Origin of the sequence: Quyinboa ferrireducens (genome assembly GCF_042436675.1) — a bacterium.
Classification (GTDB): domain Bacteria; phylum Bacteroidota; class Bacteroidia; order Bacteroidales; family UBA5342; genus JBHJHP01.
In genome coordinates this window covers 57,672-288,357 of sequence record NZ_JBHMVA010000005.1, presented here as the reverse complement: position 1 = coordinate 288,357, position 230,686 = coordinate 57,672, and the positions used below count along the sequence as shown (strand labels likewise).

The window sequence follows — 230,686 nt, the reverse complement described above, 5'->3', positions numbered from 1 at the left end:
ATCAGGTTGTGATCCTGAACAAGATAGCCTTCCACATATAAATAATCATAATCTGAAAACCAGTCTTTATTCAGATCTTCCGGTTTCATCTCTATAGAAGCTCCCAGATAAGTGGCAAATGTTCGCTCTGAATCAGCCGTAACAAATGCGAATGCCCTGCCGGCAGGCGTATCTGATTTCAGGAGGTGACTTTTGACTTTATTGTTGATCAGATCGGATTCAAAAAAAGTACCTATTTCATCTTTGCCGACTTTCCCGATAAAACCGGTCTCAATGCCCAGTTTCGATAAACCGTTTATGGTATTGGCTGCCGAGCCTCCTGTTGCCCTGGTCTGGTATAATGAAGCGGTGAGACTATCAATTTTAATCAGTGTTTCATTATCAATTAGTGTCATGCTGCCTTTGCCCAAGCCGAGCTCATTCAATAACTTTTCTTCACTGTTCGGAAGCATGATATCCACCAGCGCATTCCCTAATCCAAGTACTTTTTTCATTGAAAATTATTTTTAAAAATATTTTTGCAAATATATTGCATAATTAAACAAATCCTTTTAGTTTTGCATCGCTTTTAAAGAAAAGCACAAGGTAATAAATAAATTCCTCAGTAGCTCAGTTGGTTAGAGCGGCGGACTGTTAATCCGTAGGTCGTAGGTTCAAGTCCTACCTGAGGAGCATAAAAATAGGATGTTCGAGAGAGCATCCTTTTTTGTTTTTTAAAACCTGAGGATATGTATTACCTATATATTTTATACTCTATATCAGCAGATAAGTATTATGTAGGTTCCACCGGTAATATTGAACAGCGACTATATCAACATAATAATTCGGCAGTAAATAAATTCACGAGTAAGTATCGCCCCTGGGAGCTTATGTCTTTCTTTGAAGTAGGAGATTCCAAAAGAGTTGCATTGCAAATCGAAAAGCATATTAAAAAGCAAAAAAGCCGCAAATATGTTGAAGATATTGTAACCCGGGGCAGTATTGATGCATTGATTAAGAAATTTACTGATTAATCCGTAGGTCGTATCCCGACGTCCGTCGGGATGAGGAGCAGCGAAAAGGATGTTCGAAAGGGCATCCTTTTTTGTTATAGCCCAAAATCTAAGAAAATGTATTACGTATATATTTTGTATTCCAAATCAGCAGATAAGTATTATGTAGGTTCCACCGGTAATATTGAACAGAGGCTATATCAACATAATAATTCGACTGCAAATAAATTCACGAGTAAGTATCGTCCCTGGGAGCTAATCTCTTTCTTTGAAGTAGGTGATTCCAGAAGAGTTGTATTGCAAATCGAGAATCATATTAAAAATCAAAAAAAACGCAAATATGTTGAAGATATTGTAACCCGGGGCAGTATTGATGCATTGATTAAGAAATTTACTGATTAATCCGTAGGTCGTATCCCGACGTCCGCAGGATGAGGAGCATAAAAAAAGGATGTTCGAAAAGTGATAACAGAATTATCTTTACTTACGGATTGTAAGTAGTTTTTACAAAATTACCCCTAAATCCCCTAAAGGGGACTTAAAGCCTTCCGTCAGCTGACGGAAAGGTTTGGAGGGGTAAAAGAAGGATTGCGTACAAATAATAAGTTCAAAATATTTTTATTTGTCTTTTGAACATCCTTTTTTATGCTTAAACCCTGAGAAAGAGTTCTTTCAATCGGTTCAATTACCCTATATTTGTATAAACTCTCCGACATGTTTTTGCGTTCAAGCCGACTGTTTGTTATAATACTATGGTTGTTCATCGCATCTATACTGAACAGCAGATATTCTTATGGTATTGAACCGGAAACCAGATTCATTTCTGATACATCCATCGTTATTTCATTATTTGAAAAAGGGAATCAATTCATTGACGGACCATCTGACTCATTGGTGCATTATTATTCAAAAGCACTGGATCTGATAAAAAGTAATCTGAAGGATTCGGATGAAATGAAACGAAGCGGGCCGGAATTGTTGTTGCGTTACAAACGGTTTGAGTTCAGGGCATTTATAGAATTGGGGATTGAATATTTCTACCGGAATAATTACGACAAGGCGCTTGTTAACTTTAATAAAGCCTTAAAGGTGGCTACAGCAATTAATGATGTAGATCTGCTTTCGGAATGTAACAGCGAGATTGGCATTGTGTATAAAAACCAGGGAGATTATGACAAGGCACTAACCTACTACGATCTTGCTTTGGATATGGCAAAACATACCTCAGACTCCTCATGGATAGTCAGTTGCCAGATCAATATGGCCAACGTTTACAAGGAGAAAGGATTTCTGACCATTGCACAAGGTTATTATTTTGAGGCCTTGTCAACCCTGGAGCGATTAAAGCACGATCGTCGGTTAGCTGCATGTTACCAGAATATAGGTGAAATTTACCAGAAACAACGGGATTATAAACCGGCTCTGGATTATTACAACAAATCCCTGGATCTGGGGAGATCCGCTAATGATATGATTCGTCAGATTGTGATTAATCTGAATATAGGCTACGTAAAAATAATGCAGAAAGACTATCCGGAAGCAAGGAAATATTTGTTCCAGGCACTGAAGTTGTATGAGGAAACCGGCTATCAGCATGAGATGGATGAATGTTATCTTTTATTAGGGGATACATACCTTCATGAAAATGACCTGGACGAGGCAAAACAATATTTTATCAAAGCCCTGGATATTGCAGAAAAGAAAAACGACAGGAAAAGCAAAGTGGAATCCAAACGCAGGCTTGGTAATGCAGCGTTACTTAGCGGGGACTTTAAAACAGCAGGAACGTATTTTCAAAAAGCTTATGAGGAAGCCAAACAACTAGGAGCGTTGGATCTGAGGATTGAAACCGGACATGCATTGTCGGCTTACCTTGATACGACCGGGAGATATAAAGATGCATTGTATTACACAAGGGAGGAAATGCAGTTAAAAGACAGTTTATTCAACAGCGAGAAATATAAGGCTATTAAAGAGTTGGAGATCCGGCATAATCTTGAAAAAAAGGATCAGCAACTCAGCCTTTTAACAGAGCAAACACAGGTGCAGGAATTGAAGCTGAGCCGAAGGAACAGAATGTTGTTTGCGCTCGGGGCAGTAATCATTCTGATTATTGTTATCAGCTACCTGTTGTACGTCCAGAATAAGCTGAAAGAGAAACATAAGGCTATGGAGCTGGAGCAACAACTGTTGCGATCCCAGATGAATCCACATTTTATTTTTAATTCTCTTATCGCCATTCAGAGTTATATTTATAAAAAGGAACCGGTGCTTGCAGGCGATTATCTGGCAAAATTTGCTGATCTTATAAGGTTAACACTGGAAAACTCCCGGCATGAGTTTGTGCCGTTATCCAAAGAGATTAAAACAATGCAAACCTACATTGACCTTCAGCTGCTCCGGTTTGATCATAAATTCAACTACACACTCAAGGTGGATGAATCGCTGAATGCAGATGCATATCTGATACCTCCTATGTTTGCACAGCCGTTTATTGAAAATGCCATTGAACACGGATTAAGACATTTAACCGAAAAAGGATTGATGGAGATTAGGTATATAAATTCAGGAAAGGAACGGATCAGAATTGAGGTTAAGGATAATGGAATTGGCAGGGATGCTTCGGAAAAACTTAAGCCGGGAGATAAGCATGCTTCACTGGCCATGCAGATTACAAGGGACCGTTTGATGGTGCTTTCAGGGAAACACAGGGAAAGGTTTGACTTCAGAATTGAAGATCTTACCAATAAATTTGGTCATGCAAAAGGCACGTTGGTGGAAATTACATTACCTCTGAAAGGTAATTAATCCGTAAATTTAAAACCGGTTAACCAATATGATGAGAATTGCAATTATAGATGATGAACCTAAAGCAAGAGAAACAATCCGGAATATTCTGGCATTGAGTACTGCGAATCTGATGGTTGTTGGCGAAGCCGGTGATGTAGAATCAGCATGGCAGCTCATAGAATCGAAAAAACCTGATCTTGTTTTGCTGGATATTAATTTGCCGGACGGCTCCGGTTTTGATATTCTGAAACATTTTGATGCCATTGATTTTAAAATTGTGTTTATAACTGCACATGAGGAATATGCCGTTAAGGCGTTTAAATACAGTGCGCTTGATTACATTCTTAAACCTGTTACTGCGTCAGATTTGCTCGATGCTGTAAAAAAAGCTGAGGACACCATTAATAAGGAAGACCATTCTCTGAAACTTAATGCCTTGCTGCATAACCTTGACAAACTGAAAAAAATTGTACTGAAAACGGCTGAAAGTATCCATATTGTTAACGTGCCTCAGATAATCCGGTGTGAGGCCGATGTAAACTATACCATATTTCACCTTAGCGACAGGCAGAAGCTCATCGTATCGAAGCCGCTAAAGGAATACGACGAGCTTTTAGGCTATGCCGGATTCTTCAGACCACACCAGTCACACCTGGTAAACATGGAACATATTCTTCGCTATGACAAAAACGATGGTGGTTACCTCGTGATGGACGATCATTCGGAAGTTCCGGTCGCCACACGTAAAAAGGATGATTTGTTCCGGCTGTTCGAAATGATGTAGAGCTCTTGTATTGCAAATAATAAATAACTCCCTGCAAATAATAATGTAAACCTGACCCGACACTGCGTTGGCCGTAATTTTATAATGCAAAATCACATCCAATGAAAATTGCAGCCAAAGATCATATTCATTTTTATAAAGCTGAGGATATCATCCGCTTTGAGTATGGTACTGAAGACGTTTCTGTTCATTTCAGAAATGGCAATACCGAACATATTGATGCTGAAATGGATCAACTCTCACGCGACCTGGAGGATCAGGGATTTATCCGGGTTCATTTCAAACATATCATTAATATTAATCATATCGCGCAGATTCCCGGTACAGAACCCGATACGGTAAAGCTCGAAAACGGGGATATCATCCCCTTATTACCCGATGCCAGGGACCAGCTACTTACGCTATTAAAAGATCATATATAACAGAAAAACCATAATGAAACCCACTAAAGAAGATATAAGAAAGGAACCGTTGATTTCAAAAATCAGGGACATTAAAGTCGCAGATTCATCCGCTTACCGTTCAGGAATATTTATTACAGGGGCTAATTCCTTTGTTGGAATTCATCTTGTGAAACTGCTCGGAGAAAAGTGGAATGGTCCTGTCCATCTGCTGGTCAGGGCAGAAGATAAAAATGCTGCAGTCCGGCGTATGCAGGATGCGTTTAATTTTGCCGAACTAGGGGAATTCAAGGATGCATTGTATGTTATACATACAGGCGATGTTTGTAAACCGCACATGGGATTGCAAAATGAGGCTTATAATGAGGTGCGAAAAACATGCGGATACGTGGTTCACCTGGCAATGAATCCCGTTTACCATTATCCATACAGACACTTCAGGGATATATGGCTTCCGGAGCTGGAGCACATGTTGTCTTTTTGCTGTGATCCGGAATATCCTAAGAGTTTGCATTATCCATCATCCTATAATGCCGGGTTTTTTACCGATGATGAAGATTTTGAAAACCTGAATGCTAATGCCTGGCAGTCTGGTTATGCCGGTTTTAAATGGGTGGCCAACCATATTATCAGCAATGCTTTCAGGCAGGGAATGAGCGGGTGTATTTATGATATCCCATTGGTTTTAGGCTCTGAAGAAAAGGGAATTTGTCCGGCCAATTATTCCATCTGGCATATCCTGGAGATTTTTCTTGTCAGCGGTACATATATAGATTTCACATTTAGGATCATACCTGTAGATAAACTCGCCGAAATTATACTTGACAATCTTTTAAAAGAAAAGTCAGGAGAAGAAGGCTCTCAGTTTATCAGGCCGGTACTTGAAGAGCCTGTAACTGAGGATTTATTTAAACATACGGCAGTTCGGTTACTGGGTTTGAGCCATACCACAAGGGAACAGTTACGGGATTCATGTATTCATAAACGAAAATTTGATTTTCTTATCCCCGGAAACTTTTACTATCTGCTTGATAAGGTCAATCAACTTAAAGCAGTTTGGCCGCCGGAATACAATAAAAGTCTTTTGCCCTCCACATATAATGTGTTTTACAGTAATCTTATGAAGGTCATTCAACGGCAAAAAATACCATCCCACTAAAAAATTGAAACATATGAAGCCTCTGATTTTACCCCTTGTGTTTTGTTTGTTCTCCGGTCTGATTACAGCTCAGAATGAACGTATATCTCTAATGAAACCAGTTCATAAATCGGTTAAAAGTTCAGGGATTGACCGTGTTGATCAGCGATCATTTTCGGATCAATATGCCAAACAAAACAGTTGGACAGACGCAAAAACGCATAAGCTTGATTCTGTTTATACCGAAACAATTTATGAAACGGATGATCCTATTTTTGAGACAACTACCGAACGTGAAATATACGAATATGACTCTTATGGTAATGTTTTGAAGGAAATGCATCATTTCTGGAATGGAGAAGAATGGAGGCCCCGGTTGGAATATATATTGACTTATAACAGTGCCGGATGGAACCTTTCGGAATTGATCCGTGACTGGGATGAAAATGAAGAGAAATGGGTTGAAACAGCAAAAACTGAACGTACGTATGATGGTGACAACCGGTTGATTTCAATTGTGGAATACGAGGAGGATGGCGATGTGCTGGAGCCCTATTGCAGGACAGAATATTTTTATGAAAACGAAAGCATTTATCCTGTATATGAGATTGATTATGATTGGAGCGGTAGTTGGGATGAAAATTCAAAAACAGAATCCACATGGGACGATAAAGGAAATTTGAAGGAAGAGGTCCGTTATGATTTTCAAAGAGATGAAAGGACATGGATTAAGGATGCAAAATGGGTTTATGAATATGACGATAGCGGTAACTGGATAAGGGAAACAGATTACGACTGGTACGATGAATGGATATTTAACTGGAAATGCGAGAACAGTTATGATTCAAATAATCAAAGGATTCAATACAACTCCTTTGGATGGAATGATGAAGACAGTATATGGTATAACAGTTATCAGTACCTGTATGCATTTAACGAAAACGGGAATATGACCTCAATGTTGAGTGCGCACTGGAGTGATGAATCGGAACAGTTTGTGCCTTATGATAAAAATGAATATGTGTATGACAGTAACTATAACATGTTGTCGCATAGCTATTCAGAATATGAAAAAAGCACAGGTATATGGTCGGTCCGGTTGAAATCGGAATATGAAAGTGCCGCAGGATTATCATTTTTGAACATTGCACTGCCTTTTGAAACCGAGTTTGAGTTTTCCGGTAAGTTTGAATCGGCGCCGCAAACAGAAACCAACTACATTGATGAGGAAGGTAATCTTGTGCCTTACACCAAATTAAACTACTATTATTCTGAGTTGGGAAGTACAGGTATACATTCTGTCAATGAGCCCGACGTTATAGTCTGTCCTAATCCGGCATCTGATATAATCCGGCTTATTTTGCCAGAGGATTTTCATGTGGTAGCTGTGAGAATTATGGACCTTCATGGGCAGTATGTGAAATCGCATAACCCTGAAATACTTAACCGGATAGACTTGTCCGATCTGGAGGCTGGTTACTACCTCATTGAGCTTATTACCAATGAAGCAAATTACTTCTGCAAATTTATTAAAGAATGAATAAACTTAATTGTATGTTATGAAACGTTTCCTGTCACTTATTATAAATGGTTTGTTGCTTTCTTCAACTATAAGCATACCTCAGAACCAGGTTGTGGAGGCGACAATTGGATTGCCGGATAACTTAAGCGGGATATTATCGCCAAACTGTATTGAATTCAGTTCGGAAAGTAATTGTTATTATGTTGGTGGTACAGAAGGCAATTATGTGGTTGTTATTGACGCATTAAGCAATGAGAAAACAGCCCGCATTGAGACTGGTTTTCCTGTCGGATTTATGGGGATTAATGACGTCGGGAATAAATTATATTGTGCAGAATGGGGTGGAAATCGGGTAGCTATTGTGGATTGTAATATGAATAATGTGCTGAATACCATTGAATTCACAGAAAAAAGTAATCAGTATACTTTTGCCTTTAACAGCACTGAAAATAAAATGTATATATCTAATTACAGGTATAATGGAAGGGTTCATGTGATTAGTGGCAGTGGCGATACACTGATTACTTCAATTATAGCCGGTGGTGATCCGAATTCCCTGGATTTCAATCCTTCTGCAAACAAGGTTTATTGTGGAATTCAAGACGATGATAATGTGATTGTGATTGATGGTAAAACAGATTCAGTAACAAACACTATTAAGCTTGACGGCAGAATTGATGATGTGAAGTATAATGCGCTTAATAATCTGTTGTATTGTGCTGTCAGAGCCGATAAAGTACAGGTTATTGATTGTGGATCAGAAACTGTAACTGCCAGTATCCCACTCGGAGGTGATGCAAAAATGTTAGCCCTTAATACCGTTAATAATAAAATTTACGCTATGGATGCTTCATCCAGAAGTGTTTCGATTATTGACTGTTCAGTGCATTCCGTTCTTTCCGTACTTTCTATGCCATCAATACCTACTGAACTGCTGTATAACAGCACTGAAAATAAGATTATCTGTGCGGCTGCCTACCTGGGGCAACTATTTATCCTTGACGGGGAAACAAATGTGTTTACAGATACCATTAAATCGGACGGGTTTCCGTGGAAATTATGTTATGCCGAACCGCTTAACAAAATAGTTACAGCAAATCAGTCTTCCAACCAAATGGGTATTTATAATGCAGAAACGAATCAGGTTGAGAAGCTAATTCAGGTTGGGATCAGACCGAAGGGATTAATATACGATGGTTTAAATCATCATATTTTAGTTATGGATTCTGAAACAAGGCTTACATCAGTTATAGATGCAAATACAAATGAGGTATTAACAACATTTCTGCCTGAAGAAAAAATTGGATTGTTACTGTATATAGAGGAATTGGATATTTTTTGTACAACTGTAAAGGGTTTGGATCAGACATGGATACTGGATGCAAAAACGTTTCAGATCATGCATAAAATTGATGTTGGAAGTGACCCTGTTTCATTGTGTTTTAATCCCACAATGAATAAGCTGTATTGCTCTAATGAAAGTAATTTTAGCATCAGTGTCATCAGTCTGGATACGTATGAGGTTACCGGTACTGTTTATACAGGCAAAAAATCATATGCTTCACATTACAATAGTCTCAACAATTACGTGTACTTTTTGAATGCATGGTCAAACGATCTAACCATTATTGATTGCAGTACAGATAAAATTGTTAAGCATCTTTCCACCGGAATAGATCCTGAATTATTACAGTATAATACCCTGAACAATTCTATTTATATTGGTAAGCCAATGGGTGATGATATTGTTGTTCTTAATTGTGAAACGAATCAGATGGTAAGTAGAATACAGCTTTCTGATGCGCCTAAGGATCTTGAATTTAATCCACTTGAAAACAAACTGTATTGTGCCCTTCAAGAGTCTGGTAAAGTTGTGATTATTAACTGCGCTACAAATTCAATAATTACGGAGTTAAAAGTTGGAACTTTCGCTTATAACCTGTGTTATCATCCTGCTGATAATAAAATCTTTTGTGCCAATTGGTATTCCTGTGATATCTCAGTAATTGACGGTGCTTCAGATGAGATCCTTCAGTCTTTTCCTGTAGGTAAAAATCCCTGCAATATGATGTATATTCCTGAACAGGAACGCATTTTTGTAGCATGTTTAAACGGTTCTGAAATTTCCGTATTAAGGGACAGTAGTCTGATTTATGGTACAGGAACACCTTTTGTGCAAAGCGATCAGAGTACTGTCTCCATCTATCCCAATCCGGCAAAAAATTATATTACGCTGATGTCAGCCTCCGATGTCGGATGTGTTCAGATATTTGATCTGAGAGGGATAAAGCTAATGGATCAAAAATGCGATACAGACTTTAATGAGTGGTTTGTGGATATATCAGCATTGGAACGTGGCATATACCTGTGCCATATTAAGATGGGTGATGTTTGGATCAGCAGAAAGCTTATTGTAAGGTAGGGTATTTTGTGCAGGGTATATTTTATAAATTCCCAAACAGGAACCTTGGATTTTTTAACCCTCAATACAACACATATGAAAGTCTTCGTTTTGACATTGTTAATTTGCATACTGGCAATTCTTCCTGCATCAGCTCAAAGCAATGGCCTTGGTTTAAGGGCAGGTCTTAGTTTTGATAATATTACGCTGGAAGGAAGCTTCCGGCATGCATTTGAAAAAAGTCAGCTTGAAGTTGATGCCGGATTGCTCGTATGTACGAGAGGCGCCGCAACTGATGTTTTTATTGCGTATCATTTTGTATTTCCGTTTAAGAATAAACCCGGATTATGTTGGTATGCCGGACCGGGAATAGGGTCGGGGCTCTATTTTAATTCGGCATATGCCAGACCATATGAATCATCGGAAAAGCACTATTTTAACGGTGGAGGCATTCAGGCTGGTATAAGCTATACTTTTGACTTTCCCGTTCAAATCTCTTTAGATACAAGAGATGCTTTGTATTTTGACAGTTATTATGATGTTGTTTTTCTGTCGAACTTTGCCCTTTCGGTGAGATACCTGTTCGGTAAATGATTCTGTGAGAAGTTGTTTGCCCGGATGTTCTGATCTGGCTCATCCGGACCGGGATATGTTAATATGCAAAAAAAGGATCCCCGAATTTCAGGGATCCTTTTTAGGGTCGTGTTTTTATTTATTGCTTATTTCTTCATTTTTGTGATGATATTCAGGGTATCCTGTGCGATCATCAGTTCTTCGTCGGTTGGAACAACCATCACTTTCACTTTAGATTCCGGCTTGCTGATCACCATTTCTTTACCACGCATGCCATCGTTTTTAGATTTATCAATGGTAAGACCAAGGTATTCCATGTCCTTCAGAATATCTTCACGATGCTGATCCGAGTTTTCACCGATGCCGCCCGTAAAGACAAGGATGTCAATTCCGCCCATGGCAGCAATGTAAGATCCGATGTATTTTTTTACCCTGTAGTTGAACATTTCAATGGCAAGCAGCGCACGTTTGTTGTTGTTTTTGTATGCCGCTTCTTCTATTTCACGTGAGTCGGATGATACACCTGAAATCCCCAGTAATCCACTGTGTTTGTTAAACAGCGTATTGGCTGAACGCGTTCCGATGTTTTCGCGATCCATAATATAATTTACTGCACCGATATCAAGATCGCCGGAGCGGGTTCCCATAATCAGACCTTCAAGCGGCGTAAATCCCATGGAGGTATCCATTGATTTTCCATCTTTTATGGCTGTAATAGATGCACCGTTGCCCATGTGACAAGTGATGATTTTCTGAGTTGTATAATCCACACCTAGTATGTCGCAGGCACGTTTTGATACATAGCGGTGACTGGTTCCGTGAAAGCCGTAACGTCTGATACCATATTTCTCATATAATGAATACGGTATGGCATACATGTACGAGTAGTCCGGCATGGTCTGATGAAAGGCCGTATCAAAAACACCCACCTGTGGGACATTGGGAAGGAGCTCCTGCATCGCATAAATACCTTTCAGGTTAGGTGGATTGTGTAAAGGAGCAAGGTCGATACACTCCTCCATTTTTGTGATTACCTCATCGGTAATAAATACACTTGAATTAAAGGCTTCACCACCATGAACCACCCTGTGTCCAACTGCATCAATTTCTTCCAGATCTTTTATAGAACCATATTTTTCACTCAGTAATACACCAAGAATGTACTCAATACCAACCTGATGCTCAAGAATTTCTCCTTCCAGCTGCGCTTTAGTGCCATCTGAACGTTTGTGCTTTAAAAACGATCCTTTCAGTCCGATTTTTTCAACCACACCGGTTGCCATGACCTCCTTATCGGTCATATTGATCAGTTTGTATTTTATGGATGAACTACCGCAGTTTAATACTAATATCTTCATTTTTGCTTACTTTTCAGGTTGTTATTCCGGAATGCGTTTACCGTTTTCATCATATTTAAAGAATCCATGGCCATCGATTACACCACCGTGTTTGGCTCTTACCAGACGCTTGATAAGAGGAGATGGTTTGTATTTGGTTTCACCAAATTCTTCGAAGAGGTTATTACCCCAGCGAACAATTTTTTCCAGCCCCATAATGTCGGCCAGATGAAAAATACCGTGACGGATTCCAAACCCCACGTTGGTGAGCTTGTTGATGTCTTCTTTCGAAGCTACACCTTCCATCAGTGTATCGCATGCTTCGTTCAGTAATGTGATAAACAAACGAATGCTTACCAAACCTACAGATTCCTGAACCGGAACAATACTTCTGTTAACCAGCTTCACAAAGTGGCTTACCTTGTTATAAACGGCCTCGGATGTATAAACACCTTTAACAACCTCTACAATTCGTGCTTCAGGAGATGATACCATGAAGTGAATACTCAGGCAGCGTTCCTTGTGCTCAAGCTCAGAAGCAAGTTCTGTAATAATAACAGTAGTTGCATTTGTAGCAATGATACAGTCGGGAGAAACGACCTTCTCAACCCGTTTAAAAATTTCTTTACGAACTTCGATTGACCGTTCCCCTGTTTTGTCATTGGCTCTTACTGCTTCTATCACGAAGTCACAACCAATAAGTTTGTCGTAGGTTACAGCGCCTGAAATACGTTGCAGGATAACTTTCTTTTCCGTAGGTGTTAAACCCCAGTTTTCAACCCTGCTGTCCAGTTCCTTACTGATATTGTCGATTGCCAGTTGTACTTTGGATTGGTTCACTTCAATAAAAATGACCTCCAGTCCGCTGATGGCAGCAATTCGTGCAATATTCTGCCCTTCCTGCCCGCAACCGATAATACCGATTTTAGAAAACAGTGTTTTCTTCGATGATTTTTTGCTTAACCCATATTTCTCGATGGGTTCAATGATTATATCTGACATATTTTAAATTATTTCTACCATATTCAGTATCACAGACATCATGTATCAAGTATCAGGATATAAGAAAAAGCTTCTTTGTGATACCTTTGTCTCGCTTGATTCCTGTGTCTTTTATCTTATGCCTTAAAACTATTTCATTCCCATGGCCTGGTTCGCTGTAATGGCTACCAGTTTAACAATATCATCCACCGAACAACCGCGTGAAAGGTCGTTGATCGGAGCTGCCATTCCCTGCAAAACCGGACCCACAGCCTCAGCATTTGCTAACCTCTGAACCAGTTTATATGCAATATTGCCTACGTTCAGCGAAGGGAAAATGAGCACGTTGGCTCTTCCTTCAATGGGTGATCCGGGAGCTTTGCTGTTGGCAATAGCCGGAATAATGGCAGCATCAGCCTGAAGTTCACCGTCAATCATCATGTCCGGTGCCATCTCTTTGGCCATAGCTGTTGCTTCTACCACTTTGGTTACCATATCGTGTTTGGCCGATCCTTTTGTTGAAAAGCTCAACATGGCAATCCTTGGTTCCAGTCCCACGATACTACGCATGGTTTTTCCGGTTGTAACAGCAATTTCGGCCAGTTCTTTCGCTGTAGGGTCAGGATGAACAGCGCCATCGGCAAAGACAAGCAGACCGTCGTCACCCCATTTTTTATCCGGTAGAAACATGAGGAATGCACCTGAAACCACACTTACACCCGGCATGGTTTTTACCAGCTGAAAGGCAGGACGAAGTACATCACCCGTTGCGTTCATGGCGCCGGCAACCTCACCGTCTGCGTCCCCGTTCTTAATCATTAAACAGGAAAGATATAGAGGATTTTTTGTGAGTTCAAGCGCTTGTTCCGGTGTAACACCTTTGTTTTTACGAATTTCGAACAGTAAATCTGCATATTCCTGCATTTTTTCATGGTTCTCCGGATCAACAATTGTAGCTTTGTCAATGTTGTTAAGGCTAAATTGTTTTGCCAGCGATTTAATCTCATCCGGGTTGCCGATGAGTATGATGTCAGCAATGGCATCACCAAGCAAAATGTCTGCTGCTTTTAACGTACGTTCTTCAGTCCCTTCGGGTAATACAATCCGTTGAGGATTGGCCTTTGCCTTGTCAACGATTTTTGATATAATGTCCATTTCAGAAAATGTTTGTGATAGAGAAGTTATTTTGACTGCAAAATTAGTATCAAAAAGGCTAATTTAAAAGTATTTTTGACATTTGGAATTATTAAAAATAATGAAATTGCAGTTTAAAACAAAATTTCTGTAATTGGTTGCAAATTAAAGCAGAAACATGAGTAAAAATACTGTTCTTGAACCAATAGAGCTTTTTTCTTTTTGTCCCAGGTGTGGATCGAAAGAGATAGAACCCCATGAAGAAAATACTGCCATAAAGTGCAAAAGTTGCGGGTTTATCTATTTCTTTAATGCTTCCGGATCGGTGATTGTTATTGTACAAAATGATAACGGTGAGTTGTTGGTCACTAAAAGGGCATATGAACCTTTCAAAGGTAAATTGGATTTGCCGGGTGGCTTTATTATGCCCGGAGAGCGTGCTGAAGATGCTCTGGTTCGTGAAGTTAAAGAAGAGTTGAATGTGGAGGCTTGCGATCCGGAATTCTGTTTTACACTTGCCAATAAATATCCGTATTCCGGTTTGTTTGTCCATACCATTGACCTTGTGTTTAAGGCTAAGGTCAGGGATTTGTCCGTGATTAAAGCAGCTGATGACGTGTCAGAATATGCATTTATTAAACCGGAGTTGCTAAAACCTGAAGATTTCGGTATGGATTCCGTGCGTAAAGCCGTTGTGGATCTTATACTGAATAAAAGCTAAGCATAAATCACGTTTACCTGTAAAATTCCCCCGTTTGCTGATTATTTAATGCTGGTTATAGAAATTTTATTTCTGTAGGTTCAGGATGTTATACCTTTGGTACAATACTAGATTAGAATAGTATTCTCATAAAACATTGAAACAAGAAAGCTTCTCCTGAACCCGGAAGCTTTCTTTCTTTTTATTCCGGTTCATCTGTAAACTGGTATCAATATCCTTAATCTTCGAACAGGAAGTCAGCCGCCAGTAATGCTATTTCGTTGGAAGATACCCTGGGAGGAAATACATTTCGAATTACCGTAATGGTGATTTCTTCCGAAGGAAATATCAGGTTGATGGCATTCATACCATCTCCCATACCGGGATGGTAATAAAATGTTCTGCCTTTGTAGGAGCTTACTCCCATTCCTAATCCATAGCCGGTAGATTCGCCGGAATTTAAGAGAACCGGCTTCCATATGTCGGTATAATTTGGAGGTAAGCTGCGTCCTGATACCAACGCCATATTCCATTGTGCCATATCGCGGACATTGGAGACCATGCCACCTCCTCCGATAAGGTTTGAAAAATGCATTATATTGGCATGGTGATATCCGGTTGAATCAAGGGAATACCGTTGTACTGCATTGGTGGCATCGTGGTTATAATCGCATGAGTAGGTATGGTTCATAGCCAGGGGGACAAAGATCTTCTCGTTCAGAAAGTCAGAAAAATTCATTCCGCTCTGCTGTTCAATTAAGGCAGTCATTATGGTATAACCGGTATTGCAATACATGTACTTTTCTCCCGGTTCACTTCTGTATTTACCCTTTAAGCCAATGTTTATTATTTCATTAACGGTGTGCTTCTCAGAGATCTTGCTCATGAATTCATCACTCTGAGTAAGCTCCGGTAAGCCGCTGGTGTGCGATAGCAACTGCTTGATCTTTATATGTCGGTTATCAAGGGGTAAATCCGGCAAATAGTCCTTAATTTCCCTGTCCAGATCAATTTTACCTTCATTTGCCAATATTAGGGTTGCCATTCCCAAAAATTGTTTCGACATGGAGGCTATACCCAGCACATGATCTGAATTAAGTTTTTCCTCTTTTTCAAAATTTGCATAGCCCAAATATTTCTCGAAAATGATTTGGGCTTTATGCGTTATAATGATGGATGCACCGGCATCACTTTCCCGGATCCTTTGGCATAATGCCGTATCAAGTTTTATCAATCGTTCCTGAAAATGGTTTTCGTCCTGAGCCTGAACAATTGTTGCCAGGATGAGGAATAGTACTGTTATAAATGGTTTTTTAGCTATCATCATCCGCTGAATTATACTATGATTTGAGTATCGCTTTAAGTATTCGGTGTGATTTTTCGTGTAATTTCCATCATATTCTGAGGCTTACTTAAGGATGTAAATCCGAATTGTTGATAAAGCCCGTGTGCATCATCTGTTCCAAGTCCCCAACGCTGAAGGTTTTGAAGTTTCTCATGCGTCATTATCGCATGCATCAGCATTTTCCCATATCCTCTTCCCTGGAAAGCTTTTAGGATAAATACATCCATTATCCACGCAAAAACGGCATAATCGGTTACCACTCTTGCAAATCCAATCTGTTGATCATCGGAATATAATCCAAAGCAAAGGGAATTTTCAACGGACCGTTTTACAATGTCTATATCCCTGTTCTTTGCCCAGTATGATTCTGTGGATAAATACTGATGTATCCTGTTAATATTCAGTCTTGCTTTGTCTGTTGATACCTGAATCATGTGTAATTATTTTTTTAATTTAAAACTAAGTATTCCAGATAGAAATATATTGTCGGCGCCATTTGTGCAATCAAAATTCATTAATTCATAGTGATTTTTGAAGTTCCGTTTATCTGCCTTAAAGTCGCTATCACACAGCTTTAATTGTACAAAATCATTAGCCGTATAATTTAATCCACTACCCGGGTCATGTATAATTAAAATATCGGAATTCACCTTGCCTTTTTCATCCTTTCCATATCCTACTAAAGACACCCAATGTCCCGCAATTATTTTCATTACATTAGGTTCAATTTCTTTGGTAATCCAAAGAAAAATCATTGTTTCATAACCATTTGAAATGCGATTTTTTAATAAGTCAATATCATTATTTGGATTTTTACCTATTTTTTTATATTCAATATTCTCAAAGTTATAGTCTGAATCTTTCACGTACCTTTTTAATCCTCGTATCATATAACCCTGTGGAGTAATTTTGTTGGTGATTGTCTTCATATACCTATCCTCGCCCAATTGACAGATCAAATCGGAATAAATTTTCATCGTATCACCCTGATAATCCGGCAATAACTTTTCAAAGCCATTGTTTTTCAGATATATTAAAGAATTAGCAACAGAAACCGGACCACAAAAATATCCGCCTCCATCAGGCAGTTCAAGTGTTTTGTCTGTCATTAATAAGTCAGGAACTAAATCTATTTTTTCGACAAAAAATTCTGGATATTCCATTTTATCCTGAGCTTGCAAGGAATTTAGATAAATCATTGTGAAAAGAATCAGTATAATGTTAATGAGTCTCATTTCTCGTCTTTTTTATGCCACATAACATGAAATTGTATGATTAGCAGCTGATTGCGGATGATTTCTTGTCAGGCAGGGATGAAGTAGATGCGGGTGATGAACCCTCAATTACCAGCAAAACCGGCAATGACATATTCCGATTGTTATGCCCTGGCATTTAATTCTTTATTTTTACAAATTCTCTAAAATTATCCCTGTCAATTACAAATCCATTTGCATTGTAAGCATCTAAGAATTTTTGAGGAAATTTTGTTTTTTTATCTTTCCATTTAAACTCAAATGCGGTGATTTCTCCGTCCTTTTCTTCAACAAAATCGATTTCCTGCTGTTGCTGCGTTCTCCAAAAATGGATTCTAGCAAATGTGTCTTTGTAGATATTTTGTTTTAGTCTTTCCGACACAAGAAAGTTTTCCCATAAAGCTCCTTTGTCAAGTCTTAGGTTTAACGATTTAAAGTCACCAATAATCATATTTCGAACGCCGTTATCGTAAAAGTAGATTTTGCGATTTTGCTTAATTTCATTTCTTAAGTTTCTGCTAAAGCTGTTGAGACGAAAAACGATGTAGCCTTTTTCTAAGATGTCAATGTAATTTTGCACTGTAATTTTGTTAACTCCAATGAGTTGAGATAATTCATTATAATTAACCTCACTTCCCATCTGTAAAGCTAAAGCTTGCAGTAGTTGGTCGAGAACTTCAGGTTTTCGGATATCTGAAAAAGCAAGAATATCTCTATATAAATAACTGGTAACGAGATTTTTTAGAGTTTCTCGTTCTTTACCTTGATTATTTATTACTTCCGGATAAAATCCATACAACAATCTGTTTTCGATTTGCTGCTCTGCTTTGATAAATCCAATTTTATCTTCGTATTCCTCCCACGAAACAGGAAATAATTCGTATTCCCATTTTCTGCCTGTTAACGGCTCATTTAGAGCATTCCCTAAATTAAAAGAAGAAGAACCACTGACAAATAGTTGAACATCCTTAAATTGGTCAGTAATTATTTTTAAAGTTAGCCCAATTCCCGGAATACGTTGAGCTTCGTCAAGGAACACATATTTGTAATTTCCTAGAAATGTCCTTATTTGTTCTGTCGTAGGATTTTGAAGCAGGCTTCTTGTTGATGGGTCATCTGCATCAAGAAACAAAAAATCTTTATCCGCCAGAATTTTTTTTAATAAAGTTGTTTTTCCAACTTGTCTTGCGCCAACTATGATTATAGCTTTACCACTTTTGAATTTTTCTTTTATGGTATTTTCTATTGTCCTTGTAAACATTTTTTATTTCAAAAGTAGGTTTTAGTATTATAATGACCAAATCTTATGGTTATTAGTCATTATAGTGTTTGAATTGCTGTTTTTTATATGCTTGCGCATAACGGTTGTATAAATCACATGTGTATTAATATTCCCTGTAAGTTATCTTTGTTAACTGGTCCAATTGTAGTGTTTTAATGGCTTTTGTAATTTATTTTTTACAAGACTCATCGGTTTCAATGATGGGTTTTAGTCAGAGCGTTTGCTTAGTGCAAAAGGGGCTTTTCAGTTACAGCATTAAAAATAATAAAAATCCGGAAGCTTTAAATACATGCGTTTATTTATTAAGTTGAATATGGTGGAGTGGAGTTAATTGTATGGAAGCAGACGAATATCTGAACCAGGGCGCTGCCTTATTTCAGTTTTTCATTGTGATTGTTTTTTCCATTTGATTATCCTGTGTGAATAAAGCTAAAGAATATAAAGAGTAATAATATCACTCCTAAAATCAATGCAATTCCAATTGTGGCTATACTTTTTATCCTGTTCGTTTTAAATTTTTTAATGCTTGCTTCACTAATTGTATTTTCTTCAATTTCAACCAGGCAACCTTCCAATTGCTTAATATTAAAATTGGTTTGTCGTATTTGTGCAAAAGCACTAATACCATAACTTAAAATGATTCCCATGGTTAAAACAATAAAATCGTCTATTTCAAAAGGTGGGATTTGGTTGTATTTGAAGAAGAGATAAAAAAGAGAGCCACTAAGAAAAAATAAAGTGCTTGATAAGGCATTCACAAATATGGATTTAATATAGTGCACATTGTAAAAGTCAATATAGGCTCTTAATAGATCTATTAGATGTTCTTTTGCAACACTTATTTTATCAACTTTTTTGTAAACTTTTGCCTGCCAGATTATTCCAAGGGTAGTTATGAAAATAAAAAATGAATTGGTAATAATGGCAATTGATTGATTTTTCAGAAGAAAAATTAGTGCAATAAATGAAATGAGTAAGGTGCTTTTTAATACTATATCAAAAATTAAAGACCTTTTGTACTGACCCACAATTTTTGAAGCTGATTTCATAAACGTGTGAATTTCAATAGCAGAAAGTTTTTCTACTTGAAATGATTTTTCATTTTTCCAGGCTAATTGATATTTACTTAAATCTAAATTTTGCATCAGCACAGCTTTTTAATGATTTTTGCAAGCTTTTTTTTGCTTCGTACTAATTTTACGCTTACGTTTTTTTCGGATATCCCAACGATTTCAGAAATCTCACTATATCCTTTTTCTTCAAGCCAAAGCAGAATAACAGCCTTTTCTATCTTGCTCAGTTTTGAAATGGCGATATAGAGAATTTTAATGTCTTCGGAATAGTCAATAGCATCTTCAATAGCCATATCATCACGCAATAGGGCTTTGGTATTTTCAAATAAGACAGCTTTTTTATTTAATGTGATTGCAGTATTTAGTGCAATCCGGTACATCCAGGTTGAAAATTTTGCTTCGTTTCGGAATGATGGGTATGACTTCCATAATTGCAAAACAATTTCCTGATATAAATCTTCTTTATCAGCATTGCAATTTGAATATACAAAACAAATCTTATGCAAAATCCCTTGATGCCTATGGATTTTTTCTACAAATTCATTTTCTATTTTTCTTTGATCCTGCACGCAGTTAAAACGAGTTATAAAAGTTGAAGAATAATATAAAGTGCAACGAAAATGATAAAACCAAGTAGTAATGAACCAATCATTATTCTAGTTTTCGCAGGGTTGATTGCCTCATTTTTTCTCTGTAATTTTTGCTCAATACTAATTCCTGCAAAAACGCCAATTGGTAAAGCTGCTGAAACAGCAGCAGCCAAACTTTTAGATAAGGTGAATACAACAAGTGCACTTACAATTGAGAGCACAATTCCTAATAACCAGCCTGCTCCCTTAAAAATTTTCCATTCATTGGTACTTAGATTTTCCATTTGAAATTCTCTTTTAAATTAACTGTTTAATCAGTTAGTATATTAAATTCCAAATTAACTACACTGTGAAGTATTTTTTCCAAAGTTGAACGCAACATTAGATTCCGGATTGTCGTAGCTTATTGCGCGTGATTGTCTGTTCGATTAGGACGAAAGACGATCAGGCGTGAATACGGGCTGCGCATACTACAGAAACACCAATGCAATTTACAAAGTTTTGTATACTGATGTTACTGTTCAATGTTAATCTATGGCAGGAATTTACACATTGGCTCTGGCTATTTGAAATAAATCAACATATCATCAGTCCATTTTTAGAATCCCTCTTAATTTAAGCCATTCTATGCAACGATCTGACCAATCCATTACTGTACTTGTTATCGCCTCTCCTTTATTTGTTTCTAAAGCAAAACCATGTCCACCATGTTCGTATATGTGCATCTCTGCCGGAACCTTATTTGCGAGTAGACCTAAATACAGTTGAACACATCCCTGCACTGGTGCTTTTAAATCATTTCCAGCATGAACCAGAAATGTTGGGGGGAAATTCTCATGACATTTAATTCCCTGATAGCTGCTATAGACACCTATCATAAAATCAGGCCTGGATGATACTGTATCAATCGGGTCATGGTATGCCCGGGTAAGGTAATTAGCGGAAAGATTACCTGCAAGATGAGCACCGGCAGAAAAACCAATAACACCGATCTTGTTTTTGTCAATATTATATTTTGAAGCATCTGATCGAATCAGACTTATCGCTCTTTGTGCATCCCTTAGGGCCGCATCACGATTTAATCGATATTTAAGAACGAAAGCTGTAATGCCGTGTTCGTTAAGCCATTCTGCAATTTTATAGCCTTCTTTTGCCATAACAACCTGATTGTAACCTCCTCCCGGGAATATGATTACTGCAGGTGTGAGCTCAGTTTGACCATTAGCCAAAAAAACAGTCAGATCTGGCTGATAAACATTTGTCACGGATCTTTTGTCTCTCCATTGTTCGCTGTTCTCCATACCCTCAGTGCCTGGTGCCAGCTTTGGCCATATTTTTATCACCTCATTTTGTGCCTTCAACGAAAACGATACGGTAAAAAATAAAATAATGTAACATAGCTGTTTGCTTCTCATAATGTATGCCTGTTTTAATGTGTTTTGGTTTTTATTATCTGATTAGTCTATTCCAATCTCTGTGTCTTTAATAGTTTCGTTGTGGCTGCTTCCCATATGATAATTTGTTATAGGCTGGCTTTTGTCATTTGTTTGTAAATCTCATATGTATTTTTATCTCATCAACATTTTTTGTAGAAGTCAACATTTCCAATAGTTTAAATGAAACTTCTAGTCCGGTTGCTGGTCCAGTCGACGTTATAATGTTTTTGTCAACAACAACATGCTTGTCTTGAACATTTACTCCAAAATCTGCAAGTTGTTTTCTTCTAAATCCGTTAGACAAATCATAAGTAGTTGCGTTTCTACCTTTCAAAACTCCTGATTTCCCAATTGGAATTGCTGCTACACAAACAGCTGCGATTATTTTTCCATCTTTATCGAAATCCCGTATCAAGTTTAAAAACCGTTCATCAAACGCATCTTCATAAAAACCAGCATCTTCAAATCCACCTGGTATTGCTAATGCGTCATAGTCATTGATGTTGATTTTGTCAAATTCAATTTCAGGACGAACATTAAAATTCCATTTGCATTTTATTTCAGGTCTAAGTCCAGTGGTAATCATGTCCACTGGCTCATTACCTAATATTCTACTCCAGCCAATTACGTCAGTGAATACCCCTGCCTCGTACTCTTCAAATCCTTGTGCAAGAAATAATAATACTTTTTTATTCATTTTTGGTTTTCTTGATTAATCCATTGATTTCTATATTCTTTTGTTTTCTTCAATCTTGCCACTTACGGTTGGTACAACTTGTAGTGGCGGATTTCGAAGAGGTTTTTAATATCTGTATTCATATTCACTGTTTTCAGTTAGGACCTTAATCGGATAATCATTTTGATTATATTCATAGGATGTCGTACTGGTTGAATATTTTTCAAACCCCGGAACTTCTTCATGTCTGATCAGATTTGTTTCAATTATATTATTTGAATTTGTGAAAAGTCCAGGACTGCCCAATTCATTGAGAATTTTGAAAGGATTCTTCTTATTATCAAACTTAAAGGATTTTTCACTTATCAATTTTGGCTGGGTGCTTTCAGTAGAAAGGTAACTGTAATATTTTTCGTTTTTTACGTTCCAGTTTTCGTCATATTCATAAACATTAAATTGTGTAATCTCTCCATTTTCATTGTGTATATTCCTTGTTACAATTTTCCCGTCAATAAATTCAAAACTCTGTTTTGACCGTAACTCAAATTTATCTTCTTCTGTTTTAAAATAATTCTCAATTTCCAATAATCTCCCATTTTCATCATATTTAAAAATTTGGCGACTCGATATGGAACTGTTTTCCCCGGTCATTAATTCTGTTTTTTCAGTTGGCAACGAAGAAGATAACACTGATGGGTCTATAGCGGTTTCACGGCTAGTTAGTTTGCCATCATTGTCGTACAGATATTTGTTGTAAAAATATATCCCCTCTGTTTCGGCAATTTTCCCAATAGCATTGTATTTATAATTGGAAATGATATTATCATTTGATACTTCTGATTTAATGAAATCGTTGTCATTAAAATCATTCACTTCAGGATCGTCTTTTTCGCAGGAAGACATAAGAAACAAAATCATACTCGCTAAGCAGAAATATTTGATTAACTGTTTCATAATTTGTAGGTTTTAAGATTTCGTTTTAATCAAGATGTCATATTCCTTTTCATGGTTGCATTTTCCCATCAATTGGGTTTTTAAAAATGGCCTGTAACGGTCACTTGTAATTGTCGTTGCGGATTTCGGAGCGCGTTCTTATCTCGCAGGACGGAACGAGGTTGCGGGAATCCGAGCTACACATACCACAGAAACTGCAATGCAATTTACAAAATGTTAGCGGCAGTGGTTATTTATTTTTAATCTCGAATTCTTGATTTCTTAACCAAGTCATAAGCATTATTAATCTCAGCTATTATTTTGGTCCTCTCATCTTTATTCTCAATGCTTTTATCTGGATGATATTTTAACTGTAGTTTTTTCCAAGCTTTTTTTATCTCCTCGTCAGTATTGTCAGGAGAAACGCCTAATATTTTATAGGCTCTATCCAATTCTTCATTGAATACGCTTTGTTGTCTTTGTTTGGACGAAGATTGCGCATCTCCTAGAGCCTCTTTAAAAAATTCGAATACTTTAAATGCTTGTGGTGCTTCAAGTGTATTTAAAAAAGCCTCTACTCCTTTTAAGAAATCTTTTTCAACTAGTCCAACTACAAGTCCAGCAATAACACTAAAAATTGCAGAGAGTCCGTGAACCTGTTGATTTATTTTGCTTAAATCAATAGTCCCAGGATGATATGCAATTAGCTTTCCATTTTTAAAAAGATAATATCCAGGCATAACCGATTCTGTTTTTTGTAGACCAATATCAGGAATCCACGATTTAACAAATTCGGTTATAATTTTCTCGTTATAATTTATCTCGGAAATATTTATCCATCCGAGTGAAATTCTGTCACTGTAGTGTTGCTCAAATTGGAGTTGTAAAATTTTATTAAAATCAAGCTCATTTCCGGTTTTAGCCCGAAGAACGAATAAATCTACAGAGGTTATAGAATCTAAAAAATTAGAACTAAATATTTCTTTTACGTTTTCCATTAAAATGTTTGATTGGGGTGAATTGCTACTAACGGTTGGCAGTATGAAATCGTTGTGGATTGCGGGCTAATGTCCTGTCCAGTTACACGAAAGTTGAAGCGGGCTACAACCCCTGAATTTACTGCCATTCCGGCTATTATTTTTATACATTGTTAGGTGCTGGGCTTTCATCCTTTATTGCATTAAAGAAATCAACAATTAATATTGAATACTCCTTTTTAATCAGAGTCTCAGTGATTTCTGTATTTTTTATGCTTCTATTCTCTAAAACATTCTCAACAATCTTATCAGTTATTAAACTATCAATATGTTTTTTATAAACATAATCAGATAACTTGTCTCCAGTTAAGTTTACTTTATTTAAATCCTCCAATATTTCATCAGCTTGTTTTTTGTTTTTAAATGGAGATAAAATTGAATGTGAGGATAAATAGGGAAAATGCTCAAAACCTCCTTTGTATGTGTTTTCAACAGCAAGAATATTACAATAAGGTTCTATGGCATAAATATTTTGTCTGTTTGCCGAAACATATCTTCTAACAACTAAGCCAGATAACATTTGTTTCTTAATGTTTTCATCAACCTCAACTGGCTTAAATTCTTTGGTGGTATTCTTTTCTAGAATAAAGACACTTCCGCTTTCATCTTTCTTAAATATTTTAATCACTTGATAATTCCATCTCAAATAGACATCAAAGTATTGATTTGCCCATATAATTGCCTCAACATTTTCTGCTTTACATTCCTCCTTAATAGAATTATATATTGCCTGTTTAATTTGAAATTTTTGTTTGTTGTTAACACCAAAAGTATTCCCAGAAACAACTAATAATTTTTTCAAATCAAAAAAATCAGTAGCTAAAATTTCCTTTCTTGTATTATTAATAGATTCAATCAGCAAAGATGGGATTTCTAATTTAGAGAGCATGTTCTTTTTTATTGAGATAGCAGGATTCTCATTTATTATACATGAAAGTAGAATGTGAAAATATATGCAAGATTTATTACTTTCAGGAATATTATAACTATTAAAATTATCTTCAAATAAAGATTTTATTGATGGCATTATTCTTGGGAAAACGTCATAGAGCAATTTCCCATTAAGAGCATTCTTTGTCTTTGATATTAATTTATTGCGTGATAAACTTAAAACCTTATCTGATTCAGGACTAAGAAGATTCCAAATTAGTCCAAAATAATGAGATTTGTAAAAACCAAAAGTATTGTCTTTGACAGGAATATCTCTAACAAAATATAAATACTTATAATGTGGTTGATGATATTCAAGGTCAATAGCATCAAATGAATTAATAAAATCCAGATATATTTCTGATCCTATAACATTTGATTCATATACAATAAAGGGGAGGGATTCCTTCTTTTCATATGAGATTAGTTTTTCCTGAAAATCGGTTGTTAATTTTGATGCAATGAGCTTAAGTTCGCTTGTTGTTGATTTTTGTTCAGCAGATTTAATGCTACCTTCATCTAATAAATTAATATTGAGATATTCAATATTCCCTAATTCATTTAATAAATAATCTTGCATCTTATACAAGTAAATACTGCCCTTTTTATCTGTGTAATAATCGTATGAATCAATAATATCAAAGGAAAAGGAGTTCTTGAATATCTTGGAAAATCTTTCCTTATGTATCTTTAAAATCAAGCGAGTTCCTCTTTTCAATTCAGGTTCATTATCTGTAATAGAGCAATAATTTTGCTTTTTAGCTGATCTAAATATAACTTCTTTTGGTTTTTCATTATCGGCTTTTGTTTGAATCACAAAACTGTCTGAAAGTATGAATAATGATTGTAATCCAATCCCAAAAGCGCCTGTAGGTCTAAGCCAAAAAGGAAGGCTGTTTTTAATATCTTGAAAAGATTTGTCATTTTTACGGCTTTCTCCTACTTTGCGAGTCATTCTAATTAAATTCTCTTCAGAAATACCTGTTCCATTGTCTATACATATTATATTTAGTTTATCATTATCATTTTCATCCCAATCAATTGAAAGAGTAATTGGATAATTCATATAAATATCATTCGGAATATCGTCAGGAAATTTAATATTTGAAATGATATCAAAAGTTGAATTAGCCTTTAAATGTGAGTATGTTGTTTGCAAATGAGGTCTTATAATAAAATCATAAATACCACTAGAAATATCTTTCCAAATTTGAATTTTTGTTGCATCGATTGAGTTTTGCACAATCTCCCTTATAAACACAAATTCTGCATCATCATACAATGCTGCCCCCTCAAAGATTTCAAATATCCTTTGATTTGAAATTGTAAATTTTAAATCTAAAAGTTCTTTTTTAGGCAATGCCCCTTTGTATAAAATTTGAATTTTCCCATTCAGTATTACAGGAGGTAATCCTCCTAATTTTGATGGAGCAATTAGTGCCCATTCTTTGCTTTGTTTTTCAACTTAATCTATTAGCCAATCAAACCATTGCCTTGCGGTCCTATAAACATTTTCATTATTACAATCAACTCTTGCCTCAATTGATTGAGGACTAATTAATAAATGTTTTATTGATGCATGTTTACCCTTGTGAATTATTGAAGTATTTGGAATTTTTGATAATTGATGTAAACTAAATTCGTCAAAACGGTTATCATCAACATCTAATAAATCACCTAATCTAATGAGGTATGCAATAAAACGGGGATGTATTTTGTCACTTTGAAATCCATCTGCTTGAAAATCTAGATTATCTAAAACTTGAAGAAAAGAAATTCCATGAGCATAAGCAATTTCTCCTAACAAATCAAGAAATCTGTTCGGTAACTGATCAGAGTAAAAGCCTTGTGCAATTCTTTTAAATTCATTATTGTCAACAGAAATGTAATCTTTGCTTCTTGAGTGATGAGTTCTTCTGAAAAAATCAGCGGTTAAAAGAATTACGGCATTTTTCACTTCTAAAGCCCAGCCTAAATTCTCGATTTCTCTTTCATTACTTTTTTGAGTGAAATCCAATATTAGCTTTGCAGCTTTTACTAAATCAACATCATTTGAATTTTCTTTTGTTGAAATCAAAAAATCTTCAAATTCAGTATTTTCCCATTCCTTTTGAATTATTGAATGAAGTAAAAGCATCCCTATATCATGTGTATATGCCGCCATGAGAATCAAGAAAGAATCCGAAGGACTTAGTTTTCTAATTCTTTCTTCACCAAGAAAAGATTCGATATTTCTTATAATTGTATTAGAATGTGACCTATCGTGTAGGCTATAATGTGGGAATGAAGAGGATACATTATTTAACCCAAATCCTATTTTTTTCTTATTGAGTTTCCATACTGCATTTAAAATCTCAAAATCAGTGTTTTGCAAACATAGTTCACTTAGGTGTTTCTCAATTGTGTATTCTATTTTGAGATCATTTTCCATAATAATTTTCTTTTAATTCAAATTTGCACTTGGCGAATTCTAGATTTTGCCTTGCCCACAGCGGAAAATTGTATGTTACGTAGGGGTTTTCGGAGAGCGTCACTGTCGACCGTTACGCCTTAATTGATAAAAGCTGCGATGCCAGAAAACCGCTAAAACCCCTATGGAATATACAAAATGTTGTGCTTTAGTACTTTATTCTTTAAGTTCAAAATTGTAAAAAATCTTTATTTTCTTTCTTAAAATCAAATATCTCAGTTGAATCTATTATGTAATTTTTTAACTGTTCTTGATCTGGTAAGTTATTAAGTGATAAATGAGAATCTTCACTAAAAGTACTTGATTCTATAATTGACTCAAGGCTTCTTATTCCAGATTTATAATTGAATAAAAGCAGTTTTATTAATAGTTCTTTGGATATCGTGCGTAGATGCGGTATATGCTGTTTAAGTAAATGTCTTATAAGTAATGATCTTTTTATTATTTTCGAATAGTTATTCATGTTATTACTATCCTCCTCTGAATAATTAATTCCTTCTACATCGTATGAAGCTTTTATCCTACTTATAAAATCTGGTACTTTCTGTTTCTTAAATTCATTATTTAGTGCAGTTTTCTCAAAATCACTAAATGTATATGTTGTACCTCCTGCGAATACAAAGATGGAGCGTTTAAAGAAGTAACTCTTTTCTTTTATTTTAATATATCCATCTTGCATTGGTGCAAGAAAATATTTCAGCCAACCCAAATTTTCTTTATTTGATGTGTCAAACTCATCCCAAAAAACGACAGGTAACTTATTGTCAAGAGAAGCATGCTGAATTTGATGAAATATTGTTGAAAGATCATCAATGGAATTAATTTGAGTTAGATTACATTCAATAAATTTGAATTCTATATCAAAGCTCTTTATGATTTCTTTTATAATAAAAGATTTTCCACTACCCGGTTGCCCAAAAACAGCTATAGAAAGAGGTCTGAAGACTTCATTTCTATAACTGTAATCTTGAATGAGTTTACTTAAATATGTCAGTTTTTCAACGTCTTTACGTCGAAATGAAACAAGCTTCCTGATTTTTAACATATATAGCCTAATAACTCTTCCTTCTATATTTATTCCTCTATCTAATACTGTTAGGCCTTTACTGATTATCTGAAAACATAATTCTATTATTTGATTATCATTAATACCTGATAAGCTGTTTTCAAAGAATTCTAATTGCTTATTGATTTTTGAATTATAGGTAAATCCTTTTCCTTCCTCCAAATTGTTATTATATGATAGATAAAGTGGACTAAATCCATTTATATACCAGTCACTATCCGATGTTTTTTTAATATAATTTAGAGTTTCAATTAGATTATATTCCGTATCTTTTGTTATTTGATTGAATCCATTAATAAATAAACTTCGCGATTGTTTCCAACATTCCCTTGTCAATTTGTCAATATCTATGTCTTTATTAGTCTGTGTACTTATGCTTGCAATCAATTTAGCAAAAAATACACCTTGGTATTCAGATACCCAACCAAAATTAGGGTTTGATAATTCACTGTATTTATAATTTGAATCTAGGTATGCAATAATTTTGAAATGTCCATCTTGGGGCTTTACTAACAGGCATCCTTCATTTCTACATAGAACGAATATCCAAAATTTAGTGGTATTTTCTATTTCAAAGTTGATGTTAGATATTTCGCTTATTATTTTTTCAATAAGTTGTTCCCATGAACGAAAAGTAATTCTAGAAGGCGTTGGATAAAATATATTGTCAGAATTACATGCCATGAAAACGTTTTTACAATATTTAAGTTTGTTGTCGGTTGTTGATGACAAAGCTTCTAGAAACTTTAGTGGCCTATTGGTTTTAATGAATAAATTTTCAATATTCTTATTCTTATTTAATTCAATAAGTAACTGATATGGATCACGTAAGTTATCTAGCCCAAATTCTGATATTACTAAGTTCGATTCATTTTTGTATATATCAGTTAATTGCTTTTCAATGTTTGGTACATCAACTATAACTTCATATGAAGTTATAAGGTTTTTAATTCTATAAACAACGCTTTCATTTGAAGGTAGTTTTAAATGTTCACTGATATTGAAAATTTGATGGTTGTATCTTTGACCTAAATATACACGCTCGGTCCTTTCAAGATATTTTTCTGTCTGTATTTTTACGTTTTCAAGTTTTATAGGTTGATGAATGTTATTTTTATCATCTGAATAAAATCTTATTAATTTCTCGAGTAGAAAAATTCCTCCAAACCTGCATATTATATTTGTTCTTGTCTTATTTGTTACATAACGTTCAAAGTGTCTCCCAACATTCTCAGACGTGTTATTTACGTTATATATATATTGGTCATAATTAAAGTCTCCACATAAAAATATATCACTATTGTTAGTTTGATTATTGTAAAAGAAATTATGATTGTGAGAATCTATAAATTGTATAATACTTTTTATTCCTAAATCTCTATTGAGAATCTTTGTTTTATCAGACAAACTTAATTCTGATAGGAATTTATTATTTTCAGTAAGTAATATATTGTCAAATTTATGTGATGAGTGGCCTTTGATGTAATGGGCTATTTTTACTGGAATTTTAGAATATTGGAAGAGATACATCTCTTTGGAACTGCCATTATCAAACTCATACCTCCAATAAAGCAGTTGCAATTGATCAATATGAGCATCTCTATTAGCTGCATCTTTCAATTTTAAAAGAAATTCTTCATCTACTACTGTTTCTTTAGAATTTACTGCAGGTTTACCATCTAAATAATCTATTGAAACACCCGAATCTTGAGTTAGCACAGGTATTTTATATTCATTGTAATAAACTCTAGCTTTAGCTAGTGCATTCTCTGCATATGAATTGAACGTTTCAATTTTATCACTATCTAAACTAATATTTTTAATTGATATATTTAGTTGATCCATGAATGGTTTCAATTCATTAGCCATCAACTTATTACTAGTGCCAAGATTGATTTCTTTAAAGTTGTAATTACTATAGTATAAATCAGTATATGTTGTAATATTATTGATTAATTGTTGATAATATATGTAATCTAGACTAACGAAATACGCTAGAATTTGACCTAGACCAACTTGTTTTAATATACCAACAGGTTTATTAATGTAGTTTAATAATGGAATAGAGTCATTCTGTGTGATTATTGGATATGCATATGAACATTGAGCCTCTTTATAAACTTCATTTAAAATTGTTGAATGATTTTTTGTAGGGGTAATGTTAATATTACAATCATTAAAAGCTTCAACGCTGATGTTAGTAATTTCTGCTATGTTTTTGGAAATTTTTCTTTGTTCAAAATGAAAATAAATGAAAATTGCCCCATCCTTTATTAATTCTTTTATTATTTCAATACTTGATGATTTGATTTTAGAACTAGAATCGCAAATAAAGACAGAATGAGAATTCCAAGCAGTTTCTTGATTTTCCTGAAAGTTAATCTCTCTTAAGTGGTTGTTTATTAGCGATTTACTGCTTATAAAAGAAAATAAATTTGAATTTTTCATAATATTTTGACTAAGAAAAATTAGAAGATTCTTTTAATATATTGGCAAGAGATTTATAATCTCTTTCAATTACTACTTTCTTTATATCAATCGAATTAAATCCGTTTGAGAAAGTTCTATGACATTTTTGAAGTTTAGTTCCATTAATATAAGAAGCATACGTACCTTGGCAATAGTCTCCACATTTCATTGATTTACAATTTTCTGTAGCCTTTTTGATTTGGCATGGTATTATTATTTGAAAACCATCTTTATCAACCATTCTTATTTGTCCGTCAACATTAATTTGATGCCATTGACAATCTGTCGTAAATGCCTTTGTTATTGGATTTACATCAGTGACTAATTTGTCAAATATATATGCATTATTATTAGTCTTATGAAGCTTAAAATAACCTAATGATTTTGCTCCATAGCTTTTTGTTAAGTTAATTAAATTTAGCAGCTCTTTGTAATTATCTAAACCACCTTTATATACCGGAACTGCTAATCTTACATCGATATTATGTTTGCTAGCTTCTGAAATCCCTTCTAAAACTTCATCAATTTTTATTTTACTTTTAGTATAAGTTTCATAACCTATATCTGAGTTGGCTGCAATTGATATATCAATATTTTGAAGGCCAGCCTCAGATAATAAAAGAGCTTTTTCTTTTAGCAATGTTCCGTTTGAACAAATCCAGAATGATTCTATTTCATTTTTCTTTTTAAATTTTGTAGCCGATTTAATAAATTCAAAAAGAAATTTATTATCAAGCATTAATGGTTCACCACCTGTAAGCATTACTCGTTTATAAGTTTTTGTTTCTATAGCTACTTTTAAAATGAAAAGATAATCTTTAATGCTAAAATGATGATTTAGATTCTCTTTTTGTGTTGATTTCCAACAACAAAACATACAATTCAAATTACATTCTTCCGAAACATTAATTCTAAGAAGTCTTGAAGGTGTTTCAGATATTGGTATTGTTTCCAACAGTGAATATTCATAAAAAGTTTCTATCATTATGTTTATAAGTTATTGAACAATTATAGCAGAGAGTCTTTTGCATGAAGCATAACGGTTGGTACATGTTGTCGTTGCGAATTTCGGAGCGCGTTCCTTTCCGCCAGTTGGCGGACGCAACTGCGAAACGAGAATCCAGCGAACAACACACCACGAACCCAGCAATACAATTTGTTATAAGCAGGTTTTTATTCATTTTAATATTTCAGAGTCTATAAAACTATTTATAATATATTTTGACGTTTCAATATCTTGAATTATTGGTATTCGATAAGAATTATCCTCTTTAATAACAAATCCACTCCAAGTGTCTAATATTTTATTCTTGTCAGGGAAAAAATTAATCAGAAATCCTCCCGCAATAAAAGAGAAAAAATACGAATTGAATTTATCAACTTCAATGGGATTCATCAAAATTTGATTGCTAATTCTATTGTTTAGAAAAAAGATTACAATTTCGAACTCGTCAATGAGATTCCGATTTCGCGACTCGATGATTTCTTTTATTGTTTTTTCTGTGTCATTTAGTTTAACAATTGAAAATTCAGGTCTATTTGAAATGCTTGCTCTCCAGAGGATGGAAGCGATAAATGTTTTAAATAAAAAATAGTCGTCAAGTTCAAATTCTATAAATTGTAATTTTTGTTCTATTGCATTTTCTAAAGTTTCTTTGTTTAATAAAACCGTGAAAATTTTCTTCCCATAATCGTCGTACTCCTTAATTGTCACGGAGTCACAATCCTTACAAAGAATTGTTGTGTCATATATTCCAGTTGGCAGTCCTTTTTTATTGAATTTTAAATTCCCGTTTGTATTTGTAAATCCATGAATTCTTCCTTGTCCTTTTTTGTCTGGGATATAAAGGTCAATGTCTCGATATAAAAACTCCGGTATTATATGAGCTTTTATCAATTTTTTATCCTTATTACAAAGTTTGCACGTCATTTTTTAACTTGCTTATAACGGACAAGTATATGCAAATGTGGGCGATTGCGGGCTTCAAACTTATCAAACCGTAAAAATTTAAAGCGGGCTACAACCCTTGGATTTACTACTATCTCGCCCATTTTGTATATACAGTGTTGCTAGTATGTGCTTTATTCATAGTATGCAAATAATCCTTCTTTGCTTTTTAAAATGCTTAAAATTTCCTCATCGCGATATGGATAGCCTTTTGAATAATCCTCCATTAAACTCATTCCAACTCTAATTCTGTTAATTTTATATTCTTCCTTTGTATCAGATGATGAAGATGGTTGTGGAATCGGTAACTTAAAGCAATTATTCTCCTTTAAAACAAAAGTATCTTCAAGCTCTATTGAATATTGAGCATTTTCATTAAGCATGTATTCTCCTGTTGGAGTTAAAATCGCAGGGTCTTCGCACTGATTTAAAATTTGTTGAAAATGTTTAACAACCGAGTAAATATTCATAATTATTATTTTTAATCAAATAGTAAATAAAATTTGTATCCGACATATTCTTTTTCTGTTGGCAATGTTATCCATTCAAGCATTCCATCAGCAGGAGGAGTAAATCCAATTCCTTTAAGAAACTTTATTTCTTTTTTCCCGAGACGTGCTTTTGAACCATCATGAGTTGTCCCGTCAATATTTATAGCATACAATTGATTGTTTCCTTGGAAAACATGGATATGGTCTTGTGTCTTGGTATTTGTATTCTCTGAATCAAATCTGTAGGTCAAATTTGTTTTAGGAATTTTTTTATATCGTTCCCATTCAAGAATTAATCCGTGTTCAGCAAATTCAGGAACGAATTTCTTTTCAAATACGATTGAGTCAATTTGATATTCTTCAATTTCCATATCAGCCAATTTATCAGTTATTTCGTTCAGTTTTTGTTCAAAAAGAAACTGTTTGAAGGTTAAAAATGTTTCGAGGCATTAATGTTTTCATACTGAATATTGAATTTCTCCATATATTCTAACAACTCTTTTATTGCATTTTCAATTTTATCACTTTACATATATCGTAGGTCTTTTTTAGCATTACTGCCAACCGTTGTATAAATCACATGTGTATTTATATCTCTTGTAAGTGATTTTTGTTAAGTGATTTTCTTATAGTACTTTAATGGTAATGTGTGATTGATTTGGTAATTTATTTTTTGCATGACTCATCGGTTTAATGATGGGTTTTAGTCAGAGCGTTTGCTTAATGCAAAAGGGGCTTTTCAGATTCAGCATTAAAAATAATAAAAATCCCGGAGCTTTAAATACATGCGGTTATTTATTTCATTGAATAAGATGGAGATGAGGTAATTGTATGGGTGTGGATTGATATCCACACCAACACCTGTTTTAAGTGCAGATGGATATCTGCACAACAACTTTGAATAAAGTAGCGGATCTTCAGGTGTCTTTTTCTTTGTTCTTATTTCTGCTCACCTGAATAGAAAGGCCAATACCTACAACTAGAATAATACCCAAAGCCAGATAGATGATCAATGAAAAAATACTGCCCATAGTTATTTATCATAAATTATACCGGCTAAGTTAGTAATTTGGATTGATAACGGGAAGCATAATGCTCTGTGTTTGATAACCGATTTTAAATCAATAATTTTCTTTCCTTTAAGATGCCATAAAATGCGTCTTTGTAACTGTCAGAAATCGGAATTAAATCGTTACCAATACGTATTCTGTTCCGCTCAATATGTTCAATTTTCGAAATTGAAACGATATAGGAATAATGAACTCTTTGGAAATCGGCATCCGGTAATATCTCCAGTAAATTACGGAATGTCTGCAAGGTCATTATTTTTTTATCAGTGGTATGAATCTGCAAATAATCTTTCATACCCCGGATATAGAGGATGTCTTTAATTTCAATTTTCTCGATCCGATATTCTGTTTTTACAAAAATGTATTCATTTGAATTTTTACCTGCTGCTTCACTTAACTGATGATAAACCTTATCCACTGACTTTAAAAAGCGCTCAAATGAGAATGGTTTTAAAAGATAGTCTGCCACGTCTAATTCATATCCTTTTAGGGCAAACTCATCATAGGCCGAAGTGATGATTACTTTGGGTTTGCTCTGGAGAGCTTCCAGAAATTGTATGCCGGAAAGCTTTTTCATCCTGATATCAAGGAAAATCAAATGGACATCATTTTGCTTCAGATATCCGATGGCATCAACGGCATTATCAAATCCTTCCAGTAAATTCAGATAGTCAACCTGCTCTATAAATTCCTTAATTTTCTTTAGAGCCAATGGTTCATCTTCTATAGCAATACAGTTAATTTTCATTGAGTTCTATTTCCAGCTTAACCTTAAAAACTGAATTGTCAGTATTGATTGTTAACTGATGTTTGGTTTTATAGATCAAATCTAAGCGTTTTTTTACGGTTTCTAAGCCTATCCCGTGAACTTTATCTTTGTCTGTGTCGGAATGGTCAAACCGGTTCTCACAAACAAAAATCAGCGTTTTGTTTTCCAGACTCATATCAATCGTTATCCCATTCTCAGTACCTGAATCAACGGAATGTTTAAAGGCGTTTTCAACAAACGGAATCAAAATCATGGGCGCTATTTTTAGTCCGTCAGCATTGATATTTATCCTGTAATTCAGAAACTTTTCCGTCTTAAGTCTTAATTGTTCCAAAGCCAGATAATTTTCTAAATGGTTCAATTCTTTCTGTAATTCAACAAAATCTGATTTGGCATCTTTTAGCATGTATCGCATAATGTCCGAAAGCTTCACCAACGATTTCGAAGCCTTGTCTTGATTGTCATATATTAAAGTGTCTATATTATGCAATGTATTGAACAAGAAATGAGGATTGATTTGAGAACGAAGTAAAGCGAAATTGCTCTCAAAATTTTTACGTTCAAGTTCTGTTTTTAATCTGTTTTTCTTGAACCAATCTGTGAAAAATTGAAATAAGCCACCCAAAAAACCAAATAACAGTATAACCACTAAAGTCATCAAGGCGTCCATATACTTATATGAATTATTTTCTCCCCAAATTACATGTCCAATGAAAAAAGGTGCGATTAACAAAAGTGGATAGATTAGGAATTTTACATTTTTTATGATCAGCTTAGTGTAAAAGAAAAAAATATAAAATGGAACCGAAAGTATTCCAACAGTAAGTGCAGCACTTGTATATGCCTCCCAGTTAGTGAGTGGGTTAAAATCTTCGGAAGGCAATAACATTGGAATCAAGTTCGTAATTGTAAAGATTAGAAACCAAATCATTAACCAAAATCCAATGTGCGATAAAATAATAACTGACTTTTTCATTTTTCTAAATTTAAGCAATACATGGGTTCAAAAGTCAGAAATTATAAATTGTTTTAAGAATACAATATATTCCTTCACGTATTTTATCGACACATTCAATTATTCAGTCTATGCTTTGGTTTGCAGTAATCCTCGCAGTAGTACACAAATCGCCGTATTGTTTTTATGATTAATCATTTAAGAAAGCATCGGTGTATCCGTTTATAAATGCAATATTCCCAACTTTGTAAATATTTTTTGTTGAGCCGTAAAAGTCTGTTTGTTTAACAGTTTTATGTGAAATGCTGTCCGATCTGAAATCTGTGAGTGTCTGTTTAAGCTCAATCAGTTTGTTATAGGTTACCTGAGGTTTTCCATGCGCACCATAAAGTTTAAAATTATCGTTGCTGTTTGACAGGATGAGATCAAGGCTACGTAGATAACTTTCCATGTCATCTATAAGAAGCAATCCGTTATAGATCAGATCACCGGCAAAGATATATTTGTTAGCTTTATCAATAACAGTTATTGAATTGGGTGAATGTCCCGGAGTGTGCAGGATTTGAATTTCGCGATTTCCCAAATTCAAATCCTTTTGTGTGTCAATAAGGGAAATTGTTTTTATCAAAACAGAATCCTGATATAATGTTTCCCGTTTTGTCAGGTATAAAGAAGTATCTGTAAGTTGATCCTTATTTGGGACTTGATCACTAAGGATTGCAATTCTGTCAAAGTCATTTCTACATCCGATATGATCAAAATGAAAATGTGATAAAATCAATGTAACCGGCTTGTTTGTCAGTTTTGAAACGGTTTTATATATCGATTCGTTTTTATTTTCTCCTGAACCGGCATCGATAAGAAATGCTTTGTTGTCGCCTGTAATTAAAAAGCAGGAATTTTTCTGAGAACTATTCGGCTCTGAAATTATGAAGGTATTCTTATCAATTTTTTCAATGGTATACCAGGTATTCGTATGATTTACACAGTTATTAAAAGAGATTATAATAACAGTGAATAATATGGTCTTCAATGCCTTCATTGTTTGTGAGTTAGGTGGACTGTTGCGGATTTTAAGCGGGTTGTGAACCTTAATTTTATACTTTACCTGCCATTACTTATACACGTGTTAGTGTCTGGCATTTTTTACAAATTTTATTGGATATTTCGTTTTAACCTGTCCTTTTATTATCCTTTTTAGTTTTGCGTTCATTAGCCTCTTTCTTAATGGTTTCAGATGGTCAATATACAAAATCCCTTCGGTATGGTCATATTCATGTTGGACTATTCTGGCAGTTGTTCCACTATATGTTCGTATTTGTTTTTCAAAATATGGATTATCATACTCTATCGTAATTGTCCAGGGCCTTTTTACCGGTTGGGATAAGTCCGGGATGCTTAAACAACCTTCTTCATCTTCCCAACAGTGACCGGAATGTTTAACTATTTTAGCATTAATAAATGTTTCTGTTATTCCCTTATCATCGTTCCTATAATATGCTTTCCTGTCGGATTCTTCAATATTGTCATAAGTCGATTTGCTATCTACTATAAAAAGCCTGATTGGTTGCCCGATTTGGGGTGCAGCAAGCCCACATCCGTTAGCTTTTTGCATTGTTTTCCACATATCACTAATTAGTTTGTTAAGATTTGGATAATCCGGATCAATATTTTCACATTTTTCTTTTAGTATTTTATGCCCTAGGGACAAAATTGGTAATCTCATGTTTTATAATTCTTTAGTTTATCCGGTAAAATTCTAAAGAACCTATCAAACATTCAATGAACCCATGTTAACTAATTTGCCTTCGAATCCGGCTCAGTCCTTGTGGTGTAATCCCAATGTACGAAGCGATGTATTTCATCGGTATAAATTTTAAGATATCTGGTCGTTCGCTAAACAATCGCAGGTATCTTTCTTTGGCATTATATTTTAGTAATGATAATTCACGCTTGCTTTTTTCTAAAAATAATCTTTCAGAGGCAAAACGTCCTAAATAATTTCCCGCTTTAGTTTGTGTATAGACTTTCTGTAAATCGGCGTAAGAAATCTGCCAGACGATTGTTTCAGTTAAGGCCTGCAATTCATATTCTGAAGGAGTCTGAGTCAGAAAGGAATCATAAGCACAAGTAAATTCTCTGTTAAAGCTGAAATTAAAAGTCAAATCAGTTTCATCATCCGGAATATAAAATCTCACAATGCCTGATTCGATGAAAGATAAAAATTTTTCTGTCTCACCTTGTTGGGTAATTATTTCGTTCTTATCAAAGACTTTTCTGCTAAAATGAGCAGCAATGAATTCCCATTCTGCTTCTTTAAGTTTTATAATTTTTTCGTAATATTCTCTTAAATATCCCATATGTAGTGTCGTTTTTTGCTTGTTGCTAGTGGATAAGTATATAAAATGTTTGGCATTTTAAGTGAGTTTCTGTCAAACTGCTACCCAGATTATCAATGTACCAGTCTCAAAGATAGGACTTTCCTTCCGGAATCTTTTATATACAATTTAGCTGCAATATTTCATTTCATGGTCTATGTTATAGTTCTATAGTTTGTTCTGCGTTTAATTGTTCCAGGAAGTATTCATCGTGTGAAATGACAATCAGGGTACCTCTGTATTCATTTATGGCTGTTGTCAGGATTTCAATGTTTTGAATATCCAGGTTATTGGTAGGCTCGTCCAATACCATAATGTCCGGAGATTGGTTTTTAATGTTTAAACAGCAAATCATTAAGCGCATTCTTTCTCCACCGCTTAACGCACTGCAAGGTTTATCCCAGTCATTTTGGGGAAACAAAAACCGGTTGAGCCTGATTTTAATCTCGTGTTCCTGCAAAGATGATAGGTTGAAACGTTGAGCCTGCGTGTAAACATTTAGTGTATTGTCGATCAATGAAAAGTCCTGGTCAATGTAAACCGATCTGGCACTTGCCCTGTAAATAGCTCCTGTTTGTGGTTCTAACTCACCTAAAATTAGTTTTATCAAAGTTGTTTTTCCCGAACCATTCAAGCCTTTCAATGCATAACGCTCTCCACTTCTGATTTGAAAGTTTAAATTTTCACTCCAGAGTGGTTCCGTGCTGTAACTGAAATTAATATTTGTGGCAGTAAACATTATTTTGCCCTGATGTAATGCTGAATTGTCAAAATCGAATTTCATTTTATCAATATCGGGTTGAGATGAACGCAGCACCTGCAATTCCCGTGAAATACCGCCAATTTTGTCAGCGTGTACACTTTTTATTTTTGAAGTGCTGTTTTCTGAATCGTTTTTCATCTTATTCATCATTACTTTGGGCGTTCCTGCTTTTGCATGTTTCTTTTTCCCCCGATTGTCCAGTTTTTGCTGCCGTTCCAACGTTTCCTGCTCTTTTTTCCGTGCTTTTCGCAAGGCTTTTTCTTTACTTTGAATATCCTGGGCTAATGCATTGTTTTCTATTTGTTTTTGAAGCGCATAAAATTCATAATTCCCGCCATAAACTGATATGCCATGTTTGCCCAATTCGCAAACTGTATTTAAAAGGTTCAACAATTTTCTGTCGTGGCTGACAATAACCAAAGAGCTCTTTGTAGATTCAATATAACGGTACAAAAGTGTCCTGCCCGAAATATCCAGATGATTACTGGGTTCGTCCAGTAGGACCAGTCCGGACTGGTGAATAAAAATTCCGGCAAGTAAAACTTTCATTTTTTGCCCGCCGCTTAGCGTCCCCATTTTTTGAGATAAATCCAAATTGCTGATTTGCCAATAGTCCATTGCCTCTTTGCACCGTTCCTCTATTGACCAGTCATCATTGAGGAGCGCATAATTTTTGTCTGATACTTTTCCTTCCAATATTTCTTTCAGGGCTTTGAGTTTGGCTTCAACCTGCAATGATTGTGCAACAGTCTGATCGTTGTACTGACCAAAAATCTGAGGAATATAGTAGGGCCTGGCATCAACTATTATTTGCCCTTCATGTGGTGATAGCTGATTTGCTATTAGTTTCAACAAAGTTGATTTCCCAATACCATTATTGCCAATCAGGGCTATTTTTTGGTGATCGCTTACGGTAAGATTTATAGTTTCAAACAGTAAGTCTTTATTCGGATGTTTATATGAAACGTTCTGTAGAGATAACATAATTTCTTTCGTTATATAAATGAAAATTTCACAGCAAAATAGCTTACTGTGCTTTTTATCTATTTTATGAAAGTGATTATATGCTCATCTCTGCTTACTATTTAATTTTTGATAGTGCAAATGTATAAAATTCCTTGTTTTTCTAATATAACATCTAAGGGTTACTTGTATGTGGACGGGCGGTCTTTTCAACAGTAATCCAGTCAGCCCGCTAAGCAGTTGATTAAATGCTATTCGGTTCAAATATAGCATAATCCGCGCAATGTTTTTTACCGCGTGTTAGTGGTTCGGTGTTTGTTGTTACATATATCTTTCTCATTTTAGTCGTGTTTTTAATTTCGGGTTCAGAACTTATTTTTCTTCATATCTTTTTTATAGTTCTTAATCACTTTCCCAAACGCTTTATCCTTTTTTCGTCTATCTTCAATTGTTGATTCAAAATGTGTTTTTTCCCGCCTCATTTTCAGATAGTTTTCATAAGATTTTTTGTCAATTTCTCCTTTTTCAACTGCTTCGATTACAGAACAACCGATTTCATCTGTATGTGTGCAATCTTTAAATTTGCAATTTAGCGAAAGACCGATAATTTTATCAAAAGTAGTTTCTAATCCGCCCGAAGTATCAGCAATTGCTACTTCTCTCATTCCCGGATTGTCAATAAGAATACCTCCGCTCTCAAGTATTATTAATTCCCTGTGGCTTGTTGTGTGTCTTCCTTTATTTGTACTTAAGCTAATAGAATCTGTTCTCATTAAAGTTTTCCCGGAAAGATTGTTCAATAAAGTTGACTTTCCTACTCCGGAAGAACCAAGCATACAATAGGTATTACCACTTTTAACAGTTCTTTTAAGTGCTTCGTATCCATATTGAGTTTCGTTACTAATTGCAAAAACTACACTATTTTTTATTCGTTGTTTAATACTGTCTGTAATTTCAGTAAGCTTTTGTTCATTTATTAAATCCGTTTTAGTCAATACAATAATTGGTTTTACATTAGACGAATAACAAATTGTCAAGTATCTTTCAAGTCTGTTGATATTAAAATCTCTGTCAACTGCCTGAATAATAAATGCGTAGTCAATATTTGTTGCAATAATTTGAATTTCTCCGAATTGTCCAACGGCTTGCCTTGTAATCATTGATAATCTCGGTAGTGTTTTATGAATTACCGAAAATGCACCATCATATGTTGTCAATGCAACCCAATCGCCAACAGCCGGAAAATCTAAACGGCTTTTTGCTGAAAACCTTAAATTTCCTGTTATTTCGGCTTCATATTCACCGCTTTCGGTTAGTACAATATATCTTTCCTTATGTTCTGCAATGACTCTTCCTATATCAAAGTTATCCAGTTTTTGTTCTTTCCTTAATTCTTCAAGTTTGTCATTATATCCTAAATCTTCTAATCTCATTTTAATTTCTATTTAGTAGAATGTTTTTGTCCTTAAAATGCTATATATAGTTTTGTCGGGTAGCATTTTTCAACTGTCATTTATTATAATATAGCGAATAAACCTTTCGTGTGTAAACTCACACACGAAAGGAATTTTAAGTAAATCAACCGTAATTTTACGGCTGGTTTCATCTTCGTTTAAATCTTTTTCCCAATATAAAACATATAACCGTAATATGCTTTGTATTTGTAATACAACTCTGCTTCGTATTGCTGAGAGGCTACAAATTCTTCTACGGTTTTGTTGCCGTTATATTTTTTTAGAAAAGATTCACGTCTCAATATTTGCGAAGAATAATAATCTGTCCAAATTTTCTCGGGCAGGATATAAGTGGCAACCGGAAGATAACCTGCTTTTTGCATTTGAGCAACTTTATTCGGGATGGTATCAATTTCAGGATAAATTTCCTGCCAAAAATTTTGAATTTCAGCAGGTCGTTCTTCAGTAAACCAGGTATTTTCTGTTACTGCGATATATCCGCCTTGTTTCAAAAATTTTCTCCATTCCTTTAATCCTTTTTCAAATCCCATATGATAAATTGCACCTTCTGACCAAATCAAATCAAATTCCTCTTCCTTAAATGGGAGGTTCTCCATATTCCCAACAATGCCTTTCACTTTATCCTGAAGATTTTTATTTTGGGCATTTTGGTTGAATTGATCAATAAAACCGTGCCAGGCATCAATACCAATAATTTCACACGGTGTGTGTGCTCCTAATACCATTGTTTGGCCACCTGTTCCACAACCAATATCAGCAATTTTGGACTTTTCGGTAAGACCGTCTATAAAACCTAATGCTTTAAGCGTTTCTTCGGGACTTCCAGGTCCTTGTCTTTCTGTTTTTGAAAAATATTCATAAATAATATTCAAGTCAAATTCGTGAATTGTCTTTTTTTCGTTATTCATTTTTTATACTTTGATGCATACACGTAAAGCATTACAATGCTTTCACAATTGTACACAGATTTAAAAATTAAATTATTACAATAGAAAAATGATCTCGAAAAGAATTATCCGAGAACAAACGAAGATACAATCTATACAAAAAGCACAGATTGTTTACAGAACAATATCCGAATTAAAAATAAACATCCAATTTTTTAAGATGGGTACAAATGTATAAAAAAAAGCAATATGGAAATAACCGTGTACAATTTCTCTCAAATCTATTCTTATTCAGTCATTGTGAAGTTCCTCGCTTTGCCTGCCGGGAATCTTCCTGATTGATTTTTCACAATGACCGCTAAAGGTGAGCATAAGAATAGTAGCTGACTGCGTTGCACTTTCCTGTCAAACCGAGATGAAATAGATGCGGGTGACAAACATACAATTATGCACAAAACCGGCTATGACATATTATTATTTTATAAATATTGATTCTATGTCATTTTTATTTTCGTTGTTCAAAATTCCGTCAATAAAATTGTACATCAAGTCAAGGTGCTTTACATACAGAGAAAGCCTGTTTTTGAGTATTTCTTTATCGGTTTGTTGAACTTCATTGCCTAAAAAATATCTCAAATAAAAAAATGACAAGTATGCATTATGCTCAAATTCAGTTTTTGTGCTAGCATATAAAATTTGTGGAGCTTTTACGTTTTCCAAAAAGTTAAAAGGCTTTTCTTTGCCCGTTGCTGCACAAAATAGAATTGGGAAAGGATAGCTCACTTTTTCAATAATAATTTTTTGATAGACCTCAGGCCACAGTTCCGGGCTGTTATGTCCAAGGCAGCCCTCTTTTTACTACACTTCGTAAGAAAGCGAAGCCTTTTGGATATTAAAATAATTGTTTGCAGTAAGCCTGTGTATAAGCTAAACAGAAGAATAGAGTTTTATAACACAATTACCTGTTAATAACAAATTTATATATTTTATATTCCCCAAATGAATCATGCAGTTCAATAAAATAAATACCGGGATTTAATTTCTCTAAGTTCAGAGTGGTCCACTTGCTATTAATGAATCCCGAGGTTTGAATTTTCCCATGTAAATTTAGGACTGCGTAACTATATGAGCCAAGTCTGGAAGTCTGTACTGTAATCTGATTAGAAGTAGGATTAGGATAAATTTCTATATAGTCATTAATCTCACAAACACTCATTTGAGTTTGAGTTGCAATAGCTTCAAAGCAACCGATATCCACCTGATTCATTCCGTCGTTGTCCCCATCAACTACTCGGTAATTGCCTGCTAAATCTGTTAAAATGGTGGTATAAGAACTATTGCCTGCATCAATACAAGGGCTGTTATATGATAAGTTAAAATTCAGATTTTCCATATCAGCAAAACCAGGCTCAACTTGCATATTTTGATAAGCATCAACTGAGTCTTTATTTTGATTTACGGTTACATTCCAGCCAATATATGGGTGGCAATTGCTGAAATTTCTGTTACTATTTCTATAAAAGATGCAATTAGAAATACTTGGATTACTTGGATATTCTACATCATTCATTATTCCATAATTGCCAGTGTTGTAGGCTACAATACTATTAGTTATCAAAGGGTCGGAATCAACAATTAAAAATATTCCACCTCCTTTAACGGAATGATTTTTTACTAGAGTCGAATTGTTAATTACCGGACTGGATTTGTAACTATATATTGCCCCACCACAACAACCAGCTGAGTTATTATATATTAAAAGGTTTTCAAGAATTGCATTTGAATTATACTGTAGGTTAAAAGCACCTCCTCCAGAAGAGGATGAGTTATCGTGAAATTCGGAATTATATACCTGTATCTGGCAATTGTTTTCACAAGCAATTGAACCACCCGATATAGCTGAGTTGTTGTAAAATAAAGAATTTTCAATAACCGGATTTGATTTTTCCAGTAGCCCAATCGCTCCACCACTTGATGCATAATTATTCCTAAATATACACATAAATATGTATGGACTTGCATTTTCACAGTAGATCCCTCCACCTTTCCTCTGAACAGAAGTATTATTCTCAATTATTAAATTCAGCAACGCAGGACTAGTCTGCAAGCAATATATTCCTCCTCCGCTACCCTTATCACCAAAAACATTCATATACCCATTCCGTATAGTTAGTCCATTCACAACACAATTTAAACCTTCCTGATTTTTAATTACTATTACTCTTCCAGAATTACTACCATCTATTATGGTTTGTGAAATGTAACTTGTATCATTAGTGTTAATAAATTTGGACCCTAGAGTGATATTTTTCCCATTCATGTTAATATTTTCCTTATAAACACCAGGCATGACAAGAACTGTATCTCCCTGATTAGATTGATTTATTGCTTCCTGAATTGTGTTAATTATTTCAGGAACAATAATACAAGATTGCCTAAGATATAATGTGTCATTTGGCAATACTATGTCTGAGTATATTGCTTGATTGTAATAACTTTTGCTGAAATAGCCATTGTTAGAATAAACGATTTTATAAATTCCGTTTTCAATTGATATTCTGAATTGTCCACTTTCATCTGTAGCGGTTTTATACTCCAGAAAAGAAGGGGCAACTCTGGTGAAGCTGATTTCTATGTTTTTATTATCAGATGTGTCTTGCAGTTTAATCAGCCCACTAACAGTAATGGCTTGGGCAAGGATTATGCAATTTGAGATGAATAAAACAAATATCGTGATTGTTGCTCTAAAAATATATGTTTTCATAGGTAATGCGTTTATGGTTTGTATTAATATTTCCCTCCAAATGGCAAATAATGTTGATCAATTATAACAAAGTCAGGTAGTTCAATTGATAAAAGTAGATAATTGAATCGACTTTTGCAAATTGTGAATTTGGAATGCAGGAGATCGGTTAAGTATGACGAGACGAATCGAGTATGATGTACTGGTAGGTTCGGATTTCAAGTTAATGAGAGGATCAATATTTTTTTTGAATCACCCCAGACCACAGTTCCGGGCTGTTATGTCCAGGACAGCCCTCTTTGTCAAAGTGTTCCACCTCGTGACAACGAGGGACCGTTTGGACCAGCAAAATTGATTCAATCGCGTCCCAACAAAAGCCACATGTCCGATCACCCTCCCTGGAACCGATTGAAAATCGGGATTAGGGAGGACCGCTAATACAAAACTTACAGGTTTGATTTATCCTGGGAGGGTCATGAAATACTAATTTCAACATTCTACAAAACGCCGACAAAAACGTTCTTCAATTTTTCAACTGTTGTGCGCGGCTTCGGATTTACATGACTTATACACCCATGGCTTCGCCATGGGCTGAATTGCGATTTGCCTTTCAGGCAAAATATTTCCTGCACTCTAATGAAAACCACATGTCCGATCACCCTCCCTGGGACCGATTGAAAATCGGGATTAGGGAGGGCAGTAAATACAAAACTTACAGGTTTGATTTATCCAGGGAGGGTCATGAAATATTAATTTCAACATCCTACCAAAAGCCGACAAAAACGTTCTTCAATTTTTCAACTGCTGTGCGCGGCTTCGGATTTACATGACTTATAAACCCATTGCTGCGCCATGGGCTGAATTGCGATTTGCCTTTCAGGCAAAATATTTTCTGCACTCCAATGAAAACCACATGTCAGATCACCTTCCCTGGTACTGATCGAAGCATCAGTATTAGGGAGGGCAGTAAATACAAAACTTACAGGTTTGAAAGATACCAGGGAGGGTCAGTAAAATATATTTGACTCACCCTGGTCCATAGTTCCGGGCTGTTATGTCCAGGACAGCCCTCTGCTTTGTAACAAGCGAGGACAAACAGGTACGGATGGATATCCGCACCTGTTAAGATTTTAGTATGTGTTTATAAGAAAGGCTTAATTTATCTTTACATCAATGGATTTCTTTTTACTCCAGTCAGAGTATACCATGCCGTTGTCGGTGGTCACACCAACCCGGAACACCCGTTTTTTAAATTTCATATCACCTTTCTGGCGGGTTACTGTTACGGTCATGGTTCCCGGTACTGTGGCGCTGGCTTCAAATACATCGCAGGCAAATTCCCCTTTCCGGTAACCGTATCCGTCACCGGCATCACTGTAAAGACGCCCGGTAGCCGTCATGTTATCATCAGGGCACACAAATAATGTAATAGAGTCGTTGGAAAAATAAGCTGTGGATTGCACCACCTGTCCCAGGGGCAGAATAGCGCCGCCGCGTAGTTTTAAATCGGGCTGATAACTGTCCGTTTCAGAATTTTCACCAACCAGCGAAATGGTTTTCCAGATGCCTCCTGGTAGTTTGGGATGATCAGCCCATTTAGGCACAATCAGCAGATCGGATCCCAGCATAAATGCCTGCTGTTCATTCCGGATGTTTTTATCAGTCGGATCAGCAAAAAACACAGGACGCATTACCGGCATGCCGTTTTCTGATGACTGGTGAAACAACGTGTATAAATAAGGCAACAAGCGGTATCGTCGTTCAATGGCTGTTCGTGCCACGTCTTCTATCTCTTTGCCAAATACCCAGGGCTCCTGGTTTTTACTGTCCTCTGTAGTATGTGCCCGTGAAAACGGATAAAAGGCACCAATAGCAATCCAGTGTCCCCACAGTTCAGGTGTGGCATTTCCGGCAAAACCACCTATGTCCGGCCCGTTAAATGGTTGTCCCGATAATCCGAGATTAATACTCATTGGAATTGACATTTTCAGGTGATCCCAGCGTGCAGCATTATCACCGGTCCAGGTGGCAGCATAGCGTTGGCCGCCTATAAAATTGGACCGGGTAAGTATAAATGGCCGCTTGTCAGGGTTGGCTGCTTCAATGCCTTCGCGTGATGCTTTTACCATCATCATGCCATATACGTTATGATAGCGCAGATGCACATCTTCGGGGAGTTTTTTACCACCTTTATGAATGTTATCCACCGGCATGGTCCAGTCGGGTCCGTCAAAAACAGCCGGTTCATTCATGTCGTTCCATACGCCATCAATCCCGTTTGCCATGTAGTCCTTGTACAGCGCCGACCACCAGGCTTGCGTCTTTTCCTGTGTAAAGTCGGGAAATACACACGGGCCCGGCCATACATTTCCCACATAATTTTTGTTGTCTTTCGTTTTGACCCAAACATCTTTCTCTGTACCGGAATCATATACACTGTAACCATCTTCTTTGGCTACTCCCGGATCGATCATCCAAACAGATTTATAGCCTTTATGATGCAGATATGCATTAGTCTCCTGCGGATTGGGAAACCGTTCCGGTGAAAAGGTGAATATTTTATAAGCTTCCATATAATGGATGTCCATCCAGATCACATCACACGGAATCTGTTTGAGCCGGAATGTATCAGCAATTTCCTTTACCCTGCTGTCAGGATAGTAGGACCAGCGGCACTGTTGATAGCCAAGGCTCCAGAGTGGAGGCATTTCAATGGTTCCGATCAGGCCTGCCAGTTTTTGCATCACGTCCTGTGGCGACTTGCCTTTTATCACAAACACCCTAAAGGCAGGGCCTGCAGAAGAAAACAGGATTTCCTTTCCCAGCGATAACTCCATCTGCCAGGTATTGTCAGCCAGAACACCAAATGCCGAACCATCTTCATTAACCCCAAGCACCCATGGATGTGACTGGTATAAGCGTACACCATTGTCGCGTTCATACATAAAGTTATCAGTATTCCACATGCGACGTGTGGTTCCGTTACGCACCAGGTTTCCGGTCTGCTCACCGGTAGCATACAGGTCGGTGTTTGGTGCAATCTTTATCATGGCCATCGATTTTCCGAACGCCTTACTGAAAGCCACATTCATATCCCAGTCAGTTGGTAGTTCTCCCTGCATTTCCGGTTCTTCCGTCAGTGCAAACGAAGGCAGGTTCTCTTCCGGATTGAAATTTTCAGGATAGAATACTGCAATATTTTCATCCACGAGTCCGGTTGTGAACTGAGCCGATACGGTTACCGGAATCAGGATCAATATAGATGCTAAAAGTTTTATGAATCTGCTGTTTTGCATGTGCATATGTTTAAGTTATCTGTTGCTGTATACCAGGTAATCCCATGGTTTAAGGTCGAGTTTCATACCTTCGGACAGTGAGAGACTGATGTTGTTAAAGATATCGGTATACGTTCCTTCAAAACCTTTACCCTGAAGTGTTCCCTTTTGAGGTTTCGATGACAGATTGATAATGACTACTACTTTATCACCGTTTTTCTCGCGGATGAAGGCATAGATGTTTTCATCGTTACCTGTTGGGATTTTTACCAGTTTACCGCCGTTTTTACCGTTCCATAAAGCCTGGTTGCGGTGTTTCAGATCGAACAGTTTTTTGTAAAATCCTGCATATTTATAATGATCCCATGGTACGGTGTCTTTGGAGAAAAAGGCCAGTCGCTTGTCCATGGCTGATTCCTGACCGGTATAAACCAGCGGCATTCCGTTGAAGGTTGCTGTCAGCACGGCGAATGCCAGATGGCCTTTGCCCATGCGTTCGAACTCTGTTCCGGCCCACGCATTTTCATCGTGGTTAGAGGTGAACTGCATGTGGTATCCTTTGTGATACAGACGTGCTTTTTTTGCCAGCAATGAATCAATATCTATGGCTGTTTTCTTATCAGCTTTCTGTGCTGATCCTTCCACCAGGTTCCCCTGTACAAGCCTGGCTGCGTCGCTGCGGTTGGCACCCTGGTATTTGGCAATGTCATTCAACAGGTGATGCATTTCCCATGCATAATCCATCATGAATGAACCGTCATTAAGTAATTCGGGATTTTCAGCTTCGGCCAGCATAAAGACCGGTTCAATGGCATATAACGAATCGGTACACTGCTCCCAGAAGTCCACCGGAACACCATGTGCCACATCTACCCTGAAGCCGTCAATGCCGATGTCGGTGATCCAGAATTTCATGGCATCGATCATGCCAATCCGCATATCCGGATTATCGTAATTCAGGTCGGCTACGTCGGTCCATCCCCAGGATTTTCCGGTGTTGTAGTCGATGGGATCAGTAATATTCCCTAACGAATCTTTGGTGTACCAGTCGGGATGTTCGGTAATCCAGGGGTTATCCCATCCGGTATGGTTCGGTACCCAGTCGATGATACAGTGCATGCCCAGCGCGTGAATGGAGTCGAGCATGGTTTTGAAATCGTTCATGGTGCCAAAACGCGGATTGACTTTGTAGTAATCGCCAACGGCATACGGACTGCCCAATTCGCCTTTCCGGTTCTTTTTGCTTACAGGATGGATCGGCATAAGCCAGAGGATGTCTACACCCATTTCTTTCAATCGTGGCAGGTGAGTTATGAAGGCATTAAATGTTCCTTCAGGCGTGTATTGCCTCGTATTGACCTCGTAAATGGTGGCGTTTTTATGCCATTCAGGAACGCGGGGTTTCTCCCATGAGCTTTGATCCTGACTTTGTTTGGCTCCGTTACAGGCTCCCGTCAACAGGATGATAAGCAGTAAGCCGAGGAGGTTAAACTGTTTTTTCATATAAAATAAAGTATTAAGTTGTAAGTATTAAGTAGTAAGTCATGTTTTGAGCGATTTAATCAGTCCTCTTATAATTTTGGATATTTCATCACCCTGAATAATTAATTTATCTTTTTCTTCTTCTGTGATGTAACGTAGTCTGTGAGAGAGGTAAAGCATTGATTTGACTTCACTGCATGAACCAATGGAAAAATGAAGAAAACGGATAAAATCAGTATTGGTTCTTCTTTCAAATCCTTCAGCGATATTATTGGAAACGGAAACAGCCGCTCTGCATATTTGGTCTTTAAAACCGTAATCCTTAAGTAAACCGAAAATCTGATAGATCACCACAGCATAATCCTGCGCTTTTTGCCATGCAATAATATCTTCAAATCGTGTTATTTTCATTTGCATTTTTTAAGTCTAACACTTTCTACTATCTACTTATTACTTACAACTATCCACTTATTACTTACCACTAACTACTTATTACTATTTATCTCTTCTCTCATCTTCAGAAATACCCCGTTTGTCCAGCCAAAGCCATCCTGGTTGTTGTATTCTCCACCACCTCCTGGACGATTGGGATGTACCACATCGTATTTTTCGGTCATTTTTCCGGTTTCAAAGTACACCTTCATATTCAGGTTGAGCCATCTTTCTGCGATTGCATTTGCCAGAGTGTTGAGACCATAATTTTTCATGGCCACGTAGCCAATCCATTGTAAGGGTGCCCAGCCGTTGGGGTAGTCCCATTGCTGTCCACGATGTTCAGTTAATGTAGTGACCAATCCACCGTTTTGCAGAAATTCATTCCGGATGTAGCCTGCAGCACCCTGTGCCTGTTCCGGTGTCGCAATATTAAAGAACAAAGGAAATAATCCAGCCAGGGTTTCCTGTTCTGACAGTTGTTTCTCCTTAAAGTTATAATCAAAAAAATAGGCTTTTTTCTTATTCCAGAATACCTTTTGAATTAATGCTTTCCGCTGTTCTGCCAATGCTGCATATGCTTCTGATTTCCCGTCAGCGTTTTTGAGCCTGTATGCCTTTGATAAGGTCATTTCCATGTGATAGATCAGGCAGTTAAGGTCTACCGGAAGGTATTGTGTGGTTATGATCTGTTCCAGATGTTCCCCGTCTCTGAACCAGCGTGTGGAGAAGTCCCATCCTGATTCTGCAGCAGAACGGATGTCTCTGAAGATGGATGAATCGCGGCCTGATGCTTCGAATGTTTTCACATCATGCAGATATGATTCCGGGCGTGGTGTGTTTAATTCGTCGTAATAGCGGTTAAGAATCTTGCCGCGCTTATATTTCACGATTTTATTGCCCGACATCCAGTACACATATTCTTTTTCTATCTCGGGCAGAAACCGGATTAGTATGGTTGAATCGTATTTGGTTTCAGCCAGCAGTTCCACCATCAATGAAAAAAACGGCGGCTGCGACCGGCTCAGGTAGTAGGTCCGGTTTCCGTTGGGAATATGTCCGTACGTATCAATGAGCCATGCAAAATCACTGACCATGTGTTCCATCAGATCGCTTCGCCCGCTGACCTGCAGGCCCAGCATGGTAAAATAGCTGTCCCAGTAATACATCTCAGTAAACCTGCCTCCGGGGACCACGTAGGGTTCCGGTAACGCAATGCGGGATGAATTGGGGTTTTGTGGCTCGGGCTGCCTTGTCAGCGTGTTCCACAACATGGTGATGTGCCGGATCATGGCTGCTGTATCGGCCTGAATGGTATCGAAATATGTGCCCACAAAATGCCTCAGATTGAATCCGGGTTGATCTTTTTGATTGTGGTAGAGGATCAGAATAGAATCAGGATCCGTTTTAGCGGGGCAATCGGCAAAGCGTTTCTGGTCGTGAAAAATCTGTTGGGTCTGAACCGCTTTAAACAGCTCACCATATTTTTGAACAGGATCAACCTGACTGCTTACCGGCCATGCAGTTAGCAAGGTCACAAAGATTATGAGTGTTATGGTTAATCCTTTGCCGTTCATAGATGTTTAACGGATGATATCTTTAGTTAAACTGTTGTTTTTTTGGGGTGTTCGTAAACTATCAAATTTATGAAATTATACCGAACATGAGGAACCCTGAATAAGACAAAACTATGGTTCTTTACGGGGAAATCACAGGAATAACGATGAAAATACGTCAAAAACCATTGGAATCGTTTCCGCAAACGTTTTCTGAAAATATACCAGGACTTTTGCCCCTACAGGGCAAAGAATCTTTAGACGCTTTAATAACGCAGGGATTCACCCTGAGTTAAAACATAATGTAAATCCTTTGCCCTGAAGGGGCAGTAGAACACCTGTCAAACAAAAAAAAGCCGGCATAAGCCGGCTTTATATTTTAGGATCATGGAGTTTTACCAGATTTTTGCCCGCATATCCAAAGGAATATACATGGAATCTGCCTCCTGAATATTAAATGCATTTACAAAAGCCTGAAGGTTTGGCAACGGACCGTTAACCCGGTGTTCACCAAGTGAGTGAACATCTGTTTTTACCCTTCTGAGTTTTTCAGCTTCCCTGATGTTTTGTGCCCATATTCTGGCATAGGAAAGGAAAAACCGTTGTTTGGCTGTGAAACCATCAATTTCTTCCGGTTCTGCTTTGCCTTTCAGTGTATTTTCAAAAGCCTGGAATGCAATATTCAAACCACCCAGGTCGGCAATGTTTTCACCCATGGTCAGCTCACCATTGGCATGAATGGTATCCTGAACAATAAATGAGTCGTAACGCTCTGCCAGAACTTTTGTCCGCTTAGCAAATTTTTCAGCATCGGCTGGCTGCCACCAGTCATTCAGGTTGCCTGCTTTGTCAAACTGACGTCCCTGATCATCGAAGCCGTGGGTCATTTCGTGCCCGATAACTACACCGATGGCTCCGTAATTTACGGCATCGTCGCCATTCAGATAGAAGAACGGTGGCTGCAGAATAGCTGCTGGAAACACAATCTCATTGGCCGATGGATTATAGTACGCATTCACTGTTTGCGGTGTCATGTGCCATTCGTCTTTGTCAACTGGCTTCCCAATTTTATCAGCCGTATATTTAAAATCCAGCTCATTGGAACGGATGGCATTCTCCACATAACTGTCTTTAGTGACCTTAAGGCCGGAGTAATCTCTCCATTTGTTGGGATAACCAATTTTTACGTGGATCGCAGCCAGTTTATCCTTTGCTGCAGCTTTTGTACTGTCACTCATCCAGTCCAGCTGATCGATACGTTCCCCAAAGGCTATGCGCAGGTTTTCAACCAGTTTTTCCATGCGTTTTTTGGCTTCCGGCGGGAAGTACTGTGCTACAAAAAGCTGACCGATAGCTTCACCCAGCGCGCCACTTGTGGCACCCGAAACACGTTTCCAGCGTGGTTCCTGTTCCGGCATACCAGACAATGTTTTACCGTAGAATTCGAAGCTGGCATCTACATAGGCTTTCGGCAGATACCTGGAAATGTTTCTGAGGAAATGAAATGTCAGATAGTCCTTCCAGGTGTTCAGGTGTTCAGCCCCCAGCATTTTACTCATCTCTGCCAGGTAGTGAGGCTGCGACACATTGATCTCTTTTGGTTCAGCCACACCCATTGCTGTGAAAAGATTATCCCATTCCATGGCGGGATATTCGGCTTTTAATCCGGCATAATCTACTTTGTTATAGGTTGCCTGCGGATCGCGGTTCTGCAGCCTGGTATTACTGATCTCTGCCAGTTTGTTTTCCAGTGCGAAAATCTCATCTGCCTTTTGTTCAGCTACCTTTTCGCTGCTGCCTTTCAGCATCCAGATTTCACGGATATAGTTTTTATATGCTGCCCGGATTTTATCAGCGTGTTCTCCTTTATCTGTATAATAGTCGCGATCCGGCATTCCCAGTCCGTGCTGACTTATTTCGGCGATCATCATGTCGCTGTTTTTAGAATCCGGACTGCCGTAAAAATAAAACAGCGGATAGATCTGAAGTTCCTGCAATTTTCCGATCGCATTGACCAGGTCATCTTTGCTGCTGATGTTCTGAATCATATCAAGGTAAGGCTGAACCGGTTTTAATCCTGCTGCTTCAATGGCTGCAGTATCCATACCCGATGCAAAAAAGTCGCCAATCTGTTGTGCGATGGTACCTTCTTTGGCCTGCTCTTTAGCAGCACCTTCAATAATGCCTTTAACCCGTTCCCTGTTTTCTTCGGCCAGCATGTCGAATGCACCGTAGCGGCTTTTGTCATCCGGTAAAGGATTGTTGGCCATCCAGCCGCCGTTGGCGTACATGTAAAAATTCTGACCCGGAGTGTAGGACAAATCCATATCCTCCGCCGTAAAATGTGGTTTTTCACCCATGTTTTTATCACCTCCGTTTTGGCATCCACCCAAAATGAGGGCTGTCAGGATGCCTGTCGTGAATAACTTATGTTTCATTATCTCTGTGTGTTTGGTTGTTTTTCAAAAAAGAAGGAACAAAAATAATACTTTTTGTTTGTGGAACTTTATCACAGAAGTTAAAAACAATAAACGGAAGGTTTATTAGGCTTTAGATCCGGATCATTTTAAGTTTTATTCTGGGAATTGCCCATTAGCTGTTTCATTTTTTGTACGTTAATGGCGGAAAGATCCACCATATTTGGTCGGTCTGAAAAACTTAGCAGCGTCAATAACTGTTGATTATCATTATTTCTTAGTGGATAACCACAATCTGTTTTGTTTCAATCACAGCATCATCAACACTTATCCTGCACAGGTAAGTACCGTTGGAGAACAAAGCTGTACTAAAGTCAAAGGTGTACTCTCCGGCGCTTACCGTTTTGTGGAGTGGCATAGATATCAACTGACCGAGTTGGTTAAATACCTCTATTTTAATAAGCTTTTTACTGTTTAAGTCAAATTTAAATACCACATTGTTGTCTGCAGGATTGGGATAGCTGCTAACCATTGCAGGCAGTGTAGGCGGTTTATTCTGTGTGCCGGTGTTATTGCCATAAATCAATATACCATCAGCCGGAAAAGAGTGGCCATGTGTTGTGGTGAAATCAATATTCCAAACGGATTGTTTCAGGGTATCCGTAGTGAAAAAGAGGGTGAAGGTAAGTTCATCACTCTCCTGACCCGGCTGCAAATCGCCTATATATACCGAATCGGATCCAAGTACGGTTAGTCCCGGTCCCGGAGAAAATCGTGCACTTACACCGGACGTTGCAGAGTCACCATAATTTTTAACTTTAAAAGAAACCACACTTTCTTCATCATCATTAACCGTAAATGCACTTTGTGATAAATTGTTAGCAGCAATACTGGCCTCCAGTTGAATATGATCTGATATTAAATTAAGTACATGGTTGGTCTGATCTGCTAATTTCTGTACGCCGCTCATACACGTATCGATGTATGCCAGCACTTTTTCTTTGGTGGCATCGCTGCTGTCCGCAGCCAGGGTAATGATGGTTAGATATGCATTCAGGCGGTTCATGGCAGAATTGGTATAGTTTGCCACCAGTGTATCGTATTCTGTTTCAAAACCTGGTATGGTTTGATGTGCCAGATGAGCTCCGGATAATACCGGATACATTGCATTTTTAAGTTCTTTTTCATAAGCCAGTTCGGCTTCTCTTAAATCAAACAGTGACTTGACAGCTTCCCACTCCTGGCTGTCCGTTATTTTTGTTCGTATCGTTTCAAGTTCAGTGTTAAAGCTGGTGGAACTTTCTTTCAGCCGCAGAGATAATGGATTCGTATACGTTTTCACTGATATTGATCTCTCAGCTGTCAGTAATGACGTGTTGTTTAAATTAATGCTCTTCGTCCCATACGGATAATATATTTTGTCGACAGCATCTCTCATTTCCAGCGGCATTAAAAAGTAGGTTACTGTAGAAATGGTAAGTGCAGTTCCTACCTCAACATACGCGCTTGCTTTAATGTAAAAAGCGGCCTGTTCCAGGTAGTTTCCTATTCCGGTGGGATCAAGGGTGCTTATCCAGTCCAGGATAGCTGCTGTTTGCATCATCAAGGCAGCGGCTGTTCGCAGACCGTCACTGTAAGTATGGACAGTTTCCGTTGCACTTTTTTCATCGCGTATGAATTCAATTTTCTTTATTATGGCATCTTCCAGCGTGCCGGTTTGATCCAGTTTAAGACTTAACTGTCCGGCTTTCTCAATACACATGCCGGTTTGAGCATTAATGTATGCCAGCTGTATAAATGGTTCTTCAAGATCTTCAAATACCATTCCTGCAATTTTATCCCATTTTACTTCCGAAAAACCATGAATGCCGAAACCGGCGTAGTTCTTCTTTAAAAGCTTCCATCCATTAAGAATTGGTTTAGCTGCAGGATATCCAACCTCGCCGGCAACAAATTTTACAGTCATATCTACATTATCAATTACTGCCAGTTTTATCAGTTCCCGCATCAGAATCTGAAGTAGCAGGTCGTAAAGTTCCTGTGCCCCTCCAGCCGGGAGTTTTGCAATAGCCTTCAGGAACTTTATGAGATCCATGCCCCAATCGTCGGAATAGTAGATGTATGCAATCAAATCTCCGAAGCAGTTCATCATGTCACTGCCTGTAATGGTTCCGTCTTTAAATAAATCGTATGTAAATTGTTCTACAAGAATAAGTCGTGCCAGACTCTGTGCTTTCTGGTCCGTCATGTACTGATTCCAGTTATCCATCATATCATAGATGCCGGCAAGGCTGTTTTTGTAGGTAAAGTCACCCACATAACTATAGTTGTTAAGATGTCCATATTTTTGCGGAGATATGTGTTTGAGGTCATGCATTAATTTGTATTTAAAAGTGAGTAGTGAATCAGGAAAAGACAAGCTTGCTGAATTAACCGCCGGACCAATTTCTATGTTTTGGTTCACTGTAACTTCATGGGCATTGCCATTGGGCTCAAAGATTTGTTTGGATGCCTTTATGATATAATGACCCTGTGCCAGATCCGGAAGTTGAGATAAACCGTTATGATCGGTTGTGACCGGACCTGCAACTTTAATGTTGTTCTGATACAAACTAACGGATACATCTTCGGCTGGCTGTGTATAGTTCAGAGCCAGATATTCTTCACTGAAATACACATCGTTAACCTTAAGTTTTAAGGTGCCCTGAGCATCATTATCCACCCCGGATCCTGTTACATTAACTGTATCGACAGGGTTATAGATATCATCTGAATAGATGAGTATAGCGTCGTTAAAATCTGAAATAAGGTCGGGATTGAACCGGAGTTGAAAGGTCGTCGATTGCCATGGCATTAATAGTTTTGGGAGTGAAGCACTAATACTGATGAAAACCGTTGTGTTTTCCGGTTGAATATTTTTTACGGTCAACGGAATATTACTTTTGTTGGCAATGGTAATGTATTCATCCGAATAACTGTTGACCCAGACATCTCCGAAACTGATGGATTCCGGTGTCGTTTCAATAACCGGCGAAGAAGAAAAATAGCGAAAGCACATTACATAGGACTGCTTGTTATGCGGCGCATTATCAGGGAGACCGAAAAATGCGATGTACGGGTTGTTATGACTGTCCATTTTAAGGGACGCATTTCCCTCAGGAGATACTTCATCTGTAATGGCAATTCTTTCCCATTGATCTGTTGTGTTTTTGTACAATACAAATTCTGTATCCACAGTAAACACGTAAATATCATCTTTGGGATCAACAAAAATTGATAATGGTGTTGCCAGACCGCTCATTCCGAGTTCATGAACGCTTAAATCCTGCCAGTTATAATAGTAGTAACTGGTATTACAAAACGTAATATAATCAGGATCAAGAACATTACAGGTGAAGTGTAAATTATCTTCAGAGTCAATGGCAACATCAAAAGTTCTGATGGGAGGTAAGACAGGTGCATGTGCTACATATAATTTCTTGACCTGCCATACTGAAGAATTGCGATGATAAACACTGACTGTGTCATCAGTAATGGAGCAAATAACTGGGGTGCCGTCTTTTTTAAAAAGGAGCCTTGACAGTAATCCTGAAAAATTTGCATCAACAGTTTCCTTATTCCATTCCGTTCCGCTTTTTTCCGCATATATCAGTTTATCCTGTGACGGATGGGCATATATCACTGCGACTTTTTCGTCTTTATACGTGTTTATGTCTGTTTGTATTAATGCAATATCGCGTGTTGTGTCTACTTCTTCAAAGGTCCATTGATTATTGGCATACTGTCCGTAAATAATGCTATTTACATTTAATACTCCGGGATCCCTATGGAAACAAATATGGAGCCTGTCATCCTGGTCTATTGCCATTGAAGATTCCGTTCCACTGATGCCAAACGTATCAAGGTTGGTAATCTTCCAGCTGCCATTTTTATTGGTGACATATTTAAGGTCCAGTAAATCCAGATCCTGATAAAGAATATGGGCGTTATCATTTTTATCAAGCGCAAAGGATATGTACGATCCTTTTGCAATTCCGGTACTATCAGCAATCTGGGTATTCCAGATCTGACCACTGACGTTTGAAACAAATCCAAACAGTAAAATTCCCAGGGATGGAAAACAAAGCAGAGACCTGCGCATGGTGAGTAAATTTGAGGTTATTTCTTTGAACTGAAAAGTATTGGGAGAGGACTATCTGCTAGTCAGGAACATCCATTATAAATTTACGTAAATTTGATTACTGTAACCAAAATTCCCGGTTACAATTAATTATAAACAGCCTGTCAATTTTCCTCTCTGTGCTTATAATGTACAGTTTCAGTGAAATTTGCAGAAACTACAATGAAAATAGATTCATGAATATTCAGGTTCCTTCCTTTACCAGATACTTTTCAGACGGATGGCTTCAAATTGCGTAACTTTTATATCTGAACCGGAGATTTTATACAGATCGTATGGTTGTGAAGGGAAAACAATTTCAGTCATCACAAGCTCTCCCCCGTTGATGAATACTTCGATGCTGGAGATATCGAGTAAAATATGCAGTTTTATTTCTGAATTGTTAATACTGAATGGTGCGATATGGTTGCCCGTAAATTCATTTGAAAAAGATACATCGCCTGATTTGTCCCGGTTGATATAGAACTGCTGTTGTTTTGCATTATAACCAAAAATCAGTTGTTGTTTAAAATCGTTGGATAAGGTCAATGCGAAATCACTAAGGTTTTCTGTTTTGCTTTTGACTGTAATTTTGAGTTCCTGTGGACTGGAACGAAAGGGCAGATAACCTGAATAATTGCCTTTTTTATTCGGTTTCAAATCTGATACAATTTCGAGTTTTTCCTGGATGTTTTTTATTTCCCTGACCGGATTGGACAGAATGCGGTAATTCCCGTTTTCTTTTTTCAGTGTCAGTGTTCTGGGGAAGGTCATGGCACTGCGCCATTTTTCAGTGGGAACAACCTGCCCGTATTGCCAGTTACTCATCCATCCCATAAATATTCGGCGGCCATCGGACCTAGGTATATCAGACCATGTCACTCCGGCATAATCGTCTTTCCCGTAATCAATCCAGAAAAGCTCTTTGTTCTCATTGGTAAATGTGTGCCCATCAAATTCCCCAACAAAATACTGTGTGCCTGAGCCACCATTGGGCGCACCCGGATTGATGTTGACAATCAGTACCCATTTCTCCTTGTTGTTGTCTGACTTTAATGGAAAGAGATCCGGACATTCCCATACACCGCCATAGGATGCTATATCAGAACGAAAATCACTTTCGTGCTGCCATGATTTCATGTCTTTTGAAGAATAAAGACTAATATGATCTTTTACGGCCAGGGCCATGATCCATTTGTTATCCGGCTCATACCAGATCACTTTTGGATCACGGAAATCGATAATTCCCGGATTTTTCAGGACCGGATTATGTGCATATTTTGTCCAGGTTCTGCCTTTGTCCAGACTGTAAGCTATACCCTGCGTCTGGAAGTTTTTTCTGCCTTTTTCGGCTCCAACCGGATCATGATACGTAAAGATGGCAACCATAGGGGGAATATTGTCCTTACCGAAGCCGGTGGTATTATTCCAGTCGATGACTGCACTTCCTGAAAAGATATCGCCCAGGCTGTCGGGATAAAGTGCAATGGGTAAATGTTGCCAGTGAACCAGGTCGGTGCTGACTGCATGTCCCCAGTGCATAGGTCCCCAAACGGTGCTGTCGGGGTAATACTGGTAAAACAAATGATATTCTCCGTCGTAGTATACCATGCCATTCGGATCGTTCATCCACATGGAATCGGGCGAGAAATGAAATTGTGGGCGGTATGGTTCCTGGTAATACAATTCCGAAGCCGCATCCATCATGTCCTGAGGGGTTTCTTTTTTCTTTGAGCCACAACCGGAAATTAAACCTGCAAGTAAAAATAAGTTGATCAGGATCGTGAATGCATGTTTCATTTGTCGTCAATTTTGTTTCGGGTCAGAAATTTAGCGAAAAATTGGCACAATGATGAAATCTGTTTCCATATGGTTTATTCTTCATCTAAACCTTTTGAAAAAAAGAGAGGCCACACAACGTGTGACCTCCCGACCTGATTGTTTGTGTGTTTCCTACTCTGCAAACCAGGGTTTGATATAGTTGTTGTTTACGACTATGGCGTTGCTGTTATAGTTACGTTCGCTGATACAGGTCGGGTATCGGAAAGGTATACCGTTCTGATTGGCGAGCGGATCGGGATTAGGTGTAAGAACCGGATAACCTGTTCTGCGCCAGTCTGTCCATACTTCCAGCTGTGTAAACATGGCATCATATTTATTAAGGATGATCGTCTCAAGATTGATGTCTGTAGCGGTCAGAGAAGCTATGGCAGTAACAAATTCTTCCGGGGCATCAGCTCCTGTAGCCCATAAAACAGATGCTTTTATTCCGTCGTTACAAGCCTGGGCTGCCAGGTCGTTACTTCCTTTTCTTAACTGAGCTTCGGCTTCCAGGAATTTGGCTTCAAAAGATGTGACCAAAGGAACCGGTTGGGCGGAAGCGTTAAACAGCGGACCAATTTCACTGGCATCGAGTACAGGTGTACGCGTGTCAATTCCCGAAGGGGTGTAATTCCCGTTGGCATCTTCAGCACAGTAAAATGGTAATCTAGGGTCGCTATTCGCTTTGAGCCGGTCTACCAGGTAGGCTCCCATGCCCATATAACCGGGACGTAACACATAAAAGGCATACCACTGGTTGGCATTGTTTGCCGTTTCACCAAAAACAGCCATGGCATTATCAGCTTCCTCTGTCATCCCAAACTGCAGACAATACAGCACACTGTCTGCACTGTAGGCGTAGTGTTTACTGACCCGGTTGAAGTAGCGTGCCTTAAGTGTCCATGCCAGTTTAATCCATTTCTCTGCATCTCCTTCAAAAATAAGGTCATCCGACCCGGGAAGAAGCAGGTTAGCACTTTCTGGTTTACTCAATTCTGTAATGGCCTGACTCAATAGGTTCTGGGCCTGTTGATAAACCATTTCCTGTGTATCGTATTCCGGATTCAGGTTTTCCAGTCCCTTAATGGCCTGAGAAAACGGAATATCTCCCCAAATGTCGCTGGTATAAGCACCGGCCCAGGCTTTCAGGATCAAACCTATTCCTTTGTAATACGGATTTATACCTTCTGCCTTGTCGATAAGGTCACAGGCCGGATCAAGCCAATCGGTATAGATGGATTCCCAGTCGTTCTGGTTATCACCTTCAAAGATCCGGTAGCGCGCATGTTCCTCCAGGGACTGGTCTTTTAAGCCAGCCTGGCTTTGCATGAAAACAGATGTTTCGCGGGCCATTTCACCGGTTACATTTCCGAATAGGGCAACCTCGGCAGCCGTTAGCAGGTTCGCCTCAGGTACCACAGACGGGTCATTGGGCGAAACATCGTATCCTTCGATGTAACTCTCTGTACATCCTGTAGTGAGTGCTAAAGCACAAACTATTCCTATTGTGAATTTTAAGATTTTCATATGTGCGGTTTTTTAAAAGTTTACTTTTACACTGAACAGATATGATTTGGTACCCGGCATATTAAAGTAATCGAAACCATTCAGATTCGATCCGGCACCGGTCAGGCTTGTTTCAGGGTCAACACCGGGATAATCCGTTTTTAACCATAAGTTACGGCCTGTAGCTGTGAGTGTGATGTCTTTAATGTAGTTTGAAACTTTACCTTTTGTACGGTATTTGTACGACAGGGAAAGGTCGCGCAACCGGATCCATGATCCGTCGTAACGTGCATTTTCACCGGGTCCCCAGTCTCCAAGTACATAGCGGTAATAATCCTCCTTGGTGATGGGAACATCGTTAGGAGTGCCATCTTCTTTCACACCTTCCACGATGATTGTTCCTTCGCGGTCGGCTGTTATAGCTGTACGTCCTATCTGGTTTAAACGGGCGATGGTACCACCCCACAGATCGCCACCCTGACGAATATCCAGCAGGAAGCTCAGACTCAGATTTTGATACTGAAACGTATTCCGTATATTGGCCATCCAGTCAGGAAACGGGTTGCCAACATATCCTCTGTTATCAGCAATAATAGGATACCCTTCAGCATCGCAGACCATCAGTCCGTTATCATCGCGCAACCACATATCGGAATACAAGGCACCGTAAGGTTTTCCTACTATTGCATATGAACCGAAACCTGTAAATGCTGATTCTATTTCAATTTCTTTGACTACTGGATTGCCTTCAGCATCAACGGCATCGTTCAGTTTAAGAACTTCATTTACATTTCGGCTGAAGTTGCCAATGATGTCCCAGCGAAACTGGGATGATTTAACCGGTGTTATACCAAGGGTTATCTCAACTCCTTTGTTTACCATTTCACCGGAGTTCTCCCATATGTACTGGTAACCTGAGGTTGAGGCAATCGGGCGCTGAACCAGAATATCTGTTGTGGTCTGATAGTAATACGTCAAATCGGTATAAATTCTGCCATTAAAGAACCGCAGGTCAAGACCACCTTCAATACCGGTAGTCAATTCCGGACGCAGTTCGTCGTTACCCATGGTTGCGGCTCTTGTAAATCCGTTCTGACCAAGGTAAGGCCAGCCCAGACCGTTTGTCATGCCAGCTGCCACAGAAGGCTGCGTATAATAGGTTTGAGTCCGGTACGCTTCGTATGTATACTTATACGCTTGTGGATTATTACCAGCTTTTGCCCATCCAAGTCTGGCTTTACCAAAACTGAGGATGTTATTTTCCGGTAATACTTCAGAGAATACAAATGAACCGGTAACAGACGGATAGAAGAAATCTTTTTTAGCACTACCCAGGGTTGAAGCCCATTCGTTTCGGCCGGTAACGTTCAGAAATAACATATCCTGCCATTCCAGATCAGCGACAAAAAACAGGGCTGCTGTCCGTACAGTATATTGTTCTTCGTAACTGTAAAGGTCGGAGCCATTACTCAGGTTGTAAAAGTCAGGTGCAGACAGATTCCTTGCTCTTCCGAAGAGGTTCTGGTAAAACTGTTCATTCAGGTTATGACCCAGACTTAAATTTCCCAGTAAGTTTTCCCCGAATTGGTGTTTTGCTGAGACGATAAAGTTGGAGTAGAACTCGCGGTTACGTTTCATGTTTTCCGTTACTTCACCTAAACCATCACCTGCATCTCCACCGTTTGAACCCAGTGCGATTATTCCCTTCCTGGAATCCGTATAAAAGTCAATTCCTACTTTATAATCCAGGGTAAGCCATTTGTAATTGTAGTTGAAACCGGTATTTCCCATAAACCTGTCCTGGCTGTTTTTGAACGTGTTGTTATAAGCTGACCAATACGGGTTGTCAAAGTAGTCGATGTACTTTCTTTGAACGCCTTCAGGCGTTTCATAACCGCCTTCTGCCGGATCATTCAGATTATAGCTCACCGGTGTTCTGAATAATGAAAGCATAAGACCGGCGAGGTTACTACCTTTTTGTGCTTTGTTTCCTCCGGATTTAATATATGCCGCAGTTCCGTTTATTTTTAAGCCGGGAGCCACATCGGCATCACCGGTTAAACGGGCAGAGGTACGGTCGTAATACGTATTGGGAATGATCCCTTCAAGGGTCGAATTGCCTATTGATAACCTTACAGAGCCTTTATCACCGCCTCCGGATACCGAAAAGTTATGAATATGTGAAACGCCCGTCCGAAAGAAATTGTCAACATTATCTGTGGGTTGAATGCCTAAATCAGAAAGTCTGGCCCCCCAGCTAACATACGTATCCATATTATATTCCCCGTTATCTCCCTGGGAATATACATTCTGAAATTCAGGAAGTTTGTTCACCTCAGATAATTCCAGGGAATAATCGTATGATGCCCTGATTTTACCTTTGGATCCGCGTTTGGTCGTGTAAACAATGGCGCCGTTTGCTGCCCTTACACCATAAAGCGCTGCTGCAGCCGGACCTTTAAGTATTGTTACACTTTCCACATCGGCCGGGTTAATGTCCAGCGCACCGTTTGACGGGTCTACACCTTCCAGATCCTTGTTGTACGGGTTATCTCCGGCAACAGTCTGAATAGTGGAATTGTCAATAGGAACACCATCTACAACTATCAACGGCTGGTTATTGCCGGTAAACGACGAACTTCCGCGGATGATGATCTTACTGGAAGCTCCAGGTACGCCGGCTGAACTTACCACCTGAACACCTGAAGCCTTGGCTGATAAGGCCTGAATGGCATTCTGTTCGCCTGATTTCATAATGTCATCCGATGAAACCTGGGAAGTGGCGTATCCCAATGCTTTGGCTTCACGCTTAATCCCCATGGCCGTAACTACAAGTTCCTCAATGTTAATGTTAGCTGGTTTCAGGGTCACGTTTAAAACGGTTTTACCGCTTACATCTACGTATTGTGTCTCCATTCCCACAAATGAAAACACCAGGACTTTTGCATTGGCAGGTACCTCAATGGAATATTTCCCATCAATATCAGTGATGGAGCCGGAAGAGGTGCCTTCCAAAACTACTGTTACACCTGGTATAGGTGAATTGTCTTCCGCAGAAGTAACAACACCTGTAACAGTCCTTACCTGTCCTTTAAATGTAAAGGACATCAGAATTCCTAATAGGAGTAAAAAGGTCTTTAGTCGCATGTCTCGTTTTTTTAAGTTAACTGTTAAAATTAGTTAACCTATTGATATTGCAGAGGTTATATCAGCGTTCGGTCTTTTTTGATACGTATACAGTTATTGTACCTTGATTATGGGCTTACCCTGATTGTGAATTGCTGTTTGTACTGCTAAACAGGTATTTGGTTGATTTGAGAACTGCGCGACAAGCGAGGGCTTCGTTTGTAACGAAACCATCGCTAAAAAATCATAACATCTTGGTATTTCCAACCGGAATACGCGCTCTATCTTTGTAGTGAAATCTTAAAGGATGAGAGTTAAAGCGTTACATAGAGCCATCTCCTGTTTTTTGCTTGCAGCATTTACCATGTATGTGGTAACCCAAACGGTATACCTGCATACACATAAGTTGCCTGACGGAACTGTAATCACACATGCTCATCCATACAATAAAACAACAGAACAAACACCGTTTAAAACACATCATCATACATCGGTAGATTTTATGATGCTGCATCACCTTCACCTTTTATTCTTTGTGCTTCTAAGTTTTGCATTTGCACAGATTGCGAAAACGCATCTGATTCGTTTAGCCGATCTGTTCAGAAATGTAATGACACCATTTTCTGCTTCCGTATTGGGCAGAGCTCCTCCAAGCTTTACCTGACATATTCTCTTTTCTCAGCATTTATGCTGATCCTAATTTATTACTAACGATTTAAATGTAATCATGAAACGTATTGTATTACTGGCTGTATTGTCAGTCGGATTAAATATGGCTATGGCTGAAAATACTAAAGCATCTGCCAGTATCGAAGGCCGGGTAACCTCAGGAGAAAACGAAATACCTTTTGCATCAGTGGCTGTGAAAGGGAGTACAGTTGGCACACTTACCGATGCAACCGGATTTTATGAACTGGAGGATTTGCCTGTTGGTGAATTGACCATAGTAACACGCATTGTGGGTTATAAGCCTCAGGAAAGAACGGTGATAACGAGGCCCAACGAAAAAATTGAGATCAGGTTTGATCTTGAAGAAGATGTTCTGGACTTACATGAACTGGTGGTATCGGCTGACCGCAGCGCGATGAAACGGACCGACGCACCGGTCATTGTAAATACCCTTTCGCCAAAACTATTCAATACCACGCAATCTGTTACGCTGAGCGAATCGCTTAATTTCTGTCCCGGATTGCGTCTGGAAAACAACTGTCAGAACTGTGGGTTTACACAGGTTCGCATGAATGGAATGGAAGGGCCATATTCCCAGATTCTTATTAACAGCCGTCCGATATTCAGCGGACTGGCCGGGGTTTATGGTCTGGAGCTGATTCCGTCGAACATGATCGAAAAAGTTGAGGTGGTGCGCGGAGGTGGTTCTGCATTGTTTGGCAGTAATGCTATTGCCGGAACCATAAACCTGATACTTAAAGATCCGGTTCGCAACTCATACGAAGTCGGTTCAAACTATACCATGACCGGAGTAGGGATAAAAGGATCCGGTGGCGCAGCACAGGAGTATTCGGTTAATTTTAATTCGTCCATCGTGTCAGAAGATCAGAAAACGGGACTGGCCATATACGGTTTTACCCGTGATAGGCAAATGTTTGATGCTAACGGGGATGGCTTTTCAGAGCTTGCTCCCATGAAAAATCTTACGTTGGGTGCACGTGTCTTCCAAAAGCTGGGATTCCGTAACAAAGTAGCCATCGATTTTTTTACCATCAATGAAAATCGCGAAGGTGGAAACAAACAGGATTATCCGCTGCATGAGCGTGATGTGGCCGAAGCCGTTTCACACGATTTGAAAACAGCAGCGATTACATACGAACAGTATTTCAGGCAATATGATATGTTATCTGTCTTTGCATCCGGACAGTTTCTGAACAGGGATTCTTATTACGGTGCGAACTATTCGTTAAGTGATTATGGTAAATCCAAAGACCGGACGTATAATATTGGTGCTCAGTATAAGGCCGTTTTCGATCATTCATCTTTGGTAACAGGCATTGAAAACACCGGTAGTTACCTGGTGGATCAGAAACTCGGGTATCCTGACTACGCCAGTGCCGTTATTTCGGGTGATTCAATCTTTAGTGTGCCTCATACAGAAAATACAACCGTTTCGGATCAGTCATCGGTTACAACAGGTGCTTTTGCACAGTACGAATTGAAGCTTAACAGGGCCACGGTGGCTGTTGGTGCCCGTTTCGACCATTACAGGATTCAGGATCATGCCAAGGCTGATTCTGAAGTAAAAAGCGGCAATGTCATCAGTCCGCGTCTGAGCCTGATGTATAAAATTGTAAATGATCTGCAGGCACGCATGAGCTATTCACAGGGCTATCGTGCGCCGCAAATATTCGATGAAGACCTGCATATTGAAACATCCGGTTCTCGTCAGGTCATTAATGTTAATGATCCGAACCTGAAGCAGGAAACAAGCCACAGTATAATGGCATCGTTCGATTATAACGGGATGGTCGGCAAGGTATTCACCGGATTGCTGCTTGAAGGATTTTATACCCGTTTGCAGGATCCGTTTGTGAATGAAATTGGAATTCCTGATGAAACAGGTCGTGTGGTATATACCCGTAAAAATGCAGAGGATGGCGCTGTTGTTGCGGGGTTTAATGTAGAGTTCAAGTTGAGACCGGCAGAAGATTTTTCACTGACATCCGGGTTTACAATTCAGAAAAGTGAATACGACGTACCACAGGAATTTAATGAAACACGCTTTTTCAGAACACCAAACCAGTACGGATTTTTTGCCCTGGACTGGGACTTTGCTAAGAATATTTGTTTGTCAGCCACAGGAAATTACACAGGGAAGATGTTGGTGCCATATTTCGGTCCGGATACTGATCCTGATCTTGGTGAATTAAGAATTTCCCCGACTTTTTTTGATTTTGGGGCGAAGATAAGCTATACGGTTCAGCTTAAAAATGCCCGGATGGAATGGCTGTGTGGGGTGAAGAATGTGTTCAACGCATACCAGTCTGATTTTGACAAGGGAAAAGACCGCGATCCGGCCTATATGTACGGACCCGTTACACCACGAACTGTTTATGTGGGCGTGAAATTCGGAAATGTGCTGTAGTTTATCCCGAGCTTTTGTCGAGGGATCTATGGGTTTTATTCCCTGCCCCTTAGGGCGATTAAACGAATAATTCCTTATTGATATCGCGTCTGTTGCGGCGGGGTTGTTCATTCAGGAAGTATCCTTTTTATCTGACTTTTGCATTTGAGGTCAACTTATTTGAGTTCAAAGCGTTTTAATAATTAATCTGATAATGTGTTGATATAATGAATTCGGTTTTACCTTTTACAGAACATACAAAGATGGCGGATGTGATCCACAGAGATTACCGCTTAATTCCCATTATTGGACGCTTTGGTATCGAATATGGATTTGGAAATAAAACGATATCTGAAGTCTGCAATGATAACGGGATCAATGCGCTGTTTTTTCTGGAGATCATCAACTCTTTTCATAACCATCAGTATTTCCCGCAGGAACAGCTGCAGAATTATCCGGCAAAGCTGATAATTAAATATTTGTCCAATACACACCGGTGGTATCTGAAAGATAAGATTCCTGAGATTCAGGGTTATATTGACAAAATGCAGGAAACAGTCAATGAGGAAAACCATAAAAACATTAAACTGTTAAATGATTTTTTCAGGGACTACAGGACAGAACTTGTCAAACACCTGGAAGAGGAGGATAAGAATATATTCCCCTATGTGCTGGAGCTGGAGGAGGCCGTGGAACATGCACAGATTCCGCCTCATCTGAAGAATGAACTGGATCATGAGCCCATCGAGGAATATGAGCGTAATCATGAAGATCTGGAGGTTAAGCTCAGTGATCTGAAGAATCTGATCATTAAGTATCTTCCGCCCTTGTTGTGTAAAGAGCTGTGTCAGAAACTGCTGACCGAACTCTTTCGACTGGAAGCGGATCTGGAAGACCATTCCCGTATTGAGGATAAAGTTCTGATACCGAAAGTTAAATTACTCGAAAAAATCGCTTTGGAGATCAATGGTTCACACTGACAAAAAAGACACGCTTATTATTGCTTCCGGACAGTTTATGTGCCGGTTTGGAATTAAAACCATGCTGAGCGTGCTCGGTAATGAACCGGATATTATTGAGATGAACGATTTTAAAAGTATCATTCAAAGTCTTTCCCATGAAAACCCGGTGAATTATCTCATCATGAGTGATGATATTTTACCGGAACCCAAAACTGAAAGCGTAAATAAGCTTCGTAAACTGGATTCTGAGGTTAAAATTATGGTGATTGGTGTAGACCTTAAAAAGGATAAGGCACTACCATATCAGGTGTTGAATGCAGATAATCAGAAAGAGGTTCTGGAGGAATTGCAGGACTTTTTTAATGCGTCTGAATCTGCTGCAGATTCTGAGATGCCCGATGTGTTAAGTGACCGCGAGGTTGATGTGCTGAGAGCTGTGGCTCAGGGCTATTCCAATAAAGAAATTGCAGAAAAGCTTTTTATAAGTGCCAATACCGTGATTACCCACCGAAAAAATATTACCGAAAAACTTGGCATCAAGACCATCGCCGGATTGACCGTATACGCCATCATGAAAAAAATTATTGAACCTGACGATGTGAGGATGTAAATTAATATTTTGTTTCTCGCAGATAATCGCAGAGTAAAGCGAAGAGCTTCGCAAAGTTTTAGTTAAAGATTGAAATAATTCTGGTATTCATATTTTAGTATAACTATGCAGTATTAGGTACAAAATGTTAATTTAGCTCATTTAGGAAGTCGTCATATTCAATCCCCATATTTAATAAGTTTGTTTTTATATGCAGTGGAGGTATTTCTTTTTCACAACCAATAATAGTTACTGGTCTTAAAAGTTGCTTGTCGTTTGGGAAATCCCATATTTCATGATCACCATTATCCCTAATGTGTTTTAAACCTCTTTTTTTAAGAAATTTCTTGAATTTTTTTGTGGGGATTGGTTTGTAAGTCATTTAGCATACAGGTATTGCAACATCCTCTGTAAATGATGTGCGCCTAATTTGTTTAGGTGCAGTAAACTTAGGAGGCGTATATTTAGGAACAGGTTTCTTCCTTAAAGTCCAACCCATTTTTAAAAGATATTTCTCCAGTGTTCCTTTTTGGGAAGCTTCAACAAAAAATATCTCAACTTCTTTCTCGAATCTTTTTTTAGCCGTAACTTCATCTGTACCATAAGAAGATAATTCGAGAGCAGGACAATAAGCTACAAAATATCCATCTTCTTCATGTATTTCTACATAAAGTTCAACAGTTAGAGTATTAGTGGTCTGTTTTATGATATTCTCTCTCTTTGGCATGGTCTACTATCTTTACTTTAAAACGTCTTTTTTTAAAAAAGTGTTCAATATATATACTCAAAACACCAATAATTGTTACAAAATTTGAGCCAACTTTTCACTAAAAAATAAAAATTTGCAAAGGTACGCTTTTAAATCATAAAAAGGTTAATATAGTAATTGTACTTTGTAAATATATGAAAATATTTTCATATAGATTTTCTTGCGTGATATATTTATTGATAAGTTCCCAAATTTTCGGGACAAACATAATCAAAAAAATCATTCAAATATTTGATATTTGCTATATAAAGTGATACTAATGGCGGATCAAGATCAGATATTGACATTGAAAGTAAGCAAGGAGTTTAATAAAAACTTCAGGAGATGTCTAAGAAAGATAGAAGAAATTTAAGTTCCTATATCAGGATGATTTTTGATAAGGTTATATCAGTAAGATAAAACCATAAATTTTTTGTAGATAAAATTAATACGTTGTAAGCCTAAATGCCCTTCCTTATTGTGGTCATGACAAAGTCACTATAGAGAACGTCAAAAGGTACAAATGTACTCACAAGGAATGCACAAGACGTTTTCTCTTACCGTTGGAACTATATTTGAAACATGATTTATATTAGTCCCAAGTGATATGTAATTACCGTTATTTTATGTCTTGTATCTGATTTTTCACTGATTTCAGTGACATATACTTTAATGGTTTTCAGTGATGTTTTTGTGGTTTCGTATTATTTTATTTGTAGGTGACAATTGAATAATACTGTTTGTATGAGAACCTCAAAAAAATTCCTGATCTTACTTATTTTTGTTTTATTCTGTTCAGCTAAAGGATATTCTCAGTTAAGCGTATCATATTACAACTCTTCTCTGTCAAAGGCAGGACTTGCATATAACTTTTCAGAGAGATTCTGGTCTGAACTCAGATTGTACAGTAATACCGGATTTGACGATATTACACCTGAACTGGTAATATGCTTTAATGTTGTTCATAAGGAGTTTCATAATGTATATGTAGGTTTTGGCGGAAACATGAATGTGTTAACAGGTGTAGTATTTCCTGTTGGCGTACAGTTCATTCCACTGGAAAAATACAAACGGATTTCAATGCATGTTGAACTTCAACCCACGTATGATGTGGATGCTGAATTTGGTTTGCTCCAGGGGGCCTGGGGAATTCGATACCGATTCGGGAACAAAGAATAACCGTCGATCTATACAACTTGCCTATATGTCATCATGAAAAGGATTATTGAACCTGACGATGTGAGGATGTAACGGATATTTTGTTTCTCGCAGATGATCGCAGAGTTTCGCAGAAGACTCTCTGCATATTGATGGTACTCTTGTGATTCTTATGTTCCCTAAAATTCGCAATTTTTAATTGCTTCAATTTTCGAGGATCCTCGTAAAATATCAAATCATAGATTTGTATTTTTAGGGACTTGATTCTTGTGTCTTTTAATTATTTTTGTTTTTTGCATGACCATGGCAGAGTTGCACGAAACAGATATAACCTATTTAAAAGGAGTTGGGCCAAAGCGGGCTATCATCCTGAAACAGGAAGCCGGAATCGGAACCATCGAAGACCTGCTGTATTATTTCCCCTATAAATATATTGACCGTTCCCGGTTTTTTAAGGTCCGGGAAATTACAGCCGGAATGCCTTATGTGCAGTTGATTGGCCGGATTAAAACAATGGATACAACCGGAAAAGGATACAAACAACGTTTAAATGCCATTTTTTCGGATGATACCGGATCCATAGAACTCGTCTGGTTCAAAGGGATAAAATATATCGCCAAATCATTGAAAGCGGATGTGGATTATATTCTGTTCGGGAAGCCTTCACTTTTTAACGGCAGGGTAAATGTCGTTCATCCTGAACTGGAAAAATACGACGAAGCAGAAAAGAAAGCTTATACATCAGGCTTGCAGGCAGCTTATCCCACCACGGAAAAAATGAAAAGCAGCTTCCTGAATTCCAAAGCCATGCTCGGATTGGTGACCAATGCATTTGAAACCATGAACAGCAGGTTGACGGAAACGTTACCGGCCTGGTTAATTCAAAAGCATCATTTCCCAACCTTAACCGAGGCACTGCGTGAGGTTCACTTTCCAACGGGTCATCAGAAGCTGGCGAAAGCAACTGAACGGTTAAAGTTTGAGGAGCTGTTCTATATTCAGTTGAATATTCTGCGCTTAAAAAACAGGCGTTCTGCGGGGATGAAAGGGCATGTTTTCAGCACGGTAGGTCATCTGCTGAATACCTTTTATAAAACCTGTCTTCCTTTTGAACTGACAGATGCCCAAAAACGTGTGATTCGTGAAATTCGGCAGGATGCAGGATCCGGAAAACAGATGAACCGTCTGTTGCAGGGTGATGTGGGGAGTGGTAAAACTCTGGTGGCTCTTATGGTGATGCTGATCGCACTGGATAACGGTTATCAGGCCACCATGATGGCACCGACCGAAATACTGGCAAATCAACACTATAATACACTGGTCGGAATGTTGGACGGTATGGAGGTTAAAGTCGGACTGCTGACCGGAAGTACTAAAAAATCAGAAAGGACAATACTGCATGAACAACTTCAGAACGGCGGGATGCAGATACTGGTTGGTACACATGCCCTGATAGAAGATACAGTGAAGTTTCATAATCTGGGCCTGGTAATTATTGATGAGCAGCACCGGTTTGGTGTGGCTCAGCGGGCACGCTTATGGAAAAAAAATACGGTTCCGCCACATGTGCTGGTGATGACAGCTACGCCAATTCCGCGGACGCTGGCTATGACTCTTTACGGCGATCTGGATGTGTCGGTGATTGATGAATTACCGCCCGGTCGCAAGCCCATAAAGACGGCTCATTTTTACGAAAAGAAACGCAAAGCCATTAATGAATTTATTGATAAGCAGGTGGCGTTGGGGCAGCAGGTTTACATGGTTTATCCATTGATCCAGGAGTCTGAAGCGCTCGATTACAAGAACCTGGAAGAAGGCTATGAATACATGAAAAAGCATTTTCCGCATTTAAAAATCAGCATGGTACACGGAAAGATGAAACCGTCGGAAAAAGATGCGGAAATGATGCGGTTTAAAAAGGGCGAAACACATATAATGGTGGCTACAACGGTGATTGAAGTCGGTGTGGACGTGCCGAATGCCACTGTGATGGTGATTGAAAGTGCAGAACGGTTTGGCCTCAGCCAGCTGCATCAGCTGCGTGGTCGAGTTGGTCGTGGGGGAGAGCAGTCCTATTGTATTCTGGTGTCATCGCCGAAACTTTCTGAAGATGGACGAAAGCGCCTGGAAACAATGGTGGCAACGACCGATGGTTTCGAAATTGCGGAGGCTGACCTGAAACTTCGCGGACCGGGTGATCTGGAAGGAACGCAGCAAAGCGGACTGCCATTCGATCTGAAAATTGCCAACCTTGCAAAGGATGGGCAGATTTTACAACTGGCCCGTGATGAAGCAGGAAAGGTGCTTGATGATGATCCTCTGCTTGAGAAGGAATCCAATACTACTTTCTCCAAACAGCTCACTAAACTTTCCTATAAACGCATTAACTGGGGCATGATTTCCTAGATGTTAACCTACCCTTTCTTGCTCTGCCATAGCTCCACGAAGTCGATGCAGCGCGGATGAAAATTTGGCTCACCTGATACCCAAAGCGCCACAGCGTTTTGCTTTGGGCTTAATGAAGCTGGGTCTTTAGCCCGGACTTATTATACTGAAATCCGCATTAATCCTTTTTTCCCTGATCCGGCTTGTGATGTTTGCCCTGGTGTTTTTTGTCACCATGATGGGCGTTAGGATGCGTTGGTTTATTATCCTTTTTATGAAAATGTTTCTTGCCTTTGTTACCTGGTTTGTTAAATTTCTTACGGTAGTTTCTGTTCCCGCCACCACTGCGTTTTCTGGGGTTATATTCCGGCGTATCTCCAAATTCAGGTGGGACCGGGGCTTTGTAAATTTCCCGTTCAATCAGTTGCTCAATCCGGGCAAATTTATCCTGGTCCTTTTCGGTGATAAATGTTATGGCCAAGCCTTCTTTTTCAGCCCTTGCTGTACGTCCAATACGGTGTACATAATCTTCCGGATCAGATGGGACATCGAAATTCATTACCAGATCGATATTTTCAATATCAATGCCCCGTGCCAGGATATCCGTGGCAACGAGAATTTGTACTTTACGGTTTCTGAATTCCCTGAGTATTGCTTCCCGTTCTTTTTGTTCAAGATCAGAATGGATGGCCTGAGCATTAAGCTTCTGACGTTTAAGATCCATTGCCATCTCTTTTACAGCTGACTTGGTAGATGAAAAAATCAGAACACTCGTCATTTCCTTATTGGTTAGCAAATGCCTGACTAACGGAATTTTTTGGTTCGGGTAAAGCATGTAGGCCACCTGCATGATCTTTTCAGCAGGTTTCGAAATCGCAATATTTATCTCATGCGGGTTATACAAAATTGTTTTGGCCAGATCACGGATCTTTTTAGGCATAGTTGCCGAAAACATGAGCGTTTGCTTTTTCTGTGGCATGTATTTGTGGATCTTTACGATATCGTCGTAAAATCCCATGTCGAGCATACGGTCGGCCTCATCAAGAATAAAGTGTTCCACACCTGTAAGGTCCACATATTTCAGGTTCAGGTGCTGTATTAAGCGGCCCGGCGTGGCCACAATAACATCCACACCCGAAGTAATGGCTTTACGCTGTACATCCCAGTTCATAGAGTCATTTCCACCATAAATGGCTAGGGCCGATACGTTCAGGAAATAGGCAAATCCCTGGATTTGCTGATCAATCTGTATGGCCAGCTCCCGCGTGGGGACCAGTACCAATGCCTTTACTTTAGTGTCGGAATGACTTTTATGCAGAGCATTCAGTACCGGCAACATAAATGCCGCCGTTTTACCGGTTCCTGTTTGTGCACAGGCAATCATATCGCGTCCATCCATAATAAAAGGCATGGCTTGTTCCTGAACAGGAGTCATGGTTTCGAAGCCCATGGCGTCGATGCCTTCAAGTACAGAATCGTCAAATTTCAGTTCGTCAAATCTCAAAATAATTTGTTTTTATTCCACATAAAGCACGAGACCTTTCAGGTACTCGCTTTCGGGATGGTAAATATTCACAGGGTGATCAGCAGGTTGTTCCAGTTGATGGAGAATGCGTACAAAGCGACCTGATTGAGCCGCAGCACTGAAAACCGTTTTGCGGAACATGTCGCGGGTTACAACCTGCGAACACGAAAAGGTAAAGATGATACCTCCTTTGCGGACCTGTTCAAATGCTTTGGCGTTCAGCTTTTTATAGCCCTGAAGCGCATTGTGTAATACATTTTTATGTTTGGCAAAGGCCGGAGGATCCAGAATAATCAGATCATATTTATCTTTTATATCTTCCAGATACTTAAAGGCGTCCACCGCAAAAGCATCATGTCTTTTGTCACCCGGGAAATTAAGTTCCACATTCTCCCTGGTCAGATCTATGGCACGTGCTGAACTGTCAACAGAATGCACCAGGTTGGCTCCACCACGCATGGCATAAAAAGAGAAGCCTCCGGTGTAACAAAACATATTCAGCACATCGCGGCCTTTAGAATATTTCTCCAGCAATTTCCGGTTTTCGCGCTGATCAACAAAAAAACCTGTTTTTTGCCCTTTTAACCAGTCAACCTTAAATTTCAGACCGTATTCCATGGCAATATCTTCGGTGCTGTCACCCAGCAGAAATGCGTTGTTCGGATCAGCACCCGCCATAAACGGGAGTGTGTTTTCCGATTTATCGTAAATGGCTTTCAGATTGTCGCCCATCAGTTCCTTAAGCATGGCAGCCAGTTTTTCACGGATCAACCACATGCCTAGAGAATGAGACTGCATAACCGCAATTCCGTTGTACATATCAATGATCAGACCTGATAGTCCATCGCCTTCAGCATGAACCAAACGGTACGTATTGTTGGTTTCGGAAATCAGACCGAGAGACTTGCGCAGTTCCCAGGCCTGTTGCAGTTTGTTGAACCAGAATTTATCATCCGGCTCTTTTTCAGTGAACGATAAAATGCGCACCATAATGGAGCCTGGCTGGTAGTGACCCATGCCAAGAAATTCATCTTTATTGTCGTATACATGAACCACGTCACCTTCTTTCACTTCGCCAAGAATTTTTTTGATGGCTCCGGAAAAAATCCAGGGATGAAAGCGTCTTATGGATTGGTCCTTGCCGGACTTAAGAATGACTTTAGCGTAATTGCTCATATTCTTCGGTGCTGATGAGTTCTTTGTAGATTTCGAGGCAGATCCAGGCATCGGTAGCTGCATACCTTTGTTGAGCCTCGGTTAATATTTCGCTTTCCCAGTTGGTAAGCCGTTGTTTTTTTGAGATACGCTTGTTAAGCACGATACCCGCTATTTTTTTCAGACTGCGGTCATCAATTCCATAGTCTGCAACTTTTTCCTGAAGATCGATAAATCCCCGTGGTTTTAAATCCGTCAGACGGCGTAATCCCCGGATATCATCTTTTAACGATAATCCGATCTTGGTGATATGGTCATTTTCTATCAGCGCACGAAGCTCGTCTGTGAGGCCGGTCATATTGAGCCGGAAAAGATAACACGTATTGTGTGTTGATAACTGGATCAGGCTGACATCATTAATCACACCTTTTTTAAACGATGGTTTGGTTTCAGAATCAAAACCTATAAAATCGTGCCGCTGAAGATGCTCCAGTGCTTCAGTAATCTGATACTGGTTATCTACAACTATTACTTTCCCTTCAAAGCCACATAATGGCAGGTTGCTTAACTCTTCTTTTGTAATACTATCAGGATAAGTCATCTGTTAAAAATCCTCCTCTTCATTTCGCCACTCGTTCTGTCGTTTGGCGACGAAGCTTCTGCTAACGTCAGTACGTTTATAGAAGTCGTCCTCTTCTTCTATCGATTCAATGCGTTCTTCACTATAGTTCAGGTTGTGGAGGGCCCGGAGTACATTTACCAGTTTCTGTCCCCAGTATTCTCTGAAATTATCAACAACTTCGGCCAGTGCGTCGTTCATTATTTCTGTTGATCCCAACTGGTACAACGATATGAAATCTTTAATATCCTGGTAAATATCGGCAATATCTTCCGAAATTTTTACCCTAACCGGGGCATCGCTGTATTTTATTTCAGGATGAAAAACTTCGAGGTAGACATCGCTTTTTCCCAGTAAATATTCAATAAAGTCGCGGATAGCCATATAGTCCTCTTCCGTTACAATGCGTTCAAGCGAATCCTCAAATTCGCGATCAACCTTTGGCAGCATTGTGCCCTTAAGATAGAGTAATGGAAGTATTTTTACGGCTTTATCCACAAACTCATCTGCCGATTGTGTAGACGATTGTTCCACGAACAAACAGAACTGGTTCGCGACTGTAACAAACTCTACTACATCCTTTGAATAAACAATATGTTCAAAAACATCATCCATTGAAGTGTTGTTGAAAAATTTTCACAAAAGTAGGAAAAATTGTTTATAAGTTCCGGTCGTTATATATGGTATTACATAACGATTAAAATAAATTTGCATGAGTGATGAAATGATTACCATGAGTGTAAAAGATTTTTTTATACGCATATTTCCGTTTGTAAAGAATAAATTTGTTCTTACAACTGCTTTTTTTATTGTCTGGATTGTGTTTTTTGATCAATACAATCTTGTCAGCAGGGTTAAAAATAACCAAAAGCTGAATCAGCTTGAGAAGGAAAAGCAACATTACATTAATGAAATTGATGAGAACACACGAATGTTGAATGAGTTGAAAGGCGATAAGGAAACACTGGAAAAATTTGCCAGGGAACAATATCTGATGAAGAAGAAAAATGAGGATATTTACCTGGTAATTGAAGATTAATATGGCGTATGAACAAGCAAAAGCTCAACAATAACCTCTTTTATTTTTCAACACTTTTAGTTTTAGCCGGCATCTTATTAAAGATTTCGAATTATCAGACCGCGAGTTATGCGTACCTTGCAGGTGCGTGTTTATTTACGTTGTCCCGGGTTTTCAGTTTTATTCTGAACAGGACAAAAATACGTGGTCGTTTATTACAGATTCAGATCTTTAGCGGTATGTCACTCATCTTTTCGGCAGTTTTAATGTATCGGGGCAGTAACAGTTGGAGCGTTTTTGTTTTGCTTACGGCACTCATCGAACTTTATGTTAGTTTCAGAGGAGGCGAATTTTCTAAATAATTACGCCCGGGTAGCTAGCAGGTAACTAATTTTAGATAAGGTAATTTTTAAGTGCAATAGCTTATATTTCATTGAACAATACATTAATGGTTCTGTTTTTAAGATAAAAAATTTTATATGTACGATTTAGCAATTATCGGAGGTGGTCCGGCCGGTTATGATGCCGCTGAAAGAGCCGGAGAAAAAGGCCTTAAAGTTATTCTGTTTGAAAAACGTGAATTAGGTGGTGTCTGTCTGAATGAAGGATGTATCCCCACCAAAACAATGCTTTACAGTGCAAAGCTTTATCATAAAGCGCTGGAAGGTAAGAAATTCGGCATTGAGACCAGCGAAGTGAGCTTTAATTATGAAACGCTTTACAAAAGAAAGCAGAAAGTTGTAAGGAAGCTTGTTGGCGGTGTTGGATCCAAGATGAAAGCGAATAAGGTGGAGGTTGTTAAAGCATTTGCCAACATAAAAGGGAAAAGCGGCGATGCCTTTAATATTGAGTCTGACGGCAAGGAATATCAGGCAAAAAATATTATGATCAGTACAGGATCAGAGGCTTTTATTCCGCCAATCAAAGGTGTGGATGGCGTATCTGATATTATCCTTACTAACCGCGAAATTCTTGAACTTCAGGAACGTCCTGAATCTCTGGTGATCATAGGTGGTGGCGTTATTGGGATGGAGTTCGGTTGTTTCTTTAATACCATTGGTACAAAAGTAACAGTCATCGAGATGTTGCCCAAAATTCTGGGTCCGATGGATGGAGAACTGAGCAGCATGTTGCAGAAAGAATACGAAAAGAATGGCATTGAATTCCATCTGGAAAGCAAGGTGACGGAGGTTAAGGGCAACGAAGTCATTTTTACAGATAAAGACGGAAAAGAGCAGAAAGTATCTGCGGATAAGATTTTGCTTTCTGTTGGCCGTAAAGCCAATGTTCAGGGATTTGGCCTGGAGAATCTTGGCGTAGAAGTTGAACGTGGCGGTATTAAGGTGGATAATAAAATGCGTACCAACGTGCCGGGTGTATTTGCTGCAGGGGATGTAACCGGATTTTCACAATTGGCTCATACCGCTTACCGTGAAGGAGAGGTGGTTGTAAATAACCTGAGTGGAAGGGAAGATGTAATGCGTTATAACGCGATTCCTGCGGTTGTTTATACCGATCCGGAAATTTCTGCTGTTGGTCTTACAGAAGACGAAGCCAAGAAGAAAGGGATTGAATATGATGTAAAAAAGCTTCCGATGACGTATGCCGGTCGTTTTATTGTGGAAAACGAAGGTTTTAACGGTTTGTGCAAAGTTTTAGTAGGAAAGAAATATGGCGAAGTGCTTGGTGTTCATATGATTGGTAACCCAAGTTCTGAAATGATTTACGGCGCATGTATGGCTATTGAAACTGAACTGACCCTGAAAGAACTGGAAGAAGTTATTTTCCCACATCCAACTGTTTCTGAGATATTCAGAGAAACAGTGTTTGCGTTCGGGCACAAATAATCAGTTGTGAATGTACAATTAGGAATTAGAGAGAATTAATATCTCAGATATATCAGAACGGATCGCATTTGCGGTCCGTTTTTTTGCATCATACTTTTCCTTATTTACACATTTTATGGGAAACTGTCTGAAACAGAAACAACTATTACTGCGTTACTCAATATTTTTGAATTCATACTTAACAATAAAAGGATTACTATTGATTAAATTAGTTGAACTTAATTTACTTTTAATATCAAATCTATCTGCTACCTCACTATAAATTCCTCTTCGTTCAAGATTCTGAATCTGTTCTTTTAAATTCATGGGCTCTATATGCCAATAAACCATGTCATTATAAAATTCGTCAACATTAAATGGAGTTAAACGGAATATGCTTTTTTCGGAAGCCTTTGACCACATAATGGAATTATGTGGATTAGAGTAATTAATTGTTCTGTATATAAGACCCTTTCTAACACAAGTAAAATAAACCAGATCATTGGCAAGATAAAAATTTCTAATTTTATAAAAAGCACCATTTTGTATCTGTTGATTAATGATATTCTTGTTAGAACTCCTTTTTATCCATTTACCATTAAAGTCAATTTTATAGTTTAGTTGAGGTTTATCACCCAACAAGCTATAGATAGAAGAAGAAAATCGATTTGGTCGTAAATATGTTTCATTATTACTTTTATAAAACATCTTTGGGGAATCAAAAATCCTACTCGTTGTATCTTTCAAAAATGACTCCTGCACAGAAAATTTGTTATCAATATAGTGCAATGTATAGTAATGAGTTTTTAGAACAGAGTTGCTTCCACTCCATAAACAATAGGTGTTTTTATTTAATCGTTCTATTTTAGTAGGTGCAAAATCAAGTCTTTTTTCAGTGATAAATTTACCGCCAAGATTGAAAGTAAGAATTTTACCTCTACCAAGAATTTTTATATTATGTTCATATTCATCGATAATAAAATCATATAATGATATATATTCTCCCGGACCTTTGCCAACACTTCTAATTTTAAAAATAAAACTACCATCAAATACACTGAAGGCGAAAAGTGTTTTATTATCATAGTCTAATATAAAGATCGTATCGTTATAAACTTCTATTTTTTGAATTATGCCTATTAAACAATCTTTATTTGTTTCCAAAGCAATAATATCTTTAATATTGATTAATTCTTCTATAAGAGGCTCAGAAATTTTTTCTGCAGTTTTTATTGTTTTGAATTGTGAAAATTCTTTATTGTCTGAACATGATATTAAAACAATAGTTAAGATTACAGCAGTAAAATAAATTCTTATCATTTGTATTTATTATATCTTAATATGCTCAATCATAATTTAAACTTAAATCTTACTATAACAGGATTTCTATTCACATTTAGCAGTCTTTTATCATCACCATGAAAAATACCTATATTCGATAGCTCGTCGATATACAAAATCTTATAAAAATAGCCCTTGTGCTCTATCTCTGGTAATAAAAAATATGGATTTTTGTTGACGTCAACTGTTCCATTCTTAAAAGCTTTAATACAGATGGTTTTATTAGATTTATGATTAACCAGGACATGATTAACACTCGAATTTAACAATATACCAAAAGATGCTGTGGTTTCATTGTATGTGAAATTAAACAGCCTACTTACATAATCTTTACCCTCAATTTTGCTCAAGAATTCTCTTACATCTTTGTATTGTCCATTCCGTATGTAGGAAGGAAGAGAATTCTTCCCATGATTTAACTTTAGATCAGGTCGGATTCCTTCTTCATTAATCTCGTAAATTGTATCATTACATACAGTATAAAAAAAAGTTTTATCTCCGTATTCGAAAAAATTCCCAGTTTCACTGAAATGCATCCAACTTCTTTCATTTTCATGAATATATTGAAATTGTCGAACTATTTTATTCTTTTTTTCTGAAAAGTAGTTTAAACGATAATTACTATCTACAGTAATTGACCCTGTATAAATAGCCCATATATCCTCATTAAGTTTATTAAATCTTTTTCCAACAACACCTACGTTATATGAGGTTATAAATTCGCCTTTGAAATTATATTTTAAAATTTCCTTTAGCTTTTGATCTAAAATGTAGATAAAATCATTTTTATCTACATAAACATCTGTCAAAGCTAAATATTCACCTTTACCTTTGCCTAAATGATATATTGAAGCGATATATTTCCCGTTAAAATCAAATATAAATACTTTTCTTTTTGTACTAATAACATAATAATTATTGAAAATATAAAACTGTATTAATTCTCCAATTAAAATATCGTCCCTTGTTTCTAAAAAACAAAATGTTAAATCCGAAGTGTCAACATATTCCGAGTATTGAAACACACTCGATTTGTCCACTGAAGCATCAATATTATTTACCACCAACGAATCAGAAGTTGATACTTTATTTCTGCATCCAAACAGAAGCATATTCAATATCAAAGACATTAAAAGAATAAAATTTCTCATTAGTTTTTTGTATTTAACAATATATATCATTCTTAGGGCAATTTGAATTACTAATATATTAGCAAATAACGGAGACACATGAATTACACGTTTTGTCCCCCCAAGCAAGAATAATACCGTCCTTAATTGACTTGATATCAAAGGTAATATGAATCATTTCTACCAACATATTCGTTAAATTCATTCCCATATAAATAGTTATATTTTAAAATAGATTATAAATAATTGATGGCATTTTCAGTTTGACGACTTATTGATTGTTTTTGCATATTTATCTCTAACATTAACCTTTTATTTGCAAACTGCATTTGAATATTATATATCACTCTAATTACTGAAATCAACAATGTAAATAAAAAGAACACTTTTCTTTTTGACAGCTTATAATTCTTCATGTTTTTTAAAATTTAATATCGCAATCGTTGGATTTTCCATTGAAGCTTTAATATTCTTTTTGTACTGAAGCTGATGCTCACCTTCATTTTTAAAGGTTGCAATATCATCATATGTAATTGAGTATATAAATGCATTATCGTATACACCTTTTAAAGGCATCATAAACAAAAAAGGAAATACATTATCAATATCATTTGTAATCTTCCTAAATGTCATTAAGGTATTTTTATCGATATTATAAATATTAATATGACTTTTCCTTTGTTTGACGGTCATAAAAAACACTTTATTATTAATAAAACAGCATGGTCCTGAGTGGTAAAACTCATTAGAATTATCCCTTGCTTCTATTGCTGTTTTTCTGGCATTAAATTCTCCATTAGGTAAAGAATTACTATTTAATTCCTTTAATATATTAAAAAAGAAATTGTTATTATCCAACTGTAAATTTAGAATAGGATCTAGATGCATCTTAACTTTGTCGAATTTATAAATTCTCCCAGTTAATATAGGACTAAAATATACGTCATTCATATTTCGGCAAAATACATAATTATTATAATCATGCACATAATTTAAATAAATTGGAAATCTACTTAAAACATCAATAATTTTTCCATTATAATCAAAATAGTATACTTCAGCATTTTGAGGAATTTTACCTTTTACAAGATTTGGATTGTTATTTGTATATGCTAAAAATCCGTCTTCCATCATTAAAATTGAAGAAAAATCATATTTAATTTTTATCTCATTTTTAAATTTACCAGTTTTTAAGTTGAAGAATAATGCCTTTTTTGTCATCCTGTCATGAATTGCCAATACTCCGTTAAATATATCAAAACCGCTGATCTTAATATACTCTTTTGGACCTTTCCCTACTTGCTTAATTTTGTATTTAAAATTTCCTTTAATATCAAAACATAATATTGCATTTTGCGGATCATCAAAAATTACGACATTATCTTTTAGCATTTTCACATGTGAAACTTCTGAAATGAAAGATTTATCTGTTGTTTCTAGTTTGATGTAATTGATACTATCAATAAATTCTGATAGTTTCGCTGCACTTTCGATTTTATCCACTTTCAACTTTACATTTTTTCCAGTATCGATTTCTGGTGTTGTACTGCAAGCAATGCTTAATAAAGATAATATTGGCAGAACTAAGCTAGGTTTTAACATGACTGTAATAATTTAATAATAACTTGGTTATAAGCTATGTTATGTTGAAAGACCATCTAAAAGAACACATGTACGAAGCACGTTTTGCAAACTCCTTACTTACACACTATTCCTTTAGACAGCAATATTAACGAATTGTGTTAATTATGGACAATCTTGTTGTTCTGACAGATCACAACCTCCACCAGAACAATCACAAATATTATGCTGTTCACCAGTAGCTACTCAGTAATACGCGGCGTCTCCATACAATGATGGATATGAATTCATTTCGCTATCCCAACAAACTGCATTGGCTGTTTTTATTCCCTGATGAGAATTAATACTTACTGTCAACACAGAAATAAATAATACTTCTAAACTAAAAAATAAATATCTTCTGGCAATCCATTTAACTTTATTGAGTGGGGGTAAAGTATTTAAAGCATCTTGAATACTATTAAGTGATGCATCAATGTCTCCATTTTGATACAGAATAAATGCTTTTAGAAATGAAATTTTGCCATTAAAAACTTTGTTATGGGGCAATAGAATCGACCTTGCCGTAGAATCTAATTGTTTTTCAGCAATATCAGGGTTGTAATAAAAATTTAAATATAAATTTTCATATATGTTATTGCCTTTCGGTACTGCACCTGAATAAATTTGCGTGTTACAAAATAAAATGAATAATACGAGGCATGTTTTTTTCATTGTAAAATAGGGTGAAATTTATAGGATAATAAATATAGTTAAAAAAATATTTTACTCCTAAACTAATTTAATTATTTTTAAGCCTTATGTCAACCCCATTACACCATAAGTGGTTTGTCATTCTTAATCCTCATGCAGGCGCCCGCCGTGGCGAGAAGGATAAAGAAAAGATTTTAAACCTCCTTAAAAGGTATAATTTTGATTTTGAATATGCCGAATCAAACTATAGGGGTCATACAATTCAACTAGCCCGTGATGCTGTAAAGTCCGGTCAAAAAAGATTTATCGTTATAGGTGGCGACGGATCATTGAATGAGGCATTAAACGGTATTATGAGCGTAAATGTAAGCGGCGCTCATGATGTTAGCCTTGCCATGATTCCGGTTGGCACAGGAAACGACTGGATCAGGACATTTGACATTCCCAACGATTATAAAAAATCCATTGAGGTGATCCGGCAGGATAATCTTGTTCTTCAGGATGTAGGGATGGTAACCTGGGGTAAAAACGGGTCGACAGAAACCAGGTTTTTTGCCAACATGGCCGGGTTCGGTTATGATGCGGTTGTGGCAGACAAGGTAAATTCCATGAAGGATAAAGGTTGGTCGGGGAAATGGTTGTATTTATGGAGTCTGGCTTTCAGTTACCTCAAATATAAAACCTGTATGATGCGGTTCGAGGTTGACGGGCAACGCTTTAATGAAACAATCTTTACTGTCAGTATTGGTATTGGTAAATTCAATGGAGGAGGAATGATGCAGGCTCCGGATGCGGTTCCCGACAACGGTGAATTTAACATGACACTTATTCGGAAGATTGGAGTCTGGGGTATTCTGAAAAACCTTCGCGGATTATATAATGGATCATTTTTAAAAGATCCGCATGTGCTGACTACAAGCGGTAGAGAGGTACGTATTGAATCGCGCCGTATGATACCCGGAGAGGTGGATGGCGAGCAGCTGGGAAAATCTAATTTTACGATATCGCTTATTCCCAAAGGGATCAGTGTGTATTGCGGAAGTGACAAATACCTGAAACAAAAATTGAAAAGTCACTAAATCTGCGTATTTTTGAAATAATAATCCAGATAACAATGAATATTCTTATCATTATTCCATCCAGATACGCATCAACCCGATTTCCGGGTAAACCTTTGGCGATTATTGCCGGTAAGCCGATGGTGCAACGGGTATATGAAAAAGCTGTTGAGGCCGGTTTTCCTGCTGTGGTTGCTACAGACGATATGCGCATTTTTGAGGTGGTAGAGGATTTTGGCGGACGTGTGGTGATGACATCAGAACGGCATAAAAGTGGTACAGACCGGTGTCAGGAAGCTGTTCGTAAATATATGCAGCGCGAAGGAGAGGTGGTGGATGTGGTGATAAATATTCAGGGTGATGAACCGTTTATTGAGGAAGAACAGATTTTGACTTTGGCAGGTTTTTTTAAGGATCCGGAATGCGAGATTGCGACATTGGCCAAACCTTTTAATGTAGATGAAGGATATGAGGTGTTGTTCGATCCGAATAAGGTTAAACTGGTACGGGGTGAAAATGGAAATGCCCTTTATTTTAGTCGTTCTGTTGTGCCGTATCAACGTGGATTAGACAGGAAAGAATGGCTGTTTAATCATACGTATTATCTGCACATTGGAATGTATGCGTATAGAACTGATATTCTTGAAAAAATAACACGTTTGCAACAAACACCACTTGAAATTGCTGAGTCATTGGAGCAACTTCGCTGGCTAGAATATGGCTTTAGAATTAAAGCCGGGATAACCCACCATCAAAGCATGGGCATTGATACGCCCGAAGACCTCGAAAAAGTCAATAATCAACCTGATGTACGCCTGCTATGAGGAATCTTTTTGCGGTCTTTTTTCTTTTCGTTTTTTCATTTTCCGGGGTCGCAACAAACATTGTTGACGTTCATAAACCATGGCCGGTAATTGAGGGAATTCCTACAACGGTTAAACTTGAACTCTCGGATGATTCGTTGGATGGTACTACGATTCTTGTCAGGATAAATGATGATGAAGAAGCGTGGGTGGTTGAAGGAAATACAGCAAGTGGGGATATTGTTTTTACGGAAGGTGAAAAAGTTTGGTTGCGGACACACTCTCAAAGCTTTTTGGTGGATGTAAATCCGGTGCCGTTATGGCTTTCTGTACTGCCTCCGTTGATCGCCATTCTTTTGGCACTGGTATTCAAAGAGGTTTATATTTCGCTGTTTTCCGGAATTTTTTCCGGTGCCTTTATTATCAATTATTATTCCGATATGTCTTTGTGGACAGGTTTGCAAAGAGGGTTGTTTTCTACAGCAGACACTTATTTTGTGGATGCTCTGAAAGATAGCGGCCATGTTTCTATTATCATTTTTTCGATGCTGATCGGCGGTATGGTCAGCATTATTCATAAGAACGGAGGTATGCAGGGACTGGTGGACCGGCTGGCAAAATATGCAAGAAGTCCGCGTTCGGGGCAGCTCATAACCTGGTTTTTGGGTGTATTCATATTTTTCGATGATTATGCCAACACGCTTGTGGTTGGAAATACCATGCGACCGGTTACAGACAGGCTAAAGGTGTCGCGTGAAAAACTGGCGTATATTGTGGATTCTACTGCAGCGCCAATTGCCAGTATTGCCTTTGTAACCACATGGATAGGTGCAGAACTGAGCTACATTAAAGAAGGGCTCATTCAGGTTGGCATTGAGCAGAGTGCCTATAGCATTTTCCTAAGTTCACTGAAATATTCTTTTTATCCTGTGTTCACGGTAATTTTTGTTCTGATGATCATCTTAATGCGAAAAGATTTTGGTGTGATGCATCTGTATGAGCAGATGGCCAGAAAGGACACTGAAACATCTCGTCATCAAAAAGAGCACATAAATTCTACCCACTGGATCAACGGTATTGTTCCGGTTATGGTAATTATTCTCGGAACCATAGCAGGATTGATCGTAACCGGTTTTGATCCTGATATTTGGCACAGCGACCTGTCTCTTTTTAATCGGGTTGCAGAAATTATCGGAGAGGCGGACTCCTTTGTGGCGCTTTTATGGTCTTCATTAGCGGGTGTAATCGTAGCCATTATTCTCTCAGTTGGACAGCGCATCCTCACCCTTCAGAAAACCATGGATGCATTGTTGGATGGATTCAAAAGCATGTTGCCGGCCATTACCGTTTTGGTTCTGGCATGGTCACTGGCCGAAATAACAACTCAATTGCATACTGCAACTTTTATCTCTAAGGTACTTATCAATTTTAAACTGGCACCCTGGTTAATGCCGGCTATTACCTTTGTGATGGCTGCCCTTGTTGCCTTTTCAACAGGTTCATCCTGGGGAACCATGGCCATTTTGTATCCGTTAATCCTTCCGGCTACCTGGCTGATCTGCCACAACGACGGCCTTGATCCGGTTCACACGATGGCCATTTTTACGAATGTAGTCTCTGTTGTTTTGGCTGGTTCTGTTATGGGTGACCACTGTTCCCCGATTTCTGATACAACAATTATGAGTTCGCTCGCAAGTGGATGTAATCATATTAACCATGTAAAATCACAAATGCCTTATGCATTAACCGTTGGGTTAATTGCAATTTTATTCGGAACCATACCTTCTGCAATAGGAATACCTGTTTTGCCGTTAATGATAGCAGGGATAATTGTGATTTATTTTACCATAAAATTATTGGGTAAAAAAGTTGTTTGAGAATAGTGTTTCCAATGGAATCCTGTTAAGGTTATTACGAATATCCCTTTAAAAACTTATATTTGTTAGCGGGGAACAATTAATGATGGTGCTATGAAGAGGATACGTATTATACTATTTCTGTTGATTTTTATCATTCCGATGGCCCGATCACAAAAGATCTGGCACATCTTCGGTGGAGACCATGCTGATCCAACTATTGTACGTGTTGACAAGGATTATTATATGACCTTTTGCTCATATAATTATGTTCCGGGGTTACAGATTTATCACTCAGAAAATCTGAAAGACTGGACCATGATTGGGTATGCCCTGACAAAATATGTTGGTGATATTTGGTCCCCTGAACTGGTATACTTCGATCAGAAATTTTATATCTATTTCCCTGCAAACGGCACCAATTATGTAGTAACAGCAGACAATCCTGAAGGGCCCTGGAGTGATCCGGTAGATTTAAAGACGAATGGTATCGATCCGGGACATATTGTTACGCCGGAAGGAGACAGATACCTCTATTTCAATAATGGCTGGGTCGCCAAACTGGCACCAGATGGACTGTCTATCGTAGGAAAAAAGACAAAAGTTTATGATGGTTGGCCAATCCCAAACGACTGGATTATTGAATGTTTCTGTCTGGAATCGCCAAAACTGATTTATAAGGACGGGCTCTATTTTATGACCTCTGCTCAGGGAGGAACTGCTGGTCCTTCTACAAGTCATATGGTTGTTTCTGCCAGATCCGAAAATGTGATGGGCCCCTGGGAAAACAGTGCTTATAATCCCGTGTTGCGAACCTGGTCTCCTAAAGAGGAGTGGTGGTCAAAAGGTCATGGAACCATTTTTGATGATCCTAAAGGGAATTGGTATATCGTCTATCATGCCTATAGAAATAATGAACTCAACAGAGGGCGACAGGTTTTAATTGAACCTGTAAAGTGGACGGATGATGGATGGTTCAGACTAAAACGAAAACCAACAGAAGAACCGTCTACAGTGTTTTTTGAAAATATTAAACTAAAGGATGATTCTTTCAATACCGTTGTTTTAAAACCACAGTGGCAGTTTGCCGGAATCAAAGATCTTGGTGAGATAGTTGTTGTTGATGGTGAACTGAATATTTCTTCGGTAAAGGATAAGGTTAAGGCCATGGTTGCGAATACCCCGGATGTAAATTTTGATGCTACTATAAAATTAATTGCCGACGAAGATAATGATTCACTGGAATATGGTTTTGTTCTGTACTACGATAAAGAGAATTATACAGGTATTGCCATAAACGGTAAAAACATGTATGCACTGGATTGGGCCGAGAAAGGGAAGGGGCCGGTCCTGAATAAAGACGGTTATACGTTTTTCAGGTTGATACGGAGAATGAACGACCTTCAAATGGCTTTCAGCAAAGATGGCGAATCCTGGATCTATTATCCAACAAGTCGGGAGGTTTCGGGTTATCAGCATAATGTACTTAGCGGTTTCAAAAACCTTAAAGTCGGTGTCTTCTGCAAGGGAGATGGTGTACTGAAAATTGATGATTTTAGTTATCAGGGTTATGTATTGAAGGAGTGAATTTCATTCTCCTTTTAATAGTCTTGGTTTATTCTGTTTTTAAATTTTTATCCGTTTATTTATTTTTTTTTGATCCGGGCTGAAAGCCCAGCTAATTTCAGCCCAAAGCAAACAAAGTGGCGCTTTGGGGTATCAGGTGATCCAATTTTTTTCGTCCTGAAAGGGCAGGTTAACTCAATCTGTCCAAGCATACCTTTCATCATATTCAATTCCATATTCATTTAAAAACAAAATATACTCCTCTTTAAAAGTCATTTTATGATGATGTGATTTCTGATTTTGAATATAATTCTTTGTTTTCTCGTGAAGAGAAGGACTTACGGAAAATCCTCCATAACCACCTTGCCATGCAAACGCTTTATATTTAGCACCTTTTGTTTTTATCCATCTGCTACTATGACGTTTAATCTCTTCTACCAGTTTTGACAGTGCAATATTCTTTGACATGATGCAAAAGACATGTAAATGATCCTGCACTCCGTTGATTATGACTGGGATAGACTCATTATCCTTTATAATAGAACCTATATAAGCATATAGTTCCTTCTCAATTTCTGGTTGTATTTTAATTCCTTCTTTTTTAATGCGAAATACAATATGAACATAAAGTTTTGATAATGACTGTGACATTACAATTAGGTCTAAGTTGTCCTTTCAGGACGCTGTTTTCAGTTTGGTTGATTTCCCAACGCGACACATTTCGTAAACTCAATGTTTGCATTGAGTTGAATTAATCTGCCACTCTGTGGCGTTTCTTCTGGTAAATTTAAGGATTTTTATGCTAATAATGAGGGATTTATAATAAGTATCCTTTTGTTACCCGTAAAATATGTATTCACTCTTCCAATCAGATAAATAACATCATCTTGTCTGATGGGTCTGGAATAAATTTATTTATGTTTCATTTTGATCCGGGCTGAAAGCCCGACTTAATCCAGCCCAAAGCAAACAAAGTGGCGCTTTGGGGTATAAAGTTAAAGTAACGTTTTTCGCCCTATCGGGGCAGTCTATAACATTATACCTGAGTTATCAAGATGAAAATAAATGATTCATTGATAATCTTAATCCTTATATTATAATACTAGCTTCTCAATTAAAATTCCTCTCAATGTCTTCATGAAAACGTTTTCTTTCTCTTGCGTTTTTGCTATTTTTAGGGCATTAAATTATGACTACCAGAAGAACCTTCATAAAAGGCGCCATTTTAATTCCCGGAATGATAGCCGGTTTTCGGAATGCATTATATGGTTGGTCGGATAATGACTTTACAGGATTGGAAGTAAAAGCCTCTGATTTCAGTCAGCATCTGAAACCTGTCGGCCGTATACTGGAAGAAGAAGGGTACTACGTATGGTGCAATACACCGATTTATGGTGAGGACGGAAAGGTGCATGTGTTTTATTCCCGCTGGCCGGACAAATACGGAATGGGGGGCTGGATTCATAAAAGTGAGATCGCACATGCAATCGCCGATTCACCGGAATCGGAATTCAGATATGTGGAAACCGTTTTGTCATCAAGAGCGGGTTATTTTGATGCGACAACCTGCCATAATCCGCACATACAGCATGTCAACGGGAAATATTATTTGTTTTATATGGGGAACTCCAATGGTAAGACCAATACCAAACGCATTGGGCTGGCTGTTGCAGATTCACTGAATGGTCCGTGGAAAAGAACGGATGAGCCACTTCTGGAGGCAGGTCAGGAAGGTGCCTGGGATGATCATTGTACCACAAACCCTGCGCTTTTGGTTCATCCGAATGGAGAATACTGGCTGTATTATAAATCGTGGAATACCGAAGAATATGAGGCTGCCAAAGGTAAACGAATCCGGGGAAACCGGAAGTACGGACTAGCCATTGCTAAAAATATTGAAGGGCCATACAAAAAGTTTGAGGGTAACCCGGTGATTGATTTTTCATCAAGGGGAAATAACGAGCAACTGGAAGATGCATTTGTGTGGTACGAAAAAAATACTTTCAAACTGATTGCACGGGATATGGGCTTTTTTAATCACGACTATGGTCTGATCTTTGATTCATCCGATGGCCTTCAATGGAACGATCCGGAAGTGGCATATTACGAAGCCGCTCATTATATCAACCAACCTTCGGCGCCTAAACATTTAAGCCGTTACGGCCGGTTCGAAAGACCACAGCTGCTCATAAAAAACGGAAAAGCAGAATATCTTTTTACTACATCACAGGGTGGAAAATATCAGACTTCCAGTGGCTTTGTGTTCAAAATAAAATAATATTGTGAAAAAGTTGTATCATTATATACGTTCTCTGAGAACGTTTGTCCTCCTTTTTCAAAAGGAGGTGATCCTGATCGAAGTATCAGGGTCGGAGGATTTCATTCGGAGGATAATTTCTCGCGTCTTAATCATCATGATGTTTGTATCATTTACAGCCTGTGCTTCTGTTGAGCAGGAAGCAAAACCTTCAGGTAAATGGCACAATCAGACCAGGGAGCTGCGCTACCAGCCGGATGGGAACGGTTTTGTAATCCATAACGGCACGCACCGGTTTAACAGGGCACTTTACGGATCTAATACCGGTTTTCGTGTTGAAGCCGGGGATCTGCCGGAATTTGCCATGTACATGCCCCGCATGGGAGGAAACCTGAAATTTGGTCTGATAGCAGGGGAAACGTCGAAATGGCTTATAACGGCTGAATCCATAAAGGCCCGGTATGAAGCCGGAACAATGACCTATACCATTGGGGATCCGCTTTTAAAAGGCGGAACGATCCATATTCAGGTACTGGCTCTGGAAGATGCCGATGGCATGATACTAAAGGTTTCGGGAGAAAAGGTTCCGGGCGATGTGGACCTCTTCTGGGCATTTGGTGGGGCCAGCGGTAAACGGTTTTCAAGAGACGGTGATCTGGGTGCTGATCCGGAATCAAGTTTTTATCTGAAACCGGAATATTGTAAAGGTGATGAGTACTTTACGAAAGATAACAGCTTCAATCTCTATTATGCCTCAGGCAGGACACCTTCGGATAATCAGGTAAGTGACTCTAAACCCTCCCCGGAGGAACTGAAACATCCTGAACTGCTTCAGAAGAAGCGGATCTTTGGCTTGGTTCCGGTTCAATCGGAAATAAAGATTGGTGATGCTGCTTCACAGGATGATCCTCTCGATTTTTACAGGTCCGGAAAATCAGATCTTCCCGCAATCTCAGGTATACTGAAACTTAACAGAGACGAGGAAAACTTCTTCCTCCTGGTGAATCCTGATACCAGGATCCGACCGGATTATAATGAGCTGCCGGAACTGTTTACTCAGGCCGATCAGGCCAGAAAGACGCTTGAAGACCGCATAAAGATTGAAACGCCGGATCCGTACATCAATGCTGTTGGAGCCACACTGGCAACAGCTGCCGATGCCGTATGGGATGGGAAATCATTCATGCATGGTGCGATAGCCTGGCGCATGCCACTAAATGGCTGGCGTGGTGCATATGCTGCAGATTGGCTGGGCTGGCACGACAGGGCGGAAACGCATTTTCGCGGCTATTTTAAGTCACAGTATACAGAACCTCCATCCGGACCAAGTGTGCCGGATCCGAAAACACACCTGGCCCGCCAGAAAGAGGAGGTGGGGACCGCGTTGTTTACCAGTGGGTATATCAGCAGAAGACCCGGAGGTATTAATAAACCGCACCACTACGACATGAACCTGGTGTTTATATCACAATTGTTATCGCATTTTAACTGGACCGGTGATCTGGATTTTCTGCGTGAGAGCTGGCCGGTACTGGAACGTCATCTGGCATGGGAAAAGCGGTGTTTTGATCCGGATGACGATGGACTTTACAATGCATACGCCTGTATCTGGGCCAGCGATGCCCTGCAATACCGTGGTGGTGATGTCACGCATTCTTCGGCATATAACTACCGCGCCAACAAAATAGCAGCTCAACTGGCACCACTGATTGGGAAAGATCCTGCACCCTATGCTGCGGAGGCTGAAAAAATAAAAAGGGCTGTCAACGAAAAGCTCTGGCTGTCTGATTTAGGCCGCTTTGCCGAATATAAAGATCTTCTGGGTAATCAGCTGGTCCATCCGGATGCCGCTGTCTGGACCGTCTACCATGCGGTGGATGAAGGTCTGGCTGATCCGTTTCAGGCCTGGCAGTCAACCGACTATATAGACCATTATATCCCACATATTCCGGTAGAAGCAGTAGGTCTGGAGTCCGGAAGATACTATACCATTTCAACCACCAACTGGATGCCGTATACCTGGTCCATAAATAACGTAGCTTTGGCCGAGGTGCTGCATACCGCTCTTGCTTACTGGCAGTCAGGACGTTCGGACAAGGCTTTCGAGCTGACCAAAAGTTCATTCCTCGATTACATGTTCATGGGAGCAAGTCCTGGAAATTTCGGACAGCTGTCGTATTACGATGCCTTCAGGGGTGAACTCTACCGCGATTTTGCCGATCCTATTGGCATGGCATCACGTGCGTTGGTGGAAGGGCTTTTCGGTGTTGAACCGGATATGCTGAACGGGAAGCTTACCGTTAATCCCGGTTGGCCGGAAGACTGGGATCATGCCAAACTGGAAACACCGGATATAAAAATTGATTACAGCCGTAACGGGAAAACAGACCGTTATTCCATTGTATCTCATTTCCCGAAGAAAGTGAAGCTGCTATTAAAATTACGAGCTTCATCTGATAAGGTGAAATCAGTGACACTGAACGGAGAACCTCTTGATTATAAGGTTGACGAGGATGCCATCGGATCACCCGAAATAAGTATTGAAACAACGGAGGCTACAGAATTTAATATTAACGTGGAATGGTCCGGAAAACCAATAAATGAACCTGAAATTTTACCGGTTTATGCACTTGGCGATCATCTTCGCTTAAACTCTGAGGAGTGGACTGTAAAAGATTACAACGACCCGCAGAAGATATTACGGGAAATCAACAGATCGAAAGATGGTGTTGCATTAAAACTGGGCGGTGAAAAAGGTTGGCGGACTATGTTTGTCAGGCTCAGTCAGGGCGATATGACCTGGTGGCAGCCCCTGACCTTTGAACTTCGGGCTCCGGTTGATATTGTCTATGACAAAGCACAGCCGGAAGATAAAATTGAGTTTGTAATCCTGAATAATTCTGAAAACGAATTTGAAGGGTTTTACAGTATCGGCTCATTCAGGCAGGAACTGACATTGCAGCCCCGACAGGAAACCCCGTTGCAATCTGTCCCCGTTGAATACCTTGTTCCCGGAACAAATACCATATTGGTGACATCCGGAGAAAGTGTTACAGCGGAAGAAGTCATCAACTGGAATATAAAAAAGGCACCCGGAGCAGAATTTGAAAGGGTTTCACTGGAGACGGCATTTAATGACAGGGTAACGAGCATTTTTAAGGAGCAGTATTACCATCCGCGCTCACCGTATCCAACACTGAGCATACCGGTTCAGGGCATTGGCGACTGGTGTTCCTACCGCGAGACAGAAGAGATTGATGATGCAGGAATTCGTGAAAAGGCTGGTGCACAGGGCGAAATCACTTCACCGGAGGGCATCCCCTTTGCCATTTCATCTGAAGAGGGTGAAAATATCCTCTTTACATCGCAATGGGATAATTATCCGGATTCAGCACAGGTTGATTTGTCCGGAAAGGCATCGCATATCTATTTGCTGATGGCCGGATCAATGCATCACATGCAGGTGAACATGATGAATGGCCGGGTTCGGGTGGAATATGCCGATGGTTCAAATGTCGTGTTGCCGCTGAAAAGTCCTGAAAACTGGTGGCCCATCGAGCAGGATTATTATCAGGATGGCTATGCCTTTGAGGTGCATGCGCCACGTCCACCGCGTCTTTATCTGAAAAGTGGCGAATGGCATATGGATTCGTACGATGTGCTGAGAAAGAATGGCACCAATAAGATTGAAGGTGGTGCGGCCACGCTGCTGGATCTGCCGTTAAATCCGGATAAGGAGCTGAAGTCGCTGGCCCTTATGACCAATACCACCGATGTGGTGATCGGACTCATGGCAGCAACATTACAGCGGGTGAAATAAAAAGTTATTCCCTCTGATTGCACAGATTGGTTCAGATATTATATTGTTCAAAATCGATGTTTGTAGTAAGACGAAAGTACAAAAGTTGTTTAATAGGTAATTTTAAGAATGATTATTCTTCTGCGATTATTTGCGATATCTGCGGGAAATTTGAAATTAAAAACACAATAATATGACCTTAAAATCCAATTCAATCCTAATGCTGGTGCTGCTGGTTATGGCCGTACTGGTTTCTTCGTGTGGCACAAAAGTACAAACGGCTTCTAAAATTGACCGCAAAGCACTGGTCACCCGCCATAATGTGGAACTGACCGCTGTCGATACACTGGCATCGCTTTCCGTTGGGAATGGCAGTTTTGCCTATACCGTAGATGTCACCGGACTTCAGACTTTTCCTGAGGTGTATGAAAAAGGTGTTTGCCTGGGGACCATGTCGGAGTGGGGCTGGCACAGCTTCCTGAATACCGGTGATTACAAGCTGAGCGATACCTATAAATATTACGATGTGGAAGGACGGGAGATTCCGTATGCGGTACAGTGGCGTGAACCAGGAAGAAAAAGGGACGCAGCCAACTATCTGCGCGAAAACCCACACCGCCTGCATCTGGGTATTGTCGGCCTTGAATTACTCAACGACGATAAATCACCGGTTCAGATTGAAACGCTGAAGAATATTGACCAGAAACTGGATATGTGGTCAGGTCTTATCTCCAGTTCATTCGATGTGAACGGTGAGAATATTATGGTTCAAACCGTTTGTCACCCTGAAAAGGACCTGATTGGAATTCGTTTGGAAACCAATAAAATTGTAAAGGGAGAAACCGGTATAAAAGTAATTTTCCCCTATCCGACAGGTGGTCATGTGGATGATGCCTGCGACTTCGGACACGATGATAAACATAAATCTGAGATCGTATCTGAGGACGAAAACAGTGTGATTTTTAAACATACCATTGATACTACGGTATATTTTGCAAGGCTTGTCTGGACCGGTAAAGCAGACCTGAATAAGAAAAAGGCACATTATTTTGTTTTGATGCCGGATGCTGAAAATACAACGTTTGAAGCTACTGTTGAATTCAACGTTCACAACAATTTTGAAACAGCCGTGGCATACACCGATGTGGAATCGGCATCAGCTGGCATGTGGGGAAATTATTGGACGACCACAGGTGTCGTGGATTTTTCAGGAACCAAAGATACACGAGCTGCAGAACTGGAACGTCGCATTGTATTATCGCAATACCTGACACGTTTGCAATGTGCTTCCGATTTTCCACCACAGGAAACGGGACTGACGTTTAACAGCTGGTATGGTAAGCCACATCTGGAAATGCACTGGTGGCATGGTGTGCACTGGGCTTACTGGAACCGTACCGATCTGTTGGAGAAAAGTCTGGATTATTATAACCACATCTATGATAAAGCTAAAACCAAGGCAGAGATCCAGGGTTATGCCGGTGTGCGCTGGCCCAAAATGACCGATCATCAGGGCGATGACAGTCCGTCTGGTGTGGGCGAATTTCTGATCTGGCAGGAGCCACACATCATCTATTATGCAGAGTTGTGCTATCGTGCACATCCTGATCAGGCCACCCTGGATAAATATGCCAAAGTCGTTTTTGCCACCGCAGATTTTATGGCCGACTTTGCCCGTTACGATGCGGAAAATGATCGTTATTATCTGGGTCCTCCATTGATCCCGGCTCAGGAAAGTCTGCAACGCGAGGTGACTGTGAATCCGCCTTTTGAACTGGGTTACTGGTTCTGGGGCCTTAGTATTGCACAACAATGGAAGGAACGCATGGGCAAGGAACCGAATCCGGAATGGCATAAAGTGATCGAAGGTTTGCCGACTTTCGCCCAAAAGGATGGACTGTACCTGGCGGCTGAAAGTGCGCCGGATTCTTATACCAACGAGGAGCACTATTCGGATCATCCGATGGTACTGGGCGCGTTTGGTATCCTCCCGAATACAGTTGGTGTGGATACAGCTGTGATGGCAAAAACTTTTGATTATATAGAGGAGCACTGGAACTGGGACAGAACCTGGGGCTGGGATTATCCGATGGCAGCTATGAGTGCTACACGCCTTGGAAAACCAGATAAAGCCATTGATCTGCTGATGAAAGATGTGCTGAAAAATACCTACCTGCCCAATGGACATAATTATCAGGGGACACGTCTGCGCATTTATCTGCCAGGTAATGGCGGACTGCTCACAGCTGTTGCCATGATGTGTGCCGGTTATGAGGGGAACACAACAAATAATCCGGGATTCCCCAAAGACTGGAAAGTGAAATGGGAAGGATTGCAACCGGTGTTTTAGCTAGGAGCATTTTGGTTGTTTGGAAAGTCCCCCTTTTTCAAAAGGGGGTGTACCGATTCAGATCGGGACGGGGGATTTTTTCAGATCGAATGGTTATAATTTTTATAATCTATTTAAACGATTTGAAATACCAGAGAAACAGAAATCACTTACTTTAGTGTTTGGTTTAAATTGATATAGTTTATGAAATTCAGGTATCTTTGCACGATAATTGTTCTGTTCAGTCTGATATGCTTCCCTCTCTTTTCTCAGACCATTACCATTTTGCATACCAACGATATGCATGCGCATATTCTGGCAGAAAAATCACCCGACGGAACATTAACGGGTGGCTTTGCACAAATTTCTGCATTGGTTGAGAGAGAAAAGCATAACACAGATCATCCGGTTTTTGTGGCCGATGCCGGTGATTTCCTTATGGGAACGCTGTTTCAGATGATTGAGATGGAATCGGGTTTTCAGTTGAACCTGATGAAAGCAATGGGTTACGATGCAGCTAGTATCGGGAATCATGAATTTGATTTTGGTGTTAAACCCTTTGTCGATTATGCAAGAAAAGCCAGTGCCTTAGGTTGTCCGTCTTTAGTACTAGCCAATATAGATTATGCAGTAAATAAAAATGATGAAGGTCTGGCCGGACTTTACAGGGATTCCATTGTAACCCCATATACCATAGTGGAAAAGGATTGCGTAAAAGTCGGATTTTTTGGCATTCTGGGAGATATTGCCTATGACTACACGCCGAACCTATATGCCTACAAACTGCAGAACCGGATTAAGACCGCGAAAAAGATCATTAAAATTCTGAAGGAGGAGCACCAGGTTGATTTTATCATCTGCCTTTCGCACAGTGGCGTTTATAAAAATGAAAAAGGGGAGTGGGACATGTCAGAAGATATTGAGCTGGCCTCGAAAACCGACGGCATTGATGCCATTATCAGCGGACACACCCATACGCGTTTGGATCAGCCATTGATATATAACGGGACACCCATCGTGCAAACCGGAGCTTATGGTGCGAATATCGGGAAGCTAACGCTTGTAAAGAACAATCCGTCAGAACTAAAGTATGAACTGATTCCGGTGACTGGTGAAAGACCTGAGAACGGTACAGTGGAAGTAAAGATTGAGACACAGTTTCAGCATCTGAAGGATACCTTGCAAAAATATGTCGGTATCGATTACAACAAAAAGATACTGGAAACAGCTATTCCTTTGCGGTATATGGATGAAGAACCAGCCAAAAGCAATATTGCGCCGCTGATTGCCGATGCTATTCAATATAATGTGAATAAAAAAGACGTGACAGGAACCGATATTTCACTCATTGCCCAGGGGATGATCCGATCGGGGCTTGAGCCGGGCAGATATGCGCTGCCGCAGATTTTCAGTGTGGCATCGCTGGGAGAAGGGAATGACAAGGTTCCGGGCTATGCCTTATCCCGCATGTATTTTACGGCACACGAGATTAAAACGGTACTGGAAATGCTGGAGATGATGGCAAAAAATGATCCCACCTATTTTATTCATACAAGTGGGATGAAGATCGTTAGGAATGAGGATGGAGGGTTCTTTAAGAAGATTGCTGCCATAAAAATGCCGGATCAAAACGGAATATTTAAAGCAATTGATCTTTCAAAAAAGAATAAGAAATTATATGCGGTAACGGCGGATACCTACATGATGCGGAATCTTTCGCTGATTAAAAAGAAAAGCTTTGGATTACTCAAAGTAATTCCCAAAATGGAAGACGGTATGCCTGTTGTGGATATTAATGCAACCATAATTGATGGCGATAAAATAAAACCGGGAGTTCAGGAAATCAAAGTGTGGAAAAGTCTGATAGAATATGCCGGATCATTTAAAGATGTAGATGGCAACGGCATTCCGGATGTACCGGAAAGGTATAAAGCTGAATATTGAATTCAATTATAAGAACTATTGTTCTATATCTGATTGTTCAAGGCGAAAACAATATACATAAATCCTCTCCCGGTGCCCTTCGTCATCTCCTTTTTCAGGAGGATAACTAAAACACAAACCGCAATGTTAAAGCATTCGGAGACAAAGCTACCTGCGATAATGCACCGCCAAATGAATTGCCGTGGTGGTGCTGGATGCCATACATAACAAGGTCGAACACAAACAAAAATGCACCCTGAAGCATTACCGACTTTCCGTAACCATTTAGCAGATCCCTGTATTTTCCCTTTTTCTGTGAAAGATGAGTCATATAATAACCACCTGCCATGTAGAGTACATCAAGACCCGCATTGATCAGAAACGTATTTTCTGTTTTTTGTTGTGCAGATAGAATGCTGTTTGCGTTCATCACAGAAGGATCTGTATGGATGGCACTGGCACTGTAAAGCCCGATGCCGGCAATAGTCAGATTGACCGTATTCCAGAAGAGGTTCATCTGGTGAAAGTATTTTTGATTGCCATCATATTTACTCCAGCCATAGGCCCCGGTGGCTATGTTGGCCAATGCCCAGCCTCCCAATACATACATGCCGGTCTGGTTTATATTCAACGATTTGGTATACAGGTCAGGATAATCCTGGGCCAGGATGGGCAGGCTTAATGCCAGTAGTATAATGATCAGGTGTTGCCGCATACGATTTTATGTTTAATAACAAGGAGAATGTGTTAATGGTTGAACAACCGGATTATATTGAACTAATATACAAAGGGTAGGTCGGAATAATCATGACAGGATGAAAAATCAAAAAAAACAGAATTAAACGAAATCGCATGCATTCTGTTATGTATATTTGTGATTGAACACAACAATCACCATTATGAAAAAGCAAACACTATTACTACTGCTTGTTTTGGCAGTATTGTCTTGTAAAGAAAAAGAAATGAATCCATTATTAGTAAAAGAATTTAAGACCCCTCACCAAACTGCACCGTTTGATGAGATTAAGAATGAAGATTTTATGCCCGCCTTTGAGGAGGCTTTTAAACAGGGGCGTGAAGAAATTGATGCCATAAAAAACAATGCAGATGAACCGACGTTTGAGAATACGATTGCTGCATTGGATTATGCCGGGAGCCTGTTGTCAAGAACATCAGGCGTATTCTATAACCTGCTGAGTTCTGAAACATCTGACACTTTACAGGAAATAGCTCAGATCCTGTCGCCAAAGATGACGGCATATCATAACGATATCACGCTGGACGAACAGTTGTTTGGACGCGTAAAAGCAGTGTATGATAAGAGGAATGAGCTGGAGCTGACCACTGAGCAAACGAAATTGCTGGAAGATACCTACTCCGGTTTTGCGCGTAACGGAGCCAATCTGGATGAAGCAGATAAAACAAAACTGCGAGCCATTAACGAGGAGTTGTCTAAACTTTCGCTGGATTTCAATAATCATGTACTGGCTGAAACCAATGCCTGGACAAAACTGATCACCAATGAGGAAGACCTGAAAGGGATACCTGAAGGCATGAAATCCATTCTGGCTTCCAAGGCTAAAAATGAAGGCCACGAGGGGTGGCTGGTGGATATTACCATGCCGGTTTATGTGAGCGTGATGAAATATGCTGATAACCGCGATTTGCGCCACGAGCTGTACATGGCATACGGTCAAAAAGGTTTTCAGGATAATGACAATAATAACGAAGCCATTGTGAAACGGCTGACCCGGTTACGCCTTGAACGGGCCCATCTTCTGGGTTATGATACCTATGCCGATTATGTGCTGGTACGCCGCATGGCAGAAAATCCGGATAATGTTTATGATTTGTTGAACAAGCTTCTTGCTGCATCCTTGCCTGCTGCTGAAAAAGAAAAAGCAGAAGTTGCTGCCAAAGCTAAAGTGCTTGGATTTAAAGGCGAACTGATGCCCTGGGACTGGTCGTATTATTCTGAAGAACTGAAAAGCGAAAAGTTCGATCTGGATGATGAAATGCTGAAGCCCTATTTCAAGCTTGAAAATGTGATCAGTGGTGTATTCGGCCTGGCAACTGATCTGTATGGAATAACATTTAAAGAAAACAGGGATATTCAGGTTTACAATCCTGAAGTCATTCCCTATGAGGTATACGATCAGGATGGTTCTTTTCTTGCCGTGTTGTATGCCGATTTCCATCCCAGAAAGGGAAAAAGAGGCGGTGCCTGGATGAACGATTTTAAAGGACAGTGGAAAAAGGACGGAAAAGACAGCAGACCACATATTACCATTGTGATGAACTTTACTCCAAGTACAGATGATACCCCTTCGCTTCTGACATATGACGAAGTGGAGACCTTTCTGCATGAATTTGGGCATTCTTTGCATGGTATGTTTGCATCTACAACTTATCCGGGACTTTCCGGAACCAATGTGTTCCAGGATTTTGTGGAATTACCGTCCCAGATCATGGAGAACTGGGGGCCCGAAAAACAGTTCCTCGACAAGTTTGCGGTTCATTATAAAACAGGAGAACCCATCCCTGCAGAACTGGTTCAGAAGATTGTGGATTCACGGAACTTTAATGCGGGTTATCAATCCGTACGTCAGCTAAGTTTTGGTTTGCTTGATATGGCCTGGCATACATTGAAACAGCCTTATGATGGAAACGTGAAAGAGTTCGAGGAACAAGCCTGGGCGCCGACACGACTTTTTCCTGAAATAGACGGCGTATGCATGAGTACACAATTTGGCCATTTATTCGCAGGTGGTTATGCTGCCGGATACTATGGTTATAAATGGGCCGAGGTGCTGGATGCCGATGCATTTTCACTGTTCCGTGAAAAAGGAATATTCAATAAGGATGTTGCCACATCATTCAGAAAAAATATACTGGAAAAAGGTGGTACTGAGAACGCGATGGTACTTTATAAAAGGTTTCGTGGTCAGGAACCTTCGATTGATGCACTGTTGATTCGCAGTGGTCTGAAAAGTGCATCCTGATACATGCCGTTACTGAAAGGATATCATAAAGAGGTTCGGGCGTTGCTTGGCAGTTTGACTGCGAAGAGGCTTTCGAACCTCTTTCTTTTGTATGGATCACATAGCCTTTCAAAACTGCTGAAACGTAATTTACACCGTGGCAAACCGGCCTATTTGACCCTGGAAACAACAAATAGCTGTAATCTGTCCTGTCCGGAATGTGTCACCGGGATGAACGGTTTGAAACGGGCCACATCCTGGATGTCAGCCGGGGATGCCTCCAGGGTGATAGCACAGACAAAGGCTCATGCTATTGTCGCTAATCTGTATTTTCAGGGTGAGCCTCTGCTGACTCCGGATCTTTTTAAGATCATTGCAGAAACATCGGATGCCGGCATTTATTCCATTATTTCTACCAATGCCCAAAATCTCACACCTGAAAAAGCAGAACAACTTGTTAGAAACGGATTGAAGAAAATTGTGGTTTCCATGGACGGGTTGACCCAGGAAACGTATGCGAAGTACAGGGTACGGGGAAAACTGCAGCATGTTCTTCATGGCATTGCCAATCTGGTAGAAGCCCGACAAAAGTATAAGAGTGTGTTTCCGCTAATTGAGGTTCAGTTCATAGTATTCCGGTTCAATGAACATGAAATACCGGAAGCCCGAAAAAAAGTATATAATTTGGGAGCAGACCGGTTCGTCCTTAAAACAGCCCAGTTTTACGATGCAGAGAGAGCCAAAAACTGGATGCCGCAGGAAAACAGGTATGCACGATACAGTAGCAGAGATAATTCAAGGACTAAAAAAAGTGCTGTATCGGGATGTAAAAAAATGTGGACCAGCATGGTGGTATGTTCAGGGGGAGAAACAGCGTTATGTTGCATGGACAAAAATGCATTATTCTCGCCCGGAAAAATTCAGGGTGGAAGCACTGATCAGATTTGGCAAGGCAGTAAAATGAGACAATTCCGGCAAAGGATAGCGGAGGGAGAGTATTTGTCCATATGCCGGAATTGTCAGTTAAAGGGTTAGTGTGTTATAGTTAAAGACCCAGTGCTTCACGTAAGGTGTGTTTCCAGATAATATATCCTTTATGAACCATATGCAGGTTATCCTTGCAGAAGATATCTTTCTTTAAAGTCCCGTCAGCATTGAACATTGGTGTGGAGACATCCACATAATACACATCGTTGTGTGTCTTTACCATGTCCTTCATTTTTTGATGCAGCTCCTTGTACTGATCCCCGTAAGCCATACGCGCTATGGATGGTTTGGGTGAAAGGAAGTATATTTTGGTATCTGCTCTGTTAGCTTGTACTTCACTGATAAATTGTTCCATATTGCTGATAATGGTATCCAGTGGAAACTTGTCAACAATGTCGTTGTCGCCTTCGTAATAAACAATCATAGCCGGATTATAGGGGAGAACAATATCCTTCATGTGTGCGAGTACATCTTTGGAGTTGGATCCGCCAAATCCACGATGAATCACATTCAATTCAGGAAAATCTTCATGAACCGAACCCCATAAACGCATACTCGAACTGCCGATAAAAAGAGCTCCGTCAGGTTTTGGGAAACTTATCCTGTCCTTTAAATGAAATATATTAAACGATTCGTAAAACCGTGGAGCGGAAATATGGACATATTTTCGTGGTGACACAATCAGATTATGAAAACCGATGGTTTGGCCATTAAGAACAACGGATAAAGTGTCGTTCATTGCATCAAATCCTGCTCCGGGATCAATTTCAATTGCTTTATCGGCATCATTGTTTTCTATGGACAGCTCCTTAACAAGCTGATCACCTTTGTAAATTGCAAGATCACCTTTCCCTGTAAAGCCTGTTATTGCAAGGGTAATATCCTTATCATCGGTAACGGTAGCTTTACTTGTTGTTTCGTACAGTTTCGATTCTGCTTTGCCCAGCCTGACGGGATAATGGGTAAATGAAGTCTCGTTACTGAAATTTCCGGCATACAGTTTAAGACTGTTCATGTCGGGATCATTTTTCATATCAGGATCATTTACATAAATCTGTAAGGAGAGCGTTGAGCCAACCTGTGGCTTTTTCCCAATGGCTTCGGTGGCTATAAAGACTTCCAGTTTGGTTGTGCCGTTTTCGGTGCGTCCCATTGCTTTTTGAGAAGGTCCTACAGATCGTAGATAACATTTCTTTCGGTGATCTGTCACATAAATAATTCCATCACCATTGGGGTGAAAAGTCAGTGGGATGGAATACTGCACTATATCATCTTTCCCTTTGTCAGGTGATATGAAAATGTCAATGGCGTCGCTCTTGCAGCAGGAGTCAGGATGGATATAGTTTATGTCATCATTAATTTCAAAGTACAGGTAAATGCCTTCTCCTGCCCATGCTGCACTCATTTGGGCTTTTAAATCTTTCGGGCCGGGTACGTTTCCAAACTCATCAGAAAAAATACGAATGTGGTCCACTTTGTCCCAGTCATCAAACTGGCCATCTATATTGATATTGGGCTGTTCCGCAAAAACCAATTCCGTATCCGTTGGGTTATAAGTTCTGTTACACGATACGAACAGCATTAAAATGAATATTAGAAACGGGTTTAAATAATGAAAAACATTCGTACAACGATTGTCTTGTGTCCTGTGTCTTGATTCTTGTGTCTTCATGGAGGTCATTTTGAAAAGTTTTCCTTATTGATTATTAGTACCTGGTCCGACTTGCAAACCGGACAGTTGTGTTCAGTCAGGGTTTCCGGAACAGTAAAGCGGGTAAAGCATTCCTTGCAGCTGTACCAGTTGTCATTAAGGTTGGCATTCCCGAAAACGGTTCTGATTTCCTTTACATTTACAAGTGCATCAGCTATTTTCCTTCTGGCACTTTCATAAATCCTGGCGAATGTTGCTCTGGACACATCCATCTTAAGAGCAGCTTCCTCATGATTCATTAGGTCATGATCGGCCAGTTTTATGGCTTCATATTCTTCGTAGTTTAAGTTGACGGAATCATTAGGTCTCGTACATCCATAGGGTTTATATCCTCTGAAACCCGGAGGTGCCATTATGTTTCGTAAACGTCTTTTTCTTGGCATATTTTAAGTTTACTACAAATTTAATGAGAATATGCTCATAATTATGCTTTTTGAGAAAACTTTTTAAAAAGTATGTCTAATAATATGTTTTTTAAATCTTTAAAATCCTCTTTGTAAAGAATATTCTGAATAAATTTGTTTTTAAACACAATTTCAAGGATGCACATTCACTACATTGATGAAGTAATTTCTACGAACCATTACCTGGCGCATTTACCCAACAATGATAATCTGCCTGAAGGATTTATGGTGGTAACGGATTTTCAGACGGGAGGCAGAGGGCAGGCCGAAAACAGGTGGGAGTCTGAGAGAGGTCTGAATATTTTGTGTTCCACCTGGTTCTCATTTGAATTTCTGGAACCTGTAAATCAGTTTTACATTTCAAAAGCTGCAGCTATTGCCTGTAAGGAACTGCTTGGCTTTTTAGAAACATCTGTGGCCCTGAAATGGCCTAATGATATTTATATTGGCGACAAAAAAGCCGGGGGAATTCTGATTGAAAACAGTATTATAGGGAATGCAATTTCAAATACCATAGTGGGCATTGGATTAAATGTTAATCAGTCAGTATTCAGTGATAATTTGCCAAATCCTGTGAGTCTGAATATGATTACCGGAGAAATATATAATCTTCAGAACCTGGTTAAAGAATTGCAGCTCGACCTGATTCATTGGTTTAATATATTGCAGGACAGACAGTTTGAGCTGATTGATGAGGCATATACAGAATCGTTGTACCGCAAAACAGGAAAATGGCCTTTCAAAATTGGTGAAACCATTTTTGAAGCTGAGATAAAGGAAGTGCTTCCATCAGGTCAGTTAGTGCTTGCAACAAATGACGGTGAAAAAACGTTTTGGTTCAAAGAAGTTGAATTTGTAATTTAATTAATCATTCCGAAAAATCAGCGGTGGACCCTCATTAAATGAGCAATCAGCAAAAATACAGTTGTGATCCGATGTGTTGGGTAGAGGCGTATAGTGATGAACTGTTCAGGTTTGCTTATGCGCGTATAGGAGACAGGGAAGAGGCTGAAGATTTAGTGCAGGAAACTTTTTTGTCGGCCCTGAAGAACCTGGATAATTTTCGCAGAGATTGCAGTGAGAAAACCTGGCTGTATAATATACTTAAAAACCGGATTATTGATTTCTACAGAAAAAAGGCCGTGAAAAGCAAGATTGCTGATAGTACGGATGATCCGGAGTTTTATTCAGGTTACTTTAAATCTGATGGTTTCTGGGATGAAGCTATGATGCCAAAGCCCTGGGGTAAGGATGCTGATCAGGACCTGAGCAATGAGGAGTTTATGAAAATTCTTGCGTTATGCATGGAGCGGTTGCCCAATTTGTGGTCATCCGTATTTTCTTTAAAAAATATGGACGATAAAACAACGGATGAAATATGTAAGGATTTGGGAATTACATCGTCTAATCTTTGGGTAATCATTCACAGGGCTAAATTGCAGCTCCGTGGATGTATTGAAAAAAACTGGTTTAATAGTTAGGGCATGTGGGAATGGATGAATAAAATAATGCTGACCTGCCTTGAAGCAACAAAGCTTACGGTTCAAAAGTCATTTCGTAAGTTATCTTTCACGGAAAAGTTGCAGTTGAAAATGCATCATACGGTTTGTCATGCCTGTCGTAAATTCGATTCTCAGAATACGTTTATTGATCATGCGGTCAAAACTTATATTGAATCGACAGAAAACAATAATGGTTTAAAACTTTCCGATCACAGGAAAAAAGTGATCAGTGATGCAATTCATGAATTATAGTGTACGTAAAAAGTATGCAACTGCTGATTATTTGTAGTGTGCTGATGTAAGTTAAATCTCAATCAGGCTGCTCTTAATGGCGTATACCAATACTTCCACAATGTTTTTTGATCCGGTCTTGGTCATCAGACTTGCTCTGTATTTTTCTACGGTTCGATCCGAAATGCAAAGTTTGTCCGCAATAAGTTTGATTGGCAGGCCATCGCAGGAAAGTTTCAGGACTTCCTTTTCACGTTTTGAAAAGATAACATCCGGCTCCGGTTTGTGTTTAATCTCTTTGTCTGTAGTAACATAGCTCAATTTCTGAATCAGGCTATCCGTTACATCGATATTCTCATCCTTCAGTACTTTCGATATTGCCTCAATGTGTTTAGGTGTAAACCCCGTGCTGATATTTGCTTTTAAAGGTGTAATAAGTCCTATAAATTTACCTCCGGTAGGATGTCTGTCTGTTTTTGAAAGTGAGAGTAAAGCTTTTTGCACTGAGCCGTCCCTTAATTGAATATTTATCTCTCCACTATAGGAATCAAGTACATTATTATTACAGTCCTGTAATATATTCTGCAGGTTTTTCAGGCTCCTGTTATCAAATAATAAGTTGATTTTCAAATTTGTAATATCCTTATCTTCGTATCCAAATATCCTTTTAAAGGATTCATTAACCTGTGTGATTGAATTGCAGTCAGTTAAAAAAACTGCATTAGGCATCATGTCAAGTAGCGTTTTTAACTGTGTTCTTCCCACGCTAATCAGTCTGTCGTGTTTTTCCAGTCTTGTCTGTACTGTTTTAACAAGGCTTTTGTTATGGAAGGGCTTGATAATATAGTCATCCACACCAAGTTTCAGTCCAAGGCTGATGTCTTCCGCAGCAGCTCTTCCGCTGATAAAAATAAAAGGAATGTGTTTGGTTAATGAACTTTCAGAAAGAATATTGAATACCTGGTAGCCATCCATCGGAGACATGCAGATATCGCACAATATCAGATCCGGAATTTGTTCGAATGCCTTTTGGATGCCCTCTGCACCATTTTTTGTGTATATGCAATGATACCCGTTACTGTTAAGTATCGTTGTCATTAGCATTCCTATGTCCGCATCATCTTCTATTACCAGAATCTTCTTTTTACTACTCATCAGGATAGAATTTTATTAACAATAATGTTAAGGCACTTTTCACTCGCAGCAAGAATGCTGCGCTAAAAGTACAAATAATTTCATAACATAGCTTAATTAATCTATCGCTCATTGGGAAGAAGAACAAATGTTATTGATGGATGCAAGTTGCAGGTTTCCGATTGTTCTTACAACAACAATACTGTAGGTCAACAGAAAAACAAAATTAAGTCTTTTTAAGAATTAAAACAAAATAGTAACCTGAAAATATCGTTTTCAGGTTGATTGATTTTGATTTGAAGGATGTGTAAGTGTTTATGTTATTGAAAATGAGGGAGAAAGATGGCGTTTTGGTCGTGTAAAAAATAAGTTAATTATTTCAACTGCTTTCCGAATTAAATTTACATTTAGTTTAATTATTATTAGATTCTTTTAAGGTTAGATTATATCCTTGTGTTATATTTATATTAAATCTAAACTGCACTCCACTTTTCCGCTATAGTAAGGTTTTCGAATGTTTTTGCATGCAACCTATTAAACATTCTGTTTATCAAAATTTGATTTATTGTTAATAAATTGTAATTTTGTCCATGAGTTAAGGTAAATTAATGTTAAATATTGGTTTTGGATATAAATAATGGGACGATTATTGAAGAGAAAAATAACATGGAATTTGTTTATTCTTAATCTGGTTTTTGTTGGAAGTTTTGGAAATCTGATGGCGGCATCAGAAGATACCACTGGAGATAATCACTTTGTCACGGTCTGGGATGGTGAAAACGGTTTCGGTCATATGAATATTTATATTGTGACTGCGACGCTGGACAAATTACCGCTTCAGGCAGGAGATGAAATAGCTGTTTTTAGTGGCGATTTGTGCGTAGGTGCGACTACTCTGGCTGCAGCATCAAATAACGATCTGATCAATTTGGTCGCATCACTTGATGACGGAACAGGAAATGGTTTTGTCAATGGTGATTCAATCATTTTCAAAGTTTGGGACATCAGTGATCAGGCGGAAAAGTTTGTAGCCAGGGTCAATTATCGACAGGATGTATCAACCTGGTTGACAGACGGGCACTACGGATTTAATGAGTCATCGTTTGTTGATCTCGTAATTCAATCCGATATTTATCAGAATATCGAACTCTCTTCAGGATGGAACCTGTTTTCGGGATACGTCTTAGATGAAAATCCTGATATGAAATATGTACTGGACAGCCTTATTAGCGAAGGTGATTTGATAAAGGTTCAGGATGAATCAGGTAAAACACTTGAGGATCTCGGGGCTTTAGGAGGCTGGAAAAACAATATCGGTAATATGAAAAGTACCGAGGGATATAAGATTAAGGTATTGAATGACTGTAATCTTGCATTAAGGGGTTTGCCGGTTAATGTTCCTGTGGATATCGATCTGCATGCAGGATGGAATATCATATCATTCCCGGTTAATTATCAGGTGGATGCTAAAAACGTGTTTCAGTCGCTTATCGATAATGGAACACTTGAGAAAGTTAAGGATGAGCGTGGTAATTCCCTGGAAGACTGGGGTATTTACGGTGGCTGGGTCAATAATATTGGCAATTGCAGGCCTGGAGAAGGTTATGAAGTATATGTCAATGCTGATGTAACTCTTACGATCTCAACTCAGTTTAACAAGTCTCAGGAAATTTACAGCTTAAGCGCTGATCCGACATATTTCATGACAGTCTACGAAGGTAATGGTCTGGATCATATGAACATTAATATTCTGGACCTGGATGCGTCGGATCTACAAATAAATGATGAGATTGCAGTGTACGACGGCGAAAATTGTGTTGGAGCAGTAAAGATCACCGAGGATCATATCTCTAAAAATGCAGCTGTTATAAATGCTGCATCAGCATTTGCTGAAGATCCGGGTTTTGAAGAAGGTGACTATATAACCTACAAAATCTATAAGACAGGTGAGAAGGTGGTCAGGAGTGTTAATCCGATATATTTAAAAGGATCTGATAGGTTTGTTAAACTTGAAAGTTCCTTTGTAAAGCTTAATGTAGTCCTTAAAGACAAACCGGAAGATTCTGCCTTTGGAGTAAGCGCCTTCCCGAATCCAACGAGTGGTATCTTTACTGTAAATATTAAAGCTGCCCAAAACGAAAGCTGTATGGTGGATATTTATGATGTTACCGGTAAAATCATCGAGCGCCGCAATCTTAATTATTCTGCGGAATCGTTTGATCTTACAGGAAGACCACAGGGCGTATATCTGGTGAAGACCACTGTTGGTGATTCGGTTACGGTCAATAAGATAAATCTTCAGTATTAAAGAATTTTACAGGTAGTTATTATAGAGATATAACGTAGTATTAAAGCAGGGTACAGATTATACGTGCCCTGCTTTTTTTATGTTCTTTTACTTGGGGAGAATGTTAAATGGCTTGTGTGGAATGAACAAACAAAAGGTTCAGAGTTGTTGTATACAGTGGAACGTTTTAAGAAATGGTTATTAATTCCATTGCTTTAACCTTGGAAAGTGCATGTACTTGGGTGATGTAACCAAATCCCTAAAGTTTTATTGCTGAAAATTTAAATTGGCTTTTCGGTTTAGGTGGATAAATATCCGTATCTTGTCAACAAGTTTTTAACAGGAATTGAGGTCGTTTTGGTAAATCGCTTATGAAAAGGTCTGTTGCAGTAATACTGTTTCTGTTTTGTTTGTTTTGGATAACTATTCAAAATTCTTTTGCTGTATCTATAAGTATAAAGAATAGCTTGATCAGCGGGACAACTGTTCAGATGAAATACAGTATAGATACTATTAACGATGGATGGACTGTATGTGAGGATGGCTCTACCCCGTTTTTATTTCCAGATACAGGTAACTATGAACTTATAGTACGTGATACGATATTGGCAGATACGACCAGATTTTTTATTCCTGCAAAAGCTGAAGCTCCTTTGTATAGTATTAATTATGGTCTTGAGCAAACCAATGAAGTTTTAGCTTCCACAGATGCCTATTCCTGGAATGCAGATTTAAGTGATTCTATAGCAGGAAATGACATCAATCCAGTCAATCTTGATGTGGTTGGTGTTACTAAATCACTTTATCTGTTTACCATGCCAACCGACACAACAGTGATTTCAAAAGCAGATACTCTTCTTGTAAAAGCCAGACCTTTGGCGCCTGTACTTAATATTGATTATATTAATGAATCAACTGCTGACTTGTATGGAGATACGCTAAGGTATGCACATGACAGTCTGTTTTCTGATATTCAGTCAGATAGCTATGGTTATATCACGTTGGTGCCTTCAGATACACTATGGTTGTATTATGTTGCGACTTCTTCTAATTTTCTTTCAGATACTGCACGATTTATTGTACCGGCCCGGCCTGATGCACCAGTTGTGCAGATCGACTTTGGTTCTGAAGCATTCATTAATGTTACGGAAAATTTTGAATGGATATCAACAACTGGTAATAGAATCCTAAGTGAAGGCTTATCTATTGTTGATTCAATTCCTAAATCCTCTGAAAACAATGATACAGCTTTTATTTACCTTCCAGCTGATGGTTCTACTTTCAGATCGGATACACAGAAATTAATTATTCCAAAACGTTATCCGGCTCCGGTGATGACAGAAGATGATGTCAATGATGAGTTTTTATGGACGTATGTTGGTTCATTTACTGATCCAACCAGTTATGAATATTCAACCAATGGAGGAACATCTTTTACCGGGTGTACTACAAATCCTGAAAGTGTTGGAGCCATAGATCTTGCAGCAGGCCAGTTATTGGTAAGGCTGAAATCAGGTGTAGATTATTTTGCCGGTGAAGCCGATGCGTCAACAATTGCATTTACAGCTGTTGGTGCTTTGCCCCTTTCTGGGGTGGATGTACACATTGACAGTGCCAAATTAACGGGAACAACAACAGAGATGGAATACAGCCTGAATTCCACGGATGGTTTGGATGGAAATTGGAATTTATGTGATGATCCTGAAACAAAAGGATTATCTATAGATTCAGCCGGAGGATTTAATGTGTACGTGCGTCAGGCTGCTGATACAACAAACAACCAACTTGTTAGGACTATTCCAGTTGCAGCTACAGCTCCGGATTATACCATTAATTATGTAAATGAAACAACAGCTGAAATTATTCCTGCAACAGCAGAATATGCCTGGCATTCGGACTGGAGCGATAAAACGGATGGTTCCGGAACGGTATTGGATTTATCCTCTGCCGTTGGGAATACTGATACTTTGGTGTTTTTTAGAATTAAAGCGACACAATATACCGTTGCTTCGCAGCAACAGGACCTACTAATCACATCAAGACCTACTATAAATTATACTGTAAATTATAACAGAGAAAAGACAAACGAGATAGTACCGTCAGATGTGAATTATTCAGAAATGTCTGATATGTCAGCTCCTAATCCTGGACCTGATGACTCATTGAGCGTAACTCCGGGTACAGATTATTGGCTTCAAAAGAGTGCAGATGGCAGTAATTTTTCATCTCAGATTTTTCATTTGATTGTCGACGATCGTCCAGCAGCTCCATCATATACAATCAATTACACCGCTGAAACAACAAATGAAATTGTTGCGGATACCGTTGAATGGGATACGCAAAGCAGTATGGCTTCTGCACAGGTTGGCGGGAATATTGCTTTACCGCTTGATCCGTCAACATCGTATTATTTCAGGTATAAAAGCGGCACTACACATTTTAAATCTGATACATCAACTGCATTAACTACGCCGGCCCGTGCAGAAATTAACTATTCTATTGATTTTGGAGTTGAAGAAACCAAAGAAAATATTCCGACGGATGTGTGGCATGCTGATAATGCTGCAATGAATTTGCCTGTTCAGGGAATTAATGTGCCAATTAGTGTGACGCCGGGATCAGATGTATGGTTCCGGCAAGAAAGTGGTGGCGGCTTGTTTGCCTCCGATACTTTTCATTTAGTAGTCGATGTCCGTCCAATAGCGCCGGCATATACTATAAATTATACAGTAGAAACGACAACAGAGGTTGTCCCCGATACTGTTGAATGGTCTATTCAAAATGATATGTCTGGTGCACAGGATGGCGGAAATATTGCTTTGCCACTTAATCCGTCAACATCGTATTATTTCAGGTATAAAAGCGGCACTACACATTTTAAATCTGATACTTCGGCTGCCTTAACAACACCGGCTCGTGCAGTGATAGGTTATAGTATTGATTATGATCTGGAAGAAACCAAAGAAAATATTCCTACAGATGTGTCGTATGACGATAATGCAGCAATGAGTTCTTCCGTTCAGGGAAATAATGCGCCGATTAGTGTGACTCCAGGTAATAATATCTGGTTCCGGAAAGAAAGTGGTGGCGGCTTGTTTGCGTCAGATACCTTTCAGTTAGTTGTCGGTATTCGTCCAACGGCACCAACTTATTCTATAAACTACACTGCTGAAACTACAACAGAGGTTGTCCCTGATTCAGTTGAATGGGATACGCAAAGTAGTATGGCTTCTGCACAGGGTGGCGGAAATATTGCTTTACTGCTTGATCCTTCAACATCTTATTATTTCAGGTATAAAAGCGGAGTAACACATTTTAAATCCGATACTTCGGCTGCCTTAACAACACCGGCTCGTGCAGTGATAGGTTATAGTATTGATTATGATCTGGAAGAAACCAAAGAAAATATTCCAGCTACTGTTTGGTATGATGATAACAAGGAGCTGACAACCCCGGAACACGGTAATGATGCACCTATAAGTGTGACACCGGGAACAGATTTATGGTTCTGGAAAGAAAATGTTGGAAGTCTGTTTGCCTCTGATACAGTTCCGTTTCCAGTACCTGACAGACCAGCAACACCATCTGTTAGTATTGATTATGTGGCAGAAACAGTAGGTGGTGTGGCTGCCAACACACAATGGGATGCATCCGGATCAATGACGGGCTTAGCCAATGATACATCATTAAAGCCATATATACCGGACAATGGTGGTTCTCCGGTAGAGATTAAGGTTGAAATTGATACTACTTCAGGTTCATTCCGCTCTGAGCAACAAACACTAACCCTTAATCCAAGGAGTGCAGCTCCTGTTATTACTTCGTACAACGATGTAAGTGAACCCAATACATTCACGTTTGCACCTGTGAACGGTTTTGCAAATCCATCTGATTATGAATACAAATACAACAGTTCTGCATGGATGCCGTGTACAACATTTTCACCAACAATACAGTCTGATGTAGCAATTCAAATTGGTGATTTAAAAGTACGTTTAAAAGCAAGCAGTTCAGCATTAAGGTTTGCCGGAATGGAGTTTGCATCAACCAAGGCTTATTCAAGTACGGTTGCTACCGATCTGAACAGTGTAGGTATTGATATTTCTTCCGGATTAATTACAAACACCTCCACTGCCATGGAATACAGCTTTAATTCCACGGATGGAACGGATGGTAGCTGGAGCTCTGCTGAGAACGGAAATACAGTTGTTAGCTTTGATGCAGCAGGAGGCTATCCTGTTTATATCAGACAAATTGCATTGCCGGAAAATTACAGGTTGGTTTATTCTGTGGGTGCACAGTTGCCTGCTCCAACGTATGAAGTGGATTATTACACAGAGAGGACAAAAACCGGAATAGCAGCCACCGATGAATACTCCTGGAATGCCGATTTTAGCAGTCCGGTTCAGGGAACCGGAGCAACGGTAGCATTAAATCCAGGTTCACTTGCTGATACATTGTATATCAGGACTTCCGCCACCTCAACTGCCGTTGCGTCTTCAGTTCAAAGTTTGCGAATAAAAGCGCGTCCTGTCGTAAATGATTATACGCTGGATTATGTGAATGAAAAAACCAAACAAACCGTTCCGTTAACAGTTGAATGGGACGATAATGCAGTATTTAGCAGTCCTGCAATTGGCGATGGTAATAATCTGGACTTAAGTCCTAATACAACCTATTATTTCAGGGTAAAGGCCACGGATAACAGCTTTAAATCGTTGGTGGATCAGGTTGCTGTTCCGTCAAGGCCAACCATTAATTTCACCATCGACTACATCAATGAAACAACGAATGAGCCTGTTCCTGCAGGTGTAATTTATGATGACAATATCAGCTTTGGTTCACCCCAAAACGGTACTGGCATTAAAGTGCCGGTTACGCCAGGCACAAATATGTATTTAAAGCAGGTTGCTGTTGCTGACGTTTCATTGGCATCTACACCTTTCACTCTTACTGTCCCTGGCAGGCCTTCCTCTGTGAGCTACAGCATAGATTATGTAAATGAAAGAACGAATACAACTGTTCCGACAACCGTTGAGTGGTCCAACCAAACGGACTTTTCAACTTCAATATCAGGTTCCGGTACGTATGTAAATCTGGATCCTGAGAAAACATATTATTTCAGGAGAAAAGCTACAATTACTACATTTGCGTCTTTAGTAACTAATTTTTCTGTTCCGGTCAGACCAGTATTTACGATTGGCATTAATTACCCTCTGGAACGTACAAATGCTGCAGTTCCATCTACGGTTATTTATGACGATAACAGCGGATTTAGTTCATCTCAACATGGAACCGGTTCGTCCATTGTAGTAACTCCAGGTGTAAATTTATGGTTTATGCAGGAGGCACAGCAGTTCACGTCTTATGCATCTGATCCCTATGAATTGATTGTACCGGCCAGACCGATACCGGCAGCTTACACTATTGATTATTTTAATGAAACCACAAATGAATTGATCCCGTCGACTGTTCAGTGGTCTCTATCTGCTGTAATGACAGATCCCAATACCGGAACCGGAAGCGTTATTTCAATTCTTCCTTCCACGAAATATTATTTCAGGGAAAAAGCGACACCAACAAAATTTCAATCTGAGGTGTCGGCACCATTGGAAGTCCCGGCAAGAGAGGATATCAGTTTTACGGTTAATTATACCAATGAGCATACTTCTGAACTGGTGACAAATGCTTATTCATGGTCATACAACTCAGACATGTCAGGTGCAACATCCGGATCTGGTACCTACCTTGCACTTTCCCCTGGAGTGGATGTTTATTTCAGGAAAAAAGCGCAGGATGGTATCGCGTATAAATCGAATGTTTTTCACCTAAATGTACCGACCAGACCAGCATCGGTTTCGTATGAAACGAATTTTGTGACAGAAAAAACCAAGTCGATTGTGCCGACTACTGTAGAATGGTCTAACCAGTCTAATATGGCCAGTCCTCAGAGTGGAACCGGACAGGAGTTGCCCTTAACGCCAGACACAAATTATTTTTTCCGGGTAAAATCCACAGGGTCAAATTTTGTATCTGAAACATCGCCGGAATTACATGTTCCGTTACGACCTTCATTAAGTGTAACAATTGATTATGTACAGGAGCAGACTAATCAGATCGTATACAGCAACACTATCTGGTCAAAATCATCAGATTTAAGCAATCCTACTACAGGAACCGGTACTGTTGTTTCCATTACACCTGGTCAGGATATGTGGTTTATTAAACCTGCTGTTCCTGACGTGTCCTTAAAATCAAATACGGTATATCTTGATGTGAGTGGAAGACCAGTTTCTCCGACATTCTCTATCGATTTTACAAATGAAACTACTACTGCTCCTGTTCCGACAACTGTAGAGTGGTCTACCCAACCCGATATGACCGGATCAACCACGGGAACAGATGCAAAGATCACTCTTGATCCGTCAACCAGTTACTATTTCAGAACAAAGGCAACCAGCACTACTTTTGCTTCAGCAGTTTCTCCTGCGCTAGCCGTGCCTTCCCGTCCGGATCTGAATTTTACAATTGATTATTTTAATGAACGTACCAACGAAGTTGTGGAAACAGATGTATATTGGGCAGATAATGAAAATATGATAGGTGCTACCCAGGGAACCGGTGCTGTTCTTCCACTTACTCCGGGACAGGATATCTGGTTCAGGAAAAAAGCATCCGTGGACAGATACTCCTCTCAGATTTTTCATCTTATTGTCCCACCACGGCCCGATGTACCCTCGGTTCAGGTTAATTATATAGATGAAACCATTTATAACGTACCTGGCTATTGTCAGTGGGATGTGACAGGACCGTTTACAGATGTGTTTACCAATGCGTCATTAACAGCTTATATTCCCGGTTATGGAAATCCGGTTAAAAATATTGTGTTCAAGGTTAAAGCTACCGCCTCGTCCTTTGTGTCCGGAGCACAGGTCTTAACTATTCCTGCCAGGAAGCAGGCGCCAACAATTGTATTTTATAATGATGCCACCGACCCGAATTCATTTACTTACAGCTTTATCTTTGGATATATACAGTACTCAGATTACGAGTACAATATTAATAATACAAGTTGGGAACCAACAACTAATATCACGCAGGAAGTTCCTTCTGATCTGCAGATTCTTGCAGGTGATTTGTTGCTGAGATTGGCTGCCGATAATGATGAGCCAAGATTTGCAGGTGAATCTTATGCATCGACGGTTACGTTTACCGGGACACCTCCTTTGGATTTGAGCACCGTTGATCTGGATCTTATTGCTTCACAAATTACGGGCACCACAAATCAAATGGAGTATAGTCTTAACTCAACCAATGGAACAAACGGAACCTGGACAACCTGTTCAAATGGCAATACGAGTATAAGCTATGATATTTTGGGAGGGTTTAAAGTATACGTCCGACAGAAAGATCTCACAGGAAATAAACGGTTGATATATAATGTGGCCGTACAGGCAGATGCACCTTCCTACAGTATAGATTATATCAACGAAACGTTGAATGATCCTTTGGATTCCGGGGATGAGATGACCTGGAACAGTAATTTGACTGGTTTTGTAAAAGGTGATGGTGTAACAGAACCTGCGCTGAATATCACTACAAGTGGAACAACGGCATATATCAGAACGGCATTGTCTCAGTATGTTGTTGCATCAAAAGTTCAGTCATTGACTATTCCGGCCAGAGAAGTTCTGTCTTATACTATTAATTTTATCAATGAAACAACGAATCAAACCATTGATTCGGATGTTGAGTGGGCTTTGAATTCAGGGTTTACCAATTACAATGTCGGTGCCGGAACGGTTATTCCGGTTACGCCTTCCCAGAATATATGGTTTAAACGCAGGGCACATATTGATCAGTTTGAGTCGGCTGTATATGAGATGGTTGTGCCGGACAGAAGAACACCTGTTCCTGCATTTACGATAGATTTTGCGAATAAAACAACGGCAGAAAATATTGCAGATACCATTATTTACAGTTCGATGTCTGACATGAGCAGTGCTGTTCAGGGTACAGGCGCAAAAGTGGCTGTTACTCCGGGAACTTCGTTGTTCTTCAGGACCAAAGCATCAGTCAATAAATTTGCCTCTGCTATATTTGAACTGGCAGCTCCATATCCTCCCGCTGCACCTGATCCGGGCATAGATTATGTAAATGAGGCATTGATAAATATTGAAGAAGCCTGTGAGTGGTATATGAACAGTTCTTATGAGCCGATAAGTGAAGGTGAAAATATATCAGCATTTGTTCCTTCGTCTACTGAACCGGCAAACGAGTTGCTGGTCAGGTATAAAGCTACCGATAATTCATTTGCGTCCCCTGACAAAACGGTGACTTTAAATCCAAGAATTCAGGCACCTGCTATTCTGTCCATAGATGATGAAGGTGATTCGTTGACCTGGAGTACAATACCCGGCTATGATGCCCCGGGTTTATATCAATATTCCGTGAATAATGGTAGTAAATGGAATCAATGCGACTCATCTACAATATATGTGGGTGATATAATTATTCCTGTAGGAAGTTTCAAACTCAGACTGAAAGGAAATAATACCGCAGGGAGTGAGCATTTTGCCAGCGATGCGGCTACCAATGATGTTGCATTTACTGCCATTGCATTAATTGGCTTGGATTCGGTTTATGTGAATATTGTAAAAGGATTATTAACCGGAACAAGTACTGAAATGGAATACAGTCTCACCTCTACAGATGGCGAGAACGGAGACTGGTTCACGGCATTGAATGACACCACTTTTGTGGATTATCCTATCGATGGCGGTTATAAAGTGTTTGTACGGCAAAAAAATAAAATCCTGAATTTCAGTGAGGTTTTTGATGTTGAAACACCAAGACCGGCTCCCGATTTTTCCATTGATTTCTATACGGAATATTTGGATCAAGCTGTTGCTGATACCATTCAGATATCCGCTAAATCAGATATGGAAGACGCAATAACAGGTCAGAATAATGCTTACAAAATTATTCCGGGTAAAAAGGATTCTTTTATTTATCTGCGAGTGATGGCCGATTCATTGCGGGTACCTTCGGAGATACAGCAACTGTATATTCCAGCCAGACCTGATGCACCTCAGTTCACCATAAACTTCCCGGATGAAGCAACCAATGAAATTCTTAACGATTCAATAGAATGGGCTGATAACAGTGATATGACGAATGCAAAGGCGGGCGAAGGTACAAGACTGGCTCTCAATCCACAGGATAAGAATGATTCGTTGTATTTCAGATTAGTACCAACAGATACGTCATTTGCATCGGATAAACTTTTGTTGATTCTTCCGGCAAGGCCGGTTACTCCGGATGTTGGAATCAATTATGTCAAAGAAATAATTTACGATGTTCCAACTGGCTGCCAGTGGGATATAAGCGGGAACTTTGAACCCGTGGCAGATAGCCTGAGTTTGGTTGATTATATTCCGGCTTCGAATGAGAATGAAGTTGTTGCTGTTTTTAAAATTCTATCTACCAGTTCAACATTTGCATCACTTCCAAATTCCGTTACCATAAAGCCAAGGTCACAAGCTCCTTCGTTCAGTGCGTATAATGATGTGTTTGATACATTTACTTTTGATCCACTGACCGGAATTGGAGATGCCGGATCGTATGAGTATTCGTTGGATAATGGTGTAACCTGGTCTGTAGCTGAAGATTTTACGGTAGAAGTCGGGAATATTAACCTTGATGCCGGGGTTATTAAATTGCGTGTAAAAGCCGATGATGACAATGAGCGGTTTAATGGTGAAACAGCCAGTTCAACCCAGGCATATACGTATACTGATATTTTGTCTTTTGAAGTTGTCAACGTTGATTTGCTCACTAACACTTTATCCGGAACATCACAGTTGATGCAATATAGCATTTTGCCGAAAGGAAGTAATGATACGATTTGGGTGAACTGTAACGATGCAACCACTGCGTTTGAGTATTCTTCCGATGGAGATTTCGGAATTCTGATGCGGCAGATAGGTAAAGAGTTTAATCAGGATATGATCCTGTATGTTGATCCGCCGGCCTCCGGGCCCACATATCGGATTGATTTTTATAATGAACAGCTTGCTACACCTGTTAGTGGCAGTGATGAATATGCTACCCAGTATGATATGGGAGATGCTGTAGCTGGAGACGATGTTACAGTTCTGCCGCTTGAACCGGATCACACCGATTCAGTACTTTATTTCAGAACGATGGCTACGCAAACCACTTTAGCGTCCCAGATATCTGAACTGGTTATTCCGGCCCGTCCGGATCTGAATATGGGAATTGATTTTGAAAATGAAGTTACATCACGCATCATTCCGGATGTAATGATCTGGTGGACCAAACCGGATCAGTCCGATTCCCTGAAGGGAGAAAATGTTGTTATCCCGGTTGAGCCTGGTGATAAAATCATGTTCCTGCAATATGCAACCGATACGTCATTTGAGTCGTATGTAGATACGTTAATAGCTCCTGCACGTCCGGAAGCTCCTGTGTTTACCATTGATTTTTATAACGAGACTACAATGGAAATTGCATCAGATGCCGTGATCTGGTCTTTGGATGCCGGATTTACTGTGAAAAACAAGGCCGATAACGATGTTATTCCTTTGTCTCCCGGTAAGGATACATGGTTTGCTTACGAAGCTACAGATACCAGTTACAGCAGTCCCAGTTATATGCTGGACGTACCTATTCGTCCGGATAAACCGGATAAGCCGGTTATTGATTACGGGAATGAATTGCTGACAGGTTTGACAACCGAGATGCAGGTCGTTGTTGGAGAAGATGTATATCAGCTTGACCATGACTGGTTCAACCTGACAGATATCATTCAGGATAATTCAATTGTAACGATTGAGGCCCGGATTGAATCAGACGGCGAGACGCATTTTGCTTCAGAATCCCAGTTTGTGGTGATTCCTTCGAGGCCGGAACTTCCATTTGTTAAATTACAACATGTTGTAAGTGATAAGGGTGCAATTTATGTGAACAGCAGGAGAGCTACGGCTTCGGATAACCTTGAATATAAGATTGATATTGGCGACTGGACACCGATAGATGATAATACGACTATTGAAATTGGTGGTGACCGCGAGATACTTGCCCGGCTTGCTGCAACCAGTAGCAGTTTCAGATCCGTACCGTCCGCGAACCTGAATTTTAAACTGGATGCCCAGTTGATTGACCTGATAGTTGTAGATGGTATGCACGACAGTCGGTTAATTATTGGTGGCTTGCAGTATTTCCCCGATAATAAAATCAGAATATTTACCCGCTGGGGTGACATGATATATGAGGTTGATAATTATCAGAATGAATTTGATTTTGCAAATTATCCGGCCGGCACTTACTATTATACGGTAAGTTATACTGACGAGGGTGTGAGGAAAGAGTACAGGAATTATGTGGAAGTTATTAAAAAGTAGCGCATGAGAAAGATACTGATCACCCTGATATTTTTTTGTGCCTTTACCCTTGCGAAAGGGCAGTATGAGTTGCAGTTTAACCAGCTGATAAAGTCAATAGAATTTATTAATCCTGGATACAACGCCATTCAGAAGAATATCAGCAGTACCATCATTTATACCAATCAGTGGAACGGATTTCCAGGATCTCCTTCAACAGCAGTTGTAAATTTTCATGTGCCGTTAAAAACAAAACATCTGGGATTTGGGGCATTATTAACCAATGAATCACTTGGACATCGTGACTTAAGAACCGGTGGACTAACGGTAGATGCCGATATCAGAATTGGGGCATCATCGTATATCACGTTGGGAATAATGGGAGGATATCAGTTGATAGATTACAATATTGAAGATGCAACAACGGCTTATGTTGATCATATCAGCGATATCTACAATTATAATTCCACCATTGTCGGAACCGGTGTGAACCTGTTTGTGCAGCGTCTGCATTTTGGTGCAAGCGGGTACTATCAGATAGCACCTAATGAAACGGGTTCTGAACTTACCAACCAACTGACACTTTATTCCAATTTATCATATTGGTTCACTCTTGATGATGCGTGGCGTTTGAAACTGGCAGGGCTTTATAAAACACGTGGAGATTATTCGTCAATATACGAAGGTGGAACTTTTTTCCTCTACAAGGATATTGCGTGGCTGGGTTTGTCTTACCGATGGAAGAGTGCAGCCATTGCTATGGTTGATGTAAAATTATCGGATTTCATAAGGATAGGCTACAGTTATGCGATGGGGGTGGGTGAGTTGGCAAATTTTGCAGGTTCAAGCCACGAAATACAATTGCATTTTACTATACCGGAGAGAAACAGGAATAATAACATTGCTGAACGGAAATGAAAAGACATCTGATATACATATTGCTATTGTTCGGTTTCATCAATGCTTCCGCATCAGACACCATCCTTGTGAAAGACGTGTTTGGATTGCGTCCGGTAAAAGGTGTGAAAGTGAGCGATTGTCCATGGCTGCATACAGATATCTTTTTAGGAATGACCCTTGATGGGGATTCACTTTTTTATTCTGCGAAGTACCTTCCTGACCTGGACGAGTCGGATATGGAAGCAGGAGAAAATGATATGCTTCGTGAAAAATTTAAAGAGAGTCGCCAGGTAATGGTAACCAATTTCTTAAATGAAAAGAACCATAAAATGATTTTGCTGGACGGTGATGTAAATTCCGCAACGCAAAACGGTGGCTTGGTATTAAGACGAAATTCGAAATCGGGTCTGATGCCTGAATTAAGTTATTCCCTTAAAAAGAGTCAACTGTATTATGTGGATCTTAAGGGAAATTCTTTGCGCATTATTCGTCCATGGGAAGGAAATTCGTTTGGTGCATATGTAAACTCACCGGCTTATATTCAGGGATATCAGAGAATGATCTTCGAAGGTGTAGGTAACGGGTATGATCTGTTTTTGTGGGATGCCAAAACCGGTCATGCTAACCCATTTAAATATAACAGTCCGGCAGATGACAGGTATCCTTATGTATACAACGATTCAATTTTGTTTTTCTCGTCAGACCGGATTGAACAAGGAAATTTTGACTTGTTTTATTATAATTTCAAGACAGATGAAGCCCCCAAATTATTTTTTCCTGAACAGTTACAGACCAGGGATAATGAGTTGGCTATCGTATTCCGAGATGATTCGGTTTCGTTAATGGCTGTTGAAAATAAAGCGGGTATAACCTATAAAAATGTACATTTTAATCTGGGAGAAGAGCCGGTGCTTGTAAACGAAATTCCGGATTCACTTCTTGAACCTCCCTCCAGTGATGTAATAAAAATTTACAGGGAACTGGGGAAACGGGCTAAGGAAATGTTCTTTGTGAATTATGGAGAACGTCTGATTGTTGAAAAACCAGAGGATATTTTTAATGATTCGCTTAAACTGAATAAACTTATTGTTAGAACCATTAATAAGGTAATGAGCAGGGAAAATATTGTGGATCTTTCGTTTCTTATCCCGGTTGAGCTGGATGATCCTGAATTCAAGTCCGATCAGTACAGTCCTGATGAAGCTATGGCCATTGGGGTGAAAAAGATTGCCCAGCTGATGAAAGACATTGAAGGTTCCAGCTCCATGGTTATTGGATTTGCCTCTGCGCCAGGTGGGGCAGATCTGAATATGATGCGTTCCTATTTCCAGGCAAATACATTTAAGATGCAACTTACAGAATATAATGGCATCCCTGAAGGGAACGTACATGTTATCGCTGCAGGTGATTATATTCAGTCCGTAAAATCCGATTTGGGTGTAAAAGGGAAAAATAATGTTGGCGTGGTATATTTGTATAAAAACCGCAAAGTGCCGGAATTTTTGGCAGCGTATAAGTTACAGCCTACTGAAGACCGCGACATTGTAGCACAGAGGTTTGGTATATCCACTTCAACAATGACGTATGCCGAACTAATGGTTAAACCTTTTCTTGAGGTTCCGGATGATATTATCTTCCTGCCTGTTAAAGACATCACAATGGTATGGAAAGGTAATGATCTGAAAGAAACCGCTAAGGATTACAACGTGTCGCTGGATAAGCTGTTAAAAGTTAATGGCTTAACCGAACAGGTAAATGATAAACAAAGGATACTATATATCCCGTAAAATTTATATTCATATCAGAAGCAAGGAGAAATTTCCGGATATTCTGTCTTAGAATTAGATCCCATTAATCAACTTACTTTTAAGAAACTTACTGTTTGGTAACTTACTGCTTGGTAAGATGCTGTCATTTTTTTTGTTAAAAATTACACAAGTGAGGATCCCTTTTACATTTGGAAAATTAGTCGATGAAGACGACTATACTAACAGGGTAGTTGAATCTAAAAGATTGATTTCTAATTTTAAATCTTCAATTAACACAATTCTGATTTCTCCATGGAATGGGGAAAGTCATCCTTGGTATATAAAGCTGCCGGACAGGTACAGAAGCAGTCTGACGATATCGTTGTTTGCATGATAGATTTGTTTAATATCCGCACGGAAGAGGAGTTTTATAAGCTGTTGGCAACAAAAGTTTTACAGGTGTCAGCCACAAAGCTTGATACAATTCTGGAAAATGCAGGATATTTTCTGGGAAGATTTATTCCAAATTTAAGTTTTAGCCCAGACGGGTGCAGATTTGAAATTATTAGGGAAGCATATGAAGATTTGATTCTCCAACTTAGCATGCTTTTCAACAGCTAACAGATGAATTAAGTGTAAAACAGGTTAATTTTTTAAACGCTTTGGTTAATAATGAAGATCAGGTCTCTTCGCAAAAAGTATTAAAGAAATATAATCTGGGCACATCAGCTAATGTAGTCAAAATAAAGAAAACTCTAAACGACAAAGAAATAATTGATATTGTTGGAAGAAAAATTGAATTTTTGGATCCATTATACAGAAACTGGCTTAAAAAATATTATTTTAATTGATTGAAAAGTGCAAGAGAAAAGAACAGACGTTTGCCTGTGCCTTTCCATTCTAACTATTCGTAATCATCAGAGCTTAATCAACTTCTCTGTAACTACAACATCACACGAACTGATCCTGATCAGATACAATCCTGCTTTCAAATCCGATACATCAATTTGTTTTTCCGGTTCGTGAATTTCGGTTTTACGTACGGTTTGGCCGTTTAATGCCAGGATTTTAATGTGGTAGTGTCCGAATGTAAATGGTTTAACTGTGATATTAGTGTGGGCTGGATTGGGTTGAACTATATTATCAGACCTTTTCTGAACTGTTAATTCTGTTGACATAATATCAAATGCCTGGGGAGCTGAAATATTTTTGCTATCATCTATAGCATACACGTAGTACGTACCAAAACCAGGATTTTTAATAATGATATTTGTCCATGTATCTGCTAATACTTCAACGGGGTTTTGTATTTTATGGGAGACTATTGTATTTAGTTTGTCAGTTTCTATATCGGTAATATAAATGTAGGAGTGCGTTGAGCATTTAATTGTTAATTTATAAGTAATGTTATCATTTGTAAACGGGCCAAAAAATTCAAGTTTAACTGAAGATTCATCCTCTGGACAGGTCCCCCATACTGGATAAAAATTTTGTTGAAGCGGACAATTTTCCGCAAATTGTTTTGGTTCATAAGGTATTCTGGTGCACCAGTTTGAAAGATCCTGATTAAATGATTCGGCATCTTTAAACATTTCACTCATAGCACTCACTTCTCTTACATCCCAATCCCCAATATCCTGATTAAATGATGTGGCCTCTTTAAACATTCCTTTCATATAGTTAACCTTGCCAACATCCCAATCACCAATATACTGATTGAAAGAATGAGCCCCTTGAAACATGCCAATCATACTTGTTGCATGGCTTACATCCCATTCCCCGATTTTCTGATTAAACACAACGGCACCAGAAAACATCCCTGACAAATCTACTACACGACTTATATTCCATTTACTAATATCCTGGTTAAAATTAGTAGCCCCACTGAACATGGAATTCATTTTGTTTACTTTATCTGTATTCCATAGACTTATATCCTTGTTAAAAACATTTGCACCTGAAAACATTCCACTCATATCATTGACCTGGCTAACGTCCCAATCCCCGATATCCCTGTTGAACTTAGTAGCACCGTAGAACATATCTCTCATATTGGTTACATTTCCAACATTCCAATCTCCAGTCTCCTGATTAAATGATTTAGCCCCATCAAACATAAATGCCATATCTGTCACATTACTGACGTCCCAGTTACTGATATTTTTATTAAATGCAGTTGCCCCAGAGAACATTCCATACATAATTGTCACATTACTCACATCCCAGGAACCTATATCCTGATTAAATGAGTTAGCGTTTTTAAACATATCACGCATTCTGTTTACCTTACTTACCTTCCAATTCCCAATGTCTTTATTAAATGACGAGGCCCCAGAGAACATTTCAGACATAATTGTCACATTACTCGCATTCCAATCTCCAATCTCCTGATTAAAAGCAGATGCTCCGCTAAACATTCCCCCCATATCTGTCACATTTTCTACGTTCCATTTCCCAATGTCCTTATTAAATGACGATGCGCCAGAGAACATTCCAGACATAATTGTCACATTACTCACATTCCAATCTCCAATCTCCTGATTAAAAGCAGATGCTCCGCTAAACATTCCCCCCATATCTGTCACATTTTCTACGTTCCATTTCCCAATGTCCTTATTAAATGACGATGCGCCAGAGAACATTCCAGACATAATTGTCACATTACTCACATTCCAATCTCCAATCTCCTGATTAAAAGCAGATGCTCCGTCAAACATTCCCCCCATATCTGTCACATTTTCTACGTTCCAAAAGCTAATGTTATACTTAAATGAAGAAGCACTATGGAACATGATGTTCATATTAGTTACATTACTCACATTCCAATTCCCAATTTCCTGATTGAATAAATGATTCCCCCAAAACATTCCACGCATATCTTCTACATTGCTTACATCCCAACTGCCAATATCCTGGTTAAAAGGATTATTGCAAAAAAAGCATGCAAACATAAAACTCATATCTTTTACACTACTTACATCCCATGAACCGATATCCTGATTAAAAGGACTATTGCAATAAGAGCATCCAAACATCCCACTCATATCGTTTACATTGCTTACATCCCATGAACTTATATTCTGATTAAAGTAAGGTGCATCATCAAACATGTTGCTCATATTTGTTACATTATTAACATTCCAGTTTCCAATATCCTTATCGAATTTTCTTGCCTTTTTAAACATTTCACCCATATCGGTTACACTACTTACATCCCATCTTCCAATATCCTGATTAAAAGCGTAATTGAGGTTAAACATCCCATTCATATTGGTTACATTACTTACATCCCAAGAACCTATGTCCTGATTAAATATTGTGTTACAATCTGCAAGAGTTGCATAATTATAATATCCTGAAAATATATGACTCATATTGGTTACATTGCTCACATCCCAACTGCCAATGTCCTGATTAAAGTCTTCCATACCAAAGAATAAGCTATCCATTTTAGTTACCAACGAGGTGCAAAGAATGGTTAGATCAGCCCCTTCATCGCGGCGTTGTTCCAGGAGGGTCCTGTCCACTGCTTCGTAGGTAATGCCGTTTACTGTACCTGTATCGCCGGGCTGGCAGTTTTCGCATTTAATGGTTATGCCATTTTCATCTAAATAAAAATATGGTTCTTCTGTACTGCCTTGTAGTGTGCTTGTATGTTTTATTGTGTTACCCTGCCCGTTTATCAGACTAAAGATCCAGATGCAGACCAGGATTAATATTATTTGCGTTTTCATGGGGTATGAGTTTTAAATGCTTTACATAATGTTTAAGATTATTACATTTAAAGTTTAATCAACTTCTCTGTAATTACAACATCTTCCGAACGAATCCGTATCAGATACAATCCTGCTTTCAAATCCGAAATATCAAACTGTTTTTCCGGTTCATGCATTTTGGTTTTAAGTACGGTGTGGCCGTTTATTGCTATGATTCGTAACGTGAAATGTTCAATGTCAGAAACTTTAATTTGTATGATATCTGACGATGGATTGGGTGATATTCTGAATCGCTTTATGTGGTGCTCAGTTTTGGGGATGGAAACCGGCCACTGTAAATTTGATTCTTTGGCGCCTATATCCGGACTTGTATTGGCAGGATTCGGACGCATGGATGAATCCCTGAAGTCAGATGCAGGTGCATAAAACCTTGAATCAGCAATCTCAACAGAATCTATTCCTTTCCCTATGCAAGGGCTTTTATCCGATAACTCAAAATTTGCTGTATCGAGCAAAGGATCTGCATTCAGGTTATTCTCACCCAGCCATGTGCCTTCCCATGCTTCCTCCTGGCCAGGCAGCCAGCCACCTTTAATGGCATTGTTGTATAAATAAAGTTTGCCCCGATTGACATCGGTGCACCATCGTGGAGGTTGAGGAAAACAATAATGTATGCTGTCCTGGAATATTTCCCGACAGGATTCGGAAATACTATCCCATAAAATATTATTGATCAGCACTGTTGTGGCATCATAGTTAAAAATTCCTGAACCATCAGAGGCTATATTTCCTGAAAATGTGTTATTCGCCAGAGCAGGATCAGGCGGGTATTTTAATGCGGGATATTTATATTTTGCCATATTCCAGATGGCGATTCCTCCTCCTTTATCCTGTGAATAGTTATGGGTAATCAGGTTATTATAAATCCTTACCTGGGTGTTACTTAGGGGTGTTACAGATATGTTTCCAAAAACTACATATATGCCACCACCCATGGTGGACTGACAATGCAGTTCGTTATGATCAATTACGTTGTTATATACCCTGATATCAGCGCCAAGGGAATATTCCATTTGTATATATAATCCTCCGGCTACTGCTTTGTATCTTGAGGTGGAAGTAGTTCTATTATATGATACTGTATTGTTAAAAATTCTGGCCGTTGAATTTCTGGCAGCAACTAATACAATTGTGCCGGCCGGCATACTACTGGAATTTACCGAATTGTCTTTAATTGTATTATGACTGAGTATTAAAGTGTCGTTTTCACTTAAAATGACAGAGATTCCTGATGCAGCACAGGTGTAGCTTTTTAATATATTATTGCTTATAATGTTGGATTCTATCCTGGCTCCGTTATTTTCAATCAGTATACCACCTCCGGTGTACGTATTGTTATCATTAACAGATACTAATGTTCCTGCTCCTCCGGTAATGGTGAATCCTGCCAATACTGCATTGCTGTTGGGTACATTTTTAATAGTAACCACCGAGGCTTTTTTCGAATCAGTATACTGACTACCGTCTATAATGGTTTTGGAGATATGAGATGTATCTCCATCCAAAATAAACCGGCTGGCCACGGTAATGGCTTTGCCATTATAGTTGATGTTTTCATAGTAAGTTCCTTCGGCTACGAGTATGGTGTCGCCTTCGGTGGAGGCATCAATGGCGGCCTGGATGGTGGTTTGATCAGCGGGAACATGTATAATTTGCGCGTGAATTAAGACGCTTAAATTAAGTATATATAGTAAGGCAAAAAGTATATATTTCATAATTTGCAGACTTAAAGTGAGTATGAAAAAGCATTTCCCGGGTAAGATAACCCGGGAAATACCCGCATAGCCTTTGTTATTGAAGAATGACTTTTTTTAGATAAATTTTATCTGAATGGATACGTAAAAGGTATATCCCGTTACTTAATCCGTTTCGGCTAAGGATTACGGTATTATTCTGAAGGTTTTCTGTGTGTTGCACAATCTTACCACTCACATCAATTAACTCCATGCCTGTAATTAGAGCCTTATTTGTTACACTTACTGTAGCAATTTCGGAAAGTGGATTTGGATAGATGTGTAATACTACTTGCGTTTCCATAGTATCTGCAGTTTCGTTTTCCATGAATGCTGCTTTTAATTTGCTGTGTTTTGTGGCTTGCCAACCATATTGATTACCTTTACCAAGCTGTCTCAAATCATTGGACATAACCGCTCCCATATCTACCAGGCCTGTTTCTGCATCCGGTCGCGGATTATCATAAAAATCGAAGGCAGGTGCCGTGTACCACTCATCATTAATCTGAGCAGATTCTATGCCTGTTCCTAAACACGGACTTTTGGGCAGGAGTTTGAAGAGTGCAGGATTTACCTTTGGATAGACTTCTATATTATTTTCACCAAACCATGCTCCTTGCAGTTCAGCCTCGCCTCCTTTTATACAGTTATTGTATGCATAAAGGTTACCATCATTATTATCGGCAAACCATGTTAAATCGGATCTGAAATGAACGTCAGGCAAATAATCCTGGAAAATTTCACGACAGTTCTCACCATCTGTTTCATCCCATAAAATATTATTCAGTAATAATAAGTTTAAATCATAAGTAAAGACACCCGCTCCATCGGAAGCCTTATTATCAAGTAGCGTGTTATTCATTACCAGGGGAACAATGGGATAGGTAAAAGCAGGTTGAGTAATTCCTCCCATGCTAAAAAAGGCAAGGCCTCCACCTTTATCCTGTGCATAATTATTGGTTATGATATTATTGAAAATCTGGACATTCAAGGTGCTGTTATCGGGTGGTACGTTCTCCCAAAACTCAATATACATGCCTCCTCCCATACTCGTTTCACTATGCAATGCATTTCCTGTAATGGTGTTATTGTTTATCTGGATATCAGGACCGAAACCGTGTGCGGTTTCAATTTCTATACCTCCTCCCAAAGTGCTGTAGCCTTCAGTGCAGGTAAGGGAGTTGTTCGAGATGATATTATGATTAATTCGAACGGTAACACCTTGGGACGCAATTAGAAGTCCTATGCCTCCTCCCGCTGTTATATCAGATGCAATGGTTGAGTTTCTTAAAATCTTATTATGCCTGATTATTATTGTATTGCTACTTAAAATGGCGCCACCAATGCCAGGAAAAGTTGCATTATTTTGTACAATACTGTTATCAGTTACGATATTATTCTCAATAACGGCACCATTGTTAAAAAGCAGGACAGCTCCACCAACATAAGCCCCTAAAAGATCTACATATGAGCCTGAACCTCCCGTTAAGGTAAAGCCTTTTAAAGTGGTATTGCTGTTTGGAATACCTGTCAAAAAGGCAACAGAGCCCACTGCCGGATTTACGGGTTGACTTCCATTAATAATTGTTTTTGAAATGTGTGTTGACTTCCCATCAAGAATAAATTCACTGGCTAATGTAATAGCCTTCCCTGTAATAAAAAGGTTTTCGTAGTAGGTTCCTTCGGCGACAAGAACGGTGTCGCCTTCGTTGGCAGCGTTAATGCCTGCCTGGATCGTTGCGTAATGTGATGGAACATTAATTTGTATTGCATTTAGTTGAAATAAAGTAATGCAACATAAAAACGTGAAAATTAAAGTTTTCATAACTAAAAATTAAAAATGATAATAAAAGGGATTAAAGTGTGTAATTTGTTATGAGAGAGGAGCTGATAGTGCTTGGAACATTGTAAAGTTATGGGGTTAAAAGAAGATTGTATTGTAAAAACACGCCACCTGATTATTTAGTTTTATTCTACATAAAGAATTGATAACCAATGTTTAATTCTAAAAATTGCTGGTTTTAATGAAATGCCTTAAATTTATATATTACCTCATTCTCTATGCTTGGTTCGTTCACAGGAGGCACGTTAAACGTTATTCATTCAATTGAGATTGAAGAAGGCAAATATTGGGAAGTTCAACCTTCCTTACCTCTCAGGTCGTATATCAGAAAATATTATTTTACAGAAGGCTTTTCAGCTTATAAAAACATAGACATTCATCCGGTTGGGAAAGAATCCATCGAGATGCATTTTCACTATGGTAGTAACGGATTTGATGTATTTGACTTTCAACTTAATGACTTTAAAGAAAGAAGAGCTTATGTTGTAGGCAATCAGCCATTCGATAAATTATATAAAACCAGGATAATTGAAGAACTGGCAATGCTGAGTGTTGAATTTACCAATCTGGGAGTACTTTGTTTGCTGCATTGTTCTCCTGTTGATTTATACGAGCACATACCTGATGTTGATGACGCTTTCGGTCCGGCATATAAACATCTTCTGAAGCAAATATTAGAAGCCAAATCATACATGGATAAGTTGAGAGTTGTAGAGCTGTTTTTTATGAAAACCTTGAACCCGGATCACGGTTTGCAGCCAAATGAAAAAGATATTTTGAAATATCTGGATGACAATGAATGCAATACAGTTGACGAGATATGTTCGAGCCTGGGAATTAGTCATCGAACTGTTGAAAGGGTTTTCGCATCCCGCCTTGGCCTTCGTCCCAAGGAATACCTTAGGATAAAAAGGCTGAACAAGGCATGTGAAATGCTGATTAATTATCCTGAAATAAGTATATCGGATATAATAAATGATTGTAACTATTACGACCAGTCACATTTTATCCGGGAATTCAGAAATCTTATAAAAAAATCTCCGCTAAAATATTTGAAGGATGTGAATGGTCTTTTTTATTTTGGAAGAGGTTATGTTTTGTAAAGGATTCTGTTATTTTTCATAAGTCAGTAAAAATTGCTTAAAATCTATCCCAGTTAATTTTTTTGCAACTTCTTCATCATCTATTCGAATAACCTTCCCTTTATCAACGTCAACAATACAATCCTTCCCGTCTATTTCTATTTCAGCTTTGAAAGATGGCGAATAGTCAAGGTTCCAGGAGTCAAGCGTGTATTTGTTATCGCGTAGTTGAATAGCAGTTTCCAGTTCCTGGTCAGTTGGATAATCAATGTAGGCGTCCAGAATGTCTGAGAGATGAACAATGAACTGAGAGAAAAATTCTTCTTCAGAAAGAGGCTTGCTTAAGTGTTCCTTTAGGTTGGTAATATTGCTGCGGACACTGTCAACGCCGCGCCCGGATATTTTTAAAGGTTGGTGCAGGCATTCATGTAACAGTTCTTTATTGGCGTTATACAGCAAGGTTCCATGGTGAATGGTTCGGTCGCGTACCACATGGCAGGCAGTTCCGGTTACTTTGTGATCCTGGACATAAAGGTCGTTGCGATCGCCCTGGTTCAGTTCAATATCAAAATGTTTTACGGTTTCGGTTATCAGATCCAGCAATGGCTGGTAATTGACTTTGAATTCCTCCCTGCGTGTGTTGTGCAGACTGATATTAAGGTTTCCCAAGTCATGAAAAACCGTTCCTCCACCGGATATGCGTCTATGATAAGCAATATTGTTATTTATACAGTATGCAAGGTTTACTTCTTTGAATATATTCTGATGTTTCCCAACTATTACAGAGGCATTATTGCGGTATACAAAACAAAGATCCGCTTCGGAATGCTTAAAATATACCTCTTCAAGCGCCAGGTTTATAGCTGCATCATAAAACGGGGAGACAATTAGTCGCATGGAATTTTACAGTTTGTACAAACATACAATTATTATTACTGTTATATTTGTTAAAACACAAATTTAAAGTCATGCAAAAACTCACTTACGTACTCTTAATTCCTTTACTTATGGCTTGTAATGCTCAGCATAAAAAAATTGAATATCCCGAAACGAAAAAGGGAGATGTGGTTGATAATTATTTTGGAACGGAGGTAGCCGATCCGTTTCGGTGGCTTGAGGATGACCAGTCCGATGCCACCAAAGAATGGGTTAAAGCAGAAAACAAGGTAACGAATGACTATCTGAGCCAGATCCCGTTCAGAGATAAAATTTTTAATCGATTAAAAGAACTTTGGGACTATCCCAAAACTTCGGCTCCTTCAAAACATGGAAATTTTTACCTGGAATCAAGGAATAACGGGTTGCAGAATCAGAGTGTTCTCTACATCATGGATTCACCTACGGATTCTGGCAGGGTACTGATTGACCCGAATACTTTAAGTGAAGATGGAACCGTAGCCCTGGCCGGCACTGAAGTTTCTGATGATTATAAATATATCGCTTATCTGACCGCTTCAGGTGGTTCAGACTGGAATGAAATTTATGTCAGGGATATAGCAACAGGAAAAGATTTGCCGGATCATATTCAATGGGTTAAATTTTCGGGTGTCTCGTGGTATAAAGACGGATTTTTATATTCCAGGTATCCTGAACCTAAAAAAGGGGAGCAGCTAAAGGGGGAAAATAGGGATAGTAAAATATATTATCATAAACTGGGAACACCTCAGTCTCAGGATGTGGTATGGTATGAAGATCCGGAGCACCCCGACTGGATGTTTGGTGCCGGCGTTTCAGACGATAAGAAAGTCGTTATTATTTCGGTAACAGAATCCACAACAGGGAATGCATTGTATACTATGGATCCAAAAGGAAAAGCTGTGGAGAAGATAATTCCCGGATTTGACAACGATTATATAGTAGTTTACGCAGCTGATAATAAATTGTTGGTATATACGAATTACCAGGCACCCAGGTATCAGTTGATTCAGATTGATCTGAAAAAACCGCAAAAGGAAAACTGGAAAGTTATTGTACCTGAAAATGATAATGTGTTAACCGGGGCGAAATATATGGGCGGTAAATTAATGCTGGAATATATGGTGGATGCAAAATCGCAGGTTTATGTGTGCGATGCAAACGGAACGGTTGAGAAGAAACTTGATTTACCTGTTGGGTCCGTTGGTGGTTTTACGGGTGAACCGAAAGATACCGAAACATACTTTACTTTTACTTCGTTTACAACGCCCTCAACCGTATATAAGTACGATATTGCGAATGATGAGCTGACTAAATTCAGGGAATCAAAAATTAAATTTGATTCAGATGATTATGAAACCAAACAGGTGTTTTACGCTTCAAAGGACGGCACAAAAATTCCGATGTTTATTACATATAAAAAGGGGATAAAACTTGACGGTAACCATCCTACCCTGCTGTACGGTTATGGTGGATTTAATGTCAGTCTGACACCTGTTTTTAGTGTGACCCGCCTGATATGGCTCGAGAATAATGGTGTTGTGGCGATTCCTAATTTGCGTGGCGGCGGAGAATATGGTGAGAAATGGCATGAAGCCGGAACGCTGATGCATAAACAGAATGTATTTGATGATTTTATTGCGGCAGCGGAATACCTGATAAAAGACGGGTATACCTCAAAAGAAAAACTGACAATCCAGGGTGGTTCTAATGGTGGTCTGTTGATAGGAGCCTGTATTAACCAAAGACCTGACCTTTTTGCCGTTGCTTTACCGGCAGTTGGTGTGATGGATATGCTCCGTTACCATAAATTTACGATCGGGCGGTTTTGGGCAACGGATTACGGAACAAGCGAAGACAGCAAGGAGATGTTTAATTATCTCTACAGCTACAGTCCGGTTCATACCGTAAAAGAAGGTGCTGATTACCCTGCTGTTTTGGTTACTACTGCCGATCATGACGACCGTGTGGTTCCGGCTCATTCCTTTAAATTTGCCGCCACACTTCAGGATAAAGTGTCTGATAAAAATCCGGCATTAATTCGGATTGACACCAAAGCCGGACATGGGGCTGGAAAACCAACGGATATGGTGATTCAGGAATATGCCGATTTGTGGTCTTTTGCTTTTTACAATATGAATGTTACACCAGTTTATAAATGATACTACCTGATTTTCTGGTCATAGAAGGAAATATAGGTGTGGGTAAAACCACTCTGGCTAATTTACTAAAAGACAGGTTTGGAGGTGAACTGTTATTGGAACGGTTCGCCGAAAATCCGTTTTTGCCACTTTTTTATGAAAATCCTGACCGCTACGCGTTTCAACTGGAATTATCGTTTATGGCAGACCGTTATAATCAGATCAGGAATATCGCAGATCAGGTTCGTCAAAAAAAACAACTTACCATAGCCGATTACTATTTTACCAAATCATTGATATTTGCCAGTGTGACGCTAAAAGATGAAGAGTTGAAATTATTTGAGAAGCTTTTTGATATAGCAAGGTTTGAACTGAAAAGGCCGGATCTTTTTGTCTATCTTTATTCCAGACCCGAGGTCTTGCTGGACAATATTCGTAAAAGAGGGCGTTCCTATGAGTCAGGGATTTCGAAGGAGTACTTGTCTAGCATAAGCGAAGCGTACAAAAAACATCTGGATAAAGTTGATTTCCCTGTATTATATATTGACGTATCTGAGTTTGATTTTGTTGAAAATAAAACTAATTTTAATATATTAGTAGAATTGATGTTTGGAATAACCTATAGTAACGGAGTAACAATTAAAGAATTAAAAAGTGATTCTCTTAGCTAAAGTCAGCTAAAACAATGCGTTTAAATGGGTTTATTTTAAAATATTTTTTATTTTTGTGCGAACTAGCGTTAAGAAATTGCTATTTGATATTGATAACGTAAATAATTAATCACAATGAAAAAAAGAATTAATCTTTATTCTGCACTTTTAGCTGTAATAATGGTTTTAGCGAGTTGTTCAAAACCACCTCAGGACCTTACAGATGTTAAATCGGATGTAAATCCGTCACCCCTTGTAGTAAAAGCTGGCAAAATTAATGCCCAGATCAACCTTACATTCCCGGCTAAGTTTATTCCTAAAAAAGCTGTTGTTGAGTTAATACCGGTACTATCGTACGACGGTGGCGAGGTTGAAGGTAAATCTGTTACCGTTCAGGGAGAAAAAGTTGAAGATAACAATACTTCAATAAGCTTTGCAAATGGTGGAGGTATTGCTATTCCGGTAAGTTTTGATTTTCAGAAAGAAATGAGGTTGTCAGAACTTCAGGTAAAAGCAAAAATTACTATCGGTTCAAAAGAATACACTACACCTGCTTATAAGGTTGCCGATGGTGTTAATGCCATCGAAACGCTTGTAAATGACAGACAGGCTGAACCTGCTTTAGGTGAAGATGCTTTCCAGAGGGTCATTCCAGATATGGCTAAAGCAGATATTCATTATATCATCCAGCAGGCTAATATCAGAAATTCTCAGTTAAGAGACGAAGATATTAAGGCATTGAAAGAATTTATTAAAGAAGCTCAGGCTGCTGAAAATAAAGAATTTGCCGGTGTTGATGTTTCTTCATACGCTTCTCCTGACGGTCCGGAAGATCTGAATAAGAGATTAGCTGAAAGACGTGAATCTAATGCTGATAAGTATATTAAAGGTGTTTTAAAGCGTGATAAAGTTGACGCAAGCAAAGACGGTTTCATCGATTCTAAATTTACTCCTGAAGACTGGGAAGGATTCAAAGAATTACTTGAAGCTTCAAGTGTAGATGATAAAGATCTTATCCTGCGTGTTCTTTCTATGTATTCTGATCCTGAAGTAAGAGAGAAGGAAATTAAAAACCTTTCTGCTGCCTATAAAGAACTTGCTGAAGATATTCTTCCACAACTTCGTCGTTCCAGGTTTACAGTTAACGTAAATGTTATCGGAAAATCTGATGAAGAGATTGCTGAGCTTGCAGAAAGTAATCCTTCAGAACTTAACGTGGAAGAACTGCTTTACGCTGCCACTTTAACCGATGACAATGCAAAGAAACTTGATATCTACAAAAAAGTTACTTCTGTATATCCTAAAGACTGGAGAGGTTACAATGATATGGGATGTGTGTTGTTTGAAACAATGAAGTTTGATGAAGCTGAAAAAGCTTTCTCTAAAGCTGCTGAGGCTGATGCTTCTGCTCCGGAAGTACAGAACAACTTAGGTGCTATCGCATTGGTTAACGGTGATGTTGCTAAAGCCAAAGAGTATTTTGGTAAAGCTGCTGGCGCAGGAGATGAGTTGACCTACAACCTTGGTCTTGTAAATATACATGAAGGCAACTATGCTGCTGCGGTTAAAAATCTTGGCAACAGTGCAACAAACAACGCTGCTTTGGCAAAAATTTTAACTGAAGACTATAAAGGTGCTTTAGCTACACTGAATTCAGTTGAAAATCCAATTTGTATGACCGATTATCTGAAAGCAATTGTTGGTGCTAAAACTAATGATAAAACGCTTGTAATGTCATCGCTGAAAGCAGGTGTTGAAAAGAATGAAGCTTTGAAGAAAATGGCTGTAACTGAACTGACTTTTGCAGAATACTTCGAAGATCCTGAATTCAAATCAATCGTAGAATAACAGATTATAAACTTTCTATATATAAGGCTGATCCGACAGGGTCAGCCTTTTTTGTGATATTTAATAAATGTCATTTTGATTTAACAAAGCATATCTATAATTTAGGATTCAATTTGGGAGATGAACTTACTGTTATTGCATTATTTAGTTATGCCATGCATTTTAACAGTTTATGGCACACTAATTGCTTAAGTTTATAAAAATTAATGGAGGTTACTATGAAAACCAGGACTTTTTTATACGGCGCACTTTTAATGTTGCTTTCTTCTTGCGGAGTTGGTTATATGTCATCTGGTTATTATGACGATATATATTATACCCCTTCCGACAATACTCCGGCAATTAGTGCAAAACTTTCCGATGCTCCTGCTGCAAGCAAAGAGCAGATGAAAGAGGAACGAAAAGAATACAATCAAATGACAGCTCAAAAAGCAAAAACGATTGATGAGTATGAGCGGGCTACCGAAGGTGTTGATTTCGCCCGGGTAGAAAATGATTACATGAACATTATCAATGATGATAATATCACAGATATTGATACCATCGTATATTACAATGACGAAACCGGATATTATCTGAATGGGTTTAACGGAAACAGGTCAGACTATTACTATGCCCAGAGGATACACCGATTTCATGGTCCGCGTGCAGCAATTGCTACATGGGATCCGTATTATTCCGATATTTATTTCCTTGATCCGTTTAACTGGAATGTCTACATGGACGGTAATTATGCATGGGTAACTCCAACATGGACAAATCCGATATATAACAATTACTATTACGGATACAGCCCTTACGGATATAATTACTGGAATTATGGTTATTATAGTCCCTGGAATTGGGGATATGGTGGTTATTACAGTCCATATTATTCCTGGGGATATCACAGCCCATGGCATTATGGAGGATATTATGGCGGATACTACAATCCTTATTATTACGGAAGCTGGTATGGTTACGGAGGGTATTATGGACATCATCACTGGTATAATGATCATTACTATGCTTCAAAAGATAAGCGTTATGAACCGAGACGTTCAGGTTACGGCAGAACTCCGGTAAGAACAACCGCAGGTTCTTCAGCAGTTACTTCAGGCAGAACCATAAGCAGTTCAAGCAGAACAAGTGACAGGATTGTTGAATCACGTACGGCAAATACAGCTACCAGATCTGATATTAATGCTCGTGTAAGTTCTTCAGGAAGGGCTTCTTCAGCCAGGTCAACTTCAACCACTGCTAAAACAGTGAATACGCGTCCGACTATAACTACCGGTTCAGGTCGAACAACAACAAGTTCATCTGCAAGAACATCGGGTACTGCTGCAAGAAATGCTACACCAACAGTAAGAAGTTCTTCAACAACTACGAGAAGTACGGTGACAACACGACCTGCTACTACAAGCACCAGGTCTTCAAATGCAAGGGTGTCAACGACTACAAGGTCGGCAGCTGCTAATAATAATGCTACGGTAAGAACTTACAGGCCTACATACAGTAAACCGCAGACCAGTAGTTCGCGATCTACATATAACACTACCTCAAGGTCAGGATCTTCTTACTCAAGACCTTCCACTACTTACAAATCAAGTAGTAGTTCGTCAGGAAGTGTACGTAGTTATAGCCCTTCGTCAAAGAGTAGCTCTTCAGGTTATAGATCGTCTTCATCAAGAAGTTATACACCAAGCTATTCGGGTAGCTCTTCTTCCGGTAGTTACAGATCATCGGGAAGTAGTTCTTCAGGAAGTTACAGGTCTTCCGGTGGAAGTTCTTATTCGGGAAGCAGATCGTCAGGATCCTCTTCCTCATCCAGATCATCTTCAGGTGGATCTTCAGGTAGAAGCAGTTCTTCCTCAAGACGATAAATTATTCACGCATTAAAGTAATCGATCATGAAAAAATTAATAGTAGCAAGTATTGCAGTCATTATGTCTGCAACAGGCATAGCTCAGACCCTGAACGATGCATACAATTTATCATCTGTTACGTATGGAAGTACGGCTCGATCGGCAGCTATGGGTGGTGCGTTCGGTGCTCTGGGAGCTGATTTCTCATCTATTTCTATAAACCCGGCCGGGCTGGGAGTATATCGGGGAGGAGAGTTTACATTTACACCTAATCTATATCTTAATTCATCCAGTTCTGATTATCTCGGAACAGTTTCACAGGATAAAAAGGTAGGGCTGAATTTTAGTAATCTGGGATTGGTGTTTGCCACGCCAACATTAAAAGATCAGGGTGTTCTTTCAGTTAATTTTGGTATAGGTTATAACAGGTTGAAGGACTTTCACCGTGTGACTTATACTCAGGGGAACAATTCAGATGTGAGCCAGTTAAAATACTATGCTCAGGATCTCGCAGATTATGGCGAAGATAACTCATTATGGCCTAGCTATCTGGCCTATCAGGGATGGTTAGTCGATAAATATACTGATAACACTAACCAGACAGTATATGAGCCAATTCTTTTAGGTGATACCAAAGTTGATCAGACACAAAGTATTTTTGAAAAGGGTAAACTGGATGAATGGACTTTTGCCATGGCTTTGAATCTGGACCACAAAATTTATATTGGAGCTTCACTGGGAGTGAGAGATGTGTATTACAGAAAAGAATTGATGTATAAAGAATTATTTGGAGTAACTCCTGGCGGTTCATATTCTCAATGGGACGAGACAACACAGAGTTATGTTTTCTACGATAATGGCGGATATGTCAGTAACGATTATTTAACTACCACGGGTTATGGATTTAATGCGAAATTAGGGATTATTGTAAAACCAGTCGATGCACTTCGTTTAGGCCTTTCTATTCATACACCAACTTATTATCTGCTGGAGGATAACTATTCTTATTCCCTGGATCCGGATATTCTCTATCCACAAGGCTCAAACGATGTTAGGCCGGATGTACAGTCTTCAGGTGATTTGCAGTATAAATATGCGGTTTATTCATCACCTTTGAATATGGAATTATCAATGGCGTATGTTTTCGGTAAATTTGGTGTATTCAGTCTTGATTATGGAATCTCCAATTACAGTGGCATGACAATCAATGAAAGAGGTTCAAGCACGGGAACGTTTTTAACAACCAATCAAATGATATCGGATGTTATGAATACCGGTTCTTCGCTCAGGGCAGGTATAGAGTTAAAAGCATCACCAAACTTTAGCCTGAGAGGAGGGCTAGCTCATTATTCTTCACCATTTAATACTAAAGCTAATGATTATTCCTTTAACAAACCTGGTGCACTGAATCAGTTCTCTGCAGGATTTGGCTACAGGGACAATGATTTCTTTATTGACTTTGCATATGTTCTTAAAAGTCAGAATGTTGAATCCAGTCTTTTTATTCTTGATAATTCACAGCCTATGGCTATGACGACATACAACTCAAACAATGTCATGATGACGGTAGGATTCAGGTTTTAATTAATAATAAATAATAATCGATAAAAAGCCCCGGAAGGGGCTTTTTTATTTTAAATGGGTTGTATTTTTGTGAAAAACAGTTTCGCATGGAATACATGTTTGCAACGGGACAACACAGTTTTCTGATGCCTTCCGAACAGATTGAGGAGCTTGAAGGTACTGCGTTTAATTCATTCTGCTTTGTTGAACCGGACTTTTCGGAAGAACATATTGAGCTTGAGGCATGGAAGTGCCGATGGGCGACTAACATGTTGAATGCTTCTCTTTATGTACAAAGTAATTTTGAACTGGCAAAACTTATAAATGCTGATGGAATAATATTGAAGAGAACTGATTTACCGCCTGAGTTGGTTCGTTCAAAAATAGGGACAGAAAAAAGGATTGGTGGCATGGCCGGGAACTTTGAGGACGCAGTTAATTTCATGATAGAGGGTGTCGATTTCATGATGCTGGGTCCCGTTAAATCAATTTCGGATAAACGTGAAATTGGATTCGACAGACTTGAAACAATCTTCGGAATGCTGAAAAATAATAATATGAACATCCCTTTATGGGTTTTTGGAGGTATTTTGCCGGAAGACATTGAAAGGCTTGAGAAGATTGGGATAAGTGGTGTTTCGGTATCGTCTTATATACTTACAGAAGATGAAATTGATGTGAACGCCCGGGAGTACAATAAAAAAGGCTGAACCTTTAATCCGGTTCAACCTTTTTGGTATAAATAGATCAGAACAATATTAGAGTCATCCTAGAATTTCGTCAATGGACTTAAGGGGAAGATTAAAAGCCTCAGAAACTCCCTGATATACAATATCTCCCTTTACAATGTTTAATCCTTTTTTGAGTTCCGAATTCTCTTTGCAGGCTTTTAGCCAGCCTTTGTTTGCAAGCTGCAAAGCATAAGGTAAAGTCGCATTGGTAAGCGCCATAGTTGAAGTTACAGGAACTGCTCCCGGCATATTGGCTACACAATAATGAACCACATCATCAATAACAAATACCGGATTTTCGTGTGTGGTTGGCTTTGTGGTTTCAAAACATCCACCCTGATCCACTGCTACATCCACCATTACTGTGCCAGGTCGCATTTCTTTCAGCATATCTTTTGTGATAAGCCTTGGTGCTTTAGCGCCAGGAATCAGCACGGCTCCAATAATTAAATCATTAACTTTTACAGCATCGCGAACACGGATAGCATTGGCAGCAACAGTTTTAACATTGGCAGGCATAACATCGGCCAGGTATCTCAGACGATCCAGACTGACATCCATAATGGTCACATCAGCCCCCAGTCCTGCTGCCATTTTTGCCGCCTGTGTCCCAACCACACCGCCACCAATTACAAGTACCCTGGCAGGTGGAACTCCCGGAACACCACCAAGCAGCAGTCCTCTGCCGTTAAAGGTTTTTTCCATGTATTTTGCTCCTTCCTGCGTAGCCATTCTGCCTGCGACTTCAGACATTGGAATGAGTAAGGGAAGTTTACGATCTTTAGTTTCCACGGTTTCGTAAGCAAGGCATATAGCTTTTCTTTCGATCATTGCCCGGGTGAGTTCTTCGCTCGATGCAAAATGGAAATATGTAAATAGTAACTGGTTTTCTTTTATTAAAGGGTACTCCAGGGCTATTGGTTCTTTTACTTTTATGATCATGTCGGCAATACCATATACTTCTTCGATAGTCGGAAGTAATTTGGCTCCGGCTTCCTGGTAATCGCTGTCCATAAACCCACTGCCTTCTCCTGCAGATGTCTGTACATAGACAGTATGTCCTGCTTTCACAAGATCCAAAACTCCACCCGGCGTAAGGGCAACCCTGTTCTCATTCGTTTTTATTTCTTTTGGAACACCTACAATCATTTCTTCTGTGTTTTAGTAAATTTCAAATCAAAATAACAAAAGAGCTTGAGTGTAAAATATGAAATTTATCATCGTAAAGTAATGATTATTCGCAGGTTTAGGGCTTGAATAAAACCGTCCTGGTTTGGATGTAAAGTACACAGGTTATCCAAATCTGAACCTATGCACTGAAATCATACGTAGCGATGGCATCCGCTAATCTGTCAAGGAATGTTTTTATATGCTTGCCGATCATCATTTTTACAACGGCACTCATTTCTGCTTTCAGGGTAAGCTTTACTTTGGTGTCGTTCTCTTTTACTTCTTTAAGCTGAATCCAGAGATTAAATGTGATAGGGGAGGAAACTGATTCAAACTTGATTGTTTTAAATGGTTCTTTATCTATAATCCTTAGCCCAAGTACACCTGCGTTTTCAACTTTAAAAAATACGGCATCCTCTTCAATATGGTCAAGCTGAACCTGATCTTCCGGCAACCGGTCAAGATGTTTTTTTATGTTGGTTAAATCAGAAAGCACCCCGAAGGCTTGTTCCTGGGGTGCTGATATTGTTTTAATTTCACTTTCGAATTTTACCATGTTGGTTAGGCTGGGTTCCAGTTTGAAGGATCTTTACGCCATTCCTTCAAGGTGTTAATATTGTTTTTCGAAATATATTTTGTTGCTAAAGCTACCTCTATCAATGTGTCATAATCACTTAAGGTAGTCAGCTCCACACCGGCTTCTTTAAATGCCTCAACGGCAACCTGAAAACCATAAGTGAATATGGCCATCATACCAACTACTTCGCAATTATCATTTTCTACTGCTTTCACAGCAGCCAGACTACTGCCCCCAGTCGAAATAAGGTCCTCAATAACCACTACTTTCATGCCTGGTTTAAGGTCCCCTTCAATCAGGTTTTCCAAACCGTGATCCTTTCTTGATGAACGAATATAAACAAAGGGCAGTCCCAGTTCTTCTGCAACCATTGCTCCCTGAGCAATTGCTCCGGTAGCTACACCTGCAATCGCATCTACATGATGATATTTTTCAAGTATCAGGCGTGCCAGCTGTATTTTAATGTAGTTTCTTATATCAGGATATGACAATGTTTTTCTGTTGTCACAATATATTGGAGATTCCCACCCGGATGCCCAGATAAAAGGGTTGGTGGGCTGTAATTTAATCGCTTTAATTTCGAGGAGCTTCTCAGCTACCTGACGTTTTAACTTATCCATTATTGACTAATTTATTTAAGCCGCAAATTTAATGTAAAATTGTAAGCATGAAAAATTGAAGTTGTATAATATTCAACCGAATTTGATTTATTGGTAATTGGTTTAAGTAAAAACAGTAAAATCCCGGTTTTACCGTCATAAATTTTTATATTTGGATATCGGATGTATTAATTAACCGCAGAAAGTTTTATCCTGATGTATATGGAAACAAGTTACAGTTATTTTAACAGGGATCTGAGTTGGTTGCATTTTAATCACAGGGTTCTGAACGAAGCCAGGGATAAGTCTTTGCCATTATATGAGCGGATAAAATTCCTTGCGATCTATTCCAATAATCTGGAGGAGTTTTATCGTGTAAGGTTAAGCTATTACAGAAATCTGATCAGGGAATTGCCCGAAGATGATGATAAATTTCAGCGGGTACAACCAATAAAATTAATCGATGAAATAAACGGACTTGTTAGTCAGCATCAGGCTGAGTTTAGCGAGATTTTCAATAATGAAATTCTTCCGGAACTTCGCAACAACAGAATTTTTCTGCTTAGAAGAAAAGATAAACTCAATAAGTCACAACAGGCCTTTTGCAAACAGGTTTTTGTTAGTAACGTTCTTCCGTCATTACAGCCTGTTTTGCTAAAAAAGCGCCGGGTTAAACCTTTTCTGAAGACCGGTCAGGTATATGTGTGTATTAAATTTTACAGAACAGGTATCCCTACATGGTTACAACGTGCGGTTTATGGCATTGTTAAGATCCCAACAGATCATGATGTGGCCCGGTTCATTGAATTACCGGAGGAAAAGGGGAATTACTACATCATGTTCCTGGAAGATCTGGTTATGCGTAATATAAAATCAATTTTCCCTGGTTATACGGTGAGTGACTGGTATAATATTAAGGTTACACGCGATGCAGATCTGGAATATGACGATTATGTTGGAGAGGACCTGATTGATGTAATTGAACGCATTGGCAGTGCAAGGGAACTGGGACATCCAAACAGGTTTCAGTTTGATTATAAAATGCCGGCAGGAATGATTGAATTTCTGAAGGCAACTTTTAATCTGGAAGACAGAGATCTGGTCAAAGGGGGTGCCATTCACAATTTCAGGGACTTTTTTAATTTTCCTAACCCGATGGCTCCACGTCTGGAAAATGAAAAAATTATTCCTCTAAGGGTGAAGGAGCTTGATGATGTGGATTCACTGATTAATGAGTTCACTAAAAAAGAATACATGCTGCATTTTCCATATCAAACGTATAACTATTTTATCCGTTATCTGCAGGAAGCCGCGAATGATCCGAATGTGTCTGAGATAAAGGCCACGCAATACCGTGTTGCTGCTAATTCAGCGGTGGTAGATGCGTTGATAACTGCAGCTGAAAACGGTAAAAAAGTAACTGTTTTTGTTGAGCTTAAGGCACGGTTTGATGAGGAGGCGAACCTTCGGCATGCCAGGGATATGAAACAGGCCGGAATAAAAATTATTTACAGCATTCCTGGCTTAAAGGTTCATGCAAAGGTTGCACTGGTTATCCGACAGAAAAGTGACGGGACCGATCAAAGTGTTGCGTACATGGCCACAGGGAATTTTAATGAAAGAACGGCCCGTTTATATTGTGATCACGGATTCTTTACATCGGAGAAGAAAATAATTGATGAGCTGAAGTCGATGTTTATATATTTAGAAGATCAGCGGTTTAGACCACATTTTAAACATATTCTGGTTCCAAATTTTAATATGGTAGAACGTTTTTCTGAGATGATAGACCAGGAGATTGAGCATGTGAAAAACGGTGGAGAGGGTTATATTTGTCTTAAGATGAACGGTCTGGAAGATCCGGCGATGGTGGATATGCTGTACAGGGCCAGCGAGCATGGTGTGAAGATAGATGTCATAGTTCGTGGAATTTGTATTTTGGTTCCGAATCAGAAGTACAGTAAAAATATTCGGTTGATCCGGATCATAGACAGGTTTCTTGAGCACGATCGTGTGTTTGTGTTCGGAAATAACGGGAAGGAAATTGTATATACCGGTTCGGCAGACTGGATGCGGCGTAACCTTTACCGACGTATCGAATGCGTTTTTCCTGTTACCAACAAAAAAATCAAAAAAGAACTTATCGATCTTTTGAATATTGAGCTTAATGACAATGTTAAAGCCCGTTTAATTGGCGATGACATGCTAAATAAACGCATCAAGCGTAGTGGCCAGGCAATCCGTTCTCAGGTTGAAATATATAATTACCTGAAACAAAAAGAGGACGCTAAAAAGCTTGATAAAGAGTAGATCAGGACTTTAGTACATCGTTAAGAAATCGGTTCAACGGATAAAGTGTGGTATAAGTTTTTCTGCATTCGTCGAGTAAATCAGGGCTTTCAAGAATTGCAGGATCAAGCTGACGCATTCCGACGTACGATTTTTTCCGGATCAGATCAATATGTTCCCATTCCTTGTCGAAACCTTTAGGCGCAGTCTTTAGTTCGTCACCCCAAACTTCACCAAACATATCTTTAAAAGCTTTATTATTTGTGATATCCAGGTAATCCTCCGGTGATTGATAAATGGCTTCCCTGATTAGTTTCAGCTCCGGTGCCTGCGGCATGTAACATCCACCACCTATAAAACAATTATCAGGTTCCATATGAAAATAGTAGCCTGCATAGATGCTTTTTCTTCCTCCCGGGGACATATAGGTCCCAAAATTGGTTTTATAGGGCGATTTATCAGCACTGAACCTGACATCTCTGAAAATTCTGAATACACACGATTTGGGATTCAGTAGCGGAATCTCCGGATCAATTGTTCTCAACTCATTTATAAGAAGTTCAGTAAATGCAATAAAAGTTTTCTTAGCCTCATCATATCTTTTACGGTTGTCGTTAAACCATTCCCTGTTGTTATTTTGTTTCAGATCTGACAGAAATTCAAGAATTTGTTTCATTTTGGTGCCTTTTAATTGGTGTTATTCGTGAATCGTTTAGCAAAGTGAAGCAAGAGCCTAAAATAATAAACCAGACTGTATTTTTTTGGTTCATTTTACTATCTTTGTGGCTTCATTTTTAGCACTATAAATTAAGAACTAATTTCGGAAAACTGAGAAGATGAGACGCACAAAAATTAAAGATCTGCTTAAATTTGATACGTTAGGAGGAGAAGTAAATGTAAAAGGTTGGGTAAGAACCAAAAGAGGTAATAAACAGGTTAATTTTATTGCCCTGAATGATGGTTCTTCCATTAATAATTTACAGGTGGTTGTGGATGTTGCCAATTTTTCCGAAGAGGTATTAAAGAAGGTTACTACCGGTGCAGCTGTTTCTATAAATGGAACCGTTACCGAATCGCAGGGTAGTGGTCAAAAGGTGGAGTTGCTGGCAAACGAACTGGAAGTTTTAGGCGGAGCTGATCCCGATAAATACCCGCTACAACCCAAAAAGCACTCTCTTGAGTTTTTGCGCGAAATAGCACATTTAAGGTTTAGGACAAATACCTTTGGTGCTATTACCCGTGTGCGTCATGCCATGATTTTTGCAGTACATAATTTCTTTACTGAAAAAGGTTTTGTAAACGTGCATACACCTATTATAACTGCTTCCGATGCGGAAGGAGCTGGTGAAATGTTTCGCGTAAGTACATTTGATCCTAAAAATGTTCCATTAACCGAAGAAGGTGATATAGACTGGAAAAAGGACTTTTTTGGACGTGAAACAAGTCTGACTGTTTCGGGTCAGCTTGAAGGCGAGCTTGCCGCCATGGCAATGGGTGAAATTTATACATTCGGCCCAACATTCAGAGCTGAAAACTCTAATACTTCGCGCCACTTGTCTGAGTTCTGGATGATAGAACCAGAGATGGCATTCTATGACATTCATGATAATATGGATCTGGCCGAAGAATTTTTGAAATACCTGTTAAAATATGCGCTGGATAATTGCCGTGAAGATCTGGAGTTCCTGAGTAACCGCCAACTGGATGAAGAAAAAAACAAACCGCAGAACGAGCGTAGCATTGAACTGATTGAAAAGCTCGAATTTGTACTGGCTAATGATTTTGAACGTTTAACATATTCTGAAGCCATTGATATCCTGATGAATTCCAAACCGCAGAAAAAAGGACAGTTCAATTATCCTGTTACCGGTTTTGGAACTGATTTGCAAAGTGAACACGAACGTTACCTGGTAGAAAAGCATTTTAAGAAACCGGTAATTTTGACTGACTATCCAAAAGATATCAAGGCATTTTATATGAAACAGAATGCCGATGGTAAAACAGTTCGTGCCATGGATATTCTGTTTCCCGGAATCGGAGAAATTGTTGGAGGTTCACAACGTGAAGAGGATCTCAGTAAATTGCTAAACCGAATTAGCGAACTTGAAATGTCAGAAGATGAACTATGGTGGTACCTTGATACCCGCAGATATGGTTCGGCAGTTCACAGTGGTTTTGGCCTGGGGTTTGAGCGACTCATGTTGTTTGTTACAGGCATGGGTAATATTCGCGATGTTATACCATTTCCACGCGCTCCCAAAACAGCTGAGTTTTAGATTTTAAAAGAACATTATCATCTTATCTGAATAATGTAAAAAACTGGTTAATAATTACATCCTTTAATAAATGTTAATAGACCTTTATATGATTATATTAGGCCTTTGAAAAATAACTTTTAAGGATGGAAAATAATCAAATCACTAATCTTTCACCCGCTAAGATGACCATAGTGGGTGTACAATTTTTATTTGTTGCGTTTGGGGCTACTGTGCTTGTCCCTCTCTTGGTAGGTATCGATCCGGCGGTTGCCTTATTCACGGCTGGTGCTGGTACATTAATCTTTCACCTGATTACCAAAGGAATGGTTCCGGTGTTTTTGGGGAGTAGCTTCGCGTTTATTGCGCCGATATTGAAAGCAACAGAACATTACGGATTACCCGGAGCATTGTCGGGTCTTATTGCAGTAGGTTTAGTTTATGGTATTGTGTCCCTGCTGATTAAGTGGCGGGGAATTAAGTTTGTGGAGCGATTGTTTCCACCAATTGTTGTTGGCCCTGTCATAATGGTAATCGGTCTGTCTCTTGCTTCAGCCGGTGTGGACATGGCCAAAACTAACTGGGTGCTGGCTGTAGTTTCGTTATTGTCTGCAATTGCTGTGGTAACATTTGCTAAAGGCGTTCTAAAGCTTATCCCTGTATTTGTTGGTATTATTGTTGGCTATCTTGTTGCTGTTTTTTTGGGAGAGGTAGATTTTTCTGCACTTTCAACAGCGTCCTGGTTTCAGCTACCTGAATTTACAAAGCCTGAATTCAGCTGGCATGCAATCCTGTTTATGCTACCTGTTGCCATAGCTCCTATTATCGAGCATATTGGAGATATGTACACCATTAGCAATGTTGCAGGTAAGAATTTCGTGGAAAAACCCGGTTTGAACCGGACTTTACTGGGTGATGGTATTGCAACTGCTTTTGCCGGTTTCTTCGGTGGACCACCAAATACAACATATTCGGAAGTAACAGGGGCTATCAGCCTAACAAAAGTAACAAATCCAAGAGTGCTGCAGATAGCCGCAGTAACAGGAATAGTATTTTCTGTGATTGGTAAAATCAGTGGTTTTCTTAAAACAATACCACAATCAGTATTAGGCGGTATTATGGTGCTGTTGTTTGGCATGATTGCCAGTGTGGGTATCAAATCTCTTATTGATTCCAAAACAGATATGAACAAGACAAGGAATCAGGTAATCGTTTCAGTTATTCTGACAATAGGAATTGGGGGTGCTGTAATGAGTTGGGGCAGATTTTCACTCTCGGGCATCGGCCTTGCCAGTGTCGTTGGTGTATTGTTAAATCTTGTCCTTCCCAATAAAAAGGAAGAAGATTAAGAAAATAGCTAATAGAGGTAATGAAAGAATAGAATGTCCTGCAAGGTCAGTTTTTGATATATGCAGGACATTTACTTTTTATATGTAATAATCCACGCAAGCTCTGTCTGCAAGATTTTCACGGATTATTTTTGCTACCTCCAGATGTTTGGGATGGTTGGCATATCTTCCCAGTGCATCAAAATCCTTTACAGTAACCGTCAGTCCCAGGTGGAATTTCTCTTCTGCATTTTCATTTTGTACTGCTTCAATGCTTTGTATCTCAGGAATTTCATTTTTTAGATTTTCCAGTTTAATGATAACATTTTCGATAAAAGTGTCGCTAATGTCGGTGAATTTAAAAAGAACAATATGCTTGATCATAGTTTAAATATTTATTAAGTAATTTGAAAAATAAAGAGATTTATTTTCTGAATTAATATTAAATTATCTAAATTTACGTGAATTGAATTATAACACAATAAATTTTGGTTTCTAAAGGCTCAAAATTAACAAAAATGCCTGATAAAATACCTTGTTTCTATGGGAGATAATACACTATCTGATATACTGGGTTTATTCATACCCTCCGGTGTCTGTGTATTGGAGGACGGAGAAGTTGTTTGGTTGAATGACACAGAGAATATTCTACAGCTTACGGATAAAAGGCCGCGTAAACTTTCTGAAATAGTTACGGATCCGGATCATCTTGGTAGTCTTACTGCACAATTAAATTTACTTAAAAAAGGGAAACAATATCTTTATCCTAAGCCGGTTAAAGTAAATGAAGCATCTTGTTACATTAATATTAAAAACCTGGGTGAGGTAAAAGATTATAATCAGGTTTTTGCCCTTAATTTTATAAAATACTCACAGAAAAATACAGAAAGAGTCCCGGAATATTTAATTAAAACAATGGGCTCTGTCAATGTTGATTATTATATTAAGAATTTGGGCGTGCCTTTCAGTCTGTTTTATATTATCAGGGATGAAGAATTTAGACCTGTTGATTTAAGATTTCTTTCTGTAAATCAGGCTTATACCGAGATGTCATCTAAGTCAGAAGAAGAATTGGTAGGTGCTAAGTACAGTGATATATACAGTACCATTGATGAGGATTTCGTTAGTTTGCTTGGTGGTATTTCTCAGGAAAGAGGGGCAACAAAATTCATTGACTTTGAAAAAGGTTTGAAGCGTTATTCCGAAATTAGCGCATACAGTCCGGTGGATGATATTGTTGGCTGTGTCTATAATGATATAACGGATTTGGTTTTGGCCAATAAGAGTCTTCAACAGGAAGAAGAATACATACGTACGTTGGTTGAAGTAAATCCTGATATAATCTTCGTATTTGATAAGGAAGGTGTTTTTAAAGATTGTCATGCCTCTGATATTAGTAAGCTTTTTAATGGCAAAAATGATTTTATCGGTAAAACGATTTATGAAGTTATGTCACCTGAACTTGCTGAAACCACGTTTAAGCATATCTCATCTGTAATTGAAAATAAAAGATTGGAGGAGTTTCAGTATGACCTGGAATTCCCGGACGGTTTACGCTTTTTTGAAGCAAGGATGGTTCCTCACAACATTGATAAGGTGGTATGTATTGTAAGGGATATTACCCGAATGAAGCAGGATCAGAAAGAGCTTGAGAAAAGACGTAATGAAATACTGGAAAACAACCGGTTTTTGACAGAGGTTATGGAAGGTGTTGGATATCCGCTTTGGGTGATTGATGTGCTGAATAACAAGAAACTGATCATAAGGGACCTGAATACACAGTACCAGGAAGTTTTTGGAATTGATACCATTAACATGAAAGGACTTGAGATTGAGGAAAAGCGCAAGTTTTATGATAAGGCTTATGTGGATAATGTGATCTCTCATTATTACAATTGCATTAAAACCAGAAAGCCGGAAACCCATGAGAGAGTTTTAATTAGCAAGGAGACGAGAAAGAGGGTTTATCTTCTGGTAACCTTAATGCCAAAGCTGGACGAAAAGGGAAATGTATATCGCATCATAGGTTCTGCCACCGATATTACCGGATTAAAACAAACACAGGATGATCTGATTATGGCCAAGGAAAAAGCCCTGGAAGCCGATAAGCTGAAATCAACCTTCCTGGCAAATATGAGTCATGAGATACGGACGCCATTAAACTCCATAACCGGATTCAGTGAGTTGATACAGGACGAAGACCTGACTCCGGAAGAAAGGCAGGATATGTGCCGGATCATTGAAAAGAACTCTAATCAGTTACTTAAGCTGGTGAATGATATTATTGAAATTTCGAAGATTGAAAGTGAACAGATTAAGCTTATTTTCAGGAACTTTGATATTAATCACCTGATGAATGAATTGGTGCAGGAAATTGAACTGGATATGTACCGGAAACGCAAGATCTTACCCTTTAAGGTCAGTAAAGGTACGAAGGAAGGTTTCCTTTTTAGCTCTGATGAATTCCGGATAAAACAAATTTTTCAACATCTGCTGGACAATGCTCTAAAGTTTACTTCGGAGGGTGAAATAGAATTCGGTTATGAGGTATTGGAACAATCCAACGAGGTAGAGTTCTTCGTTCGTGATACAGGTATCGGAATTCCGGCTGATAAACAGGATTCCATTTTTGAATTATTCCGTCAGTTGGATGAAAGCAGCACACGTAAATATGGAGGTACCGGATTGGGACTATCCATTTGTAAGCGCCTGGTTACAGCCCTTGAAGGAAAAATGTGGGTTGAATCAAAAGCCAATGAGGGTGCAACTTTCCGGTTCAGACTCAAAAATGTTACAGGGCCAATTGACTAAGCTTATTTAAACACATTTCCATTTGCAATTTCCCAAAGCTGAATATAGGCTGATTTTATGATCAGTTCCATATTGTCGTAGGCAATTTCACTGGTTTCATCCCAGGGTTGATGATAGTCGTTGTGCCAGCCCGCGAGAAAATAACTTACAGGTATTCCTTTCATTGAGAACGATGTGTGATCACTACCGCCTCGCGGCAATGAACGAGGAGAGAAGTTGATCTTAAGTCCAATATCATATGTTTTCAGACCTTCTTCAATGGTGGACTGCAGTGCAGGAACAGACCCGGTGTAAACCATTATGGCTTTGTGTCTTATGGTATCTCTTTCGTCAAGCCTGCCTATCATATCAAAGTTTATGTAATAAAGTACTGAATCGGTGGTAGGATGATTGGCAAAGTACTTCGATCCCAGCAAGCCTTTTTCTTCTGCGGTCCATGCAGCAAAAATCATGTTGTATTTTGGTTTGATCCCACTTTCTTTAAACGCCTCTGCCAGCATCATAACTGCTATGGTTCCTGATCCGTTATCATCAGCCCCATTGTAAATTCTGCCATCGTAGGTTCCCAGATGGTCGTAATGCGCACCAACAACAACCGACTTTGTTGTGTCTTCTCCTTTGATAACCGCCAGTACGTTTTTTACTTTGATAAGTTCTTCTTCTTTGTCCACAATTAGATTCAGAGTTTTAGGATTTTTGTTTTTAAGTCCGGCTTCAAGGTTGTTGATCCGAAAATTATAAAAATCCTCAACTGAATAGTCCGATCCTGCCAGCAGAGCACTTCCGGCACGTTTGCTCACTTCAAGTATAACCAGTTTATCTTCTGTCGACTCCGGTATCCGGTATCTGTGTGCGGTCACGCCCCAGGGTTTGTCTCCTTCGTACCATTCGCGGGAACTGTACTTGTAGATGTTGCTTTCCACGATTCCGGGGAAATCTATTGTTGGATTTATAAAAATCACGGCAACAGCACCGTTTGTCTTTGCCAAATCAACTTTATCCTGTTCCAGTTCCGATACATTTATATTTTTGCCTGCATTGGTAAAATACCTTGCCAGTTCTGAGTCTTTATCCATGTAACCCGGAAATCCGCGAAGTACAACTACAATTTTGCCTTTAACGTCTAATCCCTTGTAAGCATCATAATTCAGCCTGGCATTTTTAAGGCCATAACCCACAAAAACATAGGAATGGTTCAGCGCAAAGGAGGAGGAATATCCTGAAATTATATTAAAATCCGTTTTTGCCGGAAAGGAAAAGGCATTTGTGTTGTCTTTAACGGTTAGTTTACCCTCAAACGATCTTGGCGTTTTGATCAGATCAAATGTCTGGAAATAATCAACATCCTTGTCTTGCTGATACCATAAATTCTGATCCGGATTCAATGCGTCGCCTGGTTCAAGTCCGGCATACATAAACATGGAACGGATGTATTCTGCAGCGGACTCAATTCCTCTCGTGCCAGGTTCCCTGCCGTTTGTCCAGTCAGAAGCCAAAAATTGCAGCTGTGCCTTAATCTTTTGTTGGGTGATGCTGTTGAAGCCTCTGTCGAATACTTCTTCCTGACTAAATACATTGAATGATATGAAAATCAGAAAGAGAGAAAAGATCTTTTTCATAATACCAAGTTAAATGAGGTATTAAATATACATAATTCTTTTATTGTTTGGGTTTATGAAAATCACTAACTTTCGGTTGAATTAGCCTGAAGGTTATGTCAACTATTAAAGAATATAGAAAATTTCTTGCCTGGGAATAATTATGAAAAGGTTTTTTTATTTATTGATATTATTTGTTGTTTTTACTTATTGGAAAAGCTTTTCAAATACAAAAATTAATACAGGAGAGGTCAATAATGACTCAATTCTCATAAGTGGTTATATTGATTCACTGAAATTTATTGAAAATGATTTTGATGTAAATTATTGTTATATAGACTATAACGACTTAATGTATAAAATTGCGGAATACAAACTCAATGCAATACCAATACTTTTAAAAAGCGTAAAAAATAATTGTGATTTAAACTTTAAAAAGAATGTCCTTTTAACCATATATTTAATAGGTACCGATGGATATCAATATAAATGTTTGGAAAAATTTAAGAATAAAGAGGCGCGTGATGCTATTTTAGAATTTTTAACGTACGATGACTTAAGAATGTATGTTTATAATCTTTTAGTTAGAGATCCAAAGATTAGTGATGTTCCTGTTTTGATGAAGTATATGTGTGATGAAAATAATTTAAATAGGTTATTGAATTTACTTGACTTTTATGATTTTGAAAGTTTTCCCTTCAATATTTATGCTATGAAAACTTTGTTTTCTAATATCCCGTGCAAGATGATTCCTTATAAATATAGCCATGAAGGCAATATTACCGATATTTATTTGATCAAGAAAAATAATTCTAGACTAGCGAGATTAAGTAAATCAATTATAAAATCACCTGAATGGAAGAACATACATTCTGATCCTGCATTATCAAATCCTAACGATTCCATATTAGACTTAGAATTAATAATGAATATGGTCTATAAATTTAAAGTCGGTAGCCTGTCAGATTATTTTTTTGATTATGATGGTCAAAACTTATACATTCATGATGTTCACTCTGCAAGAGATCTTTGGATAGCGTGGTATGAAAACAATAAAAATTTGATTGACTTTTCGGATTTTAAAAGCGAATGCATAAAATGATTATTATTTAAAATCACATACCCTGCGTTCGGCGTAGCTTCCAAGCTACGTCGTTTTAAATAACTAAGCTCCAACTTAGTTAATATTGCTAATTGCTTAATAAAAACGGATTGAATGTTGTAAATTTGATACGTTATCTTAGATCGAACTCACGTTACGTATGATTTTGGAAAATGATGCTTATGTTTTTCCAATTTCATGCTTATGTTTTTTTAACGCTGCGGATGATTTAAGCTTAACTTTTGCTTGGCGTAGTTTCCAAACTACGTCTAAAAAATACTAACCTTCAGCCTACGCCAAACCTTAGCATAAAAAAGAGACCGGAATAAATCCGGCCTCAGTCCTAAAAACTAATAGTTAATATTGCGATTTCAGGGGCTTCAAAATCATTTATAGTCGTTCCAGCTTTTTATGGCAATATCAGCCTCACTCATTTTACAGAATGCGTAGATAAATGCACTTGCCAGGCGGGCATTTGTAATCAACGGTATGTTGAAATCAATGGCACTACGGCGAATATAGTAGCCGTTATTCAGTTCACCCTGTGTCAGGTTCTTTGGAATATTAACAACCAGATCAATTTTTTTCTGTTTCAGATATTCCAGTGTATTCGGATGTTTGTCCGGTTCATCAGGCCAGTGTAGGTGCGTTGATTCTACGCCGTTTTCTTCAAAGAAACGATGTGTTCCTGCTGTTGCAAAAATGTTGTACCCTTTTTGTTTCAGCATACGTGCGCTTTCCAGAAGTTCCAGTTTTGAACGTGCCGGTCCCGAAGAAATAAGGATATTCTTTTTAGGAATATTATAGCCTACCGACAACATAGCCTGCAGGATGGCTTCGTAATAGTTTTCCCCGATACAACCAACCTCCCCGGTTGAGGACATGTCAACTCCCAGTACCGGGTCAGCCTTTAACAGACGCGTAAACGAGAACTGAGGCGCTTTGATTCCCACATAATCCAGATCGAAAGCGCTTTTTGATGGTTTTTCAACATCCTGTCCCAGCATAACTTTGGTTGCCAGTTCAACAAGGTTCACCTTTAATACTTTGGATACGAACGGGAAGCTTCGTGAGGCCCTCAGGTTACATTCAATAACTTTAATATCGTTATCTTTTGCCAGCAACTGCATATTGAACGGCCCTGTTATATCCAGTGCTTTTGCAATGCTGCGCGATATTTTTTTAATCCTGCGAATGGTTTCGATATACAGTTTCTGTGGAGGGAAAACAATGGTTGCATCACCCGAGTGAACACCGGCAAATTCCACATGTTCAGAGATGGCATATGCAACAACTTCACCATTTTTTGCGACAGCATCTATCTCTATTTCTTTGGCCTGTTCTATAAATTCAGAGACCACAACCGGGTACTGTTTGGAAACATTGGCCGCCAGTGTCAGAAAGTCTGCCAGCTCATCCCTGTTCGATACTACATTCATGGCCGCACCGGATAGTACATAAGAAGGTCTTACCAGAACAGGGAATCCAACTTCGTCCACAAATTTGAATATATCGTCAATGCTGGTCAGCTCTTTCCATCTTGGCTGGTCAATACCCAGTTCATCAAGCATAGCAGAAAACTTCTGGCGGTTTTCGGCATTATCAATCTTAACCGCAGATGTTCCCATTATCGGAACATTTTGGTTGTGAAGCCTCATGGCCAGGTTGTTGGGGATCTGTCCGCCCACAGAAACAATCACTCCTTTCGGAACTTCCAGGTCGTAAACATCCAGTACGCGTTCGAATGACAGTTCATCAAAATAGAGCCGGTCACACACGTCGTAGTCTGTACTTACTGTTTCCGGATTGTAGTTAATCATGATGCTTCTGTGACCTTCATCATGAATGGTCTTTATAGCCGTAACACTACACCAGTCGAATTCCACCGAACTACCGATGCGGTATGCCCCGGATCCCAAAACGATGACAGACTGATCATCTTTGTAGAAATCAATATCGTGTGCACTTGCTGAGTAGGTAAGGTACAGGTAATTGGTCTGTGCAGGGTATTCACCTGCCAGAGTATCAATTTGTTTTACGAACGGTGTAATGCCTCTCGATTTTCTGTAATTTCTTACATCAATTTGCTGTTCTGCTATTTTGTTTGCCGGGCTGTTTAAAACTTCTCTGGCCAGCTGGAAATCTGAAAATCCCAGTTGTTTAGCCCGGAGTAGAAGTTCGTCTGAAATATCTTCAATCTTTTTATACCCGTTCAGTTCCTTCTTCAGATCAGTGATATTCTGAAGCTTCTGCAGGAACCAGTGATCAATTTTTGTTAATGCATGAATTTTTTCAAGACTGTATCCTGCCTGTAATGCTTCAGATATGGCAAAAATACGTTGATCAGTAGGTTCTGATAACTCTTTTTCAACATCATCTGTAAAGAATTTCTGGTTGGAGACAAATCCGTGCATGCCCTGGCCAACCATACGCAAACCTTTCTGAATGGATTCCTCAAAGGTACGGCCAATAGCCATAATCTCACCAACACTCTTCATGCTTGAACCGATCTGTTTTGAGACGCCTGAAAATTTATTCAGGTCCCAGCGCGGAATCTTACAAACAATGTAGTCCAGTGCTGGTTCAAAACATGCAGTTGTTGTTTTGGTCACTGAGTTTTTAAGTTCGTGCAGACCGTAACCCAAGCCAAGTTTGGCAGCCACAAATGCCAGCGGATAACCGGTTGCTTTGGATGCCAGCGCTGAAGAACGGCTCAGTCGGGCATTTACCTCAATCACACGGTAATCTTCAGAATTCGGATCCAATGCATATTGTACGTTACATTCACCTACAATTCCAATGTCACGTATAATTTTTATGGCGATCTCTCTTAATTTATGATATTCACTATTCGTGAGTGTCTGTGAAGGCGCAACAACAATACTTTCGCCTGTATGAATTCCAAGCGGGTCAAAGTTCTCCATGTTACACACCGTGATACAGTTGTCGTACTGGTCGCGTACCACCTCGTATTCAACCTCTTTCCATCCTTTCAGTGATTCTTCCACCAAAACCTGAGGTGAGTATGCAAATGCTGTCTGGGTTAGTTTGTAAAGCTCATCATCGTTTTTACAGAATCCGCTACCCAGACCACCTAAAGCATAAGCAGCTCTTACAATAAGCGGATAGCCGATTGTTTTTGCCGCTTCCATCGCTTCTTCCACATTATAACAAGGAATACTGACAGGCGTTTTAATGTCAATTTTTCGAAGATTATCCGCAAAAATTTTGCGGTCTTCTGTATCAATAATGGCCTGAACCGGAGTTCCAAGAACCCGGACATTATATTTTTCAAGAGTGCCTGCCTCAAATAGTTTAACACCACAATTAAGTGCAGTCTGACCACCGAAAGCGAGCAGGATCCCATCAGGATTTTCTTTTTTAATAACTTGTTCTACAAAATATGGGGTAACAGGTAGAAAATAGACTTTATCGGCAATATGTTCCGAGGTTTGAACTGTAGCAATATTCGGGTTGACCAAAACTGTGTAAATTCCCTCTTCCCTTAATGCTTTCAACGCTTGAGACCCGGAATAATCAAATTCTCCGGCTTCTCCGATTTTTAGCGCTCCGGATCCAAGAATAACTACTTTTTTGGTTTCCTCTAACAGTTGATTTCCCATGAATGAATTTTGTTTTTTGGATGATAAAATAGCGAGTTCAGAGCCCACTGTTTTTTGAGTTTTTAACGCTTTAAAAAACCTGCCGCAAAAATATAAAAATATTTGCAAAATTGTTGGCTGGTTTTAAAATAAATGAATAATTTTGCATCGATTTTGAATATTTATTCATTTTTTGTGAAACAGAAAACAGAGCGGTTGTTAGCTATCAGGGAAGTCATTCTGGAAAGTAAGGTAAGTAATCAGGATGAACTTCTAAAACTCGTTCAGGGTAAGGGGTTTGATTTGACCCAGGCAACCCTGTCGCGTGACCTGAAACAGCTGAAAGTTGCCAAGGTTCCGCTTCCGGAAGGGGATTATGTATATACTATTCCGGGGGTTAAGAACATTTCTGATGAGGCAGGAAACCGGTTTATGGCACAGGGATGGCTCTCTATAGAGTTTTCGGGAAATATGGCCGTTATTAAAACCAAACCAGGATTTGCCAATGGAATAGCATCCATAATCGATTTGCGTGGAGCATTTGAAATTTTAGGAACTATTGCCGGAGACGATACCATATTGGTTATATTGAAGGAGGGATTTTCCAAATCGAGTGTGATGACTGTTTTTTCGCTTCTGTTTCCAGGGATTAGTTAATTAGAGGTTTTACTTAGCTTTTGGAGTTATAAATATGAAACCCGTTGAAGTAAAAGTGGCAAGTGATGAGCATCTGGTGTTTGTGGACGATATTTTATCCACAATAGCAGCAGCTGCAAAGGTGAGAGGGACAGGGATTGCCAAACGGTCTCCGGATTATATCGCAGATAAGATCAGGGAAGGGAAGGCGATTATTGCTCTTCATGAAAATAAATTTGTAGGTTTCTGCTACATCGAAACGTGGCAGGGTAAAAAGTTCGTGGCCAATTCCGGTTTGATTGTGGCTGATGATTTCAGAGGGCAGGGAATTGCAACAAAAATCAAGCAAAAAGCATTTCAGCTATCGCGTGAGAAATTTCCGCAGTCTAAATTATTTGGTTTAACCACAGGATTGGCTGTAATGAAAATAAATTCAGAACTTGGGTACAAACCGGTAACATTTTCTGAGTTAACTGAAGATGATTCGTTTTGGAAAGGTTGTGAAAGTTGCGTAAATTACGATATACTTTTAAGAACAGGTCGTCGGCATTGTTTGTGTACCGCAATGTTATTCGATCCTACAAAAGACGTGAAACCGGTAAAGGTTGAGGAAACTGTTCAGAAATCACGTGAGCGGTGGCATAAGTTTAAGGAACAACTAAAAAAGAAAGCAAAGAATACAGGAATATTTTCCCTGTTTTAAACCCGGAGTAAAAGATGAAGGAAAAGGTTTTATTAGCGTTCAGTGGAGGTTTGGATACCTCGTTTTGTGCAAAATATCTTTCGGTTGATAAAGATCTGGAAGTATATACTGCTGTAGCCAATACGGGAGGATTTTCTGACAAGGAACTGGCAATTATAGAAGAAAAGGCTTATAAACTGGGTTCTGTAAAACATGTAACACTGGATGTAACGGATCAGTATTACAAAAACAGCATCCGCTATATGGTGTATGGTAACGTGTTACGTAATGGAACCTATCCCATTTCTGTAAGTTCTGAACGTGTTTTCCAGGCCATCGCCATTATAGAATACGCCAAACAAATAAAGGCCGATTATGTGGCCCACGGTAGTACCGGCGCAGGAAACGATCAGGTAAGGTTCGATTTGACGTTTGATGTATTGGCCCCCGAAATAAAGATTCTGACACCTACGCGTGATATGACCCTGACAAGGGAATATGAAATTAACTACCTAAAGGAACATGGTGTTGTGGCCGACTGGTCAAAAATGGAATACTCCATTAATAAAGGCCTTTGGGGAACCAGTATTGGCGGTAAAGAAACATTGACATCAGAAAAAACGCTTCCGGAATCTGCTTATCCGACCCAAATGACAAAAAACGGGGAGGAAAAATTGGTGATCACTTTTGAAAAAGGTGAAGTAACAGGTGTAAACGGAACCAAATTTGAAAACCCGGTGGATGCAATCCGTAAGATAGAGGAACTGGCAGGGCCTTGGGGCGTTGGCCGCGATATGCACATTGGCGATACAATTATTGGAATAAAAGGAAGGGTAGGTTTTGAAGCTGCCGCTCCGATATTAATTATAAAAGCACATCAGATGCTTGAAAAACATACGCTTTCCAAGTGGCAACAATACTGGAAGGACCAGATTGGGACCTGGTATGGTATGTTTTTACACGAATCGCAGTACCTGGAACCATCCATGCGCGACATGGAAGCGTTCCTCGAAAGCACTCAAAAACATGTGAGCGGTGATGTAACAATTAAATTACGTCCTTACAATTACGTGTTGGTTGGTGTTAAGTCCGATTTCGATCTGATGAAATCAGAGTTTGGAGAGTACGGCGAGGTAAATAAGGCATGGAGTGCTGATGATGTTAAAGGATTTACAAAGATTCTGGGTAATCAGATGAAGATTTATCAGAGTGTTGTAAAGAAAAACAGTTAATTGATGATCAGAACGGGAATTATAGGTGGAGCCGGATATACTGCCGGAGAATTAATACGAATATTAATGCATCATCCTGATGCTGAAATCGTATTTATTCATAGCAACAGTAATGCGGGAAATCCTGTAACTAATGTTCACACAGACCTTCTTGGGGAAACGGAACAAACATTTACAGACGAGCTGAACTTTGATTCAGTCGATGTAATTTTTCTTTGCATGGGGCATGGAGCGTCAAAGACATTTGTGGAATCTCATGGGATTCCGGAGCATGTAAAGATTATTGATTTAAGCCATGATTACAGGCTTAACGGCGATCACGACTTCGTGTATGGATTGCCGGAATTACAAAAGGAGGAAATAGTAAATGCAAAACACATTGCAAATCCGGGGTGTTTTGCTACTGCTATTCAGCTGGCTTTGTTGCCATTGGCAGCAAATTTAATGCTGACCACAGATGTACATGTTCATGCTGTAACCGGATCTACAGGTGCAGGACAGAAACCAACTGCAACCTCCCATTTTAGTTGGCGGAACGGAAATATTTCTGTTTATAAGGCATTTGAACACCAACATTTGGGCGAAATAAACCAGTCACTGGTTCAGCTGCAGAGCAGTTTTAACAAGGACCTGAATTTTGTTCCGGTTCGCGGGAACTTTACACGTGGAATTTTAGCATCTGCTTATACAACGGTTAAGTCAGATCTTGAAGATGTTGTAACTTTGTATAAGGCGTATTACAAAGATCATCCGTTTGTAATCGTAACCGACAAAAACCCTGATGTGAAACAGGTTGTAAATACCAACAAGTGTTTGTTGTATTTGCAGAAATACGGAGATAAACTGCATGTCGTGAGCATTATTGATAACCTTGTGAAAGGTGCTTCGGGACAGGCAGTTCAGAATATGAATTTAATGTATGGATTGGAGGAGACCACCGGTTTATGGTTAAAAGCAACGGCTTTCTAGCATATCTTTAGTTGTTAGTTTTTCATTTGACTTGTGTTTGTTTAGTGTGTTTCTTGTAAATTGGGTTTTTAGTTGTTTATATACCCAAAAAATGCTTAAAAGTCTGCGCGGTCTTCTTCAATCTTTTTTATAATACTCAACAGGTTGTTTCATAGTTTATGAAGCAACTTGTTTTTTTAAACTTAATGCAATGAATCTTTTTGATGTATATCCTCTGTTTGATATTGAGCCTGTAAAAGCCAAAGATGTCTATGTGTTTGATAAAAAAGGAACACAGTATCTTGATTTATATGGCGGTCATGCGGTCATTTCTATTGGTCATTCGCATCCGCATTATATAGGTTTGATCACTAAGCAACTAAACAGCATAGGATTTTATTCCAATTCGGTGCAAAACAGTTTGCAGACTGAGCTGGCTCAAAAATTAGGAGAACTGTCAGGATATGAGGATTACAAACTTTTTTTATGTAACTCAGGTGCCGAAGCTAACGAGAATGCACTTAAACTGGCTTCTTTTCATACCGGACGAAAGAAGGTGATTGCCTTTAAAAAAGGGTTTCATGGACGTACTTCTGCGGCTGTCGCCGTAACGGATAATCCTGGCATTATTGCGCCAATCAATGATGCACATGAACGGGTGTTGTTTGAACTCAACGATATTGATTCGGTGGTTGCTGAACTGGGAAAAGGTGATGTGGCAGCTGTAATTATTGAGGGTATTCAGGGCATTGGCGGGATTAATGAACCGTATCCCGAATTTCTGGTCAACCTTCAGAATGCCTGTCATAAAAACGGAGCTGTTTTGATTTTAGATGAGATTCAGTCTGGTTACGGACGAAGCGGGAAATTTTTTGCGCACCAGTACAGTCCGGTTCTGCCTGATGTTATCACTATAGCAAAAGGCATGGGAAATGGTTTCCCGGTGGGAGGTGTTTTAATCGGCCCGGAGTTTGAAGCCAAATACGGTATATTGGGTACGACGTTTGGCGGGAATCATCTGGCATGTGCAGCGTCTATTGCAGTATTGGATGTGATAAAAGATGAGATGCTGGTGGAGAATAGTTTTGAAGTTGGAAATTACCTGATCAATGAACTGAAATACATAGAGGGAATTAAGGAAGTGCGCGGTAAAGGATTGATGATCGGGATTGAATTTGAGGAGGAAATCAAACCAATCAGACAGAAACTTTTATTCGAAAATCATATCTTTACAGGAGTTTCAGGAAAACACATCATCAGGCTTTTGCCTCCCCTGACATTGAAAAAGGAAGATGCGGATTATTTTCTGGATGTATTCAAAACACAGCTTAAAAATTTAGGATCATGATATTTAACAAAGTAGCCATATTAGGATCGGGAAATCTTGGGTTTTCCATAGCTCAGGGACTGGAATCTGCAGGTTTATTCACCAAAGATTCTATGTCGTTGGCAGAAAAAAATGCCCACAGAAAGGCTTCGATAGAAGCAATGGGATATAACATAACAGATAATTCATCTGAAGCTGTTAACGGGTGTGACCTGATCATACTTGTGGTAAAGCCCTGGCAAATTGACGAACTGATTGATGAAATACGTGATGCGATTGATTCGGAGAAACAGGTTATTGCATCCTGTGTAACAGGAGTAACCTCGGGGCATATTTATAAATTGTTGGACCAGACAATGCCTTTTTTCAGGGTGATGCCAAATACCGGAATCGCCGTAAAGGAATCCATGACCTGTATCTCTTCGTTCAATGCCAGTAATGATCAGATCAGTTCCATAGATAAGTTATTCCGTACATTGGGACAGGTAATTTTTATACCAGAAGAACAGATGCCTGCTGCAACAGCTATTGCGGGCTGTGGAATTGCATTTGCGTTGCGGTTTATCAGGGCTGCCATTCAGGGCGGTGTGGAAATTGGTTTTGGTGCCGATGATGCCAAGTTGATGGCTGCACAGATTGTGAAAGGAGCTGCAGAGCTGATTCTGGAAAACAATTCACATCCTGAAAGTGAAATTGATAAGGTAACCACGCCTAAAGGTGTAACCATTACCGGCTTAAATGAGATGGAACATGCAGGATTCAGTTCCTCCATTATCAGGGGAATTCTGGCATCGTACAATAAAATTGAAGTGAATAAATAAGATGTTTAAGCGGGTTGCCATAAAAGTTGGATCGAATGTGCTGGCAGGCGGGAACGGAACGCTCAACAAAGAGGTGATGGCCCAGCTTGTTTATCAGATGGCTCACCTTAGAAAAAGGGGCATTGATCTCATTCTGGTTTCTTCGGGCGCTGTGGCTGCCGGCAAAGGTGTAATCGGTAACTTCGCAAATGGCGATATTGTTTCACAGCGTCAGATCTGGTCTTCAGTCGGACAGGTAAACCTGATTAACAGCTATTCATCGCTTCTGGATATTTACCAGTTAAAATGTGCACAGATACTGGTTACCAAAGAGGACTTTCGCGACAGGTTGCATTATCTGAATCTCAGGAATTGTCTGACAAGCCTTTTGGATCATGGCATTATCCCAATCATCAACGAAAACGATGCGATTTCTGTGACAGAACTGATGTTTACCGATAACGATGAATTATCGGGCTTGATTGGTTCCATGACAGATGTGGAAGCACTTTTTATTCTGAGTAACATTGATGGCATATTTAATGGTGACCCGAAAAATCCGACATCGATTGTTATTCGTGAGGTGGAGTCTTCGGATGCTGATCTGTCGGAATTTATAACGGTTCAGAAATCAAGTTTTGGCCGTGGTGGCATGAAAACCAAGTATAATATTGCGCAGAAAGCGGCCAGTCATGGCATGGAGGTTTTTATTGCGAATGGACTGAAAGAGAATATTATACTGGATATTATTGATGAAAAGCCTGATGTGGTATATACACATTTTAAGGGTGTTTCAAAGTCCAGCCCAATTAAAAAGTGGATTGCGCATTCGGGAGAATTTACCAAAGGTAGAATTCTGATTAACTCCGGTGCCAGGGAGGCCCTGAAATCCAATCACGCCACCAGCGTACTTCCGGTTGGCATGACCGGTATTGAAGGGAACTTTAAAAAAGGCGACCTGATAGATATTGTTGATGAAACCGGGCAAAAAGTCGGACTGGGTCGCGCTATGTATGGTTCTGATAAAGCTCAGAATGTAATTGGTGTGAAGGGGGAGAAGCCGATTATTCATTATGATTATCTAATATTGACGTAAGTTAAATAGTTGTAAGTTGTAAGTGATAAGTAGTAAGTTGCAGGCCTACGCTTTTTACCCCTAACCCCCAAGGGGGAACAGCCAGCACACTGTGCATAGAGTTCTCCCCTTCAGGGGAGTCAGAGTGGGGAGTGTTGGGATATGTTATAGACGATTCCCATTCGATTGGAACTGTTTATTTTTAGTATTTAATCCTGATTCTTGTGTTGTGATACCTGATACAGGAATTATGAAATAATTCGTATGCAAAACAAAAAAATATTTGAGGCTGTATTAAAAGCCAGCAGATCATTGCCTTTAATGAGTGAGGCGGAAATTAACCAGGTACTCTTGAAAGTTGCCGATGCTGCCGAGGCGAATAAAGATTTCATCTTACAAGAAAATAAAAAGGATTTGTCACGGATGGATCCGGAAGATCCGAAGTATGATCGGTTGTTATTAACTGCTGAAAGAATCGATGGCATTGCAGCTGATATACGCAATGTGTCAAAGCTTAAGTCACCGTTGGGGAAACAGTTGATGGAAACCGAGCGCCCCAATGGGATGAAAATATCTAAGGTGACAGTCCCTTTTGGCGTAATCGGAATCATTTATGAAGCAAGGCCAAATGTCTCGTTCGATGTGTTCTCGCTTTGCTTTAAGTCAGGAAATGCCTGTGTGCTGAAAGGTGGAAGTGATGCAGCTGATTCCAACAAGGCCATTGTTAAAGTAATTAAAGATGTTTTGATCGCAGAAGGTGTAAGTTCAGACATTCTTCAGCTGCTGCCGCCGGACCGCGAATCGACAGCCGAACTGCTGAATGCACACGGTTATGTGGATCTGTTGATTCCAAGAGGTAGCGCGGGTCTTATCAACTATGTACGTGAAAATGCCACTATCCCGGTTATTGAAACCGGAGCAGGCATCTGCCATACCTATGTTGACAAAGCTGCCGATGTTCAAAAAGCAGCCGATATTGTGTTTAATGCGAAGACCCGTCGCCCAAGTGTGTGTAATGCTTTGGACTGTATGGTAATTCATAAGGATAAGCTGGGCGATCTTCCAAAAATTTGCGATCAGTTGAAAAACGAAAAAGTAATTATTTATGCTGATCCGGAAGCCTATTCAGAACTTAAGGAAAGTTATCCGGCTGATTTGCTGAAAGAAGCTACTCCTGAAAGTTTTGGTACTGAATTTCTGTCGCTCAAAATGTCTGTAAAAACGGTTGATTCATTCGAAAATGCGGTTGAATATGTTTCGGATCACACCTCGAAACACAGCGAATGCATCGTGAGTGAAGATCAGGAAGCCATTGAAAGGTATTTGAAGGTGATTGATGCCGGTGCGGTTTATGCCAATGTATCAACAGCTTTTACCGATGGTGCTCAGTTTGGTCTGGGAGCTGAAATAGGGATCAGCACGCAAAAACTGCACGCACGCGGCCCGATGGCCCTGGAAGAGCTGACGAGTTATAAATGGATTGTGAAGGGAAACGGTCAGGTCAGACCAAAATAGTTTTCATTCTGTAAAAGTTATAAAAAAGAAGTATCAACAAAAGAGTACTGACGCAACATAATTATTTTGTCTTATATATCTTATGTCTTGTGTCTTGAATCTTGTATCTAATAAATAAACAATGAAACAATTTACTTCCGTTAAAGATATTGGTAATCTTAAAAGTGCCGTCAAAGAAGCTTTTATAGTCAAAGAAAATCCATACGCCGATGTGAGTCTTGGAAAAAACAAGACCATGGTGTTGTTGTTTTTTAACTCCAGTCTGCGAACCCGCTTGAGTACACAGAAAGCAGCTATGAATCTCGGCATGAACGTGATCGTACTGGATATCAACCAGGGCGCCTGGAAGCTTGAAACAGAACGGGGCGTGATTATGGATGGCGATAAACCGGAACATATTCTGGAAGCCATTCCGGTTATCGGAAGCTATTGCGATATTATCGGGGTGCGTTCCTTTGCCGGACTGCAAAACAAAACGGAAGATTACAACGAGGTCATCCTGAGTCAGTTTATTAAATATGCCGGTGTTCCGGTGGTCAGTATGGAATCATCAACCATGCATCCCCTGCAGGCTTTTGCTGATGTTGTGACCATTGAAGAATACAAAAAAATTGAACGGCCTAAAGTCGTTTTATCCTGGGCACCTCATCCAAGAGCGCTTCCCCAGGCCGTGGCCAATTCATTTGCGGAATGGACGCAGGCAATGGATTATGAGGTGGTGATTACGCATCCGAAAGGGTATGAACTGGCTCCCGAATTTGTTGGGAATGCACGGGTAGAGTATGATCAGGACAAAGCATTTGAAGGGGCTGATTTTATTTACGGAAAAAACTGGTCAGCCTTTAATGATCAGGATTACGGTAGAATTCTGAGCCAGGATAGGAGCTGGACCATTGACGAACGTAAAATGGCCTTTACCAATGATGCTAAATTTATGCACTGCCTTCCGGTTCGCAGAAATATGATTGTAACGGACGGGGTGATTGAATCGGCTAATTCTATAGTGATCCAGGAAGCAGCTAACCGTGTTGTTTCTGCTCAAACAGTTATCAGAAGAATGTTGCAGGAATTATAACCATATAAATTATCAGGAACGAGGGCTCTTAAAGGGCCCTTTTTTGTTTTTATTCGGTTAATCGGATTAAGAATTTACCTTAATTCTTTACCTTTGGATGTTTGATTTGAATCCTTTTGAAAAATACGATATGATGAAGAATAGCCTCGTTGCCGTAAAATGCCTTAATAATAGCACCCGTAAAAACTACCCGATGGGTACAACACTAATTGATATTTTTCGGGATCAGGATGTAAAGCTGGATAATGAACCACTTTGTGCATTGGTAAATAATGAAGCCAAGGAGTTGAACTTCAGGGTTTTTAAGCCTAAAACAGTGGAGTTTGTGGATTTTACACATCTGGCAGGGCACAGGGCTTTTGTGAGATCAGTGGCATTCGTACTGCATAAAGCAGTCAAGGAGTTATATCCCAAATCCGGTTTACGCATAGAACACGCCGTTTCCAATGGCTATTTCTGTAAGATAAACGGTGAAATTCAGGAACTGACAGAAGAGATTATCGCGAAGATTAAAAACAGAATGCAGGAGATCGTGGATGCCGACATTCCCTTTGTGCGCCATGAGGAAGAGACGGAAAAAGTGTTGCAATTATTCAAAGAGCAGGATTTGTGCGATAAGGTTAAGTTACTTAAAACCCTCGGTTGGGTCTATTCGCCGTATTATACGCTTGAGGATACCGTTGATTATTACTATGGAACATTGGTCCCATCCACTGGTTATATTCATAATTTCAGCCTGGTAAAGTATCACGATGGGGCTTTGATTCGGATTCCTATGCGGACCAATCCTGATAAGCTGGAGCCTGTAGTGGACATGCCCAAACTAACCGATATTTTTGGGGAATATGCCAAATGGAATGGCGTGATGAAACTGCAGAATGTAGGTGACCTGAACGAGGCGGCTGATAATGGAAAAGTAAGAGATCTGATAAAGGTTGCGGAGGCATTTCATGAGAAAAAAGTGGCACACATTGCCGATCTTATTGCAGAACGTAAGGATGAGGTGAAGATTATTCTGGTGTCCGGGCCTTCTTCTTCCGGCAAAACAACCTTCAGTAAACGGTTGTCTTTACAGCTTATGGTGGCCGGTATTAATCCGGTTGGGCTGTCGCTTGATAATTATTTTGTGGACCGTGAAAAAACGCCGCTGGATGAAAACGGACAACTGGATTTTGAATCGCTGTATGCTTTAAATCTTGATCTGTTCAACCAGCAGATGCGGGACCTTCTGGATGGCAAAGAAGTGGAATTGCCACAGTTTTCGTTTACGGAAGGGAAATCGTATTTCAGAGGTGATAAAATGAAAATGGAAGCGGATGATGTGCTGATAATTGAAGGTATTCATGGCTTAAATCCTGAGCTAACCCGTTCTATACCTGATAAATTCAAGTTTAAAATTTATGTTTCAGCACTGACCACTATCTCACTTGATAATCATAACTGGATTCCGACTTCTGATAACCGGTTGATCCGGAGAATTATCAGGGATAACAGATACCGGGGATACAGCGCCACCGAAACCATTTCGCGATGGGAAAGCGTGCGAAGTGGTGAGGATAAATGGATTTATCCTTACCAGGAGAATGCCAATATTATGTTTAACTCGGCTCTTTTATTTGAACTGGCTGTGTTAAAACGCTATGCTGAACCAATATTGCGCGAAGTGCGCCAGGACAGTCCTCATTATGCCGAAGCGATTCGCTTACTGGACTTTCTGCGTTACTTCAAATCCATCCGTGATTCTGAAATTCCACCAACATCGTTAATCCGTGAATTTTTAGGCGGAAGCAGCTTTAGGTATTAGATTAATATTCAGTGATCGGATGAACTTTAGTCATCCGATCACTTTTACTTTTGTTTTGCCAGTTCCACTGCTGCAATATTTAGTTCGTTATACCAGTCTTCACCGAATTTCCGGATCAGGGCATCCTTTACAAATTTATAAATGGGGACACCCAGTTTCTCACCCAGATCCAGTGCCGGTTTACAGATTTCCCATTTGTCGTAGTTTACGGCCTGGAAAGTTGGATATTTTTTTACACGCACCGGATATAAATGGCAGGATACAGGCTTTTTAAAATCTGATTTGCCTTCATTGTAAGCTTTTTCAATGGCGCATTTACAGGTGCCGTTTTCGTCAAAATATGTAAATACGCATTCCTTACCTTTAATAATGGACGTGACCAGATCACCATCCCCATCCACGTAGGATACACCCTGTTTTTTAATCAGTTTCTGGGCTTCAGGCGACAAATCATCCCATATGTCAGGAAGCAGATCTTCAATAATTTGTTTCTCCTCCTGCGTTAGAGGGGCTCCACTGTCTCCTTCTACACAGCAACTGCCGTGACAGGCTGGCAGGTCGCAGATAAATCGCTTTTCAAACAGATCCAGACTGATGAGTGTATCTCCTATTTGCAGCATATTTACGTCTTCCTTCATAAAATAAAAAAGAGGTGCCTTACTGGAGGCAACCTCTTATATGTTTTAATCATTATCAGTTTAGTCTATCAGACATTTTCCGGTCATTGCAGCAGGTTGCTCGATGCCCATAATTTTGCACAACGATGGTGCAACATCTGCCAGAATACCATTTTTAACCTTTGCATCTTTGTTCTGTGTAACATATACAAAAGGAACCGGATTTAAAGAGTGCGCTGTATTTGGCGAACCATCTTCATTCACAGCATTGTCTGCATTGCCATGGTCAGCAATGATGATTGCTTCGTAGTCGTTATTAACCGCTGCATTGATCACATCGTTGGTGCACTCGTCCACTGCTTTTACTGCTTTTTCGATGGCTTCGTAAACACCGGTATGACCTACCATATCACCGTTTGCAAAGTTCAGACAGATGAAATCGTACTTTTTGCTGTTCAGAGCATCTACCACATTGTCTCTTACTTCGTAAGCACTCATTTCAGGCTGCAGATCATACGTGGCAACTTTTGGAGAATTGACCAGGATACGGTCTTCGTTTTCAAATGTTGCTTCGCGACCACCCGAGAAGAAGAAGGTAACGTGTGCATATTTTTCAGTCTCGGCAATACGTAGCTGTGCTTTGCCGGCTTTAGATACAATTTCACCCAGTGTTTCGGTTACATTATCTTTATTAAAAAATACTTTAAGACCTTTGAATGTAGCATCGTAAGGGGTCATCGTGCAGAAATATAACGGCAGCGTTTTCATACCATGTTCAGGCATATCCTGCTGAGTCAGCGTAATGGTGAGCTCTTTCGGCCTGTCATTTCTGAAGTTGAAAAATACTACCATGTCTCCTTCTTCAATTTTACCAACCGGATTATTGTTGGCATCAACGGCGACAATCGGTTTGATAAATTCATCAGTCACGCCATCTGCATAACTTTTGGCTATGGCCTCCTGAATGTTTGTGGTAGGTGTTCCTTTGCCATTTACAACAAGGTCATAGGCTTCTTTAACACGTTCCCATCTTTTATCACGGTCCATAGCATAATAGCGGCCAATTACAGAAGCAATTTTACCGGTTGTAGCAGCTAAATGATCCTCCAGTTGTTTCAGGAATCCCTTGCCACTTTTCGGGTCCGTATCACGACCATCCATATAACAATGAACGAATGTATCTTCAATACCGTAATCTTTAGCAATTTCTGTCAGCTTGAACAAATGGTCCATCGAGCTGTGAACACCACCATCGGAAACCAATCCCATAAAATGAACCTTTTTGTTGTTTTCCTTGGCATAGGTAAATGCCTTTACAACTTCTTCGTTCTGTTTAATGGTGTTTTCGCGGCAGGCTTTGTTAATCTTTACAAGATCCTGATAAACTACACGGCCTGCACCAATATTCAGGTGCCCAACCTCAGAGTTCCCCATCTGTCCGTCCGGCAGACCAACATTCTCGCCTGAAGCCAGAAGTTGTGATGTTGGATAAGTACTAATCAGTTTGTCCCAGTTTGGAGTAGGCGTATTGTAAATCACATCACTTTTAGAGTGATTCCCTAATCCCCAGCCATCCAGTATGACCAAAATTGCTTTCTTACTCATTTTATTTTGTTTTTATTATTCTCGTCTCAAATCGGGCACAAAAATAGTGTTTTCATGCCAAAAATCTGCACTATCCTAATAACATTCAGTGTCATATAATGTTTGGATTACAAAAAATTTATAACATAATTTTATTCTTGTCCTTTATCACGGGTGTTTTCTGATAAATTTTGCGAGATTTGCATCGTAAGTAATTAAATAATAGGTTTATAAAATTCTAAAAATTTAAGTATTTTTGAATTAAACAAATAAGATCGTCTAATGATCAATAACAGAACTGAATCATTATCAATTATTAAGGAAACTACCTGTAGATTAATCCCCGGCAGCAAAGTGCTTTTATTTGGTTCCAGGGCAAGGAAAGAAAATAGTAATGATAGTGATTATGATTTTTTGGTAATAACCGAAGAAACAATTGGTGTTCAAAAAAAACGATCGCTTAAAGCATTGATAAGAAAAGAGTTGGCAAAATTTAAAATACCAGCTGATGTTTTGATTCAAAGTGAGGAAGAAATAGAATTTAAGAAGGATATCACAGGGCATATTCTTAAACAGGTTCTTAGAGAGGGGGTTGTACTATGAGTAAGGCTAAAGGATTTTATTAATCAGTGGTTAACAAAAGCCGAGGAGGACTTGTTTGTTGTTGAAAAACTTACAGAAAATGAAATTATTGCAACTTCCTCTGTTTGTTTTCATTGTCAGCAAGCAGTGGAAAAGTTTCTTAAGGCTTTTTTAATTGCTAAAGGAATTGATACCAAGAAAACGCATAATATTGAATATTTACTATCAGAGTGTTCTGATTTTGATGGTGATTTTGTAGATATTGATCCAAAAGAATTAAGTGATTTTGGGGTTGATGCCCGATATCCTGGTGATATGTATATCCCGGACAAGGATGAGACATTAGCGTACAAAAAATTTGCGTTTGAAATCAAGGAACTTGTAGGACACAAACTTGATAAAATTATTAAATCAAAATAATTAGCCCATATTTTGATATCAAAAATTTTGATTAACAGGTATTTAATTGATTTTTTATCTGCTCAAGGTGACAACTTTTTTTAACCGTTCTGATTTTGTAGCTGAATTCAAAGTAAAGAGCACAATATAAATTCCTCCTTCACAAAGAGATCCGTTTTCATCTGTTCCGTTCCACGTAAAAACATTTGCATTGATCCCGGGAGTATTGTTACAGATTGTTTTAACCTGTCTTCCATTACGATCAAATACATCTATGCTGACAGTATATTCTGTTTCGTGCTGAACCATAAATTGTAATACATCCCGGTCTCCATCACCGTTTGGGGTAAAGTATTCATCTGAGGCAGAAAAGAGTTTATCATTTAAGATTTCTATTTCCCTGTATTGCATATTGATCGCTCCGGGACTGGAATATGACGGAGCAATGCCTGCCGAAGTCCAGTTATCAGGATTGAATGAAGGTTGTTCTGGAGATATACGTTCAAGTGAAATTCCTTTTGTGTCTTTTAATGAGGCCAGATGCCAAGTCTCCGAATAGGCAACTTCGTCGAGAATGAATCCGGTTGCAGTTGTTAATATCACAGATCCTTCATCGTTTGGTAAACTGAACATATGAGTTACTTCGTAATTTATTTTAGGAAATTCATGGCCAAAATCCGTTAAGGCAAAGTCCGATATCACAACATAACTTTCGGGTGGAATAAGAAAGGGTTCTGAGCAAATTGGAATTAATGGTTCCAGCAGACCTTCTTCGTTTCGTTTAGTGACCCGGATGTCGCTGCTGTTTAAAAATTTTCCTGAAGTGTTATAAAGTTCGATGTATTCCGGCTCATTCTCTAAAGGATCGATCATTAGCTCGTTGATAATCAGGTCGCCCGTTTCAATATTATCAGGCATTGCAATGTTGAAGACACCGTTTATCATGTTATCATTGAAGTCACAAATTTCATTAAACTCAATGCAGCACAGTTTGTCGGATTTTAGAGTTTCGGATAAGATGATATTCCATTTTATGTTGGCATGTTGAGATAACACTGATTTGATGCCATTCGACATCGTCATATTTTGAATTGTTGAGATATCAACAGGTTCACTAAAAGCGATCTCTATTTCATTTGTCTGAATGGGATAGATATTGTTTACGTAAGGAGGCAGGTAATCTTCGTTTACCATATCAACACTGTTTATTTGTCCCGGGGTTCCACCGTCATTTCTGATACAGGAACACCAGTTTCCATCGGCCTGGAAATTGTTCGGATCAATACGTTCCAGCGACCAGCCGCCCTCTTTTTTAAACGGCTCCTGATGTAGTTCGCTCTTATATTCAAGGTAGTCGATGGTTTGTCCGTTTTCGTTATACAGTTCAATTGTACATTTATCATTTGGAATAGATGGAAACTTGCTGCTGATGATCTGATTGCTGATCCTGAGACTATAATCCGAAAGCGCCAGGAAAGAATGTGACGTAAGGAATCTGTCAGGAACAGGAAACTCAGTATCGTTGATTTTTAAAGTCCAGCTCGAAATATCGATGGAATAAGCGGATCGGTTAAACAGTTCAATGAATTCACTGCTATATCCCAGTGCCGGTGTTGGATCAGCCAAAACTTCGCTGATTACCACATCGAACATCACCGGAATATGATAAGACAGGATGGTATCAAATGCAGGAATTGTATCGCCATTCAGCAGCGGCAGATCAACGAAGGCAAAATTGTATTTCTTATCGGGAATCAGACTATGAAATGGTTTGATTAATAGTGTTTTGGGATCGGAGCCGGAAAAAAGTAATACGCTGTCCAGGCCGAGTGTAAAATTGTCGGTTGTCGCCAGGTTTAAGTCCGGAGGATAATTACACGTTATTGTAACAGTTTGTGAGTCGGTAATTTCTGCAAATTCAATTTTGGGCTCAGTATAATATGTTTGAATTGTACCTGAAAAAATATTCCCATACAAGTCTTCAATATTTTTGACCTGAACTTCGATATATCCGCTCAGTTTTTCAGTTGATTTAATTTCAAGTTTATTGTTTGTAGCCGAGATATGATCTTCCGGCACTTCCTGGTCATTTACCTTGATTTCTGTTCTGTTTAGTGAGATTGGTTCATTGAAGTAAGCATGAATAGTGCGACTATTGAAAATCAGGGCACTGTCAATTTGTGGTGGTACAGAATCAATATAGGCTTCTCCGGATATTGAGATATCACTGAATCCGAATAATTTTGAACGGGTTGACGTGTATACACATTGCAATCCGAAATACGATGAACGTTCTATGGAAAGATCTTTTGCCGAACCTTCTGTCAGAAAGTTCTGTAAGCTCTCATCCTTATAGTAAAGTGTGAATACTCCGATCTTGCTTTTGGTTACTTTTAACTGAAAGACATTTTCTGTCTTATTAAGCCTGTTGTTTGCCCCATCAATCAAAATCGTTTCGATGCCGTTTTTGAGTTTGTAAAGTTTCAGGTCGTCATCGGTTGATCCGCATTCCACAAAATATCCGTTACGAATCAATACCGGATTATTCTGGTCGCAAACAAGATAAATCCGGCAATAATTGGATGATGATGGATTGAATTGCATTTCAACTGTTACTTCCCACGTTGCACTGTTAATTACGTCGGATGTGGTAAAAATGATTTTCTCTGCACTGACTGCTTCTGAATTTAACCGGATCATATTGTCATTAAACGTAAAATCATCTGTATCTCCACTCCATGAAAATTGTGGAAACAGGGGTGTTGCAAATAATATATGCAACCAAATTAAACATTTGATTTTCATAATCTTTTTCATTTGTTCAGGTATCGAAAAAAACACTAATTTTGCAAATCCAAATTAGTAGGTTTTTTTGAGTAATTTTTTACAATTTAAGTCACTTTTAAAAAAGAAACAAATTATGAAAGTAGCAATTGTAGGTGTGAGTGGTGCCGTAGGTCAGGAATTCTTAAAAGTTCTTGACGAAAGAAATTTCCCTCTTGATGAATTGGTGTTGTTTGGTAGTGAACGTAGTGCAGGAAAAGTATATGAATTCAAGGGTAAAAAGTTGACTGTAAAAGAACTCAAACACAATGACGATTTTAAAGGAATTGATATAGCTCTGGTTTCTGCAGGCGGGGGAACGTCGAAAGATTTTGCCGAAACTATTACAAAGCATGGAACCGTGATGATTGACAATTCAAGTGCATTCAGAATGGATAAAGATGTACCATTGGTAGTTCCCGAAGTGAATCCGGAAGATGTAAATGACCGTCCAAGAAACATCATTGCCAATCCAAACTGTACAACTATTCAGATGGTAGTTGCGCTGAAGCCGCTGGAAGATATTTCGCATATTAAAAAAATTCATGTGGCTACCTACCAGGCTGCCAGTGGAGCAGGGGCTATGGGAATGGCTGAACTTGAAAACCAGATTAAGCAGGTTGCCAACGGAGAGGAGGCAACGGTTGAAAAATTTCAGTATCAGCTGGCTATGAATATCATTCCTCAGGTAGATGTATTTACCGATAACGGTTACACCAAAGAGGAAATGAAAATGTATAACGAGACCAAGAAAATTATGCATTCTGATGTGGATGTCAGTTCAACCTGTGTACGTATTCCCGTAATGCGTAACCACTCTGAAGCTGTCTGGATTGAGACTGAAGACGAGATTTCCCTGGAACAGGCTTTTGATGCATTCAATAAAGCTGATGGTATTACGTTAATGGATGATCCTGCCAATAAAAAATATCCGATGCCGCTTTTCTGTGCCAGCGAAGATAACGTATTCGTGGGCAGGGTAAGAAAAGATCTTACAAATCCCAAAGGCTTGACATTCTGGTGCGTTGGTGATCAGATTAAAAAAGGTGCGGCATTAAATGCTGTTCAGATTGCTGAGTACCTGGTTAATAATAACTTATTATAATAAACGTATTTATATAGTATCGAGCTCCGATAACATTCGGAGCTTTTTTTATGTTTTATTTTAACATACATAAAGCATTTCTCACGTTAAAATTTTCGTTATTCTTCTATCTTTGCAACATCTATGGATTTTCAACTCATACAAACTGATTTACAGAGCAGTGCAAGAGCCGGTCTAATAAAAACTGACCACGGTGAAATAGAAACGCCTATTTTTATGCCGGTAGGAACAGTTGGAAGTGTAAAGGCTGTACATATTCCCGAGCTTGAAAATGAAGTGAAGGCACAGATTATTCTTGGGAATACATATCATCTGTATCTGCGTCCGGGGCTTGAGATTATTGAACAGGCTGGAGGATTGCATAAGTTTAATGGTTGGAAGAAACCTATACTGACAGACAGTGGCGGTTACCAGGTGTTTTCGTTGGCAGACAACAGGAAGCTGACAGAGGAAGGTGCTATTTTCAGATCGCACATAGACGGGTCGAAACATTTGTTTACACCTGAAAATGTTGTGGATATTCAGCGTACGATAGGTGCGGATATCATCATGGCATTGGATGAATGTCCTCCGGGAGATGCTGATAAAGCCTATGCCAGGAAATCGTTGGATCTGACTCATAGATGGTTGGATCGGGGCATTGCCCAATTTGACAGTACTGAACCGAAATACGGCTATTCGCAAACATTTTTCCCGATTGTACAGGGAGCCGGTTATCCGGATCTGAGGCGAAAAAGTGCTGAATTTATTGCATCCAAGAATCGTGAAGGAAATGCAATCGGTGGGTTATCCGTTGGGGAGCCGGCTGAGGTTATGTACGAAATGATAAGTGTGGTGAATGAGGTTTTGCCGGAAGATAAGCCGCGCTACCTTATGGGTGTGGGAACGCCGGCGAATATTCTTGAGGGCATTTCCTTAGGAGTGGATATGTTCGACTGTGTGATGCCAACAAGGAATGGCAGGAACGGAATGGTATTTACCAGCGAGGGCATTATGAATATGCGCAACAAAAAGTGGAGTGACGATTTCTCCCCGCTTGATCCAAACGGAACAGCTTTTGTTGACCGTATTTATTCCAGGGCTTATGTGCGCCATTTGTTTGTGAGCAAAGAACTTTTAGGAATGCAGATTGCTTCCATCCATAATCTGGCATTTTATCTTTGGTTGGTAAAGGAAGCAAGAAAACATATTATATTAGGTGACTTCGCATCGTGGAAAACCATGATGATGAAAAAGGTAACAACCAGATTATAAAAGTTTCGGGTGTTAAAGAAGATTGACATATATATCATTAAAAAGTTTCTGGGGACGTATTTCCTGGCAATCCTTCTTATTATTGGGATAGCAGTGGTATTCGATCTTTCGGAAAAGCTGGATAATTTTCTTCAGAATGATGCGCCTGGGAAGGCTATTATTTTTGATTATTACCTGAATTTTATCCCGTATTTTGCCAATCTGTTCAGTCCTTTATTCACCTTTATTTCAGTTATTTATTTTACATCAAAACTGGCGTATGATACTGAAATTATTGCCATCCTTGCAGGCGGCGTGAGCTTTAAACGTTTGGTGAGGCCTTATATGATCAGTGCTGCTTTTATCGCATTGTTAAGTTTTATGCTGAGTAGTTATGTTATTCCCAAGGCTAATTATAAAAGGCTCATCTTTGAAGATACATATTATAAACCCCGAAAGAAGGATGAAACACGGAATATTCATGTTGAGATTGAACCGGGACTCTTTATTTCAATAAATTCGTTTAGTCCAAGGACAAAAATTGCAAAAGGTATTTACCTGGAAAGGTTTGACGGAAAGGATTTGCAGTCAAGGTTACAGGCAAAAAGTGGTAAATTTGATGAGGAAACCGGGAAATGGAAATTAGAAGGTTACGAAATCAGGAATTTTGAACCGTGGAAAGAAGATGTTGTAAAAGGAAAGGAAATAGATACAACGCTGGATCTGACTTTACAGGATTTTTATACCTACGATAGGTACTACGAAACCCTTACTAATAATGAGCTTGAGAAATATATCAAAAAACAGACAGACCGTGGAGTAGGTAACGTGGAAGAGTTCGTTATTGAAAAATATAACCGGGTTGCCAATTCATTTTCGGCTTTTATCTTAACACTGATAGGAGTTTCAATATCTTCCAGAAAAGTAAAAGGTGGAACTGGTTTGCATATGGGGTTAGGACTGATGCTTAGTTTCTCCTATATCCTTTTTTCAACAGTATCAACAACATTTGCAATTAACGGAGAGATGAATATGCTGCTTGCCGTGTGGCTGCCTAACATTATTTATATTTTTATTGCAGCCTTCCTCTATAAATACGCACCTAAATAGGAGGTGTTATTATTGCGCAATTAATATTTCCTTCATTTTCTTAATCTGCAGGGGTGAGCCCAAAACAAATAACTGGTCCGTTTGTGATAGCTCGAAATCAGCCGAAGGATTGAATACAAAGCTTCCTTCTTCGGTCTTGACCCCAACAATATTTACACCGGTTTTATCGCGCAAACCAAGATCTTTAATTTTGGTTCCGGGAACATTTTCTGACATCAATTCACAAGGCACCATTTCAAGACTTACGTCCTTCGCACTTTGCAGCAAAACGTATTCCCAGAATTCAACAACATCAGGTTGAGCTACCAGTTTGGCCATCCTCTGGCCGCCAATACGATCAGGCATTATCACATTATCTGCACCTGCACGGCGCAACTTCATGTCTGATTTAAAATCCGATGCCCTGCTGATAATTTTTATGGTCGGGTTCATTTCCCTGGCAGTCAGTACCACATAAATATTGTCAGCATCATTTGGGAGGGCTGTGATCAATGCTTTTGCTTTCATGATCTGCGCCTCATTCAGTACCTCTTCCGAAGCCGCATCACCCTGAATGAATAACCGTTCCGGATTTTCGCGGATCCGCTCTACTACATTATCACGCTTTTCAATCACAATAAAATCGATGTGGTGATCGGCCAGTTCTTCCACGGCCTGAAAACCGTTACGGCCATAACCGCAAACGATCACATGATCTTTGAGTTTTGTAATCTGCTTTTTCACGTTATAGTCTTTTATTTTTTGTCTGAAATAACCATCAAGCAACAGTCTTGTGAAATGAGTTACCGCGTAACCAATAACAAATATACTGTAGATGATGATGAACATGGTAAACCACTTTCCTGTGTCATGTAATGGGCTTACCTCTCTGTATCCTACAGTTGCGGCTGTTATAACGGTCATGTAAAGGGCATCGGTTATGGAATAACCTTCAATAAACATATAACCTGTAGTCCCAATCACAAACAGACCGAGTACAAGCACAACTGTTATGAATACGTCTTTAAAACCGACAACCGTTTTTACACGCTTCATCCTTCCTTAGTTAAGATTTGATGTCCTATCTGACAAGATAAGCATTTTTTTACTTTGCAGTAATTATTATACAAATATATTAAAGCCTGCGATTGAAATGCATTTTCAGGTTTAATATTCAGCGCTATCCATCTTTTTACAATGCTGTTTTTTTCCGGTTTAATTTTTTCCAGCAAGTTTAAAGCTCTGCTTATAATGGATTCATCATCAGTTGATTTTCCGTATGCGAACAGGAAGGGAACAATTGTGTTCAGAATAATCAGTGTTTTAGAGGCATTTCCCAGATGTTTGGTTCCGGGAGAAGATTTTGATGCAACATTGAATCTGAAATGATATGTCCAGTAATCGTTGGCTTCTGTATCCAAAAGGTCATGAATCTCATTTATAGTTTTGGCGTCAAGAATTTTGGATAGCATGCCGTGTTGTTTTGTCAGTAGATTACAAAATTGAGCTATTCTTACTGTGGGAAAGTTATTGGGACGCAAACGCATAAATCGCCAGATATGTTTTTCAAGTGGGGTAAGTTTATATTTATTAGCAAGGAAAAGATATTCCTTGTGAAGTTCGTTATAATAATCATCTTCAGCGAGTATTTCATCGAGGAAACCTGCTTGGCCGAATAATAATGCTTCAACCTGGAACGGGTTGTCGGCATGTTTCAGAATCTTATTAAAGGGTAATGATTTAGCTAAAAGTTCAAACGGTTCATTGTTGATCCCGAATCCAAAGTTTCGGCTAAGCAGAACATAAAAGGTCTCATTCCAGTTGTTTTGATTTCTTAACAATAAATCACATATCGTATCATACTTTTTTTCTAATTTTCCGTATAATAATGTAGTGAGCCATGAGATTAGATATATTTCATTTATCTTGTACAGGTTTTTTCCGCAGGGAATGGCGGTTACCTGTCTTAGTAAGGAATTATATTCGTTTAGAAGAGAGGATGAAATCTGCATTTCAAGTGTTGGAATACGGGTTCCGAGCTCATTGTACGTTGGTTGGTCATTGTAATGAACCACATGCAGGATAACATTGTTATACTGTCTGTTAGTATTGTGTTTATGCCTGATCCATTCGCTGGATAAAGCATGAATTTCAATGTTCCCCACCCACAGGGTGCCGTCTATTATGACTTTTGCATTAAAAAAGTCAGGCCCGCTATTGTGGTTTAGCTGACCCGGATCAATAACCTCTATTCTCTCATTAGTGTCAGTTAATAATTCCACTTGCGTATAAAGCTTATAGAGCCAGGCAAATTGGAGTAATTCTTCTTTCATGGTTTTATCGATTAGAGTATGAGGTAAATATACAAAAAGTCTAGCTATTTTGTATAAATGCGTTGATAATCAAATTAGTGTATTATGGGAGCAAAGGATATTAAAGGGGAAAAATGGAAACCAGTATGGTTTGAAAATATTCATCCGGACGAAAAGTATGAGGTGTCTAACTTAGGAAGGATTCGTCGTTGGAAACCGAAACATGATGACTGGAAAATTCTGAGTACTTCAAACCAGAGAAAGGATGGTACAGGGTATCATTACTTCAGGTTTAAAGGTGCCGATAATCAGTTGCGTACTAAATCAGTGCACAGACTCGTAGCATTGGCATTTGTGTCGAAACCATCACCTGAGCACGATTTTGTGTGTCATGTCGATTATAATAAGGGTAATAACAGAGCCGATAATCTTAAATGGGTTACCCGCTCTGAACTGGTTAAGCACAATCAGGAAAACCCGAAAGTTATTGCAGGGCATAAACGGACATTGGGTTTGGTCCGTCGTGCAAAACTGAGTGAATCAGATGTGATACGGTTAAAGAAAAAACTGAAAAGAGGTAAGACAAAAGTGCATACACTTGCCAAAGAATTTGGCATTACCGAAGTTCAGGTAAACCGCATTAAAAAAGGGGAAAACTGGAAACACATAACAGTGGATGACAAAGATTAGTGGTCTGCAACTGCAGTTGTAAGTATCTTTATCATATTTTCAGTGTTCTTTTTTAGTATTTCAACTACTGCCTGCCAGGTAACAGGTTCTTCGTCTGTTTTCCAGCAATCGTAATCTGTTGCCATGGCAATGGGAGCATATGGCAGACCGGCTTCATTAGCCAGAATAGCTTCCGGAGCCGTAGACATGTTAATGATATCTGCACCCCACAACCTGAACATATTTGATTCTGCTCTTGTGGAAAACCTGGGACCTTCAATCGTAACAATTGTTCCTTTGGTATGGTATTCTATATCAAAATTCTTACAGGAATCCATCAGTAATTTACGTATCCTGTCGTCAAACGGATCAGCCATTGGTGTGTGATGCATTTCTCCGGGTTTGAATGTATCAAAAAAGGTGGTAGGCCGGTGTCGTGTCATGTCTATAAACTGATCCGGAACCACAAATGAACCACGATGAATTTCTTCGCGAAGACTGCCGCAGGCTGTTGTTGCAATAATCCCTGAACACCCAAGCTCTTTCAATAACCAGATGTTGGCACGGTTGTTAACATGAGTTGGTGAAATAGTATGCTTTTTGCCATGTCTTGAGATAAGGATTACATCTTTGTCGGAAATTTTCCCACTGGTATATAATGCGTCACCATACGGTGTATTAAAACGTTCTTCCCTGGCATTAAATAGTATGTCCGGATTTTCCAGGCCGGATCCGCCAATAATAGCAATAGATTTCATAATAATCGTTTTATTAACCGTGCAACGGCATAAAAAATAATAAGCACTGATATAATTACCGGGCCGGTTATCAGGTCAAAGTAATAAGAAATAACCAATCCGCTTAAGGTGGCAATAATACCAATAATGATTGACCCAATAATTATTTTTTTGAAATTCCGTGTGAACAGGTTGGTTGTTTCCTGTGGTATAGACAACAATGCCAGGATAAGTATAATACCTACAACCCGTATGGTTATAACAACCGTTGCCGCTGTGAGTATGATCAGAATGCTGTTTATGAGATTAACGGGAATATGTTTGACCCGGGCAAAATCCTCGTCGAATGAAGTGATGAGGATAGTGTTAAAGTATAAAATAAAAAACAGTGTAGTAACAATAACCAAACCTGCCATCAGCCATAATTCTGAGGAGGTGATTGTAAGGATGTTACCAAGCAAATAAGACATCAAATCGGGAGAATAGCCCGGCTTAAGCGATACCAGTAAAATTCCGGCAGCCATTCCTGCTGACCATGCAACCGCAATAACAGAATCTTTTCTGAATTTAAACCGGTGCGAAACATGTTCTATTCCCAAACCAGCCAGTATAGCGAATGCAACACCTGAAAAAATAGGATTAAATCCCAGATAATATCCCAGGCCTATTCCGCCAAAGGCAGCATGTGATAATCCCCCACTTACAAAAACCATTTTGCGCGAGACAATGTATGTGCCGATAATTCCACATAAAATACTGGCAAGCAGACTTCCCCATATGGCGTTTGTAAAAAAACGGTATTCAAATAAGCTCAGAATATCATTCATGAATATGGTCTTTTAAAACGCGATGAGGTACTTTCCCGTGTGTGATAAGTTCAACGGGACATTGGTAGCTTTCTAACATTTCTTCGGTAATTTCATTGTTTGGATGGTAGTGCATGGTATAATTGATGCAGGCAATGGTTTTTACATAGCTCGAAATAATTCCCAGATCGTGCGATACCAGGACGATAGCCATGCGTCGGTTCAGCTCATTAAGAATGGAATACAACATATCTTCAGAATGCTGGTCGAGATAGGTGTTTGGCTCATCCAGAATTAGAAGGTCCGGATCTGAAATGATAGCCCGGCCAAGAAGTGCCCTCTGCATTTCACCACCTGAAATCTCTGAAATAGATGCACTTTTTAAATGTGACAGGTGTAGTCTTTCGAGTAGTTCGTCAGTCTTCCTCAATTCTTCCCTGCGGTACCTCATGTTCCATTTTTTTATGATGCCTGATGATACAACTTCTCTTACTCTAATGGGAAACTGATGATCAATCTGGTTTTTTTGTGCCAGGTAACCAACCCTCAGCCTGTCCGATACTTTGTTATTCCGGTAAGCCTGCATAGTTCCTCTTTCAGGTTGTAGCAGCCCTACAATAACCTTAACCAGGGTCGTTTTTCCACCTCCGTTGGGGCCGATAAAACCAATAAAGTCATTTTGACTGATGGTTAGAGAGATATCCTCAATCGCTCTTTTTTTATCGTACCCGGCACTGATATGACTAAGTTCCAGAATTTTTGCCATGCTAGAGATTTTTTAAATAGTTTGCCAGCTTTTCAGATTCAGCCATATAATCATATCCCAGTGGATCTATCTCAATTAATTCGGCTCCTGATTCTTCGGCTATTACCTGAGCATTGCTCTTGTCAAACTGTTTCTGGATAAAAATGTATTTAATCTTTTTGCTTTTGACTTCATCGATCAATTGCTTTATGTAAGCAGCTGTTGGTTCTTTGCCTTCCTTTTCAATCGAAATCTGTTCAAAACCATAATCATGGGCTATATATGCCAATGCCGGATGATAAATCACAAATGTTTTTTGTTGCGCATTTAACGCTGCATCTTTGAATAAAGAATCCAGTTTGTTAAGGTCATTTTGCAGAATAACATAATTGCTGTCAAGTGTTGACTGGTTAAATAATTTAGAGTATCCCAGCATCGCATACATTATTTCAACCATCTTTTTGGCCTCTTTGGGTGAAACCCATAAATGAGGATCAGATTCTTCATGTTCTGCCACAGAGCCTTCATGATGATGCCCTTCCAGCCTAACAATACCGGCAGTAGTATTGATAAACATCGTTGTTTCATTCAAATCTTTGAATTTCGGCAACCAAACATTTTCAAATCCGAGCTGATCAATGTAAAAGTAATAAACCGACTGATTCATCTCCTTCATTTGTTTGGGTGTTGGACTGTAGGTCGCAGGATTGCTGCCAGGTGGCAGCAGACAATTTACATGAACTTGTTTACCCGTTAAAATGTCCAGCCATTGTTTTTGCGGTAAAATAGAAACAGACATGGTAATGCCTTGTTCTTTTTTTGCAGTACAACCTGTGAAGACCGTTATTATGCTGAGTAAAATGATAAGTGAAAAAAGCCGGCTTTTCATCATTTGAAAAAAATTGTAACTTTATAACAACCCTTTACATTGTTTGTTGCAAAATTATAACCTAAAACAATGAAAAAAAATTTAATCTCAAATTATCTCAGGGATTTTACGGCTTTGCTGTTTCCTGACCTTTGTTTTGCCTGCTCCGGACCATTGATGGGGAATGAAAAATACATCTGTCTCTCGTGCGAATACGATTTACCCGAAACGCATTTTGATGTGATGGAAGGTAATCCGGTGGAGCAGGCTTTCTGGGGAAGGAGCCGGATTTATTCTGCTACGGCTTTTGTCCGGTTTGAAAAAGGAAGTAAAGTGCAGCATTTGTTGCATGCATTGAAATACAACGGTCAGAACGAGTTAGGTGATTATATGGGCCAGCTTATGGGACAAAGTATCAGGGACAACAGAAGATTTAATACCGTTGATGTAATTATTCCGGTTCCGTTGCACCCGAAAAAATTAAGAAAAAGGTCTTATAACCAGAGTGAATGTCTTGCAAAAGGTATGGGTAATGTTTTGCACAGACCTGTTTTAACCAATGTGTTGATCCGAAAGATTTATAATCCGACCCAGACAAAAAAGGGAAGGTATCAGCGTTGGGAAAACGTAGAAGGAATTTTTGAAGTAGTGGAACCGGGACAGTTGGAAAACAAACATGTTCTTTTGGTTGACGATGTGATCACTACCGGGTCAACGCTTGAAGCAGCCGCTTTGCCCCTTGTTGGAATTATGAATACCCGGGTAAGTGTAATGACATTTGCATTTGCCTGAAAAACCTACAATATGAATAAATACGTTTTATTGCTGAGTATTGCGTTTTGCAGTACGATGCAGGCCTCTGATTTTTATTTTCCGGCCGGAGCAGTATCAAATACGTCTGTTGCCGGTTACAGTCTCTGGGCAGTAGTTAATAATCCGTCAGTTACGGCTTTTTACAGTAACCCGGAGATAGGAGTTAATTACGAATCACGGTTTGGACTAAAGGAGCTTTCTGTCAGCTCTGTCGGCCTTGTTTACCCGGTTCAGACAGGAACGGTGTTTTCTTCTTTTCAGCACTATGGCTATTCGGTGTATCACGAAATGAGGTTTAGTATTGGCTATTCGCGGGCTTTCGGCGAGAAATTTGGAGGTGCAGTGCAGTTTAATTTATTGGCCTTCAGGCCTGATCCGGAAACGCAGGAACTGTATTCGTTTTCTGCCGATGTGAGCCTGTATGCGAAACTAACGGATAAGCTGAACCTTGGTTTTAATCTGATCAATATTCCTTCCGCAAAATTTAAGGATGATGTTACAACTCAGGTTCCTGTTATGTACAGATTTGGTCTGGATTGGAAGATTTCGGATTCATTCGATGTGCTTACGGAAATTTCCGCTAAAAATGGGCAGGTTCCAAATATTAGTGGAGGGGTATGCTATGAATTAATCAAAGATTTTAAAGTTTTAGCAGGAGTTGCGGGTAATCCTGTAGCTGTTTCAGCGGGTGTGATGTATTCAAAATGGAATTTACATCCGGGGATCTCCTGTTCAGTAATCAGACAAATCGGAAAAATATGGAATTGCTCTGTAAGCTACGGGTTTTAATATTATTCTTGGTTTGGCTTTTGGCACAAAATGCCATCTCCCAGGATTTTGGATCAACACTTGAGGAGGTAATAGAGGATATTGCCGCAAAAAGTGAAGACGAACTTCCTGAGGATTGGATAGAGTACATGTATGAATTAGCAGAGCATCCTCTGAATCTGAATTCTGCCACAAAAGAAGAACTTGAACGAATTAGGTTTCTGACCTTGTATCAGATCGAAAATTTGCATCATTATATTTATGAGTACGGCGAACTGTATTCAATTTATGAATTGTTGGCTGTTAAAGGTTTTGATGAGCAGACCGTGCGTTGGTTGATGCATATTGTAAAGGTTGGTAAGGTTGGAAATCTTACTTATGGAAGATACAACAAAAAGGATACATTTTTTATAAAGCATGAATCTTTGTTTCGAATATCAGGAACTGCAGAACCTTTAAGGGGAACTGTTGATGGTAGCTTTGAGGGTTCTCCTGTACAATTACTGTTAAAACATAAAACTGAAGCAGGGAAGTATAAGGTGGGATTAGTATACGAAAAGGATGCCGGTGAAATGTTTTGGGATACACGGTTGCAACGCCCTGAATATTTAGCGTATTATCTGGAATATAAAGACACAGGAAAATTTAAACATATGATTATCGGGAACTATCGGGTTAATTTCGGGCAGGGGCTAAACCTGTGGCAGAATTTTGGCTTTGGTAAATCGTCCATGGTAATGAATGGCGTAAAATCAGGACCTGTGTTTACGAGACATTCATCAGCATCGGAGTACAATTACTTTCAGGGAGCTGCTGCAACGCTAAATGTATTGAATTCTGAGTTTTCGGTATTTGGTTCATACCGTAAACCAGATGCGACCATTCGTAAAACTGATGAACAGTTATTGGTGACATCGGTGGGCGAAACAGGTTATCACAGGACAGAATCAGAGAACAACAGGAAAGCAAATCTGCAGCAATCAGCTTTTGGGATGCGTTTAAGCAAAGGATTCAGCAAGATAAAAATTGGCGCCTCTTTTCATACGATTGTTTATGATTATCCGGTATCGGTTGTAAGCGAAAATTATAACAGCAGGTACTATAAAGGTTTGTCTGCTGATTTTCTGTATTCCGGATCTTCTATAATTGGTTGGGGAGAGTTTGGTGCAGATCTTAATGGAAAACTGGCAGGTTTGTTGGGTGTAAATATTTATCCATCAAGTATTTTTTCATTGTCATTGGTAGCCCGGTCTTTTCCTTCAGACTATCAGGTGGTGTACAGTTCGCCGTTTTCTGAAACGGGAAAAAGTGACAACGAAAAGGGGATTTATCTGGGGGTTGAAGTTTTGCCGTTTGCCGGTGTAAAGGTGCAGAGTTATCTGGATGTTTTTCGGTTTGATGCTCCGCGGCTTAACGTAGATGCACCATCTTCGGGTTTTGAAAATCTTACAGCGTTGTCCTGGATTCTGACACGCACAACAAATCTGAATTTGAGGTTTAATTATGAGCAGAAAGAGAAAAATTATTCGAATGGCATCTTCAATGCGGTTGAGCCGTTTGATAAGATGTCAGTAAGGTTTAGTCTGAAATCTGATGTGCTGGAGGGATTATCATTGCAAAGCAGAATAGATTATGTTACCAATACGTATTCAGGTTCGCCTGAGAATGGATGGATGTTCCTTCAGGATGTCAAGATGAAAATGCCTCATCCTGGTTTAGGAATTACGGCCAGAATTGCATTTTTCAGTACAGACTCATATAATTCAGGTGTGTATGTTTATGAACCGGATGTATTGTATGCTTTTTCAGTCCCTGTTTATTACGGGCAGGGGATGCGGTTTTTGGTGAATATTAATTATAAAATATCAAAACATACAATACTGTATGTTAAGTGTGGTCGCTTTGTTTACAGAGACAAGGAAAGTATAAGCAGTGGGGTGACTGAAATACAGGATAATATTAAAACAGATCTGCGATTTCAGATAAGATTTAAGTTTTAGGAATAAGTAAGTTGTTTAAAACCTGTCAATTAAATTCGTACGTGTCCCTTTTCTCTATGTAAGATTTCGCTATATTTGCTTTCTTCAAAAAGGCACTCAAGGATGAAACAAAACCTCACGGCAAGGTTAATTTTTATTTTATTTACTTATTTGGTTGGTAGTATGGGTGTTGCGCAGGATTCTCCGAAAAGGGAAATGCGTGGCGTTTGGGTGGCTACCGTTCTGAATATTGACTGGCCATCAAGGGCGGGACTTAACGCAAGGCAACAACAAAAGGAAATCGATCAGTTACTGGATGATTTTAAATCCTTAAACCTGAATGCTGTTTTTTTGCAGATCCGGCCGGTTAGTGATGCCATATATCGTTCAAATTATGAGCCATGGTCGCAGTATTTATCAGGTGTTCAGGGAGAAGCTCCAAATCCTTTGTACGATCCTCTCGATTATTTTATTGAGGGATGTCATAATCGTGGAATGGAATTGCATGCCTGGATGAATCCATTTCGGGTAAAGCAAAAACCGGAAGATAAACTTGTTGAAGGTCATATTTTTGAACAACACCCTGACTGGGGCTGGCAATACGGAACCAAAACATATCTTGATCCGGGGATTCCTGAAGTGAGGGATTTTTTGGCTGAGATTGTGAAGGATGTGGTGACGCGCTACGATGTTGACGGAATTCATTTTGATGATTATTTTTATCCCTATCCTATACCAGGTGAAGAGATTCCTGATTCAGTGTCATTTGAGAAATATAATAATGGCTACTCCATTGACAGAATAGCCGATTGGCGGCGGAATAATGTTGATGAATTCATTTTTAAAATAAACCGTGATATAAAAGATATAAAGCCCTGGGTGCAATTTGGGGTAAGTCCGTTTGGTGTTTGGCGAAATAAGCAGGATGACCCGGACGGCTCCGATACAAATGCCGGAACTACGGCATATGACGGCTTATACTCCGATGTTATAAAATGGATCAGACTGGGATGGGTAGATTATTTAGTGCCCCAGATTTACTGGCAGTTCGATCATCCCAAAGCAGATTTTAAAACTCTGGCTGACTGGTGGGGAGAGCATGCATTCAACCGGAATATGTTTGTTGGTCACGGTCTGTACAGACTGACACAGGAAGGTGCGGATGAAGCGTGGAAGAATCCGGTTGAATTCCCGAGGCAGATAAGGTATGTCAGAAAAAATCCTGATTTAAAAGGAAGTATATGGTTTAGTAGTTCACGTTTTTTCAACGAAACTATCGGGTTCACTCAATTTCTGAAAAATGCATATTACAGGAATAAGGCGTTAATGCCAGAGATTAAATGGATAAAAGGTGATGAGCCATTTACACCTGTGAATATTAAGGCCAGAAAGGTTAAAGATAATAATGTGCTACTTGAGTGGGATAAACCATTTGTGAAAGAGGGTTTTTCTGAACCCAAATTTTACGTAATTTACCGCTGTAAAAATGGTGAAAAAATAGATATTAATGATCCGAAGTATATTTTTGATGTTGTAAAACATCCTGAGTATTTAATAAAGATTCCGTTTTTTAAACTCAAAAAGGAAGAATATATCTACCGGATTACTACTATAGACAGGTTGAACAGTGAAAGTGAACTCAGTAATCCGGTTGTAATAAATCAGTAATATGTTACGCACAGATTTAATTTTTTTTTCAGATATTTGTATTGGACTAGATGATAATTTGATTGATGTAAGAATCTCAATATCTGAGAAACCCCGGAACGAGTCTGTCGTTTTACTTTCTGGATTTAAAAATCCTTATTGTACAAACGCTTTAAAAAAGGCTGGAACATATTTAAAAAGTGAATTTGTGGCCATTATCGCAGACAGGAAGAATCCGAAAATTGTGGGCAATGGTTTAAACCGAATGATTAATGTGATGCATTCACAGGGATCTGAAATGGTTTATTCAGATTACTGGTTGAGTTCTGATGGGCATCAGGATTTAATACCCGTTCTTGATTATCAACCCGGAAGTCTGCGTGATAATTTTGACTTTGGTGTGGTACAGTTGTTCAAAAGATCAACATTTGAAGAATGGTGCGAATTTACAGAGGAGTTGGAGTATTCATCTCTTTATTCGCTTAGGTTGTTTGCCTCGCGAAAGGGACTGGTAACACGCATCCCGGAGCCATTATTTATTTGCGACAGAACAGACGTAAGGGCTAGTGGTGAAAAACAATTCGATTATGTAAAAAGGGAATCGGAAGAGCGGCAGAAAGAATTGGAATTTGTTTGCACCTTACATCTGGAAATGATTAACGGATTAACGGATCCGAATAAAATGGAAGTTGTTTTTGAAGATGATTTTCTGGTTGAGGCGACTGTTGTCATACCAGTGAAAAACAGAGTGAGTACCATCGCAGATGCTATCCGGTCGGTTTTATCACAAAAAACAGAATTCGATTTTAACATCATTGTAGTAGATAATCATTCTGATGATGGCACAACAGAGGTGATCCAAACTATTGCAGAGAAAGACAAAAGGGTTGTGCATCATATCCCTGAATCAAAGGGTTTAGGTATTGGCGGATGCTGGAACGAGGCATTAGACCATGAACAATGTGGAAAATTTCTGGTTCAACTTGACAGCGACGATCTTTATTTTAATGAACGAACTTTAGAACGAATTATAAGTACTTTTTACCGTGATCATTGTGCTATGGTAATCGGGTCATATAAAATGGTTGATTTCAACCTGAAAGATCTACCGCCTGGTATTATTGATCATAAAGAATGGACGGATGAAAATGGTGCGAATAACGCTCTTCGTATTAACGGATTGGGTGCCCCGCGTGCTTTTTATACAAATGTCCTGCGTGATATCAGATTTCCAAACACCAGTTATGGTGAGGACTATGCTGTTGTTTTAGCCGTATCAGGCCGGTATAAAACATCACGTATCTATGACCCGGTATATCTATGCCGGCGATGGGAAGGAAATTCTGATGCCAGTCTTAATGTATATCAGGAAAACAGAAATAACTGGTACAAAGACTGGTTGCGTACAACTGAATTAAATAAACGCATTTCATGTAACAGGAAAAAAGAGAGGGATGAAAGAAACACTGAAACATATTGCTGAAAAAGAGATGTTGGAAGCTTTTGCAGGAGGAGAACAGTTTCAGGAAATGGTTTTTGCGCTTTTGGATCAGCAAAAGTTTGTCTGGCAGCTGGCGTCTAAAAACTATCGGAGCCTGAAAAAAATGAAGATACGAACGCTTGAGATTGATGATGTAAAAATATATCTGCAATATAATGCTGAACGTATAAAATCAACCAGTGCCAAAGTTGATGAAAAATCTATTAGCGAACGGCCTTGTTTTCTATGTGAGGAGAATCTTCCTCCAATGCAGGTCGGTGTTCCGTTTAAGGATAAATATCTGATTACGGTAAATCCTTATCCGATTTTTCATCATCATTTTACCATTCCGTTAATGGGGCATTCACAACAGGAAATCGGGCCATATTTTCATGATATGCTTGAACTCGCAGAACAGTTACCTTGTCTGACAATTTTTTATAACGGTCCTAAATGTGGGGCGTCAGCTCCGGATCATTTCCATTTTCAGGCTGTTACTACCGGTATTTTGCCCGTTGAACGCGATGCCGCAAAACTAAACTATACCGAGCCATTTTTTGTAACGGATAAAATAAATATATCAGTTTTTAAACATTATCTGCGTAATGGTATAGTCATAAAATCACCATGGGCCGGAGAAGTTGAAATGGCTTTTGCCGCCTTAATGGATGCCTTGCCCAACAAGGATAACGGCGAACCGATGGTGAACATCATTACCACTCATAACGAAGATCAGTGGCAGGTAATTATTATGCCAAGGGACAAGCATCGTCCGGAATGTTATTACAGCTCACATGACGATAATTTATTGCTTAGTCCTGCTGCTGTTGATATGGGAGGAATTTGTATCCTTCCCCGTGAAGAAGACTTTGATAAGGCTACTCCGGAATTAATCAGGCAGGCATACATGGAAGTTACCCGTAGTGATATTGGATTTGACAGTGATCTTAAACGGTTTTCAAAACGTTTGAAAGCAATCTGGCCGTGATATTTGAATCCGGAAGTGAACCTGTTATAGAGGTCGGTTTGTTGCTGGCTGAAAAAATAGAGGTTTGTTTGCACGGTAATTATTCGAACAAGGAAAAGACGTTTACAAATAATATTGAAATTACCATCAGTGACAAAGGGCTTGTTGTTGATGGTAATTTTTATTTTGAACCGGATGGTTTGAACCTTAAACCCGAAAACGATGCCACCTTTACGGTTAAAGATGTGGTATTTGGGATTGGATTTCATTGGGAAAGGTTGGAGGATCTTACATTTAAAGGAGAACTCGGTTTTAAAATTGAGGACCGAAAGATCAGGTTGATTAACCGCGTAACACTGGAAGATTATCTTAAAAGTGTTATCTCATCCGAAATGAGTGCGACCGCCTCAAATGCGTTGCTGAAAGCTCATGCAGTGATGTCCAGGAGCTGGTTAATTGCTCAGTTGATCCAAAAACATAAACCGGACACGCATATTGCTGACGCTTCAAATGAAATTATACGCTGGTACGATCGCGAGGATCACTCAGGTTTTGATGTGTGTGCCGACGACCACTGCCAGCGTTACCAGGGCATAACCCGGATAACAAATGAAAAGGCGTTGAAAGCAATCGAGGAAACCCGCGGTTTGGTGCTGAAATTTAAAGACGAAATTTGCGATGCCAGGTTTTCAAAATGTTGTGGAGGTATAACAGAACGGTTCGATACCTGCTGGGAAGAAGAGAATCCGCCATATCTGCAACCTGTATTTGACGGAACAGGAACTGATACCCGTAATTATTATGATGAGGCAGGCGCCAAAGCATTTATCTTAAAGGATATGGACGCTTTTTGTAATACAAGCGATACTAAAATTCTGGATCAGGTATTGAATGATTACGACCGTGAAACTCCGGCTTTTTTCAGATGGAAAGAGGAAATGACAGCCTTGGAAATAAAGCGGTTGTTAAAGAAAAAAATCGGGATAGAGATTGGTGATATTCTTGATCTGATCCCCCTGGATCGTGGAGCCTCTGGAAGAATATTCAGGTTGAAAATTGTAGGATCGGAAAATGAAATTACAATAGGAAAGGAGCTGGAAATACGCAAAGCCTTGTCGGAGTCACATTTGCTGAGTTCGGCTTTTGTTGTGGATAAGATAACGGACGAAACTAGGGGATCAACACTGTTTAAGTTGCATGGTGCTGGTTGGGGACACGGTGTTGGATTGTGTCAGATTGGTGCGGCTGTGATGGGAGAGAAAGGTTATTCCTTCGAAGAAATTTTAAACCACTATTTTAAACAGACCAGCCTTGAGAAAATCTACTAAACATGTCAATCCATGGGCGTGGGTTCCCTCGTTATATTTCAATCAGGGACTGCCGTATGCCGTTGTAATTCTGGTGTCGGTTATTCTGTACAAGGATCTGGGCATGTCGAATACCGATATTGCCTTTTATACCAGTTGGTTTTATGTGCCATGGGTAGTCAAACCGTTCTGGGGTCCGATAGTAGACAATATCAGTACAAAACGGTTTTGGATTGTGGTGACCCAGATTCTGATGGGAGCAGGTTTTGCGGTACTTGGTCTGTCCTTGCAATTGCCCGAGTATATTAAATGGAGTCTGATTGTATTTTGGCTGTTGGCTTTCAGTTCTGCCACTCATGATATTGCTGCCGATGGCTTTTATATGCTGGGTCTGACACAGAAGGAGCAAAGTTTTTTTGTAGGTATTCGCAACACCGCTTACCGCATTGCCATGATTGCAGCTCAGGGTGGCATTGTTATTTTCGCAGGGATTTTAGGCAATCGAACTTCAAATCCTAAAATGGCATGGACGCTGATTTTTGTTGGAACCGGGGTTGTGTATTTCGGAATTGCTATTTATCACTGGTTAATTTTCCCAAAGCCTGATCTGGATGATAAACGTAAAATTTTTAGCCTGATTAATCTGTTTGAATCTTATTTTAAAACATGGACCGCTTTTTTTCAAAAACCGCAAATACTAATAGGACTGTTTTTTATTCTTTTATACCGTTTGGGCGAAGCACAACTTGGGAAAATTGCTGCACCCTTTTTAATGGATGATCCTGCGGTTGGCGGTTTAGGGTACAACAAGGAGCAGGTAGGATTTTTATATGGAACTGTAGGCGTACTTGCATTGGTAGGCGGTGGTTTGCTTGGTGGAATTCTGGCATCAAAAAAGGGATTGAAATACTGGATGTGGCCCATGGTGATGGCGATGAACCTTCCGAATCTGGCTTATGTATATCTCGCTTACTTTCCACCTTCAGATATTTCCATTACCGGTATTCTGATTGCTATTGAACAATTTGGATATGGCCTGGGCTTTACAGCTTTTACGCTTTATCTTATTCATTTCTGTGAAGGTGAATTGCGTACGTCGCATTATGCCTTTGCAACCGGATTTATGGCTCTGGGAATGATGTTACCCGGAATGATTTCCGGATGGATACAGGAACAGATCGGCTATCAGTATTTCTTTATCTGGGTACTGCTTTGTACCATTCCCGGTTTTTTACTGGTTCGGTTTCTGCATATCGATCCAAGATTCGGGATGAAAGTAGAGTGATCATATTAGTTATAGGGTGAATAAGATTGCTACAATTCGTAAAGTATTACGTGTCGGTTTTTATTCTTTTAATTAATAATTTGTATTGGATTGTAGAATCAGGCTTAAATATCGGCATTCTACTATTTATGTCTGGTTTTAGACAGGGCATATTATCAAATGAATATTGTTTGTCAGTCAAAGCAAAATTATTATTATGGTCATAGTCTTTATTGATTTTTAATTCTGGAACCTTTAAGTATTTGCCATAGATTAATGATTTTGTTGCGTGCTGATTTGTCTTAAAATCAAGAGTTCTCATACTGTGCGGACGAAAATCAATTATCGAATTCGGTTCTGATAAAGAGATATGTAAATTACCCTTTAGCTGGGAAAGGCAACTCAAAGAAATAAACCCCAATAAAAATGTCGTTAGAATAATATATTTCATACCTATTAATTTTATTATTGTCTTTTGTGTGGTTTTAATTCCGGGTTTTATCAAAAATTTGTCTACATATTAAATTAAATGCTACCATTTACCTTGTGCATAGCTCTGCAATATGTTCTGCAAATTACAAAAAAAGTGACATTAAATATAATGTTTTTACTTTGGATTAGCAGTTATAGTCACCGGGTGATTATAAATGTTATGTAAATATTCACCCGGTGATTAAGGTTAAGCTAATTATCAATCAATTCTTTATAAACCTCAGGCTATGGCTCATGCCATCCTGGTTTGAAAATACAAACAGGTACATGCCGGGTTGAAGCTCTCCAATATTCACTTCAACAGTTTCTTCCCCTGTTCCAGTCAAGCTGATTTTTTTATGAATGCCGGTTCGTTTCCCTGATAAGTCCACAGCTTGAATGGTGAGTTCATTATCTTCGGTATGCGGTATGGTAATGTTAATGACATCGTTTGCCGGATTGGGAAAAAGGTCAATGATTCCAACTCCCGGAATAGGCGTGCAGTAGGCCTGGAAAAATTTGCACTCTGCTTTTTCTGTTTTATTATCTGTAATGCCCAGTACATTTATATTATATTCTTTGCGAAGTTCATTGGCAATGGAATCAGGAAGACGGGAGAAGAGTTCTTCGGAAGGTTCGAACCAGAAGATTTCACCATCACTTTTATTTACTCTGGACGATTTGAAACTACTTCTGGTATAGCCTAATGAATTCCATGAAATAAAAATAGGAACTAAATTATTAACATTTGATATAAGTGAATCAGTATTAAAATTCTCTTTTTCATAATAGGTCATTCCGTCTGCATATTTTAACATTCCATTGGTCGTGCATGCATATTGTGGTCTGATAGACAAATCATTAAGGGTTAAATGTTGGAAATTATAATAATGGTTGCGATAATAGGAATTTGGACCAGTAAACGGTCTGAAGTTATACGTTCCGTCTGAATTAAATTCTTTTTCTGTGGTTGACTGACTCCAACCTGTTTTTGTTGAACTCGTATTATTTATTGTATCATTGTAAAACAAAAACATTGAGGAAAAGTAGTTGGTGTGATAGGTCCAAATAGTTGTGTCAGATATCATCCTTTTTTGAAACCCGAGTTTTAAAAGGCCTGAACTATCCAAGACAATTTTATTGATTGATGAAATAAATTCTTTTCTCAATACATTCGCTGATTTTTTAACTTTAAGCTCATGTAGTACAATGTTATCCTTATTAGATTGCGACTCCTGCGATTCAACAATATCCCAGAATTTATCATTTGGAACAAAAAATGCGATTAGATCCACCTTTGCGTAATGATTTGTACCTGCAGGTAGCTTAACAGGTGCGAGTTCCATATTTTTTATATCCTGAAATTCTACCAGTTTTCTGTAAATTAATGGTTTAAACGAAACCACATATGCAGGATAGAAATCGTTATTTGTGTTTTGAGGTATACTGTCGATATAGAACGTTGGTTTCATTTTTTGATGATAATCAAAATTGTAAGATCCGGTAGATATTAAAGTTCTGTAATAACCGCTGCTGTCTTTGTTAAAATAGACTGTTCCATTAATAAAATTAGTAAAGCCAAGGTTTTCTATCTGATTAGAATTTAACACAGGTATTTTCTCTAAAATAGCAGAATCTAGTTTTGATCCGGGCATATATGTAACTCTTCCTGTTTTTCTGATTTCGGCTACGTCTTCAATCTTACAGGTCAGTCTCTCTTTTTTCTCTTTCGTACTATTATTTATTTCAGCTTTCTTTTGGGTTAAAGTGTTTTCTGAAATTGGTTCTAAGTCTTTTTTTAATTTGTCTTCATCCAATTCAGTTTCTTCTTTCATTATTTCATCTTCCGGAATTAGGTCAGAGATAACTTCCGAAAAATCTATTTGAGGTACTGAATATGTTTCGTTTTCTGTTTTCTGTTGTGTTGGTGAAAAGACTGTTACAAGGCTTATTAATAATGCTATGCCGGTCATGATGGTAAAAAATCTAAGATTTAAGATGGTGTTTTTAGGTAATCCCTGATGGTTAAATCGGAGTTTGGGTTGCCTGCGACTTTTGGCATTAGCCATAGCTTTATCTACCTTCTCCGTTTGAAAAGGAATCAATGGCTTTTGGTTTTTAGCCTGCTCAAATATGTGGTTTAAATCTTTTTGCATGGCTTACTCATTTTTTACACCTAGTCGTTTGACTAACTTTTCTCGTCCGCGCTTTAAACGCTGCTTTACTGCATCTTCCGAACTGTTTTGAATGGCACTGATTTCGCGGATCGAAAATCCGTTGATCTCAAAAAGGATCAGTGCGTTCTTTTGTTTTTCAGGAAGTTGGTCAAGTGCTTTATAAAGCGCCTGAACATCAAGGTTTGTATCAGGAGAAGAGGAATTTGAAATAAGGTTGTTGGCCTTTTCATCATTCCATTCACCCGATTTTTTCTCATTCCGGTATCTTTTTTTGCTTAGCCGGCACGCAATTCCAAAAAGATACGATCGAAAAGCAGAACTGTCACGGAGTTTGTTAAGGTTCTCAAAAGCAACGAGCAAGGTATCGCTCATTAAGTCTTCAGCATTATGCCGGTTCCGTTGTACAGCCCTGCAGTAGTCAGACAAGGCCTGATGCTCCGGTTCCAGTAAGGCTAAAAAGGTATGTTGCTTTTGGGTATCCGTCATTGTTTAGTAACAAACTCAGTAATATGTTCCACAAGTCACAAAAAAGTGACATTAAAAGTAATTTTTTTAGATACAGGAACCAAGATGCAAGAATCAAGACAACGATCCACGAAAAAAGTTCTGCTAAACGACACTATAGTCTGTACTATAATATTTAAGGATTAAAGCTAGAAACGAATAGAATTAAAGTTTTATTCAGTTTTTATACCAACTTTCTCCCCGAGTTAAATATAATGGACCCACCCTGGTTTCTTTCAAACCTGTACGTAAAGTATAATCTGCCCTCCCTAACCCCGATTTTCAATCGGTCCCAAGGAGGGTGTTTGGACAGATGCATTTGATTTGGGCGTGACTGGAATAGATTTGTAAGTATTTAGCAATGCTTGCAATCAGGCAAATAGAATTGGAATAACCATGTTCAGTTTTTATGTCGAAACGGTCCCTCTATGTTACGAAGCGTAGCGGAGTGAAAGAGAGGGTTTTCTTGAACAAGACATATTGGAAGAATGGTCCGGGGTGAGTCAAATTGCTAACCCATCCTGGTTTCTTTCAAACCTGTACGTGAAGTATAATCTGCCCTTCCTAACCCCGATTTTCAATCGGTCCCAAGGAGGGTGTTTGGACAGATGCATTTCATTTGGGCGTGACTGGAATAGATTTGTAAGTATTTAGCAATGATTGCAATCAGACAAATAGAATTGGAAGAAATATGTCCGGTTTTCATGTCAAAACGGTACCTCTATGTCACGAAGCGTAGCGGAGTGAAAGAGAGGGTTTTCTTGAACAAGACATATTGTAAGAATGGTCTGGGGTGAGTCAAATAAAGTCAACCTGTCCCTCAGATATAATATTTAGTCTCCTACTTTCCTTACATTTTGTCAGTTAAAGACATAAGTCCTGATACTTGATACTTGATTCTCTATTAAATACTAAATTTTTAAAAGAAAGAAATAACATTATTTACTTCAAGTGTTATATATATATCTTTTTTCATACTTTAGCGCTTAGAAAAGGGTTATGTCAGATTTTCAACCGGAAGAAATAAAGATTATAAATGACAGGTTCGAGGATCTTTTGAACTATTACAAAGGCGTTAATCCCAAAGGGAATGTTGCCATTGTTCAAAAGGCTTTTCAGCTTGCTTACCAGGCCCACGATGGTATGCGTCGAAGGTCAGGTGAACCTTATATTCTGCATCCCATCGCAGTGGCGGAGATTGTTGCTAAAGAGATCGGACTGGGCGCGACTTCAATTTCTTCTTCCCTGTTGCACGATGTGGTTGAGGATACGGAATACACGATTGAAGAGATGGAGCAGATGTTCAATCCCAAGATTGCGTCCATTGTTGACGGACTGACCAAAATTGCCGGTGCAACCACATTTAAATCCGATTCCATTCAGGCAGAAAACTTCCGAAAACTTCTGCTGACCATGTCGGACGATATCAGGGTGATCCTGATTAAAATTGCCGACCGGCTGCATAACATGCGGACTCTTGGCTCCATGCCGCCGCATAAGCAATATAAAATTGCAGCAGAAACGCTGTTTGTGTATGCTCCGTTGAGTCACCGGTTGGGATTGTATAACATTAAAAGCGAGCTTGAAGACCTGGCGTTCAAATATGAACATCCGGCAACCTATGCCGATCTGGCATCCAAAATAAGCCATTCTGAAGAGGAACGCGACGAGTTGTTTCGTCAGTTTACAAAACCTATCGAGGAACGGCTGAAAATGCTCGACTTTAATTTTGCCATCAAAAAGCGTATAAAATCGGTCTATTCCATCTGGAAAAAGATGCAGCAAAAAAATATTCCTTTTGAGGAGGTATACGATCTGATGGCAACCCGTATTGTGTTTGAACCCAAAACATATCTGGACGAGAAGGTACAATGCTGGAATATTTATTCTGCTATAACAAGCATTTACAGGCCAAAGCCGGACCGTATAAGGGATTGGATCAGTGTGCCAAAAGCCAATGGTTACGAAGCATTGCATATGACGGTGATGGGACCAATGGGACGATGGTTTGAGGTTCAGATCCGGAGTCAGCGGATGGATGAAATAGCAGAGAAAGGATATGCGGCGCACTGGAAATATAAATCCGGCCCGGAATCAAGTGAAACGGAACTGGAACGCTGGCTCAAAACAATCCGCGAACTTTTGGAAACACCGGAGAGCAATGCCATTGAGTTTATGAACGATTTTAAACTCAACCTGTTTTCGCAGGAAATAATGGTTTTTACGCCTAAAGGGGAAATGAAGGTGCTTCCTCAGGGTGCTACTGCTCTGGATTTTGCATTTGAAATTCATACAGAACTGGGTTTACAGTGTATTGGCGCAAAGGTGAATCATAATCTGGTTCCACTCAGCCATAAACTAAAGAGCGGTGATCAGGTTGAGATTATTACATCAAGTAAACAAAAGCCTCAGGAAGAATGGCTTAGCTTTGTTACAACCGCCCGCGCAAAATCCAAAATAAAAGCCATCTTCAAAAACGAACGGAAGAAGTTCATTAAGGCAGGTGAGAAATTACTGGAGGATAAACTCAATAAGCTAAAACTGACAACCAACGCACGAATTCTAAAAAAATTACAAACCTATTTCGACCTGGAAACCAGGGAGGAACTCATGCACAGCATTGGAAGAGAAAATATTTCAATTGATAACCTGCAGGAAATTTTAAGGGAGAAAACACAAAGTAAGATTGTAAAATACTGGAAATTACAATTCGGTAATAAAAAGAATAAGCAGCCAGCAGAGAAAAAACAGGAAGCTCAGCCGATGAGTAAACGAAAGTCGATTCAGCTTACCGATGATAAATCTGACATTGATTATACCGTTGCAACCTGTTGCAACCCAATTCCGGGAGATGATGTCATTGGTTATGTGGATGAAAGCGATAACGTCATTCTACACAAAAGGCAATGCGAAAAAGCCATAAAATTAATGTCCAATTATGGGAATCAAATTGTTGATGCTACCTGGATTTCACATAAGTTACATTCTTTCCTTTCTATCATAAAAATTAATGGCATTGATAAGCAGGGCATTTTAAGCCAGATCTCGAAGGTAATTTCAGAAGATCAGGATGTAAATATGCGGGAGGTTCATTTTGGTTCTCATGATGGTGTGTTTGAGGGGATCATTCATTTGTATGTACATAATGTTGAGGATGTGAATAATCTTATCTTTAAACTTGTTAAGATAAAAGGAATCACAAATGTTCAGCGAATAGATCAATCTCAATTGACACAGAAGCAATAATTCCTGTCTGTAATCTTTAATTACCTTTGCACAAAACGATAAATATGTCCGGCAATTATATTAATCTGACACAATACCACCGTTGGAAAACAAGCGAAGTAAGAATTGGGAATTTAACTGTTGGGGGCACATCACCGATCAGGATTCAGTCGATGACAAATACCGATACCAATGATACTGAAGCATGTGTGGAACAGGCGATTCGTATTATTGAGGCCGGAGGGGAACTTGTCAGGTTAACTGCTCAGGGTTCAAAGGAAGCTGAGAATCTGGGAAATATCAGGAGAAAACTCAGACTAAAAGGTTATAATACGCCATTGGTTGCAGATATTCATTTTAATCCCAGGGCGGCACTTGCTGCAGCAGAACAGGTTGAAAAAGTCAGAATAAATCCCGGAAATTTTGTGGATCCTGCCAAGCAGTTCAAAACGATAGAATACACTGAAAAGGAATACATTGAAGAACTGGCAAATATCAGGTATAAATTTCTTCCTTTTCTGGCGCTTTGTAAAAAAAATGATACAGCCATTCGTATTGGTGTGAACCATGGTTCTTTATCCGACCGTATCATGAGCCGGTACGGAGATACACCGGAAGGAATGGTAGAATCGTGTATGGAATACCTGCGCATTGCCAATGAGGTTGGGTTTAAGGATATTGTACTTTCTATAAAGGCGAGCAACACAAGGATTATGGTTCATACCGTAAGATTGCTGGTGAAAACCATGGAAGATGAGGGCATGAATTACCCGCTTCATTTGGGTGTAACTGAGGCCGGAGATGCGGAAGATGGTCGTATTAAATCTGCTGTTGGAATTGGTGCTTTGCTTGTGGATGGAATTGGAGACACGATCAGGGTTTCATTAAGCGAGGAACCTGAACTGGAAATTCCTGTGGCAAAGACCCTGGTTGATTATGTAGCTAAAAGAGCAGGCCACGAACCCGTGAGAACGTTTGATACATCCTTTTACCATCCTTTTTCGTATTCAAAGGTTATCTCTGATTCGGTTAAGCAGGTTGGAGGTGAGAATGTGCCGGTTGTGGTTGGATCCGTTGAACTGAAAGGTGATTTACGTCCAGATTTGATATTTAAGGAAAACAAACTTTATTCAGATAACGAAGAGATTTCGTTTGTGGAATTGAAAGATGATTTTGAAAAGAATGAATTAGCAGGACTGAAAGAAGACACTGTTTTAGTTTTGTCGACTCAAAATAAAAACAGCCATGCAGCACTAAGAAGCTTGCGTTTAAGGTTACTTGAAGCAGGCATTAAAAATCCGGTGGTTTTAAAATTATCGTATGCCGAACCAGACAAAGAAACTTTCATGCTTAAAGCAGCAACAGATGCAGGTATTCTGTTTTTAGATGGTTTAGGAGATGGACTGTGGCTTGAAGATGAAAATCAAACACCGGAAACACTGGTTCAAACAGCATTTTCAATCCTGCAGGCATCACGGGACCGGATGACAAAACCGGATTATATCTCCTGTCCGGGATGTGGCAGAACATTGTTCGATCTTCAGAAGACCATTGCCAGGATCAAAGCTAAAACATCGCATCTGAAAGGCCTTAAAATTGGCATCATGGGATGTATTGTTAACGGACCCGGTGAAATGGCCGATGCAGATTATGGCTATGTTGGTGCAGGAAGAGGCAGGATCAGCCTTTATAAAGGGAAAGCATGCATAGAAAGAAATATTCCTGAAGAAGAAGCCGTGGAAAAACTGATAAAACTGATAAAGGAAAATGGGGATTGGGTGGAAAAATAAAATACTGGATAATAGAAATGTTAAGTCAATAACACTGGTTTTAGATAAACCATATAAATTTGAGTAGAGTTTTCTTTACTTTTACATTTAGTTGGTTAAAAAATATTCAGATTTAAGGAATACTAAAAAATAAAGTATAACTAGCAATATAAAAATGTATATGTAGGATGGAGTAGTGTTGACGGGGATATCCAAATATAGCTTAATGATGATTGAAAAGGTAAATAAATGAACCCATAAAACACTGTGTAATGCAAGGATTTCATTTTGGATTGATAATCAATATTATCACAATATGGATATGTCAAAATTGGGGAATTATTATGAAGACTTCGTAATTGGAGAAAGAAATACATCTAATCAGAATTATAAAAAAGTTCTGAGTTTTAAAAGAAGAGTTATGGTTAAAAGGAGTTTATGAAAGACTATTTATTGTATCTCTGATGTTATAGGATGCAAAAAAAGTATAAAAATGCACATTAATCCATAAAGGAAAATGAATTCAATTTTCTAAAAATTATACAATGAAAGATTTAATTATAGTTGGAGGATACGGAAGTGGAGAAATTGCAGCTCAGGTTTTTTGTGATATTAATAATGTTAAAAAAACCTGGAATATAGTTGGGTATTTAAATGACATAATTAACCCAGGCGATTATTTGGGTAAGCACAAAGTTGTGGGGGCTACAAACGAAATACAGTATTTTATTGATAAAGGATATTATATTCATTACACTTTGCATTATAATGCAAAACATAAGCTGGAACGGACTAAAAAGCTAAAGGGATTAAAAATTCCTGAAGAACAACTTGCTACTGGGATACATCCTTTAGCATATGTTAATCCTGAATCTACTATTGGTAATGGAGTGTTAATGCTGCCTTACTCATCTACCAGTGTTGGTGTTGAAGTTCAGAATAATGTACACATTTATGCTTATGGCTTTTTAGGTCATGACTCAAAAGTCAGGCAGTATTCAACAATTACTGCTAAGTCAATTGTTGGTGGAAGAGTGATTATTGGTGAAGGAGCACATGTGGGGTTGAATAGCTCAATCAGGGAAGATGTTAAAATTGGAGAATATGCCATAATTGGAATGGGTTCCATTGTATTAAAAAATGTCGCATCTCATAGTGTGGTTGTTGGAAATCCTGCAAAGCAAATTAATATAACAAATAAATAATGATACCATTTAACAAACCATACATTGCAGGAGGTGAATTAAAATATATTGCTGATGCAGTGTCTCGTGGACACATCTCAGGTAATGGACATTACACCAAAAAATGTCAACTCTTTTTTGAAAAGAGGTGGGGTTTTAAGAAAACACTTCTAACAACCAGTTGTACCGATGCCTTGGAAATGTGCGCCTTATTACTAGATATTAAAGACGGTGATGAAATTATTATTCCATCGTTTACCTTTGTTTCAACGGCTTTGGCCTTTGTTCGTCAGGGAGCAAAGATTGTTTTTGCTGATAGCAGAAAGGATCATCCGGGTATCGATGAGGATGGTATTGAAAAGCTCATCTCACGCAAAACAAAGGCTATTGTTGTGGTTCATTATGCAGGTATTTCAACGGATATGGGGAAAGTTATGAAGCTTGCTGAAAAATACGGTATTTTTGTGGTAGAAGATGCGGCTCAGGCTATAGATAGTTATTATAATGATCGCTCTCTTGGTAGTATAGGACATTTAGGAACATTCTCTTTCCACGAAACAAAAAATATACAATGTGGAGAGGGGGGATTATTGGCAATTAATGATGATCAGTTTAGTAAACGTGCTGAAATTATTTGGGAAAAAGGGACTAACAGAGCCGAATTCTTCAGAGGTGAAATAAATAAATACGGATGGGTTGATACTGGGTCGTCATTTCTGCCTTCAGAGATTACTGCTGCATTCTTGTGGGGACAATTGGAAAACCTTGAAAGGATTCAGAATAAAAGAATGGAACTTTGGCAGTGCTATTATAATAATCTCAAGAAAATTGAGGATTATGTCTCACTTCCCTATATACCTGATTATGCAAGTAATAATGCTCATCTGTTTTATTTGGTTTGTGAATCGAATAAGGTAAGAGACGGTCTGATTCAACATTTAAAGAGTAATAAGTATAATGCTGTCTTTCATTATTTATCATTGCATAATAGTAAGTTTATGTTAAAAAGATACGACGGGATGGACCTTGTTAACAGTAATAGGTATTCTGACAATTTGATTCGCTTACCTCTATATTTTGAGTTAACAACAAATGATGTTAAATCTATTTGCAATAGTATTCTCCACTTTTTTGACACGTTATGATACTTCATATATCTTCTGATAATAAATTTATAATCTATTCTATAAGTCAATTTGAAGAGGTAGCACCTGGCAAGAATATTTTTTTAATTGATGTTCCAAATGATGATTATAAACTTAAATTTGTTGAAAAGGCCGAAAATGTAATTGCTGCTACAAGTCGTTCGCATCAGTATAAGCAGATCATAAATAACATTGATAAATACGATTTTGTTGTAATACACTCTCTTAACGGCGAACGAGTGAAAATTATTAACAAGGCCCCTGATAAAACTAAATTTGCATGGATCCCATGGGGAGCTGATCTTTATGATTTGGATAAATCTCTGAATTTTTATTTGCCTGAAACTAAAAAACTAATACGAAAAGAACAGTTGAGGTATTCGATTCAACGAATTTTTGAAAATAGTTATAATATAGCTTTTTATGCAAATTCAAAGTATAAGCAAAAACGTAAAGCTATTGGCAGGATTGAATATTACTTAAACAGAAAAGATAACCTTAGAATTGTAAAGCCTTATAATAAGGACATTAAACAAATTGATTACTATTATTACACCATAGAAAATACTTTGGGCAGTTGTTTAAATAAGAAAATTGCCGCGGAAAATATTTTGTTGGGTAATTCAGCTACTCCTACCAATAATCATCTTGAGGCATTTAAATCACTTAGTGAATTAAAATTAGAAGGGCGAAAGATTATCGTTCCATTGTCATATGGTGACAATAAATATCAAAAACAAATCCTCGCCAAAGGAAGATCAATACTGAAGCAAAACTTTCATCCGGTGTTGAATCTTATGCCGATTGATGAATACAATAATATAGTTTGCTCTTGCAACGTTGTTATAATGAATCACATCAGGCCACAGGCCTTTGGAAATATTCTGACTTCCCTTTGGCTGGGAGCAAGAGTTTACCTGAATAAAGAAAATACAATCTATAGCTTTTTCAAGGATTTGGGAATATTAATTTTTTCAATAGATGAAGATCTTGACCACAGTAAAAGTACCACACTGTCTGCTTTAAATGAGCATGAAGTTGAGCACAACAAAAAAATACTTATAGAAGTCTTCAGTTATGAAAAAGCGATAGAAAGAACAAGGGAAATTATACATACCATAATTAAATCTGATTAGTTGTATCAGTAGGATTATTTTAAAGTTAAGATATATAAATGCTTACGGATCTTAAAAAGACAGCTAAACACACCTCAGTGTATGCTTTGGGCAATATAGCAATAAAGCTGATAGGTGTAATATTGATACCACTTTATACAAATGCGGAATACCTTACCCATGAGGAATTTGGGGTGTTAACAGTCTTGGAAGCAACACTACAGCTATTGCTGGGGCTTTTAACTTTCGCAATGATCAGTAGTCTGACGCGTTGGTACTGGGATGATAAATACAAAAACATTCAGAACAGCATATTTTTTACTACAATCTTGTTTTTGGTTGTTGTTTTAATTCCAACCATTGCAGGTTTAATGCTCTTTGCAAATCCGTTAAGTAACTTATTGTTTAAGGATGTAGATTATTCATACCTGCTCCGCCTAACTTTTGCAACAGCAGGGATACAGATAATAAATAATCAGATATTGTGTCTTGTTAGACTTCAGTCACTCTCAAAAAAATATGTATTCATTCAGGTTTTTAAAATTACACTTGTACTATTGCTAATATTATATTGGATTTTATTAAAGCATCAGGGACTTGAGGCAATATGGAAAGCTAATTTGATAGCAGAAATTATCATCTTAATAATTCTGTTTCCCTATTTGTTAAGAAATATTGAATTAAAGTTCCAATTCAAAATTTTCAATGAAATGATACGTTATGGATTCCCATTGATGTTAGCATCAGTATCAGGTGTTATGTTAGCGGTGACTGACAGATACATGCTTAGTTCATTGTCGGGACTTGAAGAGACCGGTGTTTATTCAGTAGGTTTCAGGATTGCAAATGTTCTTAAGCTGGTAATATCAACATCTTTGCTATTTTCGATCGCTCCGTTGCGAATGAAAAAAATGAATGAACCTAATAATCAACGTTTTTATTCAAAAGTTTTTACGTATTCAGGTTACATTTTCATAATAGGTGCCTTAGGAATTTCTCTTTTTTCTCTTGAGGGAATCAAAATTTTCACAAGCTCACCGCTTTATTGGAAGTCTAATGGTATAGTCCCAATTATTGCAATGGCTTTGTTTTTTGGTTTACTAAAAGACAATATTACTGTTGGTTTGTCAATTAAAAAAGCCACAGGTGTAATCGGGATCTTTATTTTTATTACTGGTGTTTTGAATATTGTGCTTAACATACTTTTAATACCAGTTCTGGATATTTATGGAGCAGCGCTATCCACACTTTTATCTCAGCTTTTTTTGTTTGTTATGTTGTTAAGAAGCGCTCAAAAAGCATATTTAATACCTTATGAACTTAAAAAAATGGTTTTATTGTTTGCTGTTGCTTCGCTATTTATTTTTGTGGGAATTAAAATTGAAAATCTTGATGTACTGTTAAGAATTTCGATAAAATTAGTTATGTTTTTATCTTTTCCATTTATCCTACATCTTTTTCGTTTTTATGAACCGATTGAAATTGAGACGATTAAACGAATTATAAAACATTGGTACAAACCGGGTAGTTTAAAGGAAAATATTAACAGATTATTAAGATTATGAAGTTTGCATTGAGCAGCCAAATCTTGATATTACACTTTGTTCAATTAGATATAACGGACAAAAATAGTTGGTAAAAACTTCTAAATTGTCCGTATTATCAATATTTAGAGAGAAGTTAATTGAAACGTGTTTCAATTAACTTTTTTTGTTTTAAAAAGATGCCCAAAAAAGTCGTGCTGGGCATGTGGTAGTTTGGATGTTATTCGCTGGGGGTTTCAATCAGGTAAGCAGCGATTTTCATGCAAAAATTGTGGTATTTATTTTACGAGAATCAACAAGGGAGTATCTGCATCTAATCGTTTTATATGGTTTTGGAACTTGTTTCTCCAAAAGCAAACACTGGAAATCATCTCTGCTGAAGGTGGGTATTCTGTGCGGACATTGAAGCGATACTTTGACGGATATTTATCTTCGAATCACAGGTTTTCTAAGCCATAAGCAAAAGGAATAAGAAAAGCCTTCCATCACAAACGATGAAAGGCTCTTATTCCAATTGGCAAACCTTATTGCTGACAGGTTGCTCCTCAGCAGAGCCTGTTTCCCCTTCGGGTTTGCTCTCGTATTTTACAAATAATTTTTATCAATTCCACCAACTATTTTTGGTCCCATTACCTTCAATTAAGAAACAAAAAATAATTTACCAGAAATGAAAAAGTCACAATTCTGCCCGAATTATATCATTTATAACTGTAATATTATATTGGGGATTTTTCTTTTTGAAATATTCAGTTAGTTCCTTAATAGTTGGGTAGTCGTTTTCACCTTTAAAATCTCTGGCATCATCAATTAAAAAAATATGAGGTAGATTCTTTGTAAAAATGGCGTCTAACTCTTTCCATATTGGACAATTAAGTTCTCCTTTTGATGTAATCCCGGCCGAGTAATGACCATCAAGCCAAAAGATTGCAGGTTCATTAATCTCAGAAATAATATCTGCCATTTTTTCACCACTATCTCCAAGAATAAGTTTTATATGGCTATATCTTTTAAATTTTTTATAGGCTCTTTTATACAGGCTTTCACTTATTTCTACAGAGTAAATTTTATCAAAATTTCTTTTTTGAGCTGATACCATATATCCTAAATAAGTACCGGTTTCAACAAGAATATTATATTGATATCTTCTTTGGTATTCTTTAATTGTCTTTTGTTTAACTACAGGATGTGGTGGTATTGGTTTACCATCCTGCTCCCATTTTTGTATAATTTTCTCAGGAAAGTTGTTGTATTTGAATTCAACAATTCTGTACCTCCATTCGTCGGGAATGTTTTTTTTAATGAGATCCTTAATCATATCTTTTAATTTACAATTTAATCCAATGTTTTGGCATAGAACTATATGTTCTGTCGCATTCATTAGGATATATAACTATTTTATTTGGATTTTTATTCAACCATGCTGCCCACCATGAGAAAGTGCTGTTTGCTATTATGTTATGCTTACAAAAACTCATCATCATCATATCATGATAAGCAGTGTTGTTTTGAACAAAAGTAACATTTTCGATCATGTTTAGGTTATTCTTACACCAATCAATTTCATCCGAAAATACAAATACTTCAGTTTTTACGGATATCTTATTTTTCAATTTTTTAAGCCCCTTAAGGTAATATTCAGGAGTGCACATTGGAAAACTATCCGGATATTTAATATAATCACCCCTTCGAACATGTATGCCAATAGATTCTGTTGTTTTGATTTTATTCAGAATAGTAAGGTTAATATTTTCATGATTAAAAGTATATAATTTTCGTACTTCACTTTTTACATCTATGAAGTATTTCTCCTCGTTCCAATGTCCTTCCAGATATATATCATTATTGATATTTTTATAGTCATTAATAGTCATTTCCTTCCAAAATTTATAAGATTTATGCCTGATCCCTCGTATCCTCCGCGCTATTCTGTTTCTTAAACTGTAACCTACATCTGCAAATTTTAAAGCTGTTTTGGCAGATACTTTATCATTATTTAAATCAATATTAAACACTTTGTCTATTTCAAGTCCGTTGTGTACTTTCCAATGATATGTATCAATATCAAGTTTTACGTTTTCTGTGCCATGCCAGAATTGCATTTGCTTAAAAAATGCATATTGAAACATTTGATTCCCGAGTCCGCTTCTAAGCCTTATTATGATCATTGTTAATGATTTGGTTTAAATTTTCCAGATATTTTTTTGCCTGATTTGAAATGGTATAATTTTTAACCGTTTCTTTAGCGTTAATTCTTATTGCATTGATCTCGTCATTGCGTAAATTAAGTACCTGTTTTAGTTTTTGGTATATGTTTTCTTTGTCTGAAGCATCGCATAAAAAGCCATTTTCACCATCGGTTATGATTCCATCAATCCCTTCGTTGATACTGCCGATAGTTATGTTGCCGCAAGCCATGGCCTCTAAATAAACTAATCCCAGTGTTTCATCATAACTTGGTAAAATGAAAATGTCACTTTGAAGCAAACTTTCGATTACAATTGTGCGGGGTAACTTGCCTGTAAAAGTAACTTTGTTATCAAGATCATAATTTTTTACCAGGGATTCAAGATAAGGCAACTCGGGTCCCGTTCCAATTATTGTAAAATGCCAGTCTTGATTTTTTACTTTTGAAAGTGAATTTATGACTAGGTCAATTTGTTTGCGTTTTATCAGTGATGATACTGTTATAATACTTGTATTTTTATTTTTTTTTCTCTGATCCTGATTTGAAAATTTTGGTATTAAAAAAGTTTCCGGAATTCCGGAAATAGCAAGAAAAGATTTGCTTTTAAACTCCGGGAAATTTGCATCAAAGATTTTTTTGTAGGCATAGGACCTGCATGCAAATCCTGATGCCTTTTTAAATATTGTTTTTTGATGCCATTTATGAAATTTAATTTGAGATAGTTTCATATCTGACATATGGATGCCAATTACAAATGGAATATCTAACTTTTTTGCCAGGTTATGAAATGTAAAATACGCATTATAAAGATGACAAATAACAATGTCTGGTTTGAAAGGAAGTCTATTAATAATTTTTTTTGAATCATAGTAAGATAATTTTAGTATCGGAATTCTTAAAGGTTTTACAAATTCAATGTCTATGTTATTGCCTATATTAAATTTGGGGGTTGTAGGGAATGGGTCTTTTTCATAATTGAAGTGAGGCCTGATAACTTTAATCTTGTGACCGGTTTTGCCCCATTCTTCGATAAATTCTCTTAAGGCTCCGCTTGTATAACATCCTTCATCTTTTTCCGGGAACAATTGAGTAATAAAAAGGATGTTCATAAGTAATTAAAGTTAGTTTGGTTTGTATACTTAGAAAATAAATTTAAAAATGATATTGTACAAAGATAATATTTTGAAAAGGAAATGTATTCCTTGTATGATAAGGATAGTTTGTTAATTATTATTTTATTTGTATACTTTATATGAAAAAAGTACTTATAATAACATATTATTGGCCGCCGGCTGGTGGTGCCGGAGTTCAGCGTTGGTTGAAATTTGCTAAATATTTGCCAGAGAATGGTTGGAATCCGGTCATCTTTACACCGGAGAATCCGGAAGCGCCGGTACAGGATTACACTTTAAACAGTGAAGTTCCGGATGAGGCTATTGTAAAAAGGTTGAAGATATGGGAGCCATTGAATTTGTATAAGATATTCACCGGGAAATCAAAAACATCGACTTTAAATGCAGGTTTTCTCGAGGAAGAGGCCGCTAATTCAGTGGCGAAATCTATATCAGTCTGGATTCGTGGAAACCTTTTTATTCCTGACGCAAAAAAATACTGGATTAAACCAGCTTCAAAGTATTTAATTAATTACCTGAAAGATAATCCTGTTGATCTGATTGTTTCTACCGGTCCGCCGCACACCATGCACGTCATAGGAAATCGTGTGTCGCATAAAACCAATATCCCATGGGTGGCAGATTTCAGGGATCCATGGACGCAGATTGATTTTTATGACAAGCTTAAGGTGAGCCGGTTTGCGGATCTGAAGCATAGAAGACTGGAAAGGAAAGTGCTGAGCGAGGCAGATAAGGTTGTTGCGGTAGGTGAAAACATGGCTACTGAGTTTAAAAAAATTGTGGATCGCGATATTCAGGTGATAACCAATGGGTATGATAAGGCTGATATAACAACAGAACATATTCAGTATCCCGAAAAGTTTTCAATCGTACATGTGGGGAGCATTAATGCAGACAGAAATCATTCGGATTTCTGGGCATCTCTGGCATTTTGTATAGAAAATGTAGAAGGTTTCAGCGAGGATTTTGAGCTCATACTTGTGGGGAAAAATGATGTTAGTGTTACGAGGGATATTGGCAAATACGGATTAAGTAAGTATGTGTATTTTATAAGCTATATTCCCCACAATGAGGTGATTGCTGCAGAACAAAAAGCTGCCGTTCTTTATTTGCCTTTGAACAATACTCCGAATGCGAAAGGGATTTTAACCGGGAAGTTTTTTGAGTACCTGGCCTCCGGTCGGCCAATTTTTGCCATTGGACCGGTAGATGGTGATTTAGCTCATATTTTAAAAGAAACCGGAACAGGAAGTATTAGCGATTTTGAAGATCAGGAAGGAATGAAGAAAGACTTAATCACATTTTATAAGGCATTCAAGAATAAAAGTCTGACTTGTAAAAGTGAAAATATAAAAATTTATGAGCGATCCGAGTTAACAAAAAAAATGGTTGAACTCTTTGAATCAGTACTATGAGTAAGAAGATTATTACAGTTGTTGGAGCCAGACCACAGTTTGTAAAGGCCGCAGCGGTAAGCAGAGCCATACGTCAGACGGACATGTCAGAGGTAATTATACATACCGGTCAACACTTCGATCAGAATATGTCTGAAGTATTTTTTGAAGAAATGGAAATACCCCATCCTGACTATAACCTTGGCATCAGTTCATTAACACATGGTGCAATGACAGGACGAATGCTGGAAGGTATCGAAGAAATACTGCTTAAAGAAAAGCCGGATGCTTTAATGGTTTACGGGGATACAAATTCTACTATCGCAGGAGCGCTTGCAGCGAAAAAACTGGGAATTAAAGTCGCTCATGTTGAAGCAGGCTTGCGTTCATTTAATATGGCTATGCCAGAGGAAGTTAACCGGATTTTAACTGACCGTATTTCCGACCTTTTATTCTGCCCGACTGATACTGCCGTAAATAATCTGAGCGAAGAGGGTTTCTCTAATTTTGGATCAAAAATAATCAGAACCGGTGATGTAATGTATGATGCTGCATTATTCTACAGCGCGAAAGCTTCGGAAAAATCACATATCCTGGATAATTTAGCTCTGAATGGTAAAACATATTTGCTTGCTACAATTCACAGGCAAGAGAATACGGATAACGAGCAAAGGCTGGCGTCGATAGTTGAAGCATTGAATGCATTGACTGAAATAACTGAAGTAATTGTTCCGCTGCATCCCAGAACAAAAAAAATAATGGCGCAGAGGCACCTGGATTACAAGTTTAAAGTCATTGAACCGGTTGGGTATTTTGATATGCTGGAACTTATTAAAAATTCAGAAATCATTTTGACCGATAGTGGAGGTCTTCAGAAAGAAGCCTTTTTTTTCAGGAAATACTGCGTTACAATGCGTGATGAAACTGAATGGGTGGAACTTGTCAGGAATGGATATAATTGTTTGTCAGGAGCGGATACAGCACGGATACTAAGCTCCGCAAAAGAGATGATGCAAAAGGAACAGAAATTTACGCATCAGCTTTATGGTAATGGTGATGCATCTCAACAGATTGCAGCCGAAATTCTTAAATTGTAGCGATTTTTAGATTTTTTAAGGTAAAAATTTAATGTTTTGCTTTGTGATATATGTATTTGTCTCATTATTAATTTAATTTTGGCAACGAACCAAATATCCAGTCTTATCAGTACAAATACAAAGACTTATCCTTAATTCAAATATTTGAAAATGAATAATTCACTAATTAAGAAAATCCTGAATTACGGTTTGCCGGTAATAATTTTTATTTTTATCTCATATGCTTATTTCCCCGGATTACTGGAAGGGAAGTCATTAATGGGGCATGATACCAAGGTTGCGACGGCTAAATCCAGTGAAATAGAAAAGTTCAGGAAAGAATACGGAGAAGAACCGCTTTGGACAAACGCTGTATTCTCAGGAATGCCGGCATATTTTATTTCCACCAGATATACAGCAAATCTTACCCGGTTTGTTAACAGAATAGTAGAATTTGGGAAAAGACCCTCCAGCTATCTGATTATTGCGATGTTGTCTTTTTATATTTTGCTTATTTCATTTGGTGTAAATCCCTGGTTAAGTATGATTGGTGCTCTCGCCTTTGGATTTACTACAAATACATTTGTGCTATTGCAGGCAGGACATATGAGTAAAGTGCATACCTATGCTTATATGGGAGGTTTTGTAGCCGGGTTCATTCTCACATTCAGGGGGAAAAGGATTTTGGGCGCTGCAATGGCAGGAATATTTTTATCGTTGATGATATTGTCGGGTCACCCGCAAATGACATATTATACCGGGATTATTGTTCTGATTTATGGCATATTTGAATTGGTTGAAACCATAAAAAATAAAACTTATGCATCATTTCTGAAGAATGTAGGTTTGTTGTTGGTAGTTGTATTGTTGGCATTTGGGAGTAATTTTTCAAGGTTGTATACGCAATATGAGTATTTAAAATATTCTACCCGTGGTAAATCAGAATTGACCAAGGATGAGTCTGTCGCTACAGGAGGATTGGATAAAGATTATATTCTTTCATGGAGTAATAGTATTGCTGAAACTTTTGCTTTGATGATCCCTGATTTCAGGGGAGGCGGATCAGCGGATTATAAGCCGGAATCTGAATTTACTAAAAAGGTTTTACCGGGTCTGAAGCAACAAATCATGCAGTCGGGAACATCAGCTAAAGAGGCACAGCACGATGCAGAACGTCAGATTGGTGCTTTTTTCTATTGGGGAGGAAAGCCATCGACTGATGGACCAATGTATCATGGTGCAGTTATATGTTTCCTTTTTATTCTTGGGTTATTTCTTGTCAAAGGAAAATATAAATGGTGGTTGTTGGTGGCAACAGCATTGTCAATAATGCTTTCATGGGGGAAGTACTTCCCGTTTTTGTCGCATTTATTTATTGACTATCTCCCAATGTATGATAAGTTTCGCGACGCAACAATGTTAATGGTCATTGCTCAGTTTACTATGCCGTTGATGGCTTTGCTTGGAATTAATGCTTTGATAAAAGGAGAATATGATAAACAAAAGTTGAAAAAGGCTATGTACTGGAGTTTTGGCTTGACAGGTGGTCTGGCGCTTGTCTTTGCTATAATTCCATCAATTGCAGGAAATTATACGGGGATTTATGATGATAAACTGCCGGCCAGTTTAGTAGAGCTGTTACGTAGCGGACGTGTTCATGCTTTACGGTCTGATTCATTTCGTGCTTTTATGTTTATTGCAATTGCATTTATTGGTATATGGGCATGGATGAATAAAAAGTTGAAGATAGGATATTTCCTGGCATTGTTGGCTGTTCTTGTTGTAGCAGATTTATGGTTTGTTGATCAACGCTATTTGAGCAATAAAGATCTGGTGCGTTATAAGCCAGGAGTAGGTTATGAGCAGACCTATGCTGATAAAGCGATTTTAAAGGACAAGGACCCTGATTTTAAGGTGCTTAATTTATCCGTTTCAACATTTAATGATGCTTCAACTTCCAATTATCATTTCTCTATTGGCGGTTACGATGCTGCAAAAATGAGGCGTTATCAGGAATTGATTGAACATCGGATGTATGATGATTTACAGTACATTGCAAAAAATATCAGAACAGAACAGTTGGATGTGTTTAAACATACACCAATACTTAATATGCTAAATACGAAGTATGTTATTCTTAGTCCGCAGTCAGCACCGGCATATAATAAATATGCATATGGTTATGCATGGTTTGTGACAAAGATTGATATGGTCCCGGATGCCGATGCCGAAATTCAGTCCATGAAGAATATCAGACCTGATCAGGAAGCTGTAGTTAATGAAACGTATTCTGATGCGTTAGGAGGATACGATTTTGTGAAGGATACAACGGCCACAATTACGTTGGAAGAATACAGGGCAAATTACCTGAAATACAAGTCCACTAGCAAAACGGATCAGTTGGCAGTATTTTCTGAAATTTATTATCCGAAGGGATGGGATGCTTTTGTTGATGGTCAGCCTGTTGATCACATAAATGCAGATTATGTGCTTAGGGCATTACCGGTTCATGCAGGAGAGCATGTTATTGAATTTAAATTTGAACCAAAGTCTTATTCCGTAGGCAATAAAGTATCGCTTGCTTCGTCTTTATTATTGATTTTATTGCTTTTGGGTGCAATCGGAAAAGAACTTTTCAAAAAGAATTAATTTCGTATTTTTGAGCCTTTAAAGAAGAGTATGACAAAAAAAAGAATCAGAAGGAAAAGAGTTGGTGTGGTAAATTCGCATTTTACCGTTACCATCAGTATTACTTTGGTTCTCTTTTTGATTGGCATAATGGGAATACTGATTTTCAGTGGAGATCAGATTTCTGATTATGTGCGTGAAAATATAGGATTTTCTATTATACTTAAGGATGATGCAAAGGACGTGGATGTTCACCGGATACAAAAATATCTTGATGCCACGGAATATGTAAAATCTACTCAGTACATTGATAAAGAAAAGGCTGCCGAAGAATTGCAGTCAGAATTAGGGGAGGATTTTATTGAGTTTTTGGGATATAATCCGTTATTAGCTTCAATCGAGGTCAAATTAAAAGCTGAATATGCCAATCCGGACAGCCTTGCGATAATAGAAAATGAATTCAAAACATACCCGCAGATAAATGAAGTTATTTATCAGAAGGATCTTGTAAGTCTTGTGAATGAAAATGTACGGAAAATAACAGTAGTTTTGCTGCTGTTCTGTTTGCTGTTATTTATTGTTAGTGTAGCACTAATAAATAATACTATTCGCCTGGCAATTTATTCACAGCGATTTTTAATTAATACAATGCAGTTGGTTGGAGCAACCAGATCATTCATTCGGAGGCCATTTGTGAACCGGATAATTTTAGACGGTTTAATAGCTGCAGTATTGTCGATTTTGTTACTTACAGCTGTTATTTATTCTATTCAGAATGAGTTGAGTGCAATTATCAGCCTGAAGGATCTTGATTTAATTGCAATGGTATATAGTCTGGTGTTGTTAATTGGTATAATAATTTCTCAGATGTCGGCATATTTTGCGTTAAATAAATATTTGAGATTACGTTCGGATGAACTCTATTTTTAAATTTAAAATACAAGGGAGTGAAAAATTCAGAAATTAATTCAAAAGGAAATCTTCCGTTATCAAAACATAATTATGTGTTGATGCTGATTGGTTTAGCAGTGATCATCTTGGGTTATATATTAATGTCAGGAGGAGGAAGTACTGACCCAAATGTATTTAACGGAGAGGAATTATACAGTTTCAGAAGAATTACATTGGCACCAATTTTAATCATAGGCGGATTTATTTTTGAAATTTATGCCATTATGAAACGCCCAAAACAGGACGTGGAATAGTAGGAGAAATAGCACATGAGTTGGATAGAAGCGTTGATTATTGCTATTGTTGAAGGGTTAACAGAATTTCTTCCTGTTTCATCAACCGGGCATATGATTATTACCCAGAATATTCTGGGTATTGAGAATTCGGAGTTTGTACGGGCTTTCATCGTAAATATACAGTTTGGCGCAATATTGAGTGTTGTTGTTCTATACTGGAAAAAGTTTTTTCAGAGCCTGAAATTTTACTATAAATTATTCGTGGCATTTTTGCCGGCTGCTGTCTTTGGATTGTTATTCAGTGATGTTATTGATGAGTTGCTGGAAAATGTAGTTGTTGTGGCTGTTTCACTTGTGCTGGGAGGTATTATTCTTGTATTTGTTGATTCCTGGTTCAAGCATAATGATGAAGAAAAGAATCAGGAAGTAACGTATAAAAAATCATTAATAATTGGTTTCTTTCAGGTAATAGCTATGATTCCAGGTGTATCCAGATCGGCATCAACAATTATAGGAGGTATGACGCAAAAACTTACAAAGAAAAATGCTGCTGAATTCTCTTTCTTTTTAGCTGTTCCCACCATGTTTGCTGCCTCAGGATACAAATTGCTGGAAAATTATAAATCCATTACTGTCGATAATATTGGAATACTGATATTTGGTAATGTAATTGCTTTTATTGTAGCCATGCTTGCCATAAAATCGTTTATTTCATTTTTAACCAAAAATGGGTTTAAAGCCTTTGGTTATTATCGGATTATTGTTGGTGTGGTCATATTGATCTTGCTGGCGTCAGGATATCAGTTAAGTATCGTTTGATGAACTATATAGAAGGTGAAGTAATAATCCTTGATAAGCCTTTGGGATGGACTTCCTTTGATCTTGTAAAGAAAATCAGGATCAGGTTACAAAATAAATTGGGAGTAAAAAAACTTAAAGTTGGTCATGCCGGGACTTTGGATCCTTTGGCAACCGGAGTAATGTTGGTTTGTACCGGGAAAGCCACCAAACAAATAGAATTTTATCAGGCGGGAGTTAAAGAATACATAGCCACCATTAAACTCGGTGAGACCACGCCATCTTTTGATCTGGAAACAAAAATTGATCAAACATATCCTTTCGAACATATAACAAAAGAATTAGTAGAACAGGCACTGGAAAAATTCAAGGGAGAAATTCAACAGATCCCACCGGAATTTTCAGCAGTAAAAATTAACGGAAAACGGGCTTATAAATATGCCCGAAAAGGTGAGGAAGTGGAAATGCGACCCAAAATTCTTGTGATCGATGAGATTGAAATTCTGAAATTTGAGTTGCCCGTGCTTACCATTCGTATTGTTTGCAGTAAAGGGACATATATCAGGGCTTTAGCCCGGGATATTGGCAGGGAGCTGAATTCCGGCGGTCACTTGATTGGTTTACAGCGCACGCGTGTAGGTGATTATACCATAGCGGACGCCCTTTCTTTGGAAGAGTTTGAAAAAAATACAGAAAATTTGGAACATATATAAAAACTTTACGTATAAAGCACCTGTTGTTTATATGTGAGTAGTATTAAAAATTGAATAGGAGAATATGAAACTTTCTAAGTTTAAGTACAAATTACCAACCGAACTTATTGCATTACATCCAGCTTATAATCGTGACGAATCCCGCTTGCTGGTTCTGGACAAAACAACCGGTAAGATAGAGCACAAAGTGTTTAAGGAAATCATTAATTATTTTGATGATAAGGATTTGTTGATTTTTAACGATACAAAGGTTTTTCCTGCCAGATTATATGGTAATAAAGAAAAAACCGGTGCTAAAATCGAGGTGTTTTTATTACGTGAATTGAATCGGGAAAACAGATTGTGGGATGTTTTGGTGGATCCTGCCAGAAAAATAAGAATTGGTAATAAGCTATATTTTGGTGATGATGACAGCCTGGTCGCTGAGGTGATTGATAATACTACTTCACGGGGAAGAACTTTGAGGTTTTTGTATGATGGACCTTATGATGAATTTAAGGAAAAACTTTTTGGTTTAGGGGAGATGCCTATTCCAAAACACATACTGAAGAGAGAAGTTGAGCCGGACGATGAAGATAGATATCAGACTATATTTGCCAAACATGAAGGAGCCGTGGTTGCTCCAACAGCGGGTTTGCATTTTAGCAGAGAGTTGCTGAAACGTTTCGAAATTAAAGGCACAGAGTTTGGATTTGTTACTTTGCATGCGGGATTAGGGAACTTCAGGGAAATTGATGTTGAGGATCTGACAAAACACAAAATGGATTCTGAACAAATTATTATAACTGATGAAGTAGCGGATAAGGTTAACGAGACAAAAAAGCTTAAAAAGAATGTTTGTGCAGTCGGAACAACCGTAATGCGAACTCTGGAGAGTTCGGTAAGTACAGATGGATTTCTGAAGCCCTATGAGGGCTGGACAAATAAATTTATTTTCCCTCCATACGATTTTAGTGTGGCTAATTCAATGGTATCAAATTTTCATATGCCGTATTCCACTTTATTGATGATGGTTGCTGCATTTGGAGGCTACGAGCAGGTAATGGATGCCTATAGCGTGGCTGTAAAGGAAAAATACCGTTTTGGAACTTATGGTGATGCAATGCTGATTATTTGATGTTGTTACAGGATATTAAATGCCCGGTACGTTTTTTGTGACCGGGTATTTTTATATGTAAATCTGTCTTATTCTTTGTAGTTTTGTTATCATTAAATTCAAAAATATGAAATCGTTATTGTCTCTGCTTTTTTTAATTTTATTTGTGTCTGCTGTTAATGCTCAGGAAACTTTGGAAGAAACAAGAAACCTGGATCCTTTTAACCGGGTTATTGCTGCTCATGGCATCAATGTAAAACTTGTTTATGACGACATGGAACAGGCACATGTTAAAGTGAAAGGTGCTGCTTTGGAAGATGTTATCACAGAAGTTGAAGATATGACATTGAAGGTGAGGATGAAAGCTAAGTTACTTCAGGATGTAACAGTCATGGTTGAGGTGTCATACAAACAGATTAAGTATGTAGAAGCCAATACAGGGGCATATATTGAAACTGTGCGTCCGTTGTGGGGTGAAAAGGTTAAGTTGTATACTATAACAGGTGGTGTAATTAAGGCTGAATCAGAGGCTGGTGAGGTTGTTGCGGTTACAAGTGGTGCTTCAACTATAGAAGTTTATGGAAAGACCAGGGAGTTTGAGGCATCAGCTAATCTGGGAGGTAAAATTGATGCGTTTGAACTCAAAACAGGTAATGTAGTGGTTAAAAGTAATTCCGGGTCAACAGTTAATGTGTTTTCGTCAGATTCCATTGAGGCCAAAGCCAGCGTGGGAAGTACAATTAATGTTAAGGGTGATCCCTCAGAAAAGAATTTCAAAACTTCTCTTGGTGGCGAAATAAAAGAAATTAAACCAAATCCTGCCTTTGGAAAAGATCTAATAAAAGACGAAGGTGATAAATGATTATTTGGGCAATGTGCCGAATATCATTTTGAAGGTTTTATGAATTCTGTGAATCCCTTTGGGCTCAGCAAACATAAAAATACATTCATTTACAATCAACTTTAATCCAAGCTTATCTGCAAGTTTTAACGTATTGTCGGTGTCGCACATTTGCTGTACCCATATTTTTTTAATGCCTTTTTTGTGCGCTCTCTCAACTATCTCATCGGTAAATTCTTTTGGTGTAAGAATTAAAAGTTTGTCAATGCCTGAAGGTAAAGCATCTACATCGGGATAGCAATTGATGTTTCCTATTTTATTGCAGAATTTATTGATTGGGAAAAGCTGATAATTCAGGGTTAAAAGCTTATCAAAAACCTGTCTCCCAAATTTCTTGGGATTTCTGGAAACGCCTGCAACTGCAATAGGCGAATCTTTAGCCAGAAAATCTTTAATTAATTCAAGTTTAGTCATTGTAATCCAAGGGTTGAGTATATTACAAAGTTCAATTTTTAAATTAACATTTCAAAATTATTCTTGCCGTTCCGATAAAGAAATTTTCAATTGGGATTTCAGGTTGTTAATGTCTACTTTTAAAACGGTTATCTTTCGGGAAATAAGAAAATATCTCCATGTTGTTTTTAGTAGGTTTAGGTACCTTAATGTATATGATCCAATGAAAAATAAAGCAAAGAAAACGAGGATCGAAATCCAGATATCTGATGAAAGGATTAAAGGAGAAATAACGAATGCGAATAATGCATATGATACAGGTGCACCTAAAAGCATAAACATGTATTTGTAAGAGCTTTCAAACTGCCGGTCTTTAAGGTTGCGGTATAAAAACCACGGCGGTACTGTGAATAACCTGGTAGGTAGATAGCCTGCAATGCAGAGAGGTAATCCTAAAATAAGTTCTAAATATGTGAGAAACCTTGGCTTATTAGAAACAGACAGATCCGAAGGGCCAAGTGATAAATTTTTAAGCTTTTCCAGTAACAAATTTGCATCGCTTAAAAGTGTATCTTTTTTTTCTGTACTTAAATCCGAAAGATTCCTGATAAAGGTTTGGGCAGATCTAAGGTAATCCCGGGTGTGTTTTTTGTTCTGAACCGTTTCTTCAAGGTTTAGTAATAATTCGGTTTCGTTATAACGTTCGGTGTCTTCAATGTTTAGCATAAGAGGTTTTATCCCTTCTGCAATTTTGTCCCGTAAAATGATATGTGTCTGCTGTGGATTTTCTGCATAAGATGTTTTCAGTTCATCTACCAGAATTGGTTTCCCATAGTTTACCCAAATATCGGCCTTGAACCCAAAATAATTGCTATAGTGTATGCCAACCGGGACGATTTTAAGATTGAGATTGAAATTATGTTTTTCTTCTGCCATAAGGGCAATTCTTGGGATCCCTTTTTTTAAAGGTAAAAGAAAATTCTGCCCGTGATGTCTTGCCTCCGGGAATAATGCGAGCTGTTTTTTTGCCTCCAGTACGCCGATTGATTCATTAAATGTTGAGTCGTTATTTCCGAGTGATTTTATTCCATCACGGACCCTGTAGACCGGCAAAATTTTCAAAAAACGAAGAACCGGCCTGTTAATCGAGCTTTTAAAAATATCTGCGCGGGCAAGAAATACAGGTTGAAGAGGAGTAGTTAAAAGTACTGCCAAAGGATCCATTAATGCATTTTGGTGATTTGGCCCGAAGATTACAGGATCACCAACAGGAATATTTTCCAGACCCGATACATAAATTTTTTTGTAGAAAAGTCGGTGAGTAAATTTTACATACCGTTTAAAAAGTGCGTAAAGTTTAGAGGTTTGATGTATCATTTCCTTTTGGATTTGAATACATACAGAAAGGACGGAGTCCATTGTGACGGTTCATTCCGTATATCTTTTCTGGATAAAAAGAAAGCAATTGTTAAGCCTGAAATAATGTGCCAGATTCCCCACCAGGCAGCAATCATTGCCATTCCTCCCAGTTGAAGTTCCGGAGGAAAGATCTTTGGGTTGAAAATCAGGGCCAGTGCTAACCCTGAATTCTGAATGCCTGTTTCTATAGTTATGGCACGCCTGCTTGGTCGGTTGACTTTTGCAATTGTGGCAATGCTGAATCCTGTCAGTAGTGCCAATCCGTTATGAATAAGGACGATAAGGAATATAAGGTGAATGTAATTCTGAAAATGATCGAAATTTGCAAATAAGGCACCTGCAACGAATCCCAGGAAAATGATAATACTGATAATACGCAGTGGTGATTTAATCTTTTGGGTCACTTTGGGAAGATAATGAGCAAAAAGGAGCCCCAGTATAAGAGGAATTCCCAACAGTATAAAGACCGTTTTAAATATCTGGAAAATGTCAATCTCAATGGGTCTCAGAAGTCCCTCTGCCGCTATTTTGCTGTAATAATCAATATACATACTTCCCCAAAACGAGAAATTTAACGGGGTCATAAATATAGCGGCTAATGTTGCAATGGCTGTAAGTGTTACCGACAAAGCCGTATTTCCCTTGCCCAAAGCAGAAATGAAGTTTGAAATATTTCCTCCCGGACATGCCGCAACGAGGATCATCCCAAGAGCAACAGTAGGGGTTGGTTTCAGAATTACAACCAACACAAATGTGAATGCCGGAAGTGCTATGAACTGTGCAATTACACCGGTAATAACTTGTTTTGGTGTATGAAATAATTCTTTAAAATCCCTAAACTTAATTCCCAGTGCAACGCCAAACATGATTAATGCCAATGCAATATTCATGATATCAACGGATTTGGCATTAAAGTTTAAAACTACACTATCCAGTTGCCGAAGTGATTCTTCCATCCTTTGAAAATTGTGAAAGTCAGAAAACAAAAATCATAAAAAATATCAAGATATAAAAATATTTGGATATTGGTTTAAATATACTGTTGAATCATTTACGCTACTCAATGCCATTATGACTCTTGTGGTAGGTTTTATCAGTAACCAGATGAACAATAATTTTTTTATTGCAAAGCAGTAATCTTTAAACATTTGAAGCGTGTTAATGTTATAAATTATAATCAAAACAATATTTATTAATATAAATTATTAAAAATATTTGGTCTTTTTATTACAATCCGTATATTTGCAACGCAAAATTTAAATGTAAACAATGAAACAAACAACAACCATTATCAGCCTTCTACTTGGTATTCTAATTCTTGGATTTAAGAGTTGAGAATGGTAGATAATGTATGTTGTATAATATAGGGCCATTCTCAACAGGATGGCCTTTTCGATTGTTTAAGAGGTTTGTATTAAATAGGAGGTCTTGACCCTATTGATATTATGATGAGGACAAAACAGTTAAAAACAGAGTTAATATTCATTAAGCAGATATTCCGGTTTGGTGAGTTCGGTAATAATTTACGACTCCCCTTGTGGGGTGTGGAATAAGTTATTTCAAAAGTGAATTATTAACAATTTTCAAATTAAGAAACAAATTACAAATCATGGATAATAACAGAGTTTATATTTTTGACACAACGCTGAGAGACGGTGAACAGGTTCCGGGTTGTCAGTTGAACACGATTGAGAAAATTCAAGTGGCCAAAGCACTTGAAGAACTTGGAGTCGATGTTATTGAAGCGGGATTTCCGGTTTCCAGTCCTGGCGATTTTCAATCTGTTGTGGAGATTTCCAAAGCAGTAAAAAATCCCACCATTTGTGCTTTAACCCGTGCAGTAAAAAAAGATATAGAGGTTGCTGCGGATGCACTTAAATATGCTAAAAAGGGAAGGATCCATACAGGAATCGGAACATCACCTTATCATATTAAGTATAAACTTAATTCTAACGAAGACGAAATTTTAGAACGTGCTGTTGAAGCAGTAAAATATGCTAAGAAATTTGTTGAAGATGTTGAGTTTTATGCAGAGGATGCAGGTCGTTCAGACAATGTTTACCTTGCGAAGGTAGTTGAAGCTGTAATTGCTGCCGGTGCTACAGTGGTTAATATTCCCGATACTACCGGTTATTGTCTACCAGTTCAGTTTGGTGAGAAGATTAAGTTTTTGTTTGATAATGTGTCAAATATTGAACAAGCAATAATTTCAACACATTGCCACAACGATTTAGGTATGGCAACAGCTAACACAGTCAGTGGTGTAATGAATGGTGCACGTCAGGTCGAGGTAACTATTAACGGAATCGGAGAGCGTGCTGGTAATACTTCTCTTGAGGAAGTTGTTATGACTTTGAAAAGTCACGATCTTGGTTTAAAAACTGAAATAGATACCAAGAAAATATTCCAGACCAGCCGTATGGTTTCCTCTTTAATGAATATGCCGGTTCAGCCGAATAAAGCTATTGTAGGGCGAAATGCTTTTGCACATTCTTCAGGAATTCATCAGGATGGTGTTTTGAAACACCGTGAGAATTATGAAATTATTGATCCGGTTGAAGTTGGGATCAACGAATCTTCTATAGTTCTTACAGCGCGTTCAGGACGTGCTGCTTTAAAGCACAGACTTGAAGTACTTGGTTATACTATGGTGCAGGAGGAACTGGATAAAGTATATCAGGAGTTTTTGAACCTGGCAGATAAAAAGAAAAATATTACAGATGAGGATCTGTCTATTCTGATGGGTGAGAAAGCTCAGGGGCAGAAAAATATTAAGCTTGATTTTCTGCAGGTGGTAAGTGGTAAAACCACAATTCCTATGGCTACGGTTAGGCTGAATATCGAAGGTAAAATATATTCATCTACTGAGCCTGGTAATGGCCCGGTTGATGCGGCGATAAAAGCTGTAAAAGAGATTGTTAAGAAAAATGCAATTCTTGAAGAATTCCTTATTCAGGCAATAACGAGAGGGAGTGATGATATTGGAAAGGTTCATATGCAGCTGAAATATAACAACAAAATTTATTATGGTTTTGGTGCTAATACTGATATCGTTACAGCATCTGTTGAAGCATATATCGATGCGTTGAATAAATTTAATTAATAAGGAAGAAATAATTTAATATAAAAATGGGAAAGACACTTTTTGATAAAATTTGGGATGCTCATGTGGTGACAGAGGTCGAAAACGGACCGACTCAGTTGTATATCGATCGTCATTTTGCACATGAAGTTACCAGCCCACAGGCATTCAATGGTTTAAGGGAGAGAGATCTGAAGGTTTTACGACCAGAGAAAACTATTGCAACGCCGGACCATAACGTACCAACCTGGGATCAGGATAAGCCAATTAAGGATCCGATTTCAAGATATCAGGTGGAAACACTCACAAAAAACTGTAATGATTTTGGAATTACACTTTATGGTCTTGGAAATGATCGTAACGGTATTGTACATGTGGTAGGACCTGAAAATGGTTACACTTTACCCGGTATGACAATTGTATGTGGTGACAGTCATACCTCTACTCACGGAGCCTTTGGAACAATTGCCTTTGGTATTGGAACCAGCGAGGTTGAAATGGTTCTGGCAAGTCAGTGCATTCTGCAGCCAAGACCCAAACGAATGTGTATCAATGTGGAAGGTAAACTCTCAAAAGGCGTTACGTCGAAAGATATTATTCTGTATATTATTTCACAGATATCAACAGGTGGTGCTACTGGTTATTTTGTTGAATTCGCCGGAAGCGCATTCCGCAGCCTGACTATGGAGGCACGTATGACTGTATGTAATATGAGTATTGAAATGGGAGCACGTGGCGGTTTAATTGCGCCTGATGAAACTACTTTTGAGTATTTGAAGGACAGACCATTTGGTCCTAAAGGCGAAGAGTGGGAGAAATCATTGGCCTACTGGAAAACGCTGAAATCTGATGATGATGCGGTATTCGATAAAGAATATAATTTCAAAGCTGAAGATATTGAACCAATGATCACGTATGGTACTAATCCTGGAATGGGAGTTGGTATCTCAGGTTCAATTCCTACGCTTGAAACGGTAGATAAG

General features: G+C 38.6%; 176 protein-coding genes and 1 tRNA gene (2 of these 177 only partly in view). 92 read left to right on the top strand and 85 right to left on the bottom strand.

The window, feature by feature from the left end; genetic code table 11:
* Nucleotides 1–494 carry the 5' portion of an adenosine kinase gene (locus tag ACE01N_RS10400; RefSeq protein ID WP_380588141.1) on the bottom strand. The gene continues 481 nt to the left of window position 1, outside the view, so 494 of the gene's 975 nt are visible here — the first part of the coding sequence; its start codon is at nucleotides 492–494; the stop codon falls past the left edge of the window.
* Between the two features lie 104 nt (nucleotides 495–598).
* Between ACE01N_RS10400 and ACE01N_RS10395 the strand changes: the two genes are divergently transcribed.
* The 10 genes from ACE01N_RS10395 (at nucleotide 599) to ACE01N_RS10350 (ending at nucleotide 10,622) form a co-directional block, all read left to right on the top strand.
* A tRNA-Asn gene (locus ACE01N_RS10395) sits at nucleotides 599–672 on the top strand.
* A 56-nt stretch (nucleotides 673–728) separates the two neighbouring features.
* Nucleotides 729–1,013 (top strand): GIY-YIG nuclease family protein, encoded by a 285-nt coding sequence (locus ACE01N_RS10390; protein WP_380588138.1) that lies wholly within the window; start codon nucleotides 729–731, stop codon nucleotides 1,011–1,013.
* A 96-nt stretch (nucleotides 1,014–1,109) separates the two neighbouring features.
* Entirely contained in the window at nucleotides 1,110–1,394 is a 285-nt protein-coding gene (locus ACE01N_RS10385) for a GIY-YIG nuclease family protein (protein WP_380588135.1), read from the top strand.
* Between the two features lie 312 nt (nucleotides 1,395–1,706).
* The gene (locus ACE01N_RS10380) at nucleotides 1,707–3,800 is read left to right on the top strand and encodes a tetratricopeptide repeat-containing sensor histidine kinase (RefSeq protein WP_380588132.1); all 2,094 of its coding nucleotides are present in this window, start codon (nucleotides 1,707–1,709) and stop codon (nucleotides 3,798–3,800) included.
* A gap of 28 nt (nucleotides 3,801–3,828) precedes the next feature.
* Nucleotides 3,829–4,566 (top strand): LytR/AlgR family response regulator transcription factor, encoded by a 738-nt coding sequence (locus ACE01N_RS10375; protein ID WP_380588129.1) that lies wholly within the window; start codon nucleotides 3,829–3,831, stop codon nucleotides 4,564–4,566.
* 101 nt (nucleotides 4,567–4,667) lie between these two features.
* Nucleotides 4,668–4,988 carry a LytTR family transcriptional regulator DNA-binding domain-containing protein gene (locus ACE01N_RS10370; protein ID WP_380588126.1) on the top strand — a complete coding sequence of 107 codons (321 nt, stop codon included), beginning with the start codon at nucleotides 4,668–4,670 and terminating at the stop codon, nucleotides 4,986–4,988.
* A 13-nt stretch (nucleotides 4,989–5,001) separates the two neighbouring features.
* A complete protein-coding gene (locus ACE01N_RS10365; RefSeq protein ID WP_380588123.1) occupies nucleotides 5,002–6,126 on the top strand; it encodes an SDR family oxidoreductase in 1,125 nt (374 codons plus the stop codon).
* A gap of 13 nt (nucleotides 6,127–6,139) precedes the next feature.
* Nucleotides 6,140–7,645 (top strand): T9SS type A sorting domain-containing protein, encoded by a 1,506-nt coding sequence (locus tag ACE01N_RS10360; RefSeq protein ID WP_380588120.1) that lies wholly within the window; start codon nucleotides 6,140–6,142, stop codon nucleotides 7,643–7,645.
* A gap of 19 nt (nucleotides 7,646–7,664) precedes the next feature.
* On the top strand, nucleotides 7,665–10,049 hold the full coding sequence (locus ACE01N_RS10355; RefSeq protein ID WP_380588117.1) for a T9SS type A sorting domain-containing protein: 2,385 nt from the start codon (nucleotides 7,665–7,667) through the stop codon (nucleotides 10,047–10,049).
* A 75-nt stretch (nucleotides 10,050–10,124) separates the two neighbouring features.
* Nucleotides 10,125–10,622, top strand: a complete 498-nt coding sequence (locus tag ACE01N_RS10350; protein WP_380588114.1) for a hypothetical protein — start codon at nucleotides 10,125–10,127, stop codon at nucleotides 10,620–10,622.
* A 125-nt stretch (nucleotides 10,623–10,747) separates the two neighbouring features.
* Here ACE01N_RS10350 and ACE01N_RS10345 read toward each other — a convergent pair whose 3' ends face one another.
* The 3 genes from ACE01N_RS10345 to pta all read right to left on the bottom strand — a co-directional run bounded on the left by ACE01N_RS10345 (nucleotide 10,748) and on the right by pta (nucleotide 14,074).
* The gene (locus tag ACE01N_RS10345) at nucleotides 10,748–11,959 is read right to left on the bottom strand and encodes an acetate/propionate family kinase (protein WP_375729734.1); all 1,212 of its coding nucleotides are present in this window, start codon (nucleotides 11,957–11,959) and stop codon (nucleotides 10,748–10,750) included.
* Nucleotides 11,960–11,980: 21 nt separating this feature from the next.
* Entirely contained in the window at nucleotides 11,981–12,940 is a 960-nt protein-coding gene (locus ACE01N_RS10340) for a 3-hydroxyacyl-CoA dehydrogenase family protein (RefSeq protein ID WP_375729733.1), read from the bottom strand.
* Nucleotides 12,941–13,069: 129 nt separating this feature from the next.
* The gene (gene pta, locus ACE01N_RS10335; RefSeq protein ID WP_380588109.1) at nucleotides 13,070–14,074 is read right to left on the bottom strand and encodes a phosphate acetyltransferase; all 1,005 of its coding nucleotides are present in this window, start codon (nucleotides 14,072–14,074) and stop codon (nucleotides 13,070–13,072) included.
* Between the two features lie 157 nt (nucleotides 14,075–14,231).
* On the opposite strand from pta, the gene ACE01N_RS10330 reads away from it, so the two are divergent.
* The gene (locus ACE01N_RS10330; RefSeq protein WP_380588106.1) at nucleotides 14,232–14,774 is read left to right on the top strand and encodes an NUDIX domain-containing protein; all 543 of its coding nucleotides are present in this window, start codon (nucleotides 14,232–14,234) and stop codon (nucleotides 14,772–14,774) included.
* A 217-nt stretch (nucleotides 14,775–14,991) separates the two neighbouring features.
* On the opposite strand, the gene ACE01N_RS10325 is transcribed toward ACE01N_RS10330, so the two are convergent.
* From ACE01N_RS10325 to ACE01N_RS10145, 37 genes are all read right to left on the bottom strand, one after another.
* Nucleotides 14,992–16,080, bottom strand: coding sequence for a serine hydrolase domain-containing protein (locus tag ACE01N_RS10325; RefSeq protein ID WP_380588103.1), 1,089 nt, complete (start codon nucleotides 16,078–16,080; stop codon nucleotides 14,992–14,994).
* A gap of 32 nt (nucleotides 16,081–16,112) precedes the next feature.
* On the bottom strand, nucleotides 16,113–16,532 hold the full coding sequence (locus ACE01N_RS10320) for a GNAT family N-acetyltransferase (protein ID WP_380588100.1): 420 nt from the start codon (nucleotides 16,530–16,532) through the stop codon (nucleotides 16,113–16,115).
* A 6-nt stretch (nucleotides 16,533–16,538) separates the two neighbouring features.
* Complete coding sequence (locus tag ACE01N_RS10315) at nucleotides 16,539–17,297, bottom strand: cysteine peptidase family C39 domain-containing protein (protein WP_380588097.1); 759 nt, start codon at nucleotides 17,295–17,297, stop codon at nucleotides 16,539–16,541.
* A 193-nt stretch (nucleotides 17,298–17,490) separates the two neighbouring features.
* On the bottom strand, nucleotides 17,491–18,612 hold the full coding sequence (locus tag ACE01N_RS10310) for an ATP-binding protein (RefSeq protein WP_380588094.1): 1,122 nt from the start codon (nucleotides 18,610–18,612) through the stop codon (nucleotides 17,491–17,493).
* A 431-nt stretch (nucleotides 18,613–19,043) separates the two neighbouring features.
* On the bottom strand, nucleotides 19,044–19,778 hold the full coding sequence (locus ACE01N_RS10305; protein ID WP_380588091.1) for a hypothetical protein: 735 nt from the start codon (nucleotides 19,776–19,778) through the stop codon (nucleotides 19,044–19,046).
* On the bottom strand, nucleotides 19,778–20,275 hold the full coding sequence (locus ACE01N_RS10300; RefSeq protein WP_380588088.1) for an RNA polymerase sigma factor: 498 nt from the start codon (nucleotides 20,273–20,275) through the stop codon (nucleotides 19,778–19,780). Before ACE01N_RS10300 ends, ACE01N_RS10305 begins: the two co-directional genes overlap by 1 nt.
* Before the next feature lie 14 nt (nucleotides 20,276–20,289).
* Nucleotides 20,290–20,580: a hypothetical protein gene (locus ACE01N_RS10295; protein WP_380588086.1), complete on the bottom strand. Its 291-nt coding sequence runs from the start codon at nucleotides 20,578–20,580 to the stop codon at nucleotides 20,290–20,292.
* 303 nt (nucleotides 20,581–20,883) lie between these two features.
* On the bottom strand, nucleotides 20,884–21,711 hold the full coding sequence (locus ACE01N_RS10290; RefSeq protein ID WP_380588084.1) for an alpha/beta hydrolase: 828 nt from the start codon (nucleotides 21,709–21,711) through the stop codon (nucleotides 20,884–20,886).
* A 124-nt stretch (nucleotides 21,712–21,835) separates the two neighbouring features.
* The gene (locus ACE01N_RS10285; protein ID WP_380588082.1) at nucleotides 21,836–22,429 is read right to left on the bottom strand and encodes a DJ-1/PfpI family protein; all 594 of its coding nucleotides are present in this window, start codon (nucleotides 22,427–22,429) and stop codon (nucleotides 21,836–21,838) included.
* A gap of 105 nt (nucleotides 22,430–22,534) precedes the next feature.
* Nucleotides 22,535–23,362: a hypothetical protein gene (locus tag ACE01N_RS10280; protein ID WP_380588079.1), complete on the bottom strand. Its 828-nt coding sequence runs from the start codon at nucleotides 23,360–23,362 to the stop codon at nucleotides 22,535–22,537.
* A gap of 239 nt (nucleotides 23,363–23,601) precedes the next feature.
* Nucleotides 23,602–24,339 carry a J domain-containing protein gene (locus tag ACE01N_RS10275; RefSeq protein WP_380588076.1) on the bottom strand — a complete coding sequence of 246 codons (738 nt, stop codon included), beginning with the start codon at nucleotides 24,337–24,339 and terminating at the stop codon, nucleotides 23,602–23,604.
* A gap of 142 nt (nucleotides 24,340–24,481) precedes the next feature.
* Complete coding sequence (locus tag ACE01N_RS10270) at nucleotides 24,482–26,668, bottom strand: ATP-binding protein (RefSeq protein ID WP_380588073.1); 2,187 nt, start codon at nucleotides 26,666–26,668, stop codon at nucleotides 24,482–24,484.
* Between the two features lie 105 nt (nucleotides 26,669–26,773).
* Nucleotides 26,774–27,739, bottom strand: a complete 966-nt coding sequence (locus ACE01N_RS10265) for an HD domain-containing protein (protein ID WP_380588070.1) — start codon at nucleotides 27,737–27,739, stop codon at nucleotides 26,774–26,776.
* 208 nt (nucleotides 27,740–27,947) lie between these two features.
* The gene (locus tag ACE01N_RS10260) at nucleotides 27,948–31,292 is read right to left on the bottom strand and encodes a non-canonical purine NTP pyrophosphatase (protein WP_380588067.1); all 3,345 of its coding nucleotides are present in this window, start codon (nucleotides 31,290–31,292) and stop codon (nucleotides 27,948–27,950) included.
* 10 nt (nucleotides 31,293–31,302) lie between these two features.
* Nucleotides 31,303–32,298: a radical SAM protein gene (locus ACE01N_RS10255; RefSeq protein ID WP_380588064.1), complete on the bottom strand. Its 996-nt coding sequence runs from the start codon at nucleotides 32,296–32,298 to the stop codon at nucleotides 31,303–31,305.
* Nucleotides 32,299–32,490: 192 nt separating this feature from the next.
* Nucleotides 32,491–33,243 carry a hypothetical protein gene (locus tag ACE01N_RS10250; RefSeq protein ID WP_380588061.1) on the bottom strand — a complete coding sequence of 251 codons (753 nt, stop codon included), beginning with the start codon at nucleotides 33,241–33,243 and terminating at the stop codon, nucleotides 32,491–32,493.
* Between the two features lie 152 nt (nucleotides 33,244–33,395).
* Nucleotides 33,396–33,731 (bottom strand): hypothetical protein, encoded by a 336-nt coding sequence (locus ACE01N_RS10245; protein WP_380588058.1) that lies wholly within the window; start codon nucleotides 33,729–33,731, stop codon nucleotides 33,396–33,398.
* An 11-nt stretch (nucleotides 33,732–33,742) separates the two neighbouring features.
* Nucleotides 33,743–34,123: a hypothetical protein gene (locus ACE01N_RS10240; RefSeq protein ID WP_380588055.1), complete on the bottom strand. Its 381-nt coding sequence runs from the start codon at nucleotides 34,121–34,123 to the stop codon at nucleotides 33,743–33,745.
* Nucleotides 34,124–34,868: 745 nt separating this feature from the next.
* Nucleotides 34,869–35,570 (bottom strand): LytR/AlgR family response regulator transcription factor, encoded by a 702-nt coding sequence (locus ACE01N_RS10235; protein WP_380588052.1) that lies wholly within the window; start codon nucleotides 35,568–35,570, stop codon nucleotides 34,869–34,871.
* Nucleotides 35,560–36,567, bottom strand: a complete 1,008-nt coding sequence (locus ACE01N_RS10230; protein ID WP_380588049.1) for a sensor histidine kinase — start codon at nucleotides 36,565–36,567, stop codon at nucleotides 35,560–35,562. The genes ACE01N_RS10235 and ACE01N_RS10230 overlap by 11 nt, the downstream gene beginning before the upstream one ends.
* Nucleotides 36,568–36,736: 169 nt before the next feature.
* A complete protein-coding gene (locus ACE01N_RS10225; protein WP_380588046.1) occupies nucleotides 36,737–37,588 on the bottom strand; it encodes an MBL fold metallo-hydrolase in 852 nt (283 codons plus the stop codon).
* Nucleotides 37,589–37,675: 87 nt separating this feature from the next.
* Complete coding sequence (gene def, locus ACE01N_RS10220; protein WP_380588043.1) at nucleotides 37,676–38,272, bottom strand: peptide deformylase; 597 nt, start codon at nucleotides 38,270–38,272, stop codon at nucleotides 37,676–37,678.
* Between the two features lie 67 nt (nucleotides 38,273–38,339).
* A complete protein-coding gene (locus ACE01N_RS10215) occupies nucleotides 38,340–38,906 on the bottom strand; it encodes a Crp/Fnr family transcriptional regulator (protein WP_375729712.1) in 567 nt (188 codons plus the stop codon).
* 178 nt (nucleotides 38,907–39,084) lie between these two features.
* A complete protein-coding gene (abc-f, locus tag ACE01N_RS10210; RefSeq protein ID WP_380588038.1) occupies nucleotides 39,085–40,671 on the bottom strand; it encodes a ribosomal protection-like ABC-F family protein in 1,587 nt (528 codons plus the stop codon).
* Nucleotides 40,672–41,015: 344 nt separating this feature from the next.
* Nucleotides 41,016–42,083 carry a ribosome small subunit-dependent GTPase A gene (rsgA, locus tag ACE01N_RS10205; RefSeq protein ID WP_380588035.1) on the bottom strand — a complete coding sequence of 356 codons (1,068 nt, stop codon included), beginning with the start codon at nucleotides 42,081–42,083 and terminating at the stop codon, nucleotides 41,016–41,018.
* 179 nt (nucleotides 42,084–42,262) lie between these two features.
* Nucleotides 42,263–43,033: a class I SAM-dependent methyltransferase gene (locus tag ACE01N_RS10200; RefSeq protein ID WP_380588032.1), complete on the bottom strand. Its 771-nt coding sequence runs from the start codon at nucleotides 43,031–43,033 to the stop codon at nucleotides 42,263–42,265.
* A 453-nt stretch (nucleotides 43,034–43,486) separates the two neighbouring features.
* The gene (locus ACE01N_RS10195; RefSeq protein WP_380588029.1) at nucleotides 43,487–43,795 is read right to left on the bottom strand and encodes a hypothetical protein; all 309 of its coding nucleotides are present in this window, start codon (nucleotides 43,793–43,795) and stop codon (nucleotides 43,487–43,489) included.
* Between the two features lie 175 nt (nucleotides 43,796–43,970).
* On the bottom strand, nucleotides 43,971–45,776 hold the full coding sequence (locus ACE01N_RS10190) for a T9SS type A sorting domain-containing protein (RefSeq protein ID WP_380588026.1): 1,806 nt from the start codon (nucleotides 45,774–45,776) through the stop codon (nucleotides 43,971–43,973).
* Between the two features lie 1,133 nt (nucleotides 45,777–46,909).
* The gene (locus ACE01N_RS10185; protein WP_380588023.1) at nucleotides 46,910–49,051 is read right to left on the bottom strand and encodes a TIM-barrel domain-containing protein; all 2,142 of its coding nucleotides are present in this window, start codon (nucleotides 49,049–49,051) and stop codon (nucleotides 46,910–46,912) included.
* Nucleotides 49,052–49,066: 15 nt separating this feature from the next.
* Nucleotides 49,067–50,533 carry an alpha-amylase family glycosyl hydrolase gene (locus ACE01N_RS10180; protein ID WP_380588020.1) on the bottom strand — a complete coding sequence of 489 codons (1,467 nt, stop codon included), beginning with the start codon at nucleotides 50,531–50,533 and terminating at the stop codon, nucleotides 49,067–49,069.
* Between the two features lie 39 nt (nucleotides 50,534–50,572).
* Complete coding sequence (locus ACE01N_RS10175; RefSeq protein WP_380588017.1) at nucleotides 50,573–50,923, bottom strand: four helix bundle protein; 351 nt, start codon at nucleotides 50,921–50,923, stop codon at nucleotides 50,573–50,575.
* Nucleotides 50,924–50,997: 74 nt separating this feature from the next.
* Nucleotides 50,998–52,521: an alpha,alpha-trehalase TreF gene (treF, locus tag ACE01N_RS10170; RefSeq protein ID WP_380588014.1), complete on the bottom strand. Its 1,524-nt coding sequence runs from the start codon at nucleotides 52,519–52,521 to the stop codon at nucleotides 50,998–51,000.
* Nucleotides 52,522–52,895: 374 nt separating this feature from the next.
* Nucleotides 52,896–54,938 (bottom strand): M13 family metallopeptidase, encoded by a 2,043-nt coding sequence (locus ACE01N_RS10165; protein WP_380588011.1) that lies wholly within the window; start codon nucleotides 54,936–54,938, stop codon nucleotides 52,896–52,898.
* Between the two features lie 256 nt (nucleotides 54,939–55,194).
* Nucleotides 55,195–59,058, bottom strand: coding sequence for a T9SS type A sorting domain-containing protein (locus tag ACE01N_RS10160; RefSeq protein ID WP_380588008.1), 3,864 nt, complete (start codon nucleotides 59,056–59,058; stop codon nucleotides 55,195–55,197).
* Nucleotides 59,059–59,295: 237 nt separating this feature from the next.
* Entirely contained in the window at nucleotides 59,296–60,876 is a 1,581-nt protein-coding gene (locus tag ACE01N_RS10155; protein WP_380588005.1) for a glycoside hydrolase family 32 protein, read from the bottom strand.
* A 153-nt stretch (nucleotides 60,877–61,029) separates the two neighbouring features.
* A complete protein-coding gene (locus ACE01N_RS10150; RefSeq protein WP_380588002.1) occupies nucleotides 61,030–62,424 on the bottom strand; it encodes a SusD/RagB family nutrient-binding outer membrane lipoprotein in 1,395 nt (464 codons plus the stop codon).
* 12 nt (nucleotides 62,425–62,436) lie between these two features.
* Nucleotides 62,437–65,550 (bottom strand): SusC/RagA family TonB-linked outer membrane protein, encoded by a 3,114-nt coding sequence (locus ACE01N_RS10145; protein ID WP_380587999.1) that lies wholly within the window; start codon nucleotides 65,548–65,550, stop codon nucleotides 62,437–62,439.
* A 286-nt stretch (nucleotides 65,551–65,836) separates the two neighbouring features.
* Between ACE01N_RS10145 and ACE01N_RS10140 the strand changes: the two genes are divergently transcribed.
* The 4 genes from ACE01N_RS10140 to ACE01N_RS10125 all read left to right on the top strand — a co-directional run bounded on the left by ACE01N_RS10140 (nucleotide 65,837) and on the right by ACE01N_RS10125 (nucleotide 70,177).
* Nucleotides 65,837–66,193 (top strand): hypothetical protein, encoded by a 357-nt coding sequence (locus tag ACE01N_RS10140; RefSeq protein ID WP_375729695.1) that lies wholly within the window; start codon nucleotides 65,837–65,839, stop codon nucleotides 66,191–66,193.
* A 63-nt stretch (nucleotides 66,194–66,256) separates the two neighbouring features.
* Complete coding sequence (locus tag ACE01N_RS10135; RefSeq protein WP_380587994.1) at nucleotides 66,257–68,626, top strand: TonB-dependent receptor; 2,370 nt, start codon at nucleotides 66,257–66,259, stop codon at nucleotides 68,624–68,626.
* A gap of 206 nt (nucleotides 68,627–68,832) precedes the next feature.
* Complete coding sequence (locus tag ACE01N_RS10130; RefSeq protein WP_380587991.1) at nucleotides 68,833–69,585, top strand: hemerythrin domain-containing protein; 753 nt, start codon at nucleotides 68,833–68,835, stop codon at nucleotides 69,583–69,585.
* Entirely contained in the window at nucleotides 69,572–70,177 is a 606-nt protein-coding gene (locus ACE01N_RS10125) for a response regulator transcription factor (protein WP_380587988.1), read from the top strand. Before ACE01N_RS10130 ends, ACE01N_RS10125 begins: the two co-directional genes overlap by 14 nt.
* Nucleotides 70,178–70,304: 127 nt before the next feature.
* On the opposite strand, the gene ACE01N_RS10120 is transcribed toward ACE01N_RS10125, so the two are convergent.
* Both ACE01N_RS10120 and ACE01N_RS10115 read right to left on the bottom strand, forming a co-directional pair.
* A complete protein-coding gene (locus ACE01N_RS10120) occupies nucleotides 70,305–70,538 on the bottom strand; it encodes a hypothetical protein (RefSeq protein ID WP_380587985.1) in 234 nt (77 codons plus the stop codon).
* Nucleotides 70,539–70,883, bottom strand: coding sequence for a hypothetical protein (locus ACE01N_RS10115; protein ID WP_380587982.1), 345 nt, complete (start codon nucleotides 70,881–70,883; stop codon nucleotides 70,539–70,541).
* A 765-nt stretch (nucleotides 70,884–71,648) separates the two neighbouring features.
* On the opposite strand from ACE01N_RS10115, the gene ACE01N_RS10110 reads away from it, so the two are divergent.
* Both ACE01N_RS10110 and recG read left to right on the top strand, forming a co-directional pair.
* The gene (locus ACE01N_RS10110) at nucleotides 71,649–72,083 is read left to right on the top strand and encodes a hypothetical protein (protein ID WP_380587979.1); all 435 of its coding nucleotides are present in this window, start codon (nucleotides 71,649–71,651) and stop codon (nucleotides 72,081–72,083) included.
* Between the two features lie 282 nt (nucleotides 72,084–72,365).
* Nucleotides 72,366–74,468, top strand: a complete 2,103-nt coding sequence (gene recG / locus ACE01N_RS10105) for an ATP-dependent DNA helicase RecG (protein ID WP_380587976.1) — start codon at nucleotides 72,366–72,368, stop codon at nucleotides 74,466–74,468.
* Nucleotides 74,469–74,625: 157 nt separating this feature from the next.
* Here the strand turns inward: recG and ACE01N_RS10100 are convergent, their stop codons facing one another.
* The 4 genes from ACE01N_RS10100 to ACE01N_RS10085 are packed head-to-tail and all read right to left on the bottom strand — an operon-like array spanning nucleotide 74,626 to nucleotide 78,361.
* Nucleotides 74,626–75,951 (bottom strand): DEAD/DEAH box helicase, encoded by a 1,326-nt coding sequence (locus ACE01N_RS10100; RefSeq protein WP_375729689.1) that lies wholly within the window; start codon nucleotides 75,949–75,951, stop codon nucleotides 74,626–74,628.
* 12 nt (nucleotides 75,952–75,963) lie between these two features.
* Nucleotides 75,964–77,148 (bottom strand): class I SAM-dependent rRNA methyltransferase, encoded by a 1,185-nt coding sequence (locus ACE01N_RS10095; RefSeq protein WP_380587973.1) that lies wholly within the window; start codon nucleotides 77,146–77,148, stop codon nucleotides 75,964–75,966.
* Nucleotides 77,132–77,728: a 3'-5' exonuclease gene (locus tag ACE01N_RS10090; protein ID WP_380587971.1), complete on the bottom strand. Its 597-nt coding sequence runs from the start codon at nucleotides 77,726–77,728 to the stop codon at nucleotides 77,132–77,134. Before ACE01N_RS10090 ends, ACE01N_RS10095 begins: the two co-directional genes overlap by 17 nt.
* A gap of 3 nt (nucleotides 77,729–77,731) precedes the next feature.
* Nucleotides 77,732–78,361 (bottom strand): DUF5063 domain-containing protein, encoded by a 630-nt coding sequence (locus ACE01N_RS10085; RefSeq protein ID WP_380587968.1) that lies wholly within the window; start codon nucleotides 78,359–78,361, stop codon nucleotides 77,732–77,734.
* 97 nt (nucleotides 78,362–78,458) lie between these two features.
* Between ACE01N_RS10085 and ACE01N_RS10080 the strand changes: the two genes are divergently transcribed.
* From ACE01N_RS10080 to lpdA, 3 genes are all read left to right on the top strand, one after another.
* Nucleotides 78,459–78,785, top strand: a complete 327-nt coding sequence (locus ACE01N_RS10080) for an FtsB family cell division protein (RefSeq protein ID WP_375729685.1) — start codon at nucleotides 78,459–78,461, stop codon at nucleotides 78,783–78,785.
* An 8-nt stretch (nucleotides 78,786–78,793) separates the two neighbouring features.
* Nucleotides 78,794–79,126 (top strand): hypothetical protein, encoded by a 333-nt coding sequence (locus ACE01N_RS10075; protein ID WP_375729684.1) that lies wholly within the window; start codon nucleotides 78,794–78,796, stop codon nucleotides 79,124–79,126.
* Between the two features lie 117 nt (nucleotides 79,127–79,243).
* Nucleotides 79,244–80,611 carry a dihydrolipoyl dehydrogenase gene (gene lpdA / locus ACE01N_RS10070; protein ID WP_380587963.1) on the top strand — a complete coding sequence of 456 codons (1,368 nt, stop codon included), beginning with the start codon at nucleotides 79,244–79,246 and terminating at the stop codon, nucleotides 80,609–80,611.
* A gap of 153 nt (nucleotides 80,612–80,764) precedes the next feature.
* Here the strand turns inward: lpdA and ACE01N_RS10065 are convergent, their stop codons facing one another.
* The 4 genes from ACE01N_RS10065 to ACE01N_RS10050 form a co-directional block, all read right to left on the bottom strand.
* Complete coding sequence (locus tag ACE01N_RS10065) at nucleotides 80,765–81,910, bottom strand: 6-bladed beta-propeller (protein WP_380587960.1); 1,146 nt, start codon at nucleotides 81,908–81,910, stop codon at nucleotides 80,765–80,767.
* A gap of 29 nt (nucleotides 81,911–81,939) precedes the next feature.
* Nucleotides 81,940–83,082 (bottom strand): 6-bladed beta-propeller, encoded by a 1,143-nt coding sequence (locus ACE01N_RS10060; protein ID WP_380587957.1) that lies wholly within the window; start codon nucleotides 83,080–83,082, stop codon nucleotides 81,940–81,942.
* Between the two features lie 381 nt (nucleotides 83,083–83,463).
* Complete coding sequence (locus ACE01N_RS10055) at nucleotides 83,464–84,663, bottom strand: 6-bladed beta-propeller (RefSeq protein WP_380587954.1); 1,200 nt, start codon at nucleotides 84,661–84,663, stop codon at nucleotides 83,464–83,466.
* 225 nt (nucleotides 84,664–84,888) lie between these two features.
* Nucleotides 84,889–85,356 (bottom strand): hypothetical protein, encoded by a 468-nt coding sequence (locus ACE01N_RS10050; protein WP_380587951.1) that lies wholly within the window; start codon nucleotides 85,354–85,356, stop codon nucleotides 84,889–84,891.
* An 86-nt stretch (nucleotides 85,357–85,442) separates the two neighbouring features.
* On the opposite strand from ACE01N_RS10050, the gene ACE01N_RS10045 reads away from it, so the two are divergent.
* From ACE01N_RS10045 to ACE01N_RS10030, 4 genes are all read left to right on the top strand, one after another.
* Nucleotides 85,443–86,414 (top strand): diacylglycerol/lipid kinase family protein, encoded by a 972-nt coding sequence (locus tag ACE01N_RS10045; protein WP_380587948.1) that lies wholly within the window; start codon nucleotides 85,443–85,445, stop codon nucleotides 86,412–86,414.
* Between the two features lie 35 nt (nucleotides 86,415–86,449).
* Nucleotides 86,450–87,217, top strand: a complete 768-nt coding sequence (gene kdsB / locus ACE01N_RS10040; RefSeq protein WP_380587945.1) for a 3-deoxy-manno-octulosonate cytidylyltransferase — start codon at nucleotides 86,450–86,452, stop codon at nucleotides 87,215–87,217.
* Nucleotides 87,214–89,073, top strand: coding sequence for a Na+/H+ antiporter NhaC family protein (locus ACE01N_RS10035; protein WP_380587942.1), 1,860 nt, complete (start codon nucleotides 87,214–87,216; stop codon nucleotides 89,071–89,073). Before kdsB ends, ACE01N_RS10035 begins: the two co-directional genes overlap by 4 nt.
* Nucleotides 89,074–89,166: 93 nt before the next feature.
* Nucleotides 89,167–90,639 carry a family 43 glycosylhydrolase gene (locus ACE01N_RS10030; protein WP_380587939.1) on the top strand — a complete coding sequence of 491 codons (1,473 nt, stop codon included), beginning with the start codon at nucleotides 89,167–89,169 and terminating at the stop codon, nucleotides 90,637–90,639.
* A 174-nt stretch (nucleotides 90,640–90,813) separates the two neighbouring features.
* Here the strand turns inward: ACE01N_RS10030 and ACE01N_RS10025 are convergent, their stop codons facing one another.
* Nucleotides 90,814–91,269: a transposase gene (locus ACE01N_RS10025; RefSeq protein ID WP_380587936.1), complete on the bottom strand. Its 456-nt coding sequence runs from the start codon at nucleotides 91,267–91,269 to the stop codon at nucleotides 90,814–90,816.
* A 538-nt stretch (nucleotides 91,270–91,807) separates the two neighbouring features.
* On the opposite strand from ACE01N_RS10025, the gene ACE01N_RS10020 reads away from it, so the two are divergent.
* The 4 genes from ACE01N_RS10020 (at nucleotide 91,808) to ACE01N_RS10005 (ending at nucleotide 100,947) form a co-directional block, all read left to right on the top strand.
* Nucleotides 91,808–92,896 carry a glycoside hydrolase family protein gene (locus ACE01N_RS10020; RefSeq protein ID WP_380587934.1) on the top strand — a complete coding sequence of 363 codons (1,089 nt, stop codon included), beginning with the start codon at nucleotides 91,808–91,810 and terminating at the stop codon, nucleotides 92,894–92,896.
* 136 nt (nucleotides 92,897–93,032) lie between these two features.
* Nucleotides 93,033–96,695 (top strand): DUF4450 domain-containing protein, encoded by a 3,663-nt coding sequence (locus tag ACE01N_RS10015; protein ID WP_380587931.1) that lies wholly within the window; start codon nucleotides 93,033–93,035, stop codon nucleotides 96,693–96,695.
* Between the two features lie 172 nt (nucleotides 96,696–96,867).
* Nucleotides 96,868–99,024, top strand: a complete 2,157-nt coding sequence (locus ACE01N_RS10010) for a hypothetical protein (protein ID WP_380587928.1) — start codon at nucleotides 96,868–96,870, stop codon at nucleotides 99,022–99,024.
* 183 nt (nucleotides 99,025–99,207) lie between these two features.
* Entirely contained in the window at nucleotides 99,208–100,947 is a 1,740-nt protein-coding gene (locus tag ACE01N_RS10005; RefSeq protein WP_380587925.1) for a bifunctional metallophosphatase/5'-nucleotidase, read from the top strand.
* A gap of 106 nt (nucleotides 100,948–101,053) precedes the next feature.
* On the opposite strand, the gene ACE01N_RS10000 is transcribed toward ACE01N_RS10005, so the two are convergent.
* On the bottom strand, nucleotides 101,054–101,641 hold the full coding sequence (locus ACE01N_RS10000; protein ID WP_380587922.1) for a DUF6992 family protein: 588 nt from the start codon (nucleotides 101,639–101,641) through the stop codon (nucleotides 101,054–101,056).
* 184 nt (nucleotides 101,642–101,825) lie between these two features.
* Here ACE01N_RS10000 and ACE01N_RS09995 point away from each other — a divergent pair, with 184 nt between their 5' ends.
* Together ACE01N_RS09995 and ACE01N_RS09990 are read left to right on the top strand one after the other, a co-directional pair.
* Nucleotides 101,826–103,928: a M3 family metallopeptidase gene (locus ACE01N_RS09995; protein WP_380587920.1), complete on the top strand. Its 2,103-nt coding sequence runs from the start codon at nucleotides 101,826–101,828 to the stop codon at nucleotides 103,926–103,928.
* A gap of 3 nt (nucleotides 103,929–103,931) precedes the next feature.
* Nucleotides 103,932–104,942: a radical SAM/SPASM domain-containing protein gene (locus tag ACE01N_RS09990; protein WP_380587917.1), complete on the top strand. Its 1,011-nt coding sequence runs from the start codon at nucleotides 103,932–103,934 to the stop codon at nucleotides 104,940–104,942.
* Between the two features lie 10 nt (nucleotides 104,943–104,952).
* On the opposite strand, the gene ACE01N_RS09985 is transcribed toward ACE01N_RS09990, so the two are convergent.
* Nucleotides 104,953–106,566, bottom strand: coding sequence for a GDSL-type esterase/lipase family protein (locus ACE01N_RS09985; protein WP_380587914.1), 1,614 nt, complete (start codon nucleotides 106,564–106,566; stop codon nucleotides 104,953–104,955).
* 5 nt (nucleotides 106,567–106,571) lie between these two features.
* Nucleotides 106,572–106,988 (bottom strand): DUF134 domain-containing protein, encoded by a 417-nt coding sequence (locus ACE01N_RS09980; protein WP_380587911.1) that lies wholly within the window; start codon nucleotides 106,986–106,988, stop codon nucleotides 106,572–106,574.
* Nucleotides 106,989–107,147: 159 nt separating this feature from the next.
* Here ACE01N_RS09980 and ACE01N_RS09975 point away from each other — a divergent pair, with 159 nt between their 5' ends.
* From ACE01N_RS09975 to ACE01N_RS09965, 3 genes are read left to right on the top strand one after another with little or no spacing between them, the layout of a single operon-like run.
* Nucleotides 107,148–107,873 (top strand): biotin--[acetyl-CoA-carboxylase] ligase, encoded by a 726-nt coding sequence (locus ACE01N_RS09975; RefSeq protein ID WP_380587908.1) that lies wholly within the window; start codon nucleotides 107,148–107,150, stop codon nucleotides 107,871–107,873.
* Nucleotides 107,874–107,911: 38 nt separating this feature from the next.
* Entirely contained in the window at nucleotides 107,912–108,490 is a 579-nt protein-coding gene (locus tag ACE01N_RS09970) for a sigma-70 family RNA polymerase sigma factor (RefSeq protein ID WP_380587905.1), read from the top strand.
* Nucleotides 108,491–108,493: 3 nt separating this feature from the next.
* Nucleotides 108,494–108,763, top strand: coding sequence for an anti-sigma factor family protein (locus tag ACE01N_RS09965; protein ID WP_380587902.1), 270 nt, complete (start codon nucleotides 108,494–108,496; stop codon nucleotides 108,761–108,763).
* 51 nt (nucleotides 108,764–108,814) lie between these two features.
* Here the strand turns inward: ACE01N_RS09965 and ACE01N_RS09960 are convergent, their stop codons facing one another.
* Complete coding sequence (locus ACE01N_RS09960) at nucleotides 108,815–109,897, bottom strand: response regulator (RefSeq protein ID WP_380587899.1); 1,083 nt, start codon at nucleotides 109,895–109,897, stop codon at nucleotides 108,815–108,817.
* 616 nt (nucleotides 109,898–110,513) lie between these two features.
* Here ACE01N_RS09960 and ACE01N_RS09955 point away from each other — a divergent pair.
* From ACE01N_RS09955 to ACE01N_RS09935, 5 genes are all read left to right on the top strand, one after another.
* The gene (locus tag ACE01N_RS09955) at nucleotides 110,514–112,184 is read left to right on the top strand and encodes a T9SS type A sorting domain-containing protein (RefSeq protein WP_380587896.1); all 1,671 of its coding nucleotides are present in this window, start codon (nucleotides 110,514–110,516) and stop codon (nucleotides 112,182–112,184) included.
* A 470-nt stretch (nucleotides 112,185–112,654) separates the two neighbouring features.
* Entirely contained in the window at nucleotides 112,655–123,589 is a 10,935-nt protein-coding gene (locus tag ACE01N_RS09950) for a T9SS type B sorting domain-containing protein (protein WP_380587893.1), read from the top strand.
* Between the two features lie 3 nt (nucleotides 123,590–123,592).
* Nucleotides 123,593–124,486, top strand: a complete 894-nt coding sequence (locus ACE01N_RS09945; RefSeq protein ID WP_380587890.1) for a PorP/SprF family type IX secretion system membrane protein — start codon at nucleotides 123,593–123,595, stop codon at nucleotides 124,484–124,486.
* A complete protein-coding gene (locus ACE01N_RS09940; protein WP_380587887.1) occupies nucleotides 124,483–126,255 on the top strand; it encodes a hypothetical protein in 1,773 nt (590 codons plus the stop codon). Before ACE01N_RS09945 ends, ACE01N_RS09940 begins: the two co-directional genes overlap by 4 nt.
* 273 nt (nucleotides 126,256–126,528) lie before the next feature.
* Nucleotides 126,529–126,837 carry a hypothetical protein gene (locus ACE01N_RS09935; protein WP_380587885.1) on the top strand — a complete coding sequence of 103 codons (309 nt, stop codon included), beginning with the start codon at nucleotides 126,529–126,531 and terminating at the stop codon, nucleotides 126,835–126,837.
* Nucleotides 126,838–127,133: 296 nt separating this feature from the next.
* Here the strand turns inward: ACE01N_RS09935 and ACE01N_RS09930 are convergent, their stop codons facing one another.
* From ACE01N_RS09930 to ACE01N_RS09920, 3 genes are all read right to left on the bottom strand, one after another.
* Complete coding sequence (locus ACE01N_RS09930; protein WP_380587882.1) at nucleotides 127,134–129,950, bottom strand: BspA family leucine-rich repeat surface protein; 2,817 nt, start codon at nucleotides 129,948–129,950, stop codon at nucleotides 127,134–127,136.
* Between the two features lie 47 nt (nucleotides 129,951–129,997).
* Entirely contained in the window at nucleotides 129,998–131,707 is a 1,710-nt protein-coding gene (locus ACE01N_RS09925; protein WP_380587879.1) for a T9SS type A sorting domain-containing protein, read from the bottom strand.
* 76 nt (nucleotides 131,708–131,783) lie between these two features.
* Complete coding sequence (locus tag ACE01N_RS09920; RefSeq protein ID WP_380587876.1) at nucleotides 131,784–133,550, bottom strand: T9SS type A sorting domain-containing protein; 1,767 nt, start codon at nucleotides 133,548–133,550, stop codon at nucleotides 131,784–131,786.
* A gap of 236 nt (nucleotides 133,551–133,786) precedes the next feature.
* Here ACE01N_RS09920 and ACE01N_RS09915 point away from each other — a divergent pair, with 236 nt between their 5' ends.
* Nucleotides 133,787–134,671: an AraC family transcriptional regulator gene (locus ACE01N_RS09915; RefSeq protein ID WP_380587873.1), complete on the top strand. Its 885-nt coding sequence runs from the start codon at nucleotides 133,787–133,789 to the stop codon at nucleotides 134,669–134,671.
* Between the two features lie 9 nt (nucleotides 134,672–134,680).
* Here ACE01N_RS09915 and ACE01N_RS09910 read toward each other — a convergent pair whose 3' ends face one another.
* Nucleotides 134,681–135,547 carry a lipoate--protein ligase family protein gene (locus tag ACE01N_RS09910; protein ID WP_380587870.1) on the bottom strand — a complete coding sequence of 289 codons (867 nt, stop codon included), beginning with the start codon at nucleotides 135,545–135,547 and terminating at the stop codon, nucleotides 134,681–134,683.
* A 71-nt stretch (nucleotides 135,548–135,618) separates the two neighbouring features.
* Here ACE01N_RS09910 and ACE01N_RS09905 point away from each other — a divergent pair, with 71 nt between their 5' ends.
* The 6 genes from ACE01N_RS09905 to ACE01N_RS09880 all read left to right on the top strand — a co-directional run bounded on the left by ACE01N_RS09905 (nucleotide 135,619) and on the right by ACE01N_RS09880 (nucleotide 144,324).
* Nucleotides 135,619–137,727: a prolyl oligopeptidase family serine peptidase gene (locus ACE01N_RS09905; protein WP_380587866.1), complete on the top strand. Its 2,109-nt coding sequence runs from the start codon at nucleotides 135,619–135,621 to the stop codon at nucleotides 137,725–137,727.
* Nucleotides 137,724–138,377 carry a deoxynucleoside kinase gene (locus ACE01N_RS09900; RefSeq protein ID WP_380587863.1) on the top strand — a complete coding sequence of 218 codons (654 nt, stop codon included), beginning with the start codon at nucleotides 137,724–137,726 and terminating at the stop codon, nucleotides 138,375–138,377. Before ACE01N_RS09905 ends, ACE01N_RS09900 begins: the two co-directional genes overlap by 4 nt.
* A 114-nt stretch (nucleotides 138,378–138,491) precedes the next feature.
* Entirely contained in the window at nucleotides 138,492–140,204 is a 1,713-nt protein-coding gene (locus ACE01N_RS09895) for a tetratricopeptide repeat protein (protein WP_380587860.1), read from the top strand.
* A 218-nt stretch (nucleotides 140,205–140,422) separates the two neighbouring features.
* A complete protein-coding gene (locus ACE01N_RS09890) occupies nucleotides 140,423–142,069 on the top strand; it encodes a hypothetical protein (protein ID WP_380587857.1) in 1,647 nt (548 codons plus the stop codon).
* A gap of 27 nt (nucleotides 142,070–142,096) precedes the next feature.
* Nucleotides 142,097–143,635, top strand: a complete 1,539-nt coding sequence (locus ACE01N_RS09885) for a hypothetical protein (RefSeq protein WP_380587854.1) — start codon at nucleotides 142,097–142,099, stop codon at nucleotides 143,633–143,635.
* Between the two features lie 86 nt (nucleotides 143,636–143,721).
* The gene (locus ACE01N_RS09880; protein ID WP_380587851.1) at nucleotides 143,722–144,324 is read left to right on the top strand and encodes a thiamine phosphate synthase; all 603 of its coding nucleotides are present in this window, start codon (nucleotides 143,722–143,724) and stop codon (nucleotides 144,322–144,324) included.
* Between the two features lie 54 nt (nucleotides 144,325–144,378).
* Here ACE01N_RS09880 and ald read toward each other — a convergent pair whose 3' ends face one another.
* The 3 genes from ald to pyrE all read right to left on the bottom strand — a co-directional run bounded on the left by ald (nucleotide 144,379) and on the right by pyrE (nucleotide 146,712).
* Nucleotides 144,379–145,494 carry an alanine dehydrogenase gene (gene ald / locus ACE01N_RS09875; protein WP_380587848.1) on the bottom strand — a complete coding sequence of 372 codons (1,116 nt, stop codon included), beginning with the start codon at nucleotides 145,492–145,494 and terminating at the stop codon, nucleotides 144,379–144,381.
* A 160-nt stretch (nucleotides 145,495–145,654) separates the two neighbouring features.
* A complete protein-coding gene (locus ACE01N_RS09870) occupies nucleotides 145,655–146,071 on the bottom strand; it encodes an SRPBCC family protein (protein WP_375729640.1) in 417 nt (138 codons plus the stop codon).
* A gap of 5 nt (nucleotides 146,072–146,076) precedes the next feature.
* Nucleotides 146,077–146,712, bottom strand: a complete 636-nt coding sequence (gene pyrE / locus ACE01N_RS09865; protein WP_375729639.1) for an orotate phosphoribosyltransferase — start codon at nucleotides 146,710–146,712, stop codon at nucleotides 146,077–146,079.
* A gap of 201 nt (nucleotides 146,713–146,913) precedes the next feature.
* Here pyrE and ppk1 point away from each other — a divergent pair, with 201 nt between their 5' ends.
* Nucleotides 146,914–149,001, top strand: a complete 2,088-nt coding sequence (gene ppk1 / locus ACE01N_RS09860) for a polyphosphate kinase 1 (protein ID WP_380587844.1) — start codon at nucleotides 146,914–146,916, stop codon at nucleotides 148,999–149,001.
* A gap of 1 nt (nucleotide 149,002) precedes the next feature.
* Here the strand turns inward: ppk1 and ACE01N_RS09855 are convergent, their stop codons facing one another.
* On the bottom strand, nucleotides 149,003–149,656 hold the full coding sequence (locus ACE01N_RS09855) for a DUF2461 domain-containing protein (protein ID WP_380587841.1): 654 nt from the start codon (nucleotides 149,654–149,656) through the stop codon (nucleotides 149,003–149,005).
* 160 nt (nucleotides 149,657–149,816) lie between these two features.
* Here ACE01N_RS09855 and asnS point away from each other — a divergent pair, with 160 nt between their 5' ends.
* On the top strand, nucleotides 149,817–151,256 hold the full coding sequence (gene asnS / locus ACE01N_RS09850) for an asparagine--tRNA ligase (RefSeq protein ID WP_380587838.1): 1,440 nt from the start codon (nucleotides 149,817–149,819) through the stop codon (nucleotides 151,254–151,256).
* A gap of 125 nt (nucleotides 151,257–151,381) precedes the next feature.
* On the top strand, nucleotides 151,382–152,584 hold the full coding sequence (locus ACE01N_RS09845) for a uracil-xanthine permease family protein (protein WP_380587835.1): 1,203 nt from the start codon (nucleotides 151,382–151,384) through the stop codon (nucleotides 152,582–152,584).
* A gap of 78 nt (nucleotides 152,585–152,662) precedes the next feature.
* Here the strand turns inward: ACE01N_RS09845 and ACE01N_RS09840 are convergent, their stop codons facing one another.
* Nucleotides 152,663–152,947, bottom strand: coding sequence for a Dabb family protein (locus ACE01N_RS09840; RefSeq protein ID WP_380587832.1), 285 nt, complete (start codon nucleotides 152,945–152,947; stop codon nucleotides 152,663–152,665).
* Nucleotides 152,948–153,106: 159 nt separating this feature from the next.
* On the opposite strand from ACE01N_RS09840, the gene ACE01N_RS09835 reads away from it, so the two are divergent.
* Nucleotides 153,107–155,374, top strand: coding sequence for a sensor histidine kinase (locus ACE01N_RS09835; protein ID WP_380587829.1), 2,268 nt, complete (start codon nucleotides 153,107–153,109; stop codon nucleotides 155,372–155,374).
* 2 nt (nucleotides 155,375–155,376) lie between these two features.
* Here the strand turns inward: ACE01N_RS09835 and ACE01N_RS09830 are convergent, their stop codons facing one another.
* On the bottom strand, nucleotides 155,377–156,993 hold the full coding sequence (locus tag ACE01N_RS09830) for a M20/M25/M40 family metallo-hydrolase (protein WP_380587826.1): 1,617 nt from the start codon (nucleotides 156,991–156,993) through the stop codon (nucleotides 155,377–155,379).
* 142 nt (nucleotides 156,994–157,135) lie between these two features.
* Between ACE01N_RS09830 and ACE01N_RS09825 the strand changes: the two genes are divergently transcribed.
* Entirely contained in the window at nucleotides 157,136–158,074 is a 939-nt protein-coding gene (locus ACE01N_RS09825; protein ID WP_380587823.1) for a hypothetical protein, read from the top strand.
* 386 nt (nucleotides 158,075–158,460) lie between these two features.
* Here the strand turns inward: ACE01N_RS09825 and carB are convergent, their stop codons facing one another.
* Nucleotides 158,461–161,697, bottom strand: coding sequence for a carbamoyl-phosphate synthase (glutamine-hydrolyzing) large subunit (carB, locus tag ACE01N_RS09820; protein ID WP_380587820.1), 3,237 nt, complete (start codon nucleotides 161,695–161,697; stop codon nucleotides 158,461–158,463).
* 174 nt (nucleotides 161,698–161,871) lie between these two features.
* On the opposite strand from carB, the gene ACE01N_RS09815 reads away from it, so the two are divergent.
* From ACE01N_RS09815 to ACE01N_RS09770, 10 genes are all read left to right on the top strand, one after another.
* Nucleotides 161,872–162,333 (top strand): arginine repressor, encoded by a 462-nt coding sequence (locus ACE01N_RS09815; RefSeq protein ID WP_375729630.1) that lies wholly within the window; start codon nucleotides 161,872–161,874, stop codon nucleotides 162,331–162,333.
* A gap of 34 nt (nucleotides 162,334–162,367) precedes the next feature.
* Complete coding sequence (locus tag ACE01N_RS09810) at nucleotides 162,368–163,015, top strand: GNAT family N-acetyltransferase (protein WP_375729629.1); 648 nt, start codon at nucleotides 162,368–162,370, stop codon at nucleotides 163,013–163,015.
* A gap of 14 nt (nucleotides 163,016–163,029) precedes the next feature.
* A complete protein-coding gene (locus ACE01N_RS09805) occupies nucleotides 163,030–164,226 on the top strand; it encodes an argininosuccinate synthase (RefSeq protein ID WP_375729628.1) in 1,197 nt (398 codons plus the stop codon).
* A gap of 3 nt (nucleotides 164,227–164,229) precedes the next feature.
* A complete protein-coding gene (gene argC / locus ACE01N_RS09800) occupies nucleotides 164,230–165,195 on the top strand; it encodes an N-acetyl-gamma-glutamyl-phosphate reductase (RefSeq protein ID WP_380587814.1) in 966 nt (321 codons plus the stop codon).
* A 190-nt stretch (nucleotides 165,196–165,385) separates the two neighbouring features.
* Nucleotides 165,386–166,522, top strand: a complete 1,137-nt coding sequence (locus ACE01N_RS09795) for an aspartate aminotransferase family protein (protein WP_380587811.1) — start codon at nucleotides 165,386–165,388, stop codon at nucleotides 166,520–166,522.
* Nucleotides 166,519–167,322: a pyrroline-5-carboxylate reductase gene (gene proC, locus ACE01N_RS09790; protein WP_380587808.1), complete on the top strand. Its 804-nt coding sequence runs from the start codon at nucleotides 166,519–166,521 to the stop codon at nucleotides 167,320–167,322. The genes ACE01N_RS09795 and proC overlap by 4 nt, the downstream gene beginning before the upstream one ends.
* A 1-nt stretch (nucleotide 167,323) precedes the next feature.
* Nucleotides 167,324–168,397: a glutamate 5-kinase gene (proB, locus tag ACE01N_RS09785; protein WP_380587806.1), complete on the top strand. Its 1,074-nt coding sequence runs from the start codon at nucleotides 167,324–167,326 to the stop codon at nucleotides 168,395–168,397.
* A 243-nt stretch (nucleotides 168,398–168,640) separates the two neighbouring features.
* Nucleotides 168,641–169,891 carry a glutamate-5-semialdehyde dehydrogenase gene (locus ACE01N_RS09780; RefSeq protein ID WP_380587804.1) on the top strand — a complete coding sequence of 417 codons (1,251 nt, stop codon included), beginning with the start codon at nucleotides 168,641–168,643 and terminating at the stop codon, nucleotides 169,889–169,891.
* A gap of 121 nt (nucleotides 169,892–170,012) precedes the next feature.
* A complete protein-coding gene (locus tag ACE01N_RS09775; RefSeq protein ID WP_380587800.1) occupies nucleotides 170,013–170,966 on the top strand; it encodes an N-acetylornithine carbamoyltransferase in 954 nt (317 codons plus the stop codon).
* Nucleotides 170,967–171,096: 130 nt separating this feature from the next.
* Nucleotides 171,097–172,770 carry a nucleoside kinase gene (locus ACE01N_RS09770; protein ID WP_380587797.1) on the top strand — a complete coding sequence of 558 codons (1,674 nt, stop codon included), beginning with the start codon at nucleotides 171,097–171,099 and terminating at the stop codon, nucleotides 172,768–172,770.
* 44 nt (nucleotides 172,771–172,814) lie between these two features.
* Here ACE01N_RS09770 and ACE01N_RS09765 read toward each other — a convergent pair whose 3' ends face one another.
* Nucleotides 172,815–173,408 (bottom strand): DUF3109 family protein, encoded by a 594-nt coding sequence (locus ACE01N_RS09765; RefSeq protein WP_380587794.1) that lies wholly within the window; start codon nucleotides 173,406–173,408, stop codon nucleotides 172,815–172,817.
* Between the two features lie 60 nt (nucleotides 173,409–173,468).
* Entirely contained in the window at nucleotides 173,469–174,992 is a 1,524-nt protein-coding gene (gene gpmI / locus ACE01N_RS09760; RefSeq protein ID WP_380587791.1) for a 2,3-bisphosphoglycerate-independent phosphoglycerate mutase, read from the bottom strand.
* Between the two features lie 261 nt (nucleotides 174,993–175,253).
* Here gpmI and ACE01N_RS09755 point away from each other — a divergent pair, with 261 nt between their 5' ends.
* Both ACE01N_RS09755 and ACE01N_RS09750 read left to right on the top strand, forming a co-directional pair.
* On the top strand, nucleotides 175,254–175,574 hold the full coding sequence (locus tag ACE01N_RS09755) for a nucleotidyltransferase domain-containing protein (protein WP_380587788.1): 321 nt from the start codon (nucleotides 175,254–175,256) through the stop codon (nucleotides 175,572–175,574).
* Nucleotides 175,575–175,592: 18 nt separating this feature from the next.
* On the top strand, nucleotides 175,593–175,973 hold the full coding sequence (locus tag ACE01N_RS09750) for a HEPN domain-containing protein (protein ID WP_380588162.1): 381 nt from the start codon (nucleotides 175,593–175,595) through the stop codon (nucleotides 175,971–175,973).
* A 54-nt stretch (nucleotides 175,974–176,027) separates the two neighbouring features.
* On the opposite strand, the gene ACE01N_RS09745 is transcribed toward ACE01N_RS09750, so the two are convergent.
* A complete protein-coding gene (locus ACE01N_RS09745) occupies nucleotides 176,028–178,757 on the bottom strand; it encodes a lamin tail domain-containing protein (protein WP_380587785.1) in 2,730 nt (909 codons plus the stop codon).
* Between the two features lie 115 nt (nucleotides 178,758–178,872).
* On the opposite strand from ACE01N_RS09745, the gene ACE01N_RS09740 reads away from it, so the two are divergent.
* From ACE01N_RS09740 to ACE01N_RS09730, 3 genes are all read left to right on the top strand, one after another.
* Nucleotides 178,873–179,880 carry an aspartate-semialdehyde dehydrogenase gene (locus ACE01N_RS09740; RefSeq protein WP_380587782.1) on the top strand — a complete coding sequence of 336 codons (1,008 nt, stop codon included), beginning with the start codon at nucleotides 178,873–178,875 and terminating at the stop codon, nucleotides 179,878–179,880.
* Nucleotides 179,881–180,003: 123 nt separating this feature from the next.
* The gene (tgt, locus tag ACE01N_RS09735; protein WP_380587779.1) at nucleotides 180,004–181,134 is read left to right on the top strand and encodes a tRNA guanosine(34) transglycosylase Tgt; all 1,131 of its coding nucleotides are present in this window, start codon (nucleotides 180,004–180,006) and stop codon (nucleotides 181,132–181,134) included.
* A 9-nt stretch (nucleotides 181,135–181,143) separates the two neighbouring features.
* Nucleotides 181,144–182,223, top strand: coding sequence for an LptF/LptG family permease (locus tag ACE01N_RS09730; RefSeq protein WP_380587776.1), 1,080 nt, complete (start codon nucleotides 181,144–181,146; stop codon nucleotides 182,221–182,223).
* Nucleotides 182,224–182,232: 9 nt separating this feature from the next.
* Here the strand turns inward: ACE01N_RS09730 and ACE01N_RS09725 are convergent, their stop codons facing one another.
* On the bottom strand, nucleotides 182,233–183,258 hold the full coding sequence (locus tag ACE01N_RS09725) for a potassium channel family protein (protein ID WP_380587773.1): 1,026 nt from the start codon (nucleotides 183,256–183,258) through the stop codon (nucleotides 182,233–182,235).
* Nucleotides 183,255–184,535 (bottom strand): DUF2851 family protein, encoded by a 1,281-nt coding sequence (locus ACE01N_RS09720; protein WP_380587770.1) that lies wholly within the window; start codon nucleotides 184,533–184,535, stop codon nucleotides 183,255–183,257. Before ACE01N_RS09720 ends, ACE01N_RS09725 begins: the two co-directional genes overlap by 4 nt.
* An 84-nt stretch (nucleotides 184,536–184,619) precedes the next feature.
* Here ACE01N_RS09720 and ACE01N_RS09715 point away from each other — a divergent pair, with 84 nt between their 5' ends.
* A complete protein-coding gene (locus ACE01N_RS09715) occupies nucleotides 184,620–185,204 on the top strand; it encodes an HNH endonuclease (protein ID WP_375729612.1) in 585 nt (194 codons plus the stop codon).
* Here the strand turns inward: ACE01N_RS09715 and mtnP are convergent.
* The 4 genes from mtnP to ACE01N_RS09695 are packed head-to-tail and all read right to left on the bottom strand — an operon-like array spanning nucleotide 185,201 to nucleotide 188,363.
* Nucleotides 185,201–185,941 carry an S-methyl-5'-thioadenosine phosphorylase gene (mtnP, locus tag ACE01N_RS09710; protein ID WP_380587766.1) on the bottom strand — a complete coding sequence of 247 codons (741 nt, stop codon included), beginning with the start codon at nucleotides 185,939–185,941 and terminating at the stop codon, nucleotides 185,201–185,203. The genes ACE01N_RS09715 and mtnP overlap by 4 nt on opposite strands.
* A complete protein-coding gene (locus ACE01N_RS09705) occupies nucleotides 185,938–186,747 on the bottom strand; it encodes a metal ABC transporter permease (protein WP_380587763.1) in 810 nt (269 codons plus the stop codon). The genes mtnP and ACE01N_RS09705 overlap by 4 nt, the downstream gene beginning before the upstream one ends.
* Nucleotides 186,740–187,492 (bottom strand): metal ABC transporter ATP-binding protein, encoded by a 753-nt coding sequence (locus ACE01N_RS09700; RefSeq protein ID WP_380587760.1) that lies wholly within the window; start codon nucleotides 187,490–187,492, stop codon nucleotides 186,740–186,742. The genes ACE01N_RS09705 and ACE01N_RS09700 overlap by 8 nt, the downstream gene beginning before the upstream one ends.
* A gap of 1 nt (nucleotide 187,493) precedes the next feature.
* Nucleotides 187,494–188,363, bottom strand: a complete 870-nt coding sequence (locus tag ACE01N_RS09695; RefSeq protein ID WP_380587756.1) for a metal ABC transporter solute-binding protein, Zn/Mn family — start codon at nucleotides 188,361–188,363, stop codon at nucleotides 187,494–187,496.
* Nucleotides 188,364–188,429: 66 nt separating this feature from the next.
* On the opposite strand from ACE01N_RS09695, the gene ACE01N_RS09690 reads away from it, so the two are divergent.
* From ACE01N_RS09690 to ACE01N_RS09655, 8 genes are all read left to right on the top strand, one after another.
* Entirely contained in the window at nucleotides 188,430–189,131 is a 702-nt protein-coding gene (locus ACE01N_RS09690; RefSeq protein WP_380587753.1) for a ComF family protein, read from the top strand.
* A 12-nt stretch (nucleotides 189,132–189,143) separates the two neighbouring features.
* Nucleotides 189,144–189,941: a PorV/PorQ family protein gene (locus ACE01N_RS09685; protein WP_380587750.1), complete on the top strand. Its 798-nt coding sequence runs from the start codon at nucleotides 189,144–189,146 to the stop codon at nucleotides 189,939–189,941.
* Nucleotides 189,911–191,920, top strand: coding sequence for a helix-hairpin-helix domain-containing protein (locus ACE01N_RS09680; protein WP_380587747.1), 2,010 nt, complete (start codon nucleotides 189,911–189,913; stop codon nucleotides 191,918–191,920). Before ACE01N_RS09685 ends, ACE01N_RS09680 begins: the two co-directional genes overlap by 31 nt.
* 102 nt (nucleotides 191,921–192,022) lie before the next feature.
* The gene (locus ACE01N_RS09675) at nucleotides 192,023–193,567 is read left to right on the top strand and encodes a glycoside hydrolase family 10-like protein (protein ID WP_380587744.1); all 1,545 of its coding nucleotides are present in this window, start codon (nucleotides 192,023–192,025) and stop codon (nucleotides 193,565–193,567) included.
* A gap of 1 nt (nucleotide 193,568) precedes the next feature.
* The gene (locus tag ACE01N_RS09670; protein WP_380587741.1) at nucleotides 193,569–195,029 is read left to right on the top strand and encodes a glycosyltransferase family 2 protein; all 1,461 of its coding nucleotides are present in this window, start codon (nucleotides 193,569–193,571) and stop codon (nucleotides 195,027–195,029) included.
* Nucleotides 195,001–196,014 (top strand): DUF4922 domain-containing protein, encoded by a 1,014-nt coding sequence (locus tag ACE01N_RS09665; protein ID WP_375729602.1) that lies wholly within the window; start codon nucleotides 195,001–195,003, stop codon nucleotides 196,012–196,014. Before ACE01N_RS09670 ends, ACE01N_RS09665 begins: the two co-directional genes overlap by 29 nt.
* Nucleotides 196,011–197,321 (top strand): SpoIID/LytB domain-containing protein, encoded by a 1,311-nt coding sequence (locus ACE01N_RS09660; protein ID WP_380587738.1) that lies wholly within the window; start codon nucleotides 196,011–196,013, stop codon nucleotides 197,319–197,321. The genes ACE01N_RS09665 and ACE01N_RS09660 overlap by 4 nt, the downstream gene beginning before the upstream one ends.
* A complete protein-coding gene (locus ACE01N_RS09655) occupies nucleotides 197,305–198,585 on the top strand; it encodes an MFS transporter (protein WP_380587735.1) in 1,281 nt (426 codons plus the stop codon). Before ACE01N_RS09660 ends, ACE01N_RS09655 begins: the two co-directional genes overlap by 17 nt.
* Before the next feature lie 46 nt (nucleotides 198,586–198,631).
* Here ACE01N_RS09655 and ACE01N_RS09650 read toward each other — a convergent pair whose 3' ends face one another.
* From ACE01N_RS09650 to ACE01N_RS09640, 3 genes are all read right to left on the bottom strand, one after another.
* Nucleotides 198,632–199,015 (bottom strand): hypothetical protein, encoded by a 384-nt coding sequence (locus tag ACE01N_RS09650; RefSeq protein WP_380587732.1) that lies wholly within the window; start codon nucleotides 199,013–199,015, stop codon nucleotides 198,632–198,634.
* A 244-nt stretch (nucleotides 199,016–199,259) separates the two neighbouring features.
* On the bottom strand, nucleotides 199,260–201,191 hold the full coding sequence (locus ACE01N_RS09645) for a T9SS type A sorting domain-containing protein (protein WP_380587729.1): 1,932 nt from the start codon (nucleotides 201,189–201,191) through the stop codon (nucleotides 199,260–199,262).
* Between the two features lie 3 nt (nucleotides 201,192–201,194).
* Complete coding sequence (locus ACE01N_RS09640; protein ID WP_380587726.1) at nucleotides 201,195–201,698, bottom strand: RNA polymerase sigma factor; 504 nt, start codon at nucleotides 201,696–201,698, stop codon at nucleotides 201,195–201,197.
* A 1,017-nt stretch (nucleotides 201,699–202,715) separates the two neighbouring features.
* Here ACE01N_RS09640 and ACE01N_RS09635 point away from each other — a divergent pair.
* From ACE01N_RS09635 to ACE01N_RS20690, 7 genes are all read left to right on the top strand, one after another.
* Nucleotides 202,716–204,962, top strand: a complete 2,247-nt coding sequence (locus ACE01N_RS09635; RefSeq protein WP_375729596.1) for a RelA/SpoT family protein — start codon at nucleotides 202,716–202,718, stop codon at nucleotides 204,960–204,962.
* A gap of 44 nt (nucleotides 204,963–205,006) precedes the next feature.
* Nucleotides 205,007–206,731, top strand: a complete 1,725-nt coding sequence (ispG, locus tag ACE01N_RS09630) for a (E)-4-hydroxy-3-methylbut-2-enyl-diphosphate synthase (RefSeq protein WP_380587722.1) — start codon at nucleotides 205,007–205,009, stop codon at nucleotides 206,729–206,731.
* A gap of 524 nt (nucleotides 206,732–207,255) precedes the next feature.
* Nucleotides 207,256–207,915 carry an LbetaH domain-containing protein gene (locus ACE01N_RS09625; protein WP_380587719.1) on the top strand — a complete coding sequence of 220 codons (660 nt, stop codon included), beginning with the start codon at nucleotides 207,256–207,258 and terminating at the stop codon, nucleotides 207,913–207,915.
* Entirely contained in the window at nucleotides 207,915–209,039 is a 1,125-nt protein-coding gene (gene rffA / locus ACE01N_RS09620) for a dTDP-4-amino-4,6-dideoxygalactose transaminase (protein ID WP_380587716.1), read from the top strand. Before ACE01N_RS09625 ends, rffA begins: the two co-directional genes overlap by 1 nt.
* Complete coding sequence (locus tag ACE01N_RS09615; protein ID WP_380587713.1) at nucleotides 209,036–210,175, top strand: TDP-N-acetylfucosamine:lipid II N-acetylfucosaminyltransferase family protein; 1,140 nt, start codon at nucleotides 209,036–209,038, stop codon at nucleotides 210,173–210,175. The genes rffA and ACE01N_RS09615 overlap by 4 nt, the downstream gene beginning before the upstream one ends.
* 38 nt (nucleotides 210,176–210,213) lie before the next feature.
* Nucleotides 210,214–211,719, top strand: coding sequence for an oligosaccharide flippase family protein (locus tag ACE01N_RS09610; RefSeq protein ID WP_380587710.1), 1,506 nt, complete (start codon nucleotides 210,214–210,216; stop codon nucleotides 211,717–211,719).
* Nucleotides 211,720–211,845: 126 nt separating this feature from the next.
* The gene (locus ACE01N_RS20690) at nucleotides 211,846–212,157 is read left to right on the top strand and encodes an IS1/IS1595 family N-terminal zinc-binding domain-containing protein (protein ID WP_438826947.1); all 312 of its coding nucleotides are present in this window, start codon (nucleotides 211,846–211,848) and stop codon (nucleotides 212,155–212,157) included.
* A gap of 217 nt (nucleotides 212,158–212,374) precedes the next feature.
* Here the strand turns inward: ACE01N_RS20690 and ACE01N_RS09605 are convergent, their stop codons facing one another.
* From ACE01N_RS09605 to ACE01N_RS09595, 3 genes are read right to left on the bottom strand one after another with little or no spacing between them, the layout of a single operon-like run.
* Nucleotides 212,375–213,013 carry an O-methyltransferase gene (locus tag ACE01N_RS09605; RefSeq protein ID WP_380587707.1) on the bottom strand — a complete coding sequence of 213 codons (639 nt, stop codon included), beginning with the start codon at nucleotides 213,011–213,013 and terminating at the stop codon, nucleotides 212,375–212,377.
* A 10-nt stretch (nucleotides 213,014–213,023) separates the two neighbouring features.
* A complete protein-coding gene (locus ACE01N_RS09600; RefSeq protein ID WP_380587704.1) occupies nucleotides 213,024–213,863 on the bottom strand; it encodes an alpha-1,2-fucosyltransferase in 840 nt (279 codons plus the stop codon).
* On the bottom strand, nucleotides 213,844–214,992 hold the full coding sequence (locus ACE01N_RS09595) for a glycosyltransferase family 4 protein (protein WP_380587701.1): 1,149 nt from the start codon (nucleotides 214,990–214,992) through the stop codon (nucleotides 213,844–213,846). The genes ACE01N_RS09600 and ACE01N_RS09595 overlap by 20 nt, the downstream gene beginning before the upstream one ends.
* 143 nt (nucleotides 214,993–215,135) lie before the next feature.
* Between ACE01N_RS09595 and ACE01N_RS09590 the strand changes: the two genes are divergently transcribed.
* The 9 genes from ACE01N_RS09590 (at nucleotide 215,136) to ACE01N_RS09550 (ending at nucleotide 224,770) form a co-directional block, all read left to right on the top strand.
* Nucleotides 215,136–216,431 carry a glycosyltransferase family 4 protein gene (locus ACE01N_RS09590; RefSeq protein WP_380587698.1) on the top strand — a complete coding sequence of 432 codons (1,296 nt, stop codon included), beginning with the start codon at nucleotides 215,136–215,138 and terminating at the stop codon, nucleotides 216,429–216,431.
* Nucleotides 216,428–217,507, top strand: coding sequence for a non-hydrolyzing UDP-N-acetylglucosamine 2-epimerase (gene wecB, locus ACE01N_RS09585; protein WP_380587695.1), 1,080 nt, complete (start codon nucleotides 216,428–216,430; stop codon nucleotides 217,505–217,507). Before ACE01N_RS09590 ends, wecB begins: the two co-directional genes overlap by 4 nt.
* A 150-nt stretch (nucleotides 217,508–217,657) precedes the next feature.
* The gene (locus ACE01N_RS09580; RefSeq protein ID WP_380587692.1) at nucleotides 217,658–220,135 is read left to right on the top strand and encodes a YfhO family protein; all 2,478 of its coding nucleotides are present in this window, start codon (nucleotides 217,658–217,660) and stop codon (nucleotides 220,133–220,135) included.
* Nucleotides 220,136–220,165: 30 nt separating this feature from the next.
* Nucleotides 220,166–221,044 carry a cell division protein FtsX gene (locus ACE01N_RS09575; protein WP_380587689.1) on the top strand — a complete coding sequence of 293 codons (879 nt, stop codon included), beginning with the start codon at nucleotides 220,166–220,168 and terminating at the stop codon, nucleotides 221,042–221,044.
* Nucleotides 221,045–221,061: 17 nt separating this feature from the next.
* Nucleotides 221,062–221,319 (top strand): DUF3098 domain-containing protein, encoded by a 258-nt coding sequence (locus tag ACE01N_RS09570; protein WP_380587686.1) that lies wholly within the window; start codon nucleotides 221,062–221,064, stop codon nucleotides 221,317–221,319.
* 15 nt (nucleotides 221,320–221,334) lie between these two features.
* Entirely contained in the window at nucleotides 221,335–222,120 is a 786-nt protein-coding gene (locus tag ACE01N_RS09565; RefSeq protein ID WP_375729582.1) for an undecaprenyl-diphosphate phosphatase, read from the top strand.
* Nucleotides 222,120–222,812, top strand: coding sequence for a tRNA pseudouridine(55) synthase TruB (gene truB, locus ACE01N_RS09560; protein WP_380587684.1), 693 nt, complete (start codon nucleotides 222,120–222,122; stop codon nucleotides 222,810–222,812). The genes ACE01N_RS09565 and truB overlap by 1 nt, the downstream gene beginning before the upstream one ends.
* Nucleotides 222,813–222,876: 64 nt before the next feature.
* Entirely contained in the window at nucleotides 222,877–223,929 is a 1,053-nt protein-coding gene (queA, locus tag ACE01N_RS09555; RefSeq protein ID WP_380587681.1) for a tRNA preQ1(34) S-adenosylmethionine ribosyltransferase-isomerase QueA, read from the top strand.
* Nucleotides 223,930–224,035: 106 nt separating this feature from the next.
* Nucleotides 224,036–224,770 (top strand): head GIN domain-containing protein, encoded by a 735-nt coding sequence (locus ACE01N_RS09550; RefSeq protein WP_380587679.1) that lies wholly within the window; start codon nucleotides 224,036–224,038, stop codon nucleotides 224,768–224,770.
* Here the strand turns inward: ACE01N_RS09550 and ACE01N_RS09545 are convergent, their stop codons facing one another.
* From ACE01N_RS09545 to ACE01N_RS09535, 3 genes are read right to left on the bottom strand one after another with little or no spacing between them, the layout of a single operon-like run.
* Complete coding sequence (locus tag ACE01N_RS09545; protein ID WP_380587676.1) at nucleotides 224,771–225,223, bottom strand: CoA-binding protein; 453 nt, start codon at nucleotides 225,221–225,223, stop codon at nucleotides 224,771–224,773.
* A gap of 57 nt (nucleotides 225,224–225,280) precedes the next feature.
* Nucleotides 225,281–226,579, bottom strand: coding sequence for a 1-acyl-sn-glycerol-3-phosphate acyltransferase (locus ACE01N_RS09540; RefSeq protein WP_380587673.1), 1,299 nt, complete (start codon nucleotides 226,577–226,579; stop codon nucleotides 225,281–225,283).
* Nucleotides 226,576–227,577 carry a bile acid:sodium symporter family protein gene (locus ACE01N_RS09535; RefSeq protein WP_380587670.1) on the bottom strand — a complete coding sequence of 334 codons (1,002 nt, stop codon included), beginning with the start codon at nucleotides 227,575–227,577 and terminating at the stop codon, nucleotides 226,576–226,578. The genes ACE01N_RS09540 and ACE01N_RS09535 overlap by 4 nt, the downstream gene beginning before the upstream one ends.
* 653 nt (nucleotides 227,578–228,230) lie before the next feature.
* Between ACE01N_RS09535 and ACE01N_RS09530 the strand changes: the two genes are divergently transcribed.
* Together ACE01N_RS09530 and leuC are read left to right on the top strand one after the other, a co-directional pair.
* Nucleotides 228,231–229,724 (top strand): 2-isopropylmalate synthase, encoded by a 1,494-nt coding sequence (locus ACE01N_RS09530; protein ID WP_380587667.1) that lies wholly within the window; start codon nucleotides 228,231–228,233, stop codon nucleotides 229,722–229,724.
* 26 nt (nucleotides 229,725–229,750) lie between these two features.
* On the top strand, nucleotides 229,751–230,686 hold the 5' portion of the coding sequence (leuC, locus tag ACE01N_RS09525) for a 3-isopropylmalate dehydratase large subunit (RefSeq protein ID WP_380587664.1). The gene runs 465 nt beyond the window's last position; 936 of the gene's 1,401 nt are visible here — the first part of the coding sequence; its start codon is at nucleotides 229,751–229,753; the stop codon falls past the right edge of the window.

Bases quoted from the DNA above. Each gene is read 5' to 3' on its own strand.
- ACE01N_RS10390 (WP_380588138.1), top strand. From the start codon at position 729: ATGTATTACCTATATATTTTATACTCTATATCAGCAGATAAGTATTAT.
- ACE01N_RS10385 (WP_380588135.1), top strand. From the start codon at position 1,110: ATGTATTACGTATATATTTTGTATTCCAAATCAGCAGATAAGTATTAT.
- ACE01N_RS10380 (WP_380588132.1), top strand. From the start codon at position 1,707: ATGTTTTTGCGTTCAAGCCGACTGTTTGTTATAATACTATGGTTGTTC.
- ACE01N_RS10375 (WP_380588129.1), top strand. From the start codon at position 3,829: ATGATGAGAATTGCAATTATAGATGATGAACCTAAAGCAAGAGAAACA.
- ACE01N_RS10370 (WP_380588126.1), top strand. From the start codon at position 4,668: ATGAAAATTGCAGCCAAAGATCATATTCATTTTTATAAAGCTGAGGAT.
- ACE01N_RS10365 (WP_380588123.1), top strand. From the start codon at position 5,002: ATGAAACCCACTAAAGAAGATATAAGAAAGGAACCGTTGATTTCAAAA.
- ACE01N_RS10360 (WP_380588120.1), top strand. From the start codon at position 6,140: ATGAAGCCTCTGATTTTACCCCTTGTGTTTTGTTTGTTCTCCGGTCTG.
- ACE01N_RS10355 (WP_380588117.1), top strand. From the start codon at position 7,665: ATGAAACGTTTCCTGTCACTTATTATAAATGGTTTGTTGCTTTCTTCA.
- ACE01N_RS10350 (WP_380588114.1), top strand. From the start codon at position 10,125: ATGAAAGTCTTCGTTTTGACATTGTTAATTTGCATACTGGCAATTCTT.
- ACE01N_RS10345 (WP_375729734.1), bottom strand. From the start codon at position 11,959: ATGAAGATATTAGTATTAAACTGCGGTAGTTCATCCATAAAATACAAA.
- ACE01N_RS10340 (WP_375729733.1), bottom strand. From the start codon at position 12,940: ATGTCAGATATAATCATTGAACCCATCGAGAAATATGGGTTAAGCAAA.
- pta (WP_380588109.1), bottom strand. From the start codon at position 14,074: ATGGACATTATATCAAAAATCGTTGACAAGGCAAAGGCCAATCCTCAA.
- ACE01N_RS10330 (WP_380588106.1), top strand. From the start codon at position 14,232: ATGAGTAAAAATACTGTTCTTGAACCAATAGAGCTTTTTTCTTTTTGT.
- ACE01N_RS10325 (WP_380588103.1), bottom strand. From the start codon at position 16,080: ATGATGATAGCTAAAAAACCATTTATAACAGTACTATTCCTCATCCTG.
- ACE01N_RS10320 (WP_380588100.1), bottom strand. From the start codon at position 16,532: ATGATTCAGGTATCAACAGACAAAGCAAGACTGAATATTAACAGGATA.
- ACE01N_RS10315 (WP_380588097.1), bottom strand. From the start codon at position 17,297: ATGATTTATCTAAATTCCTTGCAAGCTCAGGATAAAATGGAATATCCA.
- ACE01N_RS10310 (WP_380588094.1), bottom strand. From the start codon at position 18,612: ATGTTTACAAGGACAATAGAAAATACCATAAAAGAAAAATTCAAAAGT.
- ACE01N_RS10305 (WP_380588091.1), bottom strand. From the start codon at position 19,778: ATGCAAAATTTAGATTTAAGTAAATATCAATTAGCCTGGAAAAATGAA.
- ACE01N_RS10295 (WP_380588086.1), bottom strand. From the start codon at position 20,580: ATGGAAAATCTAAGTACCAATGAATGGAAAATTTTTAAGGGAGCAGGC.
- ACE01N_RS10290 (WP_380588084.1), bottom strand. From the start codon at position 21,711: ATGAGAAGCAAACAGCTATGTTACATTATTTTATTTTTTACCGTATCG.
- ACE01N_RS10285 (WP_380588082.1), bottom strand. From the start codon at position 22,429: ATGAATAAAAAAGTATTATTATTTCTTGCACAAGGATTTGAAGAGTAC.
- ACE01N_RS10280 (WP_380588079.1), bottom strand. From the start codon at position 23,362: ATGAAACAGTTAATCAAATATTTCTGCTTAGCGAGTATGATTTTGTTT.
- ACE01N_RS10275 (WP_380588076.1), bottom strand. From the start codon at position 24,339: ATGGAAAACGTAAAAGAAATATTTAGTTCTAATTTTTTAGATTCTATA.
- ACE01N_RS10265 (WP_380588070.1), bottom strand. From the start codon at position 27,739: ATGGAAAATGATCTCAAAATAGAATACACAATTGAGAAACACCTAAGT.
- ACE01N_RS10260 (WP_380588067.1), bottom strand. From the start codon at position 31,292: ATGAAAAATTCAAATTTATTTTCTTTTATAAGCAGTAAATCGCTAATA.
- ACE01N_RS10255 (WP_380588064.1), bottom strand. From the start codon at position 32,298: ATGATAGAAACTTTTTATGAATATTCACTGTTGGAAACAATACCAATA.
- ACE01N_RS10250 (WP_380588061.1), bottom strand. From the start codon at position 33,243: ATGACGTGCAAACTTTGTAATAAGGATAAAAAATTGATAAAAGCTCAT.
- ACE01N_RS10245 (WP_380588058.1), bottom strand. From the start codon at position 33,731: ATGAATATTTACTCGGTTGTTAAACATTTTCAACAAATTTTAAATCAG.
- ACE01N_RS10240 (WP_380588055.1), bottom strand. From the start codon at position 34,123: ATGGAAATTGAAGAATATCAAATTGACTCAATCGTATTTGAAAAGAAA.
- ACE01N_RS10235 (WP_380588052.1), bottom strand. From the start codon at position 35,570: ATGAAAATTAACTGTATTGCTATAGAAGATGAACCATTGGCTCTAAAG.
- ACE01N_RS10230 (WP_380588049.1), bottom strand. From the start codon at position 36,567: ATGAAAAAGTCAGTTATTATTTTATCGCACATTGGATTTTGGTTAATG.
- ACE01N_RS10225 (WP_380588046.1), bottom strand. From the start codon at position 37,588: ATGAAGGCATTGAAGACCATATTATTCACTGTTATTATAATCTCTTTT.
- def (WP_380588043.1), bottom strand. From the start codon at position 38,272: ATGAGATTACCAATTTTGTCCCTAGGGCATAAAATACTAAAAGAAAAA.
- ACE01N_RS10215 (WP_375729712.1), bottom strand. From the start codon at position 38,906: ATGGGATATTTAAGAGAATATTACGAAAAAATTATAAAACTTAAAGAA.
- abc-f (WP_380588038.1), bottom strand. From the start codon at position 40,671: ATGTTATCTCTACAGAACGTTTCATATAAACATCCGAATAAAGACTTA.
- rsgA (WP_380588035.1), bottom strand. From the start codon at position 42,083: ATGAGATTAGAAGATTTAGGATATAATGACAAACTTGAAGAATTAAGG.
- ACE01N_RS10200 (WP_380588032.1), bottom strand. From the start codon at position 43,033: ATGAATAACGAAAAAAAGACAATTCACGAATTTGACTTGAATATTATT.
- ACE01N_RS10190 (WP_380588026.1), bottom strand. From the start codon at position 45,776: ATGAAAACATATATTTTTAGAGCAACAATCACGATATTTGTTTTATTC.
- ACE01N_RS10185 (WP_380588023.1), bottom strand. From the start codon at position 49,051: ATGCAAAACAGCAGATTCATAAAACTTTTAGCATCTATATTGATCCTG.
- ACE01N_RS10180 (WP_380588020.1), bottom strand. From the start codon at position 50,533: ATGAAAAAACAGTTTAACCTCCTCGGCTTACTGCTTATCATCCTGTTG.
- ACE01N_RS10175 (WP_380588017.1), bottom strand. From the start codon at position 50,923: ATGAAAATAACACGATTTGAAGATATTATTGCATGGCAAAAAGCGCAG.
- treF (WP_380588014.1), bottom strand. From the start codon at position 52,521: ATGAACGGCAAAGGATTAACCATAACACTCATAATCTTTGTGACCTTG.
- ACE01N_RS10165 (WP_380588011.1), bottom strand. From the start codon at position 54,938: ATGAAACATAAGTTATTCACGACAGGCATCCTGACAGCCCTCATTTTG.
- ACE01N_RS10160 (WP_380588008.1), bottom strand. From the start codon at position 59,058: ATGCGCAGGTCTCTGCTTTGTTTTCCATCCCTGGGAATTTTACTGTTT.
- ACE01N_RS10155 (WP_380588005.1), bottom strand. From the start codon at position 60,876: ATGAAACATGCATTCACGATCCTGATCAACTTATTTTTACTTGCAGGT.
- ACE01N_RS10150 (WP_380588002.1), bottom strand. From the start codon at position 62,424: ATGAAAATCTTAAAATTCACAATAGGAATAGTTTGTGCTTTAGCACTC.
- ACE01N_RS10145 (WP_380587999.1), bottom strand. From the start codon at position 65,550: ATGCGACTAAAGACCTTTTTACTCCTATTAGGAATTCTGATGTCCTTT.
- ACE01N_RS10140 (WP_375729695.1), top strand. From the start codon at position 65,837: ATGAGAGTTAAAGCGTTACATAGAGCCATCTCCTGTTTTTTGCTTGCA.
- ACE01N_RS10135 (WP_380587994.1), top strand. From the start codon at position 66,257: ATGAAACGTATTGTATTACTGGCTGTATTGTCAGTCGGATTAAATATG.
- ACE01N_RS10130 (WP_380587991.1), top strand. From the start codon at position 68,833: ATGAATTCGGTTTTACCTTTTACAGAACATACAAAGATGGCGGATGTG.
- ACE01N_RS10125 (WP_380587988.1), top strand. From the start codon at position 69,572: ATGGTTCACACTGACAAAAAAGACACGCTTATTATTGCTTCCGGACAG.
- ACE01N_RS10120 (WP_380587985.1), bottom strand. From the start codon at position 70,538: ATGACTTACAAACCAATCCCCACAAAAAAATTCAAGAAATTTCTTAAA.
- ACE01N_RS10115 (WP_380587982.1), bottom strand. From the start codon at position 70,883: ATGCCAAAGAGAGAGAATATCATAAAACAGACCACTAATACTCTAACT.
- ACE01N_RS10110 (WP_380587979.1), top strand. From the start codon at position 71,649: ATGAGAACCTCAAAAAAATTCCTGATCTTACTTATTTTTGTTTTATTC.
- recG (WP_380587976.1), top strand. From the start codon at position 72,366: ATGGCAGAGTTGCACGAAACAGATATAACCTATTTAAAAGGAGTTGGG.
- ACE01N_RS10095 (WP_380587973.1), bottom strand. From the start codon at position 77,148: ATGAGCAATTACGCTAAAGTCATTCTTAAGTCCGGCAAGGACCAATCC.
- ACE01N_RS10090 (WP_380587971.1), bottom strand. From the start codon at position 77,728: ATGACTTATCCTGATAGTATTACAAAAGAAGAGTTAAGCAACCTGCCA.
- ACE01N_RS10085 (WP_380587968.1), bottom strand. From the start codon at position 78,361: ATGGATGATGTTTTTGAACATATTGTTTATTCAAAGGATGTAGTAGAG.
- ACE01N_RS10080 (WP_375729685.1), top strand. From the start codon at position 78,459: ATGAGTGATGAAATGATTACCATGAGTGTAAAAGATTTTTTTATACGC.
- ACE01N_RS10075 (WP_375729684.1), top strand. From the start codon at position 78,794: ATGAACAAGCAAAAGCTCAACAATAACCTCTTTTATTTTTCAACACTT.
- lpdA (WP_380587963.1), top strand. From the start codon at position 79,244: ATGTACGATTTAGCAATTATCGGAGGTGGTCCGGCCGGTTATGATGCC.
- ACE01N_RS10065 (WP_380587960.1), bottom strand. From the start codon at position 81,910: ATGATAAGAATTTATTTTACTGCTGTAATCTTAACTATTGTTTTAATA.
- ACE01N_RS10060 (WP_380587957.1), bottom strand. From the start codon at position 83,082: ATGAGAAATTTTATTCTTTTAATGTCTTTGATATTGAATATGCTTCTG.
- ACE01N_RS10055 (WP_380587954.1), bottom strand. From the start codon at position 84,663: ATGTTAAAACCTAGCTTAGTTCTGCCAATATTATCTTTATTAAGCATT.
- ACE01N_RS10050 (WP_380587951.1), bottom strand. From the start codon at position 85,356: ATGAAAAAAACATGCCTCGTATTATTCATTTTATTTTGTAACACGCAA.
- ACE01N_RS10045 (WP_380587948.1), top strand. From the start codon at position 85,443: ATGTCAACCCCATTACACCATAAGTGGTTTGTCATTCTTAATCCTCAT.
- kdsB (WP_380587945.1), top strand. From the start codon at position 86,450: ATGAATATTCTTATCATTATTCCATCCAGATACGCATCAACCCGATTT.
- ACE01N_RS10035 (WP_380587942.1), top strand. From the start codon at position 87,214: ATGAGGAATCTTTTTGCGGTCTTTTTTCTTTTCGTTTTTTCATTTTCC.
- ACE01N_RS10030 (WP_380587939.1), top strand. From the start codon at position 89,167: ATGAAGAGGATACGTATTATACTATTTCTGTTGATTTTTATCATTCCG.
- ACE01N_RS10025 (WP_380587936.1), bottom strand. From the start codon at position 91,269: ATGTCACAGTCATTATCAAAACTTTATGTTCATATTGTATTTCGCATT.
- ACE01N_RS10020 (WP_380587934.1), top strand. From the start codon at position 91,808: ATGACTACCAGAAGAACCTTCATAAAAGGCGCCATTTTAATTCCCGGA.
- ACE01N_RS10015 (WP_380587931.1), top strand. From the start codon at position 93,033: ATGATGTTTGTATCATTTACAGCCTGTGCTTCTGTTGAGCAGGAAGCA.
- ACE01N_RS10010 (WP_380587928.1), top strand. From the start codon at position 96,868: ATGACCTTAAAATCCAATTCAATCCTAATGCTGGTGCTGCTGGTTATG.
- ACE01N_RS10005 (WP_380587925.1), top strand. From the start codon at position 99,208: ATGAAATTCAGGTATCTTTGCACGATAATTGTTCTGTTCAGTCTGATA.
- ACE01N_RS10000 (WP_380587922.1), bottom strand. From the start codon at position 101,641: ATGCGGCAACACCTGATCATTATACTACTGGCATTAAGCCTGCCCATC.
- ACE01N_RS09995 (WP_380587920.1), top strand. From the start codon at position 101,826: ATGAAAAAGCAAACACTATTACTACTGCTTGTTTTGGCAGTATTGTCT.
- ACE01N_RS09990 (WP_380587917.1), top strand. From the start codon at position 103,932: ATGCCGTTACTGAAAGGATATCATAAAGAGGTTCGGGCGTTGCTTGGC.
- ACE01N_RS09985 (WP_380587914.1), bottom strand. From the start codon at position 106,566: ATGAAGACACAAGAATCAAGACACAGGACACAAGACAATCGTTGTACG.
- ACE01N_RS09980 (WP_380587911.1), bottom strand. From the start codon at position 106,988: ATGCCAAGAAAAAGACGTTTACGAAACATAATGGCACCTCCGGGTTTC.
- ACE01N_RS09975 (WP_380587908.1), top strand. From the start codon at position 107,148: ATGCACATTCACTACATTGATGAAGTAATTTCTACGAACCATTACCTG.
- ACE01N_RS09970 (WP_380587905.1), top strand. From the start codon at position 107,912: ATGAGCAATCAGCAAAAATACAGTTGTGATCCGATGTGTTGGGTAGAG.
- ACE01N_RS09965 (WP_380587902.1), top strand. From the start codon at position 108,494: ATGTGGGAATGGATGAATAAAATAATGCTGACCTGCCTTGAAGCAACA.
- ACE01N_RS09960 (WP_380587899.1), bottom strand. From the start codon at position 109,897: ATGAGTAGTAAAAAGAAGATTCTGGTAATAGAAGATGATGCGGACATA.
- ACE01N_RS09955 (WP_380587896.1), top strand. From the start codon at position 110,514: ATGGGACGATTATTGAAGAGAAAAATAACATGGAATTTGTTTATTCTT.
- ACE01N_RS09950 (WP_380587893.1), top strand. From the start codon at position 112,655: ATGAAATACAGTATAGATACTATTAACGATGGATGGACTGTATGTGAG.
- ACE01N_RS09945 (WP_380587890.1), top strand. From the start codon at position 123,593: ATGAGAAAGATACTGATCACCCTGATATTTTTTTGTGCCTTTACCCTT.
- ACE01N_RS09940 (WP_380587887.1), top strand. From the start codon at position 124,483: ATGAAAAGACATCTGATATACATATTGCTATTGTTCGGTTTCATCAAT.
- ACE01N_RS09935 (WP_380587885.1), top strand. From the start codon at position 126,529: ATGGAATGGGGAAAGTCATCCTTGGTATATAAAGCTGCCGGACAGGTA.
- ACE01N_RS09930 (WP_380587882.1), bottom strand. From the start codon at position 129,950: ATGAAAACGCAAATAATATTAATCCTGGTCTGCATCTGGATCTTTAGT.
- ACE01N_RS09925 (WP_380587879.1), bottom strand. From the start codon at position 131,707: ATGAAATATATACTTTTTGCCTTACTATATATACTTAATTTAAGCGTC.
- ACE01N_RS09920 (WP_380587876.1), bottom strand. From the start codon at position 133,550: ATGAAAACTTTAATTTTCACGTTTTTATGTTGCATTACTTTATTTCAA.
- ACE01N_RS09915 (WP_380587873.1), top strand. From the start codon at position 133,787: ATGCTTGGTTCGTTCACAGGAGGCACGTTAAACGTTATTCATTCAATT.
- ACE01N_RS09910 (WP_380587870.1), bottom strand. From the start codon at position 135,547: ATGCGACTAATTGTCTCCCCGTTTTATGATGCAGCTATAAACCTGGCG.
- ACE01N_RS09905 (WP_380587866.1), top strand. From the start codon at position 135,619: ATGCAAAAACTCACTTACGTACTCTTAATTCCTTTACTTATGGCTTGT.
- ACE01N_RS09900 (WP_380587863.1), top strand. From the start codon at position 137,724: ATGATACTACCTGATTTTCTGGTCATAGAAGGAAATATAGGTGTGGGT.
- ACE01N_RS09895 (WP_380587860.1), top strand. From the start codon at position 138,492: ATGAAAAAAAGAATTAATCTTTATTCTGCACTTTTAGCTGTAATAATG.
- ACE01N_RS09890 (WP_380587857.1), top strand. From the start codon at position 140,423: ATGAAAACCAGGACTTTTTTATACGGCGCACTTTTAATGTTGCTTTCT.
- ACE01N_RS09885 (WP_380587854.1), top strand. From the start codon at position 142,097: ATGAAAAAATTAATAGTAGCAAGTATTGCAGTCATTATGTCTGCAACA.
- ACE01N_RS09880 (WP_380587851.1), top strand. From the start codon at position 143,722: ATGGAATACATGTTTGCAACGGGACAACACAGTTTTCTGATGCCTTCC.
- ald (WP_380587848.1), bottom strand. From the start codon at position 145,494: ATGATTGTAGGTGTTCCAAAAGAAATAAAAACGAATGAGAACAGGGTT.
- ACE01N_RS09870 (WP_375729640.1), bottom strand. From the start codon at position 146,071: ATGGTAAAATTCGAAAGTGAAATTAAAACAATATCAGCACCCCAGGAA.
- pyrE (WP_375729639.1), bottom strand. From the start codon at position 146,712: ATGGATAAGTTAAAACGTCAGGTAGCTGAGAAGCTCCTCGAAATTAAA.
- ppk1 (WP_380587844.1), top strand. From the start codon at position 146,914: ATGGAAACAAGTTACAGTTATTTTAACAGGGATCTGAGTTGGTTGCAT.
- ACE01N_RS09855 (WP_380587841.1), bottom strand. From the start codon at position 149,656: ATGAAACAAATTCTTGAATTTCTGTCAGATCTGAAACAAAATAACAAC.
- asnS (WP_380587838.1), top strand. From the start codon at position 149,817: ATGAGACGCACAAAAATTAAAGATCTGCTTAAATTTGATACGTTAGGA.
- ACE01N_RS09845 (WP_380587835.1), top strand. From the start codon at position 151,382: ATGGAAAATAATCAAATCACTAATCTTTCACCCGCTAAGATGACCATA.
- ACE01N_RS09840 (WP_380587832.1), bottom strand. From the start codon at position 152,947: ATGATCAAGCATATTGTTCTTTTTAAATTCACCGACATTAGCGACACT.
- ACE01N_RS09835 (WP_380587829.1), top strand. From the start codon at position 153,107: ATGGGAGATAATACACTATCTGATATACTGGGTTTATTCATACCCTCC.
- ACE01N_RS09830 (WP_380587826.1), bottom strand. From the start codon at position 156,993: ATGAAAAAGATCTTTTCTCTCTTTCTGATTTTCATATCATTCAATGTA.
- ACE01N_RS09825 (WP_380587823.1), top strand. From the start codon at position 157,136: ATGAAAAGGTTTTTTTATTTATTGATATTATTTGTTGTTTTTACTTAT.
- carB (WP_380587820.1), bottom strand. From the start codon at position 161,697: ATGGGAAATCAACTGTTAGAGGAAACCAAAAAAGTAGTTATTCTTGGA.
- ACE01N_RS09810 (WP_375729629.1), top strand. From the start codon at position 162,368: ATGAAACCCGTTGAAGTAAAAGTGGCAAGTGATGAGCATCTGGTGTTT.
- ACE01N_RS09805 (WP_375729628.1), top strand. From the start codon at position 163,030: ATGAAGGAAAAGGTTTTATTAGCGTTCAGTGGAGGTTTGGATACCTCG.
- argC (WP_380587814.1), top strand. From the start codon at position 164,230: ATGATCAGAACGGGAATTATAGGTGGAGCCGGATATACTGCCGGAGAA.
- ACE01N_RS09795 (WP_380587811.1), top strand. From the start codon at position 165,386: ATGAATCTTTTTGATGTATATCCTCTGTTTGATATTGAGCCTGTAAAA.
- proC (WP_380587808.1), top strand. From the start codon at position 166,519: ATGATATTTAACAAAGTAGCCATATTAGGATCGGGAAATCTTGGGTTT.
- proB (WP_380587806.1), top strand. From the start codon at position 167,324: ATGTTTAAGCGGGTTGCCATAAAAGTTGGATCGAATGTGCTGGCAGGC.
- ACE01N_RS09780 (WP_380587804.1), top strand. From the start codon at position 168,641: ATGCAAAACAAAAAAATATTTGAGGCTGTATTAAAAGCCAGCAGATCA.
- ACE01N_RS09775 (WP_380587800.1), top strand. From the start codon at position 170,013: ATGAAACAATTTACTTCCGTTAAAGATATTGGTAATCTTAAAAGTGCC.
- ACE01N_RS09770 (WP_380587797.1), top strand. From the start codon at position 171,097: ATGATGAAGAATAGCCTCGTTGCCGTAAAATGCCTTAATAATAGCACC.
- ACE01N_RS09765 (WP_380587794.1), bottom strand. From the start codon at position 173,408: ATGAAGGAAGACGTAAATATGCTGCAAATAGGAGATACACTCATCAGT.
- gpmI (WP_380587791.1), bottom strand. From the start codon at position 174,992: ATGAGTAAGAAAGCAATTTTGGTCATACTGGATGGCTGGGGATTAGGG.
- ACE01N_RS09755 (WP_380587788.1), top strand. From the start codon at position 175,254: ATGATCAATAACAGAACTGAATCATTATCAATTATTAAGGAAACTACC.
- ACE01N_RS09745 (WP_380587785.1), bottom strand. From the start codon at position 178,757: ATGAAAATCAAATGTTTAATTTGGTTGCATATATTATTTGCAACACCC.
- ACE01N_RS09740 (WP_380587782.1), top strand. From the start codon at position 178,873: ATGAAAGTAGCAATTGTAGGTGTGAGTGGTGCCGTAGGTCAGGAATTC.
- tgt (WP_380587779.1), top strand. From the start codon at position 180,004: ATGGATTTTCAACTCATACAAACTGATTTACAGAGCAGTGCAAGAGCC.
- ACE01N_RS09725 (WP_380587773.1), bottom strand. From the start codon at position 183,258: ATGAAGCGTGTAAAAACGGTTGTCGGTTTTAAAGACGTATTCATAACA.
- ACE01N_RS09720 (WP_380587770.1), bottom strand. From the start codon at position 184,535: ATGAAAGAAGAATTACTCCAATTTGCCTGGCTCTATAAGCTTTATACG.
- ACE01N_RS09715 (WP_375729612.1), top strand. From the start codon at position 184,620: ATGGGAGCAAAGGATATTAAAGGGGAAAAATGGAAACCAGTATGGTTT.
- mtnP (WP_380587766.1), bottom strand. From the start codon at position 185,941: ATGAAATCTATTGCTATTATTGGCGGATCCGGCCTGGAAAATCCGGAC.
- ACE01N_RS09705 (WP_380587763.1), bottom strand. From the start codon at position 186,747: ATGAATGATATTCTGAGCTTATTTGAATACCGTTTTTTTACAAACGCC.
- ACE01N_RS09700 (WP_380587760.1), bottom strand. From the start codon at position 187,492: ATGGCAAAAATTCTGGAACTTAGTCATATCAGTGCCGGGTACGATAAA.
- ACE01N_RS09695 (WP_380587756.1), bottom strand. From the start codon at position 188,363: ATGATGAAAAGCCGGCTTTTTTCACTTATCATTTTACTCAGCATAATA.
- ACE01N_RS09690 (WP_380587753.1), top strand. From the start codon at position 188,430: ATGAAAAAAAATTTAATCTCAAATTATCTCAGGGATTTTACGGCTTTG.
- ACE01N_RS09685 (WP_380587750.1), top strand. From the start codon at position 189,144: ATGAATAAATACGTTTTATTGCTGAGTATTGCGTTTTGCAGTACGATG.
- ACE01N_RS09680 (WP_380587747.1), top strand. From the start codon at position 189,911: ATGGAATTGCTCTGTAAGCTACGGGTTTTAATATTATTCTTGGTTTGG.
- ACE01N_RS09675 (WP_380587744.1), top strand. From the start codon at position 192,023: ATGAAACAAAACCTCACGGCAAGGTTAATTTTTATTTTATTTACTTAT.
- ACE01N_RS09670 (WP_380587741.1), top strand. From the start codon at position 193,569: ATGTTACGCACAGATTTAATTTTTTTTTCAGATATTTGTATTGGACTA.
- ACE01N_RS09665 (WP_375729602.1), top strand. From the start codon at position 195,001: ATGAAAGAAACACTGAAACATATTGCTGAAAAAGAGATGTTGGAAGCT.
- ACE01N_RS09650 (WP_380587732.1), bottom strand. From the start codon at position 199,015: ATGAAATATATTATTCTAACGACATTTTTATTGGGGTTTATTTCTTTG.
- ACE01N_RS09645 (WP_380587729.1), bottom strand. From the start codon at position 201,191: ATGCAAAAAGATTTAAACCACATATTTGAGCAGGCTAAAAACCAAAAG.
- ACE01N_RS09640 (WP_380587726.1), bottom strand. From the start codon at position 201,698: ATGACGGATACCCAAAAGCAACATACCTTTTTAGCCTTACTGGAACCG.
- ACE01N_RS09635 (WP_375729596.1), top strand. From the start codon at position 202,716: ATGTCAGATTTTCAACCGGAAGAAATAAAGATTATAAATGACAGGTTC.
- ispG (WP_380587722.1), top strand. From the start codon at position 205,007: ATGTCCGGCAATTATATTAATCTGACACAATACCACCGTTGGAAAACA.
- ACE01N_RS09625 (WP_380587719.1), top strand. From the start codon at position 207,256: ATGAAAGATTTAATTATAGTTGGAGGATACGGAAGTGGAGAAATTGCA.
- rffA (WP_380587716.1), top strand. From the start codon at position 207,915: ATGATACCATTTAACAAACCATACATTGCAGGAGGTGAATTAAAATAT.
- ACE01N_RS09615 (WP_380587713.1), top strand. From the start codon at position 209,036: ATGATACTTCATATATCTTCTGATAATAAATTTATAATCTATTCTATA.
- ACE01N_RS09610 (WP_380587710.1), top strand. From the start codon at position 210,214: ATGCTTACGGATCTTAAAAAGACAGCTAAACACACCTCAGTGTATGCT.
- ACE01N_RS09605 (WP_380587707.1), bottom strand. From the start codon at position 213,013: ATGATTAAGGATCTCATTAAAAAAAACATTCCCGACGAATGGAGGTAC.
- ACE01N_RS09600 (WP_380587704.1), bottom strand. From the start codon at position 213,863: ATGATCATAATAAGGCTTAGAAGCGGACTCGGGAATCAAATGTTTCAA.
- ACE01N_RS09595 (WP_380587701.1), bottom strand. From the start codon at position 214,992: ATGAACATCCTTTTTATTACTCAATTGTTCCCGGAAAAAGATGAAGGA.
- ACE01N_RS09590 (WP_380587698.1), top strand. From the start codon at position 215,136: ATGAAAAAAGTACTTATAATAACATATTATTGGCCGCCGGCTGGTGGT.
- wecB (WP_380587695.1), top strand. From the start codon at position 216,428: ATGAGTAAGAAGATTATTACAGTTGTTGGAGCCAGACCACAGTTTGTA.
- ACE01N_RS09580 (WP_380587692.1), top strand. From the start codon at position 217,658: ATGAATAATTCACTAATTAAGAAAATCCTGAATTACGGTTTGCCGGTA.
- ACE01N_RS09575 (WP_380587689.1), top strand. From the start codon at position 220,166: ATGACAAAAAAAAGAATCAGAAGGAAAAGAGTTGGTGTGGTAAATTCG.
- ACE01N_RS09565 (WP_375729582.1), top strand. From the start codon at position 221,335: ATGAGTTGGATAGAAGCGTTGATTATTGCTATTGTTGAAGGGTTAACA.
- truB (WP_380587684.1), top strand. From the start codon at position 222,120: ATGAACTATATAGAAGGTGAAGTAATAATCCTTGATAAGCCTTTGGGA.
- queA (WP_380587681.1), top strand. From the start codon at position 222,877: ATGAAACTTTCTAAGTTTAAGTACAAATTACCAACCGAACTTATTGCA.
- ACE01N_RS09550 (WP_380587679.1), top strand. From the start codon at position 224,036: ATGAAATCGTTATTGTCTCTGCTTTTTTTAATTTTATTTGTGTCTGCT.
- ACE01N_RS09545 (WP_380587676.1), bottom strand. From the start codon at position 225,223: ATGACTAAACTTGAATTAATTAAAGATTTTCTGGCTAAAGATTCGCCT.
- ACE01N_RS09540 (WP_380587673.1), bottom strand. From the start codon at position 226,579: ATGATACATCAAACCTCTAAACTTTACGCACTTTTTAAACGGTATGTA.
- ACE01N_RS09535 (WP_380587670.1), bottom strand. From the start codon at position 227,577: ATGGAAGAATCACTTCGGCAACTGGATAGTGTAGTTTTAAACTTTAAT.
- ACE01N_RS09530 (WP_380587667.1), top strand. From the start codon at position 228,231: ATGGATAATAACAGAGTTTATATTTTTGACACAACGCTGAGAGACGGT.